This window comes from Dysgonomonas sp. Marseille-P4361 (genome assembly GCF_900343125.1).
Lineage (GTDB): Bacteria > Bacteroidota > Bacteroidia > Bacteroidales > Dysgonomonadaceae > Dysgonomonas.
In genome coordinates this window covers 287,142-517,827 of sequence record NZ_OPYL01000001.1, presented here as the reverse complement: position 1 = coordinate 517,827, position 230,686 = coordinate 287,142, and the positions used below count along the sequence as shown (strand labels likewise).

General features: G+C 36.8%; 192 protein-coding genes, 4 tRNA genes and 1 CRISPR repeat array (2 of these 197 only partly in view). Of the genes, 130 read left to right on the top strand and 66 right to left on the bottom strand.

Going from position 1 to position 230,686, the window contains the following annotated elements; genetic code table 11:
- The 16 genes from DHU68_RS02170 to DHU68_RS02095 form a co-directional block, all read left to right on the top strand.
- Nucleotides 1-1,414, top strand: partial view of a YgiQ family radical SAM protein gene (locus DHU68_RS02170; protein WP_108821316.1) — the 3' portion only. The gene continues 413 nt to the left of window position 1, outside the view; the window shows 1,414 of its 1,827 coding nt (coding positions 414-1,827); its start codon lies beyond the left edge, outside the window; its stop codon occupies nt 1,412-1,414.
- 35 nt (nt 1,415-1,449) lie between these two features.
- Complete coding sequence (locus DHU68_RS02165; RefSeq protein ID WP_108821315.1) at nt 1,450-1,962, top strand: TlpA disulfide reductase family protein; 513 nt, start codon at nt 1,450-1,452, stop codon at nt 1,960-1,962.
- A 32-nt stretch (nt 1,963-1,994) separates the two neighbouring features.
- Nucleotides 1,995-2,732: a copper homeostasis protein CutC gene (locus DHU68_RS02160; RefSeq protein WP_108821314.1), complete on the top strand. Its 738-nt coding sequence runs from the start codon at nt 1,995-1,997 to the stop codon at nt 2,730-2,732.
- A gap of 127 nt (nt 2,733-2,859) precedes the next feature.
- Nucleotides 2,860-4,734 (top strand): tRNA uridine-5-carboxymethylaminomethyl(34) synthesis enzyme MnmG, encoded by a 1,875-nt coding sequence (gene mnmG, locus DHU68_RS02155; RefSeq protein WP_108821313.1) that lies wholly within the window; start codon nt 2,860-2,862, stop codon nt 4,732-4,734.
- A 90-nt stretch (nt 4,735-4,824) separates the two neighbouring features.
- Entirely contained in the window at nt 4,825-5,376 is a 552-nt protein-coding gene (locus DHU68_RS02150; protein WP_108821312.1) for an adenine phosphoribosyltransferase, read from the top strand.
- Between the two features lie 64 nt (nt 5,377-5,440).
- Entirely contained in the window at nt 5,441-7,246 is a 1,806-nt protein-coding gene (gene uvrC, locus DHU68_RS02145; RefSeq protein ID WP_108821311.1) for an excinuclease ABC subunit UvrC, read from the top strand.
- Between the two features lie 46 nt (nt 7,247-7,292).
- The gene (locus tag DHU68_RS02140; protein ID WP_108821310.1) at nt 7,293-8,357 is read left to right on the top strand and encodes an acyltransferase; all 1,065 of its coding nucleotides are present in this window, start codon (nt 7,293-7,295) and stop codon (nt 8,355-8,357) included.
- A gap of 110 nt (nt 8,358-8,467) precedes the next feature.
- Nucleotides 8,468-9,049 carry an HdeD family acid-resistance protein gene (locus DHU68_RS02135; protein WP_108821309.1) on the top strand — a complete coding sequence of 194 codons (582 nt, stop codon included), beginning with the start codon at nt 8,468-8,470 and terminating at the stop codon, nt 9,047-9,049.
- A 95-nt stretch (nt 9,050-9,144) separates the two neighbouring features.
- Nucleotides 9,145-10,686, top strand: a complete 1,542-nt coding sequence (locus DHU68_RS02130; RefSeq protein ID WP_108821308.1) for a glycosyltransferase family 39 protein — start codon at nt 9,145-9,147, stop codon at nt 10,684-10,686.
- Nucleotides 10,658-11,110: a D-aminoacyl-tRNA deacylase gene (dtd, locus tag DHU68_RS02125; RefSeq protein WP_108821307.1), complete on the top strand. Its 453-nt coding sequence runs from the start codon at nt 10,658-10,660 to the stop codon at nt 11,108-11,110. Before DHU68_RS02130 ends, dtd begins: the two co-directional genes overlap by 29 nt.
- 1 nt (nt 11,111) lies before the next feature.
- Nucleotides 11,112-11,438, top strand: a complete 327-nt coding sequence (locus tag DHU68_RS02120) for a nucleotide pyrophosphohydrolase (RefSeq protein ID WP_108821306.1) — start codon at nt 11,112-11,114, stop codon at nt 11,436-11,438.
- 1 nt (nt 11,439) lies between these two features.
- On the top strand, nt 11,440-12,306 hold the full coding sequence (gene deoC / locus DHU68_RS02115) for a deoxyribose-phosphate aldolase (protein ID WP_108821305.1): 867 nt from the start codon (nt 11,440-11,442) through the stop codon (nt 12,304-12,306).
- Between the two features lie 58 nt (nt 12,307-12,364).
- On the top strand, nt 12,365-12,862 hold the full coding sequence (ribH, locus tag DHU68_RS02110) for a 6,7-dimethyl-8-ribityllumazine synthase (RefSeq protein ID WP_108821304.1): 498 nt from the start codon (nt 12,365-12,367) through the stop codon (nt 12,860-12,862).
- A 35-nt stretch (nt 12,863-12,897) separates the two neighbouring features.
- Nucleotides 12,898-12,980 (top strand) — tRNA-Tyr (locus tag DHU68_RS02105).
- Nucleotides 12,981-12,988: 8 nt separating this feature from the next.
- Nucleotides 12,989-13,061: transfer RNA gene (locus DHU68_RS02100), tRNA-Gly, on the top strand.
- A gap of 104 nt (nt 13,062-13,165) precedes the next feature.
- The gene (locus DHU68_RS02095; protein WP_108821303.1) at nt 13,166-14,389 is read left to right on the top strand and encodes a site-specific integrase; all 1,224 of its coding nucleotides are present in this window, start codon (nt 13,166-13,168) and stop codon (nt 14,387-14,389) included.
- A gap of 38 nt (nt 14,390-14,427) precedes the next feature.
- Here DHU68_RS02095 and DHU68_RS02090 read toward each other — a convergent pair whose 3' ends face one another.
- Nucleotides 14,428-14,655 carry a helix-turn-helix domain-containing protein gene (locus DHU68_RS02090; RefSeq protein WP_108821302.1) on the bottom strand — a complete coding sequence of 76 codons (228 nt, stop codon included), beginning with the start codon at nt 14,653-14,655 and terminating at the stop codon, nt 14,428-14,430.
- 916 nt (nt 14,656-15,571) lie between these two features.
- On the opposite strand from DHU68_RS02090, the gene DHU68_RS02085 reads away from it, so the two are divergent.
- The 3 genes from DHU68_RS02085 (at nt 15,572) to DHU68_RS02075 (ending at nt 18,613) form a co-directional block, all read left to right on the top strand.
- Nucleotides 15,572-15,793: a Rha family transcriptional regulator gene (locus DHU68_RS02085; protein WP_108821301.1), complete on the top strand. Its 222-nt coding sequence runs from the start codon at nt 15,572-15,574 to the stop codon at nt 15,791-15,793.
- A 78-nt stretch (nt 15,794-15,871) separates the two neighbouring features.
- A complete protein-coding gene (locus tag DHU68_RS02080) occupies nt 15,872-16,276 on the top strand; it encodes a phage antirepressor KilAC domain-containing protein (protein WP_108821300.1) in 405 nt (134 codons plus the stop codon).
- A 291-nt stretch (nt 16,277-16,567) separates the two neighbouring features.
- A complete protein-coding gene (locus DHU68_RS02075; RefSeq protein ID WP_160111046.1) occupies nt 16,568-18,613 on the top strand; it encodes a hypothetical protein in 2,046 nt (681 codons plus the stop codon).
- Here the strand turns inward: DHU68_RS02075 and DHU68_RS02070 are convergent, their stop codons facing one another.
- The 10 genes from DHU68_RS02070 to DHU68_RS02020 form a co-directional block, all read right to left on the bottom strand.
- Nucleotides 18,614-19,594: a hypothetical protein gene (locus DHU68_RS02070; protein WP_160111045.1), complete on the bottom strand. Its 981-nt coding sequence runs from the start codon at nt 19,592-19,594 to the stop codon at nt 18,614-18,616.
- Nucleotides 19,595-20,531: 937 nt separating this feature from the next.
- Nucleotides 20,532-20,884: a CRISPR direct-repeat array (repeat unit 47 nt; unit sequence ATTGTGATAAGCTTTCAATTTTGTATATTAGTTCCTTGAAATACAGC).
- 106 nt (nt 20,885-20,990) lie between these two features.
- Nucleotides 20,991-21,296 carry a CRISPR-associated endonuclease Cas2 gene (gene cas2 / locus DHU68_RS02060; RefSeq protein WP_108821636.1) on the bottom strand — a complete coding sequence of 102 codons (306 nt, stop codon included), beginning with the start codon at nt 21,294-21,296 and terminating at the stop codon, nt 20,991-20,993.
- A 42-nt stretch (nt 21,297-21,338) separates the two neighbouring features.
- Nucleotides 21,339-22,277 (bottom strand): type II CRISPR-associated endonuclease Cas1, encoded by a 939-nt coding sequence (gene cas1 / locus DHU68_RS02055; protein ID WP_108821296.1) that lies wholly within the window; start codon nt 22,275-22,277, stop codon nt 21,339-21,341.
- On the bottom strand, nt 22,274-23,890 hold the full coding sequence (locus DHU68_RS02050) for a hypothetical protein (protein ID WP_255412414.1): 1,617 nt from the start codon (nt 23,888-23,890) through the stop codon (nt 22,274-22,276). The genes cas1 and DHU68_RS02050 overlap by 4 nt, the downstream gene beginning before the upstream one ends.
- Nucleotides 23,835-24,386 carry a hypothetical protein gene (locus DHU68_RS14310; protein WP_108821294.1) on the bottom strand — a complete coding sequence of 184 codons (552 nt, stop codon included), beginning with the start codon at nt 24,384-24,386 and terminating at the stop codon, nt 23,835-23,837. The genes DHU68_RS02050 and DHU68_RS14310 overlap by 56 nt, the downstream gene beginning before the upstream one ends.
- 480 nt (nt 24,387-24,866) lie before the next feature.
- Nucleotides 24,867-26,399 carry a hypothetical protein gene (locus tag DHU68_RS02040; protein WP_108821293.1) on the bottom strand — a complete coding sequence of 511 codons (1,533 nt, stop codon included), beginning with the start codon at nt 26,397-26,399 and terminating at the stop codon, nt 24,867-24,869.
- Nucleotides 26,400-26,758: 359 nt separating this feature from the next.
- Complete coding sequence (locus tag DHU68_RS02035) at nt 26,759-29,608, bottom strand: type I restriction endonuclease subunit R (protein ID WP_108821292.1); 2,850 nt, start codon at nt 29,606-29,608, stop codon at nt 26,759-26,761.
- Between the two features lie 11 nt (nt 29,609-29,619).
- Nucleotides 29,620-30,267 (bottom strand): GIY-YIG nuclease family protein, encoded by a 648-nt coding sequence (locus DHU68_RS02030; RefSeq protein WP_108821291.1) that lies wholly within the window; start codon nt 30,265-30,267, stop codon nt 29,620-29,622.
- Nucleotides 30,268-30,290: 23 nt separating this feature from the next.
- Nucleotides 30,291-31,508: a restriction endonuclease subunit S gene (locus tag DHU68_RS02025; protein WP_160111043.1), complete on the bottom strand. Its 1,218-nt coding sequence runs from the start codon at nt 31,506-31,508 to the stop codon at nt 30,291-30,293.
- A 17-nt stretch (nt 31,509-31,525) separates the two neighbouring features.
- Nucleotides 31,526-33,091 carry a type I restriction-modification system subunit M gene (locus DHU68_RS02020; RefSeq protein ID WP_108821289.1) on the bottom strand — a complete coding sequence of 522 codons (1,566 nt, stop codon included), beginning with the start codon at nt 33,089-33,091 and terminating at the stop codon, nt 31,526-31,528.
- A 409-nt stretch (nt 33,092-33,500) separates the two neighbouring features.
- On the opposite strand from DHU68_RS02020, the gene DHU68_RS02015 reads away from it, so the two are divergent.
- The 3 genes from DHU68_RS02015 to DHU68_RS02005 all read left to right on the top strand — a co-directional run bounded on the left by DHU68_RS02015 (nt 33,501) and on the right by DHU68_RS02005 (nt 36,087).
- A tRNA-Gly gene (locus DHU68_RS02015) sits at nt 33,501-33,573 on the top strand.
- 289 nt (nt 33,574-33,862) lie between these two features.
- Nucleotides 33,863-35,371 (top strand): hypothetical protein, encoded by a 1,509-nt coding sequence (locus tag DHU68_RS02010; RefSeq protein WP_108821288.1) that lies wholly within the window; start codon nt 33,863-33,865, stop codon nt 35,369-35,371.
- Between the two features lie 284 nt (nt 35,372-35,655).
- Nucleotides 35,656-36,087, top strand: coding sequence for a DUF2147 domain-containing protein (locus tag DHU68_RS02005; protein ID WP_108821287.1), 432 nt, complete (start codon nt 35,656-35,658; stop codon nt 36,085-36,087).
- A 61-nt stretch (nt 36,088-36,148) separates the two neighbouring features.
- Here the strand turns inward: DHU68_RS02005 and DHU68_RS02000 are convergent, their stop codons facing one another.
- Nucleotides 36,149-37,438, bottom strand: coding sequence for a hypothetical protein (locus tag DHU68_RS02000; protein WP_108821286.1), 1,290 nt, complete (start codon nt 37,436-37,438; stop codon nt 36,149-36,151).
- 96 nt (nt 37,439-37,534) lie between these two features.
- Between DHU68_RS02000 and DHU68_RS01995 the strand changes: the two genes are divergently transcribed.
- A complete protein-coding gene (locus DHU68_RS01995; protein WP_108821285.1) occupies nt 37,535-38,077 on the top strand; it encodes a hypothetical protein in 543 nt (180 codons plus the stop codon).
- Nucleotides 38,078-38,210: 133 nt separating this feature from the next.
- Nucleotides 38,211-39,245 carry a rhodanese-related sulfurtransferase gene (locus DHU68_RS01990; RefSeq protein ID WP_108821284.1) on the top strand — a complete coding sequence of 345 codons (1,035 nt, stop codon included), beginning with the start codon at nt 38,211-38,213 and terminating at the stop codon, nt 39,243-39,245.
- Nucleotides 39,246-39,306: 61 nt separating this feature from the next.
- On the opposite strand, the gene DHU68_RS01985 is transcribed toward DHU68_RS01990, so the two are convergent.
- From DHU68_RS01985 to DHU68_RS01955, 7 genes are all read right to left on the bottom strand, one after another.
- A complete protein-coding gene (locus DHU68_RS01985; protein ID WP_255412413.1) occupies nt 39,307-39,954 on the bottom strand; it encodes an HAD family phosphatase in 648 nt (215 codons plus the stop codon).
- A gap of 112 nt (nt 39,955-40,066) precedes the next feature.
- On the bottom strand, nt 40,067-40,498 hold the full coding sequence (locus DHU68_RS01980) for a GNAT family N-acetyltransferase (protein WP_108821283.1): 432 nt from the start codon (nt 40,496-40,498) through the stop codon (nt 40,067-40,069).
- A 35-nt stretch (nt 40,499-40,533) separates the two neighbouring features.
- Nucleotides 40,534-41,358 carry an alpha-1,2-fucosyltransferase gene (locus tag DHU68_RS01975; protein ID WP_108821282.1) on the bottom strand — a complete coding sequence of 275 codons (825 nt, stop codon included), beginning with the start codon at nt 41,356-41,358 and terminating at the stop codon, nt 40,534-40,536.
- On the bottom strand, nt 41,358-42,461 hold the full coding sequence (gene ychF, locus DHU68_RS01970) for a redox-regulated ATPase YchF (protein ID WP_108821281.1): 1,104 nt from the start codon (nt 42,459-42,461) through the stop codon (nt 41,358-41,360). The genes DHU68_RS01975 and ychF overlap by 1 nt, the downstream gene beginning before the upstream one ends.
- Before the next feature lie 102 nt (nt 42,462-42,563).
- On the bottom strand, nt 42,564-43,253 hold the full coding sequence (locus tag DHU68_RS01965) for an SGNH/GDSL hydrolase family protein (RefSeq protein ID WP_108821280.1): 690 nt from the start codon (nt 43,251-43,253) through the stop codon (nt 42,564-42,566).
- Nucleotides 43,254-43,417: 164 nt separating this feature from the next.
- Nucleotides 43,418-43,873: a hypothetical protein gene (locus DHU68_RS01960; protein ID WP_185117485.1), complete on the bottom strand. Its 456-nt coding sequence runs from the start codon at nt 43,871-43,873 to the stop codon at nt 43,418-43,420.
- Nucleotides 43,870-44,604 (bottom strand): GDSL-type esterase/lipase family protein, encoded by a 735-nt coding sequence (locus DHU68_RS01955; RefSeq protein WP_108821279.1) that lies wholly within the window; start codon nt 44,602-44,604, stop codon nt 43,870-43,872. Before DHU68_RS01955 ends, DHU68_RS01960 begins: the two co-directional genes overlap by 4 nt.
- Before the next feature lie 555 nt (nt 44,605-45,159).
- On the opposite strand from DHU68_RS01955, the gene sppA reads away from it, so the two are divergent.
- Nucleotides 45,160-46,914, top strand: coding sequence for a signal peptide peptidase SppA (sppA, locus tag DHU68_RS01950; RefSeq protein ID WP_108821278.1), 1,755 nt, complete (start codon nt 45,160-45,162; stop codon nt 46,912-46,914).
- A gap of 77 nt (nt 46,915-46,991) precedes the next feature.
- On the opposite strand, the gene DHU68_RS01945 is transcribed toward sppA, so the two are convergent.
- Both DHU68_RS01945 and miaA read right to left on the bottom strand, forming a co-directional pair.
- Nucleotides 46,992-48,329, bottom strand: a complete 1,338-nt coding sequence (locus tag DHU68_RS01945; protein WP_108821277.1) for a dihydroorotase — start codon at nt 48,327-48,329, stop codon at nt 46,992-46,994.
- Between the two features lie 31 nt (nt 48,330-48,360).
- Nucleotides 48,361-49,278: a tRNA (adenosine(37)-N6)-dimethylallyltransferase MiaA gene (gene miaA, locus DHU68_RS01940; protein ID WP_108821276.1), complete on the bottom strand. Its 918-nt coding sequence runs from the start codon at nt 49,276-49,278 to the stop codon at nt 48,361-48,363.
- Nucleotides 49,279-49,469: 191 nt separating this feature from the next.
- Between miaA and rsfS the strand changes: the two genes are divergently transcribed.
- From rsfS to DHU68_RS01925, 3 genes are all read left to right on the top strand, one after another.
- Nucleotides 49,470-49,829, top strand: a complete 360-nt coding sequence (rsfS, locus tag DHU68_RS01935) for a ribosome silencing factor (protein ID WP_108821275.1) — start codon at nt 49,470-49,472, stop codon at nt 49,827-49,829.
- A gap of 74 nt (nt 49,830-49,903) precedes the next feature.
- Nucleotides 49,904-51,937 carry an ATP-dependent zinc metalloprotease FtsH gene (gene ftsH, locus DHU68_RS01930; protein ID WP_108821274.1) on the top strand — a complete coding sequence of 678 codons (2,034 nt, stop codon included), beginning with the start codon at nt 49,904-49,906 and terminating at the stop codon, nt 51,935-51,937.
- A gap of 138 nt (nt 51,938-52,075) precedes the next feature.
- The gene (locus tag DHU68_RS01925; RefSeq protein WP_108821273.1) at nt 52,076-52,906 is read left to right on the top strand and encodes a phosphatidate cytidylyltransferase; all 831 of its coding nucleotides are present in this window, start codon (nt 52,076-52,078) and stop codon (nt 52,904-52,906) included.
- Here the strand turns inward: DHU68_RS01925 and DHU68_RS01920 are convergent.
- Entirely contained in the window at nt 52,903-53,874 is a 972-nt protein-coding gene (locus DHU68_RS01920) for a polyprenyl synthetase family protein (protein WP_108821272.1), read from the bottom strand. The two genes, DHU68_RS01925 and DHU68_RS01920, sit on opposite strands and share 4 nt — an antisense overlap.
- 93 nt (nt 53,875-53,967) lie before the next feature.
- On the opposite strand from DHU68_RS01920, the gene DHU68_RS01915 reads away from it, so the two are divergent.
- From DHU68_RS01915 to DHU68_RS01870, 10 genes are read left to right on the top strand one after another with little or no spacing between them, the layout of a single operon-like run.
- Nucleotides 53,968-54,633: a hypothetical protein gene (locus tag DHU68_RS01915; RefSeq protein ID WP_108821271.1), complete on the top strand. Its 666-nt coding sequence runs from the start codon at nt 53,968-53,970 to the stop codon at nt 54,631-54,633.
- 56 nt (nt 54,634-54,689) lie between these two features.
- Nucleotides 54,690-57,485, top strand: a complete 2,796-nt coding sequence (gene polA / locus DHU68_RS01910; RefSeq protein ID WP_108821270.1) for a DNA polymerase I — start codon at nt 54,690-54,692, stop codon at nt 57,483-57,485.
- A 13-nt stretch (nt 57,486-57,498) separates the two neighbouring features.
- Nucleotides 57,499-58,311 (top strand): hypothetical protein, encoded by an 813-nt coding sequence (locus DHU68_RS01905; RefSeq protein WP_108821269.1) that lies wholly within the window; start codon nt 57,499-57,501, stop codon nt 58,309-58,311.
- A 15-nt stretch (nt 58,312-58,326) separates the two neighbouring features.
- A complete protein-coding gene (locus DHU68_RS01900) occupies nt 58,327-60,042 on the top strand; it encodes a hypothetical protein (protein ID WP_160111042.1) in 1,716 nt (571 codons plus the stop codon).
- Nucleotides 60,014-61,711 carry a hypothetical protein gene (locus DHU68_RS01895; RefSeq protein ID WP_255412411.1) on the top strand — a complete coding sequence of 566 codons (1,698 nt, stop codon included), beginning with the start codon at nt 60,014-60,016 and terminating at the stop codon, nt 61,709-61,711. Before DHU68_RS01900 ends, DHU68_RS01895 begins: the two co-directional genes overlap by 29 nt.
- A complete protein-coding gene (locus DHU68_RS01890) occupies nt 61,708-63,405 on the top strand; it encodes a 6-pyruvoyl-tetrahydropterin synthase-related protein (RefSeq protein WP_108821267.1) in 1,698 nt (565 codons plus the stop codon). The genes DHU68_RS01895 and DHU68_RS01890 overlap by 4 nt, the downstream gene beginning before the upstream one ends.
- Nucleotides 63,402-65,102 carry a hypothetical protein gene (locus DHU68_RS01885; protein ID WP_160111041.1) on the top strand — a complete coding sequence of 567 codons (1,701 nt, stop codon included), beginning with the start codon at nt 63,402-63,404 and terminating at the stop codon, nt 65,100-65,102. Before DHU68_RS01890 ends, DHU68_RS01885 begins: the two co-directional genes overlap by 4 nt.
- Nucleotides 65,102-65,323, top strand: coding sequence for a hypothetical protein (locus DHU68_RS01880; RefSeq protein WP_108821265.1), 222 nt, complete (start codon nt 65,102-65,104; stop codon nt 65,321-65,323). Before DHU68_RS01885 ends, DHU68_RS01880 begins: the two co-directional genes overlap by 1 nt.
- Nucleotides 65,316-65,759, top strand: a complete 444-nt coding sequence (locus DHU68_RS01875) for a YqaA family protein (protein WP_108821264.1) — start codon at nt 65,316-65,318, stop codon at nt 65,757-65,759. Before DHU68_RS01880 ends, DHU68_RS01875 begins: the two co-directional genes overlap by 8 nt.
- A 31-nt stretch (nt 65,760-65,790) precedes the next feature.
- Nucleotides 65,791-66,570 (top strand): radical SAM protein, encoded by a 780-nt coding sequence (locus tag DHU68_RS01870; protein ID WP_108821263.1) that lies wholly within the window; start codon nt 65,791-65,793, stop codon nt 66,568-66,570.
- 67 nt (nt 66,571-66,637) lie between these two features.
- On the opposite strand, the gene fsa is transcribed toward DHU68_RS01870, so the two are convergent.
- Nucleotides 66,638-67,294: a fructose-6-phosphate aldolase gene (gene fsa / locus DHU68_RS01865; protein WP_108821262.1), complete on the bottom strand. Its 657-nt coding sequence runs from the start codon at nt 67,292-67,294 to the stop codon at nt 66,638-66,640.
- Nucleotides 67,295-67,547: 253 nt separating this feature from the next.
- Here fsa and DHU68_RS01860 point away from each other — a divergent pair, with 253 nt between their 5' ends.
- From DHU68_RS01860 to DHU68_RS01835, 7 genes are all read left to right on the top strand, one after another.
- Nucleotides 67,548-67,907, top strand: a complete 360-nt coding sequence (locus DHU68_RS01860) for a MarR family winged helix-turn-helix transcriptional regulator (RefSeq protein WP_108821261.1) — start codon at nt 67,548-67,550, stop codon at nt 67,905-67,907.
- 47 nt (nt 67,908-67,954) lie between these two features.
- Nucleotides 67,955-70,402: an FAD-dependent oxidoreductase gene (locus DHU68_RS01855; RefSeq protein WP_108821260.1), complete on the top strand. Its 2,448-nt coding sequence runs from the start codon at nt 67,955-67,957 to the stop codon at nt 70,400-70,402.
- A gap of 8 nt (nt 70,403-70,410) precedes the next feature.
- Nucleotides 70,411-70,635 (top strand): DUF6132 family protein, encoded by a 225-nt coding sequence (locus DHU68_RS01850; protein ID WP_108821259.1) that lies wholly within the window; start codon nt 70,411-70,413, stop codon nt 70,633-70,635.
- A complete protein-coding gene (locus DHU68_RS14115; RefSeq protein WP_160111040.1) occupies nt 70,616-70,780 on the top strand; it encodes a hypothetical protein in 165 nt (54 codons plus the stop codon). The genes DHU68_RS01850 and DHU68_RS14115 overlap by 20 nt, the downstream gene beginning before the upstream one ends.
- 13 nt (nt 70,781-70,793) lie before the next feature.
- Nucleotides 70,794-71,264 (top strand): thioredoxin, encoded by a 471-nt coding sequence (gene trxA, locus DHU68_RS01845; RefSeq protein WP_108821258.1) that lies wholly within the window; start codon nt 70,794-70,796, stop codon nt 71,262-71,264.
- A gap of 134 nt (nt 71,265-71,398) precedes the next feature.
- A complete protein-coding gene (locus DHU68_RS01840) occupies nt 71,399-72,388 on the top strand; it encodes a hypothetical protein (protein WP_108821257.1) in 990 nt (329 codons plus the stop codon).
- A 394-nt stretch (nt 72,389-72,782) separates the two neighbouring features.
- Nucleotides 72,783-73,751 carry a tyrosine-protein phosphatase gene (locus DHU68_RS01835; protein ID WP_108821256.1) on the top strand — a complete coding sequence of 323 codons (969 nt, stop codon included), beginning with the start codon at nt 72,783-72,785 and terminating at the stop codon, nt 73,749-73,751.
- Between the two features lie 27 nt (nt 73,752-73,778).
- On the opposite strand, the gene DHU68_RS01830 is transcribed toward DHU68_RS01835, so the two are convergent.
- Complete coding sequence (locus tag DHU68_RS01830; RefSeq protein ID WP_255412410.1) at nt 73,779-74,705, bottom strand: YeiH family protein; 927 nt, start codon at nt 74,703-74,705, stop codon at nt 73,779-73,781.
- A complete protein-coding gene (ybeY, locus tag DHU68_RS01825) occupies nt 74,702-75,124 on the bottom strand; it encodes an rRNA maturation RNase YbeY (RefSeq protein ID WP_108821254.1) in 423 nt (140 codons plus the stop codon). Before ybeY ends, DHU68_RS01830 begins: the two co-directional genes overlap by 4 nt.
- Nucleotides 75,125-75,323: 199 nt before the next feature.
- Between ybeY and fbp the strand changes: the two genes are divergently transcribed.
- From fbp to DHU68_RS01795, 6 genes are all read left to right on the top strand, one after another.
- On the top strand, nt 75,324-76,355 hold the full coding sequence (fbp, locus tag DHU68_RS01820; RefSeq protein ID WP_108821253.1) for a class 1 fructose-bisphosphatase: 1,032 nt from the start codon (nt 75,324-75,326) through the stop codon (nt 76,353-76,355).
- A 56-nt stretch (nt 76,356-76,411) separates the two neighbouring features.
- Complete coding sequence (locus DHU68_RS01815; RefSeq protein ID WP_108821252.1) at nt 76,412-76,966, top strand: hypothetical protein; 555 nt, start codon at nt 76,412-76,414, stop codon at nt 76,964-76,966.
- Nucleotides 76,967-77,108: 142 nt separating this feature from the next.
- Nucleotides 77,109-78,119, top strand: coding sequence for a phosphate acetyltransferase (gene pta / locus DHU68_RS01810; RefSeq protein ID WP_108821251.1), 1,011 nt, complete (start codon nt 77,109-77,111; stop codon nt 78,117-78,119).
- A 33-nt stretch (nt 78,120-78,152) separates the two neighbouring features.
- The gene (locus tag DHU68_RS01805) at nt 78,153-79,118 is read left to right on the top strand and encodes a 3-hydroxyacyl-CoA dehydrogenase family protein (protein WP_108821250.1); all 966 of its coding nucleotides are present in this window, start codon (nt 78,153-78,155) and stop codon (nt 79,116-79,118) included.
- A gap of 4 nt (nt 79,119-79,122) precedes the next feature.
- On the top strand, nt 79,123-80,322 hold the full coding sequence (locus DHU68_RS01800; RefSeq protein WP_108821249.1) for an acetate kinase: 1,200 nt from the start codon (nt 79,123-79,125) through the stop codon (nt 80,320-80,322).
- A 136-nt stretch (nt 80,323-80,458) separates the two neighbouring features.
- Nucleotides 80,459-81,439 carry an acyltransferase family protein gene (locus tag DHU68_RS01795; RefSeq protein ID WP_108821248.1) on the top strand — a complete coding sequence of 327 codons (981 nt, stop codon included), beginning with the start codon at nt 80,459-80,461 and terminating at the stop codon, nt 81,437-81,439.
- A 122-nt stretch (nt 81,440-81,561) separates the two neighbouring features.
- Here DHU68_RS01795 and DHU68_RS01790 read toward each other — a convergent pair whose 3' ends face one another.
- Nucleotides 81,562-85,620 (bottom strand): hybrid sensor histidine kinase/response regulator transcription factor, encoded by a 4,059-nt coding sequence (locus DHU68_RS01790; RefSeq protein WP_108821247.1) that lies wholly within the window; start codon nt 85,618-85,620, stop codon nt 81,562-81,564.
- A gap of 202 nt (nt 85,621-85,822) precedes the next feature.
- Here DHU68_RS01790 and DHU68_RS01785 point away from each other — a divergent pair, with 202 nt between their 5' ends.
- The 8 genes from DHU68_RS01785 (at nt 85,823) to DHU68_RS01750 (ending at nt 105,262) form a co-directional block, all read left to right on the top strand.
- Nucleotides 85,823-87,589, top strand: coding sequence for an alpha-L-rhamnosidase C-terminal domain-containing protein (locus tag DHU68_RS01785; protein WP_108821246.1), 1,767 nt, complete (start codon nt 85,823-85,825; stop codon nt 87,587-87,589).
- A gap of 414 nt (nt 87,590-88,003) precedes the next feature.
- Entirely contained in the window at nt 88,004-91,207 is a 3,204-nt protein-coding gene (locus DHU68_RS01780) for a TonB-dependent receptor (RefSeq protein WP_255412409.1), read from the top strand.
- A 20-nt stretch (nt 91,208-91,227) separates the two neighbouring features.
- Nucleotides 91,228-93,126, top strand: coding sequence for a RagB/SusD family nutrient uptake outer membrane protein (locus DHU68_RS01775; protein WP_108821245.1), 1,899 nt, complete (start codon nt 91,228-91,230; stop codon nt 93,124-93,126).
- Nucleotides 93,127-93,159: 33 nt separating this feature from the next.
- Nucleotides 93,160-96,270: a TonB-dependent receptor gene (locus DHU68_RS01770; RefSeq protein WP_108821244.1), complete on the top strand. Its 3,111-nt coding sequence runs from the start codon at nt 93,160-93,162 to the stop codon at nt 96,268-96,270.
- Nucleotides 96,271-96,303: 33 nt separating this feature from the next.
- Nucleotides 96,304-98,079, top strand: a complete 1,776-nt coding sequence (locus tag DHU68_RS01765; protein ID WP_108821243.1) for a RagB/SusD family nutrient uptake outer membrane protein — start codon at nt 96,304-96,306, stop codon at nt 98,077-98,079.
- Between the two features lie 27 nt (nt 98,080-98,106).
- Complete coding sequence (locus DHU68_RS01760) at nt 98,107-99,900, top strand: hypothetical protein (RefSeq protein ID WP_255412408.1); 1,794 nt, start codon at nt 98,107-98,109, stop codon at nt 99,898-99,900.
- A gap of 21 nt (nt 99,901-99,921) precedes the next feature.
- Nucleotides 99,922-103,185, top strand: a complete 3,264-nt coding sequence (locus DHU68_RS01755; RefSeq protein ID WP_108821242.1) for a glycosyl hydrolase — start codon at nt 99,922-99,924, stop codon at nt 103,183-103,185.
- 31 nt (nt 103,186-103,216) lie between these two features.
- Entirely contained in the window at nt 103,217-105,262 is a 2,046-nt protein-coding gene (locus tag DHU68_RS01750) for a hypothetical protein (protein ID WP_108821241.1), read from the top strand.
- Between the two features lie 83 nt (nt 105,263-105,345).
- On the opposite strand, the gene DHU68_RS01745 is transcribed toward DHU68_RS01750, so the two are convergent.
- Nucleotides 105,346-106,275, bottom strand: coding sequence for a hypothetical protein (locus tag DHU68_RS01745; RefSeq protein WP_108821240.1), 930 nt, complete (start codon nt 106,273-106,275; stop codon nt 105,346-105,348).
- On the bottom strand, nt 106,262-106,855 hold the full coding sequence (locus tag DHU68_RS01740) for a Crp/Fnr family transcriptional regulator (protein ID WP_108821239.1): 594 nt from the start codon (nt 106,853-106,855) through the stop codon (nt 106,262-106,264). Before DHU68_RS01740 ends, DHU68_RS01745 begins: the two co-directional genes overlap by 14 nt.
- Before the next feature lie 225 nt (nt 106,856-107,080).
- On the opposite strand from DHU68_RS01740, the gene DHU68_RS01735 reads away from it, so the two are divergent.
- The 8 genes from DHU68_RS01735 (at nt 107,081) to DHU68_RS01700 (ending at nt 115,425) form a co-directional block, all read left to right on the top strand.
- Complete coding sequence (locus DHU68_RS01735; protein WP_255412407.1) at nt 107,081-108,058, top strand: energy transducer TonB; 978 nt, start codon at nt 107,081-107,083, stop codon at nt 108,056-108,058.
- A 14-nt stretch (nt 108,059-108,072) separates the two neighbouring features.
- Nucleotides 108,073-110,829: a hypothetical protein gene (locus DHU68_RS01730; protein ID WP_108821238.1), complete on the top strand. Its 2,757-nt coding sequence runs from the start codon at nt 108,073-108,075 to the stop codon at nt 110,827-110,829.
- A gap of 220 nt (nt 110,830-111,049) precedes the next feature.
- A complete protein-coding gene (locus tag DHU68_RS01725) occupies nt 111,050-111,334 on the top strand; it encodes a hypothetical protein (RefSeq protein WP_108821237.1) in 285 nt (94 codons plus the stop codon).
- Nucleotides 111,335-111,423: 89 nt separating this feature from the next.
- Nucleotides 111,424-112,287: a carboxypeptidase-like regulatory domain-containing protein gene (locus tag DHU68_RS01720; RefSeq protein WP_108821236.1), complete on the top strand. Its 864-nt coding sequence runs from the start codon at nt 111,424-111,426 to the stop codon at nt 112,285-112,287.
- Nucleotides 112,170-112,520 carry an energy transducer TonB gene (locus tag DHU68_RS01715; RefSeq protein ID WP_369831329.1) on the top strand — a complete coding sequence of 117 codons (351 nt, stop codon included), beginning with the start codon at nt 112,170-112,172 and terminating at the stop codon, nt 112,518-112,520. The genes DHU68_RS01720 and DHU68_RS01715 overlap by 118 nt, the downstream gene beginning before the upstream one ends.
- On the top strand, nt 112,513-113,541 hold the full coding sequence (locus DHU68_RS01710) for a radical SAM protein (protein ID WP_108821234.1): 1,029 nt from the start codon (nt 112,513-112,515) through the stop codon (nt 113,539-113,541). Before DHU68_RS01715 ends, DHU68_RS01710 begins: the two co-directional genes overlap by 8 nt.
- A complete protein-coding gene (locus DHU68_RS01705) occupies nt 113,538-114,002 on the top strand; it encodes a hypothetical protein (RefSeq protein WP_108821233.1) in 465 nt (154 codons plus the stop codon). Before DHU68_RS01710 ends, DHU68_RS01705 begins: the two co-directional genes overlap by 4 nt.
- Before the next feature lie 79 nt (nt 114,003-114,081).
- The gene (locus DHU68_RS01700) at nt 114,082-115,425 is read left to right on the top strand and encodes a DEAD/DEAH box helicase (RefSeq protein ID WP_255412406.1); all 1,344 of its coding nucleotides are present in this window, start codon (nt 114,082-114,084) and stop codon (nt 115,423-115,425) included.
- Between the two features lie 4 nt (nt 115,426-115,429).
- Here DHU68_RS01700 and DHU68_RS01695 read toward each other — a convergent pair whose 3' ends face one another.
- Together DHU68_RS01695 and DHU68_RS01690 are read right to left on the bottom strand one after the other, a co-directional pair.
- Nucleotides 115,430-116,362 carry a YafY family protein gene (locus DHU68_RS01695; protein WP_108821231.1) on the bottom strand — a complete coding sequence of 311 codons (933 nt, stop codon included), beginning with the start codon at nt 116,360-116,362 and terminating at the stop codon, nt 115,430-115,432.
- Between the two features lie 79 nt (nt 116,363-116,441).
- Nucleotides 116,442-116,873 (bottom strand): VOC family protein, encoded by a 432-nt coding sequence (locus DHU68_RS01690; protein WP_108821230.1) that lies wholly within the window; start codon nt 116,871-116,873, stop codon nt 116,442-116,444.
- A gap of 916 nt (nt 116,874-117,789) precedes the next feature.
- Here DHU68_RS01690 and DHU68_RS01685 point away from each other — a divergent pair.
- Nucleotides 117,790-118,659 carry a hypothetical protein gene (locus DHU68_RS01685; RefSeq protein ID WP_108821229.1) on the top strand — a complete coding sequence of 290 codons (870 nt, stop codon included), beginning with the start codon at nt 117,790-117,792 and terminating at the stop codon, nt 118,657-118,659.
- On the opposite strand, the gene DHU68_RS01680 is transcribed toward DHU68_RS01685, so the two are convergent.
- The 7 genes from DHU68_RS01680 to DHU68_RS01650 all read right to left on the bottom strand — a co-directional run bounded on the left by DHU68_RS01680 (nt 118,613) and on the right by DHU68_RS01650 (nt 123,383).
- Nucleotides 118,613-119,491 (bottom strand): nucleotidyl transferase AbiEii/AbiGii toxin family protein, encoded by an 879-nt coding sequence (locus tag DHU68_RS01680; protein WP_108821228.1) that lies wholly within the window; start codon nt 119,489-119,491, stop codon nt 118,613-118,615. The genes DHU68_RS01685 and DHU68_RS01680 overlap by 47 nt on opposite strands.
- Nucleotides 119,492-119,722: 231 nt before the next feature.
- A complete protein-coding gene (locus DHU68_RS01675; RefSeq protein WP_108821227.1) occupies nt 119,723-120,538 on the bottom strand; it encodes a DUF5712 family protein in 816 nt (271 codons plus the stop codon).
- Nucleotide 120,539: 1 nt separating this feature from the next.
- On the bottom strand, nt 120,540-121,127 hold the full coding sequence (locus tag DHU68_RS01670) for a BfmA/BtgA family mobilization protein (protein ID WP_108821226.1): 588 nt from the start codon (nt 121,125-121,127) through the stop codon (nt 120,540-120,542).
- 300 nt (nt 121,128-121,427) lie between these two features.
- Nucleotides 121,428-121,763 carry a helix-turn-helix domain-containing protein gene (locus DHU68_RS01665; RefSeq protein WP_108821225.1) on the bottom strand — a complete coding sequence of 112 codons (336 nt, stop codon included), beginning with the start codon at nt 121,761-121,763 and terminating at the stop codon, nt 121,428-121,430.
- Nucleotides 121,764-121,915: 152 nt separating this feature from the next.
- Entirely contained in the window at nt 121,916-122,248 is a 333-nt protein-coding gene (locus DHU68_RS01660; protein ID WP_108821224.1) for an RteC domain-containing protein, read from the bottom strand.
- A 61-nt stretch (nt 122,249-122,309) separates the two neighbouring features.
- Complete coding sequence (locus DHU68_RS01655) at nt 122,310-122,537, bottom strand: hypothetical protein (protein WP_108821630.1); 228 nt, start codon at nt 122,535-122,537, stop codon at nt 122,310-122,312.
- A 57-nt stretch (nt 122,538-122,594) separates the two neighbouring features.
- Nucleotides 122,595-123,383 carry a bifunctional 2-polyprenyl-6-hydroxyphenol methylase/3-demethylubiquinol 3-O-methyltransferase UbiG gene (locus DHU68_RS01650; RefSeq protein ID WP_108821223.1) on the bottom strand — a complete coding sequence of 263 codons (789 nt, stop codon included), beginning with the start codon at nt 123,381-123,383 and terminating at the stop codon, nt 122,595-122,597.
- Between the two features lie 269 nt (nt 123,384-123,652).
- Between DHU68_RS01650 and DHU68_RS01645 the strand changes: the two genes are divergently transcribed.
- Genes DHU68_RS01645 through DHU68_RS01635 form a run of 3 tightly spaced genes read left to right on the top strand, consistent with a single transcriptional unit; the run spans nt 123,653 to nt 126,505 of the window.
- The gene (locus DHU68_RS01645) at nt 123,653-124,882 is read left to right on the top strand and encodes a site-specific integrase (protein WP_108821222.1); all 1,230 of its coding nucleotides are present in this window, start codon (nt 123,653-123,655) and stop codon (nt 124,880-124,882) included.
- 56 nt (nt 124,883-124,938) lie between these two features.
- Nucleotides 124,939-126,147: a site-specific integrase gene (locus DHU68_RS01640; RefSeq protein WP_108821629.1), complete on the top strand. Its 1,209-nt coding sequence runs from the start codon at nt 124,939-124,941 to the stop codon at nt 126,145-126,147.
- 4 nt (nt 126,148-126,151) lie between these two features.
- Nucleotides 126,152-126,505 (top strand): hypothetical protein, encoded by a 354-nt coding sequence (locus tag DHU68_RS01635; RefSeq protein WP_108821221.1) that lies wholly within the window; start codon nt 126,152-126,154, stop codon nt 126,503-126,505.
- Nucleotides 126,506-126,720: 215 nt separating this feature from the next.
- Here the strand turns inward: DHU68_RS01635 and DHU68_RS01630 are convergent, their stop codons facing one another.
- From DHU68_RS01630 to DHU68_RS01620, 3 genes are read right to left on the bottom strand one after another with little or no spacing between them, the layout of a single operon-like run.
- On the bottom strand, nt 126,721-127,020 hold the full coding sequence (locus DHU68_RS01630; RefSeq protein ID WP_108821220.1) for a helix-turn-helix domain-containing protein: 300 nt from the start codon (nt 127,018-127,020) through the stop codon (nt 126,721-126,723).
- Between the two features lie 26 nt (nt 127,021-127,046).
- On the bottom strand, nt 127,047-127,340 hold the full coding sequence (locus DHU68_RS01625; RefSeq protein ID WP_108821219.1) for a DUF3876 domain-containing protein: 294 nt from the start codon (nt 127,338-127,340) through the stop codon (nt 127,047-127,049).
- Between the two features lie 2 nt (nt 127,341-127,342).
- Nucleotides 127,343-127,675 carry a helix-turn-helix domain-containing protein gene (locus tag DHU68_RS01620; RefSeq protein WP_108821628.1) on the bottom strand — a complete coding sequence of 111 codons (333 nt, stop codon included), beginning with the start codon at nt 127,673-127,675 and terminating at the stop codon, nt 127,343-127,345.
- Nucleotides 127,676-128,235: 560 nt separating this feature from the next.
- Here DHU68_RS01620 and DHU68_RS01615 point away from each other — a divergent pair.
- From DHU68_RS01615 to DHU68_RS01595, 5 genes are all read left to right on the top strand, one after another.
- Entirely contained in the window at nt 128,236-128,787 is a 552-nt protein-coding gene (locus tag DHU68_RS01615) for a DUF3408 domain-containing protein (protein WP_255412404.1), read from the top strand.
- 219 nt (nt 128,788-129,006) lie between these two features.
- Nucleotides 129,007-129,396, top strand: a complete 390-nt coding sequence (locus DHU68_RS01610) for a hypothetical protein (protein WP_108821218.1) — start codon at nt 129,007-129,009, stop codon at nt 129,394-129,396.
- On the top strand, nt 129,362-130,285 hold the full coding sequence (locus DHU68_RS01605) for a relaxase/mobilization nuclease domain-containing protein (protein WP_108821217.1): 924 nt from the start codon (nt 129,362-129,364) through the stop codon (nt 130,283-130,285). Before DHU68_RS01610 ends, DHU68_RS01605 begins: the two co-directional genes overlap by 35 nt.
- A gap of 34 nt (nt 130,286-130,319) precedes the next feature.
- Nucleotides 130,320-130,751, top strand: a complete 432-nt coding sequence (locus tag DHU68_RS01600; protein ID WP_108821216.1) for a hypothetical protein — start codon at nt 130,320-130,322, stop codon at nt 130,749-130,751.
- Between the two features lie 315 nt (nt 130,752-131,066).
- Nucleotides 131,067-131,945 carry an AraC family transcriptional regulator gene (locus tag DHU68_RS01595; RefSeq protein ID WP_108821215.1) on the top strand — a complete coding sequence of 293 codons (879 nt, stop codon included), beginning with the start codon at nt 131,067-131,069 and terminating at the stop codon, nt 131,943-131,945.
- A 92-nt stretch (nt 131,946-132,037) separates the two neighbouring features.
- On the opposite strand, the gene DHU68_RS01590 is transcribed toward DHU68_RS01595, so the two are convergent.
- Genes DHU68_RS01590 through DHU68_RS01580 form a run of 3 tightly spaced genes read right to left on the bottom strand, consistent with a single transcriptional unit; the run spans nt 132,038 to nt 137,833 of the window.
- The gene (locus tag DHU68_RS01590; protein WP_108821214.1) at nt 132,038-132,874 is read right to left on the bottom strand and encodes a hypothetical protein; all 837 of its coding nucleotides are present in this window, start codon (nt 132,872-132,874) and stop codon (nt 132,038-132,040) included.
- Between the two features lie 21 nt (nt 132,875-132,895).
- Nucleotides 132,896-134,599 carry a RagB/SusD family nutrient uptake outer membrane protein gene (locus tag DHU68_RS01585; RefSeq protein WP_108821213.1) on the bottom strand — a complete coding sequence of 568 codons (1,704 nt, stop codon included), beginning with the start codon at nt 134,597-134,599 and terminating at the stop codon, nt 132,896-132,898.
- 12 nt (nt 134,600-134,611) lie between these two features.
- Nucleotides 134,612-137,833 (bottom strand): TonB-dependent receptor, encoded by a 3,222-nt coding sequence (locus tag DHU68_RS01580; protein ID WP_108821212.1) that lies wholly within the window; start codon nt 137,831-137,833, stop codon nt 134,612-134,614.
- 404 nt (nt 137,834-138,237) lie between these two features.
- Between DHU68_RS01580 and DHU68_RS01575 the strand changes: the two genes are divergently transcribed.
- The 10 genes from DHU68_RS01575 (at nt 138,238) to DHU68_RS01530 (ending at nt 153,259) form a co-directional block, all read left to right on the top strand.
- On the top strand, nt 138,238-139,419 hold the full coding sequence (locus DHU68_RS01575; protein ID WP_108821211.1) for a glycosidase: 1,182 nt from the start codon (nt 138,238-138,240) through the stop codon (nt 139,417-139,419).
- A gap of 57 nt (nt 139,420-139,476) precedes the next feature.
- Entirely contained in the window at nt 139,477-141,495 is a 2,019-nt protein-coding gene (locus DHU68_RS01570; protein WP_108821210.1) for a glycoside hydrolase family 97 protein, read from the top strand.
- Nucleotides 141,496-141,598: 103 nt separating this feature from the next.
- Nucleotides 141,599-143,038 carry an MFS transporter gene (locus DHU68_RS01565; RefSeq protein ID WP_108821209.1) on the top strand — a complete coding sequence of 480 codons (1,440 nt, stop codon included), beginning with the start codon at nt 141,599-141,601 and terminating at the stop codon, nt 143,036-143,038.
- A gap of 4 nt (nt 143,039-143,042) precedes the next feature.
- Nucleotides 143,043-144,209 (top strand): AGE family epimerase/isomerase, encoded by a 1,167-nt coding sequence (locus DHU68_RS01560; protein WP_108821208.1) that lies wholly within the window; start codon nt 143,043-143,045, stop codon nt 144,207-144,209.
- A 25-nt stretch (nt 144,210-144,234) separates the two neighbouring features.
- Nucleotides 144,235-145,353 carry a glycoside hydrolase family 26 protein gene (locus DHU68_RS01555; RefSeq protein ID WP_108821207.1) on the top strand — a complete coding sequence of 373 codons (1,119 nt, stop codon included), beginning with the start codon at nt 144,235-144,237 and terminating at the stop codon, nt 145,351-145,353.
- A gap of 23 nt (nt 145,354-145,376) precedes the next feature.
- Nucleotides 145,377-146,666: a beta-galactosidase gene (locus DHU68_RS01550; RefSeq protein WP_108821206.1), complete on the top strand. Its 1,290-nt coding sequence runs from the start codon at nt 145,377-145,379 to the stop codon at nt 146,664-146,666.
- Between the two features lie 88 nt (nt 146,667-146,754).
- Nucleotides 146,755-149,598, top strand: coding sequence for a glycoside hydrolase (locus tag DHU68_RS01545; protein WP_108821205.1), 2,844 nt, complete (start codon nt 146,755-146,757; stop codon nt 149,596-149,598).
- Between the two features lie 754 nt (nt 149,599-150,352).
- A complete protein-coding gene (locus DHU68_RS01540; RefSeq protein WP_108821204.1) occupies nt 150,353-151,588 on the top strand; it encodes a site-specific integrase in 1,236 nt (411 codons plus the stop codon).
- Nucleotides 151,589-151,602: 14 nt separating this feature from the next.
- A complete protein-coding gene (locus tag DHU68_RS01535) occupies nt 151,603-152,895 on the top strand; it encodes a site-specific integrase (protein WP_108821203.1) in 1,293 nt (430 codons plus the stop codon).
- 4 nt (nt 152,896-152,899) lie between these two features.
- Entirely contained in the window at nt 152,900-153,259 is a 360-nt protein-coding gene (locus DHU68_RS01530; RefSeq protein WP_108821626.1) for a protein-tyrosine kinase, read from the top strand.
- Nucleotides 153,260-153,526: 267 nt separating this feature from the next.
- On the opposite strand, the gene DHU68_RS01525 is transcribed toward DHU68_RS01530, so the two are convergent.
- Genes DHU68_RS01525 through DHU68_RS01515 form a run of 4 tightly spaced genes read right to left on the bottom strand, consistent with a single transcriptional unit; the run spans nt 153,527 to nt 154,481 of the window.
- Entirely contained in the window at nt 153,527-153,826 is a 300-nt protein-coding gene (locus DHU68_RS01525) for a helix-turn-helix domain-containing protein (protein ID WP_108821202.1), read from the bottom strand.
- A gap of 46 nt (nt 153,827-153,872) precedes the next feature.
- Entirely contained in the window at nt 153,873-154,088 is a 216-nt protein-coding gene (locus DHU68_RS01520; protein ID WP_255412402.1) for a hypothetical protein, read from the bottom strand.
- Complete coding sequence (locus DHU68_RS14305; protein WP_255412401.1) at nt 154,063-154,173, bottom strand: DUF3876 domain-containing protein; 111 nt, start codon at nt 154,171-154,173, stop codon at nt 154,063-154,065. The genes DHU68_RS01520 and DHU68_RS14305 overlap by 26 nt, the downstream gene beginning before the upstream one ends.
- A complete protein-coding gene (locus DHU68_RS01515) occupies nt 154,170-154,481 on the bottom strand; it encodes a helix-turn-helix domain-containing protein (protein WP_108821201.1) in 312 nt (103 codons plus the stop codon). Before DHU68_RS01515 ends, DHU68_RS14305 begins: the two co-directional genes overlap by 4 nt.
- 189 nt (nt 154,482-154,670) lie before the next feature.
- Here DHU68_RS01515 and DHU68_RS14110 point away from each other — a divergent pair, with 189 nt between their 5' ends.
- The 15 genes from DHU68_RS14110 (at nt 154,671) to DHU68_RS01445 (ending at nt 170,584) form a co-directional block, all read left to right on the top strand.
- The gene (locus DHU68_RS14110; RefSeq protein ID WP_160111039.1) at nt 154,671-154,841 is read left to right on the top strand and encodes a hypothetical protein; all 171 of its coding nucleotides are present in this window, start codon (nt 154,671-154,673) and stop codon (nt 154,839-154,841) included.
- A 235-nt stretch (nt 154,842-155,076) separates the two neighbouring features.
- Nucleotides 155,077-155,598, top strand: coding sequence for a DUF3408 domain-containing protein (locus DHU68_RS01510; protein WP_108821200.1), 522 nt, complete (start codon nt 155,077-155,079; stop codon nt 155,596-155,598).
- Between the two features lie 303 nt (nt 155,599-155,901).
- Nucleotides 155,902-156,276: a plasmid mobilization relaxosome protein MobC gene (mobC, locus tag DHU68_RS01505; protein ID WP_185117484.1), complete on the top strand. Its 375-nt coding sequence runs from the start codon at nt 155,902-155,904 to the stop codon at nt 156,274-156,276.
- Nucleotides 156,266-157,528: a relaxase/mobilization nuclease domain-containing protein gene (locus tag DHU68_RS01500; RefSeq protein WP_108821199.1), complete on the top strand. Its 1,263-nt coding sequence runs from the start codon at nt 156,266-156,268 to the stop codon at nt 157,526-157,528. Before mobC ends, DHU68_RS01500 begins: the two co-directional genes overlap by 11 nt.
- A 108-nt stretch (nt 157,529-157,636) precedes the next feature.
- Nucleotides 157,637-157,846, top strand: coding sequence for a helix-turn-helix transcriptional regulator (locus DHU68_RS01495; protein ID WP_108821198.1), 210 nt, complete (start codon nt 157,637-157,639; stop codon nt 157,844-157,846).
- A 4-nt stretch (nt 157,847-157,850) separates the two neighbouring features.
- On the top strand, nt 157,851-159,425 hold the full coding sequence (locus DHU68_RS01490) for a class I SAM-dependent DNA methyltransferase (RefSeq protein WP_108821197.1): 1,575 nt from the start codon (nt 157,851-157,853) through the stop codon (nt 159,423-159,425).
- Entirely contained in the window at nt 159,415-160,635 is a 1,221-nt protein-coding gene (locus DHU68_RS01485; protein WP_108821196.1) for a restriction endonuclease subunit S, read from the top strand. The genes DHU68_RS01490 and DHU68_RS01485 overlap by 11 nt, the downstream gene beginning before the upstream one ends.
- A 6-nt stretch (nt 160,636-160,641) precedes the next feature.
- Nucleotides 160,642-161,826, top strand: coding sequence for a toll/interleukin-1 receptor domain-containing protein (locus DHU68_RS01480; protein ID WP_108821624.1), 1,185 nt, complete (start codon nt 160,642-160,644; stop codon nt 161,824-161,826).
- Nucleotides 161,808-162,404, top strand: coding sequence for a hypothetical protein (locus DHU68_RS01475; RefSeq protein WP_108821195.1), 597 nt, complete (start codon nt 161,808-161,810; stop codon nt 162,402-162,404). Before DHU68_RS01480 ends, DHU68_RS01475 begins: the two co-directional genes overlap by 19 nt.
- Nucleotides 162,405-162,408: 4 nt before the next feature.
- Nucleotides 162,409-162,870 carry a TIR domain-containing protein gene (locus DHU68_RS01470; RefSeq protein ID WP_108821194.1) on the top strand — a complete coding sequence of 154 codons (462 nt, stop codon included), beginning with the start codon at nt 162,409-162,411 and terminating at the stop codon, nt 162,868-162,870.
- A 5-nt stretch (nt 162,871-162,875) separates the two neighbouring features.
- Nucleotides 162,876-163,577 carry a TIR domain-containing protein gene (locus DHU68_RS01465; protein ID WP_108821193.1) on the top strand — a complete coding sequence of 234 codons (702 nt, stop codon included), beginning with the start codon at nt 162,876-162,878 and terminating at the stop codon, nt 163,575-163,577.
- Nucleotide 163,578: 1 nt separating this feature from the next.
- Nucleotides 163,579-164,157 (top strand): toll/interleukin-1 receptor domain-containing protein, encoded by a 579-nt coding sequence (locus tag DHU68_RS01460; protein ID WP_108821192.1) that lies wholly within the window; start codon nt 163,579-163,581, stop codon nt 164,155-164,157.
- A 4-nt stretch (nt 164,158-164,161) separates the two neighbouring features.
- Nucleotides 164,162-167,371 carry a type I restriction endonuclease subunit R gene (locus DHU68_RS01455; RefSeq protein ID WP_108821191.1) on the top strand — a complete coding sequence of 1,070 codons (3,210 nt, stop codon included), beginning with the start codon at nt 164,162-164,164 and terminating at the stop codon, nt 167,369-167,371.
- 12 nt (nt 167,372-167,383) lie between these two features.
- Entirely contained in the window at nt 167,384-168,415 is a 1,032-nt protein-coding gene (locus DHU68_RS01450; protein WP_108821190.1) for a virulence RhuM family protein, read from the top strand.
- A gap of 33 nt (nt 168,416-168,448) precedes the next feature.
- Complete coding sequence (locus DHU68_RS01445; RefSeq protein WP_108821189.1) at nt 168,449-170,584, top strand: DEAD/DEAH box helicase; 2,136 nt, start codon at nt 168,449-168,451, stop codon at nt 170,582-170,584.
- Nucleotides 170,585-170,822: 238 nt separating this feature from the next.
- On the opposite strand, the gene DHU68_RS01440 is transcribed toward DHU68_RS01445, so the two are convergent.
- From DHU68_RS01440 to DHU68_RS01425, 4 genes are all read right to left on the bottom strand, one after another.
- A complete protein-coding gene (locus DHU68_RS01440; protein ID WP_108821188.1) occupies nt 170,823-171,878 on the bottom strand; it encodes a site-specific integrase in 1,056 nt (351 codons plus the stop codon).
- Nucleotides 171,879-172,166: 288 nt separating this feature from the next.
- Nucleotides 172,167-172,244: transfer RNA gene (locus DHU68_RS01435), tRNA-Val, on the bottom strand.
- A 102-nt stretch (nt 172,245-172,346) separates the two neighbouring features.
- Nucleotides 172,347-176,909, bottom strand: a complete 4,563-nt coding sequence (locus tag DHU68_RS01430) for a translocation/assembly module TamB domain-containing protein (protein ID WP_108821187.1) — start codon at nt 176,907-176,909, stop codon at nt 172,347-172,349.
- Between the two features lie 9 nt (nt 176,910-176,918).
- Complete coding sequence (locus DHU68_RS01425) at nt 176,919-177,278, bottom strand: arsenate reductase family protein (RefSeq protein WP_108821186.1); 360 nt, start codon at nt 177,276-177,278, stop codon at nt 176,919-176,921.
- 150 nt (nt 177,279-177,428) lie between these two features.
- On the opposite strand from DHU68_RS01425, the gene DHU68_RS01420 reads away from it, so the two are divergent.
- The 6 genes from DHU68_RS01420 (at nt 177,429) to DHU68_RS01395 (ending at nt 182,346) form a co-directional block, all read left to right on the top strand.
- Nucleotides 177,429-178,301: a YicC/YloC family endoribonuclease gene (locus DHU68_RS01420; RefSeq protein WP_108821185.1), complete on the top strand. Its 873-nt coding sequence runs from the start codon at nt 177,429-177,431 to the stop codon at nt 178,299-178,301.
- A gap of 16 nt (nt 178,302-178,317) precedes the next feature.
- Entirely contained in the window at nt 178,318-178,881 is a 564-nt protein-coding gene (gene gmk, locus DHU68_RS01415) for a guanylate kinase (RefSeq protein ID WP_108821184.1), read from the top strand.
- Nucleotides 178,878-179,453, top strand: coding sequence for a nicotinate (nicotinamide) nucleotide adenylyltransferase (gene nadD, locus DHU68_RS01410; protein ID WP_108821183.1), 576 nt, complete (start codon nt 178,878-178,880; stop codon nt 179,451-179,453). Before gmk ends, nadD begins: the two co-directional genes overlap by 4 nt.
- A gap of 16 nt (nt 179,454-179,469) precedes the next feature.
- Nucleotides 179,470-180,645, top strand: coding sequence for a Xaa-Pro peptidase family protein (locus DHU68_RS01405; RefSeq protein WP_108821182.1), 1,176 nt, complete (start codon nt 179,470-179,472; stop codon nt 180,643-180,645).
- Between the two features lie 2 nt (nt 180,646-180,647).
- Nucleotides 180,648-181,493 carry a dihydropteroate synthase gene (gene folP, locus DHU68_RS01400; RefSeq protein WP_108821181.1) on the top strand — a complete coding sequence of 282 codons (846 nt, stop codon included), beginning with the start codon at nt 180,648-180,650 and terminating at the stop codon, nt 181,491-181,493.
- Nucleotides 181,494-181,554: 61 nt separating this feature from the next.
- Complete coding sequence (locus DHU68_RS01395) at nt 181,555-182,346, top strand: formate/nitrite transporter family protein (protein ID WP_108821180.1); 792 nt, start codon at nt 181,555-181,557, stop codon at nt 182,344-182,346.
- 7 nt (nt 182,347-182,353) lie between these two features.
- Here the strand turns inward: DHU68_RS01395 and DHU68_RS01390 are convergent, their stop codons facing one another.
- The 5 genes from DHU68_RS01390 to DHU68_RS01370 are packed head-to-tail and all read right to left on the bottom strand — an operon-like array spanning nt 182,354 to nt 186,854.
- Nucleotides 182,354-183,058, bottom strand: coding sequence for a 16S rRNA (uracil(1498)-N(3))-methyltransferase (locus DHU68_RS01390; RefSeq protein WP_108821179.1), 705 nt, complete (start codon nt 183,056-183,058; stop codon nt 182,354-182,356).
- Nucleotides 183,059-183,076: 18 nt separating this feature from the next.
- Nucleotides 183,077-184,165 carry a hypothetical protein gene (locus DHU68_RS01385; RefSeq protein ID WP_108821178.1) on the bottom strand — a complete coding sequence of 363 codons (1,089 nt, stop codon included), beginning with the start codon at nt 184,163-184,165 and terminating at the stop codon, nt 183,077-183,079.
- Nucleotides 184,166-184,186: 21 nt separating this feature from the next.
- The gene (gene xpt, locus DHU68_RS01380) at nt 184,187-184,756 is read right to left on the bottom strand and encodes a xanthine phosphoribosyltransferase (RefSeq protein WP_108821177.1); all 570 of its coding nucleotides are present in this window, start codon (nt 184,754-184,756) and stop codon (nt 184,187-184,189) included.
- A gap of 11 nt (nt 184,757-184,767) precedes the next feature.
- Nucleotides 184,768-186,162, bottom strand: coding sequence for a nucleobase:cation symporter-2 family protein (locus tag DHU68_RS01375; protein ID WP_108821176.1), 1,395 nt, complete (start codon nt 186,160-186,162; stop codon nt 184,768-184,770).
- A 20-nt stretch (nt 186,163-186,182) separates the two neighbouring features.
- Nucleotides 186,183-186,854, bottom strand: a complete 672-nt coding sequence (locus tag DHU68_RS01370) for a DUF2625 domain-containing protein (RefSeq protein ID WP_108821175.1) — start codon at nt 186,852-186,854, stop codon at nt 186,183-186,185.
- 378 nt (nt 186,855-187,232) lie between these two features.
- Here DHU68_RS01370 and DHU68_RS01365 point away from each other — a divergent pair, with 378 nt between their 5' ends.
- Entirely contained in the window at nt 187,233-189,137 is a 1,905-nt protein-coding gene (locus DHU68_RS01365; RefSeq protein ID WP_160111038.1) for a beta-L-arabinofuranosidase domain-containing protein, read from the top strand.
- A gap of 39 nt (nt 189,138-189,176) precedes the next feature.
- On the opposite strand, the gene uvrA is transcribed toward DHU68_RS01365, so the two are convergent.
- Complete coding sequence (uvrA, locus tag DHU68_RS01360) at nt 189,177-191,963, bottom strand: excinuclease ABC subunit UvrA (RefSeq protein WP_108821173.1); 2,787 nt, start codon at nt 191,961-191,963, stop codon at nt 189,177-189,179.
- Between the two features lie 279 nt (nt 191,964-192,242).
- Here uvrA and DHU68_RS01355 point away from each other — a divergent pair, with 279 nt between their 5' ends.
- From DHU68_RS01355 to DHU68_RS01345, 3 genes are read left to right on the top strand one after another with little or no spacing between them, the layout of a single operon-like run.
- Entirely contained in the window at nt 192,243-194,561 is a 2,319-nt protein-coding gene (locus DHU68_RS01355; protein ID WP_108821623.1) for a TonB-dependent receptor, read from the top strand.
- Between the two features lie 5 nt (nt 194,562-194,566).
- Nucleotides 194,567-195,376: a DUF4249 domain-containing protein gene (locus DHU68_RS01350; RefSeq protein ID WP_108821172.1), complete on the top strand. Its 810-nt coding sequence runs from the start codon at nt 194,567-194,569 to the stop codon at nt 195,374-195,376.
- 33 nt (nt 195,377-195,409) lie between these two features.
- Nucleotides 195,410-195,643, top strand: a complete 234-nt coding sequence (locus DHU68_RS01345) for a DUF4834 domain-containing protein (protein WP_108821171.1) — start codon at nt 195,410-195,412, stop codon at nt 195,641-195,643.
- On the opposite strand, the gene DHU68_RS01340 is transcribed toward DHU68_RS01345, so the two are convergent.
- The 3 genes from DHU68_RS01340 to cysK all read right to left on the bottom strand — a co-directional run bounded on the left by DHU68_RS01340 (nt 195,644) and on the right by cysK (nt 198,530).
- On the bottom strand, nt 195,644-196,429 hold the full coding sequence (locus DHU68_RS01340; RefSeq protein WP_108821170.1) for a polysaccharide deacetylase family protein: 786 nt from the start codon (nt 196,427-196,429) through the stop codon (nt 195,644-195,646).
- 4 nt (nt 196,430-196,433) lie between these two features.
- Nucleotides 196,434-197,369, bottom strand: coding sequence for a glycosyltransferase family 2 protein (locus tag DHU68_RS01335; protein ID WP_255412399.1), 936 nt, complete (start codon nt 197,367-197,369; stop codon nt 196,434-196,436).
- Nucleotides 197,370-197,582: 213 nt separating this feature from the next.
- A complete protein-coding gene (gene cysK / locus DHU68_RS01330; protein WP_108821168.1) occupies nt 197,583-198,530 on the bottom strand; it encodes a cysteine synthase A in 948 nt (315 codons plus the stop codon).
- A 268-nt stretch (nt 198,531-198,798) separates the two neighbouring features.
- Between cysK and murF the strand changes: the two genes are divergently transcribed.
- From murF to DHU68_RS01250, 16 genes are all read left to right on the top strand, one after another.
- The gene (gene murF / locus DHU68_RS01325) at nt 198,799-200,085 is read left to right on the top strand and encodes a UDP-N-acetylmuramoyl-tripeptide--D-alanyl-D-alanine ligase (protein ID WP_108821167.1); all 1,287 of its coding nucleotides are present in this window, start codon (nt 198,799-198,801) and stop codon (nt 200,083-200,085) included.
- 193 nt (nt 200,086-200,278) lie between these two features.
- Nucleotides 200,279-200,689: a PaaI family thioesterase gene (locus DHU68_RS01320; protein WP_255412398.1), complete on the top strand. Its 411-nt coding sequence runs from the start codon at nt 200,279-200,281 to the stop codon at nt 200,687-200,689.
- Nucleotides 200,686-201,810: an isochorismate synthase gene (locus DHU68_RS01315; RefSeq protein WP_108821166.1), complete on the top strand. Its 1,125-nt coding sequence runs from the start codon at nt 200,686-200,688 to the stop codon at nt 201,808-201,810. Before DHU68_RS01320 ends, DHU68_RS01315 begins: the two co-directional genes overlap by 4 nt.
- 12 nt (nt 201,811-201,822) lie before the next feature.
- Nucleotides 201,823-203,490 (top strand): 2-succinyl-5-enolpyruvyl-6-hydroxy-3-cyclohexene-1-carboxylic-acid synthase, encoded by a 1,668-nt coding sequence (menD, locus tag DHU68_RS01310; RefSeq protein ID WP_108821165.1) that lies wholly within the window; start codon nt 201,823-201,825, stop codon nt 203,488-203,490.
- A gap of 5 nt (nt 203,491-203,495) precedes the next feature.
- Nucleotides 203,496-204,317, top strand: a complete 822-nt coding sequence (gene menB / locus DHU68_RS01305) for a 1,4-dihydroxy-2-naphthoyl-CoA synthase (RefSeq protein ID WP_108821164.1) — start codon at nt 203,496-203,498, stop codon at nt 204,315-204,317.
- Nucleotides 204,318-204,320: 3 nt separating this feature from the next.
- Nucleotides 204,321-205,382: an o-succinylbenzoate synthase gene (locus tag DHU68_RS01300; protein WP_108821163.1), complete on the top strand. Its 1,062-nt coding sequence runs from the start codon at nt 204,321-204,323 to the stop codon at nt 205,380-205,382.
- The gene (locus tag DHU68_RS01295) at nt 205,382-206,470 is read left to right on the top strand and encodes an AMP-binding protein (protein ID WP_108821162.1); all 1,089 of its coding nucleotides are present in this window, start codon (nt 205,382-205,384) and stop codon (nt 206,468-206,470) included. Before DHU68_RS01300 ends, DHU68_RS01295 begins: the two co-directional genes overlap by 1 nt.
- A 134-nt stretch (nt 206,471-206,604) precedes the next feature.
- The gene (gene dapB / locus DHU68_RS01290; RefSeq protein WP_108821161.1) at nt 206,605-207,321 is read left to right on the top strand and encodes a 4-hydroxy-tetrahydrodipicolinate reductase; all 717 of its coding nucleotides are present in this window, start codon (nt 206,605-206,607) and stop codon (nt 207,319-207,321) included.
- Between the two features lie 6 nt (nt 207,322-207,327).
- Nucleotides 207,328-208,875, top strand: a complete 1,548-nt coding sequence (locus DHU68_RS01285; RefSeq protein ID WP_108821160.1) for a S26 family signal peptidase — start codon at nt 207,328-207,330, stop codon at nt 208,873-208,875.
- Between the two features lie 26 nt (nt 208,876-208,901).
- Nucleotides 208,902-209,723 (top strand): signal peptidase I, encoded by an 822-nt coding sequence (gene lepB / locus DHU68_RS01280; RefSeq protein WP_108821159.1) that lies wholly within the window; start codon nt 208,902-208,904, stop codon nt 209,721-209,723.
- 13 nt (nt 209,724-209,736) lie between these two features.
- Nucleotides 209,737-210,372: a WbqC family protein gene (locus DHU68_RS01275; RefSeq protein ID WP_108821158.1), complete on the top strand. Its 636-nt coding sequence runs from the start codon at nt 209,737-209,739 to the stop codon at nt 210,370-210,372.
- Between the two features lie 86 nt (nt 210,373-210,458).
- Nucleotides 210,459-212,447, top strand: a complete 1,989-nt coding sequence (locus DHU68_RS01270; RefSeq protein ID WP_108821621.1) for an Ig-like domain-containing protein — start codon at nt 210,459-210,461, stop codon at nt 212,445-212,447.
- 48 nt (nt 212,448-212,495) lie between these two features.
- Nucleotides 212,496-213,323: a DUF3108 domain-containing protein gene (locus DHU68_RS01265; RefSeq protein WP_108821157.1), complete on the top strand. Its 828-nt coding sequence runs from the start codon at nt 212,496-212,498 to the stop codon at nt 213,321-213,323.
- A gap of 128 nt (nt 213,324-213,451) precedes the next feature.
- The gene (locus tag DHU68_RS01260; protein ID WP_108821156.1) at nt 213,452-214,537 is read left to right on the top strand and encodes a DUF4831 family protein; all 1,086 of its coding nucleotides are present in this window, start codon (nt 213,452-213,454) and stop codon (nt 214,535-214,537) included.
- Nucleotides 214,538-214,548: 11 nt separating this feature from the next.
- Nucleotides 214,549-215,028, top strand: a complete 480-nt coding sequence (locus tag DHU68_RS01255; protein ID WP_108821155.1) for a CYTH domain-containing protein — start codon at nt 214,549-214,551, stop codon at nt 215,026-215,028.
- The gene (locus tag DHU68_RS01250) at nt 215,021-216,490 is read left to right on the top strand and encodes a hypothetical protein (protein WP_108821154.1); all 1,470 of its coding nucleotides are present in this window, start codon (nt 215,021-215,023) and stop codon (nt 216,488-216,490) included. The genes DHU68_RS01255 and DHU68_RS01250 overlap by 8 nt, the downstream gene beginning before the upstream one ends.
- 46 nt (nt 216,491-216,536) lie before the next feature.
- Here DHU68_RS01250 and DHU68_RS01245 read toward each other — a convergent pair whose 3' ends face one another.
- Nucleotides 216,537-217,130 carry a bifunctional nuclease family protein gene (locus DHU68_RS01245; RefSeq protein WP_108821153.1) on the bottom strand — a complete coding sequence of 198 codons (594 nt, stop codon included), beginning with the start codon at nt 217,128-217,130 and terminating at the stop codon, nt 216,537-216,539.
- 248 nt (nt 217,131-217,378) lie between these two features.
- Entirely contained in the window at nt 217,379-219,622 is a 2,244-nt protein-coding gene (locus DHU68_RS01240; RefSeq protein WP_108821152.1) for a GH92 family glycosyl hydrolase, read from the bottom strand.
- A gap of 215 nt (nt 219,623-219,837) precedes the next feature.
- Between DHU68_RS01240 and DHU68_RS01235 the strand changes: the two genes are divergently transcribed.
- The 3 genes from DHU68_RS01235 (at nt 219,838) to DHU68_RS01225 (ending at nt 223,386) form a co-directional block, all read left to right on the top strand.
- Nucleotides 219,838-221,592, top strand: coding sequence for a glycosyltransferase family 39 protein (locus DHU68_RS01235; RefSeq protein WP_108821151.1), 1,755 nt, complete (start codon nt 219,838-219,840; stop codon nt 221,590-221,592).
- A 29-nt stretch (nt 221,593-221,621) separates the two neighbouring features.
- Nucleotides 221,622-222,113, top strand: coding sequence for a GtrA family protein (locus DHU68_RS01230; RefSeq protein ID WP_108821150.1), 492 nt, complete (start codon nt 221,622-221,624; stop codon nt 222,111-222,113).
- A 154-nt stretch (nt 222,114-222,267) separates the two neighbouring features.
- Nucleotides 222,268-223,386: a hypothetical protein gene (locus DHU68_RS01225; protein ID WP_108821149.1), complete on the top strand. Its 1,119-nt coding sequence runs from the start codon at nt 222,268-222,270 to the stop codon at nt 223,384-223,386.
- Nucleotides 223,387-223,456: 70 nt separating this feature from the next.
- Here the strand turns inward: DHU68_RS01225 and DHU68_RS01220 are convergent, their stop codons facing one another.
- From DHU68_RS01220 to DHU68_RS01205, 4 genes are all read right to left on the bottom strand, one after another.
- The gene (locus DHU68_RS01220) at nt 223,457-226,078 is read right to left on the bottom strand and encodes a valine--tRNA ligase (protein WP_108821148.1); all 2,622 of its coding nucleotides are present in this window, start codon (nt 226,076-226,078) and stop codon (nt 223,457-223,459) included.
- A gap of 261 nt (nt 226,079-226,339) precedes the next feature.
- The gene (locus DHU68_RS01215; RefSeq protein WP_108821147.1) at nt 226,340-228,379 is read right to left on the bottom strand and encodes a hypothetical protein; all 2,040 of its coding nucleotides are present in this window, start codon (nt 228,377-228,379) and stop codon (nt 226,340-226,342) included.
- A 22-nt stretch (nt 228,380-228,401) separates the two neighbouring features.
- Nucleotides 228,402-230,114 (bottom strand): right-handed parallel beta-helix repeat-containing protein, encoded by a 1,713-nt coding sequence (locus DHU68_RS01210; RefSeq protein WP_108821146.1) that lies wholly within the window; start codon nt 230,112-230,114, stop codon nt 228,402-228,404.
- Nucleotides 230,115-230,349: 235 nt separating this feature from the next.
- Nucleotides 230,350-230,686 carry the final stretch of a DUF6377 domain-containing protein gene (locus tag DHU68_RS01205; protein ID WP_108821145.1) on the bottom strand. Its footprint extends 1,262 nt past the window's final position, so the window shows 337 of its 1,599 coding nt (coding positions 1,263-1,599); the start codon falls outside the window, past its right edge; its stop codon occupies nt 230,350-230,352.

The following is a 230,686-nucleotide window of genomic DNA, read 5'->3' as shown; positions in this document are numbered from 1 at the left end:
ACTTTTAGGGGGAATTGAAGCTTCATTGCGCAGGGTAACACATTACGACTATTGGGACGATAAATTGCACCAATCAATATTGATCGATTCTAAAGCAGATTTGCTAGTTTATGGGATGGGCGAAAATCCGTTGAAAGCGATAATAACCGAGCTTAAAGACGGGAAATCATTCAATGAGCTAACAGACATTCCCCAAACAGTTTATCTCACCGATAAGAACAAGGTAAAACAATCTCCGGTTGAGAAAAACGATATCTATCTTTTCTCTCACGAAGAGTGCCTAGAAGATAAGCTCAAACAAGCAAAGAATTTCCGCATAGTAGAAGAGCAATCCAACATGGTAAATGCATCCCGAATTGTACAGACATACAATGATAAGGCTGTTGTGATTAATCCTCCTTATCCTCCTATGAGTGAAAAGGAGATTGATGCATCCTTCGATTTACCTTACACACGACTACCTCACCCTAAGTACAAAGGGAAGACAATACCAGCATTTGAGATGATAAAATTCTCGGTAAATATGCACCGCGGTTGTTTTGGAGGATGTGCATTTTGCACAATATCGGCTCATCAGGGGAAGTTTATTGCTTCACGCTCGAAAGAGTCTATACTAAAAGAAGTAAAGCAAGTGACCGAAATGCCCGATTTCAAGGGTTATCTGAGCGATTTGGGAGGCCCTTCGGCCAATATGTATAAAATGAAAGGAAAGGATGAAACGATTTGCGCCAAATGCAAGCGTCCATCTTGTATTCATCCCAAAATATGCAAGAATCTAAACATAGATCACTCTTATTTGTTAGACATATACAAAGCGGTAGATTCATTGCCAAAGATTAAGAAATCTTTCGTTGGAAGCGGTGTTCGTTACGACATGCTTCTGCATCGGAATGAAGATAACAGATTGAATAAAATCTCTGACGAGTACACAAAAGAACTTATTGTGAACCATGTATCGGGGCGACTCAAAGTTGCACCGGAACACACATCGGACAATGTGCTCAACAACATGCGTAAGCCCAGTTTTCAGCAATTTTATTCATTCCGCAGGATATTCGATAAGATCAACGGTGAAAACGGCTTAAAACAGCAATTAATACCGTATTTCATATCATCACATCCGGGGTGTACTGAAGTTGATATGGCTGAACTAGCAGCAACCACAAAGCCATTAGGTTTCAAATTGGAGCAAATTCAGGATTTTACCCCCTCTCCGATGACATTGGCTACAGAGATTTATTATACAGGTTATCATCCATATACACTCGAAAAAGTATATACAGCGCGTACAAAGGAGCAAAAGCTAGCTCAACGCCAATATTTTTTCTGGTACGATAAAAATTATCGCAATCAGATAATCAAATCACTGAAGAAGCTAAAAAGAGAAGATTTAATAAAAAGATTATACAACTAGAATTTATACGTAAAATCACTTAATTTGATAAAGCAATGAAGAAAGCCTTTTTATTTTTAACAATACTAGCCTTTCATTTGAGTCTGTCTGCCCAAAGCGAGAGTGGAGATATAGCTGCAAAAGGCGATAAAATGCCCGAATTTCAATTATCATCAGCCAAACATGGAGAAATCAACTCAAAAGATTTGAAGGGCAAATTAGTGCTTATAAATATCTTTGCTACATGGTGTCCTCCTTGCCAGTTAGAACTAGCCGAAGTAAAAAAGACTTTATGGCCGAAGTTCAAAGACGAAGATAAATTTGTAATGCTAACTGTAGGACGAGAACATACCGATGATGAGCTAACAAAATATAACGAAAAGAAGCAATTCTCTTTCCCTCTCTATCCTGATCCCGAAAGAGGATTTACATCAAAATTTGCAAAGACAACAATTCCTCGCACCTATCTTGTTGATCAAAATGACATAATAATCTATGCATCAAAAGGTTACAAGAAAGAAGAATTTCAGGAACTAATGCTTCTGATTGAAGAAGAATTAGCGAAATAAAGTAACTAAAAGACAATCAACACTTTAAATACATGATATCTTTAGAAGTTTGTGCGGGATCGGTACAATCGGCCATCGAAGGACAGAAAGGAGGAGCTGTAAGAGTTGAACTTTGCGACAACTTGGTTGAAGGCGGAACAACTCCTGCTCTATCACAAATTGAGAAGTCAAGAGAGCTGCTTCATATACAATTGAATGTGATAATAAGACCTCGCGGTGGAGATTTCTTATATACCAATCTTGAATTTGACTTGATGAAATCTGATATCCATCATTGCGGAAAAGCAAAATGCGACGGGGTTGTCATAGGTATACTCAATGCTGACGGAAGCATAGATATGCAAAGAAACAGCGAGCTTGTAGCTATCGCAAAGCAATATGGAATGAGTGTAACATTTCATCGAGCTTTTGACAGATGCAACGATTTATTCAAATCATTGGAAGATGTCATAGAGTTAGGTTGTGATCGGATATTAACTTCAGGGGGAGAAAAAACAGCTTTGGAAGGAAAAGAAGTGCTAAAAGAGCTTATCGAAAAAGCTGAAGATAGAATCATTATTATGCCCGGAGGAGGAATAAATGAAGAGAATATTTCGGGGTTGGTAAAAGCTACAAACTTGAAAGAATTTCATGGCTCATTCAGGAGTAGATATACAGGAGGCATGGAGTATAAAGCTTCTCATTTTGATGATTTCAACGAAGAATATTCAATCCTTCGGACTGATGTTTCTAAAGTAAAAAAAGCAATCGAAAATGCTAACAAGGCATAAATAGTTGCATATAGATGTATGCGACAGTCGATTGTTTCTATCTATAGCAGGATAAATATGTAAAAAAGAATACAATAAAATACTAACTTTGTATCTATAAAATAATTTTTCATCCACAATTTATTATATGAATTTCAAATACGACGTAATTGTTGTCGGTGCGGGGCATGCAGGTTGTGAAGCCGCAGCAGCTGCCGCCAATATGGGATCTAAGACCCTATTGATAACAATGGACATGAACAAAATAGCTCAGATGAGCTGCAACCCTGCAGTAGGAGGCATTGCAAAGGGACAGATAGTTCGTGAAATTGATGCCTTAGGAGGGCAAATGGGGATAGTGACAGACAAGACTGCTATCCAGTTCAGAATGCTGAACAGATCGAAAGGACCTGCGATGTGGAGTCCAAGGGCACAAAGTGATCGAGCCCAATTTATACTAAAATGGAGAGAAATCCTCGATAGAACAGACAACTTATTTATATGGCAGGATACAGTTACTTCTCTAGCAATAGAGAACAAAACAGTAACTGGAGTGAAGACTGCAATGGGTGTCGAATTCACCGCAAAATCCGTTGTATTAACCAATGGAACATTCCTGAATGGACTGATACACGTAGGAAAAACACAAATGGGAGGTGGTCGAGTTTCGGAACCGGCATCATTTGGAATCACGGAACAACTGAAAGAAATAGGCTTTACAACAGACCGTATGAAAACGGGAACGCCTGCCAGAATTGACGGAAGAAGCGTTGATTTTAGCCTTATGGAAGAACAGAAAGGTGACGATGATTTTCATAAATTCTCATACTTAGATTATGCTCCACGTACATTAAAACAACTTAGCTGTTGGATTACTTATACCAATGAAGATGTACATTCAACATTACGCGATGGATTGGATGACTCTCCACTATATAATGGGCAGATACAAAGTATAGGACCAAGATACTGTCCAAGTATAGAAACAAAAATAGTAACCTTTGCAGAGAAGACTTCGCATCAATTATTCTTAGAGCCAGAAGGAGAAAACACACAGGAATATTACCTAAACGGGTTCTCTTCCTCCCTCCCACTCCATATACAAATTGAAGCTTTGCAAAGAGTCCCTGCTTTCAGAAATATACATATATACAGACCCGGTTATGCTATCGAATACGACTTTTTTGACCCAACACAATTGAAACATACATTGGAAACGAAGCTAATCAACAATCTATTCTTTGCCGGTCAAATTAACGGAACAACAGGTTATGAAGAGGCCGGAGGACAAGGCTTGATTGCCGGAATAAATGCGCATATTAAAACACACGGTGGAGACGATTTCATCCTGAAAAGAGATGAAGCATATATAGGTGTTTTGATCGATGACCTCGTAACTAAAGGTGTAGATGAGCCTTACAGAATGTTTACTTCGAGAGCCGAATATAGGATTCTACTCAGACAAGATGATGCTGATATGCGCTTAACCGAAAAGGGATATAATATCGGTCTTGCCAAAGAAGAACGCATCTCTTTATTGAAAGAAAAGAAAGAAGAGATCAATCGCATTATCGATTTCACCGCTAACTATTCGTTAAAACCAGAGTATATAAACGAGGGTTTAGAAAGTCTAGGTACAAGCCCTCTGAAACAAAGAGCAAAACTAAAAGATATTATTACACGCCCTCAAATATCCATAGAAACTATATCTAATCTAGTACCTGCATTCAAGGAAGAGCTAGATAAAACACCTAACAGAAAAGAGGAAATAATAGAAGCTGCCGAAATTATTATTAAATACGACGGCTACATAAAGCGTGAACAATTAATAGCAGACAAGATAACTCGTCTTGAAAATATCCGCATAAAAGGAAAATTCAACTACGAAGAAATTAATTCACTTTCTACAGAAGCAAGACAAAAACTAACTAAAATCGATCCAGAAACAATTGCACAAGCAAGCAGAATTCCGGGAATTTCTCCGAATGATATATCGATTTTATTAGTACTTTTGGGTAGATAAAAACTCAATGTTTCACGTGAAACATTTCAAAAACAAGAGCCTTTTCAGAGAGGTGTTCCACGTGAAACAAATAACAATTTAAAATATAAAATGGAAGAATTAGAGAAAGAGCAAATATTAGAATCTCTTAGAAAAATTGTGAGAAATGTTCCGGACTTCCCTATTCCGGGAATTCAATTTAAGGATGTAACAACTTTGTTCAACACAAAAGAATCACTATCAATGTTGACCAATGTTCTTTTGGATGAATACCGAAATAAAGGAATTACTAAAGTGGTAGGAATAGAGTCAAGAGGTTTTATCATGGGCCCAATTATGGCACTTGAGTTAGGAGCCGGATTTGTTCCTATTCGCAAACCCGGAAAACTGCCTGCTGCTGTATTTGAGGAAGAATACAAAAAAGAATACGGAGTAGATAAAATTCAAATACATAAAGATTCGCTAGCTCCTGATGATGTTGTACTAATCCATGATGATTTATTAGCAACAGGAGGTACAATGTTTGCAGCCTACAATCTTGTTAAAAGAATGGGCGTAAAAAAAGTCTATGTAAATTTTATTATAGAATTAGAACAATTAGAAGGGCGAAAACTTTTTCCGAAGGATGTAGATGTTAAAGCTCTTATAAAATACCCTATTTGACCTGTAAAAAATCTTTGGCGTATTTTCATTCAAAAAATTTTCGCCCCGGAATACGTGAAGGAAAATGAGTAACGATTATCTAAAAAATATAATAAAAAATATCCCTGAGAAGCCAGGCTGTTATCAATACTATGATGACAAGGGGATTGTTATATATGTAGGTAAAGCCAAGAATCTAAGAAGACGGGTATCTTCTTATTTTACTAAAAGCCATGATAATAGCCCTAAAACAAGAATATTAGTAAGCAAAATCAGAGATATAAGGTATATAATCGTTGATAATGAGGAAGATACATTGCTCTTAGAGAATAATTTAATAAAAGAATTACAGCCTAGGTACAATGTTTTATTAAAAGATGATAAATCATATCCTTCCATCGTTATCCGAAATGAATATTTCCCAAGAGTAGAGCTCACTAGAAAGATAGTCAAAGATGGCTCCCAATACTTTGGACCCTACTCTAACGTACAGAGTGTAAAAACATTACTTGAATTTATTCATAAATTATATCCTATCCGCACTTGCTCATTAAATCTCACTCCTGAAAAAATTGCTGAAGGAAAGTATAAAGTGTGTTTGGAGTATCATATCAAAAGATGTTTAGGTCCATGCATCGGATTACAGCAACATGATGCATACATAAAAAACATAGAATCTATCAAACAAATATTGAAAGGGAACAGCAACTTAGTAAGCGATGAGATATACAATCAGATGCAAGAGATGGCCGAAAGACATGAATTTGAGGAAGCTAATAAACTGAAAGAAAAGTATTTACTCGTTGAGAACTTTAAGAGTAAATCTACAGTTGTAAGCAATATAAATTACAATATAGATGTCTATAGCTACGACGAAGATGAAAATGCGGCATACATCAACTACCTAAATGTACATAACGGTGCTATTATCCAAGTATATACTTTCGAGTATCGTAAAAAAATGGATGAAGCCAAAGAGGAGCTTCTCGCAATGGGAATTATCGAAATGAGGGAACGATTCGGATCATCAGCAAAAGAAATTGTAGTTCCATTTTATCCCGACATTGCTTTAAATGGAGTAGAATATATCATACCTCAACGAGGGGATAAGAAAAAATTACTTCTGCTTTCCACTCAAAATGTAAGACAATACAAACTTGACAAGCTTAAAAAAGCGGAAAGCTTAAATCCCGAACAAAGAAGTACAAGGGTGCTTAAGGAACTACAAAAAAGCCTCAACCTAAAAGAGTTACCTGTACATATAGAGTGTTTTGACAACTCAAATATACAAGGTACCAACCCTGTATCAGCATGTGTAGTATTCAAAATGGGAAAACCTTCGAAAAAAGATTACCGTCACTTTAATGTGAAGACTGTTGAAGGCCCTAACGATTTTTCTACTATGCGAGAGGTAATTCATAGGAGATATCACAGACTCATTGAAGAAGGATCTCCCCTGCCCCAACTGATTGTGGTTGATGGCGGAAAAGGACAGCTTAGCGTTGCCTGCGAAACCTTAGAGAAGCTAAATATCTATGGTAAAGTAGCAATAGTAGGCATAGCCGAAAGACTGGAAGAGATATACTTTCCGAAAGATTCTGTTCCCCTATACCTTGATAAAAATTTAGAGTCACTAAAAATAATCCAACATTTGCGAGACGAAGCCCACAGATTTGGAATCACCTTTCATCGGAATCAGAGAAGTAAACAGCAGGTAAAGTCTGAATTGGATAACATTAAAGGAATTGGGCAAGAGACAAAAAAATCTTTGCTTAGTAAGTTTAAGAGTGTAAAACGAATAAAATCAGCCACTAAAGAAGAGTTGACACAAACAATAGGAGAACATAAAGCAAAGCTAATTATCAATTATTTTGCAAATGAAGAAAGTTGAATGTATTTTTAACACCAAGTTACACAACTAATTTCCAGTTACATAAATGGCAAAACAAGTAGGAAGCAGAATTTTATATGCTGATATTCTAAGAAGCTTAACAATATTTGCAGTTACTATTATTCATGTATGCACAGCCAGATGGAATCAATCGTTTGGAACATCTGAATGGTATGTTCTAAATGCATTTATGACATCGTTAAGATGGTGTATTCCTGTCTTCTTCATGCTTAGCGGAATTATTGTTCTTGATCCGGGCTACAACCTAACATTCAAAAAATTATATACAAAAGCTTTGCCCCGACTAATATGTGCCCTCTTATTTTGGGCTATATTATATAGAACCCTCTCTCCTACTGTTTCCATCTTATTGGATATAAAAGAGGTGACTACCGGCGACTGGCAAAAGATATATACTGAGATATTCTTAGGAACGCCCTGGTATCACTTATGGTTTATGTATGCAATTATTGCTTTATACATATTAGCTCCACTTCTTAGAGTATTCACAGCACATGCACAAAAGAAACATTACCTGTATTTCTTGGCTCTTTATTTCATTTTTGGGGCAGTTATCCCAAAACTCAATAACACATATCAGGTAAATATAAGCTTTGGCATCAATGAATTGTATTCATATACCGGATATTTTATAGCAGGGTATTTCTTTGCTAAATTTGAACTGGGAACAGTCATAAAACGTATTATTTATATAGCAGGCTCACTTGCTTTGATATGGAATGTTGCATCATCCTTTTACTTTGCTCATACCTATGGATACCCAGGAACACACTACTTCGAAAACATGGGCCCACAAACAATGTTGATTGCATTTTTTGTATTTACACTTGCAAAAGACTTTATCAGTAATAATAAAACGATGCAGAAACTACAGGATAATAAATACATTACACTACTGGCAAATTGTACTTTAGGAATATATCTGGCACACGATTTATTTAATATTTTACTCAACCTTGTAGGCATAGGAACAAATACCTTCCCTGCGATACTATCTGTACCAATACTTTCCTTGTTTGTATATTTTGCATCTCTGGGAGTAGTATTAATAATCAGGAAAATACCAGTTCTTAACAAATGGATTATCTAATTGTGATAGAAAGGAATAACTGAATTAAGGTTTAACAATTGTTAAATACCAAAACCCCTGTCCATATCAGTTGTTCTATCTATAATAGATAACAATAAAATACAAACATTATGAAAAATTACTTTCTATCCTCTGTAAAAAAAGCTGTAAAGTACTGGTGGATATCTCCTATTATTGGCGTAATAGCTATAATATTGGGTGTATTATGTTTAGCCAATCCTTTAACAACCCTTAGTATGCTGGCTGCACTATTTGTTGCTGGTTTCCTTATAAGCGGCTTGTTTGAAGGTGTATTTGCTATTTCTAACAGAGAAGTTCTGAATGGATGGGGATGGACCTTGGCTAGTGGTATTATTAGCATTCTATTTGGTCTCATACTATTAGGAATGCCAATAGAAACTATAACCGTACTGCTGTTCTTTGTTGGTTTTTGGGCTATGTTCCAGTCTATATGGGCAATTGGCTCAGCTATTGAGTTGCAAAGATCTGGTATTAAAGGCTGGGGATGGGTACTGGCATTTGGTATATTAGGTCTTATTTTCTCATTCATCCTTATTACAAATCCTTTATTTGCAGCCGGATTTATAATCTATCTATTTGCATTCATCTTACTGACCTACGGATTTGTAAGAATATTTTATGGATTCAGACTTAGATCTATCCACAAAGAGTTGGAAGATGCAGATAAATAAAAGAAGAAAATTTATCATAGAATATAATTAAGTTATAAGGTTGTATATTTGCATAAAATATACAACCTTTTTATAAATCATTACGAATAAACTAGATGGCCAAGAGTCCTGAAATAAACAAAGAAGATAGTTATATATACATATTTCTATTATTATTTGCCTTTATTACTTGTTATTTCAATACGCTCAATTCACCTCTGTATTTCTTCAATGAGTGGTGCGACCCCCATATCTATTTCTCTATAGGAAAAGGTATATTCAATGGTAAAGTACCTTATAAAGATCTTTTCGACCATAAAGGCCCCCTTATATACTTTATATATGGCATCGGCTACTTAATATCCAATGCATCTTTAGCAGGAATATATATCCTACAGTCTTGTTTCTGGTTTGTTAATCTCTTGTTTGCCTATAAAATAGCACGCTTATTTTTAGACAAACCTTATTCATTTATAATAGCATTACTTTACTCTGTTTTACTACATACAAGAAGTGAGTCAGGAGGTTCTGCTGATGAATTTATAGCCCCCGCTATTACCGTTAGTTTCTATTACTTCCTTCTCTACTTCCAAGAAGGCTTAGACCAAAAAGGCAGCAAAAAAATAATGCTTATACAAGGTTTAACTTTTGCATTTACATTTTTGATCAAGTTTAGCGTATGCTTATTCTGGATACCTCCTATGATTGCTATACTTTATCAGCTAATTGTAGAGAAAAAATACCCCTTAATTATATTGTATATTAAATACTTTACATTAGGATTCGCTGCTTTATTTTTACCTTTTTTAATCTATTTCATTATTAATGGGGCTATTTCAGATAGTATATATGCCTACTTTACATTCAATTCTATGTATGCTGATACAACGTTCAATGTTGATGTTGTATTAAATATAATAGCTCGTTTTTATAGAATGATTAAATGGTATTATATAGCTTTTCCTCTCATCATACTAGGTGTAGCAATATTACTCTTAGATAATAAATATATTAAGAAATGGTCATATAGAATCGCAATATTGATCTCATTTATATTAATATATCTACCTGTTGCAAATAGCCGCGATCATCACTTATATGGATATATGATTCTATACTTTTTTGCAATAGTTAGTTTAGTCTATATATTCAGTTTACTAAATAAATACGTGAAAAGAGAAAAACCTATATATACTTATCTAGTCTACATATGTGCGTTTATTGGTATATTAATATTCGACATTGATTATAAAGGATTATTTAAGAGTGAGCCACATGCACCCTTCTGTAAAGAAAATTGCAGTTTTGGACAAAAAAATTTTGCAGACATTATCAATCAAGAAGATAACCCTACCCTATTAGATCTTGGACTAGATAAAGGAATATATACAGCAGCCAATATAGTTCCTTCCTATTTATATTTTTTCCATCCTGCAATACGAGAAGAAAAATATCCATCTATCAGGAAATATCAGTTTAAACTGGTAGAGAACTCAGATCCAATGTTTATAGTATCAGCATTGAAAGAATTTCCTTATTTAGAAGCTAATTATGACTTAATAAGCAGTTATAAAGAAAAAGAATATCCACATGCTGAGATATATTTATTCAAAAGAAAAAACCATATAAATGAGACTGTTAATACAACGAGTGAGTAAGGCATCAGTAACAATAGAAAATAAAGTCAAGTCGAAAATAAACAAAGGCTTATTAATATTGTTAGGTATAGAGAATGAAGATAATCAAGATGATATAGAATGGCTATCTAATAAATTAATAAATCTTCGTATTTTTGATGATGAAAACGGGGTTATGAACCTATCGGCAATGGATATAGATGCCGAAATGCTAGTCGTATCGCAGTTTACACTTCATGCATCTACCAAAAAAGGGAACCGTCCATCTTATATACGAGCAGCTAAGCCTGATATCTCTATTCCTCTTTACGAGCAATTTTGTAAATCGCTAGAGGCTAAATTGGGAAAACCTGTTGCAACAGGAGAGTTTGGTGCAGATATGCAAGTAGAATTAATAAATGATGGGCCTGTAACCATATGGATAGACTCTAAGACAAAAGAATAAAATGACAATACAAGAAGCTCAACAGGAAGTTGATAAATGGATAAAAACAATAGGAGTACGCTACTTTAGCGAGCTTACCAATATGACCATACTGACCGAAGAGGTTGGTGAGCTGGCTCGCATTATGGCAAGAACATATGGTGATCAGTCCTTCAAAAAATCTGATTTAGATAAAAATTTAGCAGATGAAATGGCCGATGTATTATGGGTTCTTATTTGTTTAGCTAATCAGACCGGAGTTGACTTGACCGAAGCATTGAAGAAGAACATTGAAAAGAAAACAAACAGAGATAAAGAAAGACATTTAAACAACGATAAATTAAAATAAGATGGCAGAAATAGATAAATATATAGACACATTAAAAAAATACAATACCAATCTGGATGATAAAGAAATTTCAGAAAAAGTAAATGAAATTATCAATAAGAAGTTCAGCCAAAACAACAATAAAGAAGTTTATAAAAGAATATATTCTTGTTTAGACCTTACTTCTTTGAATGCAACAGATACACGTGAAGATATATGGAAACTAGCTGAGCAAATAAACGATTTTGAAGGCTCTACAGACATTCAAAATGTTGCTGCTATATGTGTATATCCAAATTTTGTAGAAACAGTAAAAGAAGCTTTAACAGCCAATGTTAAGATTGCTTCAGTTGCCGGAGGATTTCCTTCTTCGCAGACATTTCAGGAAGTTAAGATAGCCGAAACAGCATTGGCCATAGCAAGTGGTGCTGATGAAATCGATATTGTACTAAATCTAGGCTACTTCTTTGATGAAAATTATGAAGAGCTGGCTGAAGAGATCGACGAAATAAAAGATACATGTCGCGATGCTAAATTAAAAGTCATCTTAGAGACAGGAGCTTTAAAATCGGCATCCAATATAATGAAGGCATCCCTCCTTGCCTTGTACTCAGGTGCAGATTTCATAAAAACATCAACCGGTAAAGGATATGAAGGTGCAACTTTAGAAGCTGCTTACGTAATGTGTAGCGCAATAAAGGAATATACTCAAAAGACAGGTCGTAAAGTCGGTTTTAAAGCCTCTGGAGGCGTTTCTAGCACCGAAGACGCAGTCAAGTACTATACGATAGTAAAAGAAGTCTTAGGTGACGATTATTTAAATAACGAGTTTTTCCGTATTGGAGCCAGTAGGTTAGCAAATAATTTATTAACCAGTATAGAAGACTAAGCAATCATTAAATCAGATAATTTTTATAACTTTATTTTTTAACTAAAACATATAAGTAATGGCAACAGCATATCACAATTTATCATCATACGACCCCAATACAGTTCCTAACGGAAAAGATATGAGAGTAGGAATAGTTGTTTCGGAATGGAACGATAATGTAACCAATGCGTTACTAGACGGTGCATATAAGACATTGGTAAAACATGGCGTAAAGGAAGAAAACATTATAGTAGATTATGTTCCTGGAAGCTTCGAACTTATATTTGGATCAAAACATCTAATAGAAAACAAAGAAATTGATGCAGTAATAGCATTGGGTTGTGTAGTTAGAGGAGATACTCCGCATTTTGATTACGTTTGTAGCGGCGTTACCCAAGGAATGGCCGATATGAATATTAGATATGATATCCCTTTCATTTTCGGACTTTTAACTACCGATACTATGGAGCAAGCGACTGACAGAGCGGGCGGAAAGCACGGTAACAAAGGAGATGAGTGCGCAATAACAGCAATAAAAATGATAGATTTTTATCGTAGAAATTTGCAAGAATAAAATTTTGTATTACCTTTGCAACGCTAAAGGAAACTGGGCAGTTACCAGAGTGGCCAAATGGGGCTGACTGTAACTCAGCTGACTTACGTCTTCGGTGGTTCGAATCCATCACTGCCCACTTACTTTGCGGAAGTAGCTCAGTTGATAGAGCATCAGCCTTCCAAGCTGAGGGTCGCGGGTTTGAGCCCCGTCTTCCGCTCTTGAAAATCAAGCGATTACAATTAAATGTAGTCGCTTTTTTTATGCGTTTTTAGTTGGTTTTAATGGTTAGACTTAAACCGAGACTTAAACCACAAAACCATCATGAACGCTACTATTAATGCGGTTTGCTACAAATCGAAGACATTAAAAAACGGTGAGAATCCTATAATGTTGAGAATTTGCAAACAAGGAAAGATGAAATATCTAAGTTTAGGCATTTCAGTCAACCCCAAATTTTGGGACTTCAAAAAGAATCAGCCAAAGCCTAGTTGCCCCGACCGAGAGCTAATTCAAAAGATTATTCTAGACAAAAAAGCCGAGTATCAGACCCAAATATTAGAGCTAAAAACAGCAAACAAGAACTTCACTGTATCTTCTTTGGTAGAACACACGAACAGAGTTAGAGCAATCAAGACTGTCAGTGAATTTTACACAGATTTAATCAGCCACTACAAAGCTATAGGTAAAGTAGGAAACGCTAATATCTATAGAGACTCTTTCAACTCGATAAAGACCTTTAAAAAGAGCGATAATCTCGACTTTCTTTTCTCTGAAATTGACCTCGTATGGTTGAATGAATATGAAAAATGGATGATTAGCAACAATAGAGCCGAAACGACTATGAGCCTACTTTTTAGAACTCTAAGAAGTGCTTATAACAAAGCTATAGAACAGAATGCAGCAAGAAGAGAAGACTACCCTTTCGATTCATTCAAAATGTCAAAATTCAACACCAAAACTAAAAAGAGGTCAATCACAAAGACCGAGATAAAACGAATAATAAGCCTTGACTTCACAAATGAAAGACCATTGATGCAATTAAGCAAAGACCTATTCGTCTTTAGCTACCTACAGAGCGGAATAAATCTGACAGATATAGCAAATCTCAAATACGAGAACATAACCAACGGTCGTATCCAATATATAAGACAAAAGACCAAACGACTAATTAATATAGCTATCCAAGAAGAAGCCCAACGGATTTTAGACTTATATCATGTAGGGAATGCAGACCCTGACGACTTTATTTTTCCAATACTCAATAAACGCATCCATAAGACCCCAATTCAAAGATATAACCGTATTCATAAGATTATGGGGAAAATCAATCTCAACCTTAAAGAGATAGCCAAACGTGCTAAAATTGATGCAATCCTGACTACCTATGTAGCAAGGCATACTTACGCAACCGTTTTGAAGCGGTCTGGAGTCAACACTTCAATTATTAGTGAATCACTTGGTCATAGCTCGGAAAAAGTAACTCAAATTTACCTTGACAGCTTTGAGAATAGTCAGATTGACGAAGCAATGAAAAATCTTTTATAACCTATTAAGTATAAAATTACAGAAAGAACGCAGAGGAATTATCTTTCTCCTCTGCTCTTATAATAGTCTTCATCAGATAAATACAATTGAGAATTGGCTTTTATATAGTTATCTAAGTCTTGTTTTGTATACAATACTTTTCGCCCAAACTGCCTAAAAGTCAATTTACCTCCATACCTTGCATTAGCCAAAGTAGTCCTTGACAACCTTGTATATAATTGAGCATCTTTTTCAGACATCCAACAATCAACAATACCATCTATCATAACACAATAATATTAATGTCCACATTCAAATTTACTACATAGTGAATATACAATTTTACCTCACACAGAAAAAATAACACCAATAAAACTTGCACCATTTTAACATATAACATATCTTTGCAACATGATTAGCCCTAAGAGCATAGAAAGAACAGCACTACTCTTATACCCGATCTAATCTTCCATACATTTAATGCTGTAAATGAACAGGTTGGCAATTTGCAACACTTATAAAAAGACAAAAGCCAACTCCCCCCAATATAAGAAAATCAAGGCAGTTAAAAACGATTCTGGGAATACGTTTAACTTAATCAATGTTTAATACTTGTCTTTGATGCAATGTATAGGCTTTACACGAAGTCCTAATAACCAACAATCCACCTAACAAAAGTTTTTTTAATCCACTCTGTATGACTTAAAACCACAACTCCATTCCACATCCCCTAAACCAATCTTAGGATAAAATGACATAGCACCTTAATAGCAGGACATTACTAATTTAAGTTTAATTTTAACATATGAGTACAACGTAATCCAAAGCCATAATCAATACTTTCCTACCAACAAAAGATAACTATCCGCACAACAAACACATTGCTGAATAGTTATAAAATAAAGAATGAGTTACCTCAATAAATTAGCGAATTATTCTAAAAATAAATAATCAATTTCAAGCCACAAAGATGCACACTAAGGGTTTCTACATAACTATATTGCGTCACACCCGAAGCCAATACGGCTGTTAGATACAAAAGCAAATATATTGTCAAATCAATTGCAACAGCCATCATCACACAGGATAAATGTAGCATTATCATTGCATCCTCCTCACATACTGAGACAATTAGAAGAGATAGATTATCAACTGAGGCACCCACCAAAAGATTTTCAAATTATTTAAAAATTTAAGCAATTAATGCAAAAGAAGAACAAAGATAACATAAGAATTGACCACTTAAACGCCGAAACAATTACCAGCCTAGAGATAGCTGAAATTACAGGAAAAATGCACAAAAATGTATTACAATCCATTCGTGAGATGGAGCCGGCATGGGAAAAAGTGCACGAGCTGAAATTTCAGCTTTCGTTCATTACTAGAGAGTTACCTAACGGCGGAGTAAAACAAGAGCCAATGTAGAACCTAAACAAATACGAGTGTCTGTATGTTGCAACCAAATTTAACGATGAAGCCAGAGCTCGTTTGGTTCTCCGATGGATGGAACTGGAATTACAGGCGAGATCTCAGCAGAGCCAAAGAGTTAAGCGTAAAGCGCCTAGACTCCCAGAGTCAGCCAAAACATACACCATCACCGAGATAGCTTCAGAATACGACATGACAGCTGCCGACATGAACGCTATGTTATCACATTTAGGACTGCAAGTCAAATGCAATAAAGACTGGGTATTAAATCCTCAATATGAAGGTCAAGGGCTGGCGATTCCAACTCCATTCTACTCGACAAAAGATAGAGTACGCACACTAGAGGCGATGTTTTTGAAATGGACTCACAAGGGCAAGATGTTTATAAACAACATTCTGGAAGGCTTGAAAGCCGAACAAGACAGCAGTTCATGCAAAATAATCACATTATCAAACCAACCAATCTACAAATCAGTATAAATGGCGAATATTAGCAACACATACGAAGGTTTAATGCACAGCTATTCTATGTGGTACCCAAAATCAACTTGGTTGTTTCCTCAAGCAAACAACTTTAAATTGTGGTCTTGGCTGTTTTCCCAGTACATGTTCCAGAGGAGCTTTCCGGCAAAATACCCAAACCCATGTAAAATGAGAATTCCAAGAACGTTTCTGCAAAAATACCTAGGTCAGAGCCCGAACACACTGAGAGCGTCGATAGCCCATATGTGTGAGATACATGTTCTCAAAGAACAACTAAATTCAAGCTCAATGATATTAGATATACCGTATGTTCTTGGCGTGATATCTATAATAAACAATGCGTCCGATGACGATGTACTGAAGATACAGGATCTATTTTTGGCTGGGGATAAGGATGGTCTTAAATCTTATGGGTTTCGTCCAGCTACAAATTTCAGCCCTCCTCCGGTATCGTCATTGGATGATCCTGAAAAAGCGCAAAAACTGACGATTTTAGATGACAAAACCCAAAATGCTCAAAAACTGACGATTTTAGGAGTCGATGAGAAAAAAGCTCAATTTTTGACGATTTTGAACGAAAACAGTCAATTTTTGACGATTTTAGGTCGTGAAGAAGAACGAAAAGCGCAAATTTTGACGATTTTGGAAAGTGGTCTACCTGAAAATGTTCAAATTTTGAGCATTTTGGCTGTACTTACACCTGATGATTGGACTGGAGAGTTGGCTTTTTCGTTCGAGAATGGAGAAATTGATGTAATTGGAACAAAATCGTCAATTTTTGACGAAAATGAGGCTAAAAACACCGATTCAAAATCGTCAATTTTTGACGAAAAGGGTGTCAATTTTTGCGCATCAAATCGTCAATTTTTGAGTTTTTACCGTCAATTTTTGAGCACAGTATATAATAGATATAATATAGATATAATAAAATATAATACAGAATTTGATAAATCGGACAAAGAAAACCAATCTCTCAGAAATCAAATAAATGTTCTTTTAGAAAAGAACCAAAACAATCAAGTGGAAGCATTCGCTTCTTCCAGCTCTTTAGAAAACTCTAATGTTTGGATTGAAGAGAACGAAGAGGGGAACGTTACGGAAGATGATAATAAACTTCAGATGGGATATGATATCTTTGGTGAGTTTGATTGGTACACTAAACGAGAACTTGAATTGTTTGCTCAGGAAAAATTAAAAGATCCTATCATCAACATGGTTTATCGTTTAATAAAAGACAAGTTCGAAGATGGCTCTCAGATCACAGGTAAAGAATTCATAGAGTACCTCAAAGAAATCTTAGATGAATTATTTGTAGCAGAGGTGCCTCACCCTGAAACCGGAGAATTGGTTGAAGCTTCCCTTGACTCTATAATCGGGGAAGACTGGGACGAAGAACGATTAACTGATGAAGAAAAGGAACGTTACGAGGAAATCTTTAAGTTGATTGAGCTAAAACGATTCTGTAGATACGAACACCAGCGAATATTCCCATATTTCCAACATGAGGGGCGAACAGTGTTTGTGAACTACACAGAGAGACCGTATCAGTCGCCAGAGGAACGTTACGAAGAATTCCAGAGACTTCATTCACAGTATGAGCATACGTTCACTGAGGAGCAAATAGAACTGATGGACTTTGAAAAGCACGAGATCTTAGTGGAACGCTTCAACGAGCAATTCCCAGAAAACGAAAAGCACATGGTCAACGATATGGTTTGTGCGATGCAAGACAACATGGTTGACATAGGCCTTTTCAAGATCGGGAATTATGAATACAACAGCTATAGCGTTCTTAACGGTTTTGATGGGCTGATACGAATCCAGTATAGCGAAGATTGTGTAACTGGAATAAGAGCGCCTTTTAAGACGATTTACGAGCAGCAAGAGGAAATCGAGTCCGAACGTAGGGAGAGAGACTTAAAGTTGCTTAAATCGAACGGGAGCATGGTCTACAGCGATAAATTAGATTACTCAGAACTTCTAGAAAAATTTAAGCCAGCGAGAATCAAACTTACCCCTGAAGGAAAGATCCCAGCAAAACCATCCTTATCTGAGGCCTTCAAGTTCTTGGGCTTTACTGATGGTAAAGTTCTGGAAGAGTGGGAAATGAATCAAATATGTGATGCTCTGCTAAAAAAATACAATCGCACTGGTAGTGGTGTAGGAAATTTCAGCAACATTCTAAGCGTGTCTGAGTATAACACCTACAACAACCGATACACGCTAAAGGGTGTGACTCCAGAGAACGTTGCGAAGAACGATACAGACGACAACGAGGAAGAAAAACCATACATTCCTCTCCCTCGTGAACGACGCAACAGAGTGCGGCGATAACTATACAATACTTCCGCCAGTAGAATCCGGATTAGGTCTGGCGTGGAACTTTTTGATGGCATGGATTGCTCGTGATAGGGCTTCCATGCCATCTTCTTTTGTTTTAAAATAATTCCCATTAGCATACCTCCTGTTGTCCAGAGTAGATAATGATTCATGTACTTTCACTACATACATTCGATCATTTATGCAGTAGTATGGCCTACCTTTTTTTACACGAAGATTAAGCTCCTCGATTCTTCGAACATGAGGATTCCAATCTTTACCAGCATCATTCAGTTGAGCTAATAGAGTTTTCTTTTCGATAGCATCCAAAGTCTTAAATACAACTTGATGTATATTTCCGATGTTGATTCCAAACCCGTACTGGATTGGCTCATCGCCTTTCTTTATACACATCATGATAGCATCATCGCCATCTCTCCATCCAAATACACCAGCCCCAACACTGCCGTCTGAGAACGTTACGCGAACGTAGCTACCAGATACAGGAGTGTATTTTTCAACAGGCTTGCTGTATTCATAACTCCACTCCAGCCCTTTTGAGCTTAATGCTTGGTGGATTAGTTGTGTTTCTTCATTCGTAGAGCTTCTGTGTTTATCCAGAGGGAGTTTAGTGTCGGATGTTATAATATCTCCGTTTTCATATAAAGTGGCTCCTGAAATTATGTTGTGGAGACCTACAAAGTGAACGATAGATATCATCTTTTGGGTACTAGAACAGTTTTCGTACGTTACCACATCTCCGTTGTTGGGAGATTGGGTATACAGCCATTTCTTGAAGTCTTGAAATGTTATCGTATCAAACTTCTTCGCGGATTTAGGTGCAAAGAGAATCTTGATAGAAAACATCTGGTAGCATAGTTGTCGTATTGCGAGCTCATCAACTTCCTGACTTGCTCTAACTGATTTCAAAAATATGACTATATGCTCTATGGTCTTGCTGCAATTTTCACTGATAACATTGAAAATATTAATCATAAAGTATATAGTCTGCGCCAAACCTCTGTTTACTCATTAGAGTACAAAATTTGGGACTATTTGTTGGTTATTCTTGAATTTTTGGATAAAAATAATACACCCTTAACCCAGATATATTTAAGGGCTGCTTTTGGAGCTTAACACATATCTGAGAGAAGAGATCCTAAAAACTCTGTATAAACTTAAGCTTATAGGACTGGTTAATAAATCAATGCAGAGCTATTTTAAGGTGCTTTTTAGGCACTTTTACGTGCCGCTTGGAGAGTTATCCCAGACAGTGCTTTTTGCCTTAAAAAAAACTTAATTCTATGCGTCAACTTTTAACAAAACCCAGACTTGGTAAAATCGCCCCCGCCGGAAAATCAGAAATCTCAAAAAGTAGTTTTATAATAACCATACCAGAAAAAATCGGACTTGGAAAATACGGCCAAATTATATATATGGCTTCCGCGCAAACAAGAGTACCCTCCTCGTTATTTTTTTTGTTAATTTATATTAACTAATATCATTGTATAAATATTTATCTTTGATTATAAACTATTTACAAGTTCTATTTTTTATAAAAGTAAAACTAACATAAAATACCAAGCTAAAATAATGCTATACAAAGCATACTATCAATCACCACACAGATAATAAATGGTTATTTTAAAACAACAATTTTCTTTATGGAGAAAAAGCTATTCGAATCCTATAAATCAAGTATTACAATCCACCAAAGGAAAAGAAAACTACATATACATCCTATTCAATTTATCAAATGCCATCAATGAATTTTCCTATACAGTTTCATATTAGCGTAGCGTGCAAATATTAGCGTACATTTTGCAGCCTTTTAGCGCGGGAGGAATCTTTTCTTCATCGAGAACCTCACGAAGAGGAATGGTATTGTTGGCCTTAGTTTGATATAAAGTGTATTTGTTTAACCTTCAATCATATTGTGATAAGCTTTCAATTTTGTATATTAGTTCCTTGAAATACAGCAGTATTCATTTGCGTCATCATGCGTAAACATTGTGATAAGCTTTCAATTTTGTATATTAGTTCCTTGAAATACAGCGAGTTGCAGAAAGCTATGTCGTTGATTTCCATTGTGATAAGCTTTCAATTTTGTATATTAGTTCCTTGAAATACAGCAAGGTTACTTATACTTCTCCTGTAACTGGATTGTGATAAGCTTTCAATTTTGTATATTAGTTCCTTGAAATACAGCTTCGTCCAAATTACATCCGAGAGCAAATACATTGTGATAAGCTTTCAATTTTGTATATTAGTTCCTTGAAATACAGCAGAGGTATTCATAACATATTGTATTTCAATGATTATCGCAACTTGTTAGGATTTTAAAAAGTGATGTATTTGAAAAAAAATCCTGATTTCGATCAGGATTTTTTTTTCAAAAGAGCTCTAGTTGTTGTCCTTCCTTTTTCTTAACTTGTACACTTTGTCCATAAAATAATTCCATCATCCCGAATTGTTTATCCGTTATGCACATTATTCCTACATACCCTTTTTCTGGTAGAAATTTCTTGACCCTCTTAATATGAACATTTGCATTTTCCATGCTCATGCAATGACGGATATAGATTGAAAACTGAAACATCATAAATCCATCCTTTTGTAGATTCTTACGGAAATCAGCATATACCTTTCGGTCTTTTTTTGTTTCGGTTGGAAGGTCGAACAGTACTAAAACCCACATAATTCGATATTGATTTAACCTGTCCTGTTGCATAACATAATGTCACAATACAAATTCAGGATATTTTATTTTTCGCAATTTACCTTCAAAACATTGTGCTAATGAAGAGGTGGTCTGGCTTATTGCGACCATCAAAGGACTCTTTCTGCTATTAATCATTACATCTATAGTCGGTATTTGCAATAACTGTGTTTTTACAGATCGTGATAATTCTTCAAAACCTTCTCCAGTATCAACTATCGAAAGTACAATACTGTCTACAAAAGGGCGATAAGGTTCCATAATATCGTCTGCTAAGCAATAGGCATTGTAACGGTTGTGATGATGTATCCCAAAAGTAGGCAATAATCCGCTTGAAACTAGTGAACGTGCCACAATCGCCCGAAGAATGGCATAGCCATAATTTAACAGATTGTTAGGAGGAAGTTCATCCCTACCTCTTACAAAATTATCGATTTTAGGAAAAGCCTCTTTCCAGTAATAAGCGGCAGCCCGGGCTTCGTAATTATCAGGATCACCACTCTTTACATCATTCGCCCAATACTCCATATTACGGATATTACATGAGCGGAATTTTCTCAAAACACAGGTCTGATTCTTTATCTTAGCCTTGATGGTTTGTTGCCAAAGATTCTTTTTCAAAAGATCGGTAGCCTGAATCTGTGCATTAAATTTCTCCGTCTGAGTTTTATTTCCACAGAGCGGAAGCATCAAACCAACCGGCATACGGCTGCTATTGCAGGTTATTAGAGCTGTATTATTTTCCAATAGCATTTCTATTAACCCATGAGTTAGCGTGATTTGTTTATGGTCGAGGATGATAACTCCCAAATCCTCAATAGGGAAAATCAACTCACTATCCTTCTTAAATGTATTGGGTAGCTTTTCACTTTTTTCAACCTCAGGCAATTTTACTACCAATTGACTGTTTCGCATACTCAGGTATGCAGGGTTACCGAAATAGAGTGTTTTCTTGATCATGTTTGCAAAGGCTTAAAGTTTCCTACACGATCAATATGGAGTTTTATGCACACATGTTTTATAGAGAAACCAGTATCTATATCGTTTTCAACTTTATTTAGTTGGAAGAATTCGACTTTATCAATAATTGGTTTAGCCACAAAATGTGGTATTGCATAAAGTCTGCTTCCTGTAAAACTTACGATTTTATATATTCGAGTCAAATTTATTGAGTCTTTAGAAATAGCATTTACTCTCTCCTCCTCCGTTGGTACATATACCAAATCATTCGGCGATAAATGGAACAATAATCCATGTCCCTTTTCATTCCTTTCAGGAGCAGCGTTTAATCCTTGCTTAAACCTCTCTATAACAATATTTAGCGGAATGGTTTCATATGAACGATTGCCTTTCTCATCCGCATAAATGGCAAAGAATAAATTCGTCCCTTTTTCAGCCTCAACAAATTTTTTCTTTTTATTTCCTGTATAGCCCACACGAAATTTATTGCCGATTGTTTCATACACACATACTTTATAGATCGGTTGATGAGGTTTATTATCATTGAAGGTTGTAATATGTTGGTTCATTTCTTCAATACCTTCTGGTGAGAAGGCCAATTCCGGCTTATTGCCCTTCTTTGACAAATAATTCAGGAGAATTTTTTGTATGCCACTATCTGTAATAGATTCTTTTATAACTTTCTCCGTAAATGAAGAATCTAATAGCACTCGTTTAGCTGCATTTTCGGTATCAAAATAATAAATCTCAACCTTCGATATATCATTTTCTCCACAAATATATTTTCTGTCTCTAAAGTATTTATTTATTAAGTCAGGATCAAATTTTCCGTATACTCCACTGATTCTTCGAATCTCACTTCTCAATTCTTTATCAACAATATCTTCTACATTTTTCAATGCTTCGCTCAGTTTTACACTCTTTTTTTTCCGCAATGAAACTTTGGCAAATGGCATATCTTTATGTAGAGGCTTCCTTATAGCCCAAAGATCACCTTTCGTTTGCAATTTCAAAACTTTGTTCCCATTTTCGTAGGCTTGATACCTATTAGTTGCTTTATTAATCACTCGCAAGTTTTGTTTAAAGCTAACTACAATTTTCGCCAATTCATTTTGGGCATCAATAGTGAAGCTATTCAACGGTTTTATAAATTCTTTAGGAATTTCTCTTTCAACTTGCCTCCCGACTGTTTTGTCGAAATAAGAAGCTTTCTCGAACATTCTTAACTTTCGTTGTAAGTCATATCTCTTCATGTTAGATTTAGCCGATTGATTATTCAGCAAATTCACATGATCTTTTGTTGTACAAGCAATAACCAAGGCGTCCATGGCGTGGTGGCGGTGGTCAATACGTTTCTTTTGGAATCCTTTGGAAAACTCCAACGGAATGGTTGGAAGAAATTTTTGATACTGCTCGTTCCAGACAGTAAATACAGTGTGATTCCTCAACTGGTTCATCCGTTCGAAACGTGAAATTATCAAGTTATTCCAAACAGCATCTAACCCCCAATCACGTTTTAAAACAGAGGTTACATTTCCGGTACAAATCGTAACATTCTTAGAGGCGACATCCAGCTCTCCTTCTTCTCGAACCACATTTGACAATAATCTCATCACAATCTTGTTGATATATCGCGTATCGTTGTTGTTTGTATTGGTTGTATAAATCGATGGTGAATTCTTGTGTAGCTGTATTATAGGCGGGATCAGCAGTATCCGTAGGCATAACAATCGATGGCATATAGAAAAAACGCGGCATAATAGCTGTCGCATCTGCCATAAGCCTAATCCACTTTGTTCCGTCATTATAATAATATCCCGAAACTACATCATTTACAGTGGATGTGTTATAAACGGTCATTCCGGCAACATGATCAGATAGGGGAAATGCAGATGTTGTTGACGTAAGAGGCACTCGGGGGAGCAAAAATCCTTTGGATGATGAGCCTGAGTTATTTTCTTTTAGATCTAATAGCGCATCTTTGTGAGGAGGTTCTCCAGCTCCAATAGTAACTTGAGCTTGAACACTTGTCGCTATACCTAAAATTAATAATAATAATAATGATCTTAAAAAGATTGGTATTTCCTTTTCTTTAATTCTCCTATTCATGTGTTTTGTGATTTGTGATTTGTATTTGTATTTATTTAACGTATATACAAAGCTCCTGTTTTCGTCTGTATATTCCTAAAATAGGCATACAACAAATCTACAACATTGCATTATATTGTTTATTTATAATATTATAATAGTGTCCCTGTTGAGTGTTCTCAATTTCTATTTAACACAAAATACAGTAAAAGTAATGTCTATATTTTATTGTTTTGATGTTTTTAAATTCTTATCGGCTTCTAATAATAGACTTTACTATCATTTAATCCTATTAGCATGATTGTATATCCTCAACCTTATTACTATATAATGGACTTACGAGCCTATCTATCTCAACAGAAAAGTATAAAGGCTTGGTTCTATATGAGAAATATGAATTTTATTAATAATATACAATTAAAGTATTTATTATGTATATTGAGTAACGCTCCTCTTAATAGAGTGTATTTATAGCGAGGACTCAGTAGAAAGTATTCCCTGCTAGATATTTAATGTAGATTTATTTAGAGAATCAAGGTATGCTTCGATGGAGGCACCTGTAGGAAGATTTAGTTTTTTTCTTAATCTATTCTTCTTCGTTTGTACGGATCGATGCTCGACATGGGTGAAAGTTGCGATGTCTTTTGTTGAAAAATTTAGAAAGATGTAAATGCAGAGAATAAATTCAGAATAGGTTAGGTCTGGATGTAACTTGAGCAATGAAGTAGTTATTTCTGGATATACTTCCTTGAATCTTTTTGGTAAGACATGATCATTATTTTTTGCCAATGTTACTATTTCATCAAATGAGCTATTTAGTTTTTTCTCTAAAACTTTCGCATCTTGCCTAATTTCTTCGATAGTCTTGGTTAGCTCTTCTCTTAAACGAGCTTTTCTAAGTAGTAGTTTATTTTTAGTTCTTATAAAAAGAAATACAGAAAAAGAAAGGAGACAAATTGCGGAAATTGATATAATTGTGAGTATTTTACGTCTCTGAGCTTGTTGCTGCTTCTTTTCTTCCTTAATAAAAAAATCTAATACAGAACCTATACACTTTTCTCGTTCTTCATGTAATTCATGTTCTATTAATAATCCTTTTTCTCTGTATATTTTTGCAGAATCGAGTATTCCCAATTTATCATATAGTAAAGAAATTTTTGAATAGACGGAGATAAATTCTCCTTTTATTCCGGTTTGATTGATGTTATTCAAGGCTCTATGATAATAACACAAAGCTAAATCATTTTTCTGCTGCTCTGTAAACATATCGCCCATATACATGTAAGTTCTTGATCTATAATCATAATGATATTTATCTGCTAAATCTATGGCTTTACTGAAGTTAAAAACGGCTAAATCAAAGTCTTTTTTACTTGTATACCAATCTCCAAACGAGGTATATAGGTTGACTAGATTTCTATAAATATATGTTTCATCCATTAACTCTAAGAGTTCTTTATTCTTATTCATATAGTAATAGACTGAATCATCGTTATGGATATTATTATAAACTACAACCAGATTTTCATAGGTTAAGCTTAGGGCATAACCTTTTAGCTCTTCAGGTTTTAAGTCATTAGTTAGGATTTTACATTTGAAAAATTCTCGTAGAGCTTTATCGTTTAAATTAAGATATGAAAATATTTGGCCTCTAATTCTACTAATTTCAAACATTCTGTTTTTATTCTTTGCGGAAGAAGACTCATTTTCGGTTAAAGTCAGATAATTGAGAGCTTTCTCATAGTTCCCCAAATAAAAAAGTGTTTGCGCTAGCCCCAAATAAGCAGAAGCTCTTCCTTCTGAATAATTTATCTCATTACTTTTTTTAAGAGCTAAATATGTAGTTCTAACTGATTCTTCAATTTTTACATTAATTTTATGGGATTTGCTAAGTTCCAATAAACTGTCAATCTCTTCTTTAATTACCCTATCATTTGCCGATAAAGCAAAAGAAAATATATTTAATAATATGAAAGCAGAGTATCTTAACAATTTTAATAAAGACATATTATTGTACTTTACTTCTCTTGACATAATAATGAATGTGTTTGTGATAAAATTAATCCTTTATTTTTGTTCCTGTAAAGCTAGCAACTCCATCTAAGAATTAACTCTTAAAATTAATTGTTTTTAATAAATATGTAAATTAAAAAAATAAAATGTATTCTTGCAAAAATTGAAAGCTTATCACAATAGAGATTATTCCGTTGTGAAAACATTTAAGGGGGGGGAAGTAATTCTCGCCTTTCATTCTAACTAGATAAACTATTCCTACGTATAGTTACTGAATAAGAAAAGTAATTAATTTTTATACTAATTTAAAATCTGCGTTGTTATACTGCGATTCTTATCTACACTATTACTATCTCCTGTAAAAATCTTATTTCCAATAGTCACACCCCCTCAATAAACAACTCCACATAGTCCTTTATCTTTGCCAGTATTTTTTCAGCTTTCGATTTGCGTTCTTTCAGAGCTGGACGAGTTTTCATTGTTTCTACCAGATCATCGCGGAGAGGTGTTCGACCTGTGTACAAATAATCACTGATAACAGACTGAAGTTTGTCTTCCTTCAATTCTTCTTCTTCCGATAACTTATTCAAAGCTTTTAGTTTCTCTTCATCCCAGAATTCGAAGAACTTGCTTTCTAAATCATCTTCATCTGTCAGGTGAAATAAATTCTCATTGATAAATTTCTCTATCAGTTCACGCTTACTACGCATTGATGGAGTATTGGTCAATGAGTCCATCAACGACTTTCGTATTGTAGCTTGCTCTTCAACCGAACTTTCACGCAAACGACCGAGCAAGGTCAAAATATAAGCAACATTGATCTCGTCGCGATGAATAAGCTCCAGCTCGAAGTTAATATCGTTCAAAATGGATACTTTCTCAGGTTTCTCGCGATCGTCTTTTATATCCTCATACAGATCAAGATACTTGCTCTTGTAGTCTTCATAAGTCTGCTTGTCAATATCCAGATCGGAGAACGTGAATTGTGAGAAACATTCCAGTTTATTCATCAGACGCATCAACAGACGATAGCTCTTTACAAAAGCAATCTGAGCATCTTCGTCTGCAAGCGAAGATACACTATCCACTGTTGGAACAAGTGTGTAAAAATCGACTAAAGCTAGGTTAAACTCACGAATAAAGTCCTCGTAAGGTGGCATTGTTATGATACTTTTAGCATCCTTGTTTGCAAAAAGCTCCACAGCATCATCTGTCTCCTGTTTCAGATTGCGGAAACAAACAATGTTTCCTTGCGACTTAACTGCATTCAGTATTCTGTTGGTGCGCGAATATGCTTGTATCAGCCCGTGATATTTCAGGTTTTTATCCACATAGAGCGTATTGAGCGTTTTACTATCGAATCCCGTCAAAAACATGTTGACAACAAGCAAAATATCTACCTGTTGAGCCTTAACCTTTCTGGCAATGTCGTTATAATACTCGTAGAATGTACCGGTGTTATAATTTGTGCCGAACATCCTGTTATAATCTGTCATATACTCGTCAAGCTTATCGCGCGAGTGAGCATATGGAATCGTAGGCTCGTCGTCTAAAAACTCGTCGTCAATATCGACTGTACCCATTCCATTGGCTTCTTTGTCCTCCTCATTCGCTTGAAAAGAGAAGATGGTAGCCACACGAAGGTTGTGCTTGCCCTCTTGTTGCTTTTTCTTAAAAAGTTCGTAATACTGAATCAGCATCTGAACAGAAGAAACGCACATCATAGCTGTAAACTGACGAGAATGTGTCTTTCTGTTATGATTGGCAATAATGAAATCTACATTATTCTCTATTCGTCGCAGGTCGTTCAGCACTTCGGCGGTATCTATTGCCTGAACTTCTTCGTCTTGTATATTGTCCTTTTTCTTGTAAGTACTGTAATACTCTACAGAAAACTTCAATACGTTATTGTCGCGGATAGCATCGGTTATCACATATTTATGCAAGCACTTTCCAAAAAGTTCTTCGGTAGTACGTTTGCCTAATGCATTCTTTACTGCATTTTTCTCAAATATAGGTGTACCTGTAAAGCCGAATAACTGAGCTTTAGGGAAGAAGTTACGGATACGTCGGTGCGTTTCTCCAAACTGGCTGCGATGACATTCGTCGAAGATAAAGACGACCTTTTCGTCACGAAAACGCTCCATAACTTTGGCATAACGCGAACCGCTGATAGCTATATCGAGTTTCTGAATAGTGGTTACGATCAGCTTCTTTTGCGGATCGGGATCTTTAAACTGCTTGACCAACGCCTGCGTATTGTTCGTGCCATCGATGCTGCCTTTGCTGAAACTATTGAACTCCTTGACAGTCTGATAGTCCAAGTCTTTACGATCGACAACGAAAACAACTTTTGCAATATCGGGAATGGAAGTGATTATCTGGCTTGTCTTGAACGAAGTCAGTGTCTTTCCGCTGCCCGTTGTATGCCATGTATAGCCATTCTCGTTGCTTTCGCGAACACGTTTCACAATCTCCTCCACTGCATAATACTGATAGGGGCGAAGCACCATCAAGGTATCAGTAGATTCGTTGAGTACGATGTATTTGGTTATCATCTTCGACAAGTGACAAGTGTCGAGAAACTGGTAAGTAAAATCTTTGAGCTGCGTTATCTGATTGTTTTGGGTGTCGGTCCAATAGAAAGTTTGCTCGAAGCTACGTGCACTGATTTTGCTATTGGCATAGTATTTTGTATTCACTCCATTGCTGATAACAAAGAGCTGGATGTACTGAAACAGTCCGTAGCCAGCCCCGTAGCTATGGCGCTCGTAACGGTTGGTCTGATTGAAAGCTTCTTTCAACTCTAAGCCGCGACGCTTCAATTCTATTTGCACCAAAGGCAAACCGTTGATAAGGATGGTGACATCGTAACGGTTCTGATACTTGCCATCAATGGTCACCTGATTGGTCACCTGATAGGTATTCTGGCAATAGTCGAACATATCAATCAGATCTACATAGCCTACGGTATTGTCGTCGCGGGTATAATCCATCTTCTGACGGAGCGTTTTGGCTTTGTCGAAGATGCTGCCTTTTTGCAGCTTGTTGACTATCTGATCGAACTCGCGCTCGGACAAAGATGCTATTTTGTTATGTTTTTCGAGTTGTAGCTTGAAGTTAGCAAGTAAATCGGTTTCGTTCCCAATGGTTACGTATTGATATCCCAGCTGTTCGAGTTGGCTTATCAATTCGGACTCCATCTGTGCTTCGGTCTGTATGTTGGTCATGGTAAAATAAGTTAATCTTCGTCGTTGGAATAGGTTTCGTTATAAATATCGCTTAGGTTCTTGCCATTATAGAGCCAATATCCCGTTGGCTGTAGCGAATGTTCTATATTCAGCAGATCTTTTGTGGCGGCGGTCAGCGACATTTCGGTATCGTTGTACAAAACTTTACGATCGGCACAAACTTCGACTTCGATATGATGATCGTCCACGAACTGCAATTTAGCGCCCTGAGGAATAGACATCTCGCGGAAATTGAGTGGAGGGCGACGTTTTTTCTTGAATTTCTCGGCTGCAACCTTTTCTACAATTGTACTATCGTCATCCAGTTCGGCAACTACTTCGCTCGTGATATCGCGCTTGTCGAGCAATTGCAGAATGGCAATAGCCTGTTCGGGATCGATTTCGAAAAACTCGCGATTGGGATTGACACGGTTTTTATAGAATGCCTTGTGCATGGCTTTCTCAACTTTGGCACAGTCGTTTATCTCTACCAGACAAGCGTACCTGCACTCGAAAGGCAAAGGTACTCCCGTACTATATAATTCGCGTAGACGGCTATCGACTTCGTTGCGCAGCGTCATGCCAATTTTGACCAGATTGGGCATTGCCGGATTGGTCAATACATATACGATTCCATAATTACCATTTGTTGTAGTCATAGTATTTAGGTTTTTATCAGTCTTTACACAAACATCTGCTGAAGCAATCCTTTTTTGTATTGCTCGGTAGATGCGATTTGTTGGTTAAGTAATGAAATTTTATCGTCGATTGCCGACAAAAAATCGGCTATTTGACGTTGTTCATCTTCAGACGTAGGTATTATTATTCTTATAGAACTAACATCAGACGCATTATAAGATGGTAGAGCTCCAACTTGAGCAAATTTAGATAGATGAATAGTTTGAAATAACTGGAAAAAGAACATTATATTCCCAGCAGGAGTAAAAGACATCATATTATTGTCTATCAGAAAATTATTTGCAACCCTTTTTCGCTCTAAGAAAATAGCTGCACCTACTTTTGCAAATATTATTGATGGCTTCTTTATTACTTTATATCTATTATCAATAATTTGTTTATCTGAAACATAATTATTTGCTTTCTGCATTATTTGGATGTTTTCAGGCATATTCATATCTGAAACTTTATAAAAAGGGATACCACTAACCCCACCTTGCTCTTTCTCAGAAAACCCTGTTCCCGATGTAAAAAAGCCCATTTCCCCCAACTTCTTCTCCTCCCAATCGGGATAAGCGGAGCCGTCGGGACGAGTGAAGCGAAGTTCCTGCGAAAAGATGCGCTGCATCACTCCACGTTTATATTCTTCGAGCTTTGTTTTCTTGTCTTTCAATAGCTGCAACCGCTTGTCTACTACCGACAGAAAATCAGCTATTTTTTGCTGTTCGGGAAGTGAAGGGAAATTATTTTTCAATTTAATAAAATCTTCTTTAACAAACCCTTTTATAGAAGTTCCTTGTTCTAAAGATTTTAATTTTGATTTATTACTACTTAGTAGATATGCCAAAAATAGAAAATTTGCAGTACTAGGAGTTAGATTTAAAAAATCTTGGCTTGTGCATAATGGGATTCTATTTATTGCCAATTTTCCAACACCTACCCTAGACACGATTAAAATGCTATTTGGGGGCACTACTTTAGTAGCAGAAGAAGCTAAAGCTTCCTTTGTTATATATCTTGAAATATTTACATCTAAAATATTGTCTTCAAGAATGTCTGAACTTGACACCCAAGGTATAGTTCCATTCCATAAATCATTATTTGCTGTTGAAGGTGTTCCACCTCCAGTAAAGACACCAATCTCTCCCAACCTTTTCTCTTCCCATTCGCCCGAGAACTCAGGAAAACGCAATGCAGGTATTTTCTGTTCTGTATTCTTCATTGTTTTCTCCTCGCTCATTAGAATGGTGCATCTATACCCAGTTGTCGGCAAAAGTCTGCAATCTGTTGGTCAGCATCCGATAGCTGTAGGTCTATTTCTTTTATCTCCTTAGCCACTTGCGCAATATCTACACGCGGCTCTGGTTCGAAGGTATCCACATAGCGCGGAATATTCAGATTGTAGTCGTTTTCGGCTATTTCGTCCATCGTTGCCACATAGCTGTATCGGTCTATGTTGATGCGCTGGCGGTAGGCACTCACAATCTTGTCCACGTGTTCGTCGGTCAGTACGTTTTGCGTACCCTCTTTGTCAAAATCTTTGCTGGCATCTACAAACAGCACGTCGTTGGGCGAAGTGCGGCATTTCTTCATCACCAATATACACGTAGGAATCGATGTTCCGTAAAACAGATTGGCAGGAAGCCCGATCACGGCATCCAGCGCGTTCATATCCTTGATGATGTATTCGCGAATGACGGCTTCGGCTCCTCCTCTGAACAGCACTCCGTGCGGCAGGATGCATGCCATTGTGCCGTTGTCGGCAAGCTGATAGAGCATATGTTGCACAAAGGCATAGTCGGCAGCACTTTTGGGTGCTACACGTCCGTATCGGCTGAAACGTTCGTCTTGTGCATTGAGCGGATTATCGTCGCCTTTCCATTTTGCCGAGAACGGCGGATTGGCAACAATCGCCTCGAAGCGTTGGTCTTTGTGCATCGGATTTTCGAGCGTATCGTCTTGCTTCAGGTTAAACTTGCTGTAGTGTACTCCGTGCAGAATCATGTTCATACGCGCCAAGTTGTAGGTGGTACGATTCATTTCTTGTCCGCAGTATTCCGAAACTTCTACCTCCTTACCCACACGCAAGAGGAGAGAACCCGATCCGCAAGTGGGGTCATAGACGTTTAGGATACGTTTTTTGCCCGTTGTCACTAGCTTTGCCAGCACTTTCGATACTTGTTGCGGCGTATAAAATTCGCCTGCTTTCTTCCCTGCCCCTGAGGCAAATTTTCCGATCATATATTCGTAGGCATCGCCCAGCACATCCGATTCGCTGTTCGACAGTTCGAAGTCTATCGCATCCAGATGCGTCAGCACGCGCACGATAATATCGTTGCGGGCATCGGTGGTGCGTCCAAGCTTTGTGGAGTTGAGGTCGAGGTCTTCGAAGAGATTGATAAAATCGTCTTCGCTTTCAGTACCCATCGTACTGTTTTGTATATCGTTCAGTATTCGCTGAAGATCGTCAAGAATGAAATTGCTTTTCCCCGACTTGTCGCCATTGCCTCGTTTGGCTATGTTGCTAAACAGGTCTTCGGGCGGCAGGAAATAACCCAGTTTTTCGAGCGATTCTTCACGGATCACTTCTATTGTTTCGGGATCGGTCACCAGACGGTAGTCTTCGACCTCTTCGCCAACCAGCAATTCGTTGTTGGCATACAAGTATTGCTTTTCCGACAGGTATTTAAAGAAAATGAATCCTAATATATAATCGCGGAACTCATCGGCATCCATCTTTCCGCGTAATGTATCTGCTATATTCCAAAGTTGCTTCTCAAGCTGCTTTTTTTGATCTTCTGACATTCTTTTGTGGCAATGGTTAATTTTAAAGCCAAATATACAAAATACAAATCTCTAGACAATCTCTAAAAGGAATAATCTCTTTGCCAAATAAAAAAGCGAACCTGCACACCTGCAAGTTCGCTTTCAATTCTTGATCTTATGAGCAAAGATAATGAAATGCTCATGACAAATATATACAAATAAATATGATACGAACAGGTTCAAGGAGAATAAAAAAAATATTTTTAGAAACGACTTGCAACATTAATTAGATTAAGATACATTTGCCTATTAATAAAAAACAGTTATTAACTGTCTTGATTTAGGTAGATATTTAAACCGACACTTAAACCGGAAAAATTAGCGAACTGTAATTGCAGTTTTGAGAGTAGTATAAAGTTCAGATTATCAATAAGAAATCTAACTAAATGCGGAAGTAGCTCAGTTGATAGAGCATCAGCCTTCCAAGCTGAGGGTCGCGGGTTTGAGCCCCGTCTTCCGCTCTAATAATAAAGAACTTACAGAAATGTAGGTGCTTTTTCTATTGGGTGAAATTGGTTATTTTTGATATGAAAGGTAACCCAGAAGGTAGCCCAAAGCATTGGGATTTTAAGAAGAATGAACCTAAACATAACTATCCAAACAGAGAGCATATTTTAAAGATAATTATTGATAAAAAAACGGAATACCATACTCAAATCTAAAAGATCTTTAAAAAATATTTTTCTATTAAAGTACACATATACGATTATTTAAAATATACATTTGTACTGTAACACAAAAACAATAAATATGAAAACACACTTTTATCTGATAATTGTGCTTTTGGGATGTATCTTTTTTACTTATTCATGTGAAGATCCCAATGAGAACTCAGAAGAAATACTAGAAAAGGTTAATATTACTACCACCTTGGGCAACAATGAGGGTGAGTCTCCTCTCTATTTCTATGGTCCAAGAGAGTTAGAGTTCTTTGTCAGTTCAGACAAAGGGGATGTAGAGTCCGTTCAATTTTACTATAAGGGAGAAGAACTAGTATCATTCCCTATCCAATCTTCCAAATTCTATTTCGCCCCAGATATGTCTACAGAAGAGGCAACCAGTTTAGAGATGAGAGTAACAATAGCTGTAGGAAAGAAAAAATATAATGAAACTGTAGTCTATAAAATACAATACGTAAAGATTTCGGAAGAAGATTTTGAACTCAAGGAATCAACAATAGATCGTTTTGTATTCAAAATGACAGACAAAATATCGGACGGATATAAATTTATCCTCAACGGAGAAGTCATTGAAGATTTAGATAATATCACTATCGAACGTGGTTTTACTAGATTTAGTTTTCCTATCGAATCAAATATTATAATTTATATCATTCCAAAAGAAAAAGAATATATAGAAGGAAACTCATATCCACATGTAGTTCTAGATTTTAAGGATAGCAAGTTGGGTAATTTTGGTGTGGGATCAACTAAGTTTCACTACATAGATGACACACGGAAAGAACTATATGTTTGGACACATAGCGAATTATCAATATTCGATAAAGATCTAAACGAAATAAAACACTATCCGATGGAATTTATAAACAAATTCCTTGTCTCCCCTAAAACTGGATTGGTAGTTGTACAGCCTCTACATGAAAACATAGTAACTTATTCTGACAAAAATTTCAATAAGGTACTATCTACTATAGACTTGAATCTTTATTCGGGATGGCTTGCCGTTAATGAAAGAGATCAATTATTTAACGGGCATAATTATCAAATTGATGTGTATGATTTATATACAGGCAAAATGATGTACACCATAGACTTAAAGAAGCCGCTAAATAACTATACCATTCTAGGAGATAAGTTATTGGTCGCATTAGGATTCGAAGAAGGTTGTGAAAATCAAGTTTTTCAGCTAAATGCCACATCGGCAACTTTCCTTTATTCATTCGACAAGGCATATAGGTATTGCTATAGGCATCCTATAAATCCTAACCATCTTGTATTAGACAAAGTTGAAGGATTCGAAATATATGACATGGAATCTCAAACAACGATCAGCTCCTTTGAAGGATATTTTCAATGTATCGATGCCATTAATGGCTATTTATTGTATTATGATAAAGATTATAGCTACTCTGAACAGATGTTCGAAAATCATGTTATCGACCCTAAGTATAATAAAGTCCTTACTTTTGAAGATACATCACAATCAACTTATGGTAGTTTCTTGCAGTTCAACAATTACATTGTAAAAAGTGATCGATACACCCAACTATTACCTAATAATATGATAAACAAAAAATAATAAAATTTGAAATAGACAAAACAAGAGAATCGGATGATGAAAAAGTAGGTTCTAAAGTTGAGTGGTTTAAAGATTTTAAAGAACTTAGCTTTGAAATAAATGATTATATGTTAATGTTAGATTCTTTTAAATTGATGAAGAAATAGAAATGAAAAATTTATTCATTAGATAAATAATAGAAAAATAAACTCTACTTTTAATATAAAGTTTTTAATAAAACAATTTCTAATGAAACTATTTTAATTACATTTGCATGCTGATAAACATAATGTACTAAAAAAAATATGAAAGTAAAATTTATAGCTATTATAGCCCTAATAATGTTGACAACAGCAGCTAATGCTCAAACAGTGTTAGGCAAGTGGAAAACCTTTGATGACAAAACGGGCGATGCTAAATCCATTGTAGAAATAACCGAACGCAATGGTAAAGTATATGGCAAAGTAATAGAGCTACTCAATCCTAACATGAAAGATATGAAATGTAAGGATTGCCCCGGAGATGATAAAAATAAACCTGTTGTGGGTATAGAGGTTTTAAAGGGTCTATCTAAGAATGGAGAAAAATATGATGATGGCAAAATTCTAGATCCATCTAGTGGCAAGGTCTATAAATGCAATATCCAACTTGATGGTAAGAACAAACTAAAAGTAAGAGGATACATTGGTTTTGCAGCCATCGGTCGAACACAAACTTGGGAACGAGTAGAAAAATAACATACCAAAATATATAAGATGATTAGACTAGACTCTAATCATCTTATTTTTTTCAAATAAACTATTTCCTTTCTGATTCATACAACTCTCGTGTATCTTCATAAGAATCATACTGTATCTCATCGTTTAATATATCAGATAGCACATTGTTCTCAATCAATATATCAATCATACTATGCCGACAAATTCCGCAATTAGATTTATAATATAAAGTCTCTAAAGGCTTTTGACAGCCTTTTGTTTTATTCATTTGATAAACATTAATATAACTTGAAACCAGAGATTCTATAATATGTTCATTCTTAAATTTTTCAACAATACTGGTCAACAACACTTCATCACCTTCTCTATAATTACTTTGAAGAATATTGACATAAATAGCTGGATCCTTAGATGACACAATCTTTTCAAGAGCAAATTCCCTAATCTCATCAGCTCGTATATTCCTTAAGGCAGCTATTGCATATTCCTGTAGTCTGTATTTATTATTTTTCTGTTGAGCTAACATTAAAAGAGGTTTATAATCATATGGATATTTCACATATTTAAAAGCACTTAGAAATCTTGCTTTGACTAATTTATCTTTTTCTTCAAGAAATCTATCCGCTATTTGCAAAATCTCTTGTGTATTTAAAGACCTATTCTTAAGATACACAAATGGTTTTTCTTCAATCTCTTCAATAATAGTTGTATATGTTTTTCTATTTTTATTTTCTTCATCCCAACGAGCTCTAGTTTCTTTAACATTATTAATGTAGTAACAAATATTTGGATTCTTCTGAGCTTCAATCTCTAATTCTTTATACACATCCAATTCTGGATATAACTCTTGGCAGTGTGAAAGTAAAAAATCATCTTCACTTTCATCAGGATGCTTCATCAAATAATATCCAACTTTATCCGCAATAAAAAGCATTCCTTTTAAGCCATCCAACTCAATTATTTCAGTTCCTCCAGTCCAACATGAATAATTATTTATATTATAACAAAAAGTGTCATAGATAGTATGATAAGCCTCTTTATCACCTTTCTTTGCATAATGTAAGGCAAAGTCATATAACTGTAATAACGACCATATATCTTCTTTCTCTTTAGCAAGACTTTCTAAAATAACCTGTCTTATAATATTTCTTTGTTTAGAAAACTCTGCTAATCTGAATAAATAAGGAGCTCTACTACCTTCACATTGTCCATCATAAGCGTAATTAGACAATGAAGCATTAATTATCTCTTTCGAAAAATTAATATTGGGATATTGCTGCATGAGCAGATATGCTTCACCGGTTCCTCTCCTAATGGAACTACGAAACCTTTGTTTTATCGAAGTATGTGTTTTCAAATATTTATCCATTAAAGCTAACTATCAAGCATAAAAATTATGCCTTATTTAGTATAAATATATCTTTTTTTATTAATATAGCTATTTATTTTCATAAAACTACACAGAATGAAAAAGCTACTATTAGTATTAATAATTCCATTTATAATATCGTGTCAATTCAATAGTAAATACAATTATTCTGAAATAGAAACTAAACAATTTTTAGATGATATTACCAGAAATGCAAAAGTGGTAATTACTGATATAACAGAGATAAAAAAAGAACCGACGGATGAATTATTAATTTTTACTAGATATCCATTATCCAAAATCCAATTAGAGGAATACAACAGAGAATCTCATTTGATCAATAGAGATGATGATATATCCGATTTTGCTACATATAGATTCCTCTCTTACGAATTAATAAATGAAAATGGAGAAAAACTAGAATTTATTGATAATAATAGAGCTATATATTTACAAGAAACTTCAATATGGGAATATGATAATGTCTTATTCCAAAAACTTGTAATTGAAGTTAAGCTAAATAAGAAATTTCAAAAATTAAACGGCTATATATCCATAGAATTTGAAATGCCTCATAAAATTAAGAAAGAGGTGAAAATACCTGTTAATATCAGTATATATGATACAATAACTGATTAGATCATACAGCTTTTCTTTCTTCCTCCCCCTACTCTATATGAGATAGAAAAAATTAATCTCTTACTAGATAAAAGCTCATCAAACGTATATTTGCATCATATTATTTATAAACATTCTAAATTATTTATATAAGATGCAGTTATATAATAAATTGAGCTCTGCCGAGAGAGAAAAACTAATAGACGAGGCTGGAGTAAACAGGCTTACGTTATCATTCTACACCTATGCTCATATAGAAGATGTGCAAGCATTTCGTGACGAATTATTCATAAAATGGAATGAACTGGACGTATTGGGCAGAATATATGTTGCCACTGAAGGAATTAATGCCCAATTATCACTTCCGGCTCATAATATGGAAGAGTTTAAAAGACATCTGGATACTTATCCATTCTTGAAAGATATACGACTGAATATTGCTATTGAACAAGATAATAAGTCGTTTTTGAAACTTAAGGTAAAAGTACGTAAGAAAATTGTAGCTGATGGTCTTGATGATTCTACTTTCGATGTAATGAATACCGGAATACACCTAAAAGCTGAGGAATTCAATAGAATGATTGATGATCCCAATACAATAATACTTGATATGAGAAATCATTACGAAAGTGAAGTGGGAAGATTTGAGAATGCTATCACTCCCGATGTAGATACTTTCAGAGAATCTCTTCCAATTATTGACCAACAGCTATCAGAATATAAAGATTCCAAAAATTTACTCATGTACTGTACAGGTGGTATCCGTTGCGAAAAGGCTAGCGCTTATTTTAAGCACCGTGGTTTCAAAAACGTCTATCAACTGGAAGGTGGTATCATCGAATACACCAGACAGGTCAAATCGGAGGGTTTAAATACTAAATTCATAGGAAAAAATTTTGTATTCGATAATCGTTTAGGAGAAAGAGTAACAGAAAATATTATTTCACATTGTCATCAATGCGGCAAACCGTGCGATACACATACTAACTGCAAGAATGATGCTTGCCATTTATTATTCATACAATGTGATGAATGTGCTGCTAAAATGAACAATTGTTGCTGCGACTCATGTAAAGAAATTGTAGCTCTACCAATTGAAGTACAAAAGTCTTTGAGAAAGGGCAAGAAAAACGATTCAATGATCTTTAAGAAAGGAAGAAGTAAGAAAACAATTCAAGTTGATAACTAATCCTGAATTGAATCATAATAAAAAAGACCTTTACTCTTCAGTAAAGGTCTTTTTATATAGATTAATCCAGTAATTTTTTAACTCGTTCTAAATCCGAAAAATCAGGTATAGAGGCATAAGTATAATCTTTAAAAGAATCTTCAGACAGTGAAGTTTCTATACCTATCACACGCATAAAAGCATAAGTAGCTGCTTTGATACCAGTGAATGAGTCTTCAAATACAATACATTCTGAGGATTCAGCAATCAGATTAGTTTTTGCTAAAACATATCCCATTGGATCAGGTTTTCCTTTCTTAATACTTTCAGCTGTAATTATAGTATCGAAAGCATTTTTAATATCTAACTGATCAAGAACTATATTTACCTTGTTTAGCGAAGAACTAGTAACAAGTCCTATATTATAATCTTCTTCTTTCAGATATTGAATAAATTCCAAAATGCCAGGAACAAGAATACTTTTATAATCTATAGACTGTTCAAGATCTGCAGAAGCTTTTCTTATACTTTGTCTTTCTTCGAGTGAAGAAAGTGGAAAATACAACTCAATAATAGAATTTAATGTCATCCCCTCTACTACATTCGAGAAGTTTTCAATTTTCAATCCGTTTGATGCTGCAATCTGATCCCAAAACTTTTTATTATATGTTTCTGTATCAACAATAACTCCATCCAAGCCAAAGAAAACAGTTGTAATTTTATTTTTCATAATCTTATTATTGCTTTTAAAAGCTGTATTATCCATTAATAACGCACTAATTTAAAGTTTCTTTATTCTAAAAACAAAAAAGAGAAGCTGATATACAACTTCTCTTCATATATTAATCATTTTTTATTAAATGTAGTATAGGATATGCTTTACCTTCTCCATCATATTCTGATCTGTCAAATTCTTTAAAACCAAAATGGTAATAAAAATTCAAAGCCTGCGTATTATGCTCATTTACATCTACCTTTCTGGCATTCAATTTATGAACTGCATAATCTAACAATTCTTTTCCAATACCCGATCGTCTGCACTTATTATCTACAAATAGCATTTCGATACTATCATCTTCAATACCTAAAAATCCTTTTATTTCACCATTATCAGCTACATATTTATATAGTGAAACATGTTTAAAATAAATTGGAATATGTGCTTTGTAAAACTCAAAATCTTCATCAGACAGAAAATCATGAGTAGCTCTAACAGCACTCTCCCATATTTTGATCAGAGTAGGATAATCACTTTTATCAGCTGGACTAATCATAGTATTATATATTTAAATAGTTAATATTCTTTATATTAATCAATGGATAAAATATTACCATTTCTAAATCTATTGAACGATATAATATCAGAAAATTCAGATAATAACAGTTCTTTACGTTCAGGCATTATATAATTCACAGGTTTCTTCCCTACGAAAGAAGCCCATTGTGAATAAGAACTCGGCGGACCAATAATATAATCACATTTCGACAAGGCATATAAGTCTTTTTCACCTGTAAAATCTGGTATAGTAAAGCAATCTAAATCATTGAAGTTATTTAAATCGATAGCTTCATTCGAACATAGAAGAAACTTTACATTTTTACCTTCTTTTTTAAACTGATCATACAAATAAATCATTGCAGCAAGATATTCTTCATCTGTATAATAGTATATCCCGTCAAGCCAACTTCTGTAATCGCCTCTGCGAATATGCACTCCCACAATTATATTTTCTTTCTTTATTGAAGAAAATAATTCATCTACAGGAGTTATTATTTTAGTATTAAAAGTAAAAATATCACGAATAGCATCTGATTGATTTATAATCATTTCGTGATTATCTAAACGGATAGGCCAACCTTCTATCATATTCCATTTTAATAGTTTAGATAGTAAATTAGGCCTTCCATTTTGGATATATCCTCTTACTTTTATAGAGTGAATAAATTGTTTCAGTAACTTTTTAGAAGAAAAAGATACAAGACTATTTCTATTAAGATTCTCAAAATAGGATGAGTATTCATCAAAGTTAATGATCAATACCTTTTCATCATATTCCAAACCGTAAGCAATAGAAGGTAGTAAAGACCATATTCTATTGCATAACTGTCCGGGAGAATCATAATTTATAATCATTATACATTGAATCTAAAGTGCATTATATCACCATCTTTAACAACGTATTCTTTACCTTCTACATTCATTTTTCCGGCTTCTTTTACAGCAGCTTCTGATCCAAGAGTTATAAAGTCTTCGTATTTTATAACTTCGGCACGAATGAATCCTTTTTCAAAATCGGTATGTATCACTCCAGCACATTGTGGAGCTTTCCATCCTGCAATAAAAGTCCATGCACGCACTTCTTGTACACCGGCTGTAAAATAAGTTTGAAGTCCCAGCAATTTATAAGCCGATTTGATTAGGCGGGCAACACCGGATTCACTAAGACCTATTTCCTCAAGAAACATCTGACGTTCTTCGTAGCTTTCAAATTCAGCTATCTCCGACTCTATTTTAGCTGCAACAACTAAAATTTCAGCCGCTTCATCTTTAACAGCTTCACGAACTTGCTCTACATATTTGTTTCCCGAAACTGCACTTGCTTCATCTACATTACATACATAAAGTACTGGTTTGTAAGTAAGAAGATAAAGTTCTTTAGCTATCTTTTCATCTTCTTTGTTATCGAACTGAACTGTACGAGCTGATTTGCCTTGCTCCAGAGCTTCTTTGAATTGTACCAATACATCATAAGCTCTTTTTGCATCTTTATCACCTCCTGTCTTAGCCTGTTTTTCTACTTTCTGAATACGTGCTTGAACAGTTTCCAAGTCTTTCAACTGTAACTCAATATCAATTATTTCTTTATCGCGTACCGGATTAACACTACCATCTACGTGTGTAATATTATCATCATCGAAACAGCGAAGAACATGCAATATAGCGTCAGTTTCGCGAATATTGGCAAGGAATTTATTTCCTAATCCTTCACCTTTACTTGCACCTTTTACCAGTCCGGCAATATCTACTATCTCTACTGTAGTTGGTAAAATTCTATTTGGTTTTACTAATTCTGCCAGTTTATTTAGTCGCTCGTCGGGTACAGTTATAACCCCTACATTTGGTTCTATAGTACAAAAAGGAAAGTTTGCCGATTGTGCCTTCGCATTCGATAAACAATTAAAAAGAGTAGACTTACCTACATTTGGAAGCCCAACTATACCACACTGTAATGCCATTATTCAATTTATATTTTTAAATTTTAAGGGTACAAAGATAGGTCTTTTTACTCAGAAGTAAGAAATAGAATAAAACATTATACTACTCTCCTACTCTACAGTTTATTTCACTACTTTATCTATTACTTTCTTAGCTACTCTTTCCATTATAGCATAACCCTCTGCATTGGGATGTACACCATCGTCTCCTAAATTGCTACGCAATGCTCCGTTTTCGTCACACATTTCACTAAAATAGTCTATGTATTTAAATTTCTTTTCTTTTGCATAAGCTTTTATAGCTTCATTCAATGCTTTTATCTTATCAGGTACATTTTTTATTTCTTTTCTCCATGGGTATTCACCTGCTGGTGTAATTGATGAAAGAATTACTTTTATACCATTAGCTTTAGCCAGTTCGGCCATCGATTTTATGTTACCAAGAGTAAATTCGGGGTCAAAAGAACCTGTATTTTCAGCTACATCGTTTGTTCCAATATTAATAACAACAGCTTTAGGTTTAAGATTTATTACATCCTGACGAAAACGAGACAATAATTGAGGACTTGTCTGCCCTCCTATTCCACGACCTATATAATTATTTTGAGAGAAAAATTCAGGACGTTGAGATGCCCATCCATCAGTAATTGAATTCCCTATAAAGACAACTCTTTTTTCTTTTTTAGCTGGTTTTCCTAATTCAGCATTAGCCTTTTCATACCTTTGTAAATTAATCATTTCATTAAATTTTTGAGCATAAGAAAAGAGAGTGAAAAATGAAAAGAATAGAACGAATAAGAATGTTTTTTTCATGATTATATAAGTTAAATTTAAAATCTAAAAGTATATCCTACACTATAAAATAGATTTGTACCATAAGGTGAATTTCTATCTTGTACCAAGTCGTACTGAATCATGGCCATTACACCTCCAAAACGTATGCCACCACCAATAAGCAGAGAAGGAACAAATTTATTTTAACTTATTTTTTCTCCATCATAATAAGTTATATTTTGCCACATACGACTTATTTCGGGCTGTACACTCATCACCAAAAAGTCTGTAGGATAAAAACGTCCAAATATATCAAAACTTAGGTAACTACTACTCCATTTATAGTCATAATATTTATCTTTAAAGTAAGTATATCCAAAGCCGGCACCAGCTGTAAAATATTTGGAGAAATCATAACCTACTTGCGGAGATATACCTACGACTGTATAACTACCAAACTGCAAGCTCAAATTTCCTCCAAATGATAACTTGGATGGATCAAAAGATGACGGTTTTTTATAAGTGTTACTTTCAGTAGGTTGACTTACAGTCTTCTTACGTGTATCATATACATTCCCTTGGTTATCTACATATATCTGGGCATGTGATACTGTAGCTATACTTATATATAAGCAAAATAATAATAGTAGCTTTTTCATTGTGTTTGGTTTATCAAATTCTTAATCGCTTTTTGCACTAATGGTTCCATTACTTCATATCCTTTCTCAGTTGGATGCAAACCATCAAATGTATATTCAGCCTTCATTCCTAAATTATCATCTACCATAGATGTATAATAATCTACATAAGCATAATTATTAGCTTCGGCATAAGCTTTTATTTCTTCATTCAGAGATATGATTTTTTCAGGAATATCGGTTATATGTCCTTTCCAACCATTTCCTCTACATGGCAAAACTGAAGTCAAAATAACTTTTATTCCATTAATTTCAGCCAATTGAGCCATCGACTTAATATGATCTAAGGTAAATACCGGATCATATTCTCCTGTATTCTCAGCTATATCATTTATTCCGGTATTTAAAACTACAACTTTTGGCTTAAGTTCAATTACATCTTGTCTGAATCTTAAGAGCAATAAAGGACTTGTCTGCCCTCCTATCCCACGCGATACATAATTATTCTCCTTAAAAAAAGTATATCGCAAATGAGTCCAGTTTTCGGTGATAGAATTACCTATAAAAACAACTCTGTTTTCGTTATGAGTTTTAGCATTCAATTGTTTGTTTGCCCACGAATAAGAATTTAACCTGAAAATATCTTTGTTTCTCTTATTCGTATAATAGTCAAATCCTATGTAGGATATTGTAATACAATTTAATAAAACAGATAAAATAGTTATGGCAATTAGAATTTTCTTTTTAGACATCATCAGATCAAATAATAGAGCAACTTTTTATTATCAAATTATATTAATATTATTCTTTTAATTTAAACTTTAAAAAAAAATATGATGGTTATTATAGGCTGTTAATTCTGTTTATTCTTTTTTGTAAGAATACTTGTTTTTTTTGATGTTAAATATTGATTAATACTATCTGTATTGTTATTAACAATAACAAAAGTATACAATTTATTTATATCTAGTATATTATGAACTTTATTAAAATATTGTTAATAACTATCATAGTTAAAAAATAAGTTTAAAAATTTTATTCATTCATTGTTAACAAGCCTTTGAAATATTAGTTATATATTTTTGTGATTTTTAATTGTTATCTGCGACTTATTTCATATATGTATTTTTAGTTCATACTTTGATTACTTTTCTTTAAAAAAGATTTCAACAGTTATTAACAGTTTTTGAACAAGATATTATATATAAAAATGATTTAGCAAAATAAATTTGGTTTATACTCTTTTTAAGTAGCATATTATCAGATTAATATATAGTTTTGTTTATTAATTAATATTTAAATATAAAATGAAAGATTTTTTGAAAAGCTTAGTAGCTTCTATTTTGGGATGTTTTATAGTCTTAGGATTATTTTTCCTGATTATGTTTATTTCTTTAGTAGGGATGTCATTAACATCTACCGAAAAATATGTATTAAAAGACAATACAATTTTGACATTAAAACTAGAAGGTGTTTTAACTGACAGGGCTCAGGAAAATCCTCTTATGGCTCTTTTAGGACAAGAAACTGAAGGTCAAATAGGTCTTGACGATGTTTTAGCATCTATAAAGAAAGCAAAAGAAAATGAAAAAATACAAGGTATATATATCAATGCAGGTGCATTTTCTGCAGCACCGGCTTCGTTGAAAGAAATTAGAGATGAACTTCTTGATTTCAAGAAAAGCGGAAAATTTGTAGTTGCTTATGCCGACGTATATAGTCAAGGATGCTATTATTTATCTTCTGTGGCTGACAAAATAATGCTTAATCCTCAAGGTAATTTAGATTTACACGGATTTGCAACAGTTCCTACATTTTACAAAGGGTTGTTGGACAAAGTAGGAGTAGAGATGCAAATTTTTAAGGTTGGTACATTCAAATCGGCAGTAGAACCTTTTATGTTAGATAAAATGAGTGATGCTAACAAGGAGCAAGTATCAGCTTATCTTAACGACATATGGGCAACTCTTACAAATGAAGTATCGGAATCGAGAAATATAAGTGTAGAAAAACTGAATACTTATGCTGATGAACTAGCTATGTTCAAGAAAGCAGAAGATATACTAGCTGCAAGTTTAGTAGATACTTTGATATACGAAACGGGAGTAAAAGAATACCTTAAAAATTTGATAGATGTTAAAGATGTTGAGGATATGAATTTAGCTTCTATCAAAAATATGACATCAGTTTCATTTACAAACGAGAGTAAATCGGATGATGTTATTGCTGTTCTTTATGCCGAAGGAAATATTACTGACGGATCAGGTAAAGAAGGTATTACTAGCAAACGTTTTGTAAAAGAGTTAGAAAAATTAAAGAATAATGATAAAGTAAAAGCTGTTGTTTTCCGTGTCAATTCAGGTGGTGGTAGTGCTTATGCATCGGAACAAATATGGAAAGCTGTAGGTGAACTTAAAGACAAAAAACCTATTGTTGTATCAATGGGAGATTATGCAGCATCGGGAGGTTATTATATATCTTGTCTTGCTTCTAAAATTATAGCTCAGCCAAATACATTGACAGGTTCGATAGGTATATTCGGTATGTTCCCTAATGTGGAAGGATTGACGAAGAAAGTAGGTCTTTCTTACGATGTAGTGAAAACAAATCAATATGCAGATTTTGGAACTATTACTCGTCCGATGAGAGAGGATGAAAAAGCAATTCTTCAAAATTATATTGAGCGTGGTTATGATTTATTCTTGACTCGTTGTTCTGACGGACGTGGTATTTCTAAAGAATCGTTAGACTCAATTGCTCAAGGTCGTGTTTGGACTGGAAATCAGGCTTTAGAAATAGGTCTTGTTGACGAACTAGGAGGTATTAACGATGCAATAGAAGCTGCTGCAGAATTAGCTAAACTAGAAAATTATAAGGTAAATAATTTCCCTAAAAAAGAAGATTTCTTTGAAAGCTTATTCTCTAATCAAAAAGAAGAACTAACTACAAAAGCATTGAAAGAATACTTGGGAAGTGACTACGAACACTTCAAGATATTGAAAGAAATAAAAGAGCAAGACTTTGTACAAGCTCGTATGCCTTACGATATTGTAATTAAGTAAAAGAGATAAACAACATAAACAAAATAGCCTCGAAGTGATTTTCGAGGCTATTTTTATATTTACTTCTACAAAAGGACTTACCTATCGAATTTTAATCTTTCTCCTCTGATATTATTTACAATTCCATTCTCGAAAGCAATTTTTCCATTCAGGAATGTTTTTTCTATTGTGGTGGACATCGTTTCACCTTCAAGTGGCGACCATTTACACTTATACAAGATATTATCTTGAGTGATGGTATAGGATTTATTTGGATTCAGAAGGACTAAATCTGCAAAATATCCCTTGCGGATAAAACCTCTTTTATGCACTTGGAATAATGTAGCAGGAGCGTGGCACATCTTATTTACCACTTCTTCTTTCGTTAGTTTTCCTTGTTTAGCCAATTCCATCATCATTTGTAACGAATGCTGTACAAGTGGCCCTCCCGATGCAGCTTTCAGAGCATCACCTTGTTTTTCTTCTGCTAGGTGAGGAGCGTGATCAGTAGCTATTACATCCAGTTTTCCTTTTAGTAAGCCTTGCATCAGTGCATCTCGATCCTGTTTTGTTTTCACAGCCGGATTCCATTTAATACGTGTACCGTATTTTGCATAGTCTTCGTCAGAAAACCATAAGTGATGCACACACACCTCTCCGGTAATTTTCTTTTCTGTAAGTGGCTTTATATCAAACAAGCTTATTTCTTTTTCGGTAGATAAGTGCAAAATATGTAGGCGTGATTGATATTTGTCCGCCAATTCAACAGCCTCGGCTGAAGAGCGATAACAAGCTTCGGCACTACGGATAAGAGGATGATATTTGACAGGTATTTCGTCTCCAAGTTCAGCTTTGTATTTTGCCAGATTGGCCTTTATTATTTCTTCTTTTTCGCAGTGAGTTGCTATCAACATATCTACTTCTGCAAAAATGGCTTGCAACACAGTTTTATCATCTACAAGCATATTTCCGGTAGAGGAACCCATAAATACTTTTACTCCGCAGACATCTTTCGAATTTACTTTTCTTAATTCATTTATATTGTCGTTGGTAGCACCCAAGTAGAACGAATAGTTAGCATAAGCCTTCTCGCTTGCCATTTCAAACTTTTGTTCTAATAGATCTATAGTTGTTGTTTGAGGTTTTGTATTTGGCATTTCCATAAAAGAAGTTACCCCTCCTGCAATGGCTGCTTTACTTTCGCTTTCCAGATCTCCCTTGTGTGTTAATCCCGGATCGCGGAAGTGTACCTGATCGTCGATTACACCGGGCATCAGCCACAGCTCTCTGCCGTCTATTACATTTACTCTGTTGAGTATACCTTCAGGTATTTCTTCTGTGGTGTAAATCTCGGCAATGAGGTTGTTTTCTATCAATACAGAACCAACAAAAGATTTTCCTTCATTGATGATAGTTGCTTTATGTATAAGTATCATGATCTTGAATTTTTTACAAATCTACTTTTAATTATCTATTTAGAAGCTCTTTTACTGATGCTATTTTCTCTTCCATTGGCATTGTAGCATTTATCCAATGTATCTTCGTCCCTCTTTTTTCCATCCCTCTGAACCAGGTCATCTGACGTTTGGCAAACTGATGGATAGCTATTTCTAGCTGGTCGTGCATTTCCTCGTAGGTGAGTTTCTTGAGCAGATAGAGTGTTACATATTTGTATTCCAGCCCATAATAAATCAAATCTTCCGGATCAATTCCTTTATCGAGTATTGATTGAATTTCTTCTATCATTCCTTCTTTAAGACGGGCATTAAGGCGTTTTGATATTTTCTCTCTACGAAGTTCTCTGTCAATATCCACACCTACAACCAAACTATTGATAGGAGGAAATTCATTTGCTTCCAATGGGTGACTGCATTTGTATTCTTCAATTTCTATAGCTCGGATAGCACGTTGGGCAGTATCTACATCAGTAGTGTTGTGCAAAGCCTTATAACTTCCCAGTATCTCGGTAAGTTCCGATAGACTGTGATTTTCATATTTTTTTCTCAATTCTTTATTCTCAGGAACATTCACCAGCGAATAACCCCTGAGTACAGATTCTACATACAGTCCCGATCCTCCACAAAGAATAGGCAAGTTCCCTCTGCCTTTTATATCAGTATATACTTTATGAAAATCATGTTGATATTCAAAAATATTGTATTTGTCTCCGGCTTCGCGGATATCTATCAGGTGGTAGGGGATATTCTTACCATTAACGATATAGTCATCTAGATCCTTTCCGGTACCTATATCCATTGACTTATATACCTGTCTGGAGTCTCCGCTTATTATCTCTGTATCAATATTGTAAGCCAAATGGCAGGCAAAAGTTGTTTTGCCTGATGCTGTTGGTCCTACTATGGTGATTAAGTCGTATTTATTCATATCACAAATGTATGTAGAATTTTCATTATGTTTTCGATTCTTCTTTATTCGATATTTCAAATGTGTAAAATATTATTCTATAATTGTTTTCTTTCATTAAATCTTTCTTATTCCGAGAGATATAAGTCTCTAGTTAAAAAAAACGAAGTATATTTGTAGGTTAAAACGATAATAAAGATTTAAAAATACGAATGAAAGAAGGTAAAAATTTAGTTAATGACATCGTTGTTGCATGTCAAGAAAAAAAAGCAAAAGATATTGTTATTGTTGATATGACTGATCTGCCAGGATCAATTTGTCAATATTTCGTTATTTGTGAAGGGAGTTCACCAATCCAGGTTTCTGCCATATCGGATGAAATCATAGATTTTCTGAAAAAGAAAAAGAAAGAACGTCCTATCTCTGTTGACGGTCTGAAAGAAGCTCGTTGGGTAGGAATCGATTATGGTACGGTTATTGTTCATGTATTTGTTCCTGAGTTGCGCGAATTTTATAATATAGAGCACCTTTGGGCCGATGCTAAGCTAGAATCTATTCCGGATATTGACTAGCAACAAATTTTATGATTGTTTGTTATAATGCTTGCATTGGTAATACAACATGAAAATAAACAGATAATATAAATATGGATAATTTTAATAAAGGAAATAGTAAACCAAAGGACTCAAACAATAAAATACCCAAGATGCCTTTCAATTTGTATTGGGTATATCTGCTTGTATTTGGTACTATTATTGGAATCTATATCTTTCAGGGAAACAATACTTTCTCGTCAAAGGAGGTTTCTTGGTCCGAATTTGAAGGATATGTAAAAGATAACAGTATTAGCAAGATCGTTGTAGAAAACGAGGCGAATACACTGAAAGCATATGTCCGAAAAGATTCTGTACCAAAAGTATTTAAAGAAAATGCAGACAAAATAGGAGCAAACCCTTTTGTTATCGTAAAAGTGGCATCAGCAAAAGCCGTATCTGATTTCTATGCTGAGATACAATCCAAATACGATTATGATATAGAACTAAAATATGATCCAAATACAACTAGTGTTTGGCAAGTCTTGGGAAGCTTTCTACCTATACTTCTAATATTCGGATTGTTTATTTACATGATGCGTCGTATGTCAGGAGCCGGTGGCGGCGGTGGCGGCGGTGTATTCAGTGTAGGTAAGTCCAAAGCACAACTGTATGACAAAGGTTCCGATCTTCGTGTATCTTTCAAAGATGTTGCAGGTTTGTCAGAAGCTAAAGAAGAAATACAAGAAATAGTAGAATTCTTGAAAAATCCGTCAAGATATACAGAAATAGGGGGTAAAATACCTAAAGGAGCTTTGCTTGTAGGACCTCCGGGAACTGGTAAAACATTGTTAGCAAAAGCCGTTGCAGGTGAAGCTAATGTACCTTTCTTCTCTCTTTCAGGATCTGATTTCGTAGAAATGTTTGTTGGGGTAGGAGCATCTCGTGTAAGAGACCTGTTTAAACAAGCAAAAGAGAAATCGCCTTGTATTATCTTTATTGATGAGATTGATGCTATTGGACGTGCTCGTGGTCGTAATCCGAATATGGGATCGAACGATGAACGTGAGAATACACTGAATCAGTTATTGACCGAAATGGACGGATTTGGTACAAACAGTGGTATTATTGTACTTGCTGCTACAAACCGTGCCGATATACTTGACAAAGCATTATTACGTGCCGGACGCTTCGATCGTCAGATATCTGTCGATCTTCCTGACCTCAATGATAGAAAAGAGATATTCAAAGTACACCTTCGTCCTGTTAAAATAGACGATTCGGTAGATGTTGATTTCCTTGCTCGTCAGACTCCGGGGTTCTCCGGTGCAGATATTGCTAACGTTTGTAACGAAGCTGCTCTTATCGCTGCCCGTCAGGGTAAAAAAATAGTACAGAAAGAAGACTTCATTAGTGCGGTTGACCGTATTATAGGAGGTCTTGAAAAGAAAAATAAAGTAACTACGCTGGAAGAACGTAAGACAATTGCGATTCACGAAGCTGGTCACGCTACGCTTAGCTGGTTCTTGCAATATGCAAATCCGTTGGTTAAGGTAACTATCGTTCCTCGTGGTAAAGCGCTTGGAGCTGCTTGGTATCTTCCGGAAGAAAGACAAATCACAACGAAAGAGCAGATGCTTGACGAAATGTGTGCTTTGCTTGGTGGACGTGCAGCAGAAGAGGTCTTTGTAGGACACATATCTTCAGGAGCAGCTAACGACCTTGAAAGAGTAACCAAAATGGCTTATGCGATGATCTCTTACTTAGGTATGAGCGATAAACTTGCGAATATAAGCTATTATGATTCTTCGGGTGAAGGCTATGGTTTTACAAAACCATATAGTGAAGAAACTGCTTTACTTATTGATAAAGAAGTGCATAGCATGATAAATGAGCAATATGAGCGTGCTAAGACTATATTGCGAGAGCGTGCTGATGGGCATGGTCAGTTGGCAAATATGTTGATTACGGAAGAAGTTATTTTTGCAGAAGATTTGAAGAAAATATTTGGCGAACGTCAATGGATCTCTCGCACAGAAGAACTTCTGAAAGAAACAGAGGAACTTCCTGAGCATGTAGAAATAGAGACAAAGGCAGGAGAAGATGCTCCCGGTATTTTGTCAGAAGAAGATCAATCGGAAGAATAAACTTTCTAAGATATTGAATAATAAAAGTGCAGGTATTTTTACTTGCACTTTTTGTATCTATTAGAACTTATTCTCCTTGTATGGATGTAATATATCTATTTTTATTACTTTTGCCTTAAATATAAAACAAAGAATACCTTGAAATTACCTAATTTTATTGTCCGTGTTTTAGCAGGAGCCCTATTTGTAGGCTTATTGCTCGGAGGAATTCTAATCAATGAATATACCTTCGCAATTATATTTTCACTTATAACAGCTTTATCTCTGTACGAATTTTATGGATTGGTGGAGAAAGATGCTAAGGTGCCGGTTGTGAAGGTGTGGAATGTAGTCGGAGGCTTTTTCTTATTTTTGGGTACTTTTCATTTCTTTGCTTACGAATCTACCATTATTTCTTTTGTCCCTTATATCGTTTATCTGCTGTTATTATTTATAAGTGAATTATATTTAAAGCGTGAGAATCCTATACAATCTTTGGCATATTCCATTTTAGGGCAATTATATATTGCTGCTCCTTTATCGTTGACCAATTATCTTGTATTTAGCTACGAACCGGGTAGTTACCACTATGTATATATTCTTGCTCTATTAATATTTATATGGGTAAATGATTCGTTTGCTTATCTTACAGGAATGGCATTTGGCAAACATCGTTTATTTGAGCGCATATCTCCTAAAAAATCGTGGGAGGGTTTTATTGGCGGCGCCGTATTCTCTGTAGCGTCATCACTGATATTCGCTCATTTCTTTCCAAATCTATCTACACCAATCTGGTTAGGATTTGCTGCTATAACAGTTATATTTGGTACATGGGGAGATTTGTTCGAATCTTTAATCAAACGTACTTTAGGTGTTAAAGATTCAGGAAATATGATCCCGGGACATGGAGGAATCTTGGATAGATTTGACAGTACAATCCTGGCAATTCCTGCAATATTCGTTTATCTGTCAGTAGTTTCAGCTATTTAATAAACTCTTTCGATAATATAGTCAGTTGCAGCCTCCAAAGCTTCTCTGACTTCCAGATTAGGAATTGTTTCTATCAATTCTTCGGCTTTATTTTTCAGCTCCTCTATCTTAGAATAAGCATAGTCAATGCCGCCATGGTTTTTGGCGTAAGAGATTAATTTATCTATATTCTCTTCCGTATAGTTGTATGAAAATATAATAGATAACAGCTCTTTTTTCTCTTCTTCAGGAGCTTCTCTTAATGCATATAGTAATGGAAGTGTTACCTTTCCTTCACGAATGTCGTTACCTGTAGGTTTCCCAATAGCATCGGTAAAATAATCAAATATGTCGTCACGCAATTGGAAGCAAAGTCCTAGTAATTCACCCAATTGAGTGAATTTTGCAACATCTTCGTCGGATGCGTTAGCCGAAATAGCGCCAATTCGCATACAAACAGACATAAGAGATGCTGTTTTCTTTTTTATTACTTGAAAATATTCTTCTTCGTCAAGGATAAGTTCTTTCACAAGAGAAAGCTGATTTAATTCTCCTTCGGCCAAATCGCGTCCTAATCCTGATATATTAGATATAATATCAATGTTTCCGGTTAATACACTTTTGATAAGCGCTGAGGATAAAAAGAAGTCTCCGGCAAGAACAGCCATCTTATTGTCATAGATTGCATTTAAAGAAGCTTTACCTCTTCTTATTTTCGATTCATCTACAACGTCATCGTGTATAAGTGAGGCTGTATGTAATAATTCAACTGTAATGGCAGCATTGTAAGTAGTGTTGTTTATATCACCACAAGCTTTTGCTGCAAGGAGGAGTAAAGTAGGGCGGATATGTTTTCCGTCCGACTTCATTGTATAATCGATTATTTCTTGAATTCTAGGGTTATCACAGTAAACAGACTCTTTGTACAGAGTATTAAATTTTTTCAATTCATCTGCTACCGGTTTAGCTAGTAAGAGCTTTTTATCCATATCACATTTTTGTTGAGATGCAAATTTAAGAATAATTCGGTGTATAGCATTATTAATTTGTAACTTTGCACCACGATAAAGAGTTAATTTATAATGAAACGAATATTTGTTTTGTTTATTTTTTATTTTTCTCTTAACATCTGCTTTTTATCAGCACAAACTTCCCGTTTTGAGAGTGATAATAATAAATATTTTTACGACATAGGATTAAGCTATAGTACCATGATTTTTGAAGGTGATGGTACTATGGTCAATTTGCATGGAGCTTATTATTTTGCTCCTAATTTGGGTATTAGAACAGGATTATCATATACAAGTAATATAACTGATGATTGTGACTGGATGATCAAAATTCCTGCATTGTTTTCTTTCCGTACCGAGACTATAGAAAGCATGGAACCCGATTTTGATGATGATGAAACATTGGGGGAAATGTTATTTTCTTCTTTATTATATATTCTCCCAAAACGTTTTGAGGTGAATGCTGGACCATCATTTGGCTATATGTCTCCCTTCAATTTGGATAATAAGCATGGGAAATTGGTAGATGACTATTATTATATCAACACTAAGCCAATGGCTACTTTAGACCTGAATGGGAAGATGACAATTCCGATAAATAGAGTAGGGGTTGACTTATCTCTGGGGGTTAGTTATTTCTTGACCAAGAATATTAAATCAATCTCTTCTAATGGAGTAGATCCTAAAATTCATAGATGGATAGGTAATTTCTCTGTTGGCATCCATTATCGGTTCTGATATTTGTAGTTTTCTGCTTTTTCCGTACCTTTCCCATTATTTTAAAAATTGATACAATGAAGTTATTCCTCCTAGATGCTTACGCTCTAATATATCGTTCCTATTATGCTTTTATAAAAAATCCAAGGGTTAATTCGAAGGGTTTGAATACATCTGCCATTTTTGGTTTTGTAAATACACTCGAAGAATTATTGAGGAAAGAAAACCCAACGCATATTGCAGTTGCATTTGATCCTCCGGGAGGAACATTCCGTCATGAAGCTTATGAGCAATACAAAGCACAACGTGAAGCTACGCCTGAGGATATAAAACTGGCTGTGCCTATTATCAAAGATATTATTGCAGCGTACAATATCAAAGAGCTGGAAGTCCCTCGCTATGAGGCTGACGATGTCATCGGTACAATAGCAAAAAAGGCAGAAAAAGCAGGTTTTGATGTTTATATGATGACCCCGGACAAAGACTATGGTCAGCTTACGAGCGATCACATCTTTATGTACAAACCAAAATTTGCTGGTAGTGGATTCGACGTTTTAGGCTCAAAAGAAGTAATGGAGAAATACGAACTTTCGTCGCCGGAGCAGATGATAGATTTGTTAGGTTTGATGGGAGATGCATCTGACAATATTCCGGGATGTCCGGGAGTAGGACCTAAGACTGCTCAAAAATTATTGAGCGAATATGTAACTATCGAAAATCTACTTGCCAACACTGAAAATATAAAAGGGGCACTTAAGGCAAAGCTGGAAGATAACAGAGAGCAAATCATCTTCTCAAAATTTCTAGCAACAATTAAGATTGATGTACCTATTGATTTTAATGCAGAGGAATATAAAAGAGAGGAAATAGATGCCGAAAAAATATCAGCTATTTTCGAAGAGCTTGAGTTCAGAACACTTATTACACGCGTTTTAAAGAAAGAGGGTGCAATAGCTGCTCCTGTTAGAATTTCTACTTCACACGAAGCAATACAAGGAGACTTATTTGCGGAATTCATGCCGCAGTCGGGAGGAACTGAAGATGTTGCTAACTATTCTGGTCTTCAAGAGCTGAAAGATGTTCCGCATGAATATTTCTTGGTTGATAAGGAAGCTGATATTGCTGCATTAGCAAATAAGTTGGCTCAACTCGAATTTTGTTGTTTCGATACAGAGACGACGGGTCTTGATCCTATCACTAGCGAATTGGTAGGGATGTCTTTTTCTTTCAAAGAAGGAGAAGCTTATTATGTTCCGGTTTCAGCAGATTTTGATAAGGCAAAGGCCTTGGTGGAACAATTCCGTTCGTTCTTTGAAAATGAGAAAATTGAAAAGATAGGACAAAATCTAAAATATGATATTGTTGTATTGAAAAAATATGGGATCCATGTAAAAGGGAAACTTTTTGATACAATGATAGCCCATTATCTCTTGAATCCCGAATTGAGACACAATATGGATTATATGGCAGAAACATTTCTGAATTACAAGACAATCCATATAGATGAGCTGATAGGAGCAAGAGGGAAGAACCAATTAAATATGAGAAGCCTTTCGCCTGAGCAGGTAAAAGATTACGCTTGTGAGGATGCGGATATCACATTGAAACTGAAAAATATTCTGGAACAAGCAATAGAGAAAGAAGGTCTTCAAAAACTGCTTTACGAAATAGAGCTTCCTTTGGTTTATGTGCTTGCCGACATGGAGTATACAGGGGTACGTTTAGATACTGAAGCCTTGAAAGAGTATTCCAAAACACTCACTTTGGAACTTCAAAGTATCGAGTCGAAGATTCATGAGCAAGCGGGTATTGAATTTAATATAAATTCAGCAAAGCAAGTAGGAGAGGTGCTTTTTGACAGGTTGAAGATTGTAGATAAACCCAAAAAGACAAAAACTGGACAATACGTTACCAGTGAAGAAACCTTGGAAAGCCTGAAAGGGAATCACCCTATCGTTAATCAGATATTAGAATATCGTGGCTTAAAGAAGTTACTAAGTACATATATTGATGCATTGCCTTTACTTGTCAATGAAAAAGATGGGAAACTACATACTTCTTACAATCAGACAGTAACATCTACAGGTCGTCTTAGTTCTAGCAATCCTAATTTACAAAACATACCTATACGCGATGACCAAGGACGCGAAATACGCAAGGCTTTCATTGCAGACGAAGGTTGTGTTTTCTTCTCTGCCGACTATTCTCAGATCGAACTTCGTATCATGGCTCACTTAAGTCAAGACCCAAGTATGATTGAGGCTTTTAACAGTGGAGAAGATATTCATGCTGCTACGGCTGCCAAAATTTTCCATTTACCAATAGGTGAAGTAACTAGTGATATGCGTCGCAAAGCAAAGACTGCCAACTTTGGTATCATCTATGGTATATCTGTTTTTGGCTTATCTGAGAGGTTAGCTATTCCAAGAGGAGAAGCAAAGGAACTGATCGACGGCTATTTTGAAAACTATCCGAAGGTGAAAGAGTACATGGATAAGAGTATCGCTTTGGCACAAGAATATAGCTATGTAGAAACTGTTTTTGGACGTAAGCGTTATCTGCCGGATATCAATTCGCGCAATGCTACAGTTCGTGGATATGCCGAGCGTAATGCCATAAATGCGCCTATACAGGGTAGTGCTGCCGATATTATCAAAGTGGCGATGAACAAAATATTCAAACGCTTCTCGGATGAGGGCCTAAAATCGAAAATGATTCTTCAGGTGCATGACGAACTTAACTTTAATGTACTGAAAGAAGAATTGGATAAGGTGAAAGCAATTGTTATCGAAGAAATGGAGAATGCTTATAAGCTTCATGTTCCACTTAAAGCCGATTGTGGAGAAGGGAAAAATTGGCTGGAAGCACACTAAAATATTTTAGGATATGGTAGTTAAACACAAACGCTCTAAAAAAATATTCTTAGGCTGTCTTGTCAGCTTGGGGGTTGTGTTTGTGTTGGTTGCAGCCTTCCTTTTTTATATATTCGATGGTTGGGGAAACAGAAGGGAACAAGCAGAGATCGATAGTGTGGAGCAATCGGCTATTTGTGATACAATTCCCTATATTACAGAACAACCGGAATTATCTTTTATCTATTTTCAGGATGAGGAAATAAATTCGATTAAATTTCAAATACTCAGGGATGGAAAACTTATAGGAGATACGATTGCCTATACAGCTTTTTACATAATTGATCATACTACCTATAATAGGGTAAAGATTCCTTATGAGTGCTTTTTAAAGACAGATACTATTGTTCTTAGGACAGAACACCCTTTATATTATAAAATAGCGGGGTTTCATCACTATGCTTATTTACATTATGGAATGTTTGGTTATTTAGGAGGTTACGACTGTCGTTTTTCAGAAGACTGTACTGTAAATGGAAAGAACTATACTCATGGAGGAGTTATAGCTAAATATGCAGGTTGGCGAAGTTTGGATTCTATTCCTTTAAGGATATATGAAGACACACCGGAGTTTGAACAATTGCAGAAAGACATTCCAATAAAATATGAAGAAGCTCTTAAGATAATAGATCGTAAAAGATCCACAATATCAGCATCTTTTCTTTATTATCAGAATGGGTTTTATTATATATCTAGCCGAAGAAGCAATCGAAAGGTTATGCTACTTGACAAGATAAATGGATATACCGGAGAGTTCAAAGCTGTATCGGATGGTATGCCCGAATAACTATTTTAGTGTACAATGAATTTGGAGAATAGCATTATTTCAAGATATGGAAATCAATACTGGGTATTTATGCTGGTGTTGGTTTTTCTTACTTTGTTTATGATGTTCTGTAATGGTTTATCTGCCTCGTACTCCGGGTTTGATTTCTTTTTTCATTACCGACGGTTAGATGTCCTGATTGATGCTTTAAAGCATGGAGACTATATCTCTTATATTGATTATAGCAATGTGGATGGATATGGTTATCTCGTAAAACCATTTTATCCAGACCTTATTCTATTACCTTTTGCTTTTATAGGACTTTTTACGAGTACCTATTTTGCTTATGATACAATGATTTTTGTAATGACTGTGTTGTGTGGTATGTTTATGTATCACACGATTAAGGTTATTTTCAATAGTCGGTATGCTGCATTTTTAGGTGCTATTCTTTATACATTTGCTGTATATCGTCTTTATGACATATATCACAGAGGAGCTTTGGCCGAGGCTTTATCTTTCTCTTTTCTTCCTATTGTATTTCTTGGACTTTATTATGTTATAAAAGGAGATTATCGGAAATGGTATATCCTTGCAATAGGTTATACTTCGCTTATCTATTCGCATGTTATAGCATCGGTACTGATGTTTGTAACATTGTTGATATTGTTAGCAATTAATTATAAATCTTTTATCAGTGAACCTAAACGAATCACTTATTTATTCCTTGCAGGTGTTGTTACTTTGTTGTTGACATCTTACTACATTTTGCCTCTTGTAGAACAAATAAGTCATAATTCATTTTATCTGGATTCTCGCAATCCAGGGGGGGGAGCCGGCTATGGTAAAGTTGGCTTTGATCTTATTCTTTGGGGGCTGGTGAGCGGTATAGCCTACCCTGACACTCATATGTGGACTGGTGTTGGTATTGTTTTAGTATTAGTGCTCTTAGTCCGTTTTTTTGTAAAAAAGGAACAGTCTGGCTTGTTGAGAATGGTAGATATAGGAGTTATTATAGGCATTTGCTTTATACTTATCACTTCCCGTATTTTTCCTTGGGGACGATTCCCTTTTAACTTATTGTCTTTTATACAATATCCTTGGAGACTTTATGAGTTTGTGAGTTTCTTTTTTGCTATTGCAGGTGCTTATTATCTTTCTGTGCTTTTTGTTAAAGAAAAGCAGCGTTTTCTTGTTTCTGCTATCTTAGTTTTAGTGATAATGGGGACGACTTATATTCATAGCGAGAATTTTAAGGAATTATATCCTCAGAAAACAACATTGACTGATACAGGTGAGTCTCCTGAAAAGCCAACGATGTATAATAGGTATCATACGATAGGAGGGGAGTATTTTCCTTCAAAATATCCGATGATGGAATATGCATATACAAGAGGAGAGGTTGTTACCTTCCTAAACGAAGATACTAAGATATCGGATATAGATAGAGGTTATAATCAGACATCATTTGATGTAAGTATTAATAAACCTGATACTTTAGTTCTTCCGTTGCTATTTTATAAAGGATATAATGTAACTTTGCGCGGAATTGATATTCCTATACATGAAAGTAATGATGGACTGATTGAAATTTATGTTGTGGAATCGGGAAATATTAATGCAATTTACAAAAGCACGACGATACAAGACGTAAGTTTCTATGTCTCTCTATCGGGGGCAATTCTTCTGATTATATTCGTGATACTAAATAGAAATAGAAAATATGGATTCTATAGACAGAATAATAAATAGAGTAGCTATAAATAAAAAGAATCATTTCTGGGTATTCTTTGCTATACTTCTATTACTTACATCCATTATGATGTATTTATATTCTCCTTTATATCCGGGACATGATTTACATTTCCACTTTGTACGCATACAAGCATTGATGACTGCGCTTACAGATGGAAATTTTTATCCTAGCTATATAGATTATGCTTCTGCCAATGGATATGGCTATTTTACAAAAGCTTTTTATTCGGATGTAATTCTTATTCCTTTTGCTATCATAGGTTGTTTTACTTCTGTTTTGGTTGCTTATCAGACACTGATATTTGCGATTACTGTTCTATGCGGTATATTTACGTATAAGACGGTAAATTATATTCTTCAAAATCATATTGCTGCTTTAATAAGTGCTTTATTATATACTTTTTGCTTCTACAGACTGTTAGATCTATATTTTCGTGCGGCATTAGGAGAAGTGATCTCCTTTACTTTTGTTCCATTGGTTTTTCTAGGTTTATATCATATAATAAGAGGTGATTACAAGAAGTGGTATATATTGTCCATCGGTTTTGGATTAATGATTTTTACGCATGTTATTTCCTCTGTCTTAATGTTTCTTACAATCTTGGTATTTCTACTCATTTATAATAAACGATTGAGGCAAGAGCCACAGCGAATAGGCTATCTATTCCTTGCGGGATTTGTAACTTTACTTATTACAGCTTACTATCTATACCCGATGTTGGAACAGATGCTATCTAACTCTTTTTATTATAAAACCAGAAATATTACCGAACCAGTAGAAGCCGGAGCAAAAGAATTGCACTGGATCATATGGGGCATGTTTACCGGTATTGTTCATACTAAACAAATCTTTGTTCCAGGTATAGGGGTTTTATTGACAATGTTTATTTTCTTACGCCTTTTCATCTATGAAAAAAACAAAGAACTAAAACTTGTAGATACTCTTCTTATCGTAGGCTTTGTATACGTTTTTGCAGTATCAACATTTTTTCCATGGGGTTATTTCCCTTTCAAATTATTGAATTTTATTCAGCTCCCATGGAGACTCTATGAATTCTCTAGTTTCTTCTTTGCAGTAGCAGGTGGATATTTTGTAGCATTGCTATTAAAAACGAATAAGAGACAGTTAATAGGAGTTTCTAGTATTGTGTTATTATTAATTGTCATGCTATCGAGTGATAGTACATTATATAAAGAGTCAAGAAGTTTTCAATCACTTTATGTAGCTCCTGTCCTTGCTAATAGATATCATTTAGGAGGGTTGGAATATTTTCCGGATAAGCTTCCTTCATTGGAATTTATAGAAGAACGAGGAGATGTTGTCATTACCGATCGTGCAGATATAACTGTGGAAAATTTGACAAAAGCAAAAGGTATAACACAATTTGATGTGAGAGTAGATGATATGACTACTTTAGAATTACCTCTTGTTTACTATAAAGGTTATCAGGCAAAGACTTCTTCAGGGGAATATCTTCCTGTATCAGAAAGTGAGAATGGTTTGGTACAAATTGAGACAGCAAAATCAGATAAAATCAACGTATACTATGGAGGAACATTGGTACAGAAAATTAGCTGGCTCATCTCTCTGTTAAGTCTTTTGGCTTTGTGTGTATACATTTTCATTAATAAAAGGAATAATAAGATAAATAGCTTAAAGGCATGATAACCTTATCTTCTGAAAAAACTACTATAAAAAAGGAATTTTGGGTTTTCTTAGCGACATTAATTTTTCTGTCGTTATTCATGATACTATGGTGTGGTCCGTTATCCAAATATTTAGGGCATGATTTTCATTTTCATTTAATTAGATTCAATGTATTGATAGAAGCGATCAAAGAGGGTACTTATCCAATTTATATTGACTATGGAACATTAGAAGGATATGGATATTTCACGAAAGCTTTTTATCCGGACTTGACAATACTCCCTTTTGCTATAATAGGAACGGTTATAGAGCCTATAGTAGCTTATAATATAATGATGTTTACATATTCTGTTCTTTGTGGATTGTTTATGTATTTAGTCGTAAATACTATTTTTAAAAACTTTTTTGCCGCATTTGTCAGTGCTATTGTCTACACCTTTTCTCCATACCATCTATTTGATTGGTATAATAGAGCTGCTTTAGGCGAATCAATATCCTTTGCATTCCTTCCTATTATTTTCCTCGGATTGTACCATATTATAGCAGGAGATTATAAAAAATGGTATATCCTGTCAATAGGTTATAGTTTGATCATATATACTCATCTATTGTCCTCTTTTCTTACTTTCATCGCAACTGTATTCTTACTTTTGATATGTTGCAAGCTTTTATTTAAAGAACCTAAACGGATACAGTATCTTTTATTGGCTGCAGGAGTAACTGTCCTTGTTACTGCAAGTTATCTGCTCCCAATGTTTGAACAAATGTTATCCAATACATTCTATTATTCTACAAACGAAAATGTTCCTGGGCAAATGAAGCAATATCCGATACAAATGTTTTGGGGAATGTTGAACGGCTTTCTATATCCAGAGGATCCTTTTTATATGCATAGTGTCAGCGGTACAGGTCCTCTTTTAATCTTACTTATACTTTTGCGCTTTTTCGTAAAAGAGAAAACTGTTCTGAGGAAGATTGCTGATTTGTGTCTTGTTCTGGGACTCATCTTTTTATTTATGGTTTCATCTTATTTCCCTTGGGGGAGACTGCCTTTAGATTTTGTTCAATTCCCTTGGCGCTTATATGAATTTGTGGTATTCTTCTTTGCCATTGCAGGAGCATATTACTTATCTGTATTAATAAAAACAAAGAAAGTTTCTTTTATTGCTGTAAGTGCAATTGTTATTGCTACTACCTTGATGATGGTCAGGTCAGACAGTAATTATAAGAATTGGCAAAGTATTGTAAAAAGGCAAGCTCCCTATTATTACTTTAATGGGATACCTTCAATCGAAAATCAATACTTACTCGGTATGGCTGAATATATACCTGTGAAAGTACCTTCTTTAGAATTTATAAATGAGAGAGGAGATGAAGTTAATACGACATACCCTAATACAGAGATTAGTAATTTCTCTAAGAATAAAGGATTAATTTCATTCAATATAAAAACAGAAGCTCTGGAGAAAGTAGAATTACCCTACCTCTATTACAAAGGTTATAAAGCAGTAAATAAAGCTAAAGAAGAATTTCTTGTTGAGGAGAGTGATCATGGCTTAGTACAAGTTGAAGTAACTAAATCTACGGATATTGAAGTATATTATGCCGGAACTATTATTCAGAAAATTAGTTGGTATATTACTCTGTTGAGTATTCTAGGATTGATTGTATATATTATATATTCCAAAAGAAAAGATAGAATAAGTGTATGATGATATTGGACAAGATTCAACTCCTTCTATTAACTAATAAGAAAGTTCAGTTTCTGTTATTCTTTTTAGTTTTAGCCTTGTTGTCTCTTTTTATGGTGTTAGTTTATGGTCCAAGCTGCAACTATCCGGGTTATGATTATTATTTTCATCTAAAGCGTTTCGAAGCTCTTATTACAGCCATTAAAGAAGGCTCATTCCCTATTTACATAGATTATGAGGCAGCTTTAGGATATGGTTATTTGAGTAAAATCTTTTATTCTGATATAATTTTTATTCCATTTGCACTGTTGGGACTTCTTATCGATGCACCTTCTGCTTTCGAGGTAATGTTATTTGTAATGACTATCCTTTGTGGCATCTTTATGTATGTTGCAGTGAGGAAAATATACGATAGTCCCTTTGTAGCCTCCTTGTCATCTTTGTTATATACATTCTCCGTTTATCGATTGTTTGATATTTATAATCGCGGGGCATTGGGAGAAGTCTTTGCTTTTACTTTTCTTCCTATAGTTTTCCTTGGCTTGTATCATATTATCAAAGGAGATTATAAGAAGTGGTATATTATCGCAATAGGGTTTAGTCTACTTATATTCTCACATGTAATCTCTACAGTTCTTGCTTTTATAACAGTGGTAATTATCTTATTAATTTATTCAAGAACTTTATTAAGCGAGCCTAAACGCTTCTATTACCTTGTTATAGCTGGAGTCGTGACAATAGCTATAACATCAACCTATATTTTCCCTTTATTTGAGCAGATACAATCCAATGCTTTCCGTTACGAAGATAATGATTGGGCTTTACCATCACGTACAAAACAACCTTTAGAATATTGGCTTTGGAGTATTATCTCGGGGTTTTTCTATCCGAAACATATAATGATAAAAAGCTATGGAGTTATACTTAGCATAGGTATACTGTTACGTTTCTTTATAAAAGAGAAATCATCTAAGCTAAAAAGTATAGACTTGGGGGTGATTATTGGCATAGGTTATCTAATAGCTACTTCGAGTATTTTCCCATGGGGTAGATTTCCTTTTACCTTGTTGTCTTTCATTCAGTATCCTACAAGGCTCTTTTTATTTATAACATTCTTTTTCTCTGTTGCAGTAGCTTATTACCTATTTGTCCTTTTTAAGAAACAGAGATCTAGAATAATAGTATTCTCTGTTTTTATTGTATTAATTGGGCTAACTATATGCATGCATAATGATCAATATAAATATATGCATACAACCTATATTGGCGAATCTAATGAAAAGCCAACTCCAGGGAACTTCTTTTATTTAAATGGGGCAGAATATGTTCCAGAAAAGGCTTCTTCTGCATATTTTGTTCTCGAAAGAGGTGATAGTATCAGAAGTCTTATGGGTGTTTCAGAAATTATTGATTATAAAAGGGAAAAAGGTGTTCTAATGCTAAATGTAGCTACTTCATCATCCGACTCACTAGAACTTCCTCTATTCTATTATAAAGGCTATAGTGCAACATTAAATGATGAAAATATTGCTTATACTCAAAGTGAATATGGACTAATGCAACTTCCTATTGATAAATCGGGAGAAGTTAAAGTATTTTATAAAGGAACAACGATTCAAAAAATAAGTTTCTTCATAACTATTATCAGTATATTTGTGTTATGTTTTTATATAGTTAATCAGAGAAGAAGAAATAAACAATTTAAAAGTATTCACTAATGACAATACTTGCTATAACAGCTATAGATTTTGTTAAACCCATATTCATGTTAATTTTTGGTCTGGTAATGATCTTCAGTCCAAGATCGTTGATGTGGAAGGCTAAATACGATGAAGAAGGTGTGAAGGCTGAGTCGTGGGTAAAGAAAATAGGTATTATTCTTTGCGTTGCGGGAATTGCTATAGCTATCTATTATATCTACAAGATGAACAATGCTTGACGGATTTGTTGAGTATGGTTATATTGGTCTTTTTCTAGCTTCCTTTCTGGCAGCTACCATACTTCCTTTTGGTTCAGAAGTAGTATTTGCAGGTCTCATTGCTTTAGGGATGAATGCATGGGGTTGTATTATTATCGCTTCGGTGGGTAACTGGCTTGGAGGGATGACGAACTATCTACTAGGCAGGCTTGGAAAGGTGGAGTGGATTGAAAAATACCTGAAAGTAGATAAAGGGAAAATTGATAAAGTACAGCATTGGCTCGAAGGGAAAGGAGCTTTCATGGCTTTTTTTAGTTTCTTACCAGTTGTAGGTGATGTCATTGCTTTGGCTCTTGGCTTTATGCGGGCTAATGTCTACATAGTCAATGTAAGTATGTTCTTGGGAAAGTTTGCTCGCTATGTACTGATTATGTATGGAGTAAATTGGATTTTTTAGAGAAGGAAGATACCAAAAGAGGAGAAAAATTATGTCTACAATATTATTTCACGAAATTGTTTTTGGACCCATCCACAGTCGTCGTTTAGGTACATCTTTAGGAATGAATCTTCTCCCTTATGACGGGAAGCTTTGCTCATTTGATTGTATTTATTGCGAATGTGGCTATAATGATGATTTCAGAACAAAGACTAAGCTACCTGACAGAGACAATGTAAAAGCGGCTCTTGAAGATAAGCTTATCCGCCTGCAGCAAGAGGAGGCATCTATCGATGTTATTACTTTTGCAGGCAATGGTGAACCAACGATGCACCCGGAGTTTGCAGGGATCATTGATGATACAATAGAACTCAGGGATAAGTATTTCCCGAATGCAAAAATAAGTGTGCTATCCAATGCCATGCATATATCAAAAGAGAGTGTATTCGAAGCTCTAAAAAAAGTTGATAATAACATCTTAAAGTTAGACTCTGCTATTTTGGATACTGTTCGTTTGATTGATCGACCTAATGCTCCAAGCTATACTATCGAAAAGCAAGTTGAGCTTTTCAAACAGTTCGATGGAGAGTTCATTATGCAAACGATGTTTGTGAGAGGCAGCCACAATGGAAGGATAGTGGATAATACGACAGAAGAGGAAATTTCGGCTTGGTTAGAGGCTGTGAAAGCAACGAGCCCCAAAGAGGTGATGATTTATACCATAGATAGAGAAACCCCTGAAAAGAATCTGGATAAAGTTCCATTAGAAGACCTGAAGAGGATAGGGGAGAGGGTTGAACAATTGGGAATAAAAGTAAGTATATCAGGATAAAAATGAAGATATAATAAAAGGAGCAGAATAAGCATTCTGCTCCTTTTGTGTTTATGATGAGTCGGTTTTATCCATTCACTTTCTTGTAATCAGCGAGGAATGTAGCTAATCCACTATCAGTAAGAGGATGTTTCAATAACCCTTTGATAGCAGGCAGAGGGCATGTAGCCACATCGGCTCCAACTTCTATACACTGTATGATATGCTGAGTAGAGCGTATTGATGCTGCCAGTACCTGTGTATCCATTGCATAGGTAGTGTACATGTCTACAATCTTGCTTACCAGGTCAATCCCGTCACTCGATATATCATCTAGGCGGCCCACAAAAGGTGAAACGTATGTTGCTCCCGCTTTAGCAGCCAATAGCGCTTGACCTACTGAGAATACGAGTGTACAATTGGTGCGGATACCTTTTTTGCTGAAATATTTTATTGCCTTGATGCCTTCCTCGATGCAAGGGACTTTGACTACAATGTTTGGGTGAAGTGCTGCAAGCTCCTCTCCTTCCCTTATCATGCCCTCGTAGTCAGTAGCAATTACTTCGGCACTCACATCGCCATCTACGATATTGCAAATGTCGAGGTAGTGTTTTCGTTGATTCTCTACTCCTTTGATGCCTTCTTTGGCCATTAACGAAGGGTTTGTAGTTACTCCATCCAAAACTCCCAGATCGTTCGCTTCGCGTATCTGATCCAGATTAGCTGTGTCAATAAAAAATTTCATGATGTTCTCTATTTTAATGCGTTAACATGTGTTTTTACTATCCTCTAATATCCGAATATATTATGATAAAAACAACGGGGTGAGACAAATTGTTTGCATGTTTTATAGTAGTTTAATAGTTACTTGTATGGCTCTGTTCAAGGTTTTTTACAGGTCAAACGGGGTGTTTTATTATTTTAACAACAAAATAGTTGCTAGTACGAAATAATTATTCTAGCTTTGTAAAATATTTGCTAATAGAAAATATTTTTAGATGGAACCAATTTGTAAACTGAAAGACTTATATAAAGCACTCTATAATTTCGAGAAAAGCTTTGCCGAAAAGAACGGCATTACTATTAACGAAGGAATGCTTCTGTGCTGCCTGAAAGACGGAAGTTCTAAGGCTGCGAACGAGCTATGTGACTTTGTAGGACTATCTAATTCGCGTGTATCTCGTATTATCAATACAGTTGAGGAAAAAGGTTATATAGTACGCGAGATGGGAGCTACGGACAAACGCAAGATGATCTTTACGCTGACAGACTTAGGAAAAGCGAAAACAGAAGAAATGCAAGCCGCAGGAATTGATTTCTCGGAGCTGACATCTCAAATAGCTAAATTCATAGAATAAAAAATTTTACTCAATAAATTGCTAATAACAAATATTTACAATATAAAATGAAAGTATTAATAATAGGGGGTGTTGCAGGAGGAGCAACCACAGCAGCCAGGCTTAGGAGAGCCGATGAAAATGCTCAGATCATTTTGTTCGAGCGTGGAGAATATGTTTCGTATGCTAACTGTGGACTTCCATACCATATCGGGGGAACAATCAGCGAGCGCGACCGATTGTTTGTTCAAACGGTAGAGGGCTTTGTCAATCGCTTTAACATAGATATTCGTGTAAACTCGGAGGTAACAGCCATTAATCTGGAGAAGAAGGAAGTGACAGTGCGTAATTCATCTTCGGACGAAACATATACCGAATCGTATGATAAATTGGTTGTATCTACGGGAGCTGAACCTATTCGTCCGCCACTGAAAGGGATAGATGACCAACGAATCTTCTCGCTGAGAAATGTTCCCGATATGGATAAGATAAAGAGCTATATCGATCAGCATAAACCAAAGACAGCTGTTGTTATCGGAGGTGGTTTTATAGGTCTCGAAATGGTCGAAAACCTACACGAAGCCGGAGTGAAGGTAAGTGTGGTGGAAAAGATGAATCAGGTGATGGCTCCTATCGATTATGGGATGGCTTCTATCGTTCATCATCAGTTACGTCAAAAGGGAGTAAACTTGTATCTGGGAGAAGGTGTTACCGGTTTCGAGTCGAAAGGTTCAGAAATAGAGGTGCAATTAGAGAACAGTCAACCTTTGACAGCTGATATGGTTATCCTTAGTATTGGTGTTCGCCCCGATGTTAAGTTGGCTAAGGCAGCAGGTCTTGAGTTAGGCTCGTTGGGTGGTATCAAGATCGATGATTATATGCAGACTTCGGATAAAGATGTATATGCACTGGGCGATGCTGCTGAGGTAATGAACCCTGTAACGGGCAAGTATAGCCTGATTCCTCTCGCAGGTCCTGCAAACAAGCAAGCACGTATCGTGGCAGATAATATTGTAGAGGGTAATAAATATAAATATGCCGGCTCAATAGGAACATCCATTGCAAAGGTTTTCGACCTGACAGTTGCCGCTGCTGGAGCTTCATCCAAATTGTTGGACAGAGAAAAGATCCCTTATATAGAATCATATACACACGGCAGCTCACATGCCGGATATTATCCAAACTCATTACCGCTATCCATCAAGATAAACTTTTCTCCAGCCGATGGTAAACTGTTGGGCGCTCAGGTAGTAGGTTTCGATGGGGTGGACAAGCGAATGGAAATGTTTGCTCAGGTAATAAAAAATGGAGGAACAATTTACGATTTACAAGAAATAGAACATGCTTATGCACCACCTTATTCGTCAGCAAAAGACCCTGTAAATATAGCCGGATTTGTAGCAGATAACATTATGAAAAAGAAAGTGAACGTTATACAATGGAATGAATTGAAAGATCAGAACGAGGCTGAAATATTCGTCGTAGATGTGCGTACTGCCGAAGAACATGAATTTGGTCACATCGCAGGTTCTGTAAATATTCCGGTAGATGAAATAAGAAGCCGATTGGCAGAAATTCCACAAGACAAGAAGATTATTGTTTATTGTGCAGTCGGATTGAGAGGTTATACAGCATCTCGCATCCTGATGCAACACGGATATACCAATGTATATAATCTGTCGGGAGGCTATAAAACATATTCTTGCGCGATAGAAGATAACTCAACCATTACAACAACATCATGTGCCATGCAAATAGAAGATGATGGCACTGTTAAAGATTGGAGCAATATGAAAACAATTCAAATAGACGCTTGCGGCTTGCAATGTCCGGGTCCGATTATGCAACTGAAGAAAAATTACGATCAGATCGAATCAGGAGACAGACTCGAAATTAAAGTAACGGATCAGGCTTTTGGCGAAGATTTGAACGGATGGGCACGGATGGTTGGTGCGAAAGTCGTTGATATGAACAATGCAGGCGGTGTTATTACCGCTACAGTAGAAAAACAAGCTGTGGAACAAGGAAATAAAGCTGTGAATGGTGGTGATAATAAAACTCTGGTTGTATTCAGTGACGACCTCGACAGAGCTTTGGCTTCGTTTGTTATTGCCAATGGGGCAGCAGCTTCGGGTAAGAAAGTGAGTATCTTCTTTACTTTCTGGGGACTAAATGTTATTAAGAAAGTGAAAAAGCCGGCGGTCGAAAAAGATTTTATGGGCAAGATGTTTGGCATGATGCTTCCATCCAGTAGCAAGAAGTTAGGTCTTTCTAAAATGAACATGGGTGGAATGGGTGGCAAAATGATGCGCTCTATTATGAAAAGTAAAAATATCGATAGTCTCGAAAGCCTGATGCAACAAGCGAAAGACAACGGTGTAGAATTCATTGCCTGCTCTATGTCGATGGACGTAATGGGCATCAAAAAAGAAGAATTGATGGACGGAATCACTATCGGCGGGGTAGCAGCATATCTAGACAGAGCTGAGAATGCAAACGTTAATTTATTCATATAATAAGTAGTATGGAAAAAATAGTCTCTATATTTAAGCGCAATTGGACATATCTGGTCGGAGCCCTTGTTGGTGCGGTAGGAGGTTACTTATACTGGTCCTACGTTGGTTGCGAAAGTGGAACCTGCCCCATTACGGCTTCTCCTACCAATACGATGATATATGGAGCGCTTATGGGTAGCCTGCTGTTCGGCATGTTCAAGAAACAGAGAAAAGATGAGAAAACGGAAGAATAAGTATAGTCTGCCAATCCTGCTTAAAGGCATGGTATTTGCATTACTATTGATGTTCTTTTCTACGTCCTGCTGTATCACCGGTTATTGCCAGATAGACACAACAGATTCTCAACAAAAAGAAATAGAAGAAACAATTAAACAATAATTTAAAATTCTCAATGAAGAAACTACTGTTTATATTGCTTATGGCAGGGCTGGCAATTGCTTGCACAGGGCAAACAAAGAGCGATAATACAAAAACAACTAAAAAGGAGGTTAAAGTGAAAACAATAGAATTAAATAAAATAGATTTTCTTGAAAAAGTAGCAAACTACGAGGCAAATCCTCAGGAATTTAACTATCTGGGCGATAAACCTGCATTGATCGATTTTTATGCAGACTGGTGCGGGCCTTGTAAAGCGATTGCTCCCGTATTGGAAGAGCTTGCAGCAGAGTACGATGGTGAGATTTATATCTACAAGATAAACACCGAAGAGCAGCAAGAGCTTGCAGCACTGTTCGGAATCAGAAGCATTCCCAGCTTGCTTTTTGTACCGATGGGAGAGCAACCTCAGATGGCGCAAGGCGCATTGCCAAAAGCCACATTGAAAGAGGCTATCAATAAAGTGCTATTGAAGAAAGAGGATTAAGCGACAAATAAATAGTTGGATAGAGGGCATTGGGTAATACCAGTGCCTTTTTTTGTTTTTATATTGACGTGTAAGATATTTCATTAACTTTAAGATAATTTGAAGAAATACAAAAGACTTAAATCTATCCAATTATGAGCAAAAAATTATTACCCCTATTGCTAATCTTATTATTTATAGCATGCTCCGAAAAGAAAGTATATTCTTCTTATAAAATAACCTTAGAAGAGTCATTCTATACTGATGTTCCAGGAAATATTGTGAAACTTTACGTGGCTCAAGATCATTCTTTTCTTAAGAATATACCAGAGATAAAATGTGATTTATCAGCAATCAATTACTTTAAAAAGGATAAATTTGTTTATTCCGATTCTATTCCCAACCAGATATACTTATTTGTAGGAGTAAATGAAAAGAAAAAAGAGAAGTATGTTATCGTAGATGCGAATGATAATCATGATTTTTCAGACGATGAATTATTTATATTCCCTATTACTGATGTGCCTTTATCAAGAGAGGATAAAAAAGACAAATTTGTACAACTAAAAGTAATATATGATCATATAAATAATGGAGTTGGGCATATTGCTATAGATCCTTACAATTATTTTCAAATTAAAAATGATATATCGCAAGATGACGATTTACAGGTTGTTATAGGGTTGGTAGACTATATGGGAGCAAGTGCACAAATTGATGCTATAGCTGTAGAAATAAATAGCAATGTCTCATCAAATCTTTATGATAGAAAACTTAATGATAAGACAAATTTTCGAATTCGCTTTAAAGATAAGAATGGAGAAGAAGATTCTAGATATTTATCTAGAGGTGATACAATTAATATTCTTGATAAAGTGCTCGTTTTATCAGAGGTAAGCTACCCTGATATAACATTAGAACAAATAGCTATTTTCGTAGATAGCAGTCGAGTTGACTCATATATGCCTATAGTTTATTCCCGAGATTTAGATACTGATGAAAAAATAAAAATAAATGATAAGATAAAAAGAAAATATGTATTTATAAATTTTTGGGGTAGTTGGAGTGGCCCATCCATAGTATCTATCCGTGAATTGAAGGAACTTTATGAAAAAATAAAAATAGAGAAGATGTACTTGTTTTAGGAATTGCTCTGGAAGAAGACTATGAGGGTGTTGAAAAGTTAAAAAGAATAATAAATAATGAAAAGATTGAATGGGATAATTATTGGTTTAGTATAGAGGATGGTAAATTAAGTAAATCTATACAGAAGAAGTTAAATTTAAAAGATTTTCCAACTTATCTCATTATTAATGAAAGAGGGAAGATTGTGTATAGAACACAATCAATGTATAGAACCCATGAAGCAGTAGACTTCTTCCTAAATATGATAGATGAATGATTGTAATTTAATCATAAACGCAGAAATAGCAGCTAAGCCATATTGTGTTTTAGCTGTTCTTTTATCATACATATCAACTAAATCTGTATATTTGCATTGTTTTGTAAACAGTTAAGAAGTAGGGGAATCTTGCTACTATGAATAAAACCATTCTGGAAGCTCAAATATTACGCGATAAATATACAAAAGCAGCTACTCTCAACATTGATGTTGAGGGCGAGTGGATTTTGTATGCAGGCGACTCTATAGAAACTATAAACAGAACATACCCTGTCCTTACTGGTACAGGGAGTGGAACTTTCCCGCTGAATGTAAGTCCCTCTATTCGTATCTATTTCGAACTTGTTGCCAGAGAGGAGAAAATGCTTCTTTCCGAAACACATTTGCCGATGGCAGGAGCTTACAATTTTCGCGATCTGGGAGGTATTCGTACACAAGAAGGCAGATATGTAAAATGGGGAAAACTCTTTCGGGCAGATGATTTGTCGAACCTTACAAAAGAGGATGTTGAATATTTAGCCTCTATCCCTCTTACTTCGGTTGTCGATTTTAGAGCTCAAAGTGAGGCGCGTCGTACAAGAGATAAATTGCCCGATACCGTACAATTTACCTATCCTATAGCCATTACCCCCGGAAACTTGAGTACGGAAGGTATTCAGGCAAATCTGCTGAAAACAAATATAGACCTCCATATGAAGCATATGAATCGTCTATTGGTCAGCGATCCGGCTTGTGTTAGAGCTTTCAGGGTTTTCTTTGCCATTGCTCAAAATAACCTGAGTGCGCCACTTGTATATCATTGTTCGGCAGGAAAAGATCGTGCCGGGATGGCAACGGCTTTGGTACTGTTTGCACTGGGCGTAGACGAGGAGACTGTTATGCAAGATTATATGATGTCGAATATATATCTTAGCGACAAATATTCAGCATTCATAGCCAAATACCCTCGTGCAGAGTCTATATTCACAGCGAAGCGAATGTTTTTAAAAGCGGCGATTAATCAGATCAAAAGAGATCATGGAACCATCATGAATTTTCTTACCAAAGAGCTGAAAGTAGATATTGTTCGTATGCGCCGCATCTACCTCGAAAAAGAAATATTCTAATCTTTCCGTCCATAATTTTGGCAAATCTTAGAATGCCAATGTAATCCAATAATAAGACAATGTGGCTATGATAGCCCACAGAAGAATTCCCAACAAGAAGGTATTTAATCCGCTTTTCTTTACTTCTTCCAGATTGATAGAAGTACCTATAAAGAATAATGACACCATCATCCCCTTTTTACCTAACCAATTCAGGTGACCATTCGTTTCTTCCATCCCCGGAAAATAGTTACCGATGAGGATGGCAACAACGAATAAAAGAATAAACCAAGGGATACTTATTTTAGAAGCACTGTTCTTATTGTAAAGCGCAATACACAGGGCTACGGGGATAATCCACAGAGTTCGGGTTAGTTTGACAGTTGTTCCTACTTGCAGTGCTTGTTCTCCATAAGCAGAACATGCCCCAACTACCGAGCTGGTATCGTGTATTGCAATAGCTGCCCAATACCCAAAGTGCGTTTGATCCATATTTAGTAGATGACCAATAGCCGGAAAGATAAATAAGGCTACAGCATTAAGGACGAATATAACAGCCAGTGAAAAACTGATCTGATTGTTCTTTGCATCTATCACAGGAGCAATAGCAGCTATGGCACTTCCTCCACAGATGGCAGTTCCTCCCGAAATCAGGGTTGTTGTGTTTTTATCGACTCCAAAGAATTTACCGAGAATCATACCACATAACATAGTCACTACAACCGAAACGATGGTAATCATAAAACCCGATTTTCCGGTTTGCACTACATCTTGTACCGACATGGCAAATCCCATGCACACAATCGATCCTTGTAATAAGTATTTAGTAAGTTTTCCGGTTTTAAGAGGGCTTTCTCCTTGTTGAAAGACTGACAGAATGAAACCTAAGAAAAGAGCAAGAGGAGCAGAGAAAAAAGGGAACAGACAACAAACAGGGATAATGTAATATAGTTTGTTTATATGTTTCCGCATCATTGTATATTTAATAAGCTCAAGGCTTCATTTTCGCTTTTTGTCATTTGTTCTTGTTCTTTATCAGTTTTATCATTAATTCCGCACAGGTGTAAAATTCCATGAATGATGACGCGATGAAGTTCTTCGTTGTAATCCACCTTATATTGTTCAGCATTGCTTTTTACAGTGTCCAGACTGATAAAAATATCGCCCGATATAGTATCTCCTTCGTTGTAGTTGAAAGTGATAATATCAGTATAGTAGTCATGTTGAAGATACTCGTTGTTTACTTCCAGTATTTTTTCATCCGAGCAAAAGATATATCCTATCGATCCTATCTTTTTGTCATACGTAGCGGCAACAGATTTTATCCAGTTTGTTGTCTCTCTTTTCTTTATGGAAGGCATCTTTACCCCTTCCGCATTGTAAGATATTGCCATGTCTATTGATTTGTAGAGTGGATTTTGTCTTACAAAAGTAGATTTTTATTATGGCTGTAACAAGAAAAAAGACTACTTTTATTGAATAAGGATAAGTTATTTCTATAAGTAAATAGACAAACTTTATTTGACAGAATGTAAAGCAATACAAATAATTCTTACCTTTGAATCAGTAATAACCTCTACTAATGCAAATCTTATGAAGAAAAGTACTACTAGAAAAACGCTCGACGAATTTATTATCGAAAGACAAGAAGACTTTAAATATTCAACAGGGGAATTGTCTCGCTTATTGAATTCTATACTTCTTGCAGCCAGAGTTGTAAGCTATAAACTGAATAAAGCAGGGCTTGCCGATATATTGGGTACTGTAGGTAATACAAATGTGCAGGGCGAAGAACAGAAGAAACTGGATGTGTACGCAAATGACGTATTTATCCAAACCCTTGTAAATAGGGAGATTGTGTGTGGTATCGCCTCTGAGGAGAACGATAACTTCATAACGATACAAGGGCTTGACGAAGGGCATAACAACAAGTATGTTGTATTGATGGACCCGCTTGACGGTTCGTCCAACATTGAAGTGAATGTGTCGGTAGGTACTATTTTTTCAATTTACAGACGCATATCGCCTATCGGATCTCCTGTAACGGAGGAAGATTTCCTTCAGCCGGGAGTTAATCAGGTTGCAGCCGGATATATTCTTTACGGAACATCTACAATGATTGTGTACACTACCGGTCGTGGAGTAAACGGCTTTACACTTAATCAGGCTATTGGTAGTTTCTACCTGTCTCATCCTGATATGAGATGTCCTAAAAATGGGAAAACCTATTCTGTGAACGAAGGGAACTATGTTCATTTCCCTCAGGGAGTAAAAGACTACATCAAATACTGTCAGGAAGAAAAAGACGATCGTCCTTATTCGGCTCGTTATATTGGCAGCTTGGTTTCAGACTGTCATCGTAACCTGATAACAGGAGGTATGTATATTTATCCTCAAACTAGTAAAGCGCCAAACGGTAAATTACGTTTGCTGTACGAATGTAACCCGATGGCATTTATAACAGAACAGGCTGGAGGTAGTGCGACGGACGGAAAGAACAGAATCCTTGAGATTAATCCAACCGAATTGCATCAGCGAACACCTTTCTATTGTGGTAGTTCAAACATGGTAGAAGTGTTGAAAGATTTTATAGAGAAAGCTGAAGCAAGAGAGAAAGCAAAATAAATTAAAAGATCCCATTGCTCGCAAGGCAATGGGATTTTTCTCCATTCAATAGAAAGATGATAGCATTTGCATACGACCTCGAAAAAGAGGATTACCTCAATTTTCAACTTTATACATCTTCTACAGATGAAAACTTTATTAAACAGCGAAAAAAAGAAAGATATAGAATATCATTGTTAACACTCATATTTGGCTGTGTCCTGTTCTTCGAAGATGGTTACAGGCTCTATTCATACTGTTTTCTTGGTACCTCTGTCTTATATTTTCTGTTTTACTCGTGGTGGGCAGCTTGGTACTACAAACGAGCCTATAGACAACAGATCGAACAACACTTCAAAGACTCTTTGCCATATCATATGGAGGTCAGCCTAGTCGAAGACTCTGTCAGTATACGCACTGCTAAAGGAAGCCGACGGATCGAAGCTTCTCAGTTATCATCTATAACAGAGATCAAAGATTATTTCTTTGTAGAAGAAAGTGTTTATTCTACAGCTATCATTATTCCTAAAGAACCCTTGCAGGATGCAGGAGCAGTAAGAACTATGCTAATGTCATATGCCGAATCATTCAATATTGAATACTCTTCCAATCTGGATTGGGAGTGGAAATAAGTAAGGATGCTTTAGTAAATTTTATAATTATCCTAATTATTTGTGTCAGAAAGTGCAACCTCTAGTTTGCATTTTTAGTACATTTGTAAAGATTTTTCGAAATCTTGTATCTACGATATTAATCAGATAAATAACTAATCATATGGACTTAATTAAACAACTTGTAGAGAGAGCAAAGGCTAACAAACAACGTATTGTTCTACCCGAAGGCACAGAAGTAAGAACTCTAACAGCAGCAGACAGATTACTTGCTGAAGGGGTTGCAGACATTATTCTTATCGGAAACGAAAAAGAAATAAAAGATCAGGCAGCAAATCTTAATCTAAAGAATATAGACAAAGCTGAAATTTTAGATCCTGCTTCTTACGAAAAGAAAGAAACATACACGAATCTTTTATTCGAACTAAGAAAATCGAAAGGCTTAACGATAGAACAAGCGGCAAAACTTGCCGAATCGCCTCTTTACATTGCATGTTTAATGATCAAGAACGGAGACGCTGATGGTGAAATAGCCGGAGCGCAAAATACAACGGGCGATGTTCTTCGTCCGGCTCTTCAAATCATCAAGACAATGCCGGGCATTAGTGTTGTATCAGGAGCTTTCCTTATGTTTACTTCTCAACAGCAATATGGTAAAGACGGACTGCTTGTTATGGCAGACTGTGCTGTAACTCCGGATCCTACAGCTGCTCAGCTGGCTGAAATAGCCGTTGCTACAGGTAATACAGCAAAAGCACTGGTAGGTACAGAACCTCAAGTAGCCATCCTTAGTTTCTCTACAAAGGGAAGTGCAAAACATCCGCTTGTAGACAAAGTAATTGAAGCAACTCAACTGGCTCAGCAAATTGCTCCGAATATGATGATTGACGGAGAGCTTCAGGCTGATGCTGCCCTTGTTCCTGAGGTAGGAGGCAAGAAAGCACCTGAAAGTAAAGTGGCAGGGAAAGCAAATGTATTGGTATTCCCTTCTCTCGAAACCGGAAATATTGCTTACAAACTAGTTCAACGTCTTGGCGGAGCTGAAGCAGTAGGACCAATACTTCAAGGTATGGCTGCTCCTGTTAATGACCTTTCCAGAGGTTGCTCGGTAGATGATATTTACAACATGGTAGCTATTACAGCTAATCAGGCTATTGCAGCAAAACAAAAATAAGTAGTTATTTGATAATTTTCTAATTCAATATATATGGCGGAAATAATAGAACCTATTGAAGAATATGGTTTAAGTAGTAAGCACAAGAAAAGATCTCTTTTCTCTAAGATTGGAGTAGTTGGTTGTGGTAGAGACGGACGTCACATTGTAAGTCTAACGGCTCTTTCGGGTATGGAGGTTGTCTTTATCGAAGTTTCGGAAGAAAGAATTCAAGAAGCTTTAACTGATATAGAGAACGGTCTTGATACAAAAATCGAAAACTGGGGGTTGACTCAGGGCGAAAAACGTGCGACAATGAGTCGTATCAAAGGCTCTCTCAAATATAGTGACCTTAAGGGATGTGACTTTGTTATCGAGTGTATCCGTTACGAAGCAAATGGAGAGCGTAGTACAGAATTGAGAAAAGAAGTGTTCAGAAATCTGGAACTTGTTTTGGCTTCTGATGCTATCATCGCTACGAATGCTACAACTGTTATTATCAGCGAACTTGCAGCAGATCTTACTCATAAGGAACGTTGTATCAGTCTACACTTCCCTATTACTCACACCGAAGCTAAATTGCTGGAGGTTGTAAGAGGAACCTTTACTTCTCAGGAGGCCATAGATAAGATCTATCTGTTTGCCAATATGATCAAATATACGCCTATCGCTATTCACGAAAGTAGTGGCTTGGTTAGCTTACGCCTAATGATTATTATGCTGAATGAAGCTTGCGAAATATGGATGGAGAATGTAGCTTCTATCGAAGACATTGACAAAGAATTTACTATTATCTACGGACAGCGTTTTGGAATATTCCATCTTGCCGATATTCTTGGTATCGAGAAGCTTGTGATGATGATGGAAGACATGTTCCACGAATATGGTGATAAGAAATATAAAGCATCGCCTGTCTTATGGCGTTTGTATCGCTCTAAACAACTTGGTGTGGCTTCGGGAAGAGGTTTCTATATATATGACGAAGCCGGCAAACAACTTGGTCCAAACAAATTAATTTAATAGCATGAAAGTATTAGTATTGAACTGTGGTAGTTCATCTATCAAATATAAGTTTTTCGACATGGAGAGCAAGGATGTTCTTGCTCAAGGTGGAATCGAGAAAATAGGGCTTAAAGGATCTTTCCTGAAAGCTACGCTTCCTAATGGAGATAAATTAGTGCTAGAAGGTGAAATTCTTGAACATCAAGCCGGAATAGAATATATCTTAGGAGTACTTACAAGTGAGAAGTATGGTTGTATTAAATCACTTGACGAAATAGATGCAGTAGGTCATCGTGTAGTACACGGAGGTGAAGAATTCAATAAAAGTGTGTTGATCAATGATGAGGTAGTCAATAAGATGGAAGAGTGTATCGAGCTTGCTCCGCTTCACAATCCACCAAACTTGGCTGGTATATATGCCGTAAAAGAATTGATGGGGGATATTCCTCAAGTTGGTGTATTCGATACTGCATTCCATCAAACAATGCCTGCCGAAGCATATATGTACGGACTGCCATATTCACTTTATGAGAAATATGCTATTCGTCGTTATGGCTTCCACGGTACTAGCCACAGATATGTATCGCGAAAAGGTTGCGAAATATTAGGAGTACCATACGAAGAGCAACGTATCATTACGGCTCATATTGGTAATGGAGGATCTATCACAGCTATTAAAGGAGGTAAATCTGTAGATACGTCTATGGGTATGACTCCGGTCGAAGGTTTGCTGATGGGAACCCGTTGTGGCGATGTGGATGCCGGTATTATTTCTTTCATCATGGAAAAAGAAAATATCGGTACGCAAGCTATCTCTACACTGGTAAACAAGCACAGTGGATTGTTAGGTATATCGGGTGTATCGTCCGATATGCGAGAAATACGTGCTGCCATAGCCGAAGGTAACGAGAAAGCACAGTTGGCATACGATATGTTCGTCTACCGTATCAAAAAATATATAGGTGCTTACGCAGCAACTCTTGGAGGGGTAGATATCCTTATGTTTACAGGGGGTATAGGCGAGAATGCATTCTATCTCAGAGAACAGGTATGTAAAGAATTAGCATTCTTAGGAATTGAAATAGATGCAGAAAAGAACAGTACTATCTTTGGAGATGAGGCTGTTATCAGTACACCAGACTCTAAAATAACTGTAATGATTGTTCCTACTGACGAGGAATATATGATTGCTGCAGATACAATGGAGATTGTGAGCAAATAAAAAAGATTAGAACGTAATCTAATAATATAAAAATTGCTAGGTTCAGATTATATAAATAGTCTGAACCTTTCTTTTTGATTTTTTAATTCCATTAATAGATTATCTTTGTTATCTATTTCTAGTTTAACCTGTTTGTATGAAAGAAAGAATTAATTGGATTGATTGGGCAAAAGCGATTGGAATAACCTTAGTTGTTTTAGGACACTTTAAATATACAGGCGATGATGCGGTTTATCGCTATTTTATATATAGTTTTCATATGCCTCTCTTTTTCTTTCTATCGGGTTTTTTGTATAAAAAACCACAAGATCTGGAAGCATCTGTCAAAAAAGATTTCAGAGGGCTCATCATTCCATATATTCTACTCAACATTATAGCCTATATCCTACTCATTCCTTATTATATCCATCATGGAGTGGGTTTACTTAAGCCAATCGGAGATATAGTCACTATCAGTGGTCATGCTCCTGCGGGTGCATGTTGGTTTTTGGTCAGCTTGTTTATTATCAAATTCGTCATGTATTTTGTATTTCAGAAACCTGTTAAAACTCAAATTATATTTATCCTTCTTGTTTCTTTCTTCACTTATTGTATTTCGCTATTTGTTCCTGAAATTAATACCTTTAGAGTAGGTACTACTTGTATGGCCTTCCTCTTTTTCTTCATTGGCTTCTATACTAAAAAGATAGACATCCTGAGTCTATTAAAGAGTAAATATTTAGCATTCTTTATTTTCGCAATACTTTTTGTCTTATTAATCTTTACTAGCAGATATAACGGCAGAGTAGATATGTATGCCTGCGACTACGGCAAAAACCCCCTGTTGTTTCACATCAATGCCATTATTGGAATAGCTATGACTCTTGCATTATGTATATCGCTAAATCAGATTGGGTTGAAGTTTATCAAGACAATAGCATCAGGAACTATACTTATCATGGCACTTCACCTTAATAAGCCTTTTATCTTGTATAAGATTATTGAGTTATTTGGTATAAACATACACCCTACCATTGTAACTAATATTGTAGCCTCTATTGTTATCATTATGCTTTTCTATTATCCAATATTATTTGTGCAAAAGTATATGCCTGTCTTAATAGGAAATAGAAAATAATAGTTCCAGCTATTTACTGTCTGTATAGAATATCACGACAACTACAAAGCGGAATAATTGAACCCAGACCAATATAGTCTGATCCTCTAGTTAGTATTACTAAGAAATATAATGGGAAATTATTACTTCTTTGACGCTTTATAATCTTTAGGACTAACACCAAAATGTTTTTTAAATGAACTGGAGAAATAAGAATGAGTCCCAAAGCCTGTCATATCACAAATTTCACTTATCGAGAATTCTTCTTTTACGATTAAATCTGCGGCTTTATTTAGTCGATAAATACGCAGAAAGTCGTTTGGAGAATGACCCGTTAAAGCCTTGATCTTGCGATAGAAACCTGTACGGCTAAAGCCCAGATCTTTTCCTAGTATAGTGACATTGAGTTCACTATTAGACAAATCGTCATCAATGTACTGATACAAGTTTTGAAGAAACTTTTCGTCTAGAGGGTTTATGCAGATAGTATTTTGATCCTCAATAGATCCTTCTTCGTCCTCTAAGGATGATTGGACTCGGCTTATAGACCTTTTTCTGCGCTCTATATTAGCGAATGTATTTTTAATAATTGCATTTAAAACCTCAGGATTGAAAGGCTTGTTTATATATATGTCTGCTCCTTGAGAATAGCCCTCTACCAAATTTTCAGGCAATCCTTTTGCCGAAAGAATAATGAAAGGTATGTGGCATAGTTCGGAGTCGTTCTTTATTTTATAACATAGTTCGTAGCCATTCATTGCTGGCATTAATACATCGCTAAGTATGAGATCAATCTCTTCCTCTTTGGCTTTCTCATAGCCTTCTGCACCATTATTTGCAGTCAATACATTATATTCGTTCCTTAGTAAAACATATAAGAAAGTCCTTAATTCGGCATTATCCTCTACGATTAATATTGTTTTCTGCCCTTCGGTTACAATCTTTTCTTCACTTGGTATAAGAACTTCATCTTCATGAGAGGCATGAATGACATCTGTTAGTTCTTCGGCTTTTGTCGGTATATCATTAATAGGTATAATAAAATTGAATATCATCCCACTTTTCTCTCCTAGCTCTGCAATGATCCCTCCATTCTGTTTCTCTAATAGCCTTTTCACATAATTTAGTCCAATTCCTTTTCCTGATATAGCCTTATTGTTTTCATTAAGCCGCTTATGCCTTTGAAACAGTAGTTTCAATTCGTCTTTTTGCATGCCAATACCATCATCAATGACTTTTACCTGTAAGTATCTTGGTGCTTTCTCTGATAGCTTAAATACCGAAGGAGCTTGGTCTATAATAGAAATGTCAATAATTATATGCCCATTGTCAGGAGTATATTTTATAGCATTTGAAAGTAGGTTATTCAGTATTTTAGTGAAAGCATCACCGTCTATATGCACATTTAAAGGATCGGAAGGGAGATTAAATTTCACATCTATATTTTTCTCTTGCGAATGAAAAGAAAAGCTTAGGATTAGTTTCTTTACGACTTCAGCAAGATTTACCTCAGAAGCAGAAAAAGTAAGCGTATCGCTTTCCATCTTTTCAAAATCGAGAAGTTGATCAATCAGTCTGAGTAAACGCTCTATATTAAAGTTTACTAACTGTAAAAGATATTGTTGGGTTGGCTTGTCGGTATCATTCTCTATTAATTTCTTGATAGGAGCATAGATCATGCTAAGAGGTGTTCTTAGCTCATGTGATATATTTGAGAAGAATCTGATTTTCATAGAAGCCAGCACTTGCTCATTTTTTCTTTCCTTCTCAATCAGAGCTATTCTTGCAGAACTTAATTTGAGTCGGATGTATATATAAATGCATAAATAGATAAAAAGGGTGGCAAACAGGATATAGGCAATTACTGCAGCCTTACTGGCCCACGGAGCGGCTTTTATTTCTATATCCAATAGAGTAGGCTCGTTGTTCCACGTTCCGTTCGGGTTTTGCGCCATTACTTGGAATGTATATTCTCCGGGAGGAAGGTTTGAATAGGTAGCACGTCGGTGATCATTTACATAGTTCCACTCCTCATCGAAACCCTTTAGTGTATATGCATAATTAATCTTCCTGTTAGAGTTGAAGTGTATAGCTGAATAGTCAATGCTGAAGACATTTTGTTTATGATTGAGCGTTATTGAATTGGTCTGAGATAGTTGTTTCTTTAATACACCTTTTTCTGTATCATTCGGTATTTCTGATATATTTAAGATTTTAAGATCCTCTAATATTACTTTCACCGGATGAGGTTGATCTTCTGCGTCTTCAGCATCAAAGTATGTAATTCCATGATTTCCCCCAAAATATAATTTGCCATCAGAGGCTTTCATTATACTCTTTTCGTGAAACTGATTTCCCCCGATACCATCTTCGTAGAAATAATTTGAGAATGTTTTATTTTTTGTATCGAACATCGACAGCCCATATGATGTACTTAACCATATATTGTTTTTATTATCAGCCAGAATACCTAGTATATCATTGCTTGGCAAGCCATCGTAAGGTTTAAATAACGTGTAATTATCAGAATTCTTATTATAAAAAATAGCCCCGTTGCCATAGGTCCCGATCCATAGATTTTGATTATGGTCTTCAAAAAGGAATATTACGCGCTTGCATAATGATTCTAAATCTTTTTTCTGATTAAAAAGGGGTTGAGGAACGAGTGTCACTGGGTTTACAATATAAATTCCATCATTATAAACAGAAAAGAGCATATCTCCCGATCTAAGCTTAGTTATGTATGTTACATTGTTCCAAATATTTTTAGTAATAGGAAGGATTATTTTCTCTTGTTCATTTTTCATATCGTATATGGAAATTCCTTCAGAATCTGAGCCAACCCATATACGCCCCATAGTATCTTCAGTAATTGTCATAATATCACTTTTCGTCTGGAAGCTGGTATATGAAATAATCTTTCCCTGATTTGTACGACAATATATCAGATTGTTATAGTAGCCTATCCATAAATTATTCTCTGAATCGATATATAAAGACTGGATAAGATTATTGTTCACCTTTCTTAGAGGTTCAAAATTTGAACTGTTATAAGTGACTGCTTCTTGTGTGTTTTTATCATAATATATAAACCCATTATAGCGAGTTCCAAACCACATGTTTCCAAATTTGTCTTCTGCTATTCGTGTAATAAATTTCCCCTCTGTAACGGCATTAAGTTTTCTGTTCTTATTAAAACGTTTAGGCGAATTGAGTTCAAAGTAATAACCACTATCAAAGGTTCCTAACCATATGTTTTGCCACGAGTCCTTATATAAAGATGTTATGTGTACAGACTTATTATCAGAGAAAAAATTATTCTCTTTGGCCGTATATAATTTGTTAGATAGTAGATTATAGAGGAAGAGTCCCTCATTTTCAGTTCCTATCAGAATTGTATTCTGATCCATCTGTTGTATATGGGTTATGCGTAGCTTAGAGAGTAGCTGTTGATGTATTTTTATAGATTCTGGTTCTATTCTTTTTTTAGCTTTTGTATCTACAACTAAGAGTCCATTGTTTGTCCCGAACCAGATATTTCCATTTGTACATTTATAAGAACAGTATATTTCGGTAGAAGGAGACGTTGATAATTGTCCTACCTTGTTTATATCTTTGTTATAGTAATATATTGCTTCGCTCATCTTTCCTCCAAACCACAGACAAGAATCATCGTCTTCAATCATTGTGGTAACAATAAAATCAGGGAAATTCTTATGCCTGTTAGCAGTTAGATTTTCTTTATCTATTATTTTTATTCCCTCGAAGCCAAATACAAATAAATTGCCTTGATACTCTAAACAGCCGGATTCGAATGGGTTATTCTCTAATTCAGGGTAAGCGAAGTTTATAAATCTGTCCGCCTCATAATCATATTTACAAACACCCTTATCTGTTGTAATCCATAACTCTTGGTTAGAATCTAAATATATTTTAGTGATAAAATCGGAAGGGATACTAAATGAATTACTCGGGGTGTTGTAATAATGGACATAGTCATAACCATTATACTTACACAGCCCTTTAGCTGTTGCTATCCACATATAACCATATCTATCTTCACAAAAACCATTAATGTGTTGATTCGATATAGAGCTTTTGATTGTATGACTATTGCTTTCTTGGGCTATAATAATAGTTGTAATCTTGGGCGCAAATAAAAAGATGAAATATAGAAATATAAGAATTCTACATTTTTTCATAGATAAGGAAGGTTAAAAGTATTGTATGATAAGAACAAAAATACGAATAAATATTGGATTCAATCAAACAAATGTTTCAATATTAGTTTTGAAACATTAGAAACAATTATTGGAATATTTGAAACATTAAAAGTGAAAAAGGAAGGCTATATTTGGTTAATAAAATAAATGTCGTTTTTTAACCTAACTAATCTGTGGAAATATGAATGTCAGAAAATGTATCTATTCTCTTTTCTTGTTTATCTCTTTGTTTATTACTACAGGACATGCTCAAACAGTATGGAATGTTGAGGATACTCCCTATAATAATCATTGGCAAAAGCAGGATATGAGTATTAGCTATATCTCGCCTGCTCGAATAATGTGGACTTCAGATCCGTCAGGCAAGAGTGTTAAGTCGCCTGAAGCCTTATTAAAGCCCTTCTCCGGGCAAGTTGCAGTCAATACAGGAGAAGTATGTCTGTTAAGCACCAAAAACAGTAAAACAGCTTCTATATTGTTAGATTTTGGTAAAGAATATCAAGGAGGAATTCAAATTGCAGCAGCAATAAGAGAAAAACAAACTCCGATACGAGTAAGAGTTCGATTGGGAGAATCTGTTACAGAAGCAATGAGTGATGTGGATAACTCTACTGCAACAAACGAACATGCTATTCGCGATTTTATCGCATATGTGCCATGGCTTGGAACAGTAGAAATAGGAGAATCTGGGTTTCGTTTTGCCCGCATCGATCTTATTGACGAAGATGTAGATCTGCCTCTTGTAGCAGTACGCACTGTATTTAAATATAGAGACATTCCATATTTAGGATCTTTCAAATCGGATAATGAACGTCTGAATCAAATATGGCATACAGGAGCATATACAGTTCACCTCAATATGCAAAATTATTTGTGGGACGGTATCAAGAGAGACCGTTTGGTATGGTTGGGAGATCTTCATCCGGAGGTAATGACTGTTAACTCTGTATTTGGAAATCAGGATGTCGTTAAAAAAAGTTTGGATTTCGGGAGAGAAGATACTCCACTTCCGGGCTGGATGAATGGTATGTGTTCTTATTCTCTATGGTGGATCATTATCCACAGAGATTTTTATAACTATCAAGGAGACTATGCATATCTTAAAGAACAACATACTTACTTAAGAGACCTTCTAAAGCAAGTAATAAAAAACACCGATGGGAATAAAGAAAATCTACAAGGTGCCACACGCTTTTTAGATTGGCCTACATCCGAAAATCCAGAGGTTATTCATGCAGGTTTACAAGCCCTAACAATACTTAGTCTAGAGGCTGGAAGCGAGATGGCAGTATGGCTAAAAGACCAAGAATTGGAAAAGCTTTGTAACGAGGCTGTATCTAGATTGAAAAAATATACCCCTAAACATAAAAATAACAAGCAAGCAGCTTCCTTAATGGGCCTAGCCGGCATTTTGAGCGATAAAGAAACCCAAAAAGTTGTACTAAAGGATGGAGCCGATGGCTTTTCTACATTCTATGGATATTATATGCTAGAATCATTAGCAAAAGCAGGAAAATATGAAGAAGCTATGCAGATTATATCTGACTATTGGGGTGGAATGCTAGATTTAGGCGCAACTACTTTCTGGGAGGATTTAACTTATAGCGATCTTCAAAAATCATCCCGTATAGACGAATTTACACCTGAGGGTAAGTATGATATTCACGCCGATGGAGGAGCGTATTGTTATGTAGGTCTAAGGCATAGTCTTTGTCACGGATGGGCATCAGGTCCTACAGCTTGGCTTAGTCAGTATGTGCTGGGAATATATCCTTTAGAGCCTGGATTTAAAAAGGTGGGGATAAGACCTCACTTAGGAAACTTAAAGTGGGTTGAGGGAACTTTCCCTACGCCATATGGTATAATTAAAGTAAAACATCAAAAATTAGAAGACGGAACTATTAAAACAGAAATTGATGCACCCGACGGAGTGCAAGTTATTAGATAATCAGATTTAGGGGAGTTTAAATCTTAGAAAAGCTCCCCTTAAATCGGACCTACTGTTAACCTCAGTATTATTGAAATGCCCTTATAGATTTTGTATCTGAAAGAGAGTCTCTTTATTTGATTTACTCAAAACTGAAAAACATATCTTTCTATATTTAATCTAATCTTAAATCTTTTTGTATATGATATATATGTATGCAACTATCATGTATATGGCTATACCAGTGGAGACTGAGAATAAATAGCCCTAGTTTGTATCCCTTATTTATGATAGAAGCCCAAAAGAAAACCCTATTATAAATTTAATGCCCAAAAAAATGATACCTACTAATGTACTTACTGTAAAGCATAAAAAGAATATGCTTTGGATACTTAAAAGAAATGGAACAAGTACTATTAACTAATCACTTTGACTATGAAGATTATGAAAAGCATGTATTTTAAAACTCGATTTATTGCAGATCCTCTTCATTATTTAAAGTTTGTAACACTCATCCTATTTGTTTGTGGAAATTTGTCTTTAGCAGGACAAAACAACAAGCTGACTGTTACAGGCAAGATAAACGATGAAAAAGGAGAACCGCTTACAGGTGTTTCTGTTGTGGAGAAAGGAACATCAAATGCTACAATTACTGACATTGACGGTTTTTATACGATTAATGTAACCAACAACACAGCTACACTTGTATTCTCTTATATTGGATTCGATGTGCAAGAGAAAGTCGTTGGAAATCAAAAACAAATTAATATTATATTAATTGAAGACCAAAAAGTATTGGAAGAGGTTGTTGTTGTCGCCTATAGCACACAGAAAAAAGAGTCGATCACAGGAGCTATATCGTCAATCACCACCGATGACCTTAAGAAAAGTTCTTCTAACAGCTTAGGTAATGCTCTCGCAGGTCGTGTTTCGGGTTTAACCTCGACTCAATCACTTGGAGGACAACCGGGAAAAGATGATGCAACCTTGTATTTGCGGGGTATTGCAACAACTAATACCAACTCTCCCCTTATCATGATCGATGGAGTACCTAGAGATAATATGCGTACAATCGATCCGAATGAAGTTGCTTCTATCTCTGTATTAAAAGATGCTTCTGCAACAGCAGTATTCGGTGTTCGTGGAGCGAATGGGGCTATCCTTATTACTACAAAAAGAGGAAAAGAAGGAAAACCTGAATTATCTATTACCGCCGAGCAAAGTTTTAGCTCTTTTACGTATGAGCCGGAACGATTGACTTCGGTTGAATACTTAAATCTAAGGAATGAAGCACTAAAGAATGATGGATTACCTGCACAGTTTAGCCCCGAACTGATAGAAAAATATAAAAATCCTACAGCCGGTCTTAACCCTAATGATCCTGAATACGCTCAGAAAGCAACAATGCTGAACTATATGTATCCTAATCATGATTACTATAGAGAACTCGTAAAAAGGTCAGCTCCTCAAACACGTATCAATGCAAATATATCCGGAGGTGTAAATAAACTGTCATATTTTATGAATGCGGGTTATATTCATCAGGGAGGTAATCTCAAAACAGAAGATAAATCATTCCTCGGATACGATCCTTCTCCTAAAATGGATAGATGGAGTTTTAGAGGAAATCTGGACTATAAAATATCCAATTCTTTAAAGGCTTTTCTAAACATTGGTACATACATAGAGAAAGTAAATATGCCAAGTCCCGATTCTTATCCAAATGGGGATCAAGCTTGGATGATGCGGGATATTATATATCAGGCAGTTACTATTTTGCCAATCACGCCAGGACCAACAACAATTCCAGGATATGGAGTTGAAGAAAACGGACTAATATATCCTACATATCTGGACAGAACGGCTTATGAGGTTGTTAATAGACAAGGTTACTTGAATGATACACGTTCTAACTTAAATTCATCTTTTGGAATGGAACTTGATTTAAGCAAGAGCATTACTCAAGGATTAAGTGTGAAAGGGATGATCTCATATGATAACTCTTCTGTAACAACGCGTAAGGCTTATAAAAAGGAGAAACTGTACAGCGTATTACTCGATACCGATAATGATACTTTCTCTTATGCAGTAACAAATCCTAACGAACAACTATTATCTGTATCCAGAGGATCCAATTCAAATTATTATATAAACCTACAGGGATCAGTCAACTACGAAAGAACATTTAATACACTGCATAATGTAGGAGGACTCTTCTTGATACAAAGAGACAATTGGGAAAAGAATGAGGGTGCTATACCATACAATATGTTGGGTCTGGTAGGGCGTGCAACATATAATTACGACTCTCGTTATTTTGCAGAAATAAATATTGGTTATAACGGGACAGAGCAATTTGCACCAAGCAAAAGATTCGGATTTTTTCCTGCCGGATCTATCGGATGGGTTATTACCAACGAAAAATTCATGCAAAATACCAAAGTGTTGGATTTCTTAAAACTAAGAGCTTCTTACGGTCGTGCAGGGAATGATAAGATGGGTGATGACCGTTTCTTATATATTGACAAATTGTATATGGCAGGAGGTGGAGCTCTATCTACTCTTGGCTTAGGACAGAGAGTAAGTCAGGGGCTTAGAGGAAACTACGGGCTAACATGGGAGATGGCAGATAAGGTAAATATCGGGATCGATTTTCAATTATTCAAAGACCTTAAAGGTTCCTTTGATTATTTTACAGAAAATAGAACACAAATTCTTATTCAGCGTCAGTCCATACCCGCCTTTCAAGGAATTGAGTTAGGAAATATACCTAAAGCGAATATGGGAGAAGTAGATAATGCCGGATATGAAATCGAGCTAAACTACAACAAACAACTTTCGTCAGACTTATCTATTTCGGTAAGGGGTAATTTCAGCTATGCAAAAAATGAAGTGAAGTTTTTTGATGAACCAATGAGAGACGACACTTATGCATACCGTTATAGGACAACAGGATTCTCGGTAGGGCAACAATGGGGATATAGAATAGATCAAAGCTCTAATGGAGGATACTGGATTTCTCAAGAAGAAATTGATAATAGTCCATTGACATATAGCTTTGGTACCCCTCGTCCCGGAGACTTTAAATATGTGGATACGAATGGAGACAACACCATAGATGATAAAGACCAAGTGCCTATTGGCTATTCGGGTAGTGCTCCGAGAATAAGCTACGGGATCAATCTGGGAGCTAATTATAAAGGCTTCGATTTCAATATATTCTTCCAGGGAGTAGGGAAATATTCAAGCTTCTGGGGCGAACAAAATGTTTATGAAAATATTAAACAAGGAACTTACTATGGCTATCATAAAACAGCATGGACATTGGAAAGATGGGAGAATGGGGATGAAATAACCTATCCTGCTTTGAGTACCAATAGATCAACTAGCCATGTAGCCAACGATTTCTTTATTCAAGATAGATCTTTCATCCGCCTTAAAAATATAGAACTAGGATATACCATTCCTAAAAACTCATTAAGAGTGTTAGGAGTACAAAACCTTCGCGTATATGTTAGTGGTCAGAATCTTATTACATGGGATAAGTTAAAGATGAGTCATCTTGATCCGGAAAAGACCGACCCTCTCGGATACCCTATAACTAAGATAATGAATTTTGGGGTTAACGTTACTTTTTAAAGCATAAAAAACAGACAACTATGAATCGTAAAATGAATAAAATATATTTGACATGCCTGGCTCTTTTAATACTAGCTTTAGGCTCATGTAATGACGTTTTGGATCAGGCTCCCGATGGAACTGTCTCTTACGATGAGATTTTTGCAGACCATAATAAAACAGGAGCTTTTTTGAATACATGTTATGAAATGATTCCGGTAATGGGTACAAGATACTTTTTCTGGAGTCGTGGTCCGGTAGTCTGGAGCGACGAAGCGTGGGATACAGATGCTGAAGCAGAGTCTACCCTATCATCAGGACGTTATTATAATGGGGATGCTTCTGCTGCTAATCACCCATTAACAAATATCAGTGCTGATGCCGGAAATGGAGATTATTGGAATAGATATTGGGTTGCTATCAGAAACTGTACATTCTTTCTTACAAGAATAAATGACGCTAAAGTAAACACCGAAGAAGAGAGATCGAGATGGAAAGCTGAAGCTCATATCCTCAGAGCCTATTATTATTCGGAGCTGTTGAGATGGTTTGGCACAGGTCTTCCTATCCAAAGAGAGCTTTATGACATGTATCAGGATTTTTCTAATGTAAAGAAAGATAGCTATTATGATGTTGTCCAATTTATTATAGAGGATTGTAACGAAGCTTTAAATTCGCCTAATCTTCCTTGGAGAATTACGGCTTCAGGAGAATCTAGTCGCGTAACCAAAGCTGTGGCTGAAGCAATTAAGTCCAGAATGATTTTATATGGAGCTAGTCCTCTTTACAACGAAGGACAAAATTATTGGGAAGAGGCATATACAATAAACAAAAAAGCTTTAGAAAACCTAAAATCGAATGGCTATGCATTGTATAATAAGGTTAACTATCCTCAAACGTATATGGTGCCGGAAGCTTTTATTCCTAACGAGAAAGCGGCAATGTTTAATGAATACTTTACTCAGAGTGTGCAGTATAGTGCAACAGCTATTGATAGAGAAACGATATATCAACAAAGAGATGGACAAGGAAACATCTGGCATATCGATGGTATTGGATCACAATCCGGCTATAAGACAGGAACATGTCCATCTCAGGAGTTAGTAGATTCGTATGAAACAATAAATGGAGAAACGGTATTGAATTTAGCTAATCCTTATAAAGATGAGAAACATCTAGAACCTAATTACAATACGAAAAATACATTATATGATCCTGCGAACCCATATGAAAATAGAGATCCTCGCTTCTATGCTTCTATCTATTACAATGGATCTAAGAGAACAGCTTATTGGGGATTTGCAGAAACACCTGATTCTCCTGAAAATTATCCTGCCCCTGCCGGATACCGTGCACGTTCGATAATGACTTATGTTGGAGAACCAAAAACAGGTATAGACGAAAGAGATAGAGCTAAGACTCGTACAGGATATTATGGACGAAAATTCTTACATCCTTTTGCTGGAGATAATAATCCGGTAGGAGGGGCTAATTGGAAGACATTCCGTTTAGCTGAGATAATCTTAAACTTTGCAGAGGCTGCAGCTGAAGCAAATCATAAAGATGAATCGTTAGCTGCCCTTAATGAAATAAGAACCCGTGCAGGCATGCCAAGCATTCCAAATTCTATTTCTCTGGATGATTTGAAGTTGCGAATCAAACATGAAAGACGAGTTGAGCTGGCAATGGAAGGATTCAGGTATTTCGACGTACGTCGTTGGTCAGCTCCTACTGGAGATTTATCAAAGACTGACAAATGGATTACTGCGGCTGAAATAACCAGAACTGCCGATGGGAAATATAAATATGGTCGTAAGACAGTACGTGCGAAAGCTCGAGCATGCTACACAAATAAATTTTTGCGCTTGCCTATTCCACTCGATGAAGTAAACCGTATGTTGGCTATATCAGGAGAGGATTGGCAGAATGAAGGATGGTAACGCATTAATTAATTATTAGCTAAATAAAAGGTTATGATAAACACAAAATATTTAAAGATAGCATTTCTGGCCTTGTTCCTTCTTGTAGAGCAAGTGTCAGCACAGAATATAGCCACTACTATTAGTGGGGTTGTTCGAGATGAGTTTCAGCGTCCCCTTATAGGTGCAGTGGTTACTTCTTCTAATAATGAACATATTACATCCACAAATCTTGAGGGGAAATATACGATTGCAATAAGTGATGATAGCGATGCTCTGGTATTTTCTTATCTGGGATATTTGAGTAAGACAGTGGAAATTGGTCTATCAGAAGAGATGGATGTTGTATTGGTTCCCGATAGTTATAATCCTGATGAAACAATTTATTTAGGACACACTTCTCAACGAAAAGAAGATATAACGGGATCTGTTGCTACAGTTAGAGGTAGTGAATTGATGAAATCACCAACAGCGAGCTTAGGTCTTTCTTTGGTTGGTCGCCTTCCCGGATTATATACCCGCGAAAGCTATTCAGAGCCTTCCAGAGAATCTGTACAATTATGGATAAGAGGTGCAAATACGATGAGAGATAATCCTCCATTGGTTATTATCGATGGTTTTTTATGCCCATACAATCCGAATGAAACACTTTCTTATATTTCTGCTGCAGAGATTGAGTCAGTTTCCATCTTGAAAGATGCTGCATCACAAGCCATCTACGGAATACAGGGAGCAAATGGAGTTATAGTTATAACAACCAAGAAAGGCACTCCGGGAGAAACAAAAATAAATGTTCGTGTAGATGCAGCTTTACAGGAAATGACGACAAAACCAATGATGTACAATTCGGCAGACTATGCTTCTATGCGTAATCAAGCAGCTGAAAACGATGGAAGAGGTGCTAATTTTTATTTCTCTGATGATGCTATTAATAAGTTTCGTTCAGGAGAAAATCAAGAGCTATATCCTAATACAGACTGGTATGGTATGTTTTTGAAAAAGCATGCACTTATGCAACGTGTAGGAACCGATATATCGGGAGGAAATGATAGAGTAAGATACTTTTCTAATCTAAACGTAATGCACCAGGGAGGTCAGTTTAAGACAGACCAACCAAAATATGATGCAGATCCTGATTTCTTTTGGGCTAACTTCCGATCTAACATAGATGTAAAACTTACGCAGTATATTAGCGCATTCCTTAATTTGAGTGGGAATATAAAAAGAGAAAAAGCATCGGGCCCCGGGTGGTTTTCTGATAGTCTTTATGGATCTATATTCAATATGAATCCGACTATATATGGACCAACAACACCTATTATAACAGATCCGGAAACAGGGGAAATGCAAGGAGGACAGGTTGTTGCAACAGAAACAGAGGATGATCCTACCTACGGAAGGCTTAATCGTTCAGGCTATACAAATCACACAGTTACTAATATATACTCTCAGTTTGGATTAAAGCTTGACTTAAGTTTTATAACTAAAGGTTTGTCTGCATCAGGTGTGATTGGATACCAAACAAATAACGTAAATTCAACAATTACCTCTCAGGATTATGAAAGGTGGATGAGATCTTCTGATGATAATGAACTGACTTTTATAAAAAAAGGATCAAAAACAAACACAGCATTGGCTTATTCTAAAAACTCAACATTATACTATCATCTCACTTACAAAGGAATCTTAAATTATGAAAAGAACTTTGGAGATAAGCACCGAGTGACAGGGATGGGTTATATGTTTTACCAGAATCTGGTAAAGGCAAATACCGATTCTCCTTTGAGTTTACCATACGACAGAGTAAGTATGGGCTTGGAAGCAACCTATGCTTATGATAATAGATACTTGCTTAAGGCAAGTGTAGGACATTCGGGTTCTGAACAGTATGCAAGATCAAGCAGATATCTAACTACTCCTGCATTTTCTGCAGGTTGGGTAGTTTCTAACGAATCATTCATGAAAGACGTGGAATGGCTGTCAAATCTTAAGCTTAGAGCTTCGGTAGGTATGACTGGTAATGATCAATCCGGCCTGAACCGATTTGTTTATCTTGATAATGTAACGTTAACAGGAGGAGGCCCTATCGGTTATTTCCAATACAATATCAATGAAAAGACAATTGCAAACCCCAATATCATGGCTGAAAAAATTAAAAAACAAAACTATGGTATTGATCTAGGCTTGTTTAAAGGATTGGATATTTCGTTTGATTTATTTAAAGAACGAATAGACAATATGGTTGTTTCTGCAACAGGTAGAATTCCTCAATATCAGGGAGTTAGTCTAAGTCAATATCCTGCAACAAATACAGGTACTGCAGAAAATAAAGGATATGAGGTAAGTGTAAACTATACGAAGGCTATAGATAAAGACCTGACTATAAATATTGGAGGATTCTTTAGCGATGCTGAGAATAAAATGATTGACACTCAGGAGGGTTTGAAAGATGACAGTTATGTTTACAGAACAAATGTAGATGGATTCCCACTCAATCAGCAATTTGGATATCTTGTTGACAAAAGTAATGGTAATGGATTCTTCAATTCGGAAGAAGAAGTTGCGAATAGTAAGTTAACCTATACTATGGGATCTCCTCGTGTGGGTGATCTTATCTATCAGGATCTAAATGAAGATGGAATTATTGATGAAAAAGATAAAGCTCCAATAGGACATGGTTCTATACCTCGTAATTATTATGGAATATCAGGAGGTTTGACTTACAAATCATTAGATTTTAGCTTCCTCCTTCAAGGAGTTGGAAAATGGGGAAGTATCTACTCAGGTAAAGGTGTTTATGAAACTTCTTATTCCGGGGTGTTTGGATCTATCCATCAAAATGCATGGACTGAAGAAAGATTTAAAAATGGAGAAGAAATATCTTACCCGGCACTATCTACAGTCAAATCTGTAAATCATGAGTCTTCCGATTTCTTCTATTACGATAGATCTTACCTTAGACTTAAAAATATTGAAATAGGATATACACTTCCTCAAAAATGGGCAAAAGCTATTACTTCCTCAAAAATAAGAGTAGCTCTTAGTGGACAGAACCTCATCACTTGGGATAAGATGAAAAGCAGCGATTTTGGGCCAGAAGCTTCATCCTATGATGCAATACCAGTATATAGAACATACAACTTAGGTGTTAGCCTACAGTTCTAAAAAGTAAATACTATTAATAGAAAAAATCCGAATATGAAAAAGTATATATTTATAATAACTATCATTACAGTTTGTGGTTTCTTTTTCTCTTGTAATGAGCAGTTAGATTTGGATACCGATGGTAGAATCACTCGCGATGAAATATTTAAGGAAAGAAACAAAGTGATGGGATTCCTTAATTCGTGTTACGAAGGATCATTTTGTCCTGCACCATACATGGATAGAGCTTCCTTTACTGACGAAGCGCATGACTGTGATGCAATCACAGCAGGATCGGTTTATGCTCAATGGTATGTTGGTGCTGTTACAGCAGTAAACTATGGATCTGTATCAGCAGATAAAGACCCATGGGAAGGTCTGTATCAAGGAATAAGAAAATGTAATATTTTTATTGCAAATATAAAGACATCCACAGCTCTCATTTCCGATGAAGAACGGACAGGTTGGGAAGCTCAGGCCCGAACTCTTCGCGCTCTATATTACTTGCAGTTGATAAAAAGATATGGAGAAGTGCCGTTATTTACAGAGGATTTAGGATTAGAGCATGATTTTAAAACAGACAAAAAAGCATCCTTCTCCGAAGTTGTTACTTTCATTATTGATGAATGTAAAGCTGCATTGTCTGTTCCTGATACTCAGGCTGGTTTCTCTTGGAATATTTATGACAATCAGCATGGTATTATGCACAGAGCTATACCATATGCTATTATGTCTCAGGCTGCAATATATGCTGCTAGTCCTCTATGGACTGACGGGACATATACATGGAAAGAGGCTACAGAAATAACAAAAGAAGCCTTGGCTCAATGTTTAGCACATGACTATAAATTGTTTGATGTAGTACCGGAAAGTACAGAAGCACAAAATGCATATGCGCTATATTTCTTGACAAACTCAAATGACAGACGATCGGTGGACAAGGAGACTATTTATCAAAAGGGAGGAACGATGGAAGTATGGAAGTATGCAGGTTTACCATCTACTCCCGATATGGATAAATCAGGTCCTTGCCCTACACAAGAGCTAGTAGATAGTTACGAGATGCAAAAAACTGGGCAAGCTCCAATATTGGGATACAGTGACGATAAGCATCTTTCCCCTATACTGAATACAGCTTCAGGATACGATCCGAATAATCCATACGAAGGTCGTGATCCTCGCTTCTACGCATCCATCTACTATAATGGAGCTGTTCGTTATCTTGATCAGCCAAATGGTAAAAAAGTAGAGTCATATGTTGGAGGAGCAGATGGAATAAGCTCTACAGACAGACGCCATACCCGAACAGGATACTATATGCGTAAATTCAACTATCATCGCTCAGGATTGAATAATAACAACGATGGAGCTATCCGTATGTTCCGTTTAGCTGAACTATACCTTAATTTTGCAGAAGCTGCCTATCAATCTGATGGTCCGGATGCTGTTATTGATCTAGGATTAGGCTTCAAAATGAGTGCCCGCGATGCTGTTAATGTTGTCAGAAAAAGAGCAGGAATGCCTGACTTCCCGGCTGGCATGTCTGTTGCCGATTTTGAGAAAAAATATAGAAATGAACGGAGAGTAGAATTTGCTTTCGAAGAGCATCGCTTCTTTGATGTCCGCCGCTGGAAGATATTGGATCAAACCGATAAACATCTTTCAGGGATGGAGATAAGAAAAGAAGGTGAAGGTTATACATACAAACGTTTTGCTTTCAGCGACAGATTAAGCTCAACTGCTAAGTTCCTTAAATATCCTATAAACCAAGATGAAATTAATAAGATTTCAGGATATACAGGAGAAGAATGGCAGAATGAAGGGTGGTAAAATATTGAAAATTTTAAATTAAATCACATGAAAAAATTACATCTGCTACTTATATTGATAGGCTTGTTATATGTTCTTCCTATATGTTTATATGGACAAGAGACAAACTATGGCAATGGGTTACCTGCTACAGACGCAGTTGGGAGAAAACTATCTCTGTCTGAAACAGTATCTTCTTCTAGAGAAGGAAAGTTTGTAGGACTTTTCTACTGGACTTGGCATACAAACTTTGCCGACAGTGAAGTAGCAGATGTAACAAAAATACTTGCACAAAAACCGGAAGCGATTAATGACTATAACGATCCTATATGGCCTAAGAAAGCCCCATCCTATTATTGGGGTGAGCCATTATTTGGATATTATAGAGATACAGACCATTGGGTATTGCGTAAGCATGCCGAAATGCTGGCTGATGCTGGTGTAGATGCTATCTTTTTTGATTGTACAAATGGTTCCTTTACTTGGAAGGAATCGTATATGGAATTGTGTAAAGTCTTTGAACAAGCTCGTCAGGATGGCGTAAAAGTTCCTCAAATTGTATTTATGCTAGGCTTTGGTCCTACACCGGAAGCTAGAATTGCTATAAGAGATATTTACAATAGTTTGTATAAACCGGAACTATACAAAGACTTATGGTTTAACTGGAAAGGAAAACCATTAATACTAGCATATCCCGAAATGTTAACAGATCTTGATGTTCCTGCTTCGGAGAAAGCTGAAGATAAAGAAATACTTGACTTTTTCACTTTCCGCCCGGCTCAACCCGTGTATGATAAGGGACCTGCTCGTCCCGATCATTGGGGATGGTTGGAGATTTACCCTCAACATGCTTTTGGGAAAAATGCAAAAGGAGAAGCAGAGCAAGTTACAGTAGGAGTATCTCAAAACTGGTCGAAAGAAAGAGGGTTAACTGCTATGAATGCTCCAAATACATTTGGGAGAAGTTATACAGACTCTAAAGGTCAGATAGAAGAAGAGGGGGCTATCAATTACGGCTATAATTTTCAAGAGCAGTGGGATAGAGCAATAGAGCTTGACCCTGAATTTATTTTCATCACGGGCTGGAATGAATGGATTGCAGGGCGATTTGAAGAATGGCAACAACAAAAAAATGCATTTCCAGATCAATATAGTCAAGAAAAAAGTAGAGATATAGAACCTATGAAAGGTGGTCATGGAGATAACTATTATTATCAGATGGTGGATAATATCCGTAAATTTAAAGGATCTCCTTCAGCTTCACCCAAAGCTAGTCAGAAGACAATTAAGATAGATGGTAATTTTGCTGAATGGCAAAATATTGCTTCCGAATACAATACATATAGAGGCAATACACTACATCGAGATAGTAGAGGTTGGGGAAGTTTGCATTATAAGAATACAACTGGGCGTAATGACATTGTAAAAACAAAAGTTGCTCACGATAAGAAATATATCTATTTTTATGTAGAAACCGCAAATGATATTAGTCCATCTACAGATCCGGCATGGATGCGTTTATTGATTAATACAGATCGTACCCAAAGTACGGGATGGGAGGGTTACGACTATATTATAAATAGAACAAGCCCAGGGAAGAAAGCAATTATCGAAAAAAGCAATGGCGGCTGGAATTGGACTAAATCGGGAGAAGTCGAATTTATTGTGAAGGGAAATAAAATGGAATTGAGTATTCCTAAATCTCTTCTTGGAATAAAAGACGCAGCTAATTTCGAATTTAAATGGTCTGATAATATGCAAGAAGATGGAGATATTATGGATTTCTATTTAAATGGGGATGTTGCACCTTTAGGTCGTTTTAATTATTTGTACATGGAATAGCCATTATCAAAATATAAATCTATGAAAAACAAACGTATACAAAGACGTAAGATTTCAGCAATATTTTATTTTGCCTTTATTGCTGCCTTCATCAGCTTTTATGCTTGTGATACGAAAAGTAATGAACCAACTATCGCAGAAATAGAAACCGGCTTCAAGCAAATTCCGGATAGTGTGCAAACTTCCATTTATTGGTATTGGATATCCGATAATATTTCGAAAGAAGGGGTTGTAAAGGATTTGGAGTCGATGAAAGCTGTCGGCATCAACAGAGCTTTTATAGGTAATATAGGACTTCCTGCTGCCGATCAGCCTTATGGAAAAGTAAAATTCTTTTCAGATGAATGGTGGGATATTTTGCACACAGCTTTGAAGAAAGCTGCTGAGTTAAATATAGAGATAGGGATATTCAACAGTCCGGGCTGGAGTCAGTCGGGCGGCCCTTGGGTAAAACCTGAGCAAGCTATGCGCTATCTTTCGATAAGCGAAACATCTGTAAAAGGACCTCAGAAACTCGAAATAAAATTAGAGAAACCAAATAAAGATTTTCAGGATGTGAGGCTTTTAGCCTATCCTGCACCTAAGGATATAACATTAGGAACAGGAAATGCAAAAATATCATCCAACCCGCAATTGAATAATATTGTAAATTTAGTTGATGGTAAGAATGAGACAGAAGTGGCCTTTAATAGCAATAGCACCACTATCGATTTTGTTTGTACCGATCCTCAGACAGTAAGATCTATTGTTGTGTCTCCGGCACATCGTCCTATTGATATGAATGTGGAAGTGCTGGCAGAGCAGGGAGGTGAATTTAAGACACTTAAAAAGTTTAATGTCAACCGTACAAATGCAAGCTTGAATGTGGGCTTCAATCCTTATGGGCCGATTGTAATAGCTCTTCCCGAAACAACTTCTAAATCATTTAGAGTACAGCTTACAAATATTAATCAGGGAGCCGGCATTACGGAGATGAAGCTTTCTTCTCTTGTATTGGAAGAACGTTATGTTGAGAAAACTTTGGCAAAAATGCATCAGACTCCTCTTCCATACTGGCAAGATTATATGTGGGAAGTACAGTCGGAAGGAAGTGACAATGAAGCATTGATTGATGCAGCCAAAGTAGTTGATATTTCTCAATACATGGATGCCGAAGGAAATCTGAAATGGGATGTTCCTGAAGGAGATTGGAAGATAATAAGATCGGGCATGACTCCCACAGGTGTAGAAAATGCTCCGGCTACTCCCGAAGCAACGGGGCTAGAGACTGATAAAATGAGTAAAGAACATATTGCTGCCCATTTTGATGCATTCTTAGGTGAGATAATCCGTCGTATACCAGCTGAAGATAGACGTACATGGAAGGTAGCCGTTCAGGACAGTTACGAAACCGGAGGTCAGAACTGGACAGATACTTTCATCGAAGATTTCAAGACTCAATATGGTTATGATCCTGTTCCTTTCATTCCTGTACTTAATGGTTATGTTGTAGATAGCCGGAATGTATCTGATCGTTTTCTGTGGGACCTAAGACGTTTGGTTGCTGATAAAGTAGCATATGACTATGTAGGAGGATTAAGAGATGTATGTCATCAGCACGGTTTAACTACTTGGCTCGAAAACTATGGACATTGGGGATTCCCAGGCGAATTTCTACAGTATGGCGGACAATCGGACGAGATCGGTGGCGAATTCTGGAGCGAAGGCTCTCTAGGTGATATAGAAAACAAAGCTGCTTCGTCTTGCGGCCATATCTATGGAAAGAGAAAAATATCAGCCGAGTCTTTCACAGCAGCAGGAGTAGTATTGGGAAGACATCCTGAGCTGATGAAACAACGGGGAGACAGATTCTTTACCGAAGGAATCAATAATACACTATTGCACTTGTATATACAACAACCATACGAAGATGTAGAACCGGGAATGAACGCTTGGTTCGGGAACGAATTTAACAGAAAGAATACTTGGTTCTACGATATGGATATGTTCATCCAATATCTTAAGAGGTGTAATTTCATGTTGCAGCAAGGAACTTATGTGGCAGATGCTGCATACTTTATAGGCGAAGATGCCCCTAAAATGACAGGAGTATGCGATCCGGCTTTACCTAAAGGTTACTCTTTTGATTATATGAATAGCGAGGTGATCATGAAATACCTTAAGGTTAAAGATGGCTATCTTGTACTTCCTGATGGAATGAAGTATCGTATTCTTGTGCTTCCTAATCAGGAAACAATGCGTCCTGAGCTTCTTCGTAAGATAACACAACTGGTGAATGATGGTGCTACAATTTTAGGACCTGCTCCTAAATACTCGCCTAGTTATCAGAATTACCCGAAAGCAGATGCAGAAGTTGTAAAGTTAGCTTCGGAACTATGGGGTAAAGTTGACGGAAAAACGCTTAAACATGCCAAAGTCGGAAAAGGAATGGTAATGTCTGGTATGGATATGAATGAAGCATTTGCTTTATTGGAAGTGAAACCAGACTTCAAGACCAATGATGAAGACCCTGTCTTGTTTATTCACCGTACATTACCGGATGCTGAAATCTATTTTGTGTCAAATCAGGCCGAGAAAACAATAACAATCAATCCTGAGTTTAGAGTAACCAATAAGAAACCAGAGCTTTGGGATCCGGTTACAGCTACCATAAGGGAATTACCTGCGTATACTCGTAATAATGACATTACGACTGTTCCTCTAAAATTGGAATCGTTGGAAAGTGCATTTATTATTTTCCGAAAAAACGCAGATGCTTCATCGAATGGAGATGTTGTGAAGAATTTCCCTAATCAGGAACAAACAATAGATATTAATACACCTTGGACTGTGCAATTTGATAAGGCTAGACGAGGTCCGTCAAACCCTGTTACGATGAATTCACTTGAAGATTGGACTTTGTCTGCGAATGATAGTATCAAGTATTTCTCTGGTACAGCAATTTACACAAATAGATTTGAGATGGCTGGTATGTCTCCTGAAAAGGCTTATTATCTAGATCTAGGATCAGTAACTTCACTCGCCAAAGTGAAAATTAATGGGCAAGCTGTCGGTGGTGTTTGGACTGCTCCTTGGCGTGTAGATATCTCTGGATTTATAAAAGACGGAGAGAACTCAATAGAAGTTGCTGTTACTAATAATTGGATGAACAGACTTATTGGTGATCAGCGTTTACCTGAGAAAGATAGAAAAACATGGATTCCTGTTAATCCATATACAGCCGAGTCGGTATTGCAACCATCGGGATTATTTGGCCCGGTTAAGGTATATGGTATAAAGTATTGATATAGAATATATACTTAATAATTTTTTAGAGATGAATAATCATATAATAACAAAAATATTACTGTCTGTTCTACTGTCACTATGTTGGTGCGGGATTAATGCTCAGAATGAATCAAAGGATAATAAACCCGCAAATACATATAGGGATATTTATCCTGACACATGGGTGGCAACAGATGCATTGGGACGGAAGATGCCTCTCAATACTGAGGCAGGAGACGTGAAGAATGATCAAAGGCGTGTTGTAGGAATATTTTATATTACATGGCATGGAGATGGTTTGCATAATCTAAAGTCTCCTTATACAGCAGATGTTACAAAAATTTTGAACCAAGACCCAGATGCACGTCTTGAAGCTGACAATCCCTTGTGGACAGAAGGGTCTTATCACTGGGGAGAACCAGAAATGGGATATTTCCTTAGCAAAGATGAATATGTAATACGTAAAGATATCTCAATGCTAGCCGATGCAGGGGTAGATGTTCTTATTATGGATGTTACAAATGCTGTTCGGTATTGGTCAGAGTGGGATGTTTTATTCTCAGTGATGCAAGAAATGAAAGCCGAAGGAAATAAGGTTCCTAAATTTTGCTTTTGGGCATTCAATGGGCCTGTAATAACTGTAGTACAAGATCTTTACGAAAAGATTTACAAGAATGATAAATATCGTGATCTATGGTTTTATTGGGATGGGAAACCTCTATTGCTCTATAATGGGAATCCTAGTATGGACGCAAATGGGGGAGGAGTACAGAATCCTAATCCTAACTATGACCCAGATGCCGCAACTAATCCAAGAAATCCTCACTATAAAGATATAGATTATACAGAAGAATTTTATCAGGACTATACTAAAGCCGTGAAAGAATATTTTACCCTGCGTACTATGTGGTGGGGATATTATAATTGGGCGGGAGAGCGTTTTGTTGGCACAGAAGGTAACTGGAGTTTTGGTTATGAGCTAAACGATATGAATGTTCGTAATATGCCTTCCGATTCCCTGCTTTCGTATTACAAAGGAGTAAAAGAACAGTTTGCTGTAACTCCTGCACAGCATCCGATAAATATTGTGGGGAAATCGTGGACTAGAGATAAAGGTGAGCCTAAACTCGATAAATACGATATGCCCGAAGCTACTTATGTGCCATGGCTAGGTAAAACAGTAGATAATCCGTCTGAATATGGAATTTATTTTCAGGACAGATGGGAGGAAGCCTTGAAAGCTGATCCGCAGTTTCTTTATATTAATGACTGGAATGAATGGACAGCGGGGAAATATGTATCAGGAAAAGCTCCGGATACAGAGCTACCGGGACCAACTACTTTTTTGGGAAGGGATAATCCTTTTTATTTTGTTGACCAATATAATGCAGAGTTTAACCGTACTATTCATCCTGCTAAAGGAGGGTCTACAGATAATTATTATATGCAGATGGTACAGAATATACGACGATATAAAGGCGTAAATCCTATACCAGTGCATAAAGGTTTTTCTTCTATCAAAATAGATGCTTCTTTTGGAGATTGGGAGAATATTGCAACTGAATATAGAGATACGCAAGGAGATGTCTTCCATCGCGATTACATTGGATATGGAGGATTGCACTATACCAATAATTCGGGGCGTAATGATATTCTCTCGTCTAAGGTTGCTGTAGATGCTAAGAGTGTATATTTTTATGTGGAAACCAAAGATGCAATGACTCCTCACACTGACAATAATTGGATGTTATTGTTGATAGATGCAGACAACGATTCTTCAACAGGATGGTACGGATATGATTTTATTCTCAATAAAAATGTTTTGAGTGATAATAAAACAACTCTTATGACCTATAAGAAGAATAAGAAAGGTGGCAAATGGGTAAAAGTATCAGATATTACTTATCGTAAATCGGGTAATAAATTAGAATTGGAAATTCCTCGTTCTGAGTTAGGATTAACAAAATCTCAGTTTACTGTCGACTTTAAGTGGAGTGACAACCCTAAAGAGCTGATCGATCCTATTTCTTTCTGTACGGAAGGCGATACTGCTCCTAACAGACGATTCAATTATCGTTTTCAATGGGGACAATAATAGTGATTAATATATAATAAAAATAGGGAGGCTAAACACTTAGCCTCCCTATTTTTATTATTCGAATATATTTCCTTAACAGATCAGTAGCCTAGATACCGTTCTTTTAGTTCTTTTGTCCAGTCAGAATGAATAATCTCATTCAAAATATTAATATAGTCCTCTAAATGTGCAGAGATAAATAGAGTTGTCTCGTAATTTTCCGAAATTAATTGCTCTTTATATTTCCTTACCCCTTTCTCACATTGAGAATTGCTTTTAGGATATAAAAATATAAAGTAGCCTTCTTCGTAATCTTTGTTTTTAACCACAGATATAGCCAGAAGATGATCTCTCCAAATTTGGCTTAAAGGGGGCTTGCATAGCTTATCTAGACTGTTGTTCTTAAATATAGAATTAGTCGTCAGTCTTTTATATTCAGTTTCGTGTGCTCTAAATATATTTTCTGATTTAGCCGAACTTTCTTCATTTAGACTTTCTGCATATTTTACCTCTATACCAAGAAAACCTTTCCTTCCTATGGGAGAAGTGTACTCGACAAAAACATCAAAAGCTGACTTATCTCCTGTATATTTTGTATTTTCTCTCCAAGCCGAATGCTCGAATAGTATTCTTGTTACTTCTTTTATTTTGTCAGGTAATACAACTGTGAAAAATAGAGAGGCTAATTGCAAATCATGCGCTAATTCACCAAACAGGTTAAAACATAAGGGCTGGGAAGAAAGCATATTTTCCCATAACCTGGATTTATCAATCAAAGATTTATCTTCTTTATTTTCTAGTGCTATATCTACTTGTTTTCTAATATTTTCTGTCAAGAAGTTAATTTTATGGTATTCTGCATATTCTTTTTCAATGTAATTCCCATACTTGTTATTTCTGGCAGATACCCCAATAGGATATCCTTTCTGCTCTCTCCATTTACTTTGTAATAAACGCGCAGCAGACCTGTAAAAGGTATCGCTTTTTACTTTTACTTGATATCTTTCTTTTTCTTCTTCAGATATTTTCATGTTTATTTGTGTGCTGTTTTACGTTCCTCCTTATTCGGCTTAAAGTTTCTGGTGTTACTTTAATAAAAGAAGCAATTTCCTTAAGGGTTACAAGATTCAGTATATTCGGGAATTTTTCAATAAGCTTAAAATATCTTTCCTTCGGAGAGTCGACATAAAGCGATAAAAGTCTGTCGTACATGTCTGCATATAAGACTTCAGATGCAATAGCTCTCAAATTTTCTACTCCACAATTCTGATAGAATTGATTTAACTTTTCAGCCGAAGTCATCCATATAACACTATCCTTAATGGCTTGAGCCGAAGTCACAGCACTTTCTTGTTGTTGGAGAGATCCATAATCAGTAACGAAATCATTCTCGAAGCTATATCCTACGATCTGTTCCTGATTTTTGTTTATATTCAGTTTTAGGTAGCGGAAAGAGCCTGTCTCAATGTAGCCTACATAGTGTTTGATATCTCCTTCGCGAAAGAAAAAGCTTCCTTTGGGGATCTCTTTTCTCACACAGTTTTCGAGGAACCATTGTCTTACAACTTCCATTTCCTCTAGCCCCATATATTTGTTCAAAACCTTCTTCATAGGCGTAGTTGGGTAAAGATAATATGCATTCTATCTCTCCAAAGTTAACAAAATGATTTATACGAATATCTTAGTTCTTGATTTAAATCAAGAAAGATTAAATCTAAATCGTTTACTTTTGGCATTAATATTAGTACGAGATATGCCTTCCATTTGTTAACGAGGAGCCACAATTGTTGCCCACACGATAGTATAGACATGTCTACAATACAAACATTATAGATTATGCTAAAGAGAATATTTTTCTCTGTTATAGTAGTTTTTGCTGTAATAGTAGTTAATGCACAACAGAAAATAGTATCGCCTGAGTTCCCCAATGGGAAAGAGGCTTTACAAAAGTACCTGAATAAAGAACTCAGTAAAAGATCACTTCCGGATGATTTAGAAAGCCAAGGAGTCGTAGCTGTCTTTATAGAGGTTGACTCTATGGGACAAATACAAGAGCCTCTTATTGGGATAAGTCTTGATCCTACTCTTGATAGTATTGCCCTGTCTATAGTTGCAGCTATGCCAAAATGGGTGCCGGGAAGCATTGACGGAAAACCGGTAAATATGCGAACAGGTCTTCGTATTCCTTTTATGTCTAAGAGAGAAAGGGAGTCAGATCAGAGCTCTTTACAAATGAGTGTAGTCGATTTATCATCAGATGTAAAAGGAGTTGAGAGCGAAGAAGGACATGAGTTAAGTCCTTTTATAATTACAGAGGTCGAGGTTGAAGAAACGGAAGAAGTGGAGAGCATAAGCATTGCTGACTTAGACGAAGGACGGGTAAAAATTCAAGTTGCAATAAAAGATATAGAATCAGAGGAGTACGATGGGGAAGAATATGGGATAGATATAGCTGAACTGGAAGATTATAAAGTGATTGTAGAGGACTCTCCTGATGAAAAACCATTTGAAATTGTAGAGCAAATGCCTCATTTTGTAGGAGGTGAAGCAGAAATGTCCAAATTCATACATCGTAACCTTGTTTATCCTACAGCCGCTAGCGGAGCTGGAATACAGGGGCGAGTTGTTGTCCGATTTGTAGTGCAGAAGGATGGGAATCTATCAAATGTTAAAGTTGTAAGAGGTATTGACCCTGAGTGCGATAAAGAAGCAGTTCGTGTTGTAAAGGCAATGCCTAAGTGGAAACCGGGAAAACAGAATGGAAAAGAAGTCCCTGTATATTTTACGCTTCCTTTTATTTTTAAACTGGACTAATATGCTCTAAATCAATGAGGAGAATACTTTTACTTATATTTATTGGAATATGTTTGAGTACCTATCTAGGTGCCCAAAGTAATGATTTTTATAATTCTTTTGCTGACGATCAGAGTAGCTTTGATCCAGAGCTACTTATGCTCGAACCTCATTACAATGCTGATGGAACAATAGATTTTTACGCAATGGCTGGTCTGTTAAAGGTTGATTATGAGCGTAACGCAAAAGGGCAGCCTATACGAAAAACCATGTCTGTATTTGGTCAGTATGACTATGAATGGGAAGAAATGTTCATTACAGACTATGAATATAAAGATGAAAGACTTGTCAGAGAGGTTCTTGTTCCCAAAAAGGGTTTAGGTTTAGGATCTATTACTGTTATGCTCGAAAAAAATATATCATACGATCCTGTAACAAATACAGATACAGTAAGGATAGATAACAATACAGCATCGATGTATAGCGCATTTTCTAGAGATGAAGGTAAAGGATCTTATACTGTTCGTTATTACAATAGAAAAAACGCTAAAATAGACTCAGTACTCCAAGTTTCAATTTATAGTTACAGTTCCTATAATTCTCTTGACTCTGTCTCTATACATGAAGATATTCTAAAACAGAAAGTCATTTACGATTATGATAGGTCTGGGCGAATAAAAGGAGCAAAAAGCTATAGACAGTCTTATGATAATGAAGAAAAGCTGTTTTCTGAGTGGAAAGAAATCTACTCCTTCGATGTCAACTATAAAAAGAATGAAATCGAATATGTACAACGTGGTACATATTTGTATCGTGACGAAGATGAAGATTATTGGGGAGGCTATAAAGAAAGAACAGATGTTACCCGATTTCGGATAGCATCAGATGATAAAGGCAGAATAACCCGGAAGCAGGTGACCATAGATGACGATCTTCTTCTGGATGCTCAATACTCATATGATGACAAGGGACGGTTAAGTGTGCTTCACGAGCAGAATGTGACCGACCGCTTTATGGAGATGTTTGGCTCTATGGGTCTTAATACACAAATGATGAAGCAACTGGGGGATAAATTCAACTATATGAAATATACCCTTAAGCAAGTAGATAATTGTCAAGAAGTTGAAGTATATCTCAAAGAAGACGATGAAATTCGGAAAGTAGGGGGATTAAAGTTATGTAAGCTAGATGATGAACGCCTTTCTCTCGTAGAAATAAAGAAATATGATGAAGGAGAGTTAGACGACTATGAGAAAGTGACCTTTAATTACAAAGAGGATGGGAGTATCGAAAAAACCGAGTACAACTATGTGTCTGACTATACTGATGAAGATGTGGTCGTAAGGGAACTAGTGCCATACAAAAAAACAATTGTAAGAAAAGACAATAATGGGCATACTGTATATGAAGAAGTTGCCCGCTTCGATAATGAAACCAAAAAGTGGAAGAATGATTCTAAAGAAATATACGAATATAACGAGAAAGGACTCCTGACTCACGAAGAGAGGTATGAATATGACTCTTATGATTCATATTATTGGTCTCCAAGCGGAAACTCATCTAAGGGAGATACTTGGATTGGAGAGAAATGGGTAGAGCAGAAGTACGATAATAACGAAAATATAATTGGCCTCCTGAAAAAAAAATGGGATGGGGAGAAATGGGTAAATTCTTTTCGGGCAAAATATTCTTACGATGAAGCTAACAATAGGACGTATAGAGAAGAATATAGTTGGGGGGAAAGGATAGCTGACTGGATAGGTTCTAGCTGCGATTCTACTGCCTATAATCGCGAAGGGGAAAAGATTCGCAGAGTTTATTATAAGTGGTTGCCAGAACAAAAGAAATGGCAGTTTGAAGAGAAGGAAGAATCTGAGAAAAAAGATTTGGATCAGGATGGCTATCATACTGAATCGAAAGAGTTCTATTCCGAGTGGGTAGGTGATGAGTGGGTGTTTGTTGAAAAAATAGAAAGGAAAATAGGAAACACGGGCGACTCTGAATTAAGGTGGAAATGGGACAAAAATAAAGGAGACTGGTATATGACTAGACGTCATATTAACCAAATAGAGGGAAATACATCGTATTATGAATATGCGAGTTGGGACGAAGATTGTAATTGCTTAGGAGGGAGAGAAAATACGACTACTATCTCTTTAAATGATAACGACAAGCGCTTTATACATAGAGTTTGGGACTATGATATCAGCGCATGGAAAGATACTATTTCGGTATTCGAATTGAGGGACTATGACAGATCTCAGATAACTAATATCTACGAACTATATAATGAGGATACACATAACTGGGATCTTGATCGAATGGTTGTTTCAAAACTTGTCAGCGGCAAAAATGGATCCAGAGAAATGGAGTTAGAACAGAGCCTTTGGAACGATAGAGAGAAAAGATGGATACCAAGTATCAAAATAGATCATTCCTATGTTAAGGGTAAAGAAAGAGATGCAACCTCTGAAATCTATAAGTACAATGCAGATATACAGTCTTTAGAGAAGGCTTATCGTACTGAAGCTATTAAAATAAAAAAGAAAAAAGGAGAAGTTAATGTTTTTCTTAGTTCGGTGTGGAATAAAGAAACACAGAAATGGGATCCTGTTTGTGCAAAAGATGGCTCTGATTGGTATTCATACTACAAATGGGATGCTACAAAACAAAAGTTGGTTTCTGCCGAGTATTCTGAAATACAAGAAATACAAGAAAATATAGATAATGCTTTTGATGAGATTAATGCAGATACTGACTATGCAGACCTTATAAAATACAGATACTATTAAGATATATTTGGGGCTCTCCGCTTAACTACACACATTGTTTCCAATCCCCTTTGACACTATACTGGAGGGTCCCATTATTATAAACATTAAATCACTATTGATTAGGAGATAATCATTTGAGATTATTCCTCTTTATATTTGATATTGAGTAATATAAAAATAAATCTATTATCTTTATAGAAATAAGTGTTTGGAAAGTTATATATAAAAAATACAGACTATGAAACTGCGATTGTATAAACTATTATTCCGAATCTTCTCTTTTCTTTCTGACAAGACGAATGGTGCTCATTTTTTTGTGAAACATAAGTTACTATTAGGTACAATTATTATTGGTTTTACAGGTGTTGCTTGTTCCTCTGAAGAGGAGCCACCCTATGCTATGTGCTACTATCCTGTTATCTCCGATAGTATAACTGTTATTGAGGATGATTCAGATGCACTAGCTGCTTTTTATGAGATAACAGAAGATATTTCGGAAGGCTTAAAAACAGAAGAAAAATAAAACTAAAGTCGTACAACATATTATTCAGACTATTCTCTTTTCTCTCCGATAAGACGAATGGTGCGCCTATATTTGTTAAATATAAGCTAATGCTAGGTACATTAATTTGGGGAATGGTGAGTGCATCAGCCCAGGCTCAAAAAAACAATGTAGCTGCTACAGATTCAATCTCGCCATCTATTCCTGAAAGAGAACTTATTACCTGCTATAAACCCGCAATACCTCCAAAGGGGATAAAAAGTCCTACTGATACAGTAGAGGTGAAAGGAAAGGTATTGGATGAAGAGGGAGAACCTGTTATAGGGTCTTCTATTAAAATAAAAAATAAGAACGAAGGAACGGTATCAGATCTTGATGGAAATTTCAGTTTGAATGCGGGAATACAAGACATAATTGTAGTCTCCTTACTCGGCTTTAAACCAGCTGAATTTACAGCCTCGTCAGTCAAAGATTCAATTACTGTAACATTAAAGACAGACTCTGTAAATCTTACTTGTTATATTGTTGTAGAACGCAAGCTGAGAAAGAGAACTATTTCTCCTATAAAAACAGATGAAAGAGAGATTAAAGGAAAAGTAAGAGATGAATTTGGAGACTTTCTCATGGGTGTAGCTGTTAAGGTGAAAGGGACAACGAATGGTGTTATAACAGACATCGATGGTTCTTTTAGTATTATGGCCAAATCTTCAGATAAACTAGTCTTCTCTTTCTTAGGAATGGAAACGAAAGAGATTTCGGCATCAATACTTAATGGGGAGAGGGAATTATTTCTCTCGAGGATTCTAATACAATCCTTTGTTACGAAGTCGTTGTTGTTAACAATTATACGGATGATATCTATAGACGTAAACCCGAAAAGGTCAAGAAACTATCTTATACCGAAATACAGACTCCTCCCGTTTCGCCCGCAGGTGATCTTGAAAGTTTTCAGAAGTGGGTACAAGCGAATGTAAGATATACCGATCAGATGAAAAGTGATGGCATTAGAGGAGAAGTTATTCTTAGCTTTGCTATTGACAAGAAAGGAAAATTAATTGATAAAAAAGTAATTGGAAAATTGTCAGAAGAAGCAGATAAAGAAGCTTTACGGGTATTATCTTCCTCCTCGGCATGGAAACCGGGAGTTCATGATGGTAAATCCATGAAAACGACAATGATTATTAGCATAAGTTTTGGAAATGAATAAGAAGGAAAGATTACAATTATATAATGTCGCTTTTGAGCTGACAGATAAGTGCAATCTAGCTTGCCGCTATTGTTACAATGTTTGGAAAATACCGGGTGCAGAACACCAGCCATTCGACTCATATGATAAAGCCATTAAAGCACTGAGGCAACTTTTCCTTCAGGCTGATGTTCGTAATGTAACCCTTACCGGGGGCGAGCCTTTTGTTGCTCAACGGATCAAAGAGATTGCTCTCTTTTGTCGGATGGAAGGTAAAACTGTCACTGTCATCAGCAATGGTTTCAAAGGAACTGCCGATGATTATAGCAGTATGATTGCAATGGGGGTTACCCTGTTCGAATTCCCTATTCATTCTGCTGATGAGGCTATTCACGATCATATAACACAGGTAAGAGGCAGCTGGAAGAAATCGATCAACTCCATTCGTGCCGTTCAAAGCATGAAAGGATATCCTGTACCTGTTATTGTGCTGACAAAATACAATGTTGAGGTATTAAGTGAGACTCTCGATTTTATTGCCGATCTCGGATTAAGACGAATTATGATGAACCGTTACAATATAGGAGGATGCGGAACAGCTGATCCTGCTTCTGTTTCTGCTACACATGGTCAACTAAAAACGGCTTTCGCTGTAGCTAATACTAAGGCAAAAGAGCTTGGATTGGTTATTTCTTCCAATGTCTGTTCTCCCGACTGCCTGATCGATCCATCAGACTATCCTCTAATTATGTTCGGTCATTGCTCTGATGATGTATTGCGCAAACCGATTACAATGGATATAAACGGAAATATTCGTCTGTGTAACCATTCTCCTATCGTAGCAGGCAATATTTATAAAGAGGACCTGACAACTATTCTATACTCCTCTTATGCCAATTCGTGGAACGAAATTGTCCCTGATTTTTGTAGTGAGTGTGAGAAATGGACAACTTGTCGGGGAGGATGTCGTGCAGCCTCCGAGCAATGCGGGTTAGGACTTGCCCATGTTGATCCTATATTAACCAGCAATGAATTGATATGAATAAGTTCTTGGTAATTATATTCTGTATGATAATAAGTTCTTCTGCTATGGGGCAAGAAAGGAGTCTACTGGAGATTCTTGAAAATAGTAATACTCCCAATAAGGTAAATACACTCTGCTATCAGATCGGTGATGAAGATATGACAATTCAAGTAGAGAATGCCAGCTTTGTATTGAGAGATGGTTTTATCGAATGCAGAATTAGTTTGAAGGACTCAGAGTATGATGAATTTTGGAGTTTTAAAATAGATTCCGTTCTCTGTGAAGAAAAAATAACAAAAGCCTGTCTTTCAGAAATCAGTCATGAAAATGCAAACTGGGTGTATTTGGATGAGAAAGCCATCGGTTCTTATACATTCACAAAAGGCAATGCAGAAGAAACTATCCATATTAAATTTCATGTACATAAATCAGAACTGGATGTGACTATAATATGGAGCCTTTTAGAAAATGAAGAATGATTTTTTTATAGAGATAAAGTGAATGAAATAATATAAGACCCTCGCAAAGAATAAGTGAGCTATAATGTATTACCTTTGCATGATGAAAGTAGAAAACGAACAAACGACGATATTATCTAATCTCGGTTTCAATAATCTGAACGAGATGCAGACCGCTGCTCAGAAGACAATCCTAGCTGAGCAAAACACCATGTTATTATCTCCTACGGGTTCGGGAAAGACTCTTGCCTTCTTACTTCCCATATGGCAGTTACTGCAAGAGGATGTGAAGGCAGTGCAGTGTTTAGTTATTGCACCGTCTCGAGAATTAGCCCTTCAGATAGAGCAAGTCTGGAGAAAGATGGGAACAAAGTTTAAGGCTAATGTATGCTATGGTGGGCACTCTATTGATGTTGAGCTTAAAAACCTTAGCAACCCTCCGGCATTGCTGATCGGAACTCCGGGACGATTGGTTGATCATTTGGAGAGACAGTCTTTTGACACAAATTCTATCGGTATGCTGGTGTTAGATGAGTTTGATAAATCATTGCAATTAGGGTTTCAGGAGGAGATGAATACTATTATAGGACAATTGCACAATTTGGAAAAGAGAGTTCTCCTTTCGGCGACTTCTGATGTAGATATACCTGACTTTATGCAAATGCAGTCCTTAGTTACATTGGATTATACACAAGAGGAGAAAGACGAAAAACTTTCGGTCAGACTTGTCGTATCTCCTGAGAAGGATAAAATAGAAACCTTATTCCAACTTATATGTTCACTCCATTCAGAGCCGGCGCTTATCTTCTGCAATCATCGTGAAGTTGCCGAACGAATAAGTGATATGCTAAAGAAAAAAGGAATATATACAGGATATTATCACGGAGGAATGGATCAGGACGATCGTGAACGAATTCTTATACAATTCCGAAATGGGAGTCTAAATTATCTGGTCACAACAGACCTCGCCGCAAGAGGATTGGACATTCCCGAAATGAAGCATGTGATTCATTACCATTTACCAGCCAAGGAGAGTGAATTTACACACCGTAACGGACGTACAGCGCGTATGCATGCTTCGGGTACAGCCTATATAGTTTCTTACAAAGAAGATAAGTTGCCGGATTACATCTCTGAAGATATAAAAATACTCCAAATTAAGGCAGGAAAGTCATTACCTAATAGTCCCGAGTATCAGACAATTTATGTTAGTGGAGGAAAGAAAAACAAGTTAAACAAGAGCGATATTGTCGGTTTCTTCTTGCAGAAAGGGAAGTTAGATAAAACAGACTTGGGGTTGATAGAAGTGAAAGACTTTATCTCTTTTGTCGCAGTTCGATCTTCTAAGGTAAAATCTCTTTTGACTAACATAAAAGAAGAGAAGATGAAGGGTAAAAAATATAAGATCGAAGTTGCAAGGAACGTAATCAAGAAAATAGATTGATCTTTTATTTATGCTTCTGGATAATAGTTGTAGCTATTTGTTTTAACTCTGTGGAGTGAATAATTGTAGCTATATCCATGTAAGATAGATACCATCGAGCCAGACGTTCTAGAGAAAATGTCATAAAATGCATTTCTACAATATCTTTTTTCCTTATTTCGTGAACTAAGCCTTGATAATATTTACTCTCATCAATTATTGGGAGGTCTTTTGCTTCAACTTCTATTATGACTTTTTGTAACTCTGTTTGATCTTGTAGATTCTTCAGGAATTGATTTAAAGGTGGATGCTCCTTGCCTATAGGTATATTGGATAGTTGCAGTCCTGTAATCCGGCTAATCTTGAATGTCCTATAATCATTTCTTGTATTACAGAAGCCGATCATATACCAGTTTGTCATGGAGAAGAAAATTCCAATTGGGTCAATTATTCGCTCCATTTTTTCATTTTTGGAGTGAGATGTATAAGTGATTATTATCTGCTTTTGCTTCGATACACTATCTAATATAGTCTGCATTCTGTCTTGTGAATCACCTAATGATGGAGAGTCAAAATCTAGTTTACCAATCTTTGTATCAACCGCAGTGATTAATTCTTTTTCAGATAATCGCATTACTGCTCGAATTTTATCTACTCCCGACTTATAGCCTTCTCGCAATCCTGTATCTGTAAATTTATCGATAAGCCTTTCTGCAGCTAAAAAAGCAAACGCTTCTTCTTTCGTAAACATAAGTGGGGGAAGCTTAAATCCTTCTACTAGAGAATATCCTGAGCGCGAATCTCCCGCAATAGGAATGCCGCTTTCTTCCAATGCTCGTATATCACGATAAACAGTTCGTATACCAATACTGAATCGTTCTGTAATTTGCTTTGGCTTTACAGAGGGTGAGGATTGTAGCATGGTTAGTATAGCGGATAGGCGGTCTATTCGATTCATTGGGATTTGTATTATCAGAAGAGTAAAAATACATAAGATTGAGCAGAAAGCATTCACTTTCTACCCAATCTTTATTCTTTTATCCCTCGTACTCTTCATCAGTCATCATAATAATCCAAGGAATGCCAAACTTATCGGTAAGTTCACCAAAACCTTCGCAGAAAAATTTTTTCTCAAAAGGTTCAGTTATAGTTCCTCCTATTGACAATGCATCGAAAGTCTTCCTGCACCGATCTAAATCATAAAATGAGAGTATCAATTTGTTATTGTTACCTATTGTAACTTGTTGTTCATGATTAGTATCATTCCCTGAGAGTTCAAAAAATGTTGTTTTAATTACCATATGAGAGATCTTCTCTCTATCAATATCAGCAATAACTAGCTCTTTAATTTGAGTCTCTTCATCTCTTTTACGGAATAAAAAAGACACTTCACCCTCTAAAATATCTTTGTAGAATAATAGAGCTTCTTCGCACTTCCCATTGAAAATCAAATGTACTTTTAATTTCATAATTTGTAGTTTTTATTGTTTAACGCTACAAAGTTATGAGGTGTAGTGACAACCCTATGTCGCAGTTTTCTCGGTTGTCAGAGATTTATTCTAAAAGTATAGAAATAAAAAAAGACTTACGATTAATCGTTGACGGATTTATTTCAGATCATCTAACCCGTATGCTGTCAGTGTACTAGCTGTTTTGTAATCTTTCTCACTCACTTGTTACTCACTTTGTTTTATCTCTGAGAATGGATGGACTTTTCCTCCTTAAGTGATGAAGTAAAGATAGAAATTTTGTTTTAATAATACCTTTTCTGTCCTATTATTTTACCATAAAGCATAGTTTCTTATCTATACCCCAGGAGGTATAGATGAATATCCATTTATATAATTATACCTTAACGGGTACATTATGTAATTTTTTATTATTCCCTTTAAGGTATGGATACTCAATTTCGTTGCTACATATTAATTTTTCATACTAAATATTTCGTTGGTAATGAGCGCTATACCTCATATACAAATTAACAAATAATAAAAAAAGTGAATAATAACTTGACTTTGTCAAAAAAAAACTATAACTTTGTCTGTAATAGACTGTATATATACAGTCTATTAGGTTGTATCCCACTGTTCTCTTTTTTGCTATTTAACTGATTATTAGTATTGTATCTCATGTATAAATTAATAAATAATAAAAAAGTGAATAATAACTTGACTTTGTCAAAAAAAAACTATAACTTTGTCTATAATAGACTGTATATATACAGTCTATTATGTTGTATCCCACTGTTCTCTTTTTTTGCTATTTAACTGATTATTAGTATTGTATCTCATGCATAAATTAATTAAATAATAAAAAAGCGAATAATAATTTGATTCTGTCAAAAAAACTATAACTTCACATTATTGATGTAGATTATTTCTTGTGATGACAATAAGTGCAAATAGCAAACGATTTAATGAGTTGATGGGAATATTACAAACTTGCAATTTCCCCGTAATAAATCAAATTGAATATGAAAGACTCATTACTAATATACGTTCTGTTTATGGCTTTAAGAGTAAACAAAAAAACGACATATTGGATTTGTTAATTAGTTTGAATTTACTAAAAAAAGAAGAAACAACAGATAATGATGGTGCACAATATGCATTATATTTTCTTCTTAATAGAAAAGCAGACATATTTGATATTGCAGCTACCCGTTCTAGAAGCGCTTATTTTAGCCATTATTCTGCATTATTTATTAATAATTTGACATTACAGATACCAAAACAAATATATCTCTCTAGCGAGAGGCTTTCTCCAGGAGGAAGAGAATCGTATTCATTAATGCAGACAGATATAGATAGAGTATTTAAAAAAAAACCTAGGGTAACAAATAATAGACGTTTTTATAAAGATTTTGCAATCAATTTTTTACAAAGTCAAGGGTATAATCATTTGGGAGTAAAGACATACAGATCAATTTATCAAGTCACTAATATTGAAAGGACATTAATAGATGTATCTGTAAGACCATTTTATTCAGGAGGCGTAACCCAAGTACTAGAAGCCTTTTCCAATGCTAAAGAGAGTCTAAATGTGAAAAAGCTTTTTCGCTACTATAAGAAAATGAAATTTATTTATCCATATCATCAAGTGATAGGATTTTATTTGGAGAAAGCTGGGTATTCAAACGAAGATCAAGAACTATTTAATGAGATAGAAAAAACACACTCTTTCTATTTAACATATGATATGCCTCGTGCTATGTATTCGGAGAAGTGGCAGCTTTACTATCCAAAAGGTTTATGAAAGGAGAGATAATTTCGAGTAAATGATCAAAATAATAATCATATGACTCTAATGTAGCTCCTGCGGATATTGTTTGCTGTACAGTATCCCATCCTGCTCGATTAGGCTCTCTTAAACTTTCCATATTCTTCAAAAATTCTAATGGGACTTTTTTTGCTTCGAAGATGTGACGAAAAAGATCTATGGTTAATTGTAACTTAGGAAAGGAGTTTACTATCAGCCAAATATCATAGAAATCTCGAGCTCTTTGCTTTTGTCTAGCCGAGGATACAATTTTAGCATATTCCGGCATTGATTGACAAAGGGCTCTCACTTTTTCTATTAAAATCATTTCTGGAGTATATACTTTTAGAATTAATCCTTCAATCTCTTGAGGTCTTGCCCCTGCAATAAATTCATATGCACTAATATCAACAGTATATTTAGTAGATTGGTTATTTACTTTTATAGAGTTTCTTCGGATAGCATTTATATCATCACCAAAAATATTGAACTGTTCTGTTTCAATGAGCTTAAATTCTAATAAATATCCTTTCCATTCTGGAATATCTCCTGTTTTAGGTTTTTCAATAAACTTAACATCATAAGCTGTTAATCCAGACTTCTTAAATTCTTCATTCAAAAGAGAACAAAAAACGTTGGTTAGTCGGTTAAAATCGTTTGCTGAAAATTCGTTTTCCATGGAAAAATCGATATCAACAGATCCTCTATTGGTTAGATCATAGGCGAGCTGAAGAGCGTTCCCTCCTTTTAATACTAAACCATGCATCAATAAGTCGTCAGACATTAATGCCCTTAATGTTATTTTCTTAATATCATTCAAACTAGCCATCAATATATATTTAAACTCTAATCAGTAGATTAGGACATGTTTGCGAAAATATATTAAATATTTGGATAATCTTCTTATATTTCGCTATAATATAAAAAGATTTTTGCTTTAATATTAATAGCCAGTGGTAAAATTGACATCCAGATAAAGATATACGACAGATATATCCCTTTTGGGTTCGATTATTTGATCCAATTTATATTGGATAATTAGAAGAGTTTTATATAAAGACTATAGTTTAGGTCCTCTATTTTGTTTTTGTTTCTGTTTCTCCTCTTCTTCTTTTTTTTGCATAGCTGACTGTTTGTATGACTGGCTTACTGAATTCATATCATCATGTTGTAATGAATTAGTAAGTTCATTCATCCGTTCTTGCATCCTAAGTTGATCTGTGATAGAGCCATTCTTCATAGTATTGTAATACTCGAAAGATTCAGATAGTAGACGGCTATAATTGAATAGTCTATCAAAACCCTGCTCTACTTGTTGAAAAAGATTTATTCTGTCAAAACCTCCTTTAATAATACCTTTCTTAGTATCTCGGTGGTTGGTTAGTGGAGAAAGTTTGATTTTGTTGCATTGATCTTTTCGACTGACAATCAAATGACAATGCATATTACCCTCGGTGCTCTCTGATCTATCCCTATCGAAATGTATCTTTCCATAAAACTTAATATCCTTTGCTGATAGTCCTTTATTGAAGTTCTTGGCGTATTCAGGTATAAATACTTCCCGAACATATCTTCTCATCGCTTCGGCTTGTTCCTGCTCAGTTGCTCCCATTGCTTGCAACTCTTTAGCCGATGGACTGATATGAATAGCATAAAATTTAGCATCTGTTTTTAATAGTTGGGCTTTGTTGTTGTCAATGTCTTTTACTACTTGTGATTTATAGAGATTTGCTTCCGTCAAATTGAAAAATCCTTCTGTATAAATACCTTTCTCCATCCGTTCCAAGTCCTCGTGTTCGAGGTAATTACATAGCCTTCGACTACTGCCTGCATTATTATATACTCCGTTCGATGGTGGTGGAAAGTCTATATTCATTTTATTGACTGTTTATCAGGTTGGCAATTTCAGTTTTTAGATTTTCCTTTTTCTTGGACTCCATTACTCCACAATTTGCCAAATCTGAGTAAAGGGAAATTAGTTGCAGTAGCTTCTTATTATCTGTCTGTTGTGCCTGTTGTATTCTTGATAGCTGTTTCGCCTGATTATTAATCGCATCCGCGTGTCCTGTAAATTTCTCACTTAACATCCTTAGCAGATTATTGTGCCCTTCCTGATTATCTTTAAGATGAGATAGAATAATATCCTCCATTGACTTGACAATCTTGTCAAATCGACTTGCAATAGAATTGCTTGTGCGTATCATCGGATTGAGCTGTTCTTCTTCATAGTGTCGGATGAAACGGATTAGATCGTCTTGTCTTTTGTTAATCTTCCGAAGCTCTGCTTTAGTCGATTCGGGTGCTTCGCTCGGATTGATATTTGCCTTATCCAAATATTGAAAAGCGAGTTTTATCGCTTCACTCTTTTTCAGTGAATAGCGTTTGCAGATTTTATCTACTAAACGGCTTGCTTCTTTATCTATGGATATGGTTGTATAGACTATATTTCTATTCTGATTTTGCATAGTAATTACTATTTAATGGAAAATCACACATTTAAACTATTGATTCTAAGAGTTTAAAAGATTACACTAATTGGAAGTATAATTACAGTGCTTTCAGATAAAACACTAAAGCCGAAGGCTTTGCCCCGCAGGGCAAGAGGAGAACAGGACGATAGTCCAGTTCCCTCTTGCTCAATTTAACCAAACAATCCGAAGCGGTAAAGCGAGGGTGTTTGAGCTAAATACGGAGTCTTTGGGGAGGGTGATAGACTAAACAGCCCACACCCTTTTGCTTCATTCTGCTACATAATAAATGCAGAATCATTTTAGGATTTTGCCTTCCTCTATGCCTTTATTGAACATCACAATCTCTTTTTTAGAGGCATAGGATTGGATGAAATCTTTGACATCCGCCATGCGATAGAAAGTTTTTCGCCTAACCAAAAAATAGCGAAGTTTGCCACTATCCCGATAACGTTGCAAAGTCCGATAACTGACCTTTAGCAAAAATGCCAAATCTTGATTGTCTAATAGTTTGTCTTCGTTCGCAAAAGCATCACCTGTATTGATAACGAGCTTCAGGTCTCTGCCTATATCTGTGAGTTTCTTGGATAGCTTTTCCATCCATGCTAAAAAGTCCTCATTGTTTAAATACATAATTGTACATTTTTGAAATTAATATTCTGATTAATTCCAATCGATTGGTAAAGCAAAGCTCGGACAATGGATGACAGAAACATAGAGAGGTCTCTAAGTACCTCCCTAAGTTCGGCTGATATGATATTCATTATGAGTAATATACAAAAGCATTATTTTTCATTTAGTTTATTCTTACTCTCTTTGATGAGCAGATTCTTTAGATTGTCCAATAGTTTGGTCAGATTACAAGCTTTTCTTTCGAGTAAGGCTATTCTCTTTTTGTAGATACATCCAAAACTAAAATTGAACATTTGCTCAAAAGCTAGTCCTATATCTCTAAGCGAAGCTTTTTCTCCTTTTGAGGTGTAGATTTCTCCAAGAAGAAAAAGGCAAACCACTAACTCTACAAAACCAATAATCCCCAAGCCTTTCGACTTAGGGATTATGTATAAATCGGATTTATAAATTTGTTTTTGGATGAAACGTTCGGGAAAAGCAAACACTTTCTCTAGAAGAGCTAATTCAGCATCTACGAAAGTTATAGCTTTTTGGCAATATTGAGATTTAAGCGCATTTTTCCCCCAGCTCGTATCTAAAATGATTTGATAGTGATACCAACTCGATACGAGTCAGATTCAGTTTCCGATAGATGATTGTATATTCATTATCGGGCTGATTAATATTTATCACTTTTTCTATGAACTTCTCATAAGCACTTTGGATTTGAAAATAATCTATCTGCTTTTGGCTAGATAGAAGAGTAAAGAACTCTGTTTCATTTAGATCATTCATAGGCATAAAGTTTAAAATCAAAAAATAGTTTCAATTATTAGAATAGTTGTATCTTAATTATAACTTTTTGCCAATAAGAGAATAAGTGATGGGTATTTTGTTTTCTTGCCCTTCTATTTGGAATTTATCTTTTTCAATTTCTATCATGGATGAAAATAAATTAACTGGGGAATAATAATATTCTTCCATTCCTTCAATATGAATACCATTCTTTGTCAGACTATTAATCGGTTCTGATAATCCATAGTTCCATGTTACAACTTTGTCTACAGCTTCACTTGCATCACCCACATAAGTTGATTCTTCAGTTATATATGGTTCTTTTCGAGAATAGCTATATAATATGTTTTGAAAAGTCTCGTCAAACATCCATAATATGGGGTGAAATTCGACCATTATAAATCTACCTGAGGGTTTTAATAATGCAGAAATAACTTTCCCCCACCTATCGAGATCTGGCAACCAATTGATAACCCCGTACGATGTATAAATTATGTCAAATTGCTCATTAATCATATCAGGTAGCGAACAGATATCACAACAGATATAACTTACTTCTGCTTGTAATTGATTACTTAGTTCTTTAGCTTTTGCGATGGCTTTTTCTGAAAAGTCAACTCCTGTAACATTAGCTCCTAATTTAGCTAAAGAAATTGTATCCATTCCAAAGTGACATTGCAGATGCAAAATACTTTTCCCTTTAATGTTTCCTAATAATTTAATATCTAGTGAAGGAAGACTCAGTTCTCCATTTATAAGCCTTGTTAATTCGTAAAACTCAGACTCGATATGTATATTAACTCTATTGTTCCATGCTGCTTTATTTATTTCTAAATAGTTTTCCATAGCATTATATAATTTATTTTATACAAAACTATGAACTTATAAAAGCACAAAAAATAACATATGTTACAAAATTCACAAAGAACCTCTGATTCGGCTTAAGGATTGTGGAGTGATATTTAAAAACGAAGCAATGTGCTTTATTGCTGCCTTTTGAAAAATTTCGGGGTACTCTTTTAATATGTATTGATTCACATTATTTTGCATAACAAAGAGCACTTATTAATCAGGTAACTTTGCCTTCAGGCAAAGTCCATAAAAGGATAAGTGTTATGAGAAAAGAAAAATTCAAGGTTTTGCTCTACCTCAAAAAAAGTAGCCCCAACAAACAAGGACTTGTGCCGATCATGGGAAGAATAACCGTAGATCGCTCCATGGTACAATTCAGTTGCAAACTATCCTGCAAAGAATCCCTTTGGAATCCCCGAGAAAGTCGTCTGGATGGTAAAAGCCGAGAGGCTGTAGTTACCAATTCCAAGTTGGATAAGTTATTGCTTTCCATTCATGAAGCCTATATGACATTGATCGGTAGAAATGTCCCCTTCGAAGCCAAGGATGTTAAGAACCTGTTTCAGGGGAGCATGGATACTCAAATGACTCTGCTGGCTCTTCTTTTCAGGCACAAGCAAGAATTACGAAGTCGCATTGGCATTGACTGTGCACCCACTACGCTGAGTAATTACGTATATGCTTATCGCTCTTTGGAAAAGTTTATCCAAAAGAAGTTCAAGACTAAAGATGTGGCTTTCGGGCAGCTCAATGAACAGTTTATTCGGGAATATCAGAATTTTGTATCCGATGATTTAGGTTATGCACTTGATTCCGTCCGTCATTATCTGGCTGTACTGAAAAAGATTTGTAAAATGGCATTCAAAGAGGGCTTGTCTGAGAAATTTCATTTTGCTTATTATAAATTACCCAAGCAGAAACCAACAACACCCAAAGCTTTGAGTCGGGAGAGTTTTGAGAAAATCAGAGATTTGGAGATTCCTTCCCATCGTACATCCCATCTTTTGACCAAAGATTTGTTTCTGTTTGCTTGTTATACGGGTACAGCCTACGCAGATGTGGTTCGCATCACAAAGGAGAATCTTTTTACGGACGATGAAGGCAGTCTCTGGCTCAAATATCGTAGAAAGAAAACAACATGCAGAGCACGGGTAAAATTACTACCCGAAGCCATTGCTTTACTCGAAAAATACAAAGATGACAGCAGAGAAACACTCTTCCCGATACAACTTTATGGAACACTTCGAGCGAATATGCAGGGACTGAAAATGATGGCAGGAATCACCGAGACGATCAGCTATCATTCAGGACGCCACAGCTTTGCCAGCCTTATCACGCTCGAAGAAGGCGTACCCATCGAAACCATCAGTAAAATGCTCGGGCATGGCAATATTCAGATGACACAGGTTTATGCCCGTGTGACTCCCAAGAAGCTTTTTGAAGATATGGATAAACTCATTACAGCTACCCGAGACATTCAACTAGTCCTTTAACAGAAAAATCATTCAAGATGAAACAACAACAAATACAAGAACAAAAGCAAAAAGATATACGCAGTACATTCAGGATATTCTGCTACATCAACAAGCAGAAAGTAAAAGCTGACGGAACAACCACCATCTTATGCAGAATCAGCATCGACGGAAAACAAACAGTCCTGACAACAGGTATCCATTGCCGAGTTGAAGACTGGAATGCCAAGAAAGGAGAAGTCAAAGCAGAAATACTCAACAATCGTTTGATCAAGTTCAAAGAGCGAATCGAAAATACTTATGAGTATATCCTCAAAGAGCAAGGTGTTGTCAGTAGCGAGCTTTTAAAAAATACGATTGTTGGAATCAATACCACTCCGAAAAATCTATTACAAGCAGGAGAAATTGAGATCGAACGTTTGCGACTGCGAGCCATTGAAATAAGCTCAAACTCTACTTATCGGGAATCAAGACTCACTCAGCTCAATTTGAAGGAATTTCTTGAAAGCAGGGGCTTGAAAGATATTGCTTTTACAGCTATTAGAGAAGAGTTCGGAGAATCCTTTAAAACTTATTTGAAAGTGGTTGGCGAAAGAAAATCGTCTTATATAAACAGATGCCTGACTTGGCTCAATCGTCTGATTTATATCGCCATCGACCAAGAAGTATTAAGAGCCAATCCACTTGAAGATGTAAGATATGAGAAAAAAGATCCTCCTAAACACCGCTTTGTAAGCAGGCAAGATTTAAAACGTATTATTGAAACTCCAATGAGTAGTTCAATGATGGAACTGGTCAGGCGGGCTTTTATCTTTTCTTCCTTCACGGCACTTGCCTATGTTGATGTAAAAGGTTTATATCCCCGTCATATCGGGAAAACGGCTGACGGACAAGCTTATCTGAGAATCCGAAGAAAGAAAACGGATGTGGAAGCTTTTATCCCTTTACATCCCATTGCCATACAAATACTTGAATTGTACAACACAACAGATGACAGTAAACCAGTTTTTCCACTTCCTGTTCGTGATCGGATCTGGCTTGATATTAATCAGATTGGTATTGTTCTGGGGTTTAAAGAGAATCTTTCCTATCACCAAAGTCGCCACAGCTTTGGCACGTTGGCAATTTCGGCAGGTTTATCCATTGAGAGTATTGCCAAAATGATGGGGCATGCCAATATTTCTACCACACAGACCTATGCTCAGATTACAGAGCAAAAAATATCGGAGGATATGGATAAACTGATTAAGCGAAGAAAAGAAACAAGTAGGACGAAAAATAGTTAACCCCATGAAAGAAAAAATAACAATCACAGATAAGGGTATAGTAGATATACCCAACCAAGTACAGATGAGCATTGCCGAAATAGCAAACCTATTTGATATATACTATCAGCCAACAAAGAGAATTATTCGGGCGATTGAAAAAGTAGGGATTATTACTGGTAACTACACAAACTCCTGTATTCTTGAAGGAAATAAAGTTCACCCAGAGTATTATGGATTGGAAATGATAGTTGCAATTTCCTTTCAGGTACAATCCGAGAAAGCTAAAATATTTAGAAATTGGTTATTCAGGAGATTATCTAAAACAGTAATCCCTGAAATGCTGATAATAGATGCTCAAAATCCGATCTGGAATTGAGTAGTTTTCTTCTGAACAGACTAATGGCAGGATATTTCAAATAATCTCCTGCTATTGTTTTATTATCCATTTTGATGGAGTTCGAAGTTATTGACCGTCCAAGTGACGGTTATTTCCGCTTATAGCTTCCCTGCCGTCTGGAGGGGCGGAAGCCCGCAGAATAACCGCTTGTCCGATAATAACTTTTACGTGTAATGACTTTTTATCTTGTGGCATCACCTAAATTTGTCCTGATAACCCTCTTCGAGCAGCTTTTCGATATCAGAAGAACGGTAGAGTATCTTTCCTCCCAATTTGATATAAGGAATGCGTCCCTCGTTGCGATAATCCTGTAAACTCCTGCGACTAATTTTTAGTTTTTTCGACAACTCTTCGTCCGTATAAAAACTCTCGCCATCCAGTGTCGGCTTTCGGGGAGCGAACAAACGCTCCATCAGTGAAGAAAGCCGATCCAGTGAAACAAAAAAGGATTTAACCCTTTCGTTGTTGTCTTTTGTAATTAGTTGGTTACTCATAGCTCATTTAGTTTATAATTGATTGTTTAGTTTCTCATATAACTGCCCCAAACTCCGATGTATAATCCGTAAGGCTGTTTCTCTTCCGAGAGATAATACTGTTTGATTCCCATTCGGATATAACAGCCTTCTTCGTCAAAATCGATATCGTAACAGGAGAAACTGCCCCGCTGCGATTCCCTGTCATAGCTGTAAGCAAGCAGGTAGTAATTTCCATCATAGCCCTGAAAGATATAGATATCTGGATTGCCGTTTACACTTTCCCATCCGCCTAAACAGGAGGATAGGAATTGTAGACTCGATTGGTGTACTTCTTCCATATTTATATTTGTTTTCCTTTATACTTCGCCTGCTTGCGTTTATCTTCCACTATCGGAATCATCTTCTTTACATCTTCGGGCTTGTAGTAAATTTTATGACTGATGCGGCTGAACGCCAGTGTTCCATTATCCCGAAGTGTTTGCAGCGTTCTGGGAGATATATTCAGTAGCTGGCACACATCCTGATTATCCATCCACTCGCTGATATCCTTGTCGCCATGTAGATGACAAAGGGTTTCCATTCTCTTGGCGAAACTTTCAAACTTCGAGAGCATCGCTTCAAAGGTTTTGGCTTCAATATTGACAATCTGGTATTCGTCAAATTTCGTTTCCATCATTATCTATTTTTAGTTATTATTTTTCTGCTTCAAAAATAAGGTGTCGTTTTCTACCTTGAAAGGACTTGAATCCTTATGCTGTTATCCGCAATCTCTTTCTGCTGCCTGAACATCTTTTCGGTGCAACTTTCACCTTTCTGCCCTGCAAGTAAAATAGAATAATCCATAGCTCAATGGATTTACTGTCCTGTGGCAGCTTGTGGCTTCGGTCTGGCAGTGAGTGGCGTTGATACCTTGCTGAATTTACTTCAAATTAAAACTGTTTTTGTGAGAACGATAGCCTCCACTAGTTAACTGTCATCACTTTGCTTTCTATGTCGTATTTGCTGCAAAGTTCCAATGACTAAAGCTCATTGATTATTCACTGCTAACTCAGATACGCAAATCGGTGTAGTCTGCACCATTGGTGTAATAACTACAGTAGAAAAACAGAACAGAATATATCCTAAGACTCCACTTCGTACACTATCCTGATTAATAATTGTTTGTTTGCAGGCAATAATCGGCTCACAATAGATACCAGAGCCAGTCTATTTACTTTTTAAATTCAGTGTATTATGAGCAGTAAACAAACAGCAGAAAATGAAAAAGATCCAATACCACAAAGTTGGTTGCCCGAATCAAAAAAAGCAAAACCAGTGAAGCTTACCCATGAAGAGATGGATGCTGAACTTCAGAAGATGTTTCCCCAAAAAGTTGTTGATAAGACCAGACCAAAGATTGATATTCGAAGAGAAGATGGAAAGGAATATGAGTATAGTATTAATACAGATAAAATTACACTATCTCATAATGATACAGATACAGCAGCTAGTATGCAAACAGATTCAACAGAAATCAATCAGACTACAAGTTCTACTATATCCAAGCGAGTCAGTGGCAAGCAACGCAAGGAGTCGTTGGAGGAATACAGACAAACTTTTCTCGTTGTGCCAAGGTTGGAGGATCGTAAACCTGTATTTGTCAGTCGTGAAGTACGGGACAGGCTGGATGAGATAGTTCGTAAGCTTGGAGGGCGCAGAATGAGCGTATCGGGCTTTGTCGAGAATCTTGCCCGACATCATCTGGAAATCTACCGAGAGGATATTGATAGTTGGAAGAAGCTGTAAAGTTTAGCTTCTGTCATTTGTATAGTAAGTCTGTGTACTGTTTAACGACTTACTTTTCGATTGGAACATTTCATGTTCGGATAGCGGAGCGAGGTTATGTTTTCATTGCATGAAAACCCTCGCTTTGGCTGATCGCCAAAGATAAAGAAGCCCTTCCCGCTGGTTGGTGCTTCCCGGCACACGGAATTATTTGATATAGTCTAAAAATAATTAACCATTTTGATTCAGGATAATCAAGATAAAAAGAAAGGCGGACGACCAAAGAAGAGTTCCCTCACTCGGAAGAGCAAAGCCATTGGGGTTTGCTTCTCTGAGCCTGAACTCTATACCATTAAGTTTCGGGCAAAGCAGGCAGGTCTGCCCCTTAGTATCTATTGTCATGATGCGATTCTGGAGAGTATAATCAAAGAACCGCTCAAAAGAGAAGAGTTGGATGTACTTCGAAGTCTTTCCAAGATGGGAAACAACCTGAATCAGTTGACCAGAATAGCCAAGTTCTTAAATACAAAACGCTTGGAAAAAGAGGCAGAAATTATACTTAACGAGATACTGAATATCATTAATATGTTGTCGGATGATTGGAAAAATAGTAAAAGGAAAAAGCTTTAAGGGATGTATTTCTTATGTGATGGAAGCTAAAGACACAAAGGTCTTAGCTACGGAAGGAGTATTAGAAACAGATACAGAATCCATCATCAACAGTTTTTATATGCAGAGTCTCCTGAATCCGAAGCTATCAAAATGTGTAGGGCATATCCCATTGGCATTCTCTCCCGAAGACAAAGAACGCATGACAGACCATTTTATGGGGCAACTGGCTAAAGAATATATGAAGCTGATGGGGATAGATAATACGCAATACATTGTAGTAAGACACAGCAACACGAATCATCCTCACTGCCATATCGTATTTAATCGGGTAGATAATGATGGTAAAACCATCTCCGACAAGAATGACCGTTACCGAAACGAGAAGGTCTGTAAACAGTTAAAGGATAAGTATAACCTAACTTACGGGCAGGGTAAAGAGAATGTCAATGTACAGCAGCTCAAAGGAGCAGAACACACCAAGCATGAAATATACCATGCCATAAAAACGACTCTGCTGATGACTAAAGATTGGGAACAATTTGAGCATATTATAAATCTACAAGATATATCTATCCAATACAAAATGAAAGGTCAAACAGAAGAAGTCCAAGGTATATCTTTCAAGAAAGGAGATTATTCCTTCAAGGGCTCGGAGATGGATAGAAAATTTAGTTATTCGAAACTCAGGAATCAAATAGATAGTAAATCTCAGAATATAAGCTTCACTCCTCAAAAGAAAGTACAGCTCCAACAATCAAGTTCGGTATTGGAGCAAGTAGCATCTGTTACCGCCTTTGAGCAGCATGGCGACGATGTTCAGGAGGAAGCCTTCAAAGAAAGAATGGAGTATGAAGAAAATAAACGGCAAAGTATTAAGAAGAAAAAACGCAGGGGCTTTGGTCTCTAAAATCGAATAATAACCCTTAAAACAAAGACTAATTATGGCTAAAACAGTATCAAACGATGCCCTTTGGGAGAAACTGTCAGAGATAAGCGAACAACTAGATAGATTATCTGCCGAGCAGAAAACGCAAATTACAAATACAAATCAGGAAGAGAATAGCTCCGATTTATGTAATATCAAAGATGACATAATCGCTAAAATTAAGCAGCAAGGCTATTTATTGGGCAAGCATGGCGACAGTAACTACAAAGCAATTAATGAGAATATTACAACTTCTGATGAGACTATCAGAAAGATTTTCAATGTAGTTATTCGAATAAGAAAACAGCAAAAGGAAGCTGTCGAACAAAAAGTAGTTAGCAAAGATGCTTATTTTAACTTCAAATTATTCAAGGTTAGAAAAACATCATTCGTTATAGCTTTGCTTAGTCTGTTAGTGCTTCTGCTCACTGTGTTTTGTATGAAATAGCAGAATGATTATTCGATACTGAATTATGAATATTACAAACAGAGTATAAAATGGATAGTTATAAAATACGACCACTACTCAAAAGATAAATCCGGTAATCATAGATAATCTACAACTATTCTATTAATTCTTATCATTACAATATGGCGATTTATACTTATGCTAGATAAATTAATATATCTGAGTTCTTTATGAAAATGAATTGTTATGTTAATTCTTATAGGGAGAATAAACTTTTAACAAAATGAGGACGTCTATGAATCAATCAATTTCATTATATTTGGACGTATTGATGTTTAACCAAGTATATAATGCATGAATTCCATATTAACAGAAGTTACACCTTTGTCTGATAAAGACTGTTTCTACATAGCAGATAGAAAAAAATCTGAATTTACTTATCCTATTCATTGCCATAGTGAATACGAACTCAATTTCGTTAAAAATGCATCTGGAGTACAACGGATTGTCGGTGACTCGGTAGAGGTTATCGGTGAATATGATCTTGTGTTAATTGCAAATGGAACACTAGAGCATGGATGGATTCAACAAGAATGCAAGTCTAAGAGCATAAGGGAAATAACAATACAGTTTTCTCATGAATTGTTTTTCAACAACTTTATTCATAAAAGTCAATTTGGTTCTATCAGACATATGCTGGAGATGGGGAAAAAAGGACTTTGTTTTCCGATGGAAGCCATAATGAAAGTTTATGCTAAGCTAGATACATTGGCAAGCCAAGAAGGTTTTTATGCGGTTATAGATTTGCTGACTATCCTTCATGAATTGTCTTTATTTAGTGATTTTTCCTCTACTTTGGCTACATCTTCGTTTGCAAAAACTGATCTACAATCTGATAGCCGAAGAATTGCTAAAGTAAAGGAATATGTAAATAAGCATTTTTCGGAAGAAATAAAACTAGAGGATGTTACAGATATTATAGGTATGGCGCCTGCCGCTTTTAGTCGTTTTTTTAAACTAAGTACCGGTAAGACCTTTTCGAAATATTTGATAGATATAAGGCTAGGACATGCCAGTTTGCTGTTGGTTAATACAACGATGTCGGTAGCCGAAATTTGCTATAAATGCGGATACAATAATGTATCTAACTTTAATCGTTTATTTAAGGAGAATAAAAAAGTGACACCATCCGAATTTAGAGAGAATTATCAGAAAAAACGTATTCTTATCTAGACTATATTCCTATATTTTCGAAAAAATAATTAAGGCATATTGGGATAAACCCAATATGCCTTAAAATTAATAACCGAACCTTTTCTGTTTATTTATTTTGCTCTAAATACCCAGAACCAACCTGTTCCCCCTTGCTCAGCTCCCGGTTCAGGATAGCTAAGTATCATTTTTTTGTTATCTAGAATAAGGATATCGTATTCCGAAACTTCTTTACCTCCTTCGTTAGGTGATATACCGCATAGAACACCTATACCTCTGGTAATTAGCTTGCCCTTGGCCCATATCGTTCCATCAGCTTTTTTGACAATAGTATTCATGTCTAGACTAAACGCCCCAGTAGTAGCACTTCCATCGCTCTTATATTTGGTTAATTTAGCTCCTTGAAGAGTGAACTCCATACTAGCACCTTCACCTTCACCTTTTGCCTGTCCATCTATATCACCTATCTTCAAAGTCCACCATGCAGGAGCATTACTATCCAGATATTGTCCATTACCCCATACAGCAGGAGCTGTTTCGTCCCAAACCCATGTTTTGGTTCCTTCACCAACAAGATATGCCCATTCTGGAGGTACAGGGAAAGATAGTTCTTCCACTTCAACGGGTAATACTTTTTCTATTCTTGTTCCATTTGGATTGATTCCGGTGAAAGTGATATTATGATTCCCGGTAGATACCATCAAAATAGTATCAGTCGTTTTCACCGAAGTGCCAATGCCGTAGTCCCAAAGGGATAGAACCGGACTATGATTGTCCAAAGCGATTTTATTGGACTTCTTGCCATCAACGATTACAGGAGTAGCTGTAACATTTAGCTGTGAAGCTTCAATTTCTCCTCCCATACTTTCTCTAGGTTCGATAGGTTCACATGCAAATAACAGAGTAAGCATGCTTAAAGCAAGTATCGTGTATGTATATATTTTTTTCATTATATTCTTAAATTAATTTGATTACCAACCTGGGTATTCTACATCAGGAGTTCCCCAGCCTTTATTTTGAGTTAAAACACCATCTGAAAGATCTATTTGAGATTCAGGAATAGCCCAAAAACCACCTGTAGCTTCATAACGTGCTTTATATCCGCCTCCAAAAGCTCTCATCTTGGTATCTATACCTCTGTTTTTAATATTTACACCTTCTTGTTTTGCTAACATTTCTCCTGCAATACCCCAACGCATGATGTCGAAATATCTTAAACCTTCGAAAGATAACTCCCAGCGTCTTTCATTTTGAATTGCAGTTAAAGAATAACCTATCGGCTTGAGACCTGCTCTTTTGCGAACAAGATTCATGCTTGTTGCATCTTCTTTTAGCTCAGAATGCATTAGCAATACATCAGCGAAACGGATTAATACAAGGTCTTGTGTATGTGCTAACTGCATTTCGTTTTTAGCTTCATCTTTTAGTGTTGCATACGAAGCGTAGAATTCGCCGTCTTTATAAGCTGAAATAGGCATATATTTCTTTTGCCAAAGTCCTGTTTCCTCCATTTGTTTGTCAGCTCCATAACTGTAAGAAGGAAGTTCTTGTTTTACATCAAGTACAGAAGCGAATAATCTGATGTCATTAGGCTCTGCTTTTTTCCACTCTGCAACTAAGTTAGGGTTAACTGGTCCTGCACCCCATCCTTGTCCATAAGGAAAAGTGTTTTCTGTACCATTATCGGCACGTAACCCAAAATGTAGCATATATTGATTTGAATACCCTGTTTGGAAGTCATTACCCCAGTCTACTGATGTTCCGAATTTTATGGCAAATACAGTTTCTTTATTTCCATCACCTTCCCACTGTAGGTTGTTCTTTGATACATATTCATAGTTTTTGGCTGTAAACTCATTTGTGTAAGGCCACAAGTTTCTAAAGTCGCTTACTAATCCATGTCCGCTATTTGTAATACAGTCTTCTAACCATTTTATTACTTCTGTTTTAGAAATGTTGCCCCCTTCTGGTAATGGCAGTGTGCTTTGTTTATAATAGCCGGTATAGAATAAGAACACTCTTGCCATTAAAGCCTCAGCCGCCCACTTTGTCGCATGTCCGGCAGTTGTTTCACTGTAATGACTTGAAGGGAGCATATCAATAGCATTTTTCAAATCTTGTGCTATTAATGCATAAACTTCGCTAGCTGGAGATTTAGGGAAATTACCTCCTAATGAATGAGTAATAAGAGGAATCTCTCCAAACATTTGTGCTAACTCAAAATAGAACAAAGCTCTCATGAAATAGGCTTCACCCTTGTATCTGTTTTTATGGTTCTCATCTGTCCATCCCTCGCATTGTTCCAAAGTCTCTAACGCAAAGTTAGCTCTGTAGATTCCGGTATATTTTGCTTTCCAGAAAGGTCTGAAACGGTCTGCCTTAGTATTCATAAAGTGATCTAATCCTTGCATGTCGCGGTCGTTCTCGCCACCACCACCAAATCTATCATCTGAAGCTAACTCTGCCATGTAGAAGTGTGAGTGTTGACAATCTGTTACTGTCATGCTTAGCGTAGAATAAATACCAGTCAGCATTTGGTCAGCATCAGATATGTTAGTGGGGAAATTGCCTGTATCTTTCTCTGTATAATTTGTAGAATCCAGGAAGTCTTCACAACTGCTCATAGAAACAAGAGCAACTCCTATCATTAAATATTTTAATATATGTTTTTTCATTTTGTTTAGCGTTTAATAAGTTAAGTTGAATCCGATCATATAAGTTCTAGGGCTAGGGTAGAAACCTACATCGATACCCGAAGCCCAATCATGGCCGTATCCATATCCTACTTCAGGATCCATTCCTTTATAGCCTGTGATTGTAAATAGGTTTTGTGCTGCAAAATATATGCGAGCCTGGGCTAATGGAAGTTTTGGAAGTATTGTTTTCAGATCATAACCAAAAGTCAAATTCTGTAATTTTATATAATCAGCATCCTCTACTAGTAAATCTGAAATGTTTGTCCAGTTAGAATGTGCGCCACCTGTCAGTCTAGGATATCTGTTGCTAGTCCCTTCTCCATGCCATCTTTCAAATACTTCTGTCGTGTAATTTTGAAGAGGATTGTCTAAGAAGGAACGATAAGATTTAGCGATTTGATGCCCGAATGCACCTGTTGCAGTAAGAGCTAAATCAAAGCCTTTGTATGCAAAATTCATGCTGAATCCCATTCTGAATTTAGGATGAGGATTTCCAATTTGCACCTTATCTTCATCTGTGATGCTTCCGTCTCCATTTGTATCTACAAAGATTACATCACCTGGTTGTGCATTGCTAAGAACTCCTTTGCCTGCTGCTCTATATTCGTTTATTTGGGCCTGAGTTTGGAATAATCCATTGGTTTTGTAGCCATAGAAATATCCAATAGGATAACCTACTTGCACGCGGTTCATTTCTTTTGTTCCTTGAGCAAGAATATCTGTATCACCATGAATAATACCTTCTGTATTGGCTATTCTAGTTACTTCATTCTTGTTGTAAGAGAAGTTAAGATTTACTCCATATGAAAAATCGCTAACTCTATCATTCCAATCAAGGCCAACTTCAAATCCTTTATTCTCTACATCTCCTCCATTTACAAATGGAGCACCTGTACCGTATGAATCTAGGATTGGAGCCATTACTAACCAATCTTTGGTTGTTTTGTTATACCAGTCGAAGACAACGCCTAATCTGCTGTTTAAGAATCTCATATCTAATCCAATATTTAGCTGTTCTGATGTTTCCCAAGTAACCTCAGGGTTTGCTAAGATATTAGGGTAGCCTCCTTGCACTAAGGTTCCTTTATTATTACCCCAATAATATCCGTTTTTCATATCAAATGCGATAGTGGATAGATATTGGAAGTTATCTATATTGGAATTTCCGTTTTGCCCCCAACTAGCTCTTACTTTCAAGAAGTCTATTATAGAAAGAGTAGGCTCCATAAATTTCTCATTAGTCACTACCCAACCGGCAGAAACAGATGGGAAGTATCCCCAACGATGACCTCTTGCAAAGTTAGAAGATCCATCTGCTCGCATGATAACTGTTGCCATATAGGTCTCGTTTAGGTTATAGTTTACACGACCAAAGAAAGAGGCAAGTGAGCCATCTCCCCAAGGGTGTCCACTAAGTACCATGTTGGCACTGTTCTTATTAGTAGTATTACTAATCCATGCATTAGCCCAAGATCCAGGAAAATTTGAGTTTGTATTTACTATTCTCATTTCACTTCCTCTTCCCCATTTTTCAACAGATTGTCCTACTACTGCATCAAAAGAGTGCATGTTTACCTTGAGAGCATAAGCTAATGTGTTTTCTAAAGACCAGCTGTGTCCCATTGAAGATGATTGTTGAACTAGGTCATCTGTGTTTTTTACTGTTGTTGATAGGTTATAAGTAGGCTTGTACTGTCTGTAATTAGAGTTGTCATTTTTATATCCAAAGCTTGTTCTGAAACGTAAATTCTTAATAGGTTGTATCTCTGCATAAATGTTAGCATGCAGATTATAGCTTTTGTTTTGATTCTGTCCACGTTGATAAACCATATCAGCTATGGGGTTTGCTGTAGGACCGTGTAAAGCCCAACTATCTGCCGTTTTGTCATCTTGGTTATAGAAATCTCCTTTACTATTATAAATAGGTAATAGAGGGTTACCAACCATTGCATAACGAATATCATTCCCATATTGATTTCCAATACCTATACCTTGTTTTTTCGTATAAGAATAAGTCAAGCTTTCTCCTATTTTGATCGCATCAAAATCTTTTACTTTTAGAAGGACATGATCGGAATTAAGTCTGAATGTATATCTGTCCGCTTCAGGAGCAACAGGTTTACCCAGAACTCCTTCTTGTGTATTATAAGATAACCCTAATGAGAATTTAGATTGTTCATTGCCTCCATTTAAATTTATAGAGTGATTCTGAGTCAATGCATTTTTGTTTCTCATTTCTTCCATCCAGTTTGCCCCGCCCCAGGTTCCATTCATAAGAGCCTCATATTGTACTGGCACTTCTTTCGAAAAATCATATAAAGGTAGTCCATCGTTATGACGAGCCTCATTTATAATATTCATATATTCAAAAGGATTTAGCATATCCGGCATTTTATATACATTTTGCCAACCTACATAACCATCATAGCTTAATTGAAGTTTACCAGCCTTACCTTGTTTTGTAGTAACCAATATTACACCATTAGCAGCACGAGCACCATAGATTGCTGCTGATGCAGCATCTTTTAGGACATCAATGGATTCGATATCACTTGGGTTGAGGTTGTTGATGTTTCCGCCAGGTACTCCGTCAATTACATATAATGGAGCAGCATCACCCATTGTCCCTAAACCACGAATGTTTACCTTAAATCCTTCACCAGGCATCCCTGATGCTTGAGTGATGTTTACTCCCGGAGTTTTACTTTGCATTGCTCCAAGTACGCTTCCTGTACTCATACTTTGCAAACTCTCTCCATCTACCTGAATCGTAGCTCCGGTAACTAATTTTTTCTTTTGTACACCATAGCCTACTACTACTACTTCATCAAGCATATCTATGTTGTCTTGCATAGTAATATTAAGAGCTTTACCTAATTCTGTAACTTTGATTTCCTGAGTTACATATCCTACATAAGAGAAAACCAATACAATTGGCTCTTCAGTGGCCTTAAGGCTGAAAGCCCCATCAATATCGGTTACTGTACCTACGGTAGTCCCTTTAATCAGGACGTTAACTCCAATCAAAGGTTCACCACTAGTGTCTTTTACAATACCTGTGATTACTTTCTCTTGCACAACACTAAGTTTGTTGTCTGCTTCTGGCCCTTTAGCTGCATGGCTTACAGGGAAGAGCATCAGAAGTAATAGGAGCATAGTAGCTCCTTTAAGCTTCATCTTGTTCATTGTCTTTTGTTTATTAATGCTTTTCATGAATTTTAAATTTGACTGTTCCTTGGTAAAATTTAAGATTGTACACATAAGTGTTTTTTTCAACATCAAACATAGTTATTAATTTGATGCTATATAAACACTATTATATCTAATATTGATACTTTTTTGACTCTGTTTTTTTTAGTGTTAATGCTGGGATTGCAATAGCTTGCAGTAAAGCGCAAAAGATGCTCACCTTTTAAACAAATAAAAAAATAGAGTAACATGTTGTTAAAAAAGTATTACAAAATACAGAAAAGTGTAATTACGTTTGTTGTTTAATAATGACACCTTGGTACTGTTTAAGAAAAATACAACATAAGCACACTGAAAATGTGATTGTAGATCATTCCTGAAAAGGAAAAATAAAGACAAAAAATAATATCTAAAATTAAAAAATAATCATGGAAAGAGTATTCAAAAAAAGATTGAGTGCAATTACTGAGAATTATGAGAAATTGATTACTCGAAAAAATGAGCCTTTACTGCCAGGAAATGGAATCTTTGAAAGATATAAGTATCCGGTAATTACGGCTGATCATACTCCTGTATTTTGGCGTTATGATATGGACTCTAATACAAACCCGTACTTTATGGAACGTTTCGGTATAAATGGAACGTTTAATGCAGGAGCGATAAAATGGCAAGGCAAATATATAATGGTCGTACGTGTTGAAGGAAATGATAGAAAATCATTTTTTGCTATAGCTGAAAGTCCTAATGGCATAGATAATTTTCGCTTTTGGGATTATCCGATAACTATGCCTGAGACAGATATTCCTGATACTAATGTATATGATATGCGCCTGACTGCACACGAAGATGGATGGATATATGGGGTTTTCTGTACAGAGCGTAAAGATCCAAATGCTCCAGCTGGGGACTTGTCTTCTGCTGTAGCTGCTGCAGGAATAGCCCGCACCAAAAATCTTGTGAATTGGGAAAGATTGCCTGATCTGAAAACAAAGAGTCAGCAACGAAACGTAGTATTACATCCTGAATTTGTAGATGGTAAATATGCTTTATATACACGTCCACAAGATGGTTTTATTGATGCTGGAAGTGGAGGTGGTATTGGCTGGGCCTTGATTGATGATATTACTCATGCAGAAATAAAGGAAGAGAAAATTATTAATTTCCGTTACTATCATACCATCAAAGAATTGAAAAATGGAGAAGGTCCTCATCCAATAAAAACATCGAAAGGCTGGTTACATTTGGCTCATGGAGTGCGAGCATGTGCTGCAGGGCTAAGATATGTTTTATATCTTTATATGACGGATTTGAAACAACCCGATAAGTTAATAGCAGAGCCTGCTGGGCATTTGATGGCTCCTATAGGTGAAGAAAGAGTAGGCGATGTATCTAATGTATTATTTACAAATGGATGGATCGCAGATGAGGATGGTACCGTTTTCTTATACTATGCTTCAAGCGACACACGGATGCATGTGGCAGTTTCTTCTGTAGATAGGTTGGTAGATTATTGTTTAAATACAGCAGCAGATGGTTATAGATCTACTACTTCTGTAGAAACATTAAATTCTCTTATTCGAAAAAATTTAAAGATTAGTCATAAATCGTAGATATACAATATGTTATGATTCAATAAGTGCCAAATGAAACATATCTAATAATTTAACATGAGTAAACTTTTCAAATTAGTAACAGTAAGTATAGTTCTTTTTTCAATTAGTTCGGGGATAAATCTATTTGCTCAAAAGCAAATGACAGCTAGCTCTCCAGACAAAAAAATAGCTGTAGATATTTCTGTAGGAGATATCATCGAATACTCTATCTCTCATGACGGAGATCTGATGCTAGATAAATCTCCAATATCGATTATGTTGGAAGGGGGGAAATCTTTTGGAGTAAAATCTAAATTTTCAGGTTCATCTAAAAAAACGGTAAATCAGTTGATCGAAGCTCCTGTTTATAAGCGTAAGTCTATCGTTGATAACTATAATGAACTTACGCTTAAGTTTCGTGATGGCTTCAACCTAATTTTCAGAGTGTATAATGATGGTGTTGCTTACCGTTTTGTATCCACACTGAAAACTCCTTTTAAAGTGCTTGACGAACAGGCAGTTTTTAATTTTCCCACAGACGCTAAAGCATATATTCCTTATGTGCAGCTACAACGTGAGTCTTTAGAATCTCAAATGTTCACATCTTTTGAAAACACTTATGAATATATTAATATCTCAAACTGGAACAAAGATCGTTTAGCTTTCTCTCCTCTGGTTGTAGAAGGAGTTAAAGGAAAAAAGGTGTGTATTGCAGAGTCTGACCTTATCGATTATCCGGGTATGTTTCTTTACAACGGGGATGCATCAAAGAGTATAAAGGGAATGTTTGCTCGTCACCCGAAAGGGCTTGAACAAGGAGGGCATAATATGCTGCAGGACTTAGTGAAATCGCGTGAAAACTATATTGCTACATATGATAAAGGAAATGTAGAGTTTCCTTGGCGTGCAATAGCAATATCAGAGCAAGATCATCAGCTTGCCGATAATGATATGGTTTACAAATTGGCGACACCAGCTTCTGATGTGAATGATTTTTCGTGGGTAAAACCAGGTAAAGTAGCATGGGACTGGTGGAACGATTGGAACCTGTATGGAGTAGATTTCAAGACTGGAATTAATAACGAAACATATAAGTATTATATTGATTTTGCTTCTGATCAAGGCATTGAATATGTTATTCTCGACGAAGGGTGGTCTGTTAAATTACAAGCAGATTTATATCAGGTTGTTCCAGAAATCAATTTGAGAGAACTTGTTTCTTATGCAAAGAGTAAAAATGTAGGAATTATATTATGGGCAGGATATTATGCTTTCAATAAGGATATAGAAGGATTATGTAAACATTATTCTGAAATGGGAGTTAAAGGCTTCAAGGTTGACTTTATGGATAGAGATGATCAACCAATGGTTAATTTCCATTACCGTGCAGCCGAAATTGCCGCAAAATATAATATCATGCTCGATTATCATGGGAGTTATAAACCAACTGGACTACAACGCACATTCCCTAATGTGATTAACTTTGAAGGAGTACATGGTTTGGAGCAGATGAAATGGGCAGAGCCTTCAGTAGATCAGGTAACATATGATGTTACTTTCCCTTTCATCCGTATGTTGGCAGGACCTGTAGATTATACTCAGGGTGCAATGCGTAATGCTACAAAAGGAAATTTCCGTTCAATAAACAATGAGGCTATGAGTCAAGGAACACGTTGCCGACAATTGGCTGAATATGTAATTTTTGAGTCTCCTATAAATATGCTGTGTGACAATCCATCTAATTACTTGCGTGAACCGGAATGCACCAAATTTATTGTTGATATTCCAACTGTATGGGATAATACAATAGCATTGAATGGTGAGATTGGGCAATATGTTACTATCGCTCGTCAAAAAGGAGATGAATGGTATTTAGGTTCAATGACAAATTGGGATGCACGAACATTAGAATTGGACTTATCGTTTTTAGGGGAAGGAAACTACAAAGCAGAAGTCTTCAAAGATGGAGTGAATGCAGGTAAAGTAGCTAGAGATTACAAAAAAGAAATAGTAGATATTCCAAACAGCAGGAAAATGACAATAGAAATGGCTCCAGGAGGAGGTTATGCTATGAAAATATATAAATCTTTATAAGTGTAGTTGTATTATTCTGTAATAATCTATAGTTTAACATACTTTTACTAAGAAAAACAAAAAGCTAAATAAACCTCTATCCGAGAGGGTTAATCAAATTACCATGAATACAAAAATAACATTAAAGGAAAAGATAGGCTATGGTTTTGGGGATATGGCATCTTCCATGTTTTGGAAGATATTTGGAATGTATTCCCTATTTTTTTATACCGATGTCTTTGGGATAACAGCTGCTGCTGCAGGAACTATGTTTTTGGTGGCAAGGGTGTGGGACTCATTTTTCGATTTATTTGTGGGCATCCTTGCCGACCGTACAAAAACTCGTTGGGGAAGGTATAGACCTTACCTTTTGTGGTTTGCTATTCCTTTTTCTGTAATGGGGGTTATCACATTCTTTGTTCCCAGCTTTGGAGCTACAGGTAAACTTGTATATGCTTATATTACATATTCACTGATGATGATTGTGTACTCACTCATCAATGTTCCTTATGCATCCTTGTTAGGAGTGATGTCTGCAGACTCTCAGGAACGCAATGTCCTCTCTTCATATCGTATGTCTTTTGCATTCATAGGTAGCTTTATAACCTTCATGTTGTTGCAACCTTTGGTAGATGCTTATGCAGAATTATTTGATTCGGGGAGTATAAATCAAATTCAGGCAGTAACAAATGTAGTAAACGAATCTACGATCAATACTTCTGGCATTGGTTGGACTTTAGGTGTGGCTTCCATTGGGATTATTTGTTCTATCTTATTTTTCTTTTGTTTCAAATGGACTCGAGAACGAGTAGAACCTATAAACGAGGAAGAGAATACTTCTGTGAAGCAAGATCTAAAGAACCTTTTTAGTAATGCTCCCTGGTGGATTCTGGTAGGAACAGGGTTGGCTGCTTTGTTATTCAATGCAGTACGAGATGGTGTTGCAATCTATTATTTTCGAGACTATGTACAAATAAATTACCGTGTTCCCCTGACTGGGTGGGATATTACAACGGTTTACTTTCTTGTCGGACAAGCAGCTAATCTAGTCGGAGTTATTTTGGCTCCCATTTTATCATCTAAATATGGAAAGAAGAGAACTTATATGATTGCCATTGCCGGTGCAGGTGTATTCAGTGCAATATTTTATTTTATACCTAACAGTCTGGCATGGATTTTATTACTCCAGACAGTAATTTCACTTTGTGCTGGATATGTATTACCCCTTCTTTGGAGTATGTATGCAGATATAGTGGATTATCAAGAGTTAAAAACAAATAGACGAGCTTCTGGTTTGATTTTTTCATCGTCATCTATGTCTCAAAAGCTGGGTTGGGCTTTAGGAGCTGCACTTACCGGATGGATACTTTCTATCTTTAAGTATAATCCCGAAATAATACAACAAAGTGCTGATACTATTTTTGGAGAACGTTTGATGATCAGTATTATACCATCAATATGTTGTATAATTGCTTTCTTTGGGATGATGGCTTATCCTCTGACTGAAAAAAAGGTAAAAGAGATCGCTGCCCAACTGGATGCTAAACGTATAAAAACAGAATAAGAATATGGAAGGATTTAAGAAAGAGCTTACAAATAATATTCTGTCTTTTTGGATCAATAAAATGCAAGATGATGAGTGTGGCGGTTTTTATGGGTGTATTGATGGCAAAAATGAATTGCATAAAACTGCCAATAGAGGAGTTGTACTGAATGCTAGAATACTCTGGACTTTTTCGGCTGCATATCGTATTCTAAAAGAAGAACAATATCTGAAGATAGCACATCGTGCATACCACTATTTGGTCAACTATTTTATAGATAAACAATATGGAGGTGTATATTGGGAGTTGGACTATAAAGGACAAGTAGTAAATTCTAAGAAACAGACTTATGCACAAGGCTTTGCTTTGTATGGCTTCTCTGAATATTATCGAGTAACTAAGGATGAAGGAGCTCTTGAGCATGCAAAGACTCTTTTTCATCTTATCGAAAAATATAAAGATCATCAATATGGCGGCTATTATGAAGCATTCACTCAAGATTGGCAACCAATAGAAGATATGCGTTTGAGCGATAAGGATGCTAACGAGAAGAAGTCGATGAATACACACTTGCACATTCTAGAACCATATACCAATCTGTTGAGAATATGGAAAGATGAGAAATTGAAACAAGCTCAGCAGAAGCTTATTGGCGTATTTATAGAGGAAATAGTGAACCGGAAGAACTATCATTTACACCTTTTCTTTGAAGAAGACTGGAGAGTGAAATCGACTGCTATCTCGTACGGACATGATATAGAGGCTTCTTGGTTGCTCTATGAAGCAGTAGAAGTATTAGCTGAACCAAAATTGCAAGAACAAGTTAAACAGTTGAGTTTGCAAATAGCAGATGCAGCTACTAAAGGCTGTCTTGCAGATGGCAGTATGGTCTACGAAAAGGAAGGTGCGGATGTAGATGCAGAACGACATTGGTGGGTGCAAGCAGAGGCTGTTGTTGGCTTTATGTATGCTTACAAAAACTCAGAAAAGGAATCTTATCTAGTACAAGCAAGCCAAACATGGAAATACATTCAGCGTGAAATAATTGATAACGAGAATGGAGAATGGGTTTGGAGTCGGTTAGCTGATGGAAGTATCAATGAAAAGGAAGATAAAGCAGGTTTCTGGAAATGTCCGTATCATAATAGTAGAATGTGTATGGAGATGATAGAAAACTTTAATTTAGACTAATAATTTAATCCTATATTAATATCATATGAAAAATATATGCTTACTATTCTTTGCCATTGTAGTGTGTCTCACTGCATGTGACAATAAAACAACAAAGCCTATTATGCAACCTATAGATAAAAATGCAACTAAAGAAACGCAAGAGCTTTATAATAAATTCTTCAATTTGAGAGAAAAGGGTATAATGCTGGCTCATCAGGACGCTTTGGCTTATGGACACGATTGGTACAAAGAGCCAGGAAGAAGCGATGTGAAAGACGTTACTGGAGATTACCCGGCTATTATTGGATGGGAGTTAGGACATATAGAACTGGGAGTGGAATATAATCTGGATTCTGTCTATTTCTCAGATATGCGAAACTATATAATAGAAACTAATAGAAGAGGAGGTATTACCACTGCTAGCTGGCATGTCGATAATATAGCAACCGGAAATACTTCATGGGACTGCGAACAAGATACAGTTGTTCGATCTGTTCTGCCTAATGGCGTGCATCATACTCAATACTTGAAATGGATGGATCGCCTAGGAGATTTTTTCCTTAGTCTGAAAGATGATAATGGACATTTGATTTCTATTGTGTTCAGAATGTATCACGAACATACTGGTGGCTGGTTCTGGTGGGGTAACAGACAATGTACTCCCGAAGAATATAAAAAACTATGGGTGATGACTGTAGAATATTTTAGAGATAAAAAATCGGTTCATAATCTTATCTATGCTTATTCCACAGCAACAGTAAAAACTGAAGAAGAGTTTTTTGAACGCTATCCAGGTGACGAATATGTCGATATCTTAGGTTTTGATTGTTATACAAGTAATGAACCTGAAGCATTGGTAAACTACAAGAAAGATATGGATTTTAATATCAAAGTTGTAACTGATCATGCAAATAAAACAAACAAGATAGCTATCGTAGGAGAAACAGGAATGGAATCTATTCCTAATACGGCTTATTTTACTGAAGTTGTACATCCTATTATCAGTAAATATAATATTAGCTGGATTCTTTTCTGGAGGAATGCTTGGGAAGCGGATAAACCTAATCACTACTATATACCATTCAAGGGACATCCTGCCGCTGATGATCTTATCAAGTTTGTAGAAAAAGATAATATACTAATGAATCAGGATATAAAGTGATGGTAAATAAGAGATTTATAACTATGAAGAAATTAGCAATATTACTTACAATTGGAATCCTATTTATGTGTTGTGCAAAAAATCAACAACAAGATGGAGTAGTCTCAGAATTTATTACGCAAGAAAAAGGTCGCTTTTTTAAAGGAGATAAACCTTACTATTTCATCGGGACTAACTATTGGTATGGAGCGATTCTAGGCTCAACAGGTCAGGGAGGAAACAGAGAAAGATTGGGAAAAGAACTTGATTTCATGAAAGCAAATGGTATTACTAACCTTAGAGTTCTGGTAGGGGCAGATGGTCCTTCGGGACAGGAGGTGAAGATAAGACCTAGCCTTCAGCTTGCTCCGGGGGTATATAATGATACTATTTTTGAAGGCTTAGACTACCTTATGGTAGAATTAGGAAAAAGAGAGATGCATGCAGTACTATTCCTCAATAATAGCTGGGAATGGAGTGGAGGTTATGGACAATATCTGAGTTGGGCAGGTGAGGGAGATGTTCCTCCCAAAGGAGTACACGATTGGCCTGTTTTTGTTGAACATGTAGCTAAATATGCTGCATGCGATGCTTGTCATGAGCTGTTCTTCAACCACGTAAAGCATGTAATGACTCGAATTAATCGTTATACAGGCAAGAAATATACGGAAGATCCGGCAATTATGTCTTGGCAAGTAGGTAACGAACCGCGTGCCTTCAGTGACGAGGCTAAACCATTGATGGCTAAATGGCTTAAAAATACGACTGCATTAATGAGATCATTGGATCAGAATCATTTAATATCGATAGGTTCTGAAGGCTCTTGGGGTTGCGAAATGGATATGAATCTATTCGAAGAAATACATGCAGATAAGAATGTTGATTATCTGACTATGCATGTATGGCCTAAAAACTGGAGTTGGATAGATATCAGCCAGATTCCGCAATCGGTAGATGTAGCTATAGAAAAAACAAATGAATACATGCAGAAGCATATACAAATGGCACAAAAACTGAAAAAACCAATAGTAATGGAAGAATTTGGTTTCCCCAGAGACAATCATAAGTATACCCTTGATGATCCGGTGACAGCGCGTGATCGATACTACGCAAATGTATTCGAACAGGTAGTTTCAGCCTTTCAATCGGAAGGAGTATTAGCCGGATGTAACTTCTGGGCATGGGGAGGATTGGGACGCCCATCCCATGAGTTTTGGAAACCATGGGATGATTACGTAGGCGACCCGGCACAAGAAGAACAAGGGTTGAACTCTGTCTTTGATACTGATAGTACAATTGGAGTTATTAAACAATTTGCAAGTCAGATCAAATAAAAAATATTAATCCTAAAATGAATAACCATCTATTACCATATGAAATAGATGGTTACTCGCTTCTTATAATCTTTAATAAACAATAGGAATGACGAATAATAACAAATCTTTAATTTTGTTCTTCTCCATATTTATTTATCTGTTTTTCTCTTCATGTTCAAAAACCGAAAATCAGAAGTTTAAGGAAAGAGAATTTATTCCGTTGGGCGGAATATGGGAGACTAATATTGGTGAGATAAATTTGCCTGGGACAGTAGATGAAAGTAAGCTCGTTCCTCGTAATACAGATACTTTAAATACAGGTCAGTTAACAAGGCTATATCCTTATGAAGGAAGGATGAAATATGTTCGTGAGATAGAAGTTCCGGTAGCATCTGCACATAAACATTGGAGACTAATTATGGAGCGAACCAAACCATCTACAGTCTGGATTGATGGGGATAGTATCGGAAGTTCTTCGCTCATCCTTTCGCCACAGATTTATAATATAGGTAAGTTAATAGAAGGGAAACATACTATCTGTATAGAAATAGATAATAGCGAATCATCCGTCCCTGATGGGATAAAAGGCTCTCATGCTTGGACAAATGCAACTCAAACAAACTGGAATGGTGTAATTGGTAAATTCGGACTTGAAGGATATGATGAAATATTGCTCGAATCGGTAAAAGTATATTCTAATACACAATCAAATCTTATTCCTGTAGAGGCTCAAATATATTCAGCCCAAAACTTAACAGCTGTACTTAAAATTAAGGGTTATACTTGGAATACAGACAAAAAAATAACTTTACCCGAGCAAGAAATAAAGTTGGATCTGGCGAAAGGGGATAGCCTGTATAAATTCAATATATCTCTTGGCAAGGAGAAAGTTCTTTGGAGTGAATTCGATCCAGCCTTGTATAAGGTTAACTTTTCGTTAATAGCAGAGAACAAAGCAGAGGATTTCTTAACACTGGATTTTGGTGTAAGAGAATTTGCGACTAAAGGCACTCAGTTTACGATTAACTCATTGAAAACTTTCTTGAGAGGTAAACACGATGGTTGTGTATTCCCTTTAACAGGCTATCCTCCTATGGAGAAAGATGAGTGGATACGTCAATTTCGAATTTCGAAACAATATGGGATCAATCATTACCGTTTCCATTCATGGACTCCTCCCAAAGCTGCATTTGAGGCGGCAAATGAGGTTGGTATATACATGCAGACAGAATTGCCATATTGGGGTGCTTTGGAGAAAGGGGACAAAGAGCTTAATCACTTCTTAATCAATGAAGGAGTGCATATCTTAGAAGCATATGCTGATAACCCATCTTTTGTAATGATGGCTCTTGGAAATGAATTGGGAGGAGATGTAGATTGTATGAAAGAGATGGTTTCTGTGTTTAGAACTTTAGATAACAGACCTCTGTATTCTTTTGGAGCAAATAATTTTTTGGGAACTGCGGGACAGCAGAAAGAAGAAGATTTCTTTGTTACTTGTAGAGTAGGAGGGCAAGTTGGCTCTGCTGATTACAGCAAACATACCCGTTCTACATTCTCTTTCGCTGACGCTAAAGATGGAGGATATATGAATGGAACTTATCCTAATACCTATAAAAGCTTTGCAGAGGCAATCTCAGATTGTAGTATTCCTGTAATAAGTCACGAAAATGGACAGTTTCAAAGTTATCCTGATTATAATCAAATCTCAAAGTATGAGGGTGTACTCTACCCTTACAATTTGGAAGTGTTTAGAAAGAGATTGGCTGAAAACGGATTGTCTCATCAAGCAGAAGACTTTCATAAGGCAACTTCTCGTTTCGCAGCTATTTGCTACAAGGAAGATATTGAGGTGTGTTTAAGAACAGCAGGGCTTGGAGGTTTTCAAGTTCTGGATTTGCAAGATTATCCAGGACAAGGAAGCGCCTATGTCGGTATTCTGGACACTTTTATGGATAATAAAGGAGGTATAACTGCAGAAGAATTTCGCGGTTTTTGTTCAGAAATAGTGCCCCTTGCTCTTTTTCAAAAATTCACATGGAATAATGACGAGGTATTTACAGCTGATCTTAAATTGTTTAATTATTCATCTGGATCTATAGAAAAAGAGAAGCTATCATGGTCTTTAATCACTCTGTCAGATAATCATCTGATACAAAAAGGAACTTATACTGTAAATGTACCACAAGGTGCAGTTTCAGAAATAGGAAAAATACAAGTAAAATTAAAAGATATAGAAAAGGCTACACAGCTTAAACTATCATTGCAGATAGGAGAGCAAGTAAATAGCTATAATTTATGGGTGTATCCTAGAAAATTGGCTGGAATAAAGTCTTCTGATATTGCAGAAACAACATCGTTGACTGAAGCTATAAGAGCGTTGCAAAGGGGGAAGAGTGTATTGTTGACTCCAAATGCAGAAGATATAGCCTCTCTATCTGTAGGAGGTCTATTTACTCCCGATTATTGGAACTATGCAATGTTCAAAAATATATCAGAGTATCTAAAACGAGATGTATCTCCAGGTACACTCTCTTTATTAACAGAGGAAGCACATCCATTATTTGAGAATTTTCCGACAGAATTCCACACAAATTGGCAATGGTGGTCTATTCTTAGAAATGCACATCCTTTTATATTGAATCATACAGCTAAAGATTTTCAACCTATTGTTCAGATTATAGATAATATAGAGCGAAATCACAAGCTAGGACTGATTTTTGAAGTAAAGGTAGGAAACGGAAAGTTGTTGGTGAACACATGTAATCTGGAGAAGATCCAAGACAAGCCCGAAGGAAGGCAGCTTAAGTATGCAATGCTATCTTACATGAGCTCGTCTAAATTTGAACCCAAAACATCTATTTCTGAAGAGAAACTGAAACAATTATTTAGCTCAACAATAGAGGATAGAAAAATTATTGGAGTAAAGAATATTACTACTTATCAATAGGGTTAGTGTTGTAAAATAATTTGAGTAATCTCTAAGGAGGTTGCTCTTTCTCTTTTTAAGTTTAGAAAGACACCTTAATAGGGAGTTTGATTCTGTCTCATAGTCATTTGAATTTCCATACTGTAAATGAGATAAATATTTCTGCAACAAGAAGTAGAATACTATATTCCTTCCTTTTTAATCAAATTAATTCTTGACGTTTCAATGGAGTAAGAGTATCCTAAGGCAAAAAGATTTTATCATACATGGTATTTATTAGGCTTTCTATATTCACTAAAGTGAAAAACGAGAAATAAAGCATCTGTTATTTATGTTGATAGGGCAAATTTTATATCTTTGTTTGTAGAAAAGTTGCTCTTTGTATGTTGTGCAGAATAAAGTAAAACTTAGAAGTTCGCTCGTTTCTAAACTATGCACCTAAAAAGCAAGAACGGGTAAAATGGCGTAAATGGCTGACCCATTGGTGCGAACTTCATTAATCTTCTCTCCGCTGCAAGCAGTAAAAAAGCAAAATATTGTGTATTTCGGAAGACTTTCCGTTACGAATGCGTTACCTGTTTTTGTATTGCAGTAACTATTCAAACAACGGATTTTCCCATGAAAGAAGAAGGATTTTTGTCCATATTGGGTCTTGTTCTTCTGTTGTGTGGGAAACAAGTCTGAATCCGGTTTTTTATTCACTGAATCACAATTTCTTGCGTAACATTGATTAGCTCTATAACAGTTAATTTTGTAACCTGTAAAAGAGTTAATTATGACAGAAGTAAAAGTAAATTTCTACCTCAAGCGAAATGAGGAGAAAGCGGACGGAACAGTTCCCGTTCTGGGACGTATTCGCATTGGAAAATCAATGGTACAGTTCAGTGCCAAAGTGAGTATTCCTGTATCCCTTTGGGATACCAAGTCGGGCAGAGCTACCGGCAAGAGCAAGACCGCCCTCTCCATTAACGCCTCCCTGAACAAAATCTGTGTCGCCATCCATTCCGCTTACAGGGATTTGTCGGTGAAAAAAGAAAACGTATCCGCCGGAGAGGTGAAGAATGCGTTTCAAGGTATTGCATCCGAGCAGGACACTCTTGTCAAATACTACGAAGCACACAATCAGTCTTTCCTGAAAAATGTCGGTGTTAATCGGTGCATGGAAACCTACAAACGTTATGGCATCTCTCTTAATCACCTGAAACGCTTCATGCGAAAGAAATATAATGTAAGCGATATGTCATTTCAGGCATTGACCCCATCGTTTGTTGCCGATTATGATTATTACTTGCGTGTGGAACTCCGCTTCGCTCCCCAAACAATTGTGAATACAATTTGCCAGTTACGCAGAATCATAAAAATAGCTATCAACAACGGACTACTCCGCAATGACCCGTTTCTTGGCTATGAGTATATTACACAGCCTATTGTTCCCAAATCCCTGACTGCAGCGGAACTGCAAACGCTGATAAAAGTGAAGCTATCCCGCCAGAATTTGAATTTCATCCGAGATATGTTTTTGTTTTCTTCGTTTACCGGCATTGCGTTCAGTGATATGCGTAACCTGACCGAGAAAAATCTATCTACAGCTGAAGATGGTATCCGGTGGGTGCATCTCAGAAGAAAGAAGACCGGTGCGCCTTGCCATATTCCACTATTGGAAATTCCGATACAGCTAATCGAAAAATATAGGAGATTAGCGAAGGATGGCAAACTATTCCCCATGATTAGTTGCAGTAAGACCAATATCTACCTGAAACGAATCGCCAGTGAATGCTCTATAAATAAGCGAATTACCTTTCATATGGCGAGACATTGCTATGCCAGCGTAGTGACTCTCTCTCAGGGAGTTCCACTGGAAACGGTAGGCGAATTGCTCGGACATACCGATTGGAGAGCCACCCGTATCTATGCTCAGGTAAACAATGAGAAAATCGACGAAGATATGAAACTTCTGAACAAACGATTGTCCGGCAAGTTTCATTTGGCGAATAGCAATGTACCGTCATAAGGGAGGAGGATAACATGAAGAGCAACAATAATAGAAACAAGAATAAGAGCAATCAATCCAATACCGCTTATAGTACTTTCGCTGTTCTGTTTTACATCAACCGACAGAAGATAAAGAAAAACGGTATGTGTCCATTGATGGGAAGAGTATCTATCAACGCTGAAATTGCTCAATTCTCAGCAGGGGTAGACATAGACCCGTCATTATGGGATGCGAAGGCATATTGTATGACAGGTAAAAGCCGTCATGCTATCGAAGTGAATCATCAGATTAAGCAGTTGAGGGAAAGGATTGACCGGTATTATAAGCAGATACTGGACGAGCAGGGATATATTACGGCAGAGCTTGTAAAAAATGCCGTGAGCGGTATCGGGAGAAAAAAGGAGAACCTGTTGGAACTCTTTTGGGAGCATAATGAGGAGTATGCCAAGCAAGTTGGTGTTACCCGTTCCGGTGAATCCCTTCGGAATTATATCTCTGTATATAAGCAGACAGAGCGTTTCTTGCAAGTTCATTACGGTATAGAAGATATTCCATTACGGCAGTTAGAACTATCATTTATCGAAAAGTTCGATTCATTTTTGCGTATTGAGCAGGGATTCACCGCTCATACGGTTTCCGGCTATACGATAATTCTTCGGAAGATGATTCGGCGGGCGATCAGTCAGGGGACATTGCACAAGAATCCTTTTGCCGCCTATATCCCTGAACAGCCTCCCCGTAAACGCAGGCACATGACACAGGATGAATTGGAAAAATTCATGAATATTCCGGTTGTATCCAAACGCTTATGTCATTCACGAGATATGTTCATCTTCGCTACGTTTACCGGCTTGTCGTATGCGGATATGTGTAATCTCTCGGAGGAGAATATTCATAAAGGGAAGAACGGCAGCTTTTGGATTCGCATCAACAGGCAAAAAACCGGTGTCCGGTGTGATATTCCCTTATTGGACATCCCTTTACAAATCATTGAGAAGTATAAACCGGAACGAAAAGGAGACAAGTTATTCAATATGGTAACGCTCCCTCGTGTGGCTGTCAATCTGAATAAGGTTGCCAAATTATGCGGCATAGAGAAACGAATTACCTACCATCAAAGTCGCCATAATTTTGCGACCCTAATCACTCTGTCCAAGGGAGTTCCGTTAGAAACGGTCAGTCAGATGATGGGACACAAATGTTTCCGCACCACCCAGATTTATGCCAAACTTACACGGCAAAAAATCAATGAGGATATGAAGAAACTTAGCGATCGCATTGGTCAGAAATATAAATTACCTGATAATAACGACAAAAGCAAATAAAGATATGGGAAACAGTATGATTAAAATAGAGAATGGTTTTGTACAGATTCCTCAGTCCACTGAAATCTGGATGACACAGCACCAGCTTACCGATTTGTTCGGATGCTTTGTAAGCAAAATAAGTGCAAATGTTCGGGCAATACTGAAAACCGGAGTATTGGATGAAAGCAAGGTTTGCCGAATCTATTATTATAAGAATGGCAATAGCGTTGAAGAATATAGCTTGGAAATGATTATCGCTCTTTCGTTTCGGATTCAATCGAGGAATGCGGAAACTTTTCGGAAGTATCTGTTTAAGAAGTTATCTAAACCGGAAATTCCTGAAATACTGATAAGGAACATTCAAAATTCAATATTGAATTGAACAGATTTTTTTCAAACGAGGACGGCAGGTTATCTACATTAAAGCCTGCCGTTTTTTTATAGTCCCTTCTCATCTGAACACAAAGAAAAAAGAAGGAAATAAAACGACAAGGCTAAACCCTACGGGTATTTTGCCAAATCTTCCTTTTTCGCCGGACGAAAAAGAGTATTTATCAAAATAGCCTTGTCTTATTTATTCTCCTTCCATTAAGAGGTGTTTATCAGTCGAAAAAGGAAAAATTATTCGTACTTTCCTTATGTGGAGCGACTACCCCAACTTCTCCCGATACCCATCTTCCAACAATTTCTCAATATCCGAACAGCGATAGAGGATTTTCCCCCCCAGCTTGATGTAAGGGATTCGTCCCTCGTTCCGATAATCCTGCAAACTCCTTCTGCTCAACTTCAATTTCTCGGATAGTTCTTCATCCGTATAGAAGCTGTCGCCGTTCAGGGTTGGTTTGCGGGAGGAGAATAATTTCTCTACTGCGACAGATATCCGTTCGAGCGTAAGAAAAAATCCCTTGACTCTCTCGTTGCTCTCTCTTGTAATTAACTGATTGCTCATGATGTTACTCCTTTCTTTTTATGTTAAACTTGATTTTCATCTCATTCTAATTTTTCATATAGCTACCCCAGTCGCCGATACATAATCCGTATGGATATTTTTCTTCCGTTAAAAGATAGTGTTTCGTACCCATACAGACATAACAACCGTTTTCGTCCGACTCTATCTTATGGCAAGAGAAGTCGCCACGCCCGTAATCCCTGTCATAGCTATAGGTAAGCAGATAGTAGTTACTGTCATAATCCCGAAAAAATATACACATCGGGATTACCGTTTATGCTTTCCCAACCGCCTTGCCAAGAGAACAGGTGATTGAAGCCTGATTGATATTCTTCTTCCGGTCTCATAGTTGTTTCCCTTTATACTTTGCTTGCTTCCGTTTTTCTTCCACTATCGGAACAATTCGAAGAATGTCCTCCGGTTTATAATAGGTCTTATGGCTGATTTGGGTGTACGCCAGCGTTCCATTGTCCCGAAGTGTTTGCAATGTCCGCTTCGAGATATTCAGGAGCTGACATACGTCCTGATTATCCAACCACTCTTTCATATCCTTATCTCCATGCAAGCGGGAGAGTTTCTCTATCCGGCTTGCAAAATCTTCGAATTTCGAGAGCATCGCCTCGAATGTTTCCGCATCAACATTAATGATTTGCATAGTCTTGTTATTTAATATATAATTCAAATTTTCTTTGTTCTTGCTCAAAATTACAGTGTCTGTTTAGCGCCTGAAAGAATTCCGTTTCGTATGCAACCGGATACAGTATTTTTCTACCGTGTCGTCTCTTTCGGTGGTGCTGCCTTCACCGTTTCGCCAACGAAGTAAAGCAGAATTGTCCGCTATTCAATGGCTTTTCAATCAGGTGGCAGCATGTGGCACCGATTTGGCATAGAGTGGCGTCGAAGTCCTGTAAAATTGCGTTCGTCCAATACGAAGAAAAACAGAAAAATTCATATCCCAATGGCTCGGAAACCATATGCGTACTTGTGGCTGGGAGTGGCTTCAAAGTTTCTATAATTCATATAATCCACTTTCAAAAATCAGAGTGCATTATTGGTACACCACAATCAAATCGGAAAATCGGTGCAGTCTGAACCGATTGCAGGGTAAGCAAGGTAGAAAGTTATTGCGGATTATTTCATATAAACCCATTCTGTTCAGCCTGCTGATTAATAGTCGTTTATTTGCTGTCGATAATCGGTTTTCCATAGCATGGGAAGCCATAGTAATAATTTTCTAAACACAGTATGGTATGAGTAGTAAGCAAACAGAAAGCCGTAAAGGCAAAGTACAGATTCCAGATGGTTGGTTGCCAACTTCGGGAGAAGAGAAAGATGGATTTGTAAAACCAACCAATAAGGAATTGGAGGAAGTATTTCAAAAGGCGGTTGAAAGAGAAGTTGCCGGTAACGGTATCGGCACCGGTGAAACTATCCAACCGAACGAAGCGGACGATACTATGGATAGTTTGCAAACCGAAGCAGGAGTATCAACCGAAGTGGAACAACCGCCTATCCCAACGGTAATATCCAAACGCAGTACCACTAAGCAGCGAAAAGAATCGCTTGAAGAGTATCGGCAAACATTTCTAACTGTTCCCAAACTTGAAGACCGCAAGCCTGTCTTTATCAGCCGTGAAGTTCGGGACAGGATAGATGAGATAGTCCACCGCTTGGGTGGTAGAGGGCGGAGCGTGTCGGGCTTTATTGAGAATCTTGCCCGCCACCATTTAGCGACATATCAGGATGATGTCGAGGGATGGAAGAAGCTTTAATAGTTGGCTTCTACCATTTGAAGAGTAAGCCTGTATCGTTTATGGCTTACTTCTCTAACGGAACATGGAATGTTCGGTAGCAAGGTAATCGCACGGGTAACCCGAAATTCGCCTGCGGCTCTTTCTTGTTACTCCTGTGCATACCTTGCCCTGCGGGGCAGTGACCATACCTAATGCGCCCGATGGTTGCAACCAGTAAGGTCACTTCACAACCGACTGATCCGCTCCCGATGGTCACTCCAGCAGTCTGTTGTGTGAACGCCTTCGCTCAATCTCCCGATGGTCGCTTTCGCTTCGGCTTAAATGAATATTTTCAATCAAAATATTATCGAAAATAAGGAAGAACATAAAGCAAAATCCGGTCGTCCTCTAAAAGAGGAGACCAAGCTAACCCGGTCAATTAACCTGAAATTGACCGAGGATGATTATGCTTTATTGAAAGAGAAAGCCGAGAAACTGGGAATGAAAGCGACACAATATGCACGGGAAATGGCTCTCAAAGGAAGAGTAAAATCCCGTTTTACGATAGAGGAGCTTGACCTGATGCGTAAACTTTCAGGTATAGCGAATAACCTGAATCAGATTACAAAGCTTGCCCATCAAAGAGGATTATATATGGTAACAGAAGTTCTCATCGAAATTATTGACAAAATCAAAAGCCTGTTCCATGATCGCTAAAAATATCAAGGGGAAATCATTCAAGGGCTGTGTATCCTATGTGATGCACGAAGGGGCAACTTTGCTTGAAGCCGAAGGCGTTTGGGCAGAGGCGAAAGAAGATATTATCCGCAGTTTCGCCATGCAGCGTTCTGGCAGGAAGGAAGTCAAACAGCCTGTCGGGCATATCCCTATTGCCTTTTCTCCAGAAGATAAGCATAGAATGACCGATGATTTTATGGTGCAGTTAGCCAAAGAATATATGCAGGAAATGGGTATTGGCAACACCCAATATATCATTGTTCGACACCATAACACGGAGAATCCACACTTGCATATTGTCTATAACCGAATCAATAACGACCTTAAACTTATCTCTGTGAACCACGATTACAAACGAAATATCAAGGTTTGTAAGAAGCTAAAAGACAAATATAAGCTCACTTATGGCAAGGATAAAGAGAAAGTCAAGCGGGAGAAATTGAAGAATCCTGATAAGGCGAAATATTACATCCATGATGCGATTAAATCTGTTCTGCCGGATTGCAAGAACCCTACCGACCTGAGATTTGCTCTTGAAAAGTACGGAATCGAGATTGATTATAAGTTTAAGCGAGGCTCAAATGAGATTCAGGGTGTATCATTCAAATATGAGAATATTGCTTTCAAAGGCTCTGAGGTGGACAGAAAATATAGCTTCGGGAATCTGAAAAAGGAGTTCCAAAAGAACCTTTTGGAAGAAAACAAGCGAATAGAGGAAGTATATCTACGGCAACAAGCAGAGCAAAAAGCAAAACAGGAAGCCGAGGCTAAAGCCAAACAAAAAAACCAAAGCGAGCCGAAACTTCCGTCCATAGGAGGTGTTGAATTGATGCCTGAGCAATGGCAAACATTAAAAGAAGGTGGGGATGTTTATCTTGAAAATATGAACCGCAACGATGGAAGTGGCAAGTTTTCTTCTTATGTTTTCTTGGATGATGAAAAGAAGAAAGCCTTATTCAGCGACAAGAATCCCGATGGATTTGTCAAATACGGTAGATACGAAATGCGTATTCGGGATAAGATACTTATAGAAAATGGGTATATCACTAAGGCTAAAGTGAAATGGTGGGGTATGGGAAGTTATGCTAATCCTTACTTATGGAAAGAGAATAAATCTGATTCCGATTATAAAGAATCGTGGAGCGACCCACGGTTACCGAAAGCTACAAAAGAAGAGCAAAAGCCAAAACGACCTGTCGTTCAGCAGAAGAAGAGAGAGAGGAAGAGGTAAACAATGCCATGCTTAAAGTACGTGTTTTGGTAATATGTTGAAAAGTTACTGATATTGAACACGAAAACTTTCGATAAAAATCAATATATTTGCGTTTAAAATCAACAGATGAGAGCGATGAAACCTATTAATCGGATTAAAATTGTGTTAGTTGAAAAGCAAAAAACCGGCAAATGGCTGGCAGAACAACTCGGAAGGGATCCTGCAACAGTATCTCGGTGGTGCTCAAATACCATGCAACCTCCAATTGAAACATTTGCAAAAATAGCTGAGTTGTTGAATGTAGATGTAAAAGATTTATTAAATAGTAGCAAATAGATACATGGCTAAAAAAGCGAAAGAAAAACAAGAAAAGCCTATTGAGGTAAGCCTGTGGGAGTCGGCGAATAAATTGCGTGGAAGCGTTGAGCCTTCGGAATACAAACACGTGGTATTGGGATTGATATTTCTGAAATTTGTCAGCGATAAGTTCGAGGAACACCGAGCCAAACTCATTGCCGACGGAAAAGAGAAATACGTGGAAATGCCCGAATTTTACAATATGAGCAATGTGTTTTTTCTTGAAGAAATATCGCGGTGGAACTATATCAAGGAAAAAGCCAAACAAGACGATTTGGCTCTCATTATCGACACCGCTCTCCATACCATCGAAAAAGACAACAAAAGCCTAAAGGGTGCGTTGCCCGACAATTATTTCTCCCGCTTAGGTTTGGAATCTTCTAAATTGGCTTCGTTGATTGACGAAATAAGCGAGATAAACACACTGAAAGATAAAGAACAAGATATTGTAGGACGCGTGTATGAATACTTCCTTTCGAAATTCGCTTTGGCGGAAGGAAAAGGGAAAGGCGAATTTTACACGCCCAAAAGTATTGTAAACCTGATTGCTGAAATGATTGAACCTTATAAGGGAATCATTTATGACCCCGCTTGCGGTTCGGGCGGTATGTTTGTGCAGTCAATTAAGTTTATCGAGAGCCACCACGGCAACAAACGCGAGGTTTCCATTTACGGACAAGAATACACCAATACGACTTACAAACTGGCAAAAATGAACCTTGCCATTCGTGGCATTTCCGCCAACTTGGGAGCAAAAGCCGCCAATACTTTTTCGGACGACCAACACAAAGACTTGAAAGCCGATTACATTATGGCAAATCCGCCGTTTAATCAAAAAGATTGGCGTGCCCAAGATGAACTTATTGACGACCCGCGTTGGCGTGGCTACGATGTTCCGCCCAAAAGCAATGCCAATTATGGTTGGATTCTCAACATGGCAAGCAAACTTTCCGAAAACGGTGTAGCTGGTTTTATCCTTGCTAATGGAGCATTGAGCGGTGGCGGTGAAGAATACAAAATTCGCCGTAAACTGATTGAAAATGATTTGGTGGAGGCTATTCTGGTTTTGCCGCAAAATATGTTCTATACAACCAATATCAGCGTTACACTTTGGATATTGAACCGAAATAAAACAGCACGAACAGCACAGATTGGTAGCGAAAATCGAAATTATCGTCAACGTGAAGGAGAAATCCTATTTATGGATCTACGCCAAATGGGCGAACCTTTTGAAAAGAAATTCACTCAATTCTCTATCAGTGACATTCAGCAAGTTGCCGCAACTTATCATGATTGGCAAACTTCAACATTAGAAAACATTTCGGAAGCTTTTAACCAAGCAGAATATTGTTATTCAGCCTCCATAGAAGAAATAGAAGCAAAAGATTTTTCATTAGTGCCAAGCAAGTACATTGCTTTTAAGAATAGGGATGAAAATATCGACTTCGATGAAAAGATGAAAACTTTGCAAGCTGAATTTAAAGAGTTATTGCAAGCCGAAGAAGAGTCGAAAAAAGAATTGCTCAACGTATTTAAAAGTTTAGGCTATGAACTATAAACGATTGGGTAATTATATTCGTGAAGTGGATGTAAGGAACGAAGACGACAGCATAACCAACTTGTTAGGTATTAATATCGACAAATATTATATGCCTTCTGTTGCCAATGTTGTGGGAACTGACTTGTCCCGATATAAAGTTGTAGAAAAAAATCAGTTTGCTTGTAATAGAATGCACGTTGGACGAGACAAACGGTTGCCTATTGCCTTATCAACTAGAAAAGATAAATTTATTATTTCTCCTGCTTATGATGTCTTTGAAATTATAGATAGAAATGAATTGCTTCCCGAATATTTAATGATGTGGTTTTCTCGCAAGGAATTTGATAGAAACACGTGGTTTTATACCGATGCAGATGTACGTGGCGGATTGAATTGGAATACTTTTTTGGATATGCAACTCCCTATTCCCTCTCCCGAAAAGCAACGCGAAATAGTAGCAGAGTACAATGTTATACAAAACCGTATAAACCTAAACAACCAACTGATACAAAAACTCGAAGAAACAGCGCAAGCTATTTATAAAGAGTGGTTTGTGGATTTTGAGTTCCCAAACGAAGAAGGTAAACCATATAAAAGCTCTGGCGGAGAAATGGAGGAGAGTGAGTTGGGGGAGATTCCAAAGGGGTGGAGAGTGGAGCAGTTAAGCAATGTCGTAGATTGTAACCCCGAAACATTATCAAATAATGATGAGTTGAAAGATATTTTGTATTTAGATACTGGAAATATTACAAATAACAAAATTGAAAACCTTCAAGAATTAGATTTGGATGAAGATGAAATTCCAAGTCGGGCAAGGAGGAAAGTGAAGAACAATGACATTATTATTTCAACAGTAAGACCAGCATTAAAACATTTTGGATTATTGACGAATACTCCAGAGAACCTTATTGTATCGACTGGTTTTGCTGTACTTCGTGTAAAAAGCGACATAGTATTTCCAGAATTAATTTACTCTTTCATTACAGATGAAAAAACGACTGAATTTTTACAAGCAAAAGCAGAAATGAGCGTTTCAACATATCCTTCAATTACGGCAGATGATTTACTTATTTTAAATTTTGTTTTGCCCGATAGGGATACTTTAGGCTTTGCTCAAATTTTTTTTAATGAGAAAAACAATTTGATTAACTTAATTCACGCTGAAAATAAGCTACTCAATGAAACTAAAAATATTTTTCTTTCGAAAATGGCAACAATAGAAAATTAAATGAACATGAAATATAAATACCAATTAATTCTATTAGGTTCAGACGTTCCAATTAAGCAAGATATATTGAATAGGATCAATGAAGAACTTGTACACCTTGGACTACCTGAAGACTTTATTAAAGTCATAGAACCTGTTGATTTGGAGCGTGAATACAAAGGAAATCAACCCGCTTTTGCAATATATTTTGGAGATGAGGGTGGCGATTTCAAGGACGTACACATTATCGAAAAACTTATTAAAGATGGCACTATGATTCTGCCTATATACTTTAATGATGGAGCATTTGAAGCTGAAATTCCACAAGAATTAAAAAAACAAAATGGAATTCAGTATAAAGAACATGAATTAAATAGAATAGCTAATATCGTACTACAATCCTTTGAATTGTTAAGAAGTACACGAAAAGTATTTATAAGTTATAGAAGAACTGAATCTACGCCTATTGCAATTCAACTATTTGAAGCATTGGAATCTCATAATTTTGACGTTTTCCTGGACACTCACTCCATTGAAAAAGGAGAACCATTTCAAGATGAATTATGGCATAGAATGAGTGACTGCGATGTGGTTGTCCTACTTAACACCCCTGGCTTTTTAGAAAGTCATTGGTGTAAAGAAGAATTTGCAGAAGCTGCAGCCAAGCAAATTGGAATAGTCCAATTAGTTTGGCCAAACCATAATATAAAAGACATTGATCCGTCCTCACATTTAAGCTATCCATTACAATTGGTTGCAGATGATTTTGTAGACCGCGACTATTCTGATAAAGATAAATCAAAATTAGCAGTAACCATTGTTGAAAAAATAATATCTGAGGTTGAGTCTGTAAGAGCTCGAAATTTAGCAGCAAGACAAGATAATCTTATAACCGAATTCAGAAATATTGCAGAAAAAAATGGTAGAACTGTGACTGTTCAACCTGAGAAAATTTTAACAGAAGACTTGCCAAATGGTAGTCGTGTAATTTATATTCCGACTATCGGGATTCCACAATCCACTAATTGCCAATCGGCGGAAATCAAAAGAGAATTATTGGGATATGATGAGGTTTCGATCCGTTTGATATATGATGATTTACGAATCCGTGATAAATGGCTTAATCATTTGGATTGGCTTAATGACAATTTCAAGAAAGACATAAAAACATTAAAAAAACAAGACTTTCAAATATGGCTGCAAACGAAGTAAAAAATATTTTCCTTTCAGCAAGTGCTCCATTGCCTGAAAGAGATCCTAAATATATAGGAACGGCGGATATTATTGCAATTAGAGATTCTGTAATTGCTTTAGCCACTACAGTGCTACCGAAACATAGATTAGTTTGGGGTGGTCACCCTTCTATTACACCACTGATATACTATGTAATGCAAAAACTGAATTTAAACATTCAAAATCATGTGTTACTTTACCAGTCTCTATTTTTTAAGGATAAATTTCCACCTGATAATAACAAATTTGAGAATATAGTTTTTACAGAGAATGCCGGAGATATTCACTCTAGCATTCAGCATATGCGAAATAGAATGTTTTCGGAGAATAAATTTTCAGCAGCTATTTTTATTGGAGGAATGGATGGTATAGAAGTCGAATACAATATGTTCATAAAATATCACCCTGATGCTCTTATACTACCAATTGCAAGCACAGGAGCGGCAACTAAACTTGTATATGACAATCAATTTCCAAAAGAGTTGAAAAATGAACGATTCTTAAAAGATTATGGATACATGTCTTTGTTTCAGAAATTTCTAATTGATAAAATATAATTATATGGCAAGAAAAGTTTTTTATAGTTTTCATTTTGACAATGATAACTGGCGAGCTGGTCAAGTTCGCAACATAGGAACTGTTGAAGGAGATAAACCTGTCAATGGAAACAAATGGGAAGATGTTAAGAGCAAAAGTGATTCAACAATCAAGACATGGATTGATGACAATTTGAAAGACAAATCTTGTTTGGTTGTTTTGATTGGTGAAAAAACGAGTGAACGAAAATGGGTAAATTATGAAATTAATAGAGCTTGGGAATTAGGAAAAGCGGTTTGTGGGATTTACATACACAAGTTGGAAGATGTATTAGGGAATCAGTCGTCTAAAGGAAAAAATCCGCTGGCAAGTCACGTACCTATTTTTGAATCGACATATTCCACTAGTAAATATGTTTATGATGATATAAAGAACAACATAGCAGAACTTGTAGAAGATGCGATTAAAGTAAGAAGTAGATACTAAATATTATGGGAAAAAAAGTTTTTGTGTCATACAAATATGGAGATGAAAATGTAGCCAAGCTACAAGACTCTTATTACGAAGAAGTAAACTATAGAATGATCTGGAATCGTAGAAGAACAAGAGCTAGAGATTATGTAGACCGTTTGCAAGAGAAAATAGATAAAGATCACATGAATCTTGGAGAGAAAGATGGAGAAAGTCTTGAGAATTTTGCAGACAGTACTATTGAAACGTCTTTGAAAAAGAAGATTAGGCAAAGTAGTATAACCATTGTTTTAATCTCAAAAGGAATGAAAACAGATGAATCTGAAAGTGAACAATGGATTCCCTGGGAAATCTCATATTCTCTGAGAACAGTACCAACAGGGGGTAATACAAAACAAATGAATGCTGTTTTAGGCATTGTATTGCCGGACGAAACAGGTACATATGATTGGTATTATACATCGAATCCCAATTGTAATAGCACAACACACCACACTGGACAACTTTTCAAAATACTAAAAGACAATATGTTTAATATTATCGAGACTGAATTCAGAGAATGTAATGGAACGCAAATTCATATTACGGACGAACCTTCGTTTATAAAAACTGTAAGATGGGACAGTTTTATGTACAATGACAATTGTAATCATTATATTGAAAAAGCAATAGAAATAAAAAATGCGGCTAATCTATACGATGTTCACATAAATCTTGATTAATATGAGTTTTATATCAGAATCACAATTATCTAATTATCGTACAAGAACTATGACTTTCTCTAGGGATAATTTTGTCAATCTTAACGAAAGTTATTCTAGGGATAAAACAAAGCCAATGGTTTTTCTCTCACATAAACATGATGAGTTGGTAATTCTTCATGATGTGATTGCTTTCTTGAAAAACGAAGGTGTTGATATTTATGTTGATTGGATGGATGAAGAAATGCCAGCTTACACTAATGCTGAAACTGCTGTTAAATTAAAAAATAGAATAAAAGTATCGAATAAGTTTATTCTTATAGCAACTCAAAATGCCATTAACTCAAAGTGGTGTAATTGGGAATTAGGTTTGGGGGATGCGGCGAAATACAAAGAGCATATCGCTTTGTTTCCTGTGAATAGGACATATCAATCTTTTTCTGGTGCTGAGTATTTGAAAATATATCCATATATTGATTATGAAAATGGAAATGGTGTATACCTGAATGGCTCTTATATCCCCAAGGGTTACTACGTAAAAACACCTTTAGATAATGGGAATTTGAATTTAGTGCCATTAAAAGATTGGCTAAGAAGATAATGATATGAAATTCACCGAATCCAAACTCGAACACGCATTTGCCGAACTCTTGACACAAGAGGGTTATCTGCATTGCTTGGGCAATACGCTTATCCGTCGACCCGAAGAAGTGTTGATAGAAGACGATTTGCATAATTTCCTAAAAAAACGTTACGCCAACCACGGCATTACCGATACGGAAATCAAATCCATTCTGTTGGAGTTGAAATCGCTACCCGCTTCCGATTTGTACGAGAGCAATAAGCGTTTTATGAAAATGCTGTCCGATGGATTTATTCTTAAACGTGAAGATCATAATCAAAAAGACATTTATATTCAGTTGATTGACTATTCGGGGCTGGAAAACCAAACTTTTGTGCCCGAAGATTTAATCTCCATTGCTGCCGAACCACAAGCCGAATACATAACCGACGCGAATATCTACCGTTTTGTAACTCAATTGGAAATTCAAGGTTCGGAAAAACGCATTCCCGACGGTACATTATACATCAATGGTTTGCCTTTGGTTGTCTTCGAATTCAAGAGCGCCATTCGCGAAGATACCACCATTTACGATGCGTACACGCAACTCACCGTCCGCTATGAGCGTGATATTCCCGAACTATTCAAATACAATGCTTTCTGCGTTATCAGCGATGGCATAAACAATAAAGCCGGTTCGTTTTTTGCTCCTTACGATTTTTTCTACGCATGGAGACGTATTGCAGGGATGAATAAAGAAGTGGATGGCATAGATTCTATGTACACCTTGACTCAAGGCATGTTTCAGAAAAACAGGTTGCGGGATATACTGCGAAACTTTGTTTACATTCCCGACTCGTCGAAAAAGAATGAGAAAATTGTTTGTCGCTATCCGCAGTATTACGCGGCTCGTGCCTTATTCGAAAATATCAAAAAAGCGCAAAAACCGTATGGAAATGGCAAAGGCGGAACGTATTTCGGAGCGACAGGTTGCGGAAAAAGTTATACTATGCTTTTCCTTACTCGTTTGCTAATGAAAAGCGAATATTTCGGAAGTCCAACCATTGTGCTTATTACCGACCGAACCGATTTAGACGACCAACTGGCAGGACAGTTTACCAATGCCAAGCAATATATCGGCGACAACAATGTGATTAGTGTTGAGAGTCGCGAACATTTGCGAGAGTTATTACAAGGACGTGAAAGTGGCGGTGTTTTTTTGACTACCATTCATAAATTTACTGAAGATACCCAATTACTGACCGACCGGCAGAATGTGATTTGTATTTCGGACGAAGCGCACCGTAGCCAAACCAATCTCGACCAAAAGATAAAAGTAACCGAAAAAGGCGTTTCCAAAACATTTGGTTTTGCCAAATATTTGCATGATTCTCTTCCGAATGCTGTTTATGTAGGATTCACAGGTACGCCCATTGATGCGACTCTCGATGTTTTCGGCAAAGTGGTTGATGCTTACACCATGACCGAATCGGTTCGCGACGAAATTACCGTCCGTATTGTGTACGAAGGACGGGCGGCAAAAGTGGTTCTAAACAACAGCGAACTGCAAAAAATAGAACAATACTACAACGACGTTGCCGAAGAAGGGGCAAATGAATATCAGATAGAGAAAAGTAAACAAGAATCGGCTCGCTTGAATGCCATTCTTGGAGACCCCGACCGATTGAAAGCGTTGGCGGAAGATTTTGTGAAGCATTACGAAAACCGAATTACCGAAGGCTCTTCCGTAAAAGGCAAAGCGATGTTTGTGTGTAGCAACCGCACTATAGCCTACGATTTTTATAAAAACGTGCTGGCTCTTCGTCCCGAATGGGGAGAAATCCGATTTGTGGACGAAAGCGTTGAACTTACAGACAAAGACAAACGCGAGTTGAAACCAATGGAATATATTAAACTCGTGATGACTCGCAGCAAAGACGATGAAAAAGAGTTGTATGAATTGCTTGGTACAAAAGAATACCGTAAAGAGCTTGACCGACAATTCAAAAACGAAAAGTCGAATTTCAAAATTGCTATTGTGGTAGATATGTGGCTTACTGGCTTCGATGTGCCGTTTCTCGACACCATTTATATCGACAAACCCATTCAGCAACACAATCTAATACAAACTATTTCGCGCGTAAACCGTAAGTTTGAAGGAAAAAACAAAGGTTTGGTGGTCGATTATATTGGAATAAAAAAACAGATGAACCTTGCTTTGGCTCATTACAATAAAGGTGATAAAGATAATTTTGAAGACATTGCCCAGTCGCTTGTGGTGGTGAAAGACCATTTGGATTTGTTGGCGAAACTGTTTCATAAATTCGATAGTTCGGCATATTTCTCAGGCAATACGTTGGAACAGCTGAACTGTTTGAACCGCGCTGCCGAGTACGTACAATGCACCAAAGAGTTTGAAACCCGCTTTATGGATTTGGTAAAACGACTGAAAGCAGCTTACGATATTTGTACAGGCAGCGAACAACTGACGCAGGAAGAGCGAGATTATACGCATTTCTATTTGGCTGTTCGTTCTATTGTTTTCAAACTCACCAAAGGCGATGCTCCTGATACGGCTCAGATGAACGCCAAGGTGCAGGAAATGATAAAAGACGCTCTGACAAGTGATGGCGTGGAAGAAATCTTCAAAATGGGTTCGGAAGATGAAACCGAACAAGATATTTTTGATGAAGATTATTTGGCAAAGATTGATAAGATTAAACTTCCCAATACAAAAATAAAGCTTCTCCAAAAGCTGCTGGCGAAAGTAATCGGCGAACTGAAAAAGGTAAACCGTATAAAAGGAATCGACTTCAGTAAAAAGATGGAACGTTTAGTGGAAAATTACAATAACCGCGATGCCAACGATATTCTGCGAAGCGAAGTCTATGAAGAAATGGCAGAGCAACTAACCAATCTGATTTGGGAAGTGCATAAAGAATTCTCGGCAGGCGATGAGATGGGTATCGATTTTGAGGAAAAAGCGTTTTACGACATTCTCAAATCGCTCTGCATAAAATACGACTTCACTTACCCTGATGACAAAATGATTGAGCTTGCTAAAAGCGTAAAGACCTTGGTCGATACACAAGCCAAATATCCCGATTGGGACAAACGAGATGATATAAAATCAGCTTTAAAGGTAGGTTTAATCCTCTTGCTTGATGAGCACGGTTATCCGCCGGTAGAACGTGACGAGGTTTATGCCGAGATTTTCGAGCAAGCGGAGAATTTCAAGAAGAATAAAAACTAAAAGGAATCATATATGCTGCCCCAAAAATCAAATAGCGAAATATTGTTATATCAATCCGAAGACGGGAAAATCAAGATACAAGTACGCTTGGACGATAATACCGTTTGGCTGACACAAGCTGACATGGTCGAATTGTTTCAATCGTCAAAATCTAATATAAGCGAGCATATAAAGCATATTTTCGAAGAAGGAGAGCTGATGCCCGATTCAACTGTTCGGAAATTCCGAACAGTTCGATTAGAAGGTAGTCGGCAGGTAGAGCGTGAAATTGAACACTACAATCTGGATGTCATAATCTCCGTTGGTTATAGAGTAAAGTCGCTGAGAGGTACTCAATTCCGGATATGGGCTACCGAACGGTTGCGTGAATACCTGATAAAAGGATTCACGATGAATGACGAGCTATTAAAACAAGGAGGAGGATATTTTGAAGAATTACTCGACCGGATTCGCGATATACGTTCTTCCGAAAAACTTTTCTACCGCAAGGTTCTCGAAATTTATGCGACAAGCATTGACTATGACCCTCGAACTGATATTACGCAAAAGTTTTTTCAGACTGTGCAAAATAAACTGCATTGGGCGGCACATGGACATACGGCAGCAGAGGTGATCTTCCAAAGAGCCAATGCCGAACTCCCTTTTATGGGCTTAACCGCTTTCAAAGGAAAGAAACCGACCAAGCAAGAAATTATTGTCGCAAAGAACTATCTGACAGAAGAGGAATTAGCTCTTTTAAATCGCCTCGTTTCTGCTTATTTAGATATTGCAGAAATAAATGCCATACAGCAGAAACCTATGTATATGAAAGAATGGATTGAGGTGCTGGACGGTTTTATTTCAATGAGCCGACAAGATGTTTTAACTCATGCCGGTAAAATATCGGCAGAATTAGCGCAAAGAAAAGCTTTGGCTGAGTATGACGCATATAAACAAAAAAGTAATGCTGAACTTTCAGAGGTCGAAAAACAATTTATAGCAAGCATTGAACAAGCTGAGGAAAAACTTAAATTGCTTGGTAAAAAGAAAAATAATAAATCGTAGGAATATGAAACATTAACCATAAAAGTCCGTCCAATGCAAATATCACAATCCCACATAGATACCTACAAATCTCTTTTTCGAGGAAGGGATGATGTTTATGCGGTTCGATGGGAGAAAGATGGACGAAGTGGATATATGCCAGCCTACAAAGTGGATTGGGATGATTATAACAAACACAAAGCCTCAGGAGGAACATTTGCCAGTTACACGAAAAAAGAATATCTTCCATTTAATGACGTAGCATTAAGAGAACACTTTGCCGGAAAAACGACAGTCGGAATTTACCCTCTTTTACAAGATAATACTTCGTTTTTCATTGCGGCCGATTTTGATGAAGAAAATTGGCAAGAATCCATATTCAAACTGCACAAAGCGTGTCTGGAAGTTGAACTACCTGCGTATATAGAACGCTCACGCTCCGGTAGCGGCGGACACTTATGGTTGTTCTTTGAAGAGAATATCCCTGCTTTCCAAAGCCGGAAAATAATGTTCGAACTGTTGTTGCAATCCGGCATTATATCTAAATTCGAAAAAGAACCGAGCTTTGATAGACTCTTTCCTAATCAGGATATTCATTCGGGAAAAGGTATCGGCAATCTGATTGCCCTTCCTCTGCAAGGCAATTCATTAGTACAAGGCAACTCCTGTTTTATAGAGCCGGATACACTCACTCCGATTGATAACCAGTGGACTTTTTTAGAGACCGTCAAGAAAATACCTAAACAGAAGATAGATTCTTTGCATTTACTGCTATCAGGAAAAACAAAAGAAGTCTTCACTTCAAAATACACCAATTCTAAATCCGCCTTCGAATTAGAAATACTCATCAACAGTGAGATATATCTCAAAAGAATACAACTAAATCAGAAGTTAATTGATTTTCTACGGAATAATCTAAACTTTCTGAATTCAGATTATATCGTCAAGAAGCGATTAGGAAAAACCGCATACAACATTGAAAAATATTTCAAGCTGATAGAAGAAACTACGGAGGGAATCATTATTCCTCGTGGGTTTGCCTCCTCTCTTGTGAAATTTTGCAATTCAGAAAACATTCCTATCAAAATCATAGACGAACGATGTCGGCAGGAAGAGATTACCGTAAACTCTAAAATTGACTTACTTCCGCACCAACAGGAAGTATTGGAACGAGCAGAAACGAAAGACTTTGGAGTGATTGTTTCTCCTCCCGGTTCGGGTAAGACAATTATAGGGTTGGAGCTGATTTCTCAGAAAAAGCAGCCAACTCTCATTCTTGTTCATCGCAAACAATTATTCGACCAATGGATCGACCGAATACAAAACTTCTTATCTATACCCAAAAAGCAAATTGGACAAATCGGAAATCAGAAAGATAAAATTGGAAAAGAAGTGACGATTGCCATGATACAGTCTTTAACCAGAGGCGATTTATCTGAACTGAAAAACCGATTCGGAATGGTGATTGTTGATGAATGCCATCATATACCAGCGAAGTCGTTTCGGGAGGTCATAACTCAACTAAACTGCTATTACCTGTACGGACTGACAGCTACTCCAAAACGGAAAAATAACGATGAGAAGTTGATCTATGTATATATTGGCAACATCATCTATGAAATGACCCAAAAGGAGTTGCTGGAGCAACAAAACAGCAAGGCTGAAATTAATATTAAGGAAACTGAACTGTTCGTTCCTTTCGACTACAAAACCGACAACTACGAAACGGTTTCGCAGGTTCTTATATATGACACTGCTCGAAATGGCTTGATTTTAAAGGATATTGATGAGAATATCTCTCGGTTCAAATCTATTCTGATACTGACTGAAAGAAAATCTCATGTAAATATCTTAAACCTTTATTTGAAAGAAAAGTACGAAACGATTGCCATTTCAGGAGATGATTCGGAAAGAAGCCGGAAAAGTAAGTTGGAACAGATTGAACAAGGACATTTTCAAATCATTATTTCAACAGGACAATATTTTGGGGAAGGTATTGATATAAGTGCCTTGGAATGTTTGTTTATCGTTTACCCATTTACTTTCGAAGGTAAGTTAGTGCAATATATCGGAAGAGTTCAACGCTCAGGAAAACCTCCGGTGATCTTTGACTATCGAGATTCCAAGATTGATTATTTCGATAAGATGTTCAAACAACGAAACCGGTACTATAATAAGCTCCGAAAATAATAATGATGTAGGAGCAAATTATATGTAAAATGGGAAATTGTGTTACCTTTGTCCTAAGCTAATCAACCTGCTCAAAGTGGGGCAAATTGATGAAGTTATCTCATTACTTATCCGTTACCTATTCCGAATAACAGCCAATCCAAACGGCTGATTTATAAAGGAATAATTCAAAAGCATAGTTTTGTTACCAAATCGTTACCTATTTTTAAAAATAAGGTTGTAAGTTGCTCGTTTTTAGCTAAAAAGGAGAAGGGGTATATCTTGCAACGTGCGTTGTTAGCTTTTTCTTTATGCCACAGAGAGTTGCGATCTCCTTCAAATATTCATTCATCTTTTGATTGGTATGCATTGGCAACAGTTTATCACTTCCTAACTTCCTGTATTTTCTGATAATACTTAAGGGAATCTCTAACAATGGGATATTGGCTTCTACATCTGATTTTTGCCTGCTTAAACGTAACCATTTCTGACCGAAACCATCTTCAAACATATTATCGGTAGTTAAATTGGAAACATCTATGTAGGCAATACCTGTGAAACATTGAAACGCAAATATATCTCTGACCTCCTCTAATCTTTGACAATCAAACTTTTTTGATAGAAGTTTTTTTATTTCAGGCTCTATCAAAAATTGCTTGTTCACTGGCTTGTATGACAATGGGAGATCGTCAAAAGGGTCATAAGAAATATATCTGTTCTTAAGAGCATTGGTTATTATCTGTTTCAGATAGCGTAAATGTTTAATTGTTGAGTTGTGACCACAATCGCAAACCGATTTCAAGTAAACTTCATAGTCAGTTATGAATTGAAAATCTACTTCTCTTATCTGTAAATCCGCCTTTTTGTATTTATGTAGCATGAAATCTGCAACACGTTTTCGGGTGGCTAGATATTTGGATAGTGTTGTATCTCGGATTGTTTTTCCTACTAAGTTTCTTTTCTGTTCTACCTTAATGTCATATAGTGCAAGAACTGTTTTTTCTCTAATTTCTTTTCCCAAGTACGTGTCCCGAAGTTTTTGAGGAGTAACATAGCCATCCTTTTCGAGGATAGCCTTATAATGTTTGTCTAAGGCTATAGTTATTTTATCTAAGGCATCATTGATTGTCACAGCTTCTTTTGTTCTTCCGATTACTCTGCCTGTTGAACTCCACATTTGGGGCTTAACAAACTGCAAAGAACTAAACTCTGATTTCTTGCCACTAATAGATATTCTAACCATTATGTTGGCTTGTCCATCTTTGTTTAAATCATTCTTTCGTATCAAAAAAAGGATTCGATAAGTACTCTTCATAACTCTTGTTTTTAGGCAATTTGACAAAATTATTCACTATCGCTTAAAGATTGAGCCTCCCTGAGTATGACAAGTTATACCTTTGTAAGTCATTTAATCATAGTGATTAACGAGCTTTCGAGTGAGTGAAAAATCAGTCAGGGTTTCACTCACTTTTTACTCACTCCACTATTGTCTTTCTTTGACTTTTATTGGCTTCGATGAAAAAGAAAAAAGTCTGCTAATCTACTGACTAACAGACTTTATGTCTTTCTTTGGCATTCTGTGGCTTTTGACCTTTTTGCCGTTTGGTGGGCGGTGAGGGATTCGAACCCCCGACCCTCTGGGTGTAAACCAGATGCTCTGAACCAACTGAGCTAACCGCCCTTTATTTGATGTTGCATTTTCTCTCAAATGCGATGCAAAGATAGGGTAAGGATTTTAATTCTGCAATACTTTTGATAAAAATATTTTTAATAAAATTTTATATTACTGATTATCAGCCTTGATCTCTGTCTTTTTATCAATTAATGGCTGTTGTTCTTTATTGATAATTGTTGAATCTGAAGGTTGGGACGTCGTTTCTTCTTTCTCTTTATCCCTATTTCGATTTCTTCTTGGTCTGAACGACTGGAATAAACGTCTAAGCGATGTAGCTTCTTTGCTATATACGATTCCCACCCCTTGAGTATATGGGGCTTGTCTGTAAAACTGATCGTTTGTATGATTATAGGCTCTCAGTATCCACAATGAATTTAATCGGTATTCGGCTTCAAAGTCTCCAATAAAAGAATTATCAGCCGTAGTCGATTGATTTGTCCGATATCCTAAATTGGTTTTAATATGTAGTTTATCGTCTAAGAATTTGCGGGAAACATTAACGGTCATGTTCATGTCTGTCAAGTTTGGATCGTTGGACTCAATATTAGCCCCCACTTGCCATTCGTTACCTAACATATTGCCAACAAGAGCGCTTAGGCGACTTGAAAGTGTACTTGACACAATCCCAGTCCATAGACTGTTACCTATACTGCTGCCGGTATTTCCCATGTTTGAGAAGAAGGTGCCAGTTACAACTAGAGATGCAAATTGCAATGTCTTTTGCTCATCGGTGCTTATATAGCTATTTACCTTTGCTCGTACATCATCCTCTGCATTTGGAAAATTAATATTATAACCAAGATCCATTTGATCTATATCTCCCGAAATATCCAAAATACAATCTACATCAATTTTGGAAGGATAGTCATTACTATCGAAACTTACATCTAAGCTTTTTAAGTCAGACCTTACTCTACGGTAGGCTGTAATGTCAAATTGGGTATTTAGGGGATCTCCATTAAAGTATAATTTACTTCCTTCTTTTATGTCAAACTGAAGTTTTTTTATATTCTGAAGATTTAGTTTAACATTTCCTTCTGTCAAGGTGTATTCGCCATATGTAGACATATTTTCTTTCTGCATGTCATAGTTGAACGTAATTTTTCCTTGCCCTTTAGCCTGCATAGCATCCCCGGTAGAAGGGTTGATAACGACTCCTAAAGCAATATCAGGAGTTACATCTAGTTTTATACTTAAATTGAGAGGAAGACTGCCTGTGGCGGTAGATTTCCCTAACGCATCTTTATCCTTTAATTTTTCTTCAGGAACATTAATGTAAACGACGCTCTTATAATCCGAAGCTTCGGAATGCTGCGGCAATAGTATATTTAGTTTAGAATTTTTGTCATTCTTAATTTGCATATTCATGTTGATGCCATTTTCATCACCATTGATCTTGACAGAACCGGAGGCAAACACTCTTCCATAGAATAGACTGTCTATCCTATGCTCTGTATTGAGAACCATGAGTTTATTCATCTGCATGTTAAGAGAAAACTTCATGTCTTCGAAGTTCTTATGCGTTACAGAGGCATTTACCTTTGCTGTATTTCCTTTGCTATCTTTCAACGTAAGATTGTCAAATCCTATCCTGTCGGGACTGATCATAATGGTGTCTGAAATTGTATAGGTCACGTTAGTGTAATCGATCCCCACTTGCGTATCATTAAACCCTAAGAAGCCTCTTAGTTTAGGAGATTTGGTACTCCCTTCTATCATTATGTTGGTACTGATACTCCCGTCCAGCTTATTCAGAGTGGTAGCTAAGAAAGGTTGCATCCATTTGAGGGGCATTTCTATAAGGCGTACCTGCAAATCGAGAGAGTCCTGATTAGTGTATATAACGCCATCAATTTCACTCAATATATCATCTCCTTTCTCTAAAGCGGCATAGAGATAAGCTCCTCCGAAATCGTTGTTCCACTGACTATCAAGATTTATAGTCCCTACAGTATCATTGTAAACCACAATATCTGCAATCTCCAGTCCTTCTGTGTATAGTTCGGGGCTTTCCATCACATTAGTCAATAGAATGTCGCCATGCAGACAAGCTTTAATATTATCCATGTCAAAAGCTTCGAGTAAATCTCCTATTTCTGCATGATCGAAGTAAGCTTTAAGCGTATCTGATTCCAAAGGGGATATTGCTCCATCTACTCCGAAATATTTTTTTCCATTAACTGCTATTCCAAAGTTATCAATCTCTGTTCTTTTCCCAATATTTACCACTTCGGCAGGGAGTATCTTGAGCGTAAGATTATCAATTAGGACGGAAGTAGGAAGTATGTTCAATTGAGAGACAAGTTCTTTTTCTTCATTTCTGGTAAATTCTGCATTTGCATTAATTGCTCCCTTGATATTCAAGTTTGTATCTCCACTAAAAAGGCTTATTGAACTTTGCATCTCATTACTTTTCCCATTAACGATGAGATTTATATCATAGTCTCCTTTTTCGACCAATACCTTGCTCCTGGCCATGATATTAAAAGTAGAGTCTCCGTTAGAAATATCTAAAGCAGAGTTTTGTATGTCTTGTCCGTTGAATCGGATATGAGGAATATTTCCTGCAATATTAATCCGTTTGTCTATTGTATTTACATAGCCACTGATAGTTGCGGGTTGGACCACATCTACCGGTAACCCTAATACTTTGCCAAGCTCTTCTGAGTTATTTGCTGTTACACTAAAAGAGAAATCATTCTCTTTCTTTTTGTTAAGCAACTTTTTGTTTGGCTCGGGAAATACCGCAGGCAGATAATCATGCATTATTACCGAAAACTCATCGGCTAGCGCCATGAATGTATATTGCCCTTGGATTGTTGCCGACAATAGAGAGGATTCTAATTTAATATGCTTGTTATCTGCTGAGTTGTTCACAGCCTCAAGCGTAAATTTACCCGGATTGAAATTAAAGTTGTCATCTTTAAAGTTGAGACTATCTATTTCAACAAGTCCTGTCATCTTATCAACATCAAGTCCCTTTATATCTCCTTTTAGAGCTAGAGATAAACGCGGGTGTACCCAGTTCTCATTTTTATAGAAACGATCTACATGCAAGGAGTCTACTTCTAATTGTACTTTTATGTCAGGAACTTTAGTCTGACTCATGCTGGCATTTAAGGATATGTTTCCCGTATCCCAATCCGTTTTGGCTGTTAAGCCCATGTCTTTAGCGTTGTAATATCCGCTTAAAAGAATGTTGTCTAATGTGTCTTTATTAAAACCGATGGCATCAATAGCCCCTCTTGCCTGTGCTGTTAAAGGAGTATGGCTATTTTGCATAGCTTTCAGGTTGATGTGTGCTGTCAATTTATCTAGTCCGGAATCAGCACCGAGCAATTTCCCTAGATTGAAATTTCGTGTTTTAACTCCTGCTGCCACATCAAAGTTGGTGAAAGAGGAATCCACTTTTCCCGATGCAAGAAGGTTCAAAGCCCCTAATTTATTCCATGATTCCAAATCTAATTTAAACTGATCTAATTGTCCGGTCAATTGCCCTTTTAAGTATAATTCTCCTAGATCTTTTAGAATATCAGGAGAAATAAAAGTAGAATCTCCAAGACGCGCAAACGATTCTATAGCTGTAGGGGTTGCTTTAACATGCTTAAGATGAATGCCTAAATTGGAGGTTGCATATTTTTCGTAGCTCTCAAGAAAGGCTGAACCTTTTAAAATAAAGTCTTTTCCATAAGTAATATCAATACTATCAATACTTACACTCGGAAGAGTTCCTTTTATTCCTGTATTTAGTGTTAATTCTTTGTCCAGAAATTTCAAATTAGGCAGAAAAGCGACTAAATCTTTAGGAGATATTCTAGTATCATTTGTATTTATCTCAAATTCATCAGAAGAGGGGTTGTATCTAACCTTATTTGTGATTAGATGCGATTCAGGGAGGGTAAGTGCTAATCCTTCAACCCACAGTTGAGGACCCTCAGAGAAAAGATGTCCTTCAAGATTTCTGATTTCGATGCCCGATGTTTCCCTTACGGATAATTTATTCAAAGAAATATCAAATCTGTCAGGATCGATGGATGTTAAATCAATATTTGCGGTAAAATCCTGTAATGCAATATGTGAAGCATTGAATACTCCCGGAGTGATAGTATCGGATAAAATGTCGTAATTAAGCCGTCCGTTTGTGAGGCTAACATCCTCAATAACGATCACAAGAGCGCTCTTCGTAGTATCGGTCTTTGTTGTGTCTTCACTCGAAAAGGCATCTATAATAAATTGAAAATTGAAATCGCTTACACTATCTTTCTTATTCACATTGATAAGGAAGTTATCAAGCGTTATTCCGGTGATAGCAAGTTTCTTACTTTTTACTAATTCCCACGGGCTGAGTGTAGCCTCTAAGCTATTGGCGTATAGGAGGGTATCTTTTGCCTGATCTTCTACGTAGACACCTTTCAAGGTTGCACGATTGAATAGGCTCAATCTCAACTCCTCTATTTTGACCTCGGTTTTTAGTGTTTTCTTTAATTCTCCGACTGCAAAATCGGCAGCTTTTTGTTGTATTGCCGGGATAGATAGTAGTATGTACAAAAGCAGATTTAGTCCAATCAGGGCTAAAACCACGTAGAGAAAAATCTTAAGAAGCCGTTTGGGTAGGCTCTTTTTCTCTGGCTTTTGTTCTGTATTATCGATGTTACTATCTATCTCTTCCATCTAAGAAAGCTATTTTAGTTTCTCAGCCCATTCTTCTTCCTTGAATCCGATAAGGACGAAATTGTCTGTAATAATCAATGGACGTTTTACTACCATTCCGTTCGAAGCCAGTATATCTAAAAGCTCATCCTCAGAGGCTGATTTTACTTTTTTTTTCAGATTATTTTCTTTGTATATTTTCCCTGATGTATTGAAGAATTTGGCGATAGGCAAGCCGCTTTTTTTGATCCAGCCAGTTAGTTCTTCTTTTGTAGGATTTTCTTTTGTAATATCTCTACTATTGACGTTCACGTTGTTTTCTTTTAACCACTTTGCCGCTTTTTGGCATGTACCGCATTTGGGATATTGTAAGAATAGAGTTGTACTCATAGTTATCTTATTTAGTTTATGTGTCTGATTCTATACAAAAATAAAGCTTTTACTTATGATTAACGCAGGGCAATCGTCGAAAGTTTTGGGTTTTTAATTAAAACGCATAATAATTATGTATTTTTGCAAGAAATAAAATAGAATATCAGCATGATACAATCAATGACGGGCTTCGGAAAAGCATCAGCAGAGTTGGCAAAAAGAAAAATTACTGTTGAAATAAAGAGTTTGAATAGTAAACAACTCGACCTATCGGTGCGTATGCCCAACCTTTATAAAGAACATGAAATGGAGATCCGTAACCTGCTTTTCAAGAGATTGGAACGAGGAAAAGTGGATTTCCTTATCTACATAGAAAATATAGGAAATGAGACTGCTACTCAGATCAATCAGAGTCAGTTGGAAGCTTATTACAATCAAATAAAGAATTCTGCCGAAAACTTAGGAATAGATACTCCTACAGATTGGTTCCAGACATTGTTACGTTTACCGGATGTGCTGAAATACGAATCGCAAGAAGTTGACGAAGAAGAATGGAAGGCTGTGATGGGTATTATTGAAGAAGCAATAACTCAGTTGCAGGAGTTCCGTAAGCAAGAAGGACTTATGCTAAAGAACCTATTTGAAAGTAAAATACAGAATATCGCTGATCTTTTGAAGGAAATAGAGCCATTCGAAGCTGAACGAGTTGATAAGATAAAAATAAGAATAACCGAGGCCTTACAAAAAATAGAGGCTTTTGATTATGATAAGAATCGCTTTGAACAAGAGATGATTTATTATATCGAGAAATTGGATATAAACGAAGAAAAATCTCGTTTGACAAATCACCTGAAATATTTCTTAGAAACAATGAACTCCGGGTCTGGACAAGGGAAGAAGCTAGGCTTCATTTCTCAGGAGATAGGACGGGAAGTGAATACAATGGGTTCCAAATCTAATCATGCCGAAATGCAACAAGTTGTTGTGAAAATGAAGGATGAATTGGAGCAAATTAAAGAGCAGGTGTTGAACGTGATGTAGGAGAATAGAGAGAAAAATGGGTAAATTAATAATTTTTTCAGCACCATCAGGAGCTGGTAAATCTACGATAGTCAATTATTTATTGTCTCAAAATCTGAATTTGCAGTTCTCTATATCGGCAACTAGTCGTCCGCCTCGAGGAACAGAGCAACATGGGGTGGAGTATTACTTTCATACTCCCGAAGAGTTTCGTAAAAAAATAGCAAACGATGAATTTCTGGAATATGAAGAGGTCTATGCTGATAAATTCTATGGCACGCTGAAAGCAGAAGTAGAACGAATCATGGATAATGGAGGGAATGTAATATTCGATGTCGATGTTGTAGGAGGTTGCAATATTAAACGTTACTATGGTGATAAAGCTCTATCTATATTCGTTGAGCCGCCTTCGGTAGCTGAACTTCGTCGCAGACTGGAAGAAAGAGGAACTGAATCTCCGGAGCTTATCGATGCCAGAGTTGCGAAAGCAGAACAAGAAATAGCCTATGCTCCTCAGTTCGATGTGGTGATTCTCAATGACAATCTTGAAGAGGCAAAAGCGAAGGCTTTGAAAGCCGTAACAGATTTTTTATCAAAATGAATATAGGGATATTTTCCGGCTCTTTCAATCCCATTCATGTGGGACATCTGATGCTTGCCAATTATATTGTTGAGTATACTGAGATAGATGAGGTTTGGTTTCTTGTTAGTCCGCACAATCCCTTAAAATCAGCGGATGAATTGTTGGATGAACAAAATCGTCTACATATGGTGGAGCTTGCACTGAAGAAGTATTCAAAGCTCAAAGCCAGCGATTTTGAGTTTTCTTTGCCTAAGCCTTCATATACTATAAATACATTGGCAGCTCTGGAAGAAAAATTTCCGGAACATGAATTCTCCCTTATTATTGGAGCGGATAACTGGACTGATTTTGACAGTTGGAGATCGTATGATAAAATACTGGAGAATTACAAAATAAAAGTATATCCTCGTCTGGGTGAACGTATTACTATTCCTAAAAAAATGAAACAGATGGTGGAGGCTTTGGACTCTCCCATTGTGGAAGTCTCTTCTACTTTTATCAGGGAGGGCATTGCAGAGGGAAAGGATATGAGAGCTTTCTTGCCAGAGGGAATATTTGAATATATAAAAGAGAAAAAACTGTACATATAAAATAAAGGGAAATAAGATGAATTATCAGGAAGAACTTACAAAGGACTTAGAAATACGTCGTCAGCGATTACAAGCGGCAATGAAAGCTATGAATGTAGAAGCATGTGTGCTTTCTACATCGGTTAACGTTTTCTATATGACAGGAATGGTTTACAATGGTTATTTTTACTTACCGTCAGAAGGTAAGCCTATCCATTTCGTCAAACGTCCTGAAGGAGTATCTTTTGATAATACAATATATATTCGCAAACCGGAACAGATTGTCGAAGAATTGGCAAAGATGGCTGTCAGTAAACCCGAAAGTCTGTTGTTGGAGACAAATGTAATTCCTTTTAGCGAGTGTAACCGCCTGCTGAAAACATTCGGTTTGTCAGAAGCTGCTAACGCTTCTATTCTTCTTCGTAAGATAAGAAGCGTAAAAACTGACTTCGAACTAGAGCAAGTAAAAGCTTGTGCCCGTAAGCATGAAGCTGTTTATAAGCTTATCCCATCTGTGTATCGTCATGGGATGACAGATATAGAATTGCAAGTGGAGATAGAAAGAGTGATGCGTTTGCATGGTTCTCTGGGAATTTTCCGTAGCTATGGAGAGAATATGGATATCTATATGGGAAGTCTGCTTGCAGGAGAGAACGCAGAAACTCCATCTCCATTCGACTTTGCTCTTGGCGGAGCAGGGGTGAACCCTATCTTGCCTTTAGGTGCTTCGGGACAGAAGATATTGAACGGGCAAACAATTATGGTCGATATGGCAGGTAATTACTCTCCATGGATGACCGATATGACACGTGTATTCTCGGTGGGTAAAACGCTGGATATTGCATACGACGCACATCAGGTATCTATCGAAATTCATAATCGGGTGATGGACATGGCTAAACCCGGCGTTGGCTGTGCTGATTTATATAACCTTTCGATGGAAATAGTAAAAGCCCATAAGTTGGAAGCCTACTTTATGGGAACAAAACAGCAGGCTAAATTTGTCGGGCATGGTCTTGGATTGGAGATAAACGAGCCTCCGGTGCTTACTCCCCGCTCGAAAGAGATATTAGAACCGAATGTAGTCTTTGCCCTCGAACCGAAGTTTGTAATTCCTGAGGTAGGTGCTGTAGGTATCGAAAATACTTATGTAATAACTCAAGAAGGAATTGAGAAATTGACTATTCTGGAAGAGAATATTATAGAGCTATAGTCATGACTCGTAAAACAATCAACATAAAAGGTCAACTTCTGGATTTATCCTATCCCCTTGTGATGGGGATATTGAATGTTACTCCCGATTCTTTCTATTCGGGGAGCAGAAAGGAAACTGAAGAAGATATAATTACACGCGTACGTGAAATCTTAAATCAAGGAGGAACGATAATTGATATAGGCGCACAATCGACTCGTCCTACATCCACACTTCTTACTGCTGATGAAGAGATAGAACGACTGAAATTTGCCCTACCCATTATCAACAGAGAATTCCCCGATGCTATTTTATCTATCGATACGTTTTACAGCAGGGTAGTCCGTTTTTGTGTAGAAGAACATGGCGTGGCTATTATCAATGATATTTCGGGAGGAGAGTTGGATAAGGATATGTTTAAAACGGTAGCCGAACTGAACGTTCCTTATATCCTAATGCATATGCGGGGCACTCCTCAGACTATGAAAGACCTTACTGATTATGACAATCTTATTCAAGATATATTTTATTATTTCTCGCAGAAAATAGCAGAATTACGTCTTTTAGGAGTGAATGATATTATTCTCGATCCGGGTTTTGGTTTTAGTAAAACTTTAGATCAGAACTACGAACTGATGGCTTCTTTAAGAGGATTTTCAATCTTCGATATGCCTCTACTCGTAGGTGTTTCCCGCAAGAGGATGATTGCCAATCTACTTGGAACTACTCCTGCCGAAAGTTTGAACGGAACAACTGTCCTTAATACTTTTGCTATTGAGAATGGGGCAAATATTCTTCGTGTGCATGATGTAAGAGAAGCTGTTGAAGCAGTTAAAATTGTAAAGAAACTGGAAGACTATAAGTTCTGATAAATACAAGCTTGTCGTATGTACTATAAATTGGTTATATTTGCAGCCAAATTTAGCAAGTATGAACTATAATCATCCAAGGGAAATAGCCCATGTATTTTGCCAGTCAGGAATAGAAAAGAGTCAAACTCCATTCTCAAAATTTATTATCCTTGCTTTTCTTGGAGGAACATTTATTGCCCTTGGAGGTCTGCTTTCCGTTATTGTCGCAGGAGGAATTCCCACAATGGGAGAGGGTAATCCCGGACTGATTAAGTTTGTAGCAGGAGCATTGTTCCCCGTCGGTCTGATTATGGTATCGGTAGCCGGAGCAGATTTGTTTACAAGCGATTGCACAGGCATGGTTCTTCCTTGGTTGCAGAAGAAGATCAACTTGTGGACTGTTATCAAAATATTAGTAATTTCTTATTTCTTCAATTTTATAGGCACTCAGTTTATTGCTTATGTAATGGCTTATCAGACTGGTTTGATTACAAGTGAGCCTTGGTTATCATACCTTCACAATTATAGCGAACTGAAAGTGAATCAAGATTTTTACAAGGTGCTTATCAAAGGTATCGGAGCCAACTGGTTGGTATGTCTTGGTACATGGATGGGATATGCAGGCAAAGATGTGATCAGTAAATGTATTGGAATATGGGTTCCTGTAATGCTATTTGTTACATTAGGATATGAACACTCTATTGCTAATATGTTCTTTATTCCTGCGGCGATCTATTCAGGCGCGGATATCCTTTGGAGTGAATTTATCGTTAATAACCTGATTCCGGCTACAATAGGGAATATTATAGGAGGAGCAGTTTTTGTTGGTTGCGCCTATTGGTACGTCTATCTGAGAGAGACTAAAGCTTAAAAGCCGTTTATTGGTTGAGTACATGCACCGTATGGCATGCCACAAGTGCAGCCGTCTCTGTTCTTAGGCGGCTTTCCCCTAAAGAAATAGCTTTAAATCCATGCTTAAGAGCCTCTTCTACTTCTTTCTCCGAAAAATCACCTTCCGGTCCTATTAGAATAAGAGCATTTTCCTCTTTTTTGTAAATATCTTTAAGTAAAGATTTCTCTTGAGGGTAGCAATGTGCTATGTATTTTTGTCCGTCAAAGTCTTTCTTGATAAACTCAGAGAAAGATTGCATCTCGTCTAGTATAGGAAGCAATGCTTTTTGAGATTGTTTCATTGCCGAAACTAATATTTTTTCGATGCGCTGACTTTTTATCTCCTTTCTTTCCGAATGTTGGCAAAGGATAGGAGAGAGGCGATCAATTCCGATCTCTGTCGTTTTTTCTGCAAACCATTCAATCCGATCTATATTCTTAGTCGGGGCAAAAGCTATTTGCAGCTTAAAATTCCAGCCTTTCGGTGGCTCTACAGTATTTGTAATATTTACGATACAATGCTTTGGATGCGCTTGTACGATGGTTGCATCATAGAAAAAACCCTTCCCATCGGTAATGAGAATTTCGTCACCTTCTTTTTTTCTTAATACCTTAACGCAGTGCTGTCCTTCCTCGAAAGGGAGTTCGGGGTTACTTAAAATATCGGGAGCGAAAAAAATAGTCTTTTCCATTTGTGTAAATATTTCTTATCAAAAGCTTGGATTTAACCATTGTCCTATCTCTTCCTCTGTCAGCACCTTGTCTATCTCAATACTTGCCTTCAAATTTTTGAATGTCCGCTGTGCCCGACTGCTACGTGAATAAGCAGGCGATCCGAGTAAAATGATGCGACGATTGCGATAAGCAGGAATATCTTCAGGAGCTCCTTCTGACCATATCCAGCTATCTTTAAATGCTATCGATTGAGCAGGGTTTTCTTTGTTATTGATCAATGACTTCCAATCCGGCTGGGTACAAAGATGAATTGAATACAAATTCCATTTGCTTTCTATACTGTTATCCGAAGTCTGAGGGCCGGTTCCGTTTGCTATAGCAAGATTCTCTGCACTGATAGCAGATTCCCCTCCGTTGAGAATTGGAATACCCATCAATAGGTGCTGAAGTTGGTAATTATCTACCACTCCATTAATCCTACCTTCAAAACCGATCATTTGATCGATGTCGATAATAGTGACAGGCTCATCGAAAAGGACAGTAAAGAGCTTGCTTATCCAATAGCAGCCTTGACTGAAAAAACTAACCTGAGTAACTTTTTCTGCTAGTCTGCTTTTCGCTGTTTCAAAATTCTCTCTGTTGATAGAAAACAGAGAAATACCGCAAGTATAAAACTTATCAAGGGATATGATAGCAGTGTACATTTCGCTATCAACCAATTCCTGATCGTTGATCAGCTCAGAGTAGATGCGATTTATTTCCTGATCACGGTCTTCTCCCTCAACCTTAATCTTGTTTATATGATAAGTCAAAGCCTGAAAGAAAGGAGCTGCTTTATCTAGTCTTTCCTCATATATATCAATGAATTTATCAAATGCAGCTTTACTCGGGAATCCATTTTCTACTAAATAACCACAAACTGTCAAGGCAATAGTACCACGTTCTATATCCGGAAGATTATACAAAGACATTAGTCTTTTCATAAAGGCGTTAATGTCCGCTTCGCTACTATTTGCCAACAAAGCAAAGCAAGGTTGTAAGGCTGCGTTTACTTCTTCGTTAGAAGACACAGGGTCAGATATAACAGCAACAAAGTTGTCTGTAGCACTATGTAAGTCTTGCATATTGATCAGGTGTAAGGTTTGTTATTCTTCGAATATTATTTTGTTGTCGCCTAGTTCTTTTATTCTGGCTAAAGACTCTACTCTTATACCGAGATCTCTTAACCTGCGACCTCCGTCCTGAAAGCTTTTCTCGATGATGAAGCCCATGCCGTAAAGCTCAGCGCCCGACTGTTTGATTAATTGGTTTACTCCTACAGCAGCATTCCCATTAGCCAAGAAGTCGTCGATGAAGACAACCTTATCATTAGGTGTAAGGAAATCGCCGCTTACGGACACTGTATATTCTTTATCTTTGGTGAAAGAATAGACAGTAGTAAATAACATATTAGCCATTGTTTTTGGCACAGCTTTTTTGATAAATACAACTGGCAGTTCGAGTAAATAACCTAACATAATGGCTGGAGCTATCCCACTAGCTTCTATTGTCACAATTTTGTTGATAGGTAAATTCCCAAAGCGACGAACAAATTCTACGCCTATCGATTTCATCAAGATAGGGTCCATCTGATGATTAATAAAGCTATCTACCTTGAGGATTCCTCCTTCGAAGCTTCTTCCATCTTTTAAGATTCGGTCTTTAAGTAATTTCATAACAATCTTATTTATTCTTTAATTCGGATAACCACATTAGCAATTATAGCTACAACACCACCGGTTGCGATCCCCGAAGAGAAAATTCTATTAATAGTATCAGGCATTTGAGTCAAAATATTAGGAACAAGTTCTACTCCTAATCCACAAGCAAAACTTACTGCTAATACAAGTACAGCTTTTCTGTCAATATTTTGAGAAGCAATAATGCGTACACCCGAAGCAGCAACTGTACCAAACATCAATAAAGTAGCACCACCAAGAACAGGCTCAGGCATGATAGAGAATACGCCTCCCACAAAAGGGAAAGCACTAAGTATTACAAGGAATGCTGCAATATAATAACCAACATAGCGGCTTGCAACACCTGTCAATTGGATAATACCATTATTCTGAGCGAATATTGAGTTCGGGAAAGAGTTGAATATTCCGGCAATAGCAGAGTTGATCCCATCCGCCATAATTCCTCCTTGTGCACGTTTCATAAATTTAGGACCTGAAATAGGTTCTCCTCCAATCATGGAGTTGGCTGTAATATCACCATACGCCTCAATAGAAGTGATGAAATAGATAAGAGCAACAGCAAGGAATGCTGAAAGGTCGAAGTCTAGTCCATATTTGAATGGCTGAGGGATCGTGAATGTTCCAACTTCTCCCATATTTGAGAAATCTATCCATCCCATAAAAAATGCTGCAACATACCCGATTACAAGCCCGATGATGATAGAGCTCATGCGGATATATTTATTTCTGATGCTGTTAAGAACAATTATTGATACAAGAACCAAAGCAGCTAATCCAAGATTTTGCATACTGCCGAAACTTCTGGCAGCATCTACTTCCGGATCGATTGCCATAGCTCCAAAACCACCACCACAAGAGATAATTGCTACTTTAATCAACGAAAGTCCGATCATTGTAACCACAATACCTGATACAAGAGGAGTAATAATTTTCTTCGTATATTTTAATAAACGGCTTACGATCACTTCAACAGGAGCAGCAGCAATACATACACCGAAGATAGCAGCCAGAATAGCCGCTTCGGTCATGTTTTCTCTGCCTACAAAACTAGCTGTTAGAGCTCCGATGAACGAAAAACTAGTTCCTTGGATACATAATAGTCCACAACCAACCGGACCAAAACGTCTACATTGGATAAACGTGGAGATACCAGATGCTAAAAGCGACATGGAAACAAGGAACGTTGTGGTCTCCGGTGTGAAATTAAGTGCCTTAGCTATAATCAATGGAGGTGTGATGATAGCAACAAAGATTGCCAATAGATGCTGTAGGGCAGCAAACATAGATTCTCGAAAAGGAGGTCTATCTTCTATCTGATAAATAAGATCGGTTTTTTGGATTGGTTGGATTATTTCATCTGCTTCCTTTTCTGTTAGCTGCATACATTTAAAAAATTAAAAGATTATTTACCCTGATTTATTTTCATTTCCATAGTGGAGTCGTAGAGTTCTCCAATAGGAACAATTCTTTTTGATACTTTATTGATATCCTTACCTTCTTTAGTCCATAGGAAAGGGAAGAAACTATAGCCATAATCTGGATGTAATTCTCTCACATCTTCTTGCCAGTTGTCCCATCGTAGTCCTCCATAGAAATCGTCCATATTTGTTTCGAAGCAGAAAAGAAGGAATTGGCTATAGCCCATATTCATAGGCATCCATTTCAAACTTTCGGGAGCAAAATAATAGATGTTTCCGGTATCCTCACCAAGAAATCCTCCATTGAGAGCATAAAAGCCACCGATGGCATCATCTGCAATTAGTAGATAAGAGGGAGTTTCTCCTTGTCTGGTAAGTGTTTTTCCAAAGTTCCAGTCCGGAAGGCTTCGGGTCATTCTTTCTCCGCCGGCACCTAATATGCGAATCCAACCATTGTCAATAAGCAATCCGCCTGTTTCGTAGATGACAGCTCCCATGAGAGATCGTGTTGAGACTTGCGTATTGACAAGAGCTTTCTCAGCTTTTTGCGCGTCAGTAGGTAAAACCTCGATTTTGTTCTTGGCTAAATTAATCCATTCTTTTACGATTGGCCATCCGGGTTCTTCCTTGTTAATTAGTTCCTGAAGCGTACGCATTACGATACTGTTCTAATATTTCGTGCAAAAGTAATTATAATTATAGAAAGAATGGCCAAAATGTATGATAGAAAATTTCTACTATTGAGTTTCTAAAATATTATTTACGGGTAAATTAATATAGTTTGATAAAAAATGATATCTTTACTATATATAGAGAATATCGTAGATCATTAGTTCTGATGTTGTTATATCATTTTTTGATATAAATAAAAGTTATCTATGGTCTTATAGTATTAGAAATGCCCATTCCATCTATCGTTTTTATTAAAAAACTGTAATATAGACATATACCTAAATATGGCTATTTATACATATTCTTAAAGTTTTGGTTTGCATAAACTTATTATATGTAAAACTCCTTAAATGAAATATATTATGAAAACAGCAACTTTTTCTTTCTCTAGTAGAATACAGATTATTTTTCTTTTGTCATTAATTACATCTATATCATTTGCTCAGGTTAGGGATCAACTGACTCCTTTGCCTCCGAATTCGATTAGACTATCAGGTTATTTGGAAAATGATATTCAAAACTCAATTAAACACTGGAATAAAGGGGTGCTCCCTTATGCTAAATTCGCGAATTTCTTCAGGAACGGACGGGAACAGTTTGCTTTGGGCGAAATGTGGGGAAAAGCTGTACGTTCAGGGTGTATGTTTTACCGTTATACACAAGATCCGGAATTGAAAGCAATTATGGATGCTACGGTGAAGGATATACTTTCTACACAGCAAGCCAATGGAAGTATAAGTTGTACGCCTGCAAAAGAACAGCCTGATGGAGAGAGAGGCGATCTGTGGGAACGAAAGTATGTCATGCTTGGTTTAGAAGAATATTACGAATGGGTAAATTCGGATCCGATAGTCTTAGAATCTCTGAAGAAACAAGCTGATTGTATTATTGATCAGATTGGTGCTGCGCCTAAAAAAGAAATTGTAGATCTGGGTTGGAGTGCGACGAATATAGGACATGAAGCTTGTCATATAGAGTCGAGTACATTGCTAGAACCTTTTATGCGTTTATACAAATGGACAGGTGAACAACGATACCTAGATTTTGCCTCATATATTGTAGCATCGGGAGGGACTAAGCATTTTAATGTCTTTGAACAGGCATATAACAATGTCCTTCCTCACCAGATGGCAGGACATTACCCTAAGGCATATGAAATGATGTCGCTATTTGAGGGGCTTGTTGAATATTATCGTGCTACCGGAGACCCAAAGGCGAAACAATCGGCTTTGAATCTTTTTAATAATATAAGAAAACATGAAATTACCATTATTGGAAATGGTGGAGGCGATCAACCTTATCATCCGGCAGTTGCGGGTGAAGGCTGGGACAATACAGCATTGGAACAAACCAATCCTGATATTTCACGCATGATGGAAACATGTGTAGGGGTAACCTGGATGAAATATTGTAGTCATATTTTGAGGCTTACAGGAGAGTCGGCGCCGATGGATGAAATAGAAAAATATATCTATAATGGATTATTGGGAGCAATGAAGCCTGAAGGAGACGGATTCAGCTACGTGAATTTGTTGAATGGTCCGAAAGTAAATATACAGGGATGGGGTACAAATTTTGATGATCTGAGTGTCACTTGTTGCAATTTGAATGGCCCTATGGGATTAGCCTATATTCCTTATATCGCAGTAATGAAGTCAGATTTGGGACTAGTAGTTAATCTATACAATGCAGGACAAGTGGGAATGACAACCCCAACAGGGAAGTCTCTTTCTTTAAATATTAAAACAGATTATCCTCAATCGGGTAATGTTATCATTGATGTAAGACCGCAGGAAAAAGAAAATTTTGAAATAAAACTTCGAATTCCTGAGTGGAGCGAGAATACAATAGTGAAAGTCAATGGAAAGAAATTGCAAGTAAGATCAGGAGAATATGCATCGCTTAAACGTGATTGGGAATCTGGAGATCGTATCGAAATCTCCTTCGAAATGCTTTGTCGCGTAATGGATGCTCCACATGGAAGCAACCCTAAGGGACATGACTTTCAGTCTGTCAAATGGGGACCTATTGTGTTGACCCGTGATGAAAAGATGGATGTGTACTATAATAAACCAGTAACTATCAAAGCGGATAGAGCAGGAGTCGTGAAAGTTGTGAAAACAAAACCTTCCTTAGCTACAGTACGAATGGAGTTTATAGTGCCAACTACCGATGGAGAGATTCGTATGATTGATTATGCCTCTGCAGATGGATGGAGTGGAACTAATATTTGCACTTGGCTGCCTCAAAAGATGGTAGAGAAATAATGTTATACAAGAAGAGAGACTCTTTTGAGCCTCTCTTTTTTATAATTTCTCTTTAAGAAACTGTCCGGTATATGATTTTTCGCATTTAGCAATTGTTTCGGGAGTTCCTTCACAGACAATACTTCCTCCTTCTTTTCCTCCCTCAGGACCTATATCTATAATATGGTCGGCACATTTTATTACATCCATATTATGCTCGATGATGATAATTGTATGTCCTCTCTTTATTAAAGCATCAAAAGCTTTCAAAAGAGTTTTGATATCGTGGAAATGCAATCCGGTAGTTGGCTCGTCGAAAATGAATAAGGTTGGTTCAGGTTTCTCATCAGCCAAGTGGAAAGCCAATTTTACACGCTGGTTCTCTCCTCCCGAAAGAGAAGATGAAGATTGCCCTAGTTTAACATAACCTAAGCCTACATCTTGTAGAGGTTTTAGCCTTTTTACTATTTTTTTCTCCGCGTTTCCTTTTCCTTCTCCAAAGAATTCGATAGCCTGATCGATAGTCATTTCCAACACATCGTAGATGCTAGCCCCTCTGTATTGCACATCAAGTATATCTTGTTTGAATCGCTTGCCTTTGCAGACTTCGCACTCGAGCAAAACATCGGCCATAAATTGCATTTCGACAAGGATTTTACCTTCTCCGGCACACTCTTCGCAACGACCACCTTCTACATTGAAAGAAAAGAAGGCGGGAGTAAAGTGCATCTGTTTAGCTAAAGGTTGTTCAGCAAATAGCTTCCGTATCTCATCGTATGCTTTTATATAGGTTACAGGATTGGAACGTGATGAACGACCGATAGGGTTTTGGTCAACCATCTCAATTTCTTTGATGAGGTTTAGATCTCCTTCTAGTCCGCTATATTGTACGATTTGTTCTCCTTTTTCTTTATAATGACGTTCAAGTGCTGTATAAAGAACATCGCAAATCAAAGATGATTTCCCTGAGCCGCTAACTCCCGTTACAACAGTCATTACATTTAGAGGAAACTTGACATCTATATTTTTCAGATTGTTTTGTCTTGCTCCTTTGATCTCTATATAGTTATTCCATTTGCGACGGACAGCAGGTACTTCTATCTTTTCTTCACCATTCAGGTAGCGTACTGTGTAACTATCAGTGTGTTTTTTCAGTCCGGTAACATCTCCTTGATAAATAACTTCTCCTCCCAGACGTCCGGCCTTAGGTCCCATATCGATGATGTAATCTGCTGCACGGATTATTTCCTCATCATGTTCTACAACAACAACAGTATTACCTATATCTTTTAATTCTCGCAATACTTTGATAAGAAGGTCAGTATCTCGAGAGTGAAGTCCGATACTAGGTTCGTCTAGTATATAAAGAGAGCCTACCAAGCTACTGCCTAAAGAAGTAGCCAGATTTATCCGCTGGCTTTCTCCTCCCGAAAGTGAATTTGACAAACGGTTAAGAGTCAGGTAACCCAACCCAACATTTATAAGGTATTGTATTCTTATGTTTATATCTGTCAACAATCGTTTAGCTATGGCTGCTTCTGTTTCGTTCAGATTCAGATTGTCGAAGAAATTTTTTAATTCAGAAATAGGCATTAAGACCAAGTCTGCAATCGTTTTGTCGCCTACATGTACATAGAGTGCCTGCGGTTTCAATCTTGCCCCTTTACATGAAGGACAAGTCGTTCTTCCTCTATAGCGAGCCAGCATGACACGATACTGTATTTTGTATTGGTTTTCTTCTACCATCTTGAAGAAATCGTCGATACCATGAAGACCTTTTGCTCCATGCCATAACAGATCTCTTTCTTTTTGAGACAACTCGAAATAGGGGCGATGTATCGGGAAGTCATATTCCTGCGAAGCAAGAATGAATTCTTTTTTCCATTCGCTCATTTTCTCCCCTCGCCAACAAACAACAGCATCTTCATATACAGACAATCCTTTGTTCGGGACGACTAAATCTTCGTCGATGCCCATTACCTTTCCGAACCCTTCGCATATGGGACAAGCGCCAACCGGACTATTGAAACTGAACATAAGGTCGTTTGGTTCTTCAAACTCTATTCCGTCAGCTTCGAAATGGCGGGAGAAATCGAATGACTCAATTTCTTTCCCTGCATAGAATCGGATAATACATTCGCCCTCTCCTTCAAAAAAGGCGGTTTCGATAGATTCTGAGAAACGGCTGATATTTGCAGCATCGTTATCACACGTCAAACGGTCTATAACCAAGAGAAGATCACCAGGTTTGTGTTCTGCTCCTGAGGCTAATATATCATCAATACGTTCAAACTTTCCGGCAATTTCTACGCGAGAGAAGCCTTCTTTGAGTAAAATATCTAATTGTTCTGCCAGAGTTCGATTGTCGCGGAGGATTATCTTTGTAAGAATGACCAAGCGTGTATCTTTCGGGTAAGTAAGCATCTTGTCAACAATATCGCTGACTTGATGTTTCTTTACCTCCTGACCAGATACGGGTGATATGGTTTTTCCTATTCGTGCGAACAGAAGTCTGAGATATTCATATACTTCCGTAGAGGTGCCGACTGTCGATCTGGGGTTTCGTGAGCTGACACGTTGCTCGATTGCAATAGCCGGAGGTATTCCTTTGATATAATCGGTTTCGGGTTTGTTCATCCTTCCCAAGAACTGGCGTGCATAAGCAGAAAGACTTTCTACATAACGACGCTGTCCTTCGGCATACAATGTATCAAATGCAAGTGAAGATTTTCCCGATCCGGATAAGCCGGTGATAACAACAAACTTATTGCGAGGTATTTCAACATCTATGTTCTTTAAGTTGTTGACCCTAGCACCCTTGATGAATATATTTTTCTCTTCTGACATATTTTCCAAAAAATAGATACAAAAATACGAAAAAATGAGGAGATATCTTAATCGTCTATTTTATACTTCTATAAAAAGATGAATGAACCTGAAAGCTGTGCATGCCGTTTATTGTATTGGTAGAGCCTTTCTGTGGCGATAACTCTTTTTGTAATCAATTGATCGATAAAAACTATTTCTAAGCGAATATGTTTTATCTTTGCTTATCCTTAAGCAAATAAATAAGGGATCACTCCGTTGAAAGGAATGTATGACTTTCAATTAAGTAAAATTTTAAATATGAAATTTCTTACTACGATATTCTTTTTTCTTTTTAGTATCAGTATAATTTCTCAAAACAGCTACACTATACAGGGAAAAGTTTACAATGACGAGAATAAAGAACCTTTGATAGGTGTGTCTGTCGGTGTAAAAGAATTACCTCACATCGGGACATTCAGTAAAGAGACGGGAGAATATGAGCTGTCTCTGTCTCAGGGCTCTTATACTATTGTTTTTAAGTTGTTGAGTTTTTATACTCATGAAGAGAAAGTCAAGATAGAAGGAAACAGAATCTTGGATATAGGATTATCTGCAGATGATGTCTCTCTCCAAGAAGTAGAAGTAACAGCAGTGCGTTCGGATCAGAATGTAAAGCAAGTAGAATCTGGTGTAGAAAAACTGGAGATACAAGTGATAAATAAAATTCCTGTATTACTTGGTGAAAAAGATATTCTGAAAACGATTCAGCTACTTCCCGGAGTACAAACAGCCGGAGAGGGGAATACAGGTTTCTATGTAAGGGGTGGTAGTAGCGATCAGAATTTGATCTTATTAGATCAGGCAACGGTGTATAACCCTTCGCACCTGTTTGGTTTTTTCTCTACTTTCAATTCAGATGCAGTTGACGATATGACGATCTATAAAGGATCTATGCCTGCTCAATATGGAGGAAGGCTATCTTCTACATTAGATGTTCAGATGCGAGATGGAGATATGAAAGATTATCATGTGTCGGGAGGAATAGGGCTTATCTCTTCAAGACTGACTGTAGAAGGTCCTTTGCAGAAAGAGCGATCTTCGTTCATTGTCTCGGGTCGCCGTACTTATGCAGATGCGCTTGCCAGATTGGCAGGAGTAAGCCAGATTAAAGACTCGAAATTGTATTTCTACGACTTGAATGCCAAGTTGAGTTATTTCTTATCCAACAAGGATAAGCTTACGTTGACGGCTTATTACGGGAAAGACAAATTAGGCCTCAATGGTGTAGCTGAAATGGATTGGGGTAATGCTATTGCAAGTTTGAAATGGAATCATATTTTTGATGCAAACAAAGCTTCTACAACAACTCTTTCATATACTGATTATGCATACAATGTAAGTGTTGATATGACTACGGGGTTGAATATTGCTTCGCATATACGAGACTTCAATTTAAATCAGGAATTTAATTTCGTGTTGAATGATAAGAACTTGCTGAAGACGGGTTTTGCCTCAATATATCATAATGTTGTCCCCGGTGAATTGGAAAGCAAGAACCCGGCTGTTTTAGATGTGACGCCTTTCAATCATCGCCATTCGTGGGAAAATGCTCTGTTTGCTACAAATACGACTAAAGTTACAGATGATTTAGAGCTTAGCTATGGCTTGCGAGCATCTAGCCTGAGTGTGTTGGGAGGAAGTGACTATTATAAATTTGATGAAGAAACACATGAGTTATTAGATACAATCTCCACAAAGAAGGGTGAATTCCTGAAAACTTATTTGAATCTAGAGCCTCGCTTATCAGTTGCTTATCAGTTAAATGATGTATCCTCCATCAAAGCTGCTTATACACGGACAGTTCAGAATCTACATCTTATCTCTACTTCAAATCTGGCAAGTCCGACTGATAGATGGGTTGCTAGTACAGACTTTATAAAACCTGAAATAGCGAATCAAGTCGCGTTAGGTTATTTTCGTAACTTTTCGGACAATATGTTCGAGTTCAGCGCCGAGGTTTATTATAAAGACCTGAAGAATCAAATTGATTTTAAGGACGGGGCAGATGTAGGTACTAAAGATGTTATTGAAACAGAACTTTTGTTTGGAAAAGGGAGGGCATATGGATTGGAACTTTTCCTGAAAAAGAAGTATGGTCGCTTCAATGGTTGGATTGGTTATACTCTATCGAAAAGCGAGCGAAAGATTGATAAAATAAATGAAGGTAAATGGTATGCAGCTAATCAAGACCGGACACATGATGTCTCTATTGTAGGGATGTATGACCTTAATAAGAAATGGACTCTTTCGGCTACTTGGGTTTTCTCTTCCGGAAATCCGATGACATTCCCTTCCGGAAAATATGAAGTGGATGGTCATACAATATATTACTATGAAGGAAGAAATCAGTATAGGGCTCCTGCATATCATCGTTTAGATCTCGGTGCTACATGCTTGCTAAAGAAAACAAAGAAATATTCTTCCGAGCTGGTCTTTAGTTTGTACAATGCTTATGCGAGAAAGAACCCTTATATGTATAGCTTGAAGCAGAATGTAGATAATCCGAATAAAACAGAATCTTATATGATATATCTGTTTAGTGCAATTCCTTCAATTTCGTGGAATTTTAAATTTTGATCAAGATGAAATCTTTATATAAATTACTTCTTCTTTTTTCAGCAATCTTTCTTTTTGCATCTTGTGAGAAGGAAGTGACACTTGACCTGAAATCAGCTGAGCCTCGCTTAGTTATTGATGCTTCTATTTCTGATCATACTCCTTGTGTAGTTACCCTTTCACTGACGCAATCTTTTTATGATAATGATTCTTATGATCGTGTTTCGGGAGCGACAGTCATTCTTTACGATGAGGGTATGAATAGCGAAGTCTTAGAAGAAGTCGGCTCTGGTTACTATCAATCGAAAGAGCCGGGTGTAGTAGGGGTGACATATTTTCTGAAAGTGATAGTTGATAGTGAAACGTATGAAGCGGAAGCAACAATACCTCATCCTGTTTCCCTTGACGAAACATGGATCTATGAAGTAAAAGCCGGAGATAAATCGTGGTACTCTCCGTCTGTTATTTTTAATGATCCAAAAGGGGAGAAAAACTATTACTATACTAAGTTGTCTATAAATGAGAAGCCATTAAGAACTGTTTATCTGCACAATGATGAGAATAGAGATGGTAAAAGGGTTCATCGCATCTTGTTCTTTAATAAAGAAGATAATGACGATAAAAATCTGGAGACTGGCGATCAAATAGATATTGAAATGCAGTCAATAGATTACGGGATGTATGAATTTTTACGTTCGTGGACTTCCTTCTCGGGAGGAGATGCTAACCCTACAACCAATTTTTCGGGCGATGTCTTAGGGTGCTTCAAGGCTTATAGTTCTAGCTGGATAAGCATGATAGTGAGTACGGATAATATATATCAAGAAAATATTTAGTATCTTTGCTAAGACTTTAATGATGATATATCGATGATTAAATTTCTATTACTCTTAGCTTTATTCGGGTTTTTTGGTTTTTTTATTATTGTTGTCCTTTTTGGAAGGGTGATTCGCTTTTTCGGAGGAGGTTCTCAAAAACCAAAAGCGAAACAGCGTAAAGCCAATAATAAATCTCAATATGCTCAGTCAACAAATACGACCCCAAAGAAATTTTCTAAAAACGAGGGAGAATATGTTGACTATGAGGAAATAAAGGATAAATAATTATTCTAAATTCTTGATAAAGTCCCACGAACGGGTGAATTCATAACCCTTTTTTTTCCCCCACTCTATAAATTTATCGAACCTTTCTACCATTTTGGTGTCAGTATTCTTTGTGACGTAAAAAGGGAAATTATATTTCTCTTTAGGACCAATATCCATAAACTCCCAAGGGTGGAAGTATGTGTTCAGGTACCCGTCTTTTTTCAATGTTCTGTTAGCCAGCATACAATATACTTTTAGGGGTAGATTATGGAATGATATCCAGAACAGAGGAAATCTAAAGAGAGGAGTCACCGATGCAGGTAGCTGCCATACGTTTTCTCTTTTGAAATATGTCCTGGGCTCATTTAGCTTGTTGTACCGACCCGGTAAGTATGTAGGGTTAATAGACGAATTGTATACATAGCCGGCCTTATATACTTCTTCCTCCGGAACAGGCATCATGCGAGCCATTCTATAGCCGTGTATGGTTGTTTGTGAAATGTCTTCCAGTATCTCTTTGGACATCTTAAGATGAGGAGGCTCGAAATGGTCATGAACATATCCGTGCGAAGCCAACTCGTGCCCTTCGTCTACAATTCGCTTTACGATAGCTTGTGCATGCTGTGCAAAATTAGCCGTTGTATAGAATGTTGCTTTTATCTGATGTTTTGATAGTAAATCCAATATGCGGGTAGTTCCAGCTATCGATACCTCCATTTGTTGTTCGAAAGGGATGGGATCTCCATACTCTCTTGGCATTTCGAATTCTTCAATATCAAAGCTTAATAATATTTTATGTGCCATCTTTTTAAAGATTTGTACTTCGTATAATGTAAGGGGGAAAACCTTTTGTCTGAGTAAAGATTCTACCTATGTATAACCCAATGATTCCTAATATGAACAGTTGTAGTCCTCCCAGAAAAGCAACTGTAAGGATTAGCGATACCCACCCTGCCATCACATGTCCGCTAATGAGACTGATGATTGCATAAGGGATAAACAACAGAGATAATAATGCTATGATAAATCCAAGGTATAATGCTATTTGCAGTGGTTTTGTGCTGAAGGATAGGATTCCCTGAGCTGCCAGATGTAGCATTTTCTTGAATGTATATTTCGTTTTTCCCGATAGGCGTTTGTCGGGCATATAATCAATGGCATATTGCTTAAAGCCGATCCACGAAATTATCCCTCTGATAAATAAATCTCCTCCTTTTATATTGACTAGCACGTTGGCGGCACGTCTGTCCATAAGCCTGAAGTCTGCAGCTCCTTTGTCTAAATGAATATCTGACAAGAAGTTGATAACGTTGTAGAATAAATTAGACGAGGTTCGTTTTGCTTTAGAGATAGATGGGTCTTCTTGCCGTTTTGTATATACAATATCATAACCTTCTTCCCATTTCTTTATAAAATCGGGTAACATTCTTGGTGGGTGCTGCATGTCAGCATCCATCGAAATGATGCAATCACCCGAAGCATTGTCAAGTCCTGCTTTCAGCGCATTTTGATGTCCGAAATTTCGGGAAAACTCAATATAAAATAGATGAGGATCTTTGGTTGCCATATTTTCTAGCAGCACTTGAGAGTTATCTGTGCTACCATCGTTTACTGCAATAATCTCATATTGATATCCGGTTTTTTTTAGATTCTCGTGAATAGCATCTACTACTGTAGGAATGTTCTGCTCTTCATTGTAGCAGCATATAATAACCGAAACCTTTTTATCTAAAGTCGTTTTCAAAATGTAGTTTTTTAACATTGACAAAGATAAGCTTCATATTAGAGAAATCCATAATTTTCTCTTTTTATTTAGATTAGAAAAGAAAAAGGAGACAATTTAAATTGCCTCCTTTACCAATTCTTCTAAAGAATCTAATACTAACCATCAATATATAACCAAACAATCATTAACACCTATTTTGTCTTGCTTTTGTACGTTGTTGTAGAGCTTCTCCTACAGAGGATACTCCTCAAAGGCATATAGCACAGTAGATAGGTAACGTTCTCCTGTGTCAGGAAGTATTACTACTATGTTTTTACCTTTATTTTCAGGGCGTTTTGCCAATTGTATCGCGGCGTAAGTTGCAGCTCCGGAAGAAATGCCTACTAATAGACCTTCTGTGCGAGCTAGCTCTCTGCTTGTACGAATTGCGTCATCATTACTCACTTGTATTACTTCATCTACCACTGATGCATTGTAAGTTTGAGGTATGAAGCCTGCTCCTATTCCTTGTATTTTGTGTGGACCAGGTTTTCCTCCTGACAATACGGGCGAATCTGCTGGCTCAACAGCTACAATTTTTACGTCCGGATTGTATTTTTTCAAAACCTCGCCTACTCCGCTGACAGTACCTCCAGTTCCTACACCCGCTACGAAAATATCTACATTCCCATCTGTATCTCTCCAGATTTCTTCAGCTGTCGTCTTTTTGTGGATAGCCGGATTTGCCGGATTTAAGAACTGTTGTAAAACTACAGCTTTAGGATTTTCTTTTTGAAGTTCTTCTGCTTTTGCAATAGCTCCTTTCATGCCTTCCGGACCAGGGGTTAAAACGATATTTGCTCCAAGAGCCTTAAGAAGGTTGCGTCGTTCTATACTCATCGTTTCGGGCATAGTCAATGTTAGTTTATAACCTTTTGCTGCCGATACTAATGCTAGACCTATACCTGTATTTCCACTTGTAGGTTCTACTATTTCGCTATCAGGTTTTAATACTCCGGAAGCTTCTGCCTCCTCTATCATTGCATTTGCAATACGATCTTTCACGCTGGATGCAGGGTTGAAGTATTCTAGTTTTCCTATTATATGCGCGTTTACGTTCTGTGTGTTGTTAAAGTTAGAAAGCTCTAATAAGGGAGTATTTCCTATTAAGTCTGTTAATTTCTTTGCTATCTTTCCCATAAATGTGTTTTTTATTTGTTGTTTTTTATTGATACAAAGGTATGTGGTATTTATTTTCTGTGAAATCGCTAAAGTGAGGTATTTTTATACCATATTTATGGTATGTCTGGCGATGAAAAGTTTTAAGTAAAAAACGTTAAGGATGCCTCCTGATGTGAATTATTAGCGCTAATTTCGTGAAGCCAAAAAAAGATTTTATAAGTGATGTTAAAGGCTAAACAAATAATTGCACTAAGACGTTTATAAGACAAAAAATATTATCACTACTATGGACATAGCGAAATTGTACGAAATCTACAAGCAGCACCCTGAGGTTTCTACTGATACTCGAAATAGCGCGAACGGTGCTATCTTTTTTGCGCTGAAAGGAGCTAATTTTAATGGTAATGAATATGCAGCTCAGGCTATTTCTTCGGGATGTAGTTATGCTGTGGTAGATGAAGAAAAATATGCAACACAGCCCAATATGATTTTGGTAGATAATGTGTTGGAAACATTACATAAGCTGGCAACATATCATCGAGAACATATTAAGACTCCGGTAATAGGCATAACCGGCACAAATGGAAAGACAACAACAAAGGAGTTGATAACAGCTGTTCTGTCCCAAGAATATAATGTTGTTTCTACTCAAGGAAACCTAAATAATCATATAGGAGTCCCTCTTACTATCTTACGAATAAAAAAAGAGCATGAAATTGCTGTTGTAGAAATGGGTGCAAATCATGTGGGAGAAATAAAGTGCCTTTGCGAAATAGCAAAACCTAGTTATGGACTTATTACAAATCTCGGTCATGCACATATAGAAGGATTTGGATCTTTCGAGAATGTGGTTAAGACTAAAGGAGAACTGTATAATTTTATTCGCAATTCTAAAGATGGTAAAATATTTATAGATAATGATAACTCTCTTCTGAAAGAGGTTTCTGAAGGAATAGCATCAATCCCTTATGGTTTTGAAGAAGATCTTTTTGTGTCGGGTAAAGTGTTGGCTATTCGTCCATATCTGGAGTTTGAGTGGAAATTCGGAAATAAACGCAATCAGGTAAAGACCAAACTGATTGGGGAGTATAATTTGCCAAATGCATTGGCAGCAATTGCTATAGGTTCTTATCTTGGGGTAAAATCATCATTGATAAATAAGGCGCTTGGGGAATATGAGCCAAGCAATAACAGGTCTCAGCTCAAAGAAACAGAGAAGAATATGCTTATAATCGATGCATATAATGCCAATCCGACAAGCATGCATGCTGCTTTGGAGAACTTCGATCATATGGATGTCAGTAAAAAGGCTTTGATTCTGGGAGATATGAAAGAGCTGGGACCAGATACTGATATGGAGCACCAAAAAATCGCAGATTATGTTGCTCATCACGACTTCGAGAAGGTTCTTCTTGTAGGGGATAATTTTAGTAGAACTGAAACGAACTTTCCTCGATTCAAAAATTTAGAAGAATTAAAAGAATATTTGACAGAGAATCCTATAGAGGATAGCTATATTTTGCTTAAAGGTTCACGCGGAATGCAGCTGGAGAAATGCATCGATTTCCTATAGTAGTTTTTTACTTTACTCTGGATTCTTGACATAAAGAAAGGCTGTCGAGGTCATTTACTCCTTAACTAGATCGATAGACATTATTTATTGTAAGTTTTACTTACTGACAGTAATGTTTATTAACTTTGCATATTCTGATAAAAACATAAAATCAAGTATAATACATCTCTGTATGGGTATGTAAAAGGAAATTATGGATAAGGGCAAAACAAATCTCGATTTGTATAAAAACTCAATGATAGGGCACCTCGGTATTTCTTTTATGGAATCTGGTGATGATGGGGTAGTAAGAGCTACAATGCCGGTAGATTACAGGACTTGTCAACCTTTCGGATTGTTAAATGGAGGAGCATCTCTTGCTCTTGCAGAATGTATTGCGGGGCATGGCTCTTCTCAGATATGTGATGAAGGATCATTTGCTGTAGGTGTACAGGTTAGTGCAAATCATATATCCAGTGTTCCTGTCGGTCAGGTTGTGACCGGAGTTGGGACTCTTATTCATAAAGGAAAATCTTCCCATATCTGGAATGTTGATATCATGTCGCAAGATGATAAATTGGTAAGTAGTGTACGTATCGTTAACTTTGTTTATAGCAAGAAATGAATTCGATTGAAGATAAACTAGAGAGCCAATTAATACATCTTATAAAAGAAAAAAAGAGTTTCTCTTTTTACCGTTTGCCTTCTCAGGAAGAGTTCCGTTTTATTGCTCAATTAGAAGGTCAACCGGAAGAATATTCAAGTCTCTCGGATCTGAACAATAAAAAAGGTTTTCTTGTTAGTCCTTTTAAGGTAGAGAAAGAATATCCAATAATCCTTATTCGTCCCGAAGTGGAAGTCTCTGGACTGGACAATATTCGTGAGGCACTAGATAGAATCTCTTCAGTCGAAACATATCCTTATGGACATATTCCCTTGCCTGCTGAGGAAGAAAGGGATGAAGCGGAAGAGAATCGTATCTATACGACAATATTTAGTCGGTTTATAGCCCCTCTTAAAAAAGGCGAACTAAAAAAAATAGTTCTTTCACGTGCACATAAAATTAAGCATCCTAATAATTTTTCTATCTTAAATTCTTTCTTTAAAGCGACAGAATTATATCCTCATATGATGTGTTATCTGTGTTATACCCCTCAGACAGGATTATGGATGGGAAGCACCCCGGAGATTATCCTTTCTGGTAAAGATAAGAAATGGAAAACAGTATCATTAGCTGGAACAAAACCGCTTGGGTCATATACTGACTTAACGAGTGGATGGGATAGAAAAAACATAGAGGAACAAGAGGTTGTTTCAAGGTATATACGGAGTACGCTTGCTACACATGTGTCCGAAGTGGAAGAGAAAGGTCCATATTCGGGTTCGGCAGGAACCGTAATTCATTTGAAAACAGATTTTTATTTTACTTTAAATGATTCAGGCAAGATAGGAAATCTTTTAGACGATTTGTTCCCTACACCAGCTATTTGCGGGTTCCCTAAGCAAGCAGCTTTTGATTTTATTAATGAGAATGAATCTTATAATAGAAGATATTATTCGGGAATTATCGGGAATCTTAACCCCGAAGGGGAAACAGAACTTTTCGTTAATCTTCGTTGTGCCGAAATAGGAAGATCAACTATAACCTTATATGCGGGAGGAGGTATTATGCCAACATCCTCTTCCGATCTGGAATGGGAAGAAACGAAATATAAAATGCAGACTTTATTAAAAGTTTTACAATAAAAAGAGAATAGGATGTACGCAAACAAACAGAATGTGTTGGAGTTGGTTGCTCTGATGTTAGAATTTGAGATAAATGATATTGTTCTCTGTCCGGGTTCTCGGAATTCTCCACTAACCCAAAGTTTTGCGACAAATCCTCAATTCAATAGCTATTCCATTACGGACGAAAGGAGTGCTGCATTTTTTGCATTAGGACTTGCGCAATCATTAAAGAAGCCGGTTGCTATATGTTGTACATCGGGCTCAGCTCTGCTGAATGCCCTTCCTGCTGTATCCGAAGCATATTATCAACAATTACCTCTATTGGTTATTTCTGCCGATCGTCCAACGGAATGGATTGGTCAGATGGACGGGCAAACTTTGCCTCAAGCTAATATGGGAAGTGTTATTTTCAAGAAAAGTGTACATCTTCCAGAGGTGAAAGATGACTCCGAATATTGGTATTGCAACAGACTGATAAATGAAGCCTTATTAGCTTTAACCCATCGATCAAATGGTCCTGTTCATATAAATATTCCTCTAAGCGAGCCTCTGTTCGATTTTTCAGTAAAAGAGCTGCCATCAGTACGAAAGATAAATAGGATAAAAACAGCCCAGCCTGGATTTACGTTATCAGAGCAATTACTTGAGCAATGGACTAAGGCTACTCGTCCTCTAATAATTGTAGGGCAACAGCATTCTTCTTCTGAAATAGACGAAGCTTTGACAAAGTTAAGCCAAGAGAAAGGCTGTGTAGTTTTGACTGAGAATATATCGAATGTCCAATCTGTAGAGAAAATATCTAACTTTGAGTCTATCCTGCATGTCCACTCTGAGGATAATAGTTTAAAACCCGATTTAGTTATCTATTTCGGAGGACATATAGTTTCGAAAAGACTCAAAGCATATATAAGAAATAATAAGCCAAACCATCTTTGGTTTGTCAATCCTGAAGGAGAGGTTGTTGATACCTTCAAGTGTTTGACCACTATAATCGAATCAAGCCCATATGCTGTTTTGGAAGCTTTATTAAGTACAGAAAAGGTTTTCGATGTGGCTTATTCTCAAACTTGGGTTAAGCTATCTAAGGAGATAGAAGATCGTTCGCAAAAATATCATTATTCCAATTTCTCGGATATCACAGTAATGAAGCAGGTAATAGAATCTTTGCCTGTTTGCAAATTACAATTAGGAAATAGTAGCATTATTCGTAATGCTCAATTATTTACTTCCAAGAATGTGGAAGAAACGTTTTGTAATAGAGGAACGAGCGGGATTGAAGGCTCAGTTTCTACGGCTGTCGGTTTTTCTGCAGGCTATGATAGTCTGACTTATCTTGTTGTAGGAGACCTCAGTTTCTTCTATGATATGAATTCACTCTGGAATCAGCATGTTTCGCCTAAGCTTCGTATCCTTGTTCTCAATAATGGGAATGGGCAAATTTTTAATGTACTCCCCTCTTTGGAAAAGAGTGAAATCCGCAGTAAATTTATTGCAGCATCGCATGACGCATCAGTTAGGGCATGGGTAGAAGACAGAGGATGCAAATATTTGTCAGCGAATAATCAATCAGAACTGACCGAAGCACTGAAGGAGTTTACTCAAGAGAAGATAGAAATGCCTGTCGTGCTCGAAGTGTTTACGGATGCAGAACTAAGCGAGAACGATTTTAAAGAATATTACAAATATCTAAAAATATAAGAACTATGAGCAAAAGAGAATGGACTTCACTGAAAGAATACAATGATATTCTTTTCGATTTCTATAATGGCATTGCTAAAATTACGATCAACAGACCACGTTATCGTAATGCATTTACGCCTACCACAACATCAGAAATCAGCGATGCTTTGCGTATTTGCCGCGAAGATCAGGATATCAGCGTTGTTGTACTCACAGGAGCCGGCGATATGGCTTTCTGTAGTGGCGGTGACATGAATGTGAAAGGACATGGAGGATATGTGGGTACAGACGGCGTGCCTCGCTTGAATGTGCTGGATGTACAAAAGCAAATCCGTTCTATTCCTAAACCGGTAATTGCTATGGTCAATGGCTTTGCTATCGGTGGAGGTCATGTATTACACGTCGTTTGCGATTTAAGTATTGCTTCCGAAAATGCAATCTTTGGTCAGACAGGTCCTCGTGTAGGCAGCTTCGATGCAGGCTTCGGTTCATCATATTTGGCTCGTGTAGTAGGTCAAAAGAAAGCGCGTGAAATATGGTTCCTTTGTCGTCAATACTCGGCTCAAGAAGCTTTAGATATGGGATTGGTAAATAAAGTTGTTCCTTTCGATAAGCTGGAAGATGAAGTTGTGGAATGGGCAGAAACAATGATGCAACATAGTCCGCTTGCTCTGCGTATGATCAAAGCGGGATTGAATGCAGAACTTGACGGGCAAGCAGGTATTCAAGAATTAGCCGGTGATGCTACTATGCTTTATTACCTGACAGAGGAAGCTAAAGAAGGTGGACGTGCTTTCTTGGAAAAGCGAAAACCGGATTGGAAGAAATTCCCGAAATTACCATAAACAATGAATCTAAAAGTTCAAATTATTCCAAAGGTATTACACTTTAAGCGTCCGGCGGGAACATCCCGCGGGTCGTATACAACGCGTAATGTCTGGTATCTTTTGCTGACCGATGAAGATCAATCGACGGTTGGCATAGGAGAATGTGCTCCTTTGCCTAAACTGAGTTGTGATGATGTTCCCGAATATGAAGATGTGCTTAAGCAAGCCTGCAAAGATTTAGAAGAAAGAGGACAGATCGATTACGAACGGTTTAAGGCTTTCCCTTCTATTCTTTTTGGAATGGAAACAGCTTTGCGCCAGTTTGAGAGGAATAGTTTTCAACTATGGGACACTGCCTTTGGTCGAGGAGAGCAAGGTATTCCTATCAATGGATTAATTTGGATGGGTAGTTTTGATTATATGCGTGAGCAGATAGAAGAGAAACTACAAAAAGGATTCAGATGTGTTAAACTGAAAATAGGAGCTATTGATTTCGATAACGAACTTTCGTTGTTGGCTTCTATACGAAAATATTACGGAGCAGACAAAATACAGCTGAGAGTGGATGCCAACGGAGCGTTCACTCCTCAGGATGCTCTATACAAGCTGCAAGAATTAGCAAAATACGATATTCATTCCATCGAGCAGCCTATCCGTCAAGGGCAATGGGAAGAGATGGCTGTGCTTTGTGGGCATTCCCCAATCCCGATAGCTCTGGATGAAGAACTTATAGGAGTAAACTCTCTTCAAGAAAAGGGGAATCTGTTGGATGTAATGCACCCTGCATATATTATTCTGAAACCTTCGCTACATGGAGGAATACGAGGAGGACAAGAGTGGATATCTTTGGCTAAAGAACGCAATATAGGTTATTGGATTACATCGGCACTAGAGTCGAATATTGGGTTAAATGCCATTGCTCAATGGTGTGCGACGCTCGATTCCTCAATGCATCAGGGTTTGGGCACAGGTCTTTTATATACAGATAATGTTGATTTTCCTTTGTCTATAAAAGAAGATAATCTTTGGTTCAACTCATCAGGAGTAAATCTTTCTCAGATCGTTGACTGGTTAAAGCAATAATGACATTTTTCAATACAGATATCAGTAAACAGACTATTACTATAAACGGAATACTTTATAGTCGTGATTCTATTCTGAATGCTGTTGAAGGAGAACAGCCTTTTTCGAACGACTTGCTCTCTTTTCTCAGAGAGTGGTTCAATGACTCTCCTTATATCTTAGTTCAAACTTCAGGGTCTACTGGAGTACCGAAACAGATTGAAGTTGAAAAAGTACGAATGTTACAAAGTGCAAAGTTAACCTGTAACTTTTTAGGACTAAAACAAGGTGATTCGGCATTGCTTTGCATGAACTTGAAGTACATAGGAGCTAAGATGGTAGTGGTTCGCTCTCTGTTTGCAGGCTTAGATTTAGTTCCGATCGAAGCAAGTGGCTATCCGTTGAAAGAAATTGAACCAACTGTTTTTGCTGCAATGACACCAATGCAGGTCTATAATAGTTTGCAAGATAATAAACAACGAGAAAAATTGAGGCGTATTCAACATCTTATCATTGGCGGCGGTGCTGTTGATGCTACTCTATCTAACGAATTAGCGAATTTTCCTCATGCTATATGGTCTACTTACGGCATGACCGAAACACTGTCTCACATTGCCCTTCGATGTATAAATGGAAAGTCTGCATCAGAATGGTATACCCCTTTTGAGGGTGTAGCTATTAGCCTTTCGGAAAACCAGACGCTAAAGATAGAAGCTCCTCTGATTACACAGGAAGTCCTCGCGACAAACGATGTGGCAGAGATCAACGAGCAAGGACAATTTCGTATTCTAGGACGTGTAGATAATATTATCAATAGTGGAGGAATCAAGATACAGATCGAAGAAGTCGAGCGTTTGCTTAGTAAGTCACTCTCTGGTGAATATGTGATTACTTCGGCTCAGGATACTAAATTTGGAGAAGCTGTAGTATTATTGGTGAAGAAAGGAATTTATACAAGCTCTCAGATACACTCTATTTGCAAGGAGTTACTGCCTCCATATTGGATACCCAAAGCCATCTTCTTATTAGATACTTTACCTTACACCGAAACGAACAAACCTAACAGGGCTGAAGCTCGGTTGATAGCACACAAACTATATAAAAGTTAACCATCATTACTCTAGGAAAAGGCACAGATAATTAAAAAAACTTATAAACTCGGATAAATTGAAAACGAAATCTTAGAAGAATAAGTTTTTGTGTATATTTGTAAGCTTTAGACGTCAATTAACTAACTTTCAATATGAATATTGCACTTATCGGATATGGCAAAATGGGGCATGAGATAGAAAAGATTGCTCTTGGCAGAGGTCATAAAATAGTTTCTATAATAGATGTAAATAATCGTCACGATTTTGATTCGGATGCATTTAAAAGTGCAGATATTGCAATCGAGTTTTCGACCCCCGATAGTGCGATAGAGAACTATCATAAGTGTTTCGAAGCTAATGTGGCGGTAGTAGCAGGCACAACAGGCTGGCTCGATCATCTGGATGAGGTGAAGAAAGCTTGCGAAGAAGATGGTAAAACATTCTTCTATGCATCTAATTATAGCTTGGGAGTAAATATTTTCTTTGCATTGAATAAGTATCTGGCTAAGATAATGAATGATTATCCTGACTATAATGTCAGTATGGAAGAAACTCACCATATACATAAACTGGATGCCCCTAGCGGGACAGCAATAACCTTAGCAGAAGGTGTTTTAGATAATGTAGAAAGGAAAGAGAATTGGATTCTCGAAACAGAAAGTAAGCCATCGGATCTCGCCATTCATTGCATTAGAGAGGGAGAAGTTCCGGGGATACATGAAATCGTATATGAATCTGATGCGGACGTAATAAGCATCAAGCATGATGCGAAGAGCCGTAAAGGTTTCGCTCTGGGGGCAGTTGTTGCAGCAGAGTTCGCCAAGGGTAAGAAAGGTTTTTTAGGTATGAAGGATATGCTTAATTTTTAACAGATAATGGAAAAAACTACAGATCAGAATAATAAATCAGAAAAACGTAAACCGGGGATCAGACAATGGATATATGCAATCATTGCATGTGTTCTTTGTGTTCTGTTTGTGTTGTGGACAGGCTATTGGGCTGTATTGATCCTAATTCCGGTTTTTATAGATATATACATCACTAAGTTTATCCCTTGGAGTGGCTGGAGGAATGCAAAAAATCCTTCTCTGAGAAAAGTGCTTGACTGGGTTGATGCAATTCTGTTTGCCTTAGTGGGCGTATGGATTATAAACACTTTCTTCTTTCAGAATTATCAAATTCCAAGTTCTTCACTCGAGAAATCACTTCTTGTAGGAGACTTCCTATGTGTTAGCAAGGTGAGTTATGGAGCGCGCTCGCCTATGACTCCATTGTCGTTGCCTTTGATGCAGCACACATTTCCTGTATTTGGAATCAAATCTTATTTGGAGAAACCTCAACTAGAGTATAAAAGATTTAAAGGTACAGGACAAATTGAGCGCAACGATATTGTTGTATTCAACTATCCTTCGGGCGATACTGTTGCTGTAAATATGCAAAATAGGGATTATTACCTTCTTTGTAAAGATGCAGGGAGTGTTTCTGATGTAACTAATCAGCGCTCAAATATTCAAAGTATAAACGAAGGACGTCCTATCGTTCATGCGCGTAAAGATGTGTATGGTGATATTGTTTACCGTCCGGTAGATAGAAGAGAGAATTACGTAAAACGCTGTGTCGGTTTACCAGGTGAGACTATCTCTATCAAAGATGACATTGTAAATATTGATGGGAAACCTATTGAGTCACCTAAAGAAATGCAATTATTCTATTTCGTACAAGTGAGTGGACAGCCAATATCCCCTTCTACTTTTTCCGCTTTGGGCATAAGCGAAGATGATATAAAAAGTATATCAACACCATATGATCTTAATGCAATAGATACGACTTCTGTATGGAGGCAGTTCTTCCCTACTTATGGATCAGATGTTGAATACTTGTACTCTCATGTGAATATGACTAAAGGGATGGTTGAAGAGCTTAAGCAAAAACCATTTGTGAAAAAGGTTATTCCCTTGAATGAATACTATCGTTCAATAAATGCTTTAAATGGGATGCCTCTTTATGCTCAACAAGATATCTATCCAATCACATATGACATGAAGGTAGCCCCCGGTGATTTCCCTGATTTGTGGATACCGGCTAAAGGGGAAACAATCAAGTTTGATACAGATGTAGATTATAAAGTTGCAGCTTACGCCCGTTGTATCAAAAACTACGAGCATAACGAGTTTGACTATCGAGATGGTAAAGTGTACATCAATGGTGAACAAGCCGATTCTTATACTTTCAAATTCGACTATTTTTTCATGATGGGAGACAACAGAGATAACTCTGCCGACTCTCGTTCATGGGGATTTGTACCTGAAGATCATATCGTGGGGAAACCTCTGTTTATATGGTTGTCTCTTGATAAAGATAAAGGATGGTTTAGTGGAAGAATCAGATGGGACAGACTATTTACCACCGGGAACAAAAAATGATTTCAACTTAATTGAGGAATGAAATAATGTCTTCAACAAAAAGGAACATATACGTTTATTTGGGCAAAGTAATATTGATTACTTTGCTCATCGTTTTATGTATACGTTCTTTCTTTATTGAACCTTTTACTGTTTCCTCTTCGCAGATGGAGAATGCTTTATTCTCTGAGGACAGAATCTTAATTGATAAAACTGCATATGGCATTCGTCTACCCATAACTATACTTACTGTCCCTTTTACATTCGATAATCTGTGGGGAAAGAAGTCATATTCCACAGCAATACAACTGCCTTATGCAAGACTTTTTACAGGTCAAATAGGCAGAAATGAAATCGTCTTGTTCAATGATCCTTCGGCTATAGATAAGCCTTTAGACAAGCGTTCGCTTATATTGAACAGATGTATAGCTCTTCCAAAAGATACTGTGTTGATACAGAATGGTTTACCTTTTGTCTCAGATAAGGGTTCTGTTCGTTTTGGTCAACTATCTGTAAAAGAGATAGTTGATAGTATAGATTATGCAACCTCAATTATTGTTCCGGCAAAGGGCATGACAATCGATCTGGATAGTAAGAATCTTATAATATATAAACGGACAATTGAGCAGGAGCAGGGAGATAATGTTTCCATTGAGGACGGAAGGTTGTTTATGGATGGGGCAGAGCAAGATGCGTACACTTTCGAAGATGATTATTATTGGATGTTGTCTGACAACCCTCAAAATATGCTGGACTCTCGCACGATAGGCTTCATCCCCTTTAAAAATGTGATCGGCAGAGCCCGTTTCGTATGGTACAACCCTGATACTTCAGCCCACCCCAACCGTAGTTTTAAAGTTATTAAATGATCAAATAATATAAATGAATATATATCTGTCATCTGCATATCTGGCGCCGATTCAGTATTATGCGAAGTTTCTTCTTGCTGATCGTATTTGTATCGAACAGCATGATAACTATATCAAGCAAACATACCGAAATCGTTGTTCCATAGTATCGGCAAACGGGCCTATTGCGTTATCCATACCAGTTGTGCATTCGTCGAAAGAGAAAACTCAGATGAAGGATATCCGTATTGCAGAACATGGCAACTGGCAGCATATGCACTGGAATGCGATTGTTTCGGCATACAATTCAACCCCCTTTTTCGAATATTATCAAGACGATTTTTATCCGTTTTATCATAAAAAATATTCATTTCTGTTCGACTTTAATGAAGAGTTAAGGATGCTTATCCTAGAGATTTTACGGATTAAGCTTCCCGAAATTGTTTATACAGACTCCTATCAGACCAAGTTCCTGTCGGACGAATTAGACTTAAGAGAAGTTATACACCCTAAAAAAGACTGGACAGAAACAGATCCAGCCTTCAAGTCTGTACCCTACTATCAGGTATTTGACCAGAAATTCGGCTTCGTTGATAATATGAGTATCATCGACCTGCTCTTTAATATGGGAAACGAAAGTCAACTTATACTTGCTAAATCAAACAGATAAAAGCGCCTTGTTAAGCTATTTTATATACTCACAAATACTTATTTGTACAAAACATTGTATTTTTGCGTTAATTTAGAATGAAACAGATGATGCAATTCTTGAAAAAATATACAATTCTCAGCCTTGTGTTGGGTATTATAATAGCTTCTTTGGTAGCTTGTGCAAATATGTCTACACCCGAAGGAGGCGAAATGGACTTCGATCCGCCTAAAATTGTAAAAACGACTCCAAACTTTAATGCGACTAATGTCGAAAAAGGGAAGATTGTTTTCGAATTTGATGAAAATGTAACACTCGAAAAACCTTCAGAAAACGTTATTATTACCCCTCCTCAAAAAACATTTCCTGTAATCCAGTCAGTGAATAGAAGATTGACTGTTGAGCTGAAAGATACATTGCTTGAAAACACAACCTATACGATCGATTTTACAAGCGCTATCAAAGACAACAATGAGGGTAACCCTCTGGAGAATTTTTCTTTTTCTTTTTCAACGGGCGATGTTGTAGATTCGATGGTTATCTCAGGAAAGGTACTTACTGCTGATAATCTGGAGCCGGTAAAAGGGATATATGTAGGCTTGCATTCTAATCTGGATGATACGGCATTTACTAAAATTCGTTTCGATAGAATAGGTAAAACGGGTGAAACGGGCGATTTTGCCATACGCGGTGTTGCACCCGGAACATACAGACTATATGCGCTGGATGATCCTAGCCGCGAGTACATGTATACAAACCCATCTAATGCAATTGCCTTTTTCGAAACGCAGATTGAGCCTTCTTCAATGCGCGATATGCGTTACGATACCTTATATGTTGATACCTCAAAGCTAGTTATCGATACTATTAAAGCGATAGAATATACGCGCTTCTTACCCGATAATATTGTAATGAGATCTTTTAAATCTGCTTTTGGCAGACAATACCTTCAGAAGTATGAACGTACTCCGAATAAGATAAGCCTGTTTTTTGGCTCTCCTACAGAGATGCCGGTATTGGAGCCTCTTAGTTTTGATGGAGATAAAGATTGGTACGTGCTGGAAAAAACAGCTAAGAACGATACGCTTATCTACTGGATTAAAGATCAGGAACTGGTGAAAACAGATACGTTAACGTTTAAGATTACCTATCCTCGGACAGATTCCTTGAATCAGGTTGTGCCTTATACAGATACGTTAAAACTCATAGATAGAACCCGGAAGAAAACAGAAAAGGAACTACAAAAAGAGAAGGAGCAGCAAGAAAAAGATTTGCGTGAGGGTAAGACTCCTAAAATAACTTTCCTTAATATGAAATGTGACCTAAACGCTTCATGGGATACTTTCAAAGATATTCTTCTCGAGTTTGACGAGCCGGTAGAGGGCGATCTGAAATCGAAAATAAAATTGCAGCAAAAAGTCGATACTATTTATTCCGATGTAGATTACCAGTTTGTGCCAGATAGCCTCAACGGACGCAAATATTCTCTTCGCCACAAGTGGGTTTATGGAGGTGAATACCGTATGGAGATAGACTCAGCCAGAGTTTATAGTATCTACGGGCTTTGGAATAATAAGTATAAACAAGACTTTAAAGTCAAGGCTGAAGATCAGTATGGTCAGCTAGCTGTAATGGTAGCCGGAATAGATTCTATCCCTGCTTTTATAGAACTTTTAGATAAGTCGGATAAACCAATTCGAAAATCCAGAGTCAAAGATAACGTGGTTGTCTTCAGAGATCTTCCTCCTGGAACGTATTATGCTCGTATAATATTGGACGAAAATAATAACGGAGTATGGGATACCGGAGATTTCTATACCGGGCGACAACCCGAAATGGTATGTTATTATCCGGGGTCTTTCGAGATTAAGGCTTTTTGGGCTATCGATAACGAGTCGGAACCTTGGGTAGTTGATGTATCTACCATTGCAAAACAAAAACCAATGGAAATAACCAAGCAAAAACCCGAAGAGAGAGAAGCGAGGAAGAAAAAAATGCAAGAACGGGAACAAAAAGAGAGAGACCGTAAAACTGAAGAGCAGAACAGAGTTCGAGAAATGGAGAACCCTCAGTTGCAAGGATCTCAGCGAAGATAAGAATGCGGAGTATGTTTGGTTGATTGTTTAACTTAAAAAAGCAAGAAGATGACAAAGAAGATTATTCTGTCCATGTTAACATTGATATTGCTTATAGCACACGATGCTCAAGCTCAATGTAAGGTTGTAAATAAACAGTTTCAGGCAGGCGAAGAGCTTACCTACGATTTATATTTCAAATGGGGTTTGGTGAATACTAAAGCTGGAGTATCTACTTTAAAAACAACTTCCGAACAATATAATGGCAAAAGCGCTTACAAAATGGCTCTTTCTGCCGTATCAACAGGTATGGCTAATAAGGTATTTACAATCAACGATACACTGATGTGCTATACGACCAAAGATTTGATTCCTCTGGCATTCTACAAAAATGCGAAAGAAGGGAAAGATCATACAATAGAAAATATGACTTATACTTACAAATCGGGTGGAGAGATTGATATTCATACCAAGCGTATAAAGAATGAAGAGCCGCGCTTCGATGAGGTACTTCAATACAATAATACTTGTGTCTATGATATGGTGAGTGTGGTGTTTTATGCCCGCACACTAGACTTCTCGAAGATGAAGAAAGGTGATGAAACTAGCGTTGACTTTGTAACAGGAAAAAGAAAGGCTCGCATGATTATCGAATATCAGGGTATTGAAAATATGAAAGCCAATGATGACAAAACATATAGTTGTATAAAATTGGTGTTAAGTCTTCAGAATATCAGCGATAAAGCCTTTGAAGATAAAGAAGAGGCGATGAAAGTGTATATTACCAACGATGACAACCGAATGCCGGTCCGATTAGATTCGAAACTAAATGTTGGCTCTACACGAGCTATATTGAAGAGCTATAAGGGAACGAAACATCCGGTGAAAGCAAAATAAGATTGGAGAAGTCTTCCGGATGTCCGGAAGACTTTTTCTTTTCGACCACATATCTGCTGAGTAGTAGATAGAAAAATTCACAAAAAATATGTAGCTTTGTCCTATTAAGATTTTAAAAGAAAGAACTTATGAGATACTGTATAAGTCTGTTTTTGCTTGCTTTTCTTACAATTGGAACGAACTCTGTATCTGCGCAGAGTACTGTTAAAATGAGTGCGGTAAAGAGCAATAATTATGGAGTAGCATATTCGCTTCCACGAACAGCAATCACCATATCGGTAAGCTATACCAAGACAAATAAAAAGGTAGGCGAGTTTTATCAATTTGCCGAACGTTACCTTAATATATCCAACCCTATTACAGAAAGTGGCATTACATACGCTTTAAACAGTGTAGATGCAACAACTAAGGGTGTTGTTGATAATGATAAAACCTATCTTGTTGAGTTTCGATCCAATACAGTTTCACCTTTTGTAACCTTGACAAAGGAAGGATTGATCTGCTCAATAAACGATGACTATACATTCCCTAAAGCAGAATCTACCACAGATACTTCTGTAAAGAAAGCACCGCTTCCTAATCCAAAAAGTTTCCTATCGGAAGAAATATTAAGAGCAGGTTCTACAGCTAAACAAGCAGAACTAATAGCGAAGCAAATTTATCGTTTGCGCGAAAGCCGCAATAACATTCTTACAGGTGAGGCAGATAATATGCCACCCGATGGTGAAGCATACAAATTGGTGATGTCGCAACTCGAAGAACAAGAAAAAGCTTTGACCGCTATGTTTGCAGGATCGGAAGAATCTGAGGTTATACATAAAGAAATTACGATTATCCCTGATGATAAGAATATAGACAACCGCATTATTTTCCGTTTCTCGTCTAAGCTAGGAATAGTAGAAGCTAATGACCTTTCAGGAGCTCCTGTTTTTCTTTCGTTAAAAAATAAAGAGCCTAGAGAAGCACAAGTGTTAACGCCGAAAGAAGAAAAAGAGATGGAAAAGAAATTTTCGTCGGGTATCGTCTATAACATTCCCGGAAAGGCCGCTTTACAAATCTCGTATGAAGGTCGAAACCTTACGCAAAAAGAAGTTGATGTTGTTCAATATGGCATTCAGGATGTATTGGTAGAGAAAATGTTCGACAATAAGAAACAACCTATAAAAGTTATTTTCTATCCTGATCTGGGTGCAATTAAGCAAATTATACAATAATTCTTTTGCTCATGTCACTAGAGATAGAACGCAAGTTTCTGGTAAAAGGTGATTTCAAAAAAGATGCATCTTCTCAGGAAGAGATAATTCAAGGTTATCTATCTTCCGTACCTGAGCGATCTGTCCGCATCCGGGTGAAAGGCAAAAAAGCTTACCTTACAATCAAAGGGCTAAGTAACGAATCGGGACTATCTCGCTACGAGTGGGAGAAAGAAATTCCCGTTACTGAGGCTAAAGAGCTTCTCCAACTTTGTGAACCAGGAATTATTGATAAAGTCAGGTATTATGTGCCTGCCGGCAATCATACCTTTGAGGTAGATGTATTTCGCGGGGAGAACGAAGGACTGATTGTATCTGAGGTAGAGCTGTCAGACGAAGGCGAACTATTTGAGAAACCGGATTGGCTGGGAGAGGAGGTTACCGGAGATAAACGATATTACAATGCTTCCTTGACAAAGAATCCATTCATAAACTGGACTAGGAATGATTGATATACAAGAAAAAGTTCATGATAATTTTTCTTTAGAATTCAAGATAGGGTTTATCACAGACAAGAACCCTGAAGATATCAATGAGTTCAAAATCAATACGTGGATATTCCTGCCCAATAGCCTTGATATCAATCGCTCTACTTATTCGAAAGAAGACTTTTATAAAGATGTTAAGAACAACTTACGTCTTATTACCCCTGTATATACACTGAAAGAGATTCTCACAGAGGGGAGGGGACCCCTTCCTCGCCTGAATAAAGCAATTCATTCTTTGATAGATAATCCTACTGATGAGATCATAACCGAAAGCTATATCTATCAGGTAAAAATGTTTGTCAGTATCCTGAAAAGTGCATTACGTCGCAATGTACAGGAGATAAATGCAAAGGCTGATGATGCTATTATAGAGTTGAATATAAAGAACTATGTAGACGATGTGCGAGAGATTGCTGCCAGATATAGAGGTATGTGGTCTGTACTATTCAACTCGGAAGTGTCGAAAGAGAAGCAAGAATTTTTCCTCTTCGGAGACGACTTTCTTGGGAATGTAATCGAACAGCATACTTTCCAACTGATGAGAAAACTGAAAGGTGTAGCAGCTTTCGAAGCTGTAAAACCGATACTGCACCAGCTTATTGAGGAAGAACTCTCTCATAAAAAGGAAAAAGGTTTCATGCTGCTTAAGGAAGGAGACGAGAAGCATAACAGCCTGGTCATTACACAGCGAAATATTCTGAAAAAGTTTGTTGAGAGTGACCTCTTCCTTCAAATAATTAAGAAAAAAGATGGTTTCATCGCTCAGCAGTTCTATTATGGAATTGCAGCGGGTATCTCTATGATTTTTGCTACAGTTATCTCATTCTTTGCCACTCAGCGTTTTGGTAATTTTACTACCGACTTGTTTATTATACTTGTTTTCAGTTACATTTTTAAAGACAGAATCAAAGAAGTAATGCGTTATTATTTCTCTTCGCAGCTAGGGAAAAGATACTACGATTCGAAACTCAAACTAAGTATTCGTAAACAGGAAATTGGCTGGATCAAAGAAGCCTTTGATTTTATGGATGAGGAAAAACTTCCCGAAGAAGTGAAAAATATGCGTGCTAGAAGTCCTCTGGTAGAAGCTGAAAATCAGGTGTATGATGAGAAAATAATTTTATATCGCAAGTGGGTCAGTCTCTCAAAAGACGATCTAGAGCAGTATAAAGAATATCGCTTGTCGGGGATAAATGATATTACAAGATTTAACCTTACAAACTTCACGCTGAAGATGGACAATGCGTATATTCCTCTCTATTTGTCTGACAAAGAAAATGGTTTTATGACCATTGAAGGGAAGAAGATGTATGCATTATATTTTATCATACAGTGTAAGTCGGAAAGCAGCGAATATTATAAAAAATACCGCATACTGTTCAACCGAAAGGGGATATCGGATGTAAGTGAGCTTAGTTTAGATTGAATAATTGAATAGACGTCCTGAGGATAAACAAAGTATATTTCACAGGTTATTCTTTGTTCTTTTTCTTGTCCAGTTCGTCGCGTAGGAGCGAAGCCAATTCATAGTTTTCTCCGGCTACAGCCTCTTGTAATAAAGCTTCCAATTCGCTTTTGTTGAGTAAAGAATAATCTATCTCCTTTTTAGTTTCTTCCACCTCTTCTTCTTTGGTTGTTTCTTTTGCAGCATTCTCGTCAAAGACAATGGAGTGGTCTTTCATTATCTGTTCTGTAGTATAGATTGGAGATTGCGTTCTTAAGGCTATTGCTACAGCATCAGAAGTTCTGGATTCTAACTGAATGACTTTATCCTCTTGTTCCAAAATTATTCTGGAAAAGAAGATGCCATCCTCATATTTATAGATTTCGACTTCACGCAGAGTTACATTCAGTTGAGAAAGAATGGTCTTAATAAGATCGTGAGTAAGAGGTCTTGGTGGTGCAGAATCTTGTAGTTTGAATGCAATGGATTGAGCTTCAGGAGTTCCTACAATAACCATCAGGCGGCGCACACCTCCCTCTTCCGAAAGAACTAGTCCGTACGCACCAGATTGAGTTTGATTAAAAGAAAACCCCAGAACCGATAATTTTACTCTATTTTCCATAACATCTTACAAATACTCCAATTCAAAATTAAGGAATAATTATTTATTCTCATATTTTTTCCTCTGTTTTCGAAAAACTATGACATTCTTTTAGATTCCTTAAGAGCTGTGCTTATGAAGTGAAAATGATTCTGAGTGAGATGTTCTTCTTTGTAAACCAGTACCTTATTTTCTGTATAAAGAATAAAATAATAGCCCTTTCTATTTTTTAAGAAAAGGCTATTATTGAAAATTAATATTCTAAAATCTTATATCTTCTCGGCAGAAGGTGGAACAGCATCGTCAGATGCACCCCAAGCTTTATTGGCTTTATTTCCCATTACTAGGACTAATTTTCCTCCATCTTTTATATCGTCGTGGCTGAACCAAGGCTTATTCCATTCTTTTCCGTTCAGTTTAGCCGATTGTATGTATTTATTGTCAGGATCGTAGTTTTCGGCAATAATCTCAAAATATTTTCCATTTCCCAGATTAAGTTTTGCTTCTTTAAACACAGGACTACCTATGTTGTATGTTGGCGACCCAGGTGTAACAGGATAGAAACCCGTCATAGAGAATACCACAAAAGCTGTCATACCACCTCCGTCTTCATCGCCGGGAATTCCCATCAGGTCGTTTCTAAACCATTGGTCTAATAGTGTACGAATTCGTTTTTGAGTCATCCAAGGCTGACCGGCATAATTGTATAAATATGGGATATGTAGACAAGGCTCGTTAGCCATCGAGAATTGACCAACATTACCAGTATGGTCGGGAAGTTGGTGATAAAAATCATATTTACTTCTTCCCAGCGATTCTCTGAAAGTCTGATTCAAGTTGTTGATAAAAGATTCTTTTCCGCCCATAAGATCTATCAGGTCTGCAGGATTGTGTTGTACATCCCATCTGTAGATCCAAGCATTATTTTCTCCGTAATAGTCACGAGCTCCTTGTCCCCCTGAAAATTTGTAATCGAATGGCTCTACAAAATTGCCATCTGCATCTTTAGGGTGGAAGAACCCTGTTTCGTGATTATATACATTGCGGTAAGAATAAGCCATTTTCATGAAATCTTTATAGTCTTCGTTCTTGCCTAAATATTTAGCAATCTGAGCCAGACACCAGTTGTCGTAACTGTTACCCAGCATGACAGAAATAGATTGTCTTTTTTCAAATCTATGTACTTCTTTGCATGTCTCAGGCTGATTAGGTTGTAGTGCCGGGAAATAGCCTTTCTCCTTATATATTATATCCAACTCGGTAAGAGGAATTTTCAGCCAAGGAAGAAGAGTTTTTTCTGTAATAGCTCCTTTACACGCATTGTATGCCGCTTCCAGATCAAAGTTTGTCAGTCCTTTGCAATAAGCATCCCAGATAACAGCTACAGCATGATTACCATTCATACGATGGCTGTCTCCCGTTACCTCAGGGAAAGTAGGCATCCATCCGTTCATCGATTGCTGAGCCATGCGTATATATGATTTTATCATATCTATTTCCATCTCAGGTTCGATCAGATTGCGTAGTGGGTGCGTTGCTCTGTATGTATCCCAAATCCAATCGTCGGTATAGAACGGAGTAGCATCGTTGTGGATATTTCCATCAAAAGCGCTATAGTATTTGTCTCCTTCCGAGATATTGATCATACGTTCATAGGTGCGGTATAAGGATGTGTAAAATATTGTTTTTTCGTCTTCCGAACCTCCTTCTATCGCAATTTTGCTCAAGGTTTCATTCCATATTTTACGTCCGATATTTGCAACCTCTTTGACGTCAAAACCTGTTTTGTTGCTTTTAAGATTTTCCTTAGCTTGTTCTGCACTGATGAAAGATATTCCATAACGAAGATTAATATTCTTTTCGTTTCCAAATTCCAGAACAAAAGTCTTCGTTCCGGTTGTTTTTTCAGTAGCTTCTTTTTGTAGGGCATATGTTCTCTTTGGTTGCTTATCAGTTTCAGCAAAGAGGTATATCTTGGTATTTCCACTTATAGTTTGATATCCGCTAATCGTTTTTCCTGAATTTTCGAGAATGCCGTTGTTGGTATTAATGACAAGTTTACATTCGCCATAATTCTCAAATTGGAAATTATATACACCACTGTGGGTTGACAAGGCGTATTGAACATCGACATGTTCTTCGTCAAGGTATACGGAATAATCATACGGAGTAATTTTCTCATTGTCGTAAGAATAGCTTATCACTCTGCTCAATTCTTCGTTCTTTTTTTGAGTTGGACTCAGATTGAATGCCGAAGAACCACGATGGCTGGTTACCACTATAGGCAGCCCTTTTATCAGGTCAGACGTAAAGTCGCCACGTTCAGGGTACACCCGCAACATAGCATTGGGTAAATGAATAGTGGGATATGTGGGAACCAATAAGTGACTGATGTTCCCAATGTATGGATTCACATAGTCTACAGCTTCTTTCTTTGTCGACTGAGAGTAAATAGGTGCAGTTACTGCAATGCAACAAAGAAGAATAAGAGAGATGAAAATTTTTCTTTTCATGGATATTGATAAATATTTGGTTTAGTTGTTTTTATCTAATAGAGAGTATTATATTCTCTTATTTGGGTAAAAATACTATAATTTTCGATACAAGGGAACCTATTGTATATTTTACCATTGATGCTCTCTCCTTATTAAAATGGAGTTCTTTCACTAATCAATTCATTTTTAATCATAAATGATTTATCTTTGTCCTCTCAAAATTCTCAATCTAGATGAAAAAAACGCATTTCTTACAGACTCTTTATCTGCAAAAACCGCTTTTGCTGATTTTGTTAATAGCTACACTATCTACTCTACCTTGGATCGGCTTAGGAGATTTTTATACGAAAGGAGAACCACGAGAGGCTGCTCTTGCAATATCTATGATTGAGAAAGGAGAATGGATCATCCCTTCCAGTTATGCTGATGAGTTTGCATACAAACCACCTCTTACACACTGGTTGATAGCAGGATTCTCTTTAGCTTTAAATGACGGAGAAGTAACGCCTTTTACCTCACGACTTCCTTCAGCCTTGGCATTTATCGCAATGGTTGGTGTCTGTTTTATGTTCTTTGCAAGGCGCAGACCGACGTTAGAGGCATTTGTCGCCTGCTTAATTATGATTACTTGCTTCGAGTTGCATCGTGCTGCTATGACAACACGTATCGATATGCTACTGACAACGCTTATGGTATCGGCACTTATTCAGATGTATACATGGTATGAGAAAAAACGGCTTGGTCAGCTTGTCTCCGTTTGGTTATTACTGAGTGTTGCGACTTTGTCTAAAGGTCCGGTAGGCGCATTACTGCCATGTGCTATTTTCGGCGTGTTCTTGTTAACTCAACGAGAAAACTTTTTCAAAGCTACATTTAAGAGCCTTGCGATTATGCTTTCTGCACTAATTATTCCGGCCATATGGTATTATGCTGCTTATCAAATACAAGGAGAAGCATTTCTTACCAAAGTGTTTGCCGAAAATTTTGGACGATTCTTACGCATCGGTACAGAAGAATTGGGGATAGATTACAATCTAGGTGTAGAAAACCCTTGGTATTACTATCCTGTAACATTATTGTCAGGTTTCCTTCCATGGACAATTTTGTTGTTCGTTTCTTTATTTTTTATACAGTATAAGAAACCAGAGGGAACAATAAAGACCTTTTTTCAGAAGCTTCTTACTATGGAAACCCCTTTGTTGTATAGCCTTATAATTATAGTAGTAGCTCTTGTCTTCTTTACTATTCCGGCTTCCAAGAGAAGTGTGTATATCATGTTGATATATCCTTTCATCGCTATTTTTATGGCTCGCTTCTTCCTTTTCTTAACCGAAATGAAACCGATGGCAGTACGTATTTCTACTTCTATTCTGCTAGGGATAAGTATATTTGCAGTAATCATATTGTTCTTAGCCTTTGTTGGGGTTATTAACGTTGAAGAACTAGCTCATCATATTTCTAAAAGAGAACGTACATTGCGCGATTTTAAAATATTCTCGGATGAGTTCATCAATCCCGGCTGGTGGGGATTGTTTGGAGTTTCTGTCTTATTATTAGCAATAGGGAATACTACCTATCTTCTGAGTAAGAAAATTAATGTAAAAATATTAATGGCCGGATTTGGTCTGATGTTGGCTATTAACTTATTCTTAGATGCGTATCTGTTGCCAGGCTTTAAAAATGCCTACTCTGCACGAACTTTTGCCGAAAAACTTTTAAAAGAATATGAGTTGAAAGATAACGTGTATGTGACAAACCGCCTTAAGGATTATAATAATCAATACGCATTGAATTTCTATTTAGGTAATATGTTTAAGAATATTGATAAGGAATCTCCTGAAGTAGGTTATTTTTTAATGTTACAATATTGCGTAGAAGACATTAAGAAAGAATATGGAGACCGCTACGATTTCACTCTGCTGGAATCAAGCGATAAATATAATGAGAACAAAAGTGAGATGCTCTTCTTTAGAATAAAGAAAAAGTAAAAAGCATAATAAACTACATAAAAATACGGATGAAGAAGCAGGTTAAGGATCTGACAAAGAAGAAAGGACTTCGTGAATTAGTAAAATACGGCATAGTCGGATCGGTAGGAATGGTGATAGACATGGGAGTGTTTTATCTGCTTGCTGTGAAGTTTTCTGTCCAATACCCATTTTCTATTTACATAAGAGATTTTTTAGGAGACAAGATTCCTCTTTATGTGATAGATGCGGATGTTTCCCACGTTATAAGTTCGCTCCTTGCAATAACAAATAATTTCATTCTGAATAGCTATTTTACATTTAAGGTGACAGACAATAAGTTTCAGCGATTTTTATCATTCGTTGGGATTGCAGCTATAGGCTTAGTGATCAGCACTATGTTGATTACATTACTTGTTGGTAAATTTCAGATTGATGAGATGTATGCAAAGATTATTGCCACATGTTTTGTCGCTGCAATGCAATTCGTTGTTAATAAGTTTGTTACTTTCAAATCTAAACAAGTACAAGAGCCTAAATAAAATAAGTGATCTAGCAAACAAAATTCTATACTAGTTGTTTAAGTAATAGCTACAGAAGAATGAGTTATACTAGACCTTTTATTGGTTTGTCATCAATAAAGTTATATTTATACATATTTCTTGTATGACTCTTTCTTTGTTAATATAATTGGGCATGATTAGCAAAGGTTTGAAAAAATATATCTCCAACCCTGTTATAGGGTTGCTCCCTTTTATTCTCTACATTGTATTGCATGCATTGCAGATGTATGAAGAATATGCTATAGCAATAGCTGTGTTAGTTGCTATAGGAGGGGAAATTCTAGTTCGATTGTTTTATCGGACACGGGGTTTTAGTATGTCGTTCTATATTTCAGGAATAGCATTATTAATAACCTTTTTAGCATGGATACTGACGAATGAGTATGTGGCTAAAATACATACTTATATTGTTGTTTGCGAGATAATTATTATTACTTTGTTTATGGTGTTACGAGCTAGTAAGACCTATGTATCAACAGTGTTTTTTCGTAAGAAAAGCTCGTTTCAGAAGGCTTTGCTTGGTGAGTATTATGCATCAGTAGCTCTGATTCAGTATCTGCTTACGATACATATCTTCTGCATAATCCTCTATCGTCAGCTTGTGTTCAACAACCATGTGAAAGTTTGGGAAATGCTTATTTTTTGCGTAGCTCCGATAGTGATATTATTAGCAATCAGTATATATCAAGCTGTCAAGGTAAGCAAGCTAGCATCTAAACTCAAACGAGAAGAATGGCTTCCTATTGTTACCGAAAAAGGAGAAGTTACAGGAAAGATAGCCAAGTGTGTTTCGATGAATATGAAGAACCGTTTTCTGCACCCGATTGTGAGGGTTGCTTTAGTATCAAAGTCTAAAGTCTATTTGCAGGAAAGAGCAGTGGATGATATTCTTAGTCCGGGAAAATTAGACTATCCTTTCGAGAAATATATGCTATTCAATCATGAAATCAATCTTGCAGCCCGAAACAGTATAAAACAAATGATCGGCGATAATATAAATGTATCGTTACGCTTTATTTTAAAGTATGTTTTCGAGAATGATAACACGAAGCGCTTGATCTTTTTGTTTGTTGCAGAAGTTGATAACGAAGATATGGTAAAACGCGAAGGTAAAATGGGAGGGAAGTTCTGGACTGTTAAGCAAATGGAAGAAGCCTTTGCCGATGAAATATTTAGTGAATGCTTCGAACTGGAATTTGAATATTTGAAGAATATGGTGCTGATGAAATCAGATATTACACTGAATAATTAGAATCGTATATATAATAGAATAAGCGCTATAATCATTCGATTATAGCGCTTATTTTATCTGTAGAGAGAAGTTATTTGCTTAGGTTAGCAATGCTCTCTTTTATAGTCTGTATTTTGCTCTCGGCATCAGCTTGTTTCTTGCGTTCATTCTCCACAATCTCAGGTTTAGCATTGGCTACAAATTTCTCATTGCTAAGCTTCTTGTCTACCGATACCAGGAAGCCTTGTAGATAAACAAGCTCCTCGTTTAGTTTTTTCAATTCAGCCTCTACATCAATATTGCTGCCAAGAGGAACCGAAAATTCTGTAGTACCAACAAGAAAAGATACAGCAGTTGGGTTCTTCTCTGTTACGACATTGATAGAAGATAGATTTCCCATTTTGGAAATAACACTATCAAATGCTGCTGAATATTCTCCTATAACCTCAAGAGACAGTTCTTCTCTGTTCGAAATATTCTTTTGGAGACGAACAGTTCTCACTCCGGCAATAGTCTCTTTTACCTTTTCGAATGCTGCAATAAGGTCTTTATTGTAAGAAGTATTGCTTGGCATTGCTGCTACCATGATGCTTTCACCTTCTTCACGTCGAGCAAGAGCTTGCCACAATTCCTCTGTGATGAAAGGCATAAATGGATGAAGCAGGCGAAGAAGAGAATCGAAGAAGCCTAGTGTAGCTTCATATGTTTTCTTGTCTATTGGCTGTTGATAAGCAGGTTTTACCATTTCCAGATACCAAGACGAGAACTCGTCCCAGAATAGTTTGTAAACAGTCATCAAGGCTTCAGACAATTTATATTTCTTGAACGAATCGTCTAATTCAGCTACAGTCTTAGCCAATATATTCTCGAACCAATTGATTGCTATTTTAGCAGACTCTGGTTGTTCGATGCTATCGCTCACTTCCCATCCTTTTACCAGACGGAAAGCATTCCATATTTTATTGTTAAAATTACGACCTTGTTCGCAAAGACCTTCGTCGAAAGGTAAGTCATTTCCTGCAGGAGCAGTAAGTAACAGTCCCATGCGAACACCATCTGCACCATATTTGTCCATCAACTCGATTGGGTCAGGCGAGTTGCCTAGTTGTTTCGACATCTTGCGACCTTCCTTATCTCTTACGATACCGGTAAAGTACACATTCTCGAAACAAGCTTTTCCTCTGTATTCGTACCCTGCCATGATCATACGTGCCACCCAGAAGAAAATAATATCTGGTCCGGTAACTAGGTCGTTAGTCGGATAATAATAATTGATATCTTCGTTTTCTGGATTGTTGATGCCATCGAAAACAGATATAGGCCACAACCATGAAGAGAACCACGTGTCGAGGCAATCTTCATCCTGACGAAGGTCGGATAGTTGCAGGTTGTTGTTTCCTGTTTCTTTGCGTGCTTTTTCCAACGCTTCTTCGTCTGTCAAGGCTACTACAAAACCTCCCTCCGGAAGATAATATGCAGGAATACGATGTCCCCACCAAAGCTGACGGCTTATGTTCCAGTCTTTGATGTTTTCCATCCAGTGGCGGTATGTATTTTTGAATTTAGCCGGATGAAATTTGATGGTGTCATTTTCCACTGCATCTAATGCTGGTTTAGCAAGATTTTCCATTTTTAGGAACCATTGCATCGATAGCTTTGGCTCGATAGGAACACGAGTACGCTCCGAGAAACCTACGCTATTGGTATAGTTTTCTACCTTATCCAGTAGTCCCAGTTCTTCAAGGTCTTTTTCTATTTTCTTGCGAACATCGAAGCGATCCATTCCTTCGTACTGAAGACCATGAGCATTCAATGTCCCATTATCATTAAATATGTCAATCCCTTCCAGATTGTATTTTTCTCCCAGCATATAGTCGTTCACATCGTGAGCAGGAGTCACTTTCAAGAAGCCTGTTCCGAATTCTACATCAACGTATTCATCCTCAATAATAGGAACTGCACGATTAGCAATCGGTACAATCACCTTTTTGCCTTTCATGTGAGCTGTCTTAGGGTCATTCGGGTTGATACAAACCGCGATATCACCAAAGATTGTTTCAGGGCGGGTAGTTGCTACTACGATGTAACCGTCCTCTCCTTCAACCTTATATTTTACATAGTACAATTTGCCATGCACTTCTTGATGGATAACCTCTTCGTCCGAAATTGCTGTTTGAGCAGCCGGATCCCAGTTAACCATTCTTACGCCGCGATAGATAAGACCTTTGTTGTATAAGTCTACAAATACTTTCAATACGCTCTCGGAACGTTTCTCATCCATAGTGAAACAAGTCCTGTCCCAGTCGCACGAAGCACCCAGTTTCTTCAACTGTTCAAGGATAATACCTCCATGTTTGTGAGTCCAGTCCCAGGCATGTTTCAAGAATTCATCGCGGGAAAGGTCGTTTTTATTAACCCCCTCGGATGCCAATTTTGCTACCACCTTCGCCTCTGTTGCGATAGAAGCGTGGTCTGTACCGGGAACCCAGCATGCATTTTTGCCTTGCATACGGGCACGGCGGACAAGTATATCCTGAATCGTATTGTTCAACATATGTCCCATATGTAGGACACCTGTGACGTTAGGAGGGGGTATAACAATTGTATATGGTTCACGATTGTCTGGCTCTGAGTGGAAGAATCTGCTTTCCAACCAGTACTTATACCATTTATCCTCTACTTCGATAGGATTGTATTTACTTGCAATTTCCATAATTAGTGGTCAAAATTATTTACTGAGGAGCAAAAATACGAAATAACTGATAAAGATTTGATAAAAACATGAATTCTATCTAAATATATTATCAATTTAAGGGTGGAACTCTTGCAAAATAGTCCTTCTATCGTGTGACAGGAGGACTATGTATTTTGTTTAGGGGCTACTTAGATAAAAAAAGAGCCCAGCGAATAATCAATACTCACTGGACTCGAAGAGTGATTTGTAATCTGTAAAAAAATTAACTTATCGCTGGTCTTAAAGTTTTATCGCTTTTGTTTCTCCGTTTTTGCTATTGATTGTTTTTATTACTTTGCTATCTCTCTCAATAGTTATCTTTATGTTATCTCCATTTACTCTAGAGATAGATATATTGAATGGTTTAGAATCAAAAGCCCTGATATTTTTCAATTCCATGTTATCCCATTCGTTAGGCAATTGCGGAGTAAGGTCAAATGTTTTGAATCCGGTTGGTCTAATACCAAAGATACCTTCTGTAACGATGCGGCAATATAGCCCACTCTCTGCCGACAAATGTCTTTGACTTCCTTCCGGCCAAGCCTCAATCGGGTAAGGAACGTGATCGCCTAACAGACGTTGTTGAGAGTAATGTTTCATGTATTCTGTTGCTCTCTCCCTTGCTCCGGCAGCATACACTCCACGCAATGCATAAAGAGTAGAGCGATCCCAGAATGTTTCAGTTCCTGCCTGAGTTAATAATCCATCTTTAGTCCACAGTCTAGGAGAGAATAGAGCGTCGATTGTACCTTCTTTTTTGTCATAAATGTTTACTGTCAGCGGGATACAGATCCACGAACGTAGAATATCGTTGCCATCATAATACTGATAGGTGTCAAAACCTTCTACTGTTGCTCCGAAATACGAGTTGATTGCTTTCTTAAGAGCATCAGCTTGTTTTTTGTATTGTTTTGCCTGAGCATTTTTGCCCAATTCTTTTGCTAAATAACTAGAAGTGAGAAGAGCGTCGTAATACAAGCTTGAAGTACAAAGGTTAGCATCTCCCGAAGGGAATCGTCCTTCTAATTCATCAGTATTTGAGTTTACTACACCCTGAGCATTCAGATTGCGTTTCGAATATTCGAGACACCATTCTATCAACGGCCAAAGTTCTTTAGCCTCATTAATATCAGCGTTAGTTAATGCGTATCTTGATGCTCCGTAAGCGACCATAGCAGCATCTCCTCTGTCTCCTACTCCGGCCCATATGTCAGTTCCTTCAGCAATGATTGAACTAGGAATAGCCTTATATTCAGGATTCATAAAACGTGCGAAATGCTTGAACGAATTATATGCAGACTCGTTTCCTGTAGCATATCCCAGGAATGGGAAGAATGGATTTACGTATTCAGCCTGGTCGTTAGCCCATATTGCTGCATAATACGACTCTCCTCCAGGACCATGCATTAGTCCGCCCGCTGTTTCATAAATACTTTCCGAAGCTCTTACCTTAGCAAAGCTGAAAGCTGTATTCAATGTTTTATCAGGAGAGATAAACTCCAGATTAGAAGTTACTTCGTTTATATATTTTAATCTGGCTTCTTGCTCTTGTGCTACATTTGCTTGTATTTCGCTTTCTCCTTTTTTGTAAGCTTGTACTGTAGCATGGAATTTGATTTCTTCTCCCGGTTGTAGTTGGTATAGTTTACTATCCTCTTTTTGTATAGAAGTAACAATAGTATAACTGCCGTCTTTTCCTTTAGCAGGATCGGTTTTATACTCGTTGTGATGAGTTGGAACAACTACAGTTATTGGTTTGCTGGTAATGTTTTTTACAGTATACTGTTCGCATAGCATTGGCTTGTCAGTAGAAGGGAAGAACGAGCGAGTGACTTCAACTACAGGGACAGGAGTTCTTTTTCTGGCTGCGCCGGTGTTTACATAGCCTGTACAGAAATCACTGACAACAGATAGTCTTCCGTCCAGTTTTATCTGTTTCACTTTTTCGTTGTTTAACGTTAAGCCGTTAACCAAAAGAAGTGAAGGATAGTCTATTGCAAAGCGTTGCATCAGACTGGCATGTGTGTTGTTTGGCAATGTACGAAGCATAGGCCAAACCATCGATCTCTCTAGTTGAAAAGAGCCATTAGGATTGACACCATATCTGAGCACTGATGACATTTTTAATCCACTCATTTCGATATGATCATAGTGCGGAATATTTTTATTGTCTATATTCCAGACAATACTGCTTTCTGATTCAACATTCCATTGTGTTTGAGCCATTGTAAGTAATGGTACGATGAGTAATAGAACAATTGTTTTGATGTGTTTTACCATGTCTTTTATTTTGAAGAATTAATTAATCATTTATTCTAAATGGAAGTTTTCCGTTGTTTTCTATTGTTACGTGTTTGGAGTTTTCTACAAGTATAGCTTCTTCGCTTCCTGATATTTTGTTATTTGTGATCTCTACTCCATCTGTTCCCGAAATATAAATAGCACTAATGCCTTCGGCTTCTATTACATTGTTTCGGATAATGATGTTTTTATTTAGTTGGTCTGATTTCACTTTCACCCCATTAACCTCGGCGCTGATTGCACTCCCCTTTTGTCGACCATGCCCGTATCCGCAACCTATGATCCAATTGTTTTCTATCAGGACATTCTCTACTGGTCCGCTCTCTCTCCAACTAGCTTCTGCTCCAAGCTGTATGGCTGAACCACTGCTGCTTTGAATTACATTTCCTTGTATTTTCACATTCCTAGATTTGATCAGGTATGCTCTTGCCATATGGCTTCTTACCACATTGTTGACAATCTCTACAGCCGGACGTCTTGTAAGGTTGGTCATATAATATTCTTCGGGATTATATTTTAATGGTTTATCCAGAGTAACAAGAACTTCCCATTTTTCCTTAGATGTTTTAACTTCTTTGGTTATATAATATTCTACAGGTGTAAGTTTATCTCTAGATACTAAAGCAATGGTGTCGCCAATATCAGGATAGTCAAGAGATAGGGCATGCAGGTCGGCATTTTCTACGGTTACTCTTACAGTATTGCCCGATTCTTTATACACACTCCAATAGTAGTTATGTACATTTGTGCAGTCATCGCCTTGTCCTCCAAATTTGCATGCATCGAAAAGAATTTTTCCTTTGCAGCTGGTGAAATGAGTAGCATCCGTATTTGTAGACGTTACAGTACCCGGAGCCGGAACGACTTGAAGATTTCTCATTGTAATGTTTTCAGATCTATGTCCTACGATTCCCATTCCCGGATGAGAGTGGATTGTTACATTTTCGATGCTTATATTAGAAGATTCTTTGATGAGGATTCCTGCTCTGTTATGTGCCGAATGGCGTAATATACAAAGGTCGTTTACTTTAGGCTGAGTTTTTGTATGCAAGCGGATTGTCTCTCTGTCTATCAGTTCTTTCTTCTCTACTCTTCCTCCTGTATAGATTCGTTGTTTTTCTACATCATGAAAATGTACTCTACCAGTTATCTTGTCGGTAAGAAACGGGTATTTGAGTGTGTCTATTCTCATGTCGAAATAATCTGGGGTCGAATTTACTATTTTTCCGGTAGTGAAGGGAGGACGCTTGTGTATTAATGTCAATCCGTTTATAGTCACATTTTCAGCATTGGTAATAGAAACAGCTTCGTACCACCCTTCTTGAATAAGGGTAACTCCCTGAGCTTGAATAGTGATGTCTTTAAAGCTGTCAAAGTCAAGCGCAATTACATACTCTCCGTTAGGCTTAAAGAAATGTCCTTGCACATTTTCCCCATATTGCCCATTGATGGCTTTATATTCAAAATTAAGGGCTTGCTCGTTTTTGAAATTATAATCACCGGGTTCAATAACTAAAGTAGTTCCAGGATGTTTTCTGCATTCATCAAGAGCAGCTCTGAAGGCGTTAGAGTCATCAATGTCATCATTTGGGATTGCTCCGTATGAAGATAAATATATTGTTTTTATTGTAGATTCTCCTTTACTAAATCCAAAACTAAGAAGAGTGGATGTCAGTAAAAAAGTACATAAAAGATAGTTCCTAAAGGTATTCATTTGATGTGTTTTTAGTTTGGTTAACTCATGTTGTCATGAGCACCAATAATGGTACTTCAAAAGGTTTAATTAGTTGCAAATTACTACATCTCTTTGATTAAAAATACTTCTGTCAGAGTTAAAGTAGATGTAATAAGAGTATGTATGAGTTTAATATGCTGGTATACAGTGACAAATGTGTTTTGTTCTTAATTATTAAAGTAGTCAAATTAGTACCTTGTTTTACCGATATGTATTATATACCGATATGCATAATATCTTCTTCAAAGCTTTCTCTATTGATGGCTTTGTTTCGTATTCTTGTTCGATAGTTATATATCGTCTGTGGTGAATACCGTAAAAATAGAGCGATGCTGGAGCTATTGGATATTCCTAGTCTTATTAGCGCAAATATTCTTAGTTCAGCATTCAGCAATTCTCCGTCTTTCAAGACAATCTGTTCTTTTTCGTGCAATAGAGCATTTAAGTCTTTAATAAAATTAGGGTACAGATTAAGGAAAGACTTATCGAATATTTGGAAAAAATCGGATAAAACAGAATCTATTTTCTCTGAAGATTTAACTGTATTGATC

Bases quoted from the DNA above. Each gene is read 5' to 3' on its own strand.
- DHU68_RS02165 (WP_108821315.1), top strand. From the start codon at position 1,450: ATGAAGAAAGCCTTTTTATTTTTAACAATACTAGCCTTTCATTTGAGT.
- DHU68_RS02160 (WP_108821314.1), top strand. From the start codon at position 1,995: ATGATATCTTTAGAAGTTTGTGCGGGATCGGTACAATCGGCCATCGAA.
- mnmG (WP_108821313.1), top strand. From the start codon at position 2,860: ATGAATTTCAAATACGACGTAATTGTTGTCGGTGCGGGGCATGCAGGT.
- DHU68_RS02150 (WP_108821312.1), top strand. From the start codon at position 4,825: ATGGAAGAATTAGAGAAAGAGCAAATATTAGAATCTCTTAGAAAAATT.
- uvrC (WP_108821311.1), top strand. From the start codon at position 5,441: ATGAGTAACGATTATCTAAAAAATATAATAAAAAATATCCCTGAGAAG.
- DHU68_RS02140 (WP_108821310.1), top strand. From the start codon at position 7,293: ATGGCAAAACAAGTAGGAAGCAGAATTTTATATGCTGATATTCTAAGA.
- DHU68_RS02135 (WP_108821309.1), top strand. From the start codon at position 8,468: ATGAAAAATTACTTTCTATCCTCTGTAAAAAAAGCTGTAAAGTACTGG.
- DHU68_RS02130 (WP_108821308.1), top strand. From the start codon at position 9,145: ATGGCCAAGAGTCCTGAAATAAACAAAGAAGATAGTTATATATACATA.
- dtd (WP_108821307.1), top strand. From the start codon at position 10,658: ATGAGACTGTTAATACAACGAGTGAGTAAGGCATCAGTAACAATAGAA.
- DHU68_RS02120 (WP_108821306.1), top strand. From the start codon at position 11,112: ATGACAATACAAGAAGCTCAACAGGAAGTTGATAAATGGATAAAAACA.
- deoC (WP_108821305.1), top strand. From the start codon at position 11,440: ATGGCAGAAATAGATAAATATATAGACACATTAAAAAAATACAATACC.
- ribH (WP_108821304.1), top strand. From the start codon at position 12,365: ATGGCAACAGCATATCACAATTTATCATCATACGACCCCAATACAGTT.
- DHU68_RS02095 (WP_108821303.1), top strand. From the start codon at position 13,166: ATGAACGCTACTATTAATGCGGTTTGCTACAAATCGAAGACATTAAAA.
- DHU68_RS02090 (WP_108821302.1), bottom strand. From the start codon at position 14,655: ATGATAGATGGTATTGTTGATTGTTGGATGTCTGAAAAAGATGCTCAA.
- DHU68_RS02085 (WP_108821301.1), top strand. From the start codon at position 15,572: ATGCAAAAGAAGAACAAAGATAACATAAGAATTGACCACTTAAACGCC.
- DHU68_RS02080 (WP_108821300.1), top strand. From the start codon at position 15,872: ATGGAACTGGAATTACAGGCGAGATCTCAGCAGAGCCAAAGAGTTAAG.
- DHU68_RS02075 (WP_160111046.1), top strand. From the start codon at position 16,568: ATGATATTAGATATACCGTATGTTCTTGGCGTGATATCTATAATAAAC.
- DHU68_RS02070 (WP_160111045.1), bottom strand. From the start codon at position 19,594: ATGATTAATATTTTCAATGTTATCAGTGAAAATTGCAGCAAGACCATA.
- cas2 (WP_108821636.1), bottom strand. From the start codon at position 21,296: ATGTGGGTTTTAGTACTGTTCGACCTTCCAACCGAAACAAAAAAAGAC.
- cas1 (WP_108821296.1), bottom strand. From the start codon at position 22,277: ATGATCAAGAAAACACTCTATTTCGGTAACCCTGCATACCTGAGTATG.
- DHU68_RS02050 (WP_255412414.1), bottom strand. From the start codon at position 23,890: ATGAGATTATTGTCAAATGTGGTTCGAGAAGAAGGAGAGCTGGATGTC.
- DHU68_RS14310 (WP_108821294.1), bottom strand. From the start codon at position 24,386: ATGAATAGGAGAATTAAAGAAAAGGAAATACCAATCTTTTTAAGATCA.
- DHU68_RS02040 (WP_108821293.1), bottom strand. From the start codon at position 26,399: ATGTCAAGAGAAGTAAAGTACAATAATATGTCTTTATTAAAATTGTTA.
- DHU68_RS02035 (WP_108821292.1), bottom strand. From the start codon at position 29,608: ATGACCAACATACAGACCGAAGCACAGATGGAGTCCGAATTGATAAGC.
- DHU68_RS02030 (WP_108821291.1), bottom strand. From the start codon at position 30,267: ATGACTACAACAAATGGTAATTATGGAATCGTATATGTATTGACCAAT.
- DHU68_RS02025 (WP_160111043.1), bottom strand. From the start codon at position 31,508: ATGAAGAATACAGAACAGAAAATACCTGCATTGCGTTTTCCTGAGTTC.
- DHU68_RS02020 (WP_108821289.1), bottom strand. From the start codon at position 33,091: ATGTCAGAAGATCAAAAAAAGCAGCTTGAGAAGCAACTTTGGAATATA.
- DHU68_RS02010 (WP_108821288.1), top strand. From the start codon at position 33,863: ATGAAAACACACTTTTATCTGATAATTGTGCTTTTGGGATGTATCTTT.
- DHU68_RS02005 (WP_108821287.1), top strand. From the start codon at position 35,656: ATGAAAGTAAAATTTATAGCTATTATAGCCCTAATAATGTTGACAACA.
- DHU68_RS02000 (WP_108821286.1), bottom strand. From the start codon at position 37,438: ATGGATAAATATTTGAAAACACATACTTCGATAAAACAAAGGTTTCGT.
- DHU68_RS01995 (WP_108821285.1), top strand. From the start codon at position 37,535: ATGAAAAAGCTACTATTAGTATTAATAATTCCATTTATAATATCGTGT.
- DHU68_RS01990 (WP_108821284.1), top strand. From the start codon at position 38,211: ATGCAGTTATATAATAAATTGAGCTCTGCCGAGAGAGAAAAACTAATA.
- DHU68_RS01985 (WP_255412413.1), bottom strand. From the start codon at position 39,954: ATGAAAAATAAAATTACAACTGTTTTCTTTGGCTTGGATGGAGTTATT.
- DHU68_RS01980 (WP_108821283.1), bottom strand. From the start codon at position 40,498: ATGATTAGTCCAGCTGATAAAAGTGATTATCCTACTCTGATCAAAATA.
- DHU68_RS01975 (WP_108821282.1), bottom strand. From the start codon at position 41,358: ATGATTATAAATTATGATTCTCCCGGACAGTTATGCAATAGAATATGG.
- ychF (WP_108821281.1), bottom strand. From the start codon at position 42,461: ATGGCATTACAGTGTGGTATAGTTGGGCTTCCAAATGTAGGTAAGTCT.
- DHU68_RS01965 (WP_108821280.1), bottom strand. From the start codon at position 43,253: ATGAAAAAAACATTCTTATTCGTTCTATTCTTTTCATTTTTCACTCTC.
- DHU68_RS01960 (WP_185117485.1), bottom strand. From the start codon at position 43,873: ATGAAAAAGCTACTATTATTATTTTGCTTATATATAAGTATAGCTACA.
- DHU68_RS01955 (WP_108821279.1), bottom strand. From the start codon at position 44,604: ATGTCTAAAAAGAAAATTCTAATTGCCATAACTATTTTATCTGTTTTA.
- sppA (WP_108821278.1), top strand. From the start codon at position 45,160: ATGAAAGATTTTTTGAAAAGCTTAGTAGCTTCTATTTTGGGATGTTTT.
- DHU68_RS01945 (WP_108821277.1), bottom strand. From the start codon at position 48,329: ATGATACTTATACATAAAGCAACTATCATCAATGAAGGAAAATCTTTT.
- miaA (WP_108821276.1), bottom strand. From the start codon at position 49,278: ATGAATAAATACGACTTAATCACCATAGTAGGACCAACAGCATCAGGC.
- rsfS (WP_108821275.1), top strand. From the start codon at position 49,470: ATGAAAGAAGGTAAAAATTTAGTTAATGACATCGTTGTTGCATGTCAA.
- ftsH (WP_108821274.1), top strand. From the start codon at position 49,904: ATGGATAATTTTAATAAAGGAAATAGTAAACCAAAGGACTCAAACAAT.
- DHU68_RS01920 (WP_108821272.1), bottom strand. From the start codon at position 53,874: ATGGATAAAAAGCTCTTACTAGCTAAACCGGTAGCAGATGAATTGAAA.
- DHU68_RS01915 (WP_108821271.1), top strand. From the start codon at position 53,968: ATGAAACGAATATTTGTTTTGTTTATTTTTTATTTTTCTCTTAACATC.
- polA (WP_108821270.1), top strand. From the start codon at position 54,690: ATGAAGTTATTCCTCCTAGATGCTTACGCTCTAATATATCGTTCCTAT.
- DHU68_RS01905 (WP_108821269.1), top strand. From the start codon at position 57,499: ATGGTAGTTAAACACAAACGCTCTAAAAAAATATTCTTAGGCTGTCTT.
- DHU68_RS01900 (WP_160111042.1), top strand. From the start codon at position 58,327: ATGAATTTGGAGAATAGCATTATTTCAAGATATGGAAATCAATACTGG.
- DHU68_RS01895 (WP_255412411.1), top strand. From the start codon at position 60,014: ATGGATTCTATAGACAGAATAATAAATAGAGTAGCTATAAATAAAAAG.
- DHU68_RS01890 (WP_108821267.1), top strand. From the start codon at position 61,708: ATGATAACCTTATCTTCTGAAAAAACTACTATAAAAAAGGAATTTTGG.
- DHU68_RS01885 (WP_160111041.1), top strand. From the start codon at position 63,402: ATGATGATATTGGACAAGATTCAACTCCTTCTATTAACTAATAAGAAA.
- DHU68_RS01880 (WP_108821265.1), top strand. From the start codon at position 65,102: ATGACAATACTTGCTATAACAGCTATAGATTTTGTTAAACCCATATTC.
- DHU68_RS01875 (WP_108821264.1), top strand. From the start codon at position 65,316: ATGCTTGACGGATTTGTTGAGTATGGTTATATTGGTCTTTTTCTAGCT.
- DHU68_RS01870 (WP_108821263.1), top strand. From the start codon at position 65,791: ATGTCTACAATATTATTTCACGAAATTGTTTTTGGACCCATCCACAGT.
- fsa (WP_108821262.1), bottom strand. From the start codon at position 67,294: ATGAAATTTTTTATTGACACAGCTAATCTGGATCAGATACGCGAAGCG.
- DHU68_RS01860 (WP_108821261.1), top strand. From the start codon at position 67,548: ATGGAACCAATTTGTAAACTGAAAGACTTATATAAAGCACTCTATAAT.
- DHU68_RS01855 (WP_108821260.1), top strand. From the start codon at position 67,955: ATGAAAGTATTAATAATAGGGGGTGTTGCAGGAGGAGCAACCACAGCA.
- DHU68_RS01850 (WP_108821259.1), top strand. From the start codon at position 70,411: ATGGAAAAAATAGTCTCTATATTTAAGCGCAATTGGACATATCTGGTC.
- DHU68_RS14115 (WP_160111040.1), top strand. From the start codon at position 70,616: ATGAGAAAACGGAAGAATAAGTATAGTCTGCCAATCCTGCTTAAAGGC.
- trxA (WP_108821258.1), top strand. From the start codon at position 70,794: ATGAAGAAACTACTGTTTATATTGCTTATGGCAGGGCTGGCAATTGCT.
- DHU68_RS01840 (WP_108821257.1), top strand. From the start codon at position 71,399: ATGAGCAAAAAATTATTACCCCTATTGCTAATCTTATTATTTATAGCA.
- DHU68_RS01835 (WP_108821256.1), top strand. From the start codon at position 72,783: ATGAATAAAACCATTCTGGAAGCTCAAATATTACGCGATAAATATACA.
- DHU68_RS01830 (WP_255412410.1), bottom strand. From the start codon at position 74,705: ATGATGCGGAAACATATAAACAAACTATATTACATTATCCCTGTTTGT.
- ybeY (WP_108821254.1), bottom strand. From the start codon at position 75,124: ATGGCAATATCTTACAATGCGGAAGGGGTAAAGATGCCTTCCATAAAG.
- fbp (WP_108821253.1), top strand. From the start codon at position 75,324: ATGAAGAAAAGTACTACTAGAAAAACGCTCGACGAATTTATTATCGAA.
- DHU68_RS01815 (WP_108821252.1), top strand. From the start codon at position 76,412: ATGATAGCATTTGCATACGACCTCGAAAAAGAGGATTACCTCAATTTT.
- pta (WP_108821251.1), top strand. From the start codon at position 77,109: ATGGACTTAATTAAACAACTTGTAGAGAGAGCAAAGGCTAACAAACAA.
- DHU68_RS01805 (WP_108821250.1), top strand. From the start codon at position 78,153: ATGGCGGAAATAATAGAACCTATTGAAGAATATGGTTTAAGTAGTAAG.
- DHU68_RS01800 (WP_108821249.1), top strand. From the start codon at position 79,123: ATGAAAGTATTAGTATTGAACTGTGGTAGTTCATCTATCAAATATAAG.
- DHU68_RS01795 (WP_108821248.1), top strand. From the start codon at position 80,459: ATGAAAGAAAGAATTAATTGGATTGATTGGGCAAAAGCGATTGGAATA.
- DHU68_RS01790 (WP_108821247.1), bottom strand. From the start codon at position 85,620: ATGAAAAAATGTAGAATTCTTATATTTCTATATTTCATCTTTTTATTT.
- DHU68_RS01785 (WP_108821246.1), top strand. From the start codon at position 85,823: ATGAATGTCAGAAAATGTATCTATTCTCTTTTCTTGTTTATCTCTTTG.
- DHU68_RS01780 (WP_255412409.1), top strand. From the start codon at position 88,004: ATGAAGATTATGAAAAGCATGTATTTTAAAACTCGATTTATTGCAGAT.
- DHU68_RS01775 (WP_108821245.1), top strand. From the start codon at position 91,228: ATGAATCGTAAAATGAATAAAATATATTTGACATGCCTGGCTCTTTTA.
- DHU68_RS01770 (WP_108821244.1), top strand. From the start codon at position 93,160: ATGATAAACACAAAATATTTAAAGATAGCATTTCTGGCCTTGTTCCTT.
- DHU68_RS01765 (WP_108821243.1), top strand. From the start codon at position 96,304: ATGAAAAAGTATATATTTATAATAACTATCATTACAGTTTGTGGTTTC.
- DHU68_RS01760 (WP_255412408.1), top strand. From the start codon at position 98,107: ATGAAAAAATTACATCTGCTACTTATATTGATAGGCTTGTTATATGTT.
- DHU68_RS01755 (WP_108821242.1), top strand. From the start codon at position 99,922: ATGAAAAACAAACGTATACAAAGACGTAAGATTTCAGCAATATTTTAT.
- DHU68_RS01750 (WP_108821241.1), top strand. From the start codon at position 103,217: ATGAATAATCATATAATAACAAAAATATTACTGTCTGTTCTACTGTCA.
- DHU68_RS01745 (WP_108821240.1), bottom strand. From the start codon at position 106,275: ATGAAAATATCTGAAGAAGAAAAAGAAAGATATCAAGTAAAAGTAAAA.
- DHU68_RS01740 (WP_108821239.1), bottom strand. From the start codon at position 106,855: ATGAAGAAGGTTTTGAACAAATATATGGGGCTAGAGGAAATGGAAGTT.
- DHU68_RS01735 (WP_255412407.1), top strand. From the start codon at position 107,081: ATGCTAAAGAGAATATTTTTCTCTGTTATAGTAGTTTTTGCTGTAATA.
- DHU68_RS01730 (WP_108821238.1), top strand. From the start codon at position 108,073: ATGAGGAGAATACTTTTACTTATATTTATTGGAATATGTTTGAGTACC.
- DHU68_RS01725 (WP_108821237.1), top strand. From the start codon at position 111,050: ATGAAACTGCGATTGTATAAACTATTATTCCGAATCTTCTCTTTTCTT.
- DHU68_RS01720 (WP_108821236.1), top strand. From the start codon at position 111,424: ATGCTAGGTACATTAATTTGGGGAATGGTGAGTGCATCAGCCCAGGCT.
- DHU68_RS01710 (WP_108821234.1), top strand. From the start codon at position 112,513: ATGAATAAGAAGGAAAGATTACAATTATATAATGTCGCTTTTGAGCTG.
- DHU68_RS01705 (WP_108821233.1), top strand. From the start codon at position 113,538: ATGAATAAGTTCTTGGTAATTATATTCTGTATGATAATAAGTTCTTCT.
- DHU68_RS01700 (WP_255412406.1), top strand. From the start codon at position 114,082: ATGATGAAAGTAGAAAACGAACAAACGACGATATTATCTAATCTCGGT.
- DHU68_RS01695 (WP_108821231.1), bottom strand. From the start codon at position 116,362: ATGAATCGAATAGACCGCCTATCCGCTATACTAACCATGCTACAATCC.
- DHU68_RS01690 (WP_108821230.1), bottom strand. From the start codon at position 116,873: ATGAAATTAAAAGTACATTTGATTTTCAATGGGAAGTGCGAAGAAGCT.
- DHU68_RS01685 (WP_108821229.1), top strand. From the start codon at position 117,790: ATGACAATAAGTGCAAATAGCAAACGATTTAATGAGTTGATGGGAATA.
- DHU68_RS01680 (WP_108821228.1), bottom strand. From the start codon at position 119,491: ATGGCTAGTTTGAATGATATTAAGAAAATAACATTAAGGGCATTAATG.
- DHU68_RS01675 (WP_108821227.1), bottom strand. From the start codon at position 120,538: ATGAATATAGACTTTCCACCACCATCGAACGGAGTATATAATAATGCA.
- DHU68_RS01670 (WP_108821226.1), bottom strand. From the start codon at position 121,127: ATGCAAAATCAGAATAGAAATATAGTCTATACAACCATATCCATAGAT.
- DHU68_RS01665 (WP_108821225.1), bottom strand. From the start codon at position 121,763: ATGTATTTAAACAATGAGGACTTTTTAGCATGGATGGAAAAGCTATCC.
- DHU68_RS01655 (WP_108821630.1), bottom strand. From the start codon at position 122,537: ATGAATGATCTAAATGAAACAGAGTTCTTTACTCTTCTATCTAGCCAA.
- DHU68_RS01650 (WP_108821223.1), bottom strand. From the start codon at position 123,383: ATGGAAAACTATTTAGAAATAAATAAAGCAGCATGGAACAATAGAGTT.
- DHU68_RS01645 (WP_108821222.1), top strand. From the start codon at position 123,653: ATGAGAAAAGAAAAATTCAAGGTTTTGCTCTACCTCAAAAAAAGTAGC.
- DHU68_RS01635 (WP_108821221.1), top strand. From the start codon at position 126,152: ATGAAAGAAAAAATAACAATCACAGATAAGGGTATAGTAGATATACCC.
- DHU68_RS01630 (WP_108821220.1), bottom strand. From the start codon at position 127,020: ATGAGTAACCAACTAATTACAAAAGACAACAACGAAAGGGTTAAATCC.
- DHU68_RS01625 (WP_108821219.1), bottom strand. From the start codon at position 127,340: ATGGAAGAAGTACACCAATCGAGTCTACAATTCCTATCCTCCTGTTTA.
- DHU68_RS01620 (WP_108821628.1), bottom strand. From the start codon at position 127,675: ATGGAAACGAAATTTGACGAATACCAGATTGTCAATATTGAAGCCAAA.
- DHU68_RS01615 (WP_255412404.1), top strand. From the start codon at position 128,236: ATGAGCAGTAAACAAACAGCAGAAAATGAAAAAGATCCAATACCACAA.
- DHU68_RS01605 (WP_108821217.1), top strand. From the start codon at position 129,362: ATGATTGGAAAAATAGTAAAAGGAAAAAGCTTTAAGGGATGTATTTCT.
- DHU68_RS01600 (WP_108821216.1), top strand. From the start codon at position 130,320: ATGGCTAAAACAGTATCAAACGATGCCCTTTGGGAGAAACTGTCAGAG.
- DHU68_RS01595 (WP_108821215.1), top strand. From the start codon at position 131,067: ATGAATTCCATATTAACAGAAGTTACACCTTTGTCTGATAAAGACTGT.
- DHU68_RS01590 (WP_108821214.1), bottom strand. From the start codon at position 132,874: ATGAAAAAAATATATACATACACGATACTTGCTTTAAGCATGCTTACT.
- DHU68_RS01585 (WP_108821213.1), bottom strand. From the start codon at position 134,599: ATGAAAAAACATATATTAAAATATTTAATGATAGGAGTTGCTCTTGTT.
- DHU68_RS01580 (WP_108821212.1), bottom strand. From the start codon at position 137,833: ATGAAAAGCATTAATAAACAAAAGACAATGAACAAGATGAAGCTTAAA.
- DHU68_RS01575 (WP_108821211.1), top strand. From the start codon at position 138,238: ATGGAAAGAGTATTCAAAAAAAGATTGAGTGCAATTACTGAGAATTAT.
- DHU68_RS01570 (WP_108821210.1), top strand. From the start codon at position 139,477: ATGAGTAAACTTTTCAAATTAGTAACAGTAAGTATAGTTCTTTTTTCA.
- DHU68_RS01565 (WP_108821209.1), top strand. From the start codon at position 141,599: ATGAATACAAAAATAACATTAAAGGAAAAGATAGGCTATGGTTTTGGG.
- DHU68_RS01560 (WP_108821208.1), top strand. From the start codon at position 143,043: ATGGAAGGATTTAAGAAAGAGCTTACAAATAATATTCTGTCTTTTTGG.
- DHU68_RS01555 (WP_108821207.1), top strand. From the start codon at position 144,235: ATGAAAAATATATGCTTACTATTCTTTGCCATTGTAGTGTGTCTCACT.
- DHU68_RS01550 (WP_108821206.1), top strand. From the start codon at position 145,377: ATGAAGAAATTAGCAATATTACTTACAATTGGAATCCTATTTATGTGT.
- DHU68_RS01545 (WP_108821205.1), top strand. From the start codon at position 146,755: ATGACGAATAATAACAAATCTTTAATTTTGTTCTTCTCCATATTTATT.
- DHU68_RS01540 (WP_108821204.1), top strand. From the start codon at position 150,353: ATGACAGAAGTAAAAGTAAATTTCTACCTCAAGCGAAATGAGGAGAAA.
- DHU68_RS01535 (WP_108821203.1), top strand. From the start codon at position 151,603: ATGAAGAGCAACAATAATAGAAACAAGAATAAGAGCAATCAATCCAAT.
- DHU68_RS01530 (WP_108821626.1), top strand. From the start codon at position 152,900: ATGGGAAACAGTATGATTAAAATAGAGAATGGTTTTGTACAGATTCCT.
- DHU68_RS01525 (WP_108821202.1), bottom strand. From the start codon at position 153,826: ATGAGCAATCAGTTAATTACAAGAGAGAGCAACGAGAGAGTCAAGGGA.
- DHU68_RS01520 (WP_255412402.1), bottom strand. From the start codon at position 154,088: ATGTGTATATTTTTTCGGGATTATGACAGTAACTACTATCTGCTTACC.
- DHU68_RS14305 (WP_255412401.1), bottom strand. From the start codon at position 154,173: ATGAGACCGGAAGAAGAATATCAATCAGGCTTCAATCACCTGTTCTCT.
- DHU68_RS01515 (WP_108821201.1), bottom strand. From the start codon at position 154,481: ATGCAAATCATTAATGTTGATGCGGAAACATTCGAGGCGATGCTCTCG.
- DHU68_RS14110 (WP_160111039.1), top strand. From the start codon at position 154,671: ATGGCTTTTCAATCAGGTGGCAGCATGTGGCACCGATTTGGCATAGAG.
- DHU68_RS01510 (WP_108821200.1), top strand. From the start codon at position 155,077: ATGAGTAGTAAGCAAACAGAAAGCCGTAAAGGCAAAGTACAGATTCCA.
- mobC (WP_185117484.1), top strand. From the start codon at position 155,902: ATGAATATTTTCAATCAAAATATTATCGAAAATAAGGAAGAACATAAA.
- DHU68_RS01500 (WP_108821199.1), top strand. From the start codon at position 156,266: ATGATCGCTAAAAATATCAAGGGGAAATCATTCAAGGGCTGTGTATCC.
- DHU68_RS01495 (WP_108821198.1), top strand. From the start codon at position 157,637: ATGAGAGCGATGAAACCTATTAATCGGATTAAAATTGTGTTAGTTGAA.
- DHU68_RS01490 (WP_108821197.1), top strand. From the start codon at position 157,851: ATGGCTAAAAAAGCGAAAGAAAAACAAGAAAAGCCTATTGAGGTAAGC.
- DHU68_RS01485 (WP_108821196.1), top strand. From the start codon at position 159,415: ATGAACTATAAACGATTGGGTAATTATATTCGTGAAGTGGATGTAAGG.
- DHU68_RS01480 (WP_108821624.1), top strand. From the start codon at position 160,642: ATGAAATATAAATACCAATTAATTCTATTAGGTTCAGACGTTCCAATT.
- DHU68_RS01475 (WP_108821195.1), top strand. From the start codon at position 161,808: ATGGCTGCAAACGAAGTAAAAAATATTTTCCTTTCAGCAAGTGCTCCA.
- DHU68_RS01470 (WP_108821194.1), top strand. From the start codon at position 162,409: ATGGCAAGAAAAGTTTTTTATAGTTTTCATTTTGACAATGATAACTGG.
- DHU68_RS01465 (WP_108821193.1), top strand. From the start codon at position 162,876: ATGGGAAAAAAAGTTTTTGTGTCATACAAATATGGAGATGAAAATGTA.
- DHU68_RS01460 (WP_108821192.1), top strand. From the start codon at position 163,579: ATGAGTTTTATATCAGAATCACAATTATCTAATTATCGTACAAGAACT.
- DHU68_RS01455 (WP_108821191.1), top strand. From the start codon at position 164,162: ATGAAATTCACCGAATCCAAACTCGAACACGCATTTGCCGAACTCTTG.
- DHU68_RS01450 (WP_108821190.1), top strand. From the start codon at position 167,384: ATGCTGCCCCAAAAATCAAATAGCGAAATATTGTTATATCAATCCGAA.
- DHU68_RS01445 (WP_108821189.1), top strand. From the start codon at position 168,449: ATGCAAATATCACAATCCCACATAGATACCTACAAATCTCTTTTTCGA.
- DHU68_RS01440 (WP_108821188.1), bottom strand. From the start codon at position 171,878: ATGAAGAGTACTTATCGAATCCTTTTTTTGATACGAAAGAATGATTTA.
- DHU68_RS01430 (WP_108821187.1), bottom strand. From the start codon at position 176,909: ATGGAAGAGATAGATAGTAACATCGATAATACAGAACAAAAGCCAGAG.
- DHU68_RS01425 (WP_108821186.1), bottom strand. From the start codon at position 177,278: ATGAGTACAACTCTATTCTTACAATATCCCAAATGCGGTACATGCCAA.
- DHU68_RS01420 (WP_108821185.1), top strand. From the start codon at position 177,429: ATGATACAATCAATGACGGGCTTCGGAAAAGCATCAGCAGAGTTGGCA.
- gmk (WP_108821184.1), top strand. From the start codon at position 178,318: ATGGGTAAATTAATAATTTTTTCAGCACCATCAGGAGCTGGTAAATCT.
- nadD (WP_108821183.1), top strand. From the start codon at position 178,878: ATGAATATAGGGATATTTTCCGGCTCTTTCAATCCCATTCATGTGGGA.
- DHU68_RS01405 (WP_108821182.1), top strand. From the start codon at position 179,470: ATGAATTATCAGGAAGAACTTACAAAGGACTTAGAAATACGTCGTCAG.
- folP (WP_108821181.1), top strand. From the start codon at position 180,648: ATGACTCGTAAAACAATCAACATAAAAGGTCAACTTCTGGATTTATCC.
- DHU68_RS01395 (WP_108821180.1), top strand. From the start codon at position 181,555: ATGAACTATAATCATCCAAGGGAAATAGCCCATGTATTTTGCCAGTCA.
- DHU68_RS01390 (WP_108821179.1), bottom strand. From the start codon at position 183,058: ATGGAAAAGACTATTTTTTTCGCTCCCGATATTTTAAGTAACCCCGAA.
- DHU68_RS01385 (WP_108821178.1), bottom strand. From the start codon at position 184,165: ATGCAAGACTTACATAGTGCTACAGACAACTTTGTTGCTGTTATATCT.
- xpt (WP_108821177.1), bottom strand. From the start codon at position 184,756: ATGAAATTACTTAAAGACCGAATCTTAAAAGATGGAAGAAGCTTCGAA.
- DHU68_RS01375 (WP_108821176.1), bottom strand. From the start codon at position 186,162: ATGCAGCTAACAGAAAAGGAAGCAGATGAAATAATCCAACCAATCCAA.
- DHU68_RS01370 (WP_108821175.1), bottom strand. From the start codon at position 186,854: ATGCGTACGCTTCAGGAACTAATTAACAAGGAAGAACCCGGATGGCCA.
- DHU68_RS01365 (WP_160111038.1), top strand. From the start codon at position 187,233: ATGAAAACAGCAACTTTTTCTTTCTCTAGTAGAATACAGATTATTTTT.
- uvrA (WP_108821173.1), bottom strand. From the start codon at position 191,963: ATGTCAGAAGAGAAAAATATATTCATCAAGGGTGCTAGGGTCAACAAC.
- DHU68_RS01355 (WP_108821623.1), top strand. From the start codon at position 192,243: ATGAAATTTCTTACTACGATATTCTTTTTTCTTTTTAGTATCAGTATA.
- DHU68_RS01350 (WP_108821172.1), top strand. From the start codon at position 194,567: ATGAAATCTTTATATAAATTACTTCTTCTTTTTTCAGCAATCTTTCTT.
- DHU68_RS01345 (WP_108821171.1), top strand. From the start codon at position 195,410: ATGATTAAATTTCTATTACTCTTAGCTTTATTCGGGTTTTTTGGTTTT.
- DHU68_RS01340 (WP_108821170.1), bottom strand. From the start codon at position 196,429: ATGGCACATAAAATATTATTAAGCTTTGATATTGAAGAATTCGAAATG.
- cysK (WP_108821168.1), bottom strand. From the start codon at position 198,530: ATGGGAAAGATAGCAAAGAAATTAACAGACTTAATAGGAAATACTCCC.
- murF (WP_108821167.1), top strand. From the start codon at position 198,799: ATGGACATAGCGAAATTGTACGAAATCTACAAGCAGCACCCTGAGGTT.
- DHU68_RS01320 (WP_255412398.1), top strand. From the start codon at position 200,279: ATGGATAAGGGCAAAACAAATCTCGATTTGTATAAAAACTCAATGATA.
- DHU68_RS01315 (WP_108821166.1), top strand. From the start codon at position 200,686: ATGAATTCGATTGAAGATAAACTAGAGAGCCAATTAATACATCTTATA.
- menD (WP_108821165.1), top strand. From the start codon at position 201,823: ATGTACGCAAACAAACAGAATGTGTTGGAGTTGGTTGCTCTGATGTTA.
- menB (WP_108821164.1), top strand. From the start codon at position 203,496: ATGAGCAAAAGAGAATGGACTTCACTGAAAGAATACAATGATATTCTT.
- DHU68_RS01300 (WP_108821163.1), top strand. From the start codon at position 204,321: ATGAATCTAAAAGTTCAAATTATTCCAAAGGTATTACACTTTAAGCGT.
- DHU68_RS01295 (WP_108821162.1), top strand. From the start codon at position 205,382: ATGACATTTTTCAATACAGATATCAGTAAACAGACTATTACTATAAAC.
- dapB (WP_108821161.1), top strand. From the start codon at position 206,605: ATGAATATTGCACTTATCGGATATGGCAAAATGGGGCATGAGATAGAA.
- DHU68_RS01285 (WP_108821160.1), top strand. From the start codon at position 207,328: ATGGAAAAAACTACAGATCAGAATAATAAATCAGAAAAACGTAAACCG.
- lepB (WP_108821159.1), top strand. From the start codon at position 208,902: ATGTCTTCAACAAAAAGGAACATATACGTTTATTTGGGCAAAGTAATA.
- DHU68_RS01275 (WP_108821158.1), top strand. From the start codon at position 209,737: ATGAATATATATCTGTCATCTGCATATCTGGCGCCGATTCAGTATTAT.
- DHU68_RS01270 (WP_108821621.1), top strand. From the start codon at position 210,459: ATGATGCAATTCTTGAAAAAATATACAATTCTCAGCCTTGTGTTGGGT.
- DHU68_RS01265 (WP_108821157.1), top strand. From the start codon at position 212,496: ATGACAAAGAAGATTATTCTGTCCATGTTAACATTGATATTGCTTATA.
- DHU68_RS01260 (WP_108821156.1), top strand. From the start codon at position 213,452: ATGAGATACTGTATAAGTCTGTTTTTGCTTGCTTTTCTTACAATTGGA.
- DHU68_RS01255 (WP_108821155.1), top strand. From the start codon at position 214,549: ATGTCACTAGAGATAGAACGCAAGTTTCTGGTAAAAGGTGATTTCAAA.
- DHU68_RS01250 (WP_108821154.1), top strand. From the start codon at position 215,021: ATGATTGATATACAAGAAAAAGTTCATGATAATTTTTCTTTAGAATTC.
- DHU68_RS01245 (WP_108821153.1), bottom strand. From the start codon at position 217,130: ATGGAAAATAGAGTAAAATTATCGGTTCTGGGGTTTTCTTTTAATCAA.
- DHU68_RS01240 (WP_108821152.1), bottom strand. From the start codon at position 219,622: ATGAAAAGAAAAATTTTCATCTCTCTTATTCTTCTTTGTTGCATTGCA.
- DHU68_RS01235 (WP_108821151.1), top strand. From the start codon at position 219,838: ATGAAAAAAACGCATTTCTTACAGACTCTTTATCTGCAAAAACCGCTT.
- DHU68_RS01230 (WP_108821150.1), top strand. From the start codon at position 221,622: ATGAAGAAGCAGGTTAAGGATCTGACAAAGAAGAAAGGACTTCGTGAA.
- DHU68_RS01225 (WP_108821149.1), top strand. From the start codon at position 222,268: ATGATTAGCAAAGGTTTGAAAAAATATATCTCCAACCCTGTTATAGGG.
- DHU68_RS01220 (WP_108821148.1), bottom strand. From the start codon at position 226,078: ATGGAAATTGCAAGTAAATACAATCCTATCGAAGTAGAGGATAAATGG.
- DHU68_RS01215 (WP_108821147.1), bottom strand. From the start codon at position 228,379: ATGGTAAAACACATCAAAACAATTGTTCTATTACTCATCGTACCATTA.
- DHU68_RS01210 (WP_108821146.1), bottom strand. From the start codon at position 230,114: ATGAATACCTTTAGGAACTATCTTTTATGTACTTTTTTACTGACATCC.